Annotated in this window: 189 protein-coding genes, 1 rRNA gene and 3 pseudogenes (1 of these 193 cut by a window edge); 101 read left to right on the forward strand and 92 right to left on the reverse strand. The window is 70.6% G+C overall.

What is annotated here, in order from left to right; all coding sequences use genetic code 11:
* Positions 1-77: ribosomal RNA gene (gene rrf / locus RS82_RS15720) — 5S ribosomal RNA — on the forward strand; the annotation flags it as partial.
* Positions 78-254: 177 nt separating this feature from the next.
* Here the strand turns inward: rrf and RS82_RS15725 are convergent.
* Positions 255-1,250, reverse strand: coding sequence for a LacI family DNA-binding transcriptional regulator (locus tag RS82_RS15725; RefSeq protein ID WP_045301610.1), 996 nt, complete (start codon positions 1,248-1,250; stop codon positions 255-257).
* Between the two features lie 221 nt (positions 1,251-1,471).
* Between RS82_RS15725 and RS82_RS22060 the strand changes: the two are divergent.
* The 5 genes and pseudogenes from RS82_RS22060 to RS82_RS15745 all read left to right on the forward strand — a co-directional run.
* Positions 1,472-1,813: pseudogene (locus RS82_RS22060) on the forward strand (LacI family DNA-binding transcriptional regulator); the annotation flags it as partial.
* Between the two features lie 415 nt (positions 1,814-2,228).
* Positions 2,229-4,613, forward strand: a complete 2,385-nt coding sequence (locus RS82_RS15730) for a family 43 glycosylhydrolase (RefSeq protein ID WP_045301187.1) — start codon at positions 2,229-2,231, stop codon at positions 4,611-4,613.
* 79 nt (positions 4,614-4,692) lie between these two features.
* On the forward strand, positions 4,693-5,313 hold the full coding sequence (locus RS82_RS15735; RefSeq protein ID WP_052676876.1) for a hypothetical protein: 621 nt from the start codon (positions 4,693-4,695) through the stop codon (positions 5,311-5,313).
* A 139-nt stretch (positions 5,314-5,452) separates the two neighbouring features.
* Positions 5,453-8,455: a family 43 glycosylhydrolase gene (locus RS82_RS15740; protein ID WP_169748714.1), complete on the forward strand. Its 3,003-nt coding sequence runs from the start codon at positions 5,453-5,455 to the stop codon at positions 8,453-8,455.
* A gap of 164 nt (positions 8,456-8,619) precedes the next feature.
* A complete protein-coding gene (locus RS82_RS15745; protein ID WP_052676877.1) occupies positions 8,620-8,922 on the forward strand; it encodes a hypothetical protein in 303 nt (100 codons plus the stop codon).
* 64 nt (positions 8,923-8,986) lie between these two features.
* On the opposite strand, the gene RS82_RS15750 is transcribed toward RS82_RS15745, so the two are convergent.
* Positions 8,987-9,844: an aldo/keto reductase gene (locus tag RS82_RS15750; protein ID WP_045301190.1), complete on the reverse strand. Its 858-nt coding sequence runs from the start codon at positions 9,842-9,844 to the stop codon at positions 8,987-8,989.
* A 122-nt stretch (positions 9,845-9,966) separates the two neighbouring features.
* Between RS82_RS15750 and RS82_RS15755 the strand changes: the two genes are divergently transcribed.
* Positions 9,967-10,356: a PPOX class F420-dependent oxidoreductase gene (locus RS82_RS15755; RefSeq protein ID WP_045301192.1), complete on the forward strand. Its 390-nt coding sequence runs from the start codon at positions 9,967-9,969 to the stop codon at positions 10,354-10,356.
* Here RS82_RS15755 and RS82_RS15760 read toward each other — a convergent pair whose 3' ends face one another.
* Positions 10,357-10,842: an SRPBCC domain-containing protein gene (locus RS82_RS15760; protein ID WP_045301194.1), complete on the reverse strand. Its 486-nt coding sequence runs from the start codon at positions 10,840-10,842 to the stop codon at positions 10,357-10,359. It lies immediately after the preceding gene.
* A gap of 148 nt (positions 10,843-10,990) precedes the next feature.
* Between RS82_RS15760 and RS82_RS15765 the strand changes: the two genes are divergently transcribed.
* Positions 10,991-12,118 (forward strand): peptidoglycan-binding domain-containing protein, encoded by a 1,128-nt coding sequence (locus RS82_RS15765; RefSeq protein ID WP_045301196.1) that lies wholly within the window; start codon positions 10,991-10,993, stop codon positions 12,116-12,118.
* 10 nt (positions 12,119-12,128) lie between these two features.
* Here RS82_RS15765 and RS82_RS15770 read toward each other — a convergent pair whose 3' ends face one another.
* A complete protein-coding gene (locus tag RS82_RS15770; protein ID WP_045301198.1) occupies positions 12,129-12,590 on the reverse strand; it encodes a methyltransferase family protein in 462 nt (153 codons plus the stop codon).
* A 51-nt stretch (positions 12,591-12,641) separates the two neighbouring features.
* On the opposite strand from RS82_RS15770, the gene RS82_RS15775 reads away from it, so the two are divergent.
* The 3 genes from RS82_RS15775 to RS82_RS15785 all read left to right on the forward strand — a co-directional run bounded on the left by RS82_RS15775 (position 12,642) and on the right by RS82_RS15785 (position 14,434).
* Positions 12,642-13,010, forward strand: a complete 369-nt coding sequence (locus RS82_RS15775) for a hypothetical protein (RefSeq protein ID WP_045301200.1) — start codon at positions 12,642-12,644, stop codon at positions 13,008-13,010.
* A gap of 146 nt (positions 13,011-13,156) precedes the next feature.
* Complete coding sequence (locus tag RS82_RS15780; RefSeq protein WP_052676878.1) at positions 13,157-13,597, forward strand: VOC family protein; 441 nt, start codon at positions 13,157-13,159, stop codon at positions 13,595-13,597.
* 30 nt (positions 13,598-13,627) lie between these two features.
* Complete coding sequence (locus tag RS82_RS15785; RefSeq protein ID WP_045301202.1) at positions 13,628-14,434, forward strand: isocitrate lyase/PEP mutase family protein; 807 nt, start codon at positions 13,628-13,630, stop codon at positions 14,432-14,434.
* Here RS82_RS15785 and RS82_RS15790 read toward each other — a convergent pair whose 3' ends face one another.
* From RS82_RS15790 to RS82_RS15800, 3 genes are all read right to left on the reverse strand, one after another.
* Positions 14,435-16,123 carry an MDR family MFS transporter gene (locus RS82_RS15790; protein ID WP_045301204.1) on the reverse strand — a complete coding sequence of 563 codons (1,689 nt, stop codon included), beginning with the start codon at positions 16,121-16,123 and terminating at the stop codon, positions 14,435-14,437.
* The gene (locus tag RS82_RS15795) at positions 16,120-16,761 is read right to left on the reverse strand and encodes a TetR/AcrR family transcriptional regulator (protein ID WP_045301206.1); all 642 of its coding nucleotides are present in this window, start codon (positions 16,759-16,761) and stop codon (positions 16,120-16,122) included. Before RS82_RS15795 ends, RS82_RS15790 begins: the two co-directional genes overlap by 4 nt.
* Positions 16,762-16,918: 157 nt before the next feature.
* On the reverse strand, positions 16,919-18,022 hold the full coding sequence (locus tag RS82_RS15800) for a substrate-binding domain-containing protein (protein ID WP_045301618.1): 1,104 nt from the start codon (positions 18,020-18,022) through the stop codon (positions 16,919-16,921).
* A 238-nt stretch (positions 18,023-18,260) separates the two neighbouring features.
* On the opposite strand from RS82_RS15800, the gene RS82_RS20790 reads away from it, so the two are divergent.
* The 3 genes from RS82_RS20790 to RS82_RS15815 all read left to right on the forward strand — a co-directional run bounded on the left by RS82_RS20790 (position 18,261) and on the right by RS82_RS15815 (position 26,562).
* Positions 18,261-23,660 carry a fibronectin type III domain-containing protein gene (locus RS82_RS20790; protein WP_052676879.1) on the forward strand — a complete coding sequence of 1,800 codons (5,400 nt, stop codon included), beginning with the start codon at positions 18,261-18,263 and terminating at the stop codon, positions 23,658-23,660.
* A 112-nt stretch (positions 23,661-23,772) separates the two neighbouring features.
* Positions 23,773-25,485 (forward strand): IlvD/Edd family dehydratase, encoded by a 1,713-nt coding sequence (locus RS82_RS15810; RefSeq protein WP_045301208.1) that lies wholly within the window; start codon positions 23,773-23,775, stop codon positions 25,483-25,485.
* 69 nt (positions 25,486-25,554) lie between these two features.
* Entirely contained in the window at positions 25,555-26,562 is a 1,008-nt protein-coding gene (locus RS82_RS15815; RefSeq protein WP_045301210.1) for a zinc-dependent alcohol dehydrogenase, read from the forward strand.
* A 62-nt stretch (positions 26,563-26,624) separates the two neighbouring features.
* Here RS82_RS15815 and RS82_RS15820 read toward each other — a convergent pair whose 3' ends face one another.
* The 4 genes from RS82_RS15820 to RS82_RS15830 form a co-directional block, all read right to left on the reverse strand.
* A complete protein-coding gene (locus RS82_RS15820; protein ID WP_211255951.1) occupies positions 26,625-27,014 on the reverse strand; it encodes a DUF5684 domain-containing protein in 390 nt (129 codons plus the stop codon).
* Positions 27,015-27,161: 147 nt separating this feature from the next.
* Positions 27,162-27,332 carry a hypothetical protein gene (locus tag RS82_RS21390; protein WP_157005639.1) on the reverse strand — a complete coding sequence of 57 codons (171 nt, stop codon included), beginning with the start codon at positions 27,330-27,332 and terminating at the stop codon, positions 27,162-27,164.
* A 151-nt stretch (positions 27,333-27,483) separates the two neighbouring features.
* Positions 27,484-28,893 (reverse strand): aldehyde dehydrogenase family protein, encoded by a 1,410-nt coding sequence (locus RS82_RS15825; RefSeq protein WP_045301211.1) that lies wholly within the window; start codon positions 28,891-28,893, stop codon positions 27,484-27,486.
* A gap of 89 nt (positions 28,894-28,982) precedes the next feature.
* The gene (locus RS82_RS15830; protein ID WP_045301213.1) at positions 28,983-29,900 is read right to left on the reverse strand and encodes an AraC-like ligand-binding domain-containing protein; all 918 of its coding nucleotides are present in this window, start codon (positions 29,898-29,900) and stop codon (positions 28,983-28,985) included.
* 161 nt (positions 29,901-30,061) lie between these two features.
* On the opposite strand from RS82_RS15830, the gene RS82_RS15835 reads away from it, so the two are divergent.
* Complete coding sequence (locus RS82_RS15835) at positions 30,062-31,585, forward strand: APC family permease (RefSeq protein ID WP_045301215.1); 1,524 nt, start codon at positions 30,062-30,064, stop codon at positions 31,583-31,585.
* Between the two features lie 106 nt (positions 31,586-31,691).
* On the opposite strand, the gene RS82_RS15840 is transcribed toward RS82_RS15835, so the two are convergent.
* Genes RS82_RS15840 through RS82_RS15855 form a run of 4 tightly spaced genes read right to left on the reverse strand, consistent with a single transcriptional unit; the run spans position 31,692 to position 36,348 of the window.
* Positions 31,692-33,137, reverse strand: coding sequence for an HNH endonuclease signature motif containing protein (locus RS82_RS15840; RefSeq protein ID WP_169748715.1), 1,446 nt, complete (start codon positions 33,135-33,137; stop codon positions 31,692-31,694).
* A complete protein-coding gene (locus RS82_RS15845) occupies positions 33,079-33,648 on the reverse strand; it encodes a dihydrofolate reductase family protein (RefSeq protein ID WP_045301218.1) in 570 nt (189 codons plus the stop codon). Before RS82_RS15845 ends, RS82_RS15840 begins: the two co-directional genes overlap by 59 nt.
* The gene (locus tag RS82_RS15850) at positions 33,645-34,220 is read right to left on the reverse strand and encodes a dihydrofolate reductase family protein (RefSeq protein WP_169748716.1); all 576 of its coding nucleotides are present in this window, start codon (positions 34,218-34,220) and stop codon (positions 33,645-33,647) included. The genes RS82_RS15845 and RS82_RS15850 overlap by 4 nt, the downstream gene beginning before the upstream one ends.
* A 55-nt stretch (positions 34,221-34,275) precedes the next feature.
* Positions 34,276-36,348 carry a primary-amine oxidase gene (locus tag RS82_RS15855; protein WP_052676881.1) on the reverse strand — a complete coding sequence of 691 codons (2,073 nt, stop codon included), beginning with the start codon at positions 36,346-36,348 and terminating at the stop codon, positions 34,276-34,278.
* A gap of 156 nt (positions 36,349-36,504) precedes the next feature.
* Here RS82_RS15855 and RS82_RS15860 point away from each other — a divergent pair, with 156 nt between their 5' ends.
* A complete protein-coding gene (locus RS82_RS15860; RefSeq protein ID WP_045301220.1) occupies positions 36,505-37,356 on the forward strand; it encodes a nitroreductase family protein in 852 nt (283 codons plus the stop codon).
* Positions 37,357-37,533: 177 nt separating this feature from the next.
* On the opposite strand, the gene RS82_RS15865 is transcribed toward RS82_RS15860, so the two are convergent.
* From RS82_RS15865 to RS82_RS15875, 3 genes are read right to left on the reverse strand one after another with little or no spacing between them, the layout of a single operon-like run.
* Positions 37,534-38,064: an NADPH-dependent FMN reductase gene (locus RS82_RS15865; RefSeq protein WP_045301222.1), complete on the reverse strand. Its 531-nt coding sequence runs from the start codon at positions 38,062-38,064 to the stop codon at positions 37,534-37,536.
* A gap of 25 nt (positions 38,065-38,089) precedes the next feature.
* On the reverse strand, positions 38,090-39,442 hold the full coding sequence (locus RS82_RS15870) for an LLM class flavin-dependent oxidoreductase (protein ID WP_045301224.1): 1,353 nt from the start codon (positions 39,440-39,442) through the stop codon (positions 38,090-38,092).
* On the reverse strand, positions 39,439-40,893 hold the full coding sequence (locus tag RS82_RS15875; protein ID WP_084695707.1) for an O-acetylhomoserine aminocarboxypropyltransferase/cysteine synthase family protein: 1,455 nt from the start codon (positions 40,891-40,893) through the stop codon (positions 39,439-39,441). The genes RS82_RS15870 and RS82_RS15875 overlap by 4 nt, the downstream gene beginning before the upstream one ends.
* 209 nt (positions 40,894-41,102) lie before the next feature.
* Between RS82_RS15875 and RS82_RS15880 the strand changes: the two genes are divergently transcribed.
* Positions 41,103-42,629: a glycosyltransferase family 39 protein gene (locus RS82_RS15880; RefSeq protein WP_045301630.1), complete on the forward strand. Its 1,527-nt coding sequence runs from the start codon at positions 41,103-41,105 to the stop codon at positions 42,627-42,629.
* Positions 42,630-42,637: 8 nt separating this feature from the next.
* On the opposite strand, the gene corA is transcribed toward RS82_RS15880, so the two are convergent.
* On the reverse strand, positions 42,638-43,636 hold the full coding sequence (gene corA, locus RS82_RS15885) for a magnesium/cobalt transporter CorA (RefSeq protein WP_045301226.1): 999 nt from the start codon (positions 43,634-43,636) through the stop codon (positions 42,638-42,640).
* A 155-nt stretch (positions 43,637-43,791) separates the two neighbouring features.
* Positions 43,792-46,425, reverse strand: coding sequence for a penicillin-binding protein (locus RS82_RS15890; RefSeq protein ID WP_045301228.1), 2,634 nt, complete (start codon positions 46,423-46,425; stop codon positions 43,792-43,794).
* Between the two features lie 99 nt (positions 46,426-46,524).
* Between RS82_RS15890 and RS82_RS15895 the strand changes: the two genes are divergently transcribed.
* The 3 genes from RS82_RS15895 to RS82_RS21895 all read left to right on the forward strand — a co-directional run bounded on the left by RS82_RS15895 (position 46,525) and on the right by RS82_RS21895 (position 49,004).
* Positions 46,525-47,493, forward strand: coding sequence for a hypothetical protein (locus RS82_RS15895; protein WP_045301230.1), 969 nt, complete (start codon positions 46,525-46,527; stop codon positions 47,491-47,493).
* A gap of 61 nt (positions 47,494-47,554) precedes the next feature.
* Positions 47,555-48,478, forward strand: a complete 924-nt coding sequence (locus RS82_RS15900; RefSeq protein WP_245619633.1) for a S1C family serine protease — start codon at positions 47,555-47,557, stop codon at positions 48,476-48,478.
* A gap of 58 nt (positions 48,479-48,536) precedes the next feature.
* On the forward strand, positions 48,537-49,004 hold the full coding sequence (locus RS82_RS21895; protein ID WP_245619634.1) for a hypothetical protein: 468 nt from the start codon (positions 48,537-48,539) through the stop codon (positions 49,002-49,004).
* A gap of 42 nt (positions 49,005-49,046) precedes the next feature.
* Here RS82_RS21895 and RS82_RS15910 read toward each other — a convergent pair whose 3' ends face one another.
* The 3 genes from RS82_RS15910 to RS82_RS15920 all read right to left on the reverse strand — a co-directional run bounded on the left by RS82_RS15910 (position 49,047) and on the right by RS82_RS15920 (position 51,422).
* Positions 49,047-49,910, reverse strand: a complete 864-nt coding sequence (locus RS82_RS15910) for a serine hydrolase domain-containing protein (protein ID WP_045301232.1) — start codon at positions 49,908-49,910, stop codon at positions 49,047-49,049.
* Between the two features lie 67 nt (positions 49,911-49,977).
* Entirely contained in the window at positions 49,978-50,388 is a 411-nt protein-coding gene (arr, locus tag RS82_RS15915; protein ID WP_045301636.1) for an NAD(+)--rifampin ADP-ribosyltransferase, read from the reverse strand.
* Between the two features lie 38 nt (positions 50,389-50,426).
* Positions 50,427-51,422: an Lrp/AsnC family transcriptional regulator gene (locus RS82_RS15920; protein ID WP_045301234.1), complete on the reverse strand. Its 996-nt coding sequence runs from the start codon at positions 51,420-51,422 to the stop codon at positions 50,427-50,429.
* A gap of 143 nt (positions 51,423-51,565) precedes the next feature.
* Here RS82_RS15920 and RS82_RS15925 point away from each other — a divergent pair, with 143 nt between their 5' ends.
* Genes RS82_RS15925 through RS82_RS15935 form a run of 3 tightly spaced genes read left to right on the forward strand, consistent with a single transcriptional unit; the run spans position 51,566 to position 55,634 of the window.
* Positions 51,566-52,795 carry an amidohydrolase gene (locus RS82_RS15925; RefSeq protein ID WP_052676883.1) on the forward strand — a complete coding sequence of 410 codons (1,230 nt, stop codon included), beginning with the start codon at positions 51,566-51,568 and terminating at the stop codon, positions 52,793-52,795.
* Positions 52,796-52,845: 50 nt separating this feature from the next.
* Complete coding sequence (locus RS82_RS15930) at positions 52,846-54,243, forward strand: DUF3100 domain-containing protein (RefSeq protein ID WP_045301236.1); 1,398 nt, start codon at positions 52,846-52,848, stop codon at positions 54,241-54,243.
* The gene (locus RS82_RS15935; protein ID WP_045301640.1) at positions 54,243-55,634 is read left to right on the forward strand and encodes an L-serine ammonia-lyase; all 1,392 of its coding nucleotides are present in this window, start codon (positions 54,243-54,245) and stop codon (positions 55,632-55,634) included. The genes RS82_RS15930 and RS82_RS15935 overlap by 1 nt, the downstream gene beginning before the upstream one ends.
* A 21-nt stretch (positions 55,635-55,655) precedes the next feature.
* Here the strand turns inward: RS82_RS15935 and RS82_RS15940 are convergent, their stop codons facing one another.
* The 3 genes from RS82_RS15940 to helR form a co-directional block, all read right to left on the reverse strand.
* Complete coding sequence (locus tag RS82_RS15940; protein WP_045301238.1) at positions 55,656-57,053, reverse strand: hypothetical protein; 1,398 nt, start codon at positions 57,051-57,053, stop codon at positions 55,656-55,658.
* 60 nt (positions 57,054-57,113) lie between these two features.
* Positions 57,114-58,085, reverse strand: coding sequence for a hypothetical protein (locus tag RS82_RS15945; protein WP_045301240.1), 972 nt, complete (start codon positions 58,083-58,085; stop codon positions 57,114-57,116).
* Positions 58,086-58,147: 62 nt separating this feature from the next.
* Positions 58,148-60,322, reverse strand: coding sequence for an RNA polymerase recycling motor ATPase HelR (gene helR / locus RS82_RS15950; protein WP_245619635.1), 2,175 nt, complete (start codon positions 60,320-60,322; stop codon positions 58,148-58,150).
* A gap of 335 nt (positions 60,323-60,657) precedes the next feature.
* Here helR and RS82_RS15955 point away from each other — a divergent pair, with 335 nt between their 5' ends.
* The 4 genes from RS82_RS15955 (at position 60,658) to panB (ending at position 65,742) form a co-directional block, all read left to right on the forward strand.
* Positions 60,658-63,012 (forward strand): arylsulfatase, encoded by a 2,355-nt coding sequence (locus RS82_RS15955; RefSeq protein ID WP_045301241.1) that lies wholly within the window; start codon positions 60,658-60,660, stop codon positions 63,010-63,012.
* A 269-nt stretch (positions 63,013-63,281) separates the two neighbouring features.
* Positions 63,282-64,019, forward strand: coding sequence for a DUF2520 domain-containing protein (locus RS82_RS15960; RefSeq protein ID WP_045301243.1), 738 nt, complete (start codon positions 63,282-63,284; stop codon positions 64,017-64,019).
* Positions 64,016-64,882 carry a pantoate--beta-alanine ligase gene (panC, locus tag RS82_RS15965; RefSeq protein ID WP_045301244.1) on the forward strand — a complete coding sequence of 289 codons (867 nt, stop codon included), beginning with the start codon at positions 64,016-64,018 and terminating at the stop codon, positions 64,880-64,882. The genes RS82_RS15960 and panC overlap by 4 nt, the downstream gene beginning before the upstream one ends.
* A complete protein-coding gene (gene panB, locus RS82_RS15970; RefSeq protein ID WP_045301246.1) occupies positions 64,882-65,742 on the forward strand; it encodes a 3-methyl-2-oxobutanoate hydroxymethyltransferase in 861 nt (286 codons plus the stop codon). The genes panC and panB overlap by 1 nt, the downstream gene beginning before the upstream one ends.
* Before the next feature lie 32 nt (positions 65,743-65,774).
* Here the strand turns inward: panB and RS82_RS15975 are convergent, their stop codons facing one another.
* Entirely contained in the window at positions 65,775-66,782 is a 1,008-nt protein-coding gene (locus tag RS82_RS15975; RefSeq protein ID WP_211255952.1) for a LacI family DNA-binding transcriptional regulator, read from the reverse strand.
* Positions 66,783-66,918: 136 nt separating this feature from the next.
* On the opposite strand from RS82_RS15975, the gene RS82_RS15980 reads away from it, so the two are divergent.
* The 4 genes from RS82_RS15980 (at position 66,919) to RS82_RS15995 (ending at position 71,111) form a co-directional block, all read left to right on the forward strand.
* Positions 66,919-68,229 (forward strand): ABC transporter substrate-binding protein, encoded by a 1,311-nt coding sequence (locus RS82_RS15980; RefSeq protein WP_045301248.1) that lies wholly within the window; start codon positions 66,919-66,921, stop codon positions 68,227-68,229.
* A 91-nt stretch (positions 68,230-68,320) separates the two neighbouring features.
* On the forward strand, positions 68,321-69,436 hold the full coding sequence (locus tag RS82_RS15985) for a Gfo/Idh/MocA family protein (protein ID WP_045301250.1): 1,116 nt from the start codon (positions 68,321-68,323) through the stop codon (positions 69,434-69,436).
* Positions 69,433-70,347 carry a DUF6807 domain-containing protein gene (locus RS82_RS15990; protein WP_045301252.1) on the forward strand — a complete coding sequence of 305 codons (915 nt, stop codon included), beginning with the start codon at positions 69,433-69,435 and terminating at the stop codon, positions 70,345-70,347. Before RS82_RS15985 ends, RS82_RS15990 begins: the two co-directional genes overlap by 4 nt.
* A 23-nt stretch (positions 70,348-70,370) precedes the next feature.
* Complete coding sequence (locus RS82_RS15995; protein WP_045301255.1) at positions 70,371-71,111, forward strand: cupin domain-containing protein; 741 nt, start codon at positions 70,371-70,373, stop codon at positions 71,109-71,111.
* 16 nt (positions 71,112-71,127) lie between these two features.
* Here RS82_RS15995 and RS82_RS16000 read toward each other — a convergent pair whose 3' ends face one another.
* Positions 71,128-71,886, reverse strand: coding sequence for a GntR family transcriptional regulator (locus RS82_RS16000; protein WP_045301257.1), 759 nt, complete (start codon positions 71,884-71,886; stop codon positions 71,128-71,130).
* 174 nt (positions 71,887-72,060) lie between these two features.
* On the opposite strand from RS82_RS16000, the gene iolC reads away from it, so the two are divergent.
* From iolC to RS82_RS21140, 9 genes and pseudogenes are all read left to right on the forward strand, one after another.
* Complete coding sequence (gene iolC / locus RS82_RS16005; RefSeq protein WP_045301259.1) at positions 72,061-73,020, forward strand: 5-dehydro-2-deoxygluconokinase; 960 nt, start codon at positions 72,061-72,063, stop codon at positions 73,018-73,020.
* Positions 73,017-73,913, forward strand: coding sequence for a class I fructose-bisphosphate aldolase (locus tag RS82_RS16010; RefSeq protein ID WP_045301261.1), 897 nt, complete (start codon positions 73,017-73,019; stop codon positions 73,911-73,913). Before iolC ends, RS82_RS16010 begins: the two co-directional genes overlap by 4 nt.
* Positions 73,914-73,932: 19 nt before the next feature.
* On the forward strand, positions 73,933-75,501 hold the full coding sequence (locus RS82_RS16015; protein ID WP_045301263.1) for a CoA-acylating methylmalonate-semialdehyde dehydrogenase: 1,569 nt from the start codon (positions 73,933-73,935) through the stop codon (positions 75,499-75,501).
* A gap of 81 nt (positions 75,502-75,582) precedes the next feature.
* Entirely contained in the window at positions 75,583-76,497 is a 915-nt protein-coding gene (iolB, locus tag RS82_RS16020; RefSeq protein WP_045301265.1) for a 5-deoxy-glucuronate isomerase, read from the forward strand.
* Complete coding sequence (gene iolD / locus RS82_RS16025) at positions 76,497-78,410, forward strand: 3D-(3,5/4)-trihydroxycyclohexane-1,2-dione acylhydrolase (decyclizing) (protein ID WP_045301267.1); 1,914 nt, start codon at positions 76,497-76,499, stop codon at positions 78,408-78,410. The genes iolB and iolD overlap by 1 nt, the downstream gene beginning before the upstream one ends.
* A 43-nt stretch (positions 78,411-78,453) precedes the next feature.
* Positions 78,454-79,404 (forward strand): sugar phosphate isomerase/epimerase family protein, encoded by a 951-nt coding sequence (locus tag RS82_RS16030; RefSeq protein WP_045301269.1) that lies wholly within the window; start codon positions 78,454-78,456, stop codon positions 79,402-79,404.
* Between the two features lie 21 nt (positions 79,405-79,425).
* The gene (locus tag RS82_RS16035) at positions 79,426-80,439 is read left to right on the forward strand and encodes a Gfo/Idh/MocA family protein (protein ID WP_045301271.1); all 1,014 of its coding nucleotides are present in this window, start codon (positions 79,426-79,428) and stop codon (positions 80,437-80,439) included.
* Between the two features lie 26 nt (positions 80,440-80,465).
* Positions 80,466-81,332, forward strand: a complete 867-nt coding sequence (locus tag RS82_RS16040; protein ID WP_045301273.1) for a sugar phosphate isomerase/epimerase family protein — start codon at positions 80,466-80,468, stop codon at positions 81,330-81,332.
* 92 nt (positions 81,333-81,424) lie between these two features.
* Positions 81,425-82,093: pseudogene (locus RS82_RS21140) on the forward strand (sugar phosphate isomerase/epimerase family protein); the annotation flags it as partial.
* Positions 82,094-82,128: 35 nt separating this feature from the next.
* Here RS82_RS21140 and RS82_RS16045 read toward each other — a convergent pair.
* Positions 82,129-83,571, reverse strand: a complete 1,443-nt coding sequence (locus RS82_RS16045; RefSeq protein WP_045301275.1) for a sugar porter family MFS transporter — start codon at positions 83,569-83,571, stop codon at positions 82,129-82,131.
* A 172-nt stretch (positions 83,572-83,743) separates the two neighbouring features.
* Between RS82_RS16045 and RS82_RS16050 the strand changes: the two genes are divergently transcribed.
* The 4 genes from RS82_RS16050 (at position 83,744) to RS82_RS16065 (ending at position 87,754) form a co-directional block, all read left to right on the forward strand.
* The gene (locus RS82_RS16050; protein ID WP_045301277.1) at positions 83,744-84,160 is read left to right on the forward strand and encodes a tautomerase family protein; all 417 of its coding nucleotides are present in this window, start codon (positions 83,744-83,746) and stop codon (positions 84,158-84,160) included.
* Positions 84,161-84,171: 11 nt separating this feature from the next.
* Entirely contained in the window at positions 84,172-85,254 is a 1,083-nt protein-coding gene (locus RS82_RS16055) for a transaldolase family protein (protein WP_045301279.1), read from the forward strand.
* A 141-nt stretch (positions 85,255-85,395) separates the two neighbouring features.
* The gene (locus tag RS82_RS16060) at positions 85,396-86,673 is read left to right on the forward strand and encodes an ATP-binding protein (RefSeq protein WP_045301281.1); all 1,278 of its coding nucleotides are present in this window, start codon (positions 85,396-85,398) and stop codon (positions 86,671-86,673) included.
* A gap of 220 nt (positions 86,674-86,893) precedes the next feature.
* The gene (locus RS82_RS16065; RefSeq protein ID WP_045301283.1) at positions 86,894-87,754 is read left to right on the forward strand and encodes a hypothetical protein; all 861 of its coding nucleotides are present in this window, start codon (positions 86,894-86,896) and stop codon (positions 87,752-87,754) included.
* Positions 87,755-87,850: 96 nt separating this feature from the next.
* On the opposite strand, the gene RS82_RS16070 is transcribed toward RS82_RS16065, so the two are convergent.
* Positions 87,851-88,981, reverse strand: a complete 1,131-nt coding sequence (locus RS82_RS16070) for a Gfo/Idh/MocA family protein (protein ID WP_045301285.1) — start codon at positions 88,979-88,981, stop codon at positions 87,851-87,853.
* A 59-nt stretch (positions 88,982-89,040) separates the two neighbouring features.
* Between RS82_RS16070 and RS82_RS16075 the strand changes: the two genes are divergently transcribed.
* Both RS82_RS16075 and RS82_RS16080 read left to right on the forward strand, forming a co-directional pair.
* Positions 89,041-89,667, forward strand: a complete 627-nt coding sequence (locus tag RS82_RS16075; protein ID WP_045301646.1) for a TetR/AcrR family transcriptional regulator — start codon at positions 89,041-89,043, stop codon at positions 89,665-89,667.
* Positions 89,668-89,680: 13 nt separating this feature from the next.
* Positions 89,681-90,736: an FUSC family protein gene (locus RS82_RS16080; protein ID WP_045301286.1), complete on the forward strand. Its 1,056-nt coding sequence runs from the start codon at positions 89,681-89,683 to the stop codon at positions 90,734-90,736.
* Between the two features lie 30 nt (positions 90,737-90,766).
* Here RS82_RS16080 and RS82_RS16085 read toward each other — a convergent pair whose 3' ends face one another.
* Positions 90,767-91,519, reverse strand: coding sequence for a YidC/Oxa1 family membrane protein insertase (locus RS82_RS16085; protein WP_045301288.1), 753 nt, complete (start codon positions 91,517-91,519; stop codon positions 90,767-90,769).
* 85 nt (positions 91,520-91,604) lie between these two features.
* Positions 91,605-91,973: a DUF6412 domain-containing protein gene (locus RS82_RS16090; RefSeq protein WP_157005641.1), complete on the reverse strand. Its 369-nt coding sequence runs from the start codon at positions 91,971-91,973 to the stop codon at positions 91,605-91,607.
* A gap of 53 nt (positions 91,974-92,026) precedes the next feature.
* On the opposite strand from RS82_RS16090, the gene RS82_RS16095 reads away from it, so the two are divergent.
* Positions 92,027-94,168 carry a RecQ family ATP-dependent DNA helicase gene (locus RS82_RS16095; RefSeq protein WP_045301290.1) on the forward strand — a complete coding sequence of 714 codons (2,142 nt, stop codon included), beginning with the start codon at positions 92,027-92,029 and terminating at the stop codon, positions 94,166-94,168.
* 8 nt (positions 94,169-94,176) lie between these two features.
* Here RS82_RS16095 and RS82_RS21965 read toward each other — a convergent pair whose 3' ends face one another.
* Positions 94,177-94,743, reverse strand: coding sequence for a hypothetical protein (locus RS82_RS21965; RefSeq protein WP_045301292.1), 567 nt, complete (start codon positions 94,741-94,743; stop codon positions 94,177-94,179).
* A 192-nt stretch (positions 94,744-94,935) separates the two neighbouring features.
* Between RS82_RS21965 and RS82_RS16105 the strand changes: the two genes are divergently transcribed.
* The 6 genes from RS82_RS16105 to RS82_RS16130 all read left to right on the forward strand — a co-directional run bounded on the left by RS82_RS16105 (position 94,936) and on the right by RS82_RS16130 (position 102,550).
* Positions 94,936-95,796: a sulfurtransferase gene (locus RS82_RS16105; protein WP_045301294.1), complete on the forward strand. Its 861-nt coding sequence runs from the start codon at positions 94,936-94,938 to the stop codon at positions 95,794-95,796.
* Positions 95,793-96,410, forward strand: coding sequence for an FMN reductase (gene msuE / locus RS82_RS16110; RefSeq protein ID WP_045301296.1), 618 nt, complete (start codon positions 95,793-95,795; stop codon positions 96,408-96,410). The genes RS82_RS16105 and msuE overlap by 4 nt, the downstream gene beginning before the upstream one ends.
* A gap of 159 nt (positions 96,411-96,569) precedes the next feature.
* Positions 96,570-97,574: a pyridoxal-phosphate dependent enzyme gene (locus RS82_RS16115; RefSeq protein WP_045301298.1), complete on the forward strand. Its 1,005-nt coding sequence runs from the start codon at positions 96,570-96,572 to the stop codon at positions 97,572-97,574.
* Positions 97,571-98,731, forward strand: a complete 1,161-nt coding sequence (locus RS82_RS16120; protein ID WP_045301299.1) for a cystathionine gamma-synthase — start codon at positions 97,571-97,573, stop codon at positions 98,729-98,731. The genes RS82_RS16115 and RS82_RS16120 overlap by 4 nt, the downstream gene beginning before the upstream one ends.
* 25 nt (positions 98,732-98,756) lie before the next feature.
* A complete protein-coding gene (locus RS82_RS16125; RefSeq protein ID WP_045301300.1) occupies positions 98,757-100,802 on the forward strand; it encodes an oxidoreductase in 2,046 nt (681 codons plus the stop codon).
* 182 nt (positions 100,803-100,984) lie between these two features.
* A complete protein-coding gene (locus RS82_RS16130; protein ID WP_045301301.1) occupies positions 100,985-102,550 on the forward strand; it encodes an SLC13 family permease in 1,566 nt (521 codons plus the stop codon).
* Between the two features lie 179 nt (positions 102,551-102,729).
* Here RS82_RS16130 and RS82_RS16135 read toward each other — a convergent pair whose 3' ends face one another.
* Positions 102,730-103,761: an SDR family NAD(P)-dependent oxidoreductase gene (locus RS82_RS16135; RefSeq protein ID WP_045301649.1), complete on the reverse strand. Its 1,032-nt coding sequence runs from the start codon at positions 103,759-103,761 to the stop codon at positions 102,730-102,732.
* Positions 103,762-103,866: 105 nt separating this feature from the next.
* Between RS82_RS16135 and RS82_RS16140 the strand changes: the two genes are divergently transcribed.
* The gene (locus RS82_RS16140) at positions 103,867-104,442 is read left to right on the forward strand and encodes a TetR/AcrR family transcriptional regulator (protein ID WP_045301302.1); all 576 of its coding nucleotides are present in this window, start codon (positions 103,867-103,869) and stop codon (positions 104,440-104,442) included.
* Between the two features lie 41 nt (positions 104,443-104,483).
* Positions 104,484-104,804, forward strand: coding sequence for a DUF7882 family protein (locus RS82_RS16145; RefSeq protein WP_045301304.1), 321 nt, complete (start codon positions 104,484-104,486; stop codon positions 104,802-104,804).
* Positions 104,805-104,951: 147 nt separating this feature from the next.
* Here RS82_RS16145 and RS82_RS16150 read toward each other — a convergent pair.
* From RS82_RS16150 to RS82_RS16160, 3 genes and pseudogenes are all read right to left on the reverse strand, one after another.
* Positions 104,952-105,260, reverse strand: a pseudogene (locus RS82_RS16150) (DUF7882 family protein); the annotation flags it as partial.
* A 22-nt stretch (positions 105,261-105,282) separates the two neighbouring features.
* Positions 105,283-106,704: an aspartate aminotransferase family protein gene (locus RS82_RS16155; RefSeq protein ID WP_045301306.1), complete on the reverse strand. Its 1,422-nt coding sequence runs from the start codon at positions 106,702-106,704 to the stop codon at positions 105,283-105,285.
* A 106-nt stretch (positions 106,705-106,810) separates the two neighbouring features.
* Positions 106,811-107,809 (reverse strand): LacI family DNA-binding transcriptional regulator, encoded by a 999-nt coding sequence (locus tag RS82_RS16160; protein WP_245619636.1) that lies wholly within the window; start codon positions 107,807-107,809, stop codon positions 106,811-106,813.
* A gap of 75 nt (positions 107,810-107,884) precedes the next feature.
* Here RS82_RS16160 and RS82_RS16165 point away from each other — a divergent pair, with 75 nt between their 5' ends.
* The 3 genes from RS82_RS16165 to RS82_RS16175 are packed head-to-tail and all read left to right on the forward strand — an operon-like array spanning position 107,885 to position 110,864.
* Complete coding sequence (locus RS82_RS16165; protein ID WP_045301311.1) at positions 107,885-109,099, forward strand: Gfo/Idh/MocA family protein; 1,215 nt, start codon at positions 107,885-107,887, stop codon at positions 109,097-109,099.
* Complete coding sequence (locus RS82_RS16170) at positions 109,096-109,788, forward strand: ThuA domain-containing protein (RefSeq protein ID WP_045301313.1); 693 nt, start codon at positions 109,096-109,098, stop codon at positions 109,786-109,788. The genes RS82_RS16165 and RS82_RS16170 overlap by 4 nt, the downstream gene beginning before the upstream one ends.
* Complete coding sequence (locus RS82_RS16175) at positions 109,785-110,864, forward strand: Gfo/Idh/MocA family protein (protein ID WP_045301652.1); 1,080 nt, start codon at positions 109,785-109,787, stop codon at positions 110,862-110,864. The genes RS82_RS16170 and RS82_RS16175 overlap by 4 nt, the downstream gene beginning before the upstream one ends.
* A 194-nt stretch (positions 110,865-111,058) precedes the next feature.
* Here the strand turns inward: RS82_RS16175 and RS82_RS16180 are convergent, their stop codons facing one another.
* Genes RS82_RS16180 through RS82_RS16195 form a run of 4 tightly spaced genes read right to left on the reverse strand, consistent with a single transcriptional unit; the run spans position 111,059 to position 116,545 of the window.
* The gene (locus RS82_RS16180; protein ID WP_045301315.1) at positions 111,059-113,356 is read right to left on the reverse strand and encodes a beta-xylosidase/alpha-l-arabinosidase; all 2,298 of its coding nucleotides are present in this window, start codon (positions 113,354-113,356) and stop codon (positions 111,059-111,061) included.
* A complete protein-coding gene (locus RS82_RS16185) occupies positions 113,353-114,168 on the reverse strand; it encodes a carbohydrate ABC transporter permease (protein ID WP_245619642.1) in 816 nt (271 codons plus the stop codon). Before RS82_RS16185 ends, RS82_RS16180 begins: the two co-directional genes overlap by 4 nt.
* A 53-nt stretch (positions 114,169-114,221) precedes the next feature.
* Positions 114,222-115,247, reverse strand: coding sequence for a carbohydrate ABC transporter permease (locus tag RS82_RS16190; RefSeq protein ID WP_045301319.1), 1,026 nt, complete (start codon positions 115,245-115,247; stop codon positions 114,222-114,224).
* An 11-nt stretch (positions 115,248-115,258) separates the two neighbouring features.
* Positions 115,259-116,545, reverse strand: a complete 1,287-nt coding sequence (locus tag RS82_RS16195) for an ABC transporter substrate-binding protein (RefSeq protein ID WP_045301321.1) — start codon at positions 116,543-116,545, stop codon at positions 115,259-115,261.
* Positions 116,546-116,717: 172 nt separating this feature from the next.
* On the opposite strand from RS82_RS16195, the gene RS82_RS16200 reads away from it, so the two are divergent.
* The gene (locus RS82_RS16200) at positions 116,718-117,713 is read left to right on the forward strand and encodes a LacI family DNA-binding transcriptional regulator (protein WP_045301322.1); all 996 of its coding nucleotides are present in this window, start codon (positions 116,718-116,720) and stop codon (positions 117,711-117,713) included.
* A gap of 4 nt (positions 117,714-117,717) precedes the next feature.
* Here the strand turns inward: RS82_RS16200 and RS82_RS16205 are convergent, their stop codons facing one another.
* Both RS82_RS16205 and RS82_RS16210 read right to left on the reverse strand, forming a co-directional pair.
* Positions 117,718-118,887, reverse strand: coding sequence for an ROK family transcriptional regulator (locus RS82_RS16205; protein ID WP_045301324.1), 1,170 nt, complete (start codon positions 118,885-118,887; stop codon positions 117,718-117,720).
* A gap of 84 nt (positions 118,888-118,971) precedes the next feature.
* Positions 118,972-119,295, reverse strand: coding sequence for a hypothetical protein (locus tag RS82_RS16210; RefSeq protein ID WP_157005643.1), 324 nt, complete (start codon positions 119,293-119,295; stop codon positions 118,972-118,974).
* Positions 119,296-119,629: 334 nt separating this feature from the next.
* Here RS82_RS16210 and xylA point away from each other — a divergent pair, with 334 nt between their 5' ends.
* The 7 genes from xylA to RS82_RS16245 all read left to right on the forward strand — a co-directional run bounded on the left by xylA (position 119,630) and on the right by RS82_RS16245 (position 127,637).
* Positions 119,630-120,820 (forward strand): xylose isomerase, encoded by a 1,191-nt coding sequence (gene xylA, locus RS82_RS16215; RefSeq protein WP_045301326.1) that lies wholly within the window; start codon positions 119,630-119,632, stop codon positions 120,818-120,820.
* Positions 120,821-120,942: 122 nt separating this feature from the next.
* Positions 120,943-122,247 carry a xylulokinase gene (xylB, locus tag RS82_RS16220; RefSeq protein ID WP_045301328.1) on the forward strand — a complete coding sequence of 435 codons (1,305 nt, stop codon included), beginning with the start codon at positions 120,943-120,945 and terminating at the stop codon, positions 122,245-122,247.
* Positions 122,248-122,578: 331 nt separating this feature from the next.
* The gene (locus RS82_RS16225) at positions 122,579-122,950 is read left to right on the forward strand and encodes a hypothetical protein (RefSeq protein WP_211255953.1); all 372 of its coding nucleotides are present in this window, start codon (positions 122,579-122,581) and stop codon (positions 122,948-122,950) included.
* Positions 122,895-124,517 (forward strand): LuxR C-terminal-related transcriptional regulator, encoded by a 1,623-nt coding sequence (locus RS82_RS16230; protein ID WP_045301330.1) that lies wholly within the window; start codon positions 122,895-122,897, stop codon positions 124,515-124,517. Before RS82_RS16225 ends, RS82_RS16230 begins: the two co-directional genes overlap by 56 nt.
* A 127-nt stretch (positions 124,518-124,644) precedes the next feature.
* Entirely contained in the window at positions 124,645-125,739 is a 1,095-nt protein-coding gene (locus RS82_RS16235) for a class I SAM-dependent methyltransferase (protein WP_045301658.1), read from the forward strand.
* 186 nt (positions 125,740-125,925) lie between these two features.
* Complete coding sequence (locus RS82_RS16240; protein WP_045301332.1) at positions 125,926-126,765, forward strand: transposase; 840 nt, start codon at positions 125,926-125,928, stop codon at positions 126,763-126,765.
* Positions 126,766-126,839: 74 nt separating this feature from the next.
* Complete coding sequence (locus RS82_RS16245; protein ID WP_045301335.1) at positions 126,840-127,637, forward strand: GTP pyrophosphokinase; 798 nt, start codon at positions 126,840-126,842, stop codon at positions 127,635-127,637.
* A 52-nt stretch (positions 127,638-127,689) separates the two neighbouring features.
* On the opposite strand, the gene RS82_RS16250 is transcribed toward RS82_RS16245, so the two are convergent.
* Positions 127,690-128,280 (reverse strand): TetR/AcrR family transcriptional regulator, encoded by a 591-nt coding sequence (locus RS82_RS16250; RefSeq protein ID WP_045301336.1) that lies wholly within the window; start codon positions 128,278-128,280, stop codon positions 127,690-127,692.
* Positions 128,281-128,344: 64 nt separating this feature from the next.
* On the opposite strand from RS82_RS16250, the gene RS82_RS16255 reads away from it, so the two are divergent.
* The 4 genes from RS82_RS16255 (at position 128,345) to RS82_RS16270 (ending at position 132,332) form a co-directional block, all read left to right on the forward strand.
* Complete coding sequence (locus tag RS82_RS16255) at positions 128,345-129,475, forward strand: ABC transporter permease (protein ID WP_052676885.1); 1,131 nt, start codon at positions 128,345-128,347, stop codon at positions 129,473-129,475.
* 295 nt (positions 129,476-129,770) lie between these two features.
* On the forward strand, positions 129,771-130,973 hold the full coding sequence (locus tag RS82_RS16260) for a cation:proton antiporter (protein WP_045301337.1): 1,203 nt from the start codon (positions 129,771-129,773) through the stop codon (positions 130,971-130,973).
* On the forward strand, positions 130,970-131,455 hold the full coding sequence (locus RS82_RS16265; protein WP_045301339.1) for a hypothetical protein: 486 nt from the start codon (positions 130,970-130,972) through the stop codon (positions 131,453-131,455). Before RS82_RS16260 ends, RS82_RS16265 begins: the two co-directional genes overlap by 4 nt.
* 76 nt (positions 131,456-131,531) lie before the next feature.
* Positions 131,532-132,332, forward strand: a complete 801-nt coding sequence (locus tag RS82_RS16270; RefSeq protein WP_045301341.1) for a tryptophan-rich sensory protein — start codon at positions 131,532-131,534, stop codon at positions 132,330-132,332.
* Here the strand turns inward: RS82_RS16270 and RS82_RS16275 are convergent, their stop codons facing one another.
* Positions 132,333-133,076 carry a glutamine amidotransferase-related protein gene (locus RS82_RS16275; protein ID WP_045301343.1) on the reverse strand — a complete coding sequence of 248 codons (744 nt, stop codon included), beginning with the start codon at positions 133,074-133,076 and terminating at the stop codon, positions 132,333-132,335.
* Positions 133,077-133,200: 124 nt separating this feature from the next.
* Between RS82_RS16275 and RS82_RS16280 the strand changes: the two genes are divergently transcribed.
* The 4 genes from RS82_RS16280 (at position 133,201) to RS82_RS16295 (ending at position 138,672) form a co-directional block, all read left to right on the forward strand.
* Positions 133,201-133,818, forward strand: a complete 618-nt coding sequence (locus RS82_RS16280; protein WP_045301345.1) for an RNA polymerase sigma factor — start codon at positions 133,201-133,203, stop codon at positions 133,816-133,818.
* Complete coding sequence (locus RS82_RS16285) at positions 133,808-134,275, forward strand: hypothetical protein (RefSeq protein ID WP_045301662.1); 468 nt, start codon at positions 133,808-133,810, stop codon at positions 134,273-134,275. The genes RS82_RS16280 and RS82_RS16285 overlap by 11 nt, the downstream gene beginning before the upstream one ends.
* Positions 134,276-134,349: 74 nt before the next feature.
* Positions 134,350-136,122 (forward strand): S8 family peptidase, encoded by a 1,773-nt coding sequence (locus RS82_RS16290; RefSeq protein ID WP_045301347.1) that lies wholly within the window; start codon positions 134,350-134,352, stop codon positions 136,120-136,122.
* Positions 136,123-136,182: 60 nt separating this feature from the next.
* A complete protein-coding gene (locus tag RS82_RS16295; protein ID WP_045301349.1) occupies positions 136,183-138,672 on the forward strand; it encodes a CHAT domain-containing protein in 2,490 nt (829 codons plus the stop codon).
* 217 nt (positions 138,673-138,889) lie between these two features.
* On the opposite strand, the gene RS82_RS16300 is transcribed toward RS82_RS16295, so the two are convergent.
* Positions 138,890-139,648, reverse strand: a complete 759-nt coding sequence (locus RS82_RS16300) for a LysR substrate-binding domain-containing protein (protein ID WP_052676887.1) — start codon at positions 139,646-139,648, stop codon at positions 138,890-138,892.
* Between the two features lie 35 nt (positions 139,649-139,683).
* On the opposite strand from RS82_RS16300, the gene RS82_RS16305 reads away from it, so the two are divergent.
* Positions 139,684-140,082 carry a DUF1304 domain-containing protein gene (locus RS82_RS16305; protein WP_211255954.1) on the forward strand — a complete coding sequence of 133 codons (399 nt, stop codon included), beginning with the start codon at positions 139,684-139,686 and terminating at the stop codon, positions 140,080-140,082.
* Positions 140,083-140,103: 21 nt separating this feature from the next.
* On the opposite strand, the gene RS82_RS16310 is transcribed toward RS82_RS16305, so the two are convergent.
* The 4 genes from RS82_RS16310 to RS82_RS16325 all read right to left on the reverse strand — a co-directional run bounded on the left by RS82_RS16310 (position 140,104) and on the right by RS82_RS16325 (position 144,263).
* On the reverse strand, positions 140,104-140,670 hold the full coding sequence (locus tag RS82_RS16310; protein WP_052676888.1) for a thermonuclease family protein: 567 nt from the start codon (positions 140,668-140,670) through the stop codon (positions 140,104-140,106).
* Positions 140,671-140,712: 42 nt separating this feature from the next.
* Entirely contained in the window at positions 140,713-141,120 is a 408-nt protein-coding gene (locus RS82_RS16315) for a transferase (protein ID WP_045301351.1), read from the reverse strand.
* 145 nt (positions 141,121-141,265) lie between these two features.
* A complete protein-coding gene (locus RS82_RS16320) occupies positions 141,266-142,675 on the reverse strand; it encodes an aspartate aminotransferase family protein (RefSeq protein ID WP_045301353.1) in 1,410 nt (469 codons plus the stop codon).
* A gap of 28 nt (positions 142,676-142,703) precedes the next feature.
* A complete protein-coding gene (locus RS82_RS16325) occupies positions 142,704-144,263 on the reverse strand; it encodes a CoA-acylating methylmalonate-semialdehyde dehydrogenase (protein ID WP_045301354.1) in 1,560 nt (519 codons plus the stop codon).
* A gap of 168 nt (positions 144,264-144,431) precedes the next feature.
* Between RS82_RS16325 and RS82_RS16330 the strand changes: the two genes are divergently transcribed.
* The gene (locus RS82_RS16330; RefSeq protein ID WP_045301670.1) at positions 144,432-146,015 is read left to right on the forward strand and encodes a PucR family transcriptional regulator; all 1,584 of its coding nucleotides are present in this window, start codon (positions 144,432-144,434) and stop codon (positions 146,013-146,015) included.
* Positions 146,016-146,020: 5 nt separating this feature from the next.
* Here the strand turns inward: RS82_RS16330 and RS82_RS16335 are convergent, their stop codons facing one another.
* Positions 146,021-146,434: a type II toxin-antitoxin system VapC family toxin gene (locus tag RS82_RS16335; protein ID WP_045301356.1), complete on the reverse strand. Its 414-nt coding sequence runs from the start codon at positions 146,432-146,434 to the stop codon at positions 146,021-146,023.
* The gene (locus tag RS82_RS16340; RefSeq protein ID WP_045301358.1) at positions 146,431-146,655 is read right to left on the reverse strand and encodes a FitA-like ribbon-helix-helix domain-containing protein; all 225 of its coding nucleotides are present in this window, start codon (positions 146,653-146,655) and stop codon (positions 146,431-146,433) included. The genes RS82_RS16335 and RS82_RS16340 overlap by 4 nt, the downstream gene beginning before the upstream one ends.
* Positions 146,656-146,722: 67 nt before the next feature.
* Between RS82_RS16340 and RS82_RS16345 the strand changes: the two genes are divergently transcribed.
* The gene (locus tag RS82_RS16345) at positions 146,723-147,073 is read left to right on the forward strand and encodes a DUF2695 domain-containing protein (protein WP_045301360.1); all 351 of its coding nucleotides are present in this window, start codon (positions 146,723-146,725) and stop codon (positions 147,071-147,073) included.
* A gap of 8 nt (positions 147,074-147,081) precedes the next feature.
* Here RS82_RS16345 and RS82_RS16350 read toward each other — a convergent pair whose 3' ends face one another.
* From RS82_RS16350 to RS82_RS16390, 9 genes are all read right to left on the reverse strand, one after another.
* Positions 147,082-147,423: a cupin domain-containing protein gene (locus tag RS82_RS16350; RefSeq protein WP_045301362.1), complete on the reverse strand. Its 342-nt coding sequence runs from the start codon at positions 147,421-147,423 to the stop codon at positions 147,082-147,084.
* On the reverse strand, positions 147,420-148,850 hold the full coding sequence (locus tag RS82_RS16355; protein ID WP_045301364.1) for an NAD(P)/FAD-dependent oxidoreductase: 1,431 nt from the start codon (positions 148,848-148,850) through the stop codon (positions 147,420-147,422). The genes RS82_RS16350 and RS82_RS16355 overlap by 4 nt, the downstream gene beginning before the upstream one ends.
* 112 nt (positions 148,851-148,962) lie before the next feature.
* Positions 148,963-149,520 (reverse strand): cysteine hydrolase family protein, encoded by a 558-nt coding sequence (locus tag RS82_RS16360; protein ID WP_045301366.1) that lies wholly within the window; start codon positions 149,518-149,520, stop codon positions 148,963-148,965.
* Positions 149,521-149,548: 28 nt separating this feature from the next.
* A complete protein-coding gene (locus RS82_RS16365; protein WP_342666943.1) occupies positions 149,549-150,496 on the reverse strand; it encodes an ABC transporter permease in 948 nt (315 codons plus the stop codon).
* Positions 150,493-151,443, reverse strand: a complete 951-nt coding sequence (locus tag RS82_RS16370; protein ID WP_045301368.1) for an ABC transporter permease — start codon at positions 151,441-151,443, stop codon at positions 150,493-150,495. Before RS82_RS16370 ends, RS82_RS16365 begins: the two co-directional genes overlap by 4 nt.
* Positions 151,436-152,620: an ABC transporter substrate-binding protein gene (locus RS82_RS16375; protein WP_045301370.1), complete on the reverse strand. Its 1,185-nt coding sequence runs from the start codon at positions 152,618-152,620 to the stop codon at positions 151,436-151,438. The genes RS82_RS16370 and RS82_RS16375 overlap by 8 nt, the downstream gene beginning before the upstream one ends.
* Positions 152,621-152,730: 110 nt before the next feature.
* Positions 152,731-153,936, reverse strand: coding sequence for an ABC transporter ATP-binding protein (locus tag RS82_RS16380; protein ID WP_045301372.1), 1,206 nt, complete (start codon positions 153,934-153,936; stop codon positions 152,731-152,733).
* Positions 153,937-154,243: 307 nt separating this feature from the next.
* Positions 154,244-155,032 carry a DNA-formamidopyrimidine glycosylase family protein gene (locus RS82_RS16385; RefSeq protein WP_045301674.1) on the reverse strand — a complete coding sequence of 263 codons (789 nt, stop codon included), beginning with the start codon at positions 155,030-155,032 and terminating at the stop codon, positions 154,244-154,246.
* On the reverse strand, positions 155,025-159,818 hold the full coding sequence (locus tag RS82_RS16390; protein WP_045301374.1) for an ATP-dependent helicase: 4,794 nt from the start codon (positions 159,816-159,818) through the stop codon (positions 155,025-155,027). Before RS82_RS16390 ends, RS82_RS16385 begins: the two co-directional genes overlap by 8 nt.
* Before the next feature lie 111 nt (positions 159,819-159,929).
* Between RS82_RS16390 and RS82_RS16395 the strand changes: the two genes are divergently transcribed.
* Positions 159,930-160,394, forward strand: coding sequence for a hypothetical protein (locus tag RS82_RS16395; RefSeq protein ID WP_045301376.1), 465 nt, complete (start codon positions 159,930-159,932; stop codon positions 160,392-160,394).
* Between the two features lie 9 nt (positions 160,395-160,403).
* Here the strand turns inward: RS82_RS16395 and RS82_RS16400 are convergent, their stop codons facing one another.
* The 4 genes from RS82_RS16400 to RS82_RS16415 all read right to left on the reverse strand — a co-directional run bounded on the left by RS82_RS16400 (position 160,404) and on the right by RS82_RS16415 (position 163,631).
* The gene (locus RS82_RS16400; RefSeq protein WP_045301378.1) at positions 160,404-160,586 is read right to left on the reverse strand and encodes a PspC domain-containing protein; all 183 of its coding nucleotides are present in this window, start codon (positions 160,584-160,586) and stop codon (positions 160,404-160,406) included.
* A gap of 39 nt (positions 160,587-160,625) precedes the next feature.
* Complete coding sequence (locus RS82_RS16405) at positions 160,626-160,808, reverse strand: PspC domain-containing protein (RefSeq protein WP_045301380.1); 183 nt, start codon at positions 160,806-160,808, stop codon at positions 160,626-160,628.
* Positions 160,809-161,012: 204 nt separating this feature from the next.
* Positions 161,013-162,698 carry an ABC-F family ATP-binding cassette domain-containing protein gene (locus tag RS82_RS16410; protein ID WP_045301382.1) on the reverse strand — a complete coding sequence of 562 codons (1,686 nt, stop codon included), beginning with the start codon at positions 162,696-162,698 and terminating at the stop codon, positions 161,013-161,015.
* A 261-nt stretch (positions 162,699-162,959) separates the two neighbouring features.
* Positions 162,960-163,631, reverse strand: a complete 672-nt coding sequence (locus RS82_RS16415; RefSeq protein WP_045301384.1) for an alpha/beta hydrolase — start codon at positions 163,629-163,631, stop codon at positions 162,960-162,962.
* Positions 163,632-163,719: 88 nt separating this feature from the next.
* Here RS82_RS16415 and RS82_RS16420 point away from each other — a divergent pair, with 88 nt between their 5' ends.
* The 3 genes from RS82_RS16420 to RS82_RS16430 all read left to right on the forward strand — a co-directional run bounded on the left by RS82_RS16420 (position 163,720) and on the right by RS82_RS16430 (position 168,141).
* Positions 163,720-164,307: an NUDIX hydrolase family protein gene (locus RS82_RS16420; protein ID WP_045301386.1), complete on the forward strand. Its 588-nt coding sequence runs from the start codon at positions 163,720-163,722 to the stop codon at positions 164,305-164,307.
* Positions 164,308-164,371: 64 nt separating this feature from the next.
* Positions 164,372-166,285, forward strand: a complete 1,914-nt coding sequence (locus tag RS82_RS16425; protein ID WP_045301388.1) for a M3 family metallopeptidase — start codon at positions 164,372-164,374, stop codon at positions 166,283-166,285.
* A 206-nt stretch (positions 166,286-166,491) separates the two neighbouring features.
* On the forward strand, positions 166,492-168,141 hold the full coding sequence (locus RS82_RS16430; RefSeq protein ID WP_084695712.1) for a DivIVA domain-containing protein: 1,650 nt from the start codon (positions 166,492-166,494) through the stop codon (positions 168,139-168,141).
* A 263-nt stretch (positions 168,142-168,404) separates the two neighbouring features.
* On the opposite strand, the gene RS82_RS16435 is transcribed toward RS82_RS16430, so the two are convergent.
* From RS82_RS16435 to RS82_RS16445, 3 genes are all read right to left on the reverse strand, one after another.
* A complete protein-coding gene (locus tag RS82_RS16435) occupies positions 168,405-169,475 on the reverse strand; it encodes a threonine aldolase family protein (protein ID WP_045301390.1) in 1,071 nt (356 codons plus the stop codon).
* A gap of 40 nt (positions 169,476-169,515) precedes the next feature.
* Positions 169,516-170,229, reverse strand: a complete 714-nt coding sequence (locus tag RS82_RS16440; RefSeq protein ID WP_045301392.1) for an SDR family NAD(P)-dependent oxidoreductase — start codon at positions 170,227-170,229, stop codon at positions 169,516-169,518.
* Between the two features lie 74 nt (positions 170,230-170,303).
* Positions 170,304-171,737: a DUF6421 family protein gene (locus tag RS82_RS16445; RefSeq protein WP_045301394.1), complete on the reverse strand. Its 1,434-nt coding sequence runs from the start codon at positions 171,735-171,737 to the stop codon at positions 170,304-170,306.
* Between the two features lie 108 nt (positions 171,738-171,845).
* Here RS82_RS16445 and RS82_RS16450 point away from each other — a divergent pair, with 108 nt between their 5' ends.
* On the forward strand, positions 171,846-172,301 hold the full coding sequence (locus RS82_RS16450) for an Lrp/AsnC family transcriptional regulator (protein ID WP_084695713.1): 456 nt from the start codon (positions 171,846-171,848) through the stop codon (positions 172,299-172,301).
* Between the two features lie 71 nt (positions 172,302-172,372).
* The gene (locus RS82_RS16455; RefSeq protein ID WP_045301396.1) at positions 172,373-173,335 is read left to right on the forward strand and encodes a diacylglycerol/lipid kinase family protein; all 963 of its coding nucleotides are present in this window, start codon (positions 172,373-172,375) and stop codon (positions 173,333-173,335) included.
* Between the two features lie 108 nt (positions 173,336-173,443).
* On the opposite strand, the gene RS82_RS16460 is transcribed toward RS82_RS16455, so the two are convergent.
* The 9 genes from RS82_RS16460 to RS82_RS16500 all read right to left on the reverse strand — a co-directional run bounded on the left by RS82_RS16460 (position 173,444) and on the right by RS82_RS16500 (position 183,579).
* Entirely contained in the window at positions 173,444-174,961 is a 1,518-nt protein-coding gene (locus RS82_RS16460) for a CoA-acylating methylmalonate-semialdehyde dehydrogenase (RefSeq protein ID WP_045301398.1), read from the reverse strand.
* Positions 174,962-175,007: 46 nt separating this feature from the next.
* Positions 175,008-176,324, reverse strand: coding sequence for an aspartate aminotransferase family protein (locus RS82_RS16465; RefSeq protein WP_045301400.1), 1,317 nt, complete (start codon positions 176,322-176,324; stop codon positions 175,008-175,010).
* Between the two features lie 124 nt (positions 176,325-176,448).
* The gene (locus RS82_RS16470; RefSeq protein WP_045301402.1) at positions 176,449-177,627 is read right to left on the reverse strand and encodes an ABC transporter substrate-binding protein; all 1,179 of its coding nucleotides are present in this window, start codon (positions 177,625-177,627) and stop codon (positions 176,449-176,451) included.
* Positions 177,628-177,675: 48 nt separating this feature from the next.
* Complete coding sequence (locus tag RS82_RS16475) at positions 177,676-178,521, reverse strand: ABC transporter permease (protein ID WP_084695714.1); 846 nt, start codon at positions 178,519-178,521, stop codon at positions 177,676-177,678.
* On the reverse strand, positions 178,518-179,309 hold the full coding sequence (locus RS82_RS16480) for an ABC transporter ATP-binding protein (RefSeq protein ID WP_045301405.1): 792 nt from the start codon (positions 179,307-179,309) through the stop codon (positions 178,518-178,520). The genes RS82_RS16475 and RS82_RS16480 overlap by 4 nt, the downstream gene beginning before the upstream one ends.
* Positions 179,306-180,235, reverse strand: a complete 930-nt coding sequence (locus RS82_RS16485; RefSeq protein ID WP_045301407.1) for an ABC transporter permease — start codon at positions 180,233-180,235, stop codon at positions 179,306-179,308. Before RS82_RS16485 ends, RS82_RS16480 begins: the two co-directional genes overlap by 4 nt.
* A 7-nt stretch (positions 180,236-180,242) precedes the next feature.
* The gene (locus RS82_RS16490) at positions 180,243-181,262 is read right to left on the reverse strand and encodes a TIGR03842 family LLM class F420-dependent oxidoreductase (protein ID WP_045301409.1); all 1,020 of its coding nucleotides are present in this window, start codon (positions 181,260-181,262) and stop codon (positions 180,243-180,245) included.
* Positions 181,263-181,272: 10 nt separating this feature from the next.
* Positions 181,273-182,715 carry a dihydropyrimidinase gene (gene hydA, locus RS82_RS16495; RefSeq protein WP_045301411.1) on the reverse strand — a complete coding sequence of 481 codons (1,443 nt, stop codon included), beginning with the start codon at positions 182,713-182,715 and terminating at the stop codon, positions 181,273-181,275.
* A 15-nt stretch (positions 182,716-182,730) separates the two neighbouring features.
* Positions 182,731-183,579: a nitrilase-related carbon-nitrogen hydrolase gene (locus RS82_RS16500; protein ID WP_045301413.1), complete on the reverse strand. Its 849-nt coding sequence runs from the start codon at positions 183,577-183,579 to the stop codon at positions 182,731-182,733.
* Between the two features lie 320 nt (positions 183,580-183,899).
* Here RS82_RS16500 and RS82_RS16505 point away from each other — a divergent pair, with 320 nt between their 5' ends.
* Both RS82_RS16505 and RS82_RS16510 read left to right on the forward strand, forming a co-directional pair.
* Positions 183,900-185,075, forward strand: coding sequence for a sensor histidine kinase (locus RS82_RS16505; protein WP_245619637.1), 1,176 nt, complete (start codon positions 183,900-183,902; stop codon positions 185,073-185,075).
* The gene (locus RS82_RS16510; RefSeq protein WP_045301417.1) at positions 185,072-185,710 is read left to right on the forward strand and encodes a response regulator; all 639 of its coding nucleotides are present in this window, start codon (positions 185,072-185,074) and stop codon (positions 185,708-185,710) included. The genes RS82_RS16505 and RS82_RS16510 overlap by 4 nt, the downstream gene beginning before the upstream one ends.
* Positions 185,711-185,713: 3 nt before the next feature.
* Here RS82_RS16510 and RS82_RS16515 read toward each other — a convergent pair whose 3' ends face one another.
* On the reverse strand, positions 185,714-186,403 hold the full coding sequence (locus tag RS82_RS16515) for a hemerythrin domain-containing protein (RefSeq protein ID WP_045301419.1): 690 nt from the start codon (positions 186,401-186,403) through the stop codon (positions 185,714-185,716).
* Between the two features lie 139 nt (positions 186,404-186,542).
* Here RS82_RS16515 and RS82_RS16520 point away from each other — a divergent pair, with 139 nt between their 5' ends.
* Both RS82_RS16520 and RS82_RS16525 read left to right on the forward strand, forming a co-directional pair.
* The gene (locus RS82_RS16520; RefSeq protein WP_045301421.1) at positions 186,543-187,325 is read left to right on the forward strand and encodes an ABC transporter ATP-binding protein; all 783 of its coding nucleotides are present in this window, start codon (positions 186,543-186,545) and stop codon (positions 187,323-187,325) included.
* The gene (locus tag RS82_RS16525) at positions 187,322-188,800 is read left to right on the forward strand and encodes an ABC transporter permease (protein ID WP_045301423.1); all 1,479 of its coding nucleotides are present in this window, start codon (positions 187,322-187,324) and stop codon (positions 188,798-188,800) included. Before RS82_RS16520 ends, RS82_RS16525 begins: the two co-directional genes overlap by 4 nt.
* Before the next feature lie 143 nt (positions 188,801-188,943).
* Here RS82_RS16525 and RS82_RS16530 read toward each other — a convergent pair whose 3' ends face one another.
* Both RS82_RS16530 and RS82_RS16535 read right to left on the reverse strand, forming a co-directional pair.
* Positions 188,944-190,266, reverse strand: a complete 1,323-nt coding sequence (locus RS82_RS16530; RefSeq protein WP_157005647.1) for a ComEC/Rec2 family competence protein — start codon at positions 190,264-190,266, stop codon at positions 188,944-188,946.
* A complete protein-coding gene (locus RS82_RS16535; RefSeq protein WP_052676889.1) occupies positions 190,263-192,005 on the reverse strand; it encodes a gluzincin family metallopeptidase in 1,743 nt (580 codons plus the stop codon). Before RS82_RS16535 ends, RS82_RS16530 begins: the two co-directional genes overlap by 4 nt.
* Positions 192,006-192,144: 139 nt before the next feature.
* On the opposite strand from RS82_RS16535, the gene RS82_RS16540 reads away from it, so the two are divergent.
* A complete protein-coding gene (locus tag RS82_RS16540; protein ID WP_045301427.1) occupies positions 192,145-192,738 on the forward strand; it encodes an NADPH-dependent FMN reductase in 594 nt (197 codons plus the stop codon).
* 93 nt (positions 192,739-192,831) lie between these two features.
* On the opposite strand, the gene RS82_RS16545 is transcribed toward RS82_RS16540, so the two are convergent.
* The gene (locus tag RS82_RS16545; RefSeq protein WP_045301429.1) at positions 192,832-193,341 is read right to left on the reverse strand and encodes a hypothetical protein; all 510 of its coding nucleotides are present in this window, start codon (positions 193,339-193,341) and stop codon (positions 192,832-192,834) included.
* 171 nt (positions 193,342-193,512) lie between these two features.
* Here RS82_RS16545 and RS82_RS16550 point away from each other — a divergent pair, with 171 nt between their 5' ends.
* Positions 193,513-194,154, forward strand: a complete 642-nt coding sequence (locus RS82_RS16550; RefSeq protein WP_045301431.1) for a 2-phosphosulfolactate phosphatase — start codon at positions 193,513-193,515, stop codon at positions 194,152-194,154.
* A gap of 6 nt (positions 194,155-194,160) precedes the next feature.
* Here the strand turns inward: RS82_RS16550 and RS82_RS16555 are convergent, their stop codons facing one another.
* From RS82_RS16555 to RS82_RS16565, 3 genes are all read right to left on the reverse strand, one after another.
* A complete protein-coding gene (locus tag RS82_RS16555) occupies positions 194,161-194,652 on the reverse strand; it encodes a SprT-like domain-containing protein (RefSeq protein WP_045301432.1) in 492 nt (163 codons plus the stop codon).
* 50 nt (positions 194,653-194,702) lie between these two features.
* Positions 194,703-195,230, reverse strand: a complete 528-nt coding sequence (locus RS82_RS16560; RefSeq protein WP_045301434.1) for a hypothetical protein — start codon at positions 195,228-195,230, stop codon at positions 194,703-194,705.
* Between the two features lie 97 nt (positions 195,231-195,327).
* On the reverse strand, positions 195,328-196,191 hold the full coding sequence (locus RS82_RS16565) for a spermidine synthase (protein ID WP_045301436.1): 864 nt from the start codon (positions 196,189-196,191) through the stop codon (positions 195,328-195,330).
* 162 nt (positions 196,192-196,353) lie between these two features.
* Between RS82_RS16565 and RS82_RS16570 the strand changes: the two genes are divergently transcribed.
* Entirely contained in the window at positions 196,354-197,109 is a 756-nt protein-coding gene (locus RS82_RS16570) for a LamB/YcsF family protein (RefSeq protein ID WP_045301437.1), read from the forward strand.
* Entirely contained in the window at positions 197,103-198,713 is a 1,611-nt protein-coding gene (locus RS82_RS16575) for a 5-oxoprolinase subunit B/C family protein (RefSeq protein WP_045301438.1), read from the forward strand. Before RS82_RS16570 ends, RS82_RS16575 begins: the two co-directional genes overlap by 7 nt.
* Before the next feature lie 36 nt (positions 198,714-198,749).
* Here the strand turns inward: RS82_RS16575 and RS82_RS16580 are convergent, their stop codons facing one another.
* The 4 genes from RS82_RS16580 to RS82_RS20795 all read right to left on the reverse strand — a co-directional run bounded on the left by RS82_RS16580 (position 198,750) and on the right by RS82_RS20795 (position 208,603).
* Entirely contained in the window at positions 198,750-200,951 is a 2,202-nt protein-coding gene (locus RS82_RS16580; protein ID WP_045301439.1) for a caspase family protein, read from the reverse strand.
* 39 nt (positions 200,952-200,990) lie between these two features.
* Positions 200,991-203,189, reverse strand: coding sequence for a CHAT domain-containing protein (locus RS82_RS16585; protein WP_169748717.1), 2,199 nt, complete (start codon positions 203,187-203,189; stop codon positions 200,991-200,993).
* A gap of 162 nt (positions 203,190-203,351) precedes the next feature.
* Positions 203,352-205,964: a DUF4062 domain-containing protein gene (locus RS82_RS16590; RefSeq protein ID WP_169748718.1), complete on the reverse strand. Its 2,613-nt coding sequence runs from the start codon at positions 205,962-205,964 to the stop codon at positions 203,352-203,354.
* Between the two features lie 20 nt (positions 205,965-205,984).
* Positions 205,985-208,603, reverse strand: coding sequence for a DUF4062 domain-containing protein (locus tag RS82_RS20795; RefSeq protein ID WP_169748719.1), 2,619 nt, complete (start codon positions 208,601-208,603; stop codon positions 205,985-205,987).
* Positions 208,604-208,822: 219 nt separating this feature from the next.
* Between RS82_RS20795 and RS82_RS16600 the strand changes: the two genes are divergently transcribed.
* The 3 genes from RS82_RS16600 (at position 208,823) to rpoC (ending at position 216,871) form a co-directional block, all read left to right on the forward strand.
* A complete protein-coding gene (locus RS82_RS16600) occupies positions 208,823-209,155 on the forward strand; it encodes a hypothetical protein (protein ID WP_045301443.1) in 333 nt (110 codons plus the stop codon).
* A 301-nt stretch (positions 209,156-209,456) separates the two neighbouring features.
* Positions 209,457-212,957 carry a DNA-directed RNA polymerase subunit beta gene (gene rpoB, locus RS82_RS16605; protein ID WP_045301445.1) on the forward strand — a complete coding sequence of 1,167 codons (3,501 nt, stop codon included), beginning with the start codon at positions 209,457-209,459 and terminating at the stop codon, positions 212,955-212,957.
* 41 nt (positions 212,958-212,998) lie between these two features.
* Positions 212,999-216,871: a DNA-directed RNA polymerase subunit beta' gene (rpoC, locus tag RS82_RS16610; protein ID WP_045301447.1), complete on the forward strand. Its 3,873-nt coding sequence runs from the start codon at positions 212,999-213,001 to the stop codon at positions 216,869-216,871.
* A 101-nt stretch (positions 216,872-216,972) separates the two neighbouring features.
* Here the strand turns inward: rpoC and RS82_RS16615 are convergent, their stop codons facing one another.
* The 3 genes from RS82_RS16615 to RS82_RS20800 are packed head-to-tail and all read right to left on the reverse strand — an operon-like array spanning position 216,973 to position 218,881.
* The gene (locus RS82_RS16615; protein WP_045301449.1) at positions 216,973-217,620 is read right to left on the reverse strand and encodes a DUF3618 domain-containing protein; all 648 of its coding nucleotides are present in this window, start codon (positions 217,618-217,620) and stop codon (positions 216,973-216,975) included.
* Positions 217,620-218,039 carry a phage holin family protein gene (locus RS82_RS16620; RefSeq protein WP_045301685.1) on the reverse strand — a complete coding sequence of 140 codons (420 nt, stop codon included), beginning with the start codon at positions 218,037-218,039 and terminating at the stop codon, positions 217,620-217,622. The genes RS82_RS16615 and RS82_RS16620 overlap by 1 nt, the downstream gene beginning before the upstream one ends.
* Positions 218,036-218,881, reverse strand: coding sequence for a hypothetical protein (locus RS82_RS20800; protein ID WP_052676891.1), 846 nt, complete (start codon positions 218,879-218,881; stop codon positions 218,036-218,038). The genes RS82_RS16620 and RS82_RS20800 overlap by 4 nt, the downstream gene beginning before the upstream one ends.
* Positions 218,882-219,119: 238 nt before the next feature.
* Between RS82_RS20800 and RS82_RS16630 the strand changes: the two genes are divergently transcribed.
* Positions 219,120-219,734 carry a hypothetical protein gene (locus RS82_RS16630; protein ID WP_045301451.1) on the forward strand — a complete coding sequence of 205 codons (615 nt, stop codon included), beginning with the start codon at positions 219,120-219,122 and terminating at the stop codon, positions 219,732-219,734.
* Position 219,735: 1 nt separating this feature from the next.
* Here the strand turns inward: RS82_RS16630 and RS82_RS16635 are convergent, their stop codons facing one another.
* Positions 219,736-220,329, reverse strand: coding sequence for a hypothetical protein (locus tag RS82_RS16635; protein ID WP_045301453.1), 594 nt, complete (start codon positions 220,327-220,329; stop codon positions 219,736-219,738).
* A gap of 113 nt (positions 220,330-220,442) precedes the next feature.
* Here RS82_RS16635 and RS82_RS16640 point away from each other — a divergent pair, with 113 nt between their 5' ends.
* The 6 genes from RS82_RS16640 to RS82_RS16665 all read left to right on the forward strand — a co-directional run.
* Positions 220,443-221,432 (forward strand): hypothetical protein, encoded by a 990-nt coding sequence (locus RS82_RS16640; protein WP_045301455.1) that lies wholly within the window; start codon positions 220,443-220,445, stop codon positions 221,430-221,432.
* A gap of 40 nt (positions 221,433-221,472) precedes the next feature.
* Complete coding sequence (locus RS82_RS16645) at positions 221,473-222,051, forward strand: hypothetical protein (protein WP_045301457.1); 579 nt, start codon at positions 221,473-221,475, stop codon at positions 222,049-222,051.
* A 72-nt stretch (positions 222,052-222,123) separates the two neighbouring features.
* Positions 222,124-222,792: a hypothetical protein gene (locus RS82_RS16650; RefSeq protein ID WP_045301459.1), complete on the forward strand. Its 669-nt coding sequence runs from the start codon at positions 222,124-222,126 to the stop codon at positions 222,790-222,792.
* A 175-nt stretch (positions 222,793-222,967) separates the two neighbouring features.
* On the forward strand, positions 222,968-224,107 hold the full coding sequence (locus RS82_RS16655; RefSeq protein ID WP_157005649.1) for a serine/threonine-protein kinase: 1,140 nt from the start codon (positions 222,968-222,970) through the stop codon (positions 224,105-224,107).
* Complete coding sequence (locus tag RS82_RS16660; RefSeq protein WP_045301463.1) at positions 224,107-230,073, forward strand: Ig-like domain-containing protein; 5,967 nt, start codon at positions 224,107-224,109, stop codon at positions 230,071-230,073. The genes RS82_RS16655 and RS82_RS16660 overlap by 1 nt, the downstream gene beginning before the upstream one ends.
* Positions 230,074-230,124: 51 nt before the next feature.
* Positions 230,125-230,686: the 5' portion of an AAA family ATPase gene (locus tag RS82_RS16665; protein ID WP_045301465.1), read on the forward strand. It continues 404 nt past the right edge of the window; only the first 562 of its 966 coding nucleotides appear in the window; the start codon lies at positions 230,125-230,127; its stop codon lies off the right edge, out of view.

Consider the following 230,686-nt stretch of genomic DNA (forward strand, 5'->3'; position numbering starts at 1 on the left):
CGAACCCGGAAGCTAAGCCTCTCAGCGCCGATGGTACTGCAGGGGGGACCCTGTGGGAGAGTAGGACACCGCCGGACACCCATTCACGGAATGGCCACCCCCACGGGTGGCCATTCCGCGTTAACAGCCCGACATTCGCGGTCGGATGAGCCGCCCGTTCATCAGGGGGTGGGCAGTCGCTCTGCGCGGCTGCCCAGCGGAGCGCGCGTTCCCGCCTGGTCGGTGCGGCGGGACGGCCAGGACGACGGGGCGTGCTAACGCGTGGTCTCGCGCACGATGAGGCGTGTCGGCAGCATGCTGCGCCGGGGCTCCTGCGTCGGGCCGCCGGTCTGGAGGCGCATGAGCATGATGTCCACGATCTCGTCGGCCATCTCGTCGTTCGAGGGCTCGATCGTTGTCAATCGAGGCGAGGTGTAGGAACTCGCCCGTACATTGTCGAACCCCACCACCTGAACGTCCTCGGGAACGCGGATGCCGCGATCCGTGAGCGCCCGCAACGCTCCGTGGGCGCTGGAGTCAGTGAGAGCGAAGACGCCGTCGAAGGGGACGCCGGCGTCGACGAGCGCCGAGATCGCCCGGAATCCGTCGGCCATGTCGAGCCCGGTGTTGAGGATGAGTTCCTGCCTCACTCCGAGGCCGCGTCCGCGGTGCGCATCCGCGTACCCCCGTGTGCGAAGGGTCTGAAGGGACTCGCCCCCCGACCCGGCGCCGCCGAGCGCGACCACCGCCCGCGCACCGCGGTCGAGCAGATGACCTGTCGCCATCGCCCCGCCGCCGACGTTGTCCATCAGGACGTGGTCGAACCGGGCGGACACGGCGCGTTCGCCGAGCAGGATGATCGGCTTGTTCGGGAGGATCCGATCGAGCTCGGCGGACTCGCTCGCCGCGATCGCAAGGATGAATCCGTCGTATGTCTCGAGCTGCGACGCCGCGAGGGAGTCCATCTCCGTAGCCATCGCGCCGCGCGTGTTCTCGGTCACCAAACGGATGCCGCGTTCAGCGAACAGGCGAGAAAGCCGCTCGGCCAGCTCGCCGTAGTACTCCGATGCCAGGACGGGCACGCCGAGGCCGACCATCCCCGTCCGCCCCTTCCGCAGCGAGCGAGCACTCTGATTGAGTCGATAGCCCAGCTCGTCGATGACGCGGGCGACACGGTCGATCGTCTCCACACTGACCCGCTCGGTACGACCGTTCACAACGTTGGACACAGTCTGCGCCGAGACCCCCGCCTGCTGGGCGACATCCTGCATCGTCACGTGCGGGTTCGTACGGGATCTGGCTCGTTGTTGCATCCGGGTCGGTTCGTTTCGGCGCCGTGGGATAGAGCGACTCTACCGGCGTCTCGCCGTTCGACGCGCTCAGATCCGCAGTCTGCGCCGCCACTCCCGTCCATCGGTCATCGTGAGACGTGAGCCCGCGTGGTCCTGCAGCCTAGGCGGAGACGTCTTCCGCCCACCACTATGACGTCGCCGAGACCGCCGGTGTCTCGCACGCGACGGTGTCCCGGGCGATCGACGGCGGGGGAGGGCTGACCGATGAGACGCGCCGCCACGTGCTGGTGGTGGTCGCCCGCGTCGGGGACGAGCCGAACATCTCGGCGTGCGTCCTCGCCGGACGCGTGCGTCCTCGCCGGACGCGTGCGTCCTCAGCTCGCTGCCGTCGTGGCGACAAGCGGTGGTTCGCCGCGGGCAGCACGGCCGCTCGATGCGGTCGATCGCGCGACCAGGCGGAGCGGATTCGCGCTGACGATCGTCGCCGCTCACGGCGATCGGCACCCCGACCGACGACTTCGCCGAGTTCGCCGTCGCGATAGTGCTCCATTCGATCGGAGAGGGGCCGCCGTGGCCGGATCCGATGGCGCGGCTCGGCTCGTGCTGCGCGCGACCGCTGGACCTTTGAGCGCTCCACGACGGGCGGACGGGGCAGTCTGAGGAGTAGGCGCGATCTGCGGGATGTAGCTCGGGAACATCTTGAGGTGGACGCGCATGTTCGTTGATAGCGCGAACATTCGCCCTTGTGAGCCCAAGCTGTGACCGCTAACATGCGAACGACCGCCGATGAGGACGGGCCGCACGCAGCAGTGCTCAGCAGATCTGGGGCGCGGGAGACTGCGACCGGCCGTCGTCTCCGCGTTCCGACACGCGGTGCAGGCGGCTCGAGGTTGATCGATCAATGAGGAGGAGACCTTGACCAGAGAAAAGATCCATCACGCGGCAAGACGCCGCAGGATGGCGGCCGTCCTAGGTGTGGCGATCGCCGCCAGCGCGCTCCTCGTGAGCGGGCTCGCCCAGCCGGCCACCGCGGCCGATGAGGAGCTCATCGCGAACGGCGGATTCGAGTCCGGCCTCGAGGGCTGGTTCGTGAACAACGGGAACGCCACCGACGGCGGCACCCTGTCGATCGTCGGCGACGCCTACTCGGGGGCATCCGCGATCAAGATCGCCGGCCGCACGACCACCGGCTCCGGGCCCATGCAGGATCTGAGCGGCAAGGTGCAGGCCGGCCAGACCTACACGATCAAGGCCCGGGTGAAGTACGACAACGCGAGCAGCCCGGCCACCAAGCAGTTCTTCGCCACGATGCACTACGGCGGAGGGACCTACACCAACCTGGGCAGCACCACGCCTGGGCGCGGGCAGTGGGGCTACATCAACGCGACCTTCACGATCCCCGCGAGCCAGAGCGTGTCGACCGCGCGCCTGTTCATCGAGACGCCGTGGACCAGCTCGCCCTCGAGCGACCCGAACACCCACCTGATGGACTTCGTGGTGGATGACGTCTCGCTCGTCGGCACGCCCCCGCCGCCCCCACCGTCCAAGACGATCGAGGTCGTCGGCAAGCTCCCCGGTGAGCACAACCCGCTCATCGGGCACAAGTTCGGAGCCGACGGCTTCGGCTACGCCGAGGACGGCCGGGTCTACATGTTCATGACCAACGACACCCAGGGCTACGCGCCCGACCCGGTGACCGGCATCTCGCCGCAGATCAACTACGGCAGCATCAACCAGATCACGCTGATCTCGTCCGAGGACCTCGTGAACTGGACCGACCACGGCGAGATCCAGGTGGCCGGGCCGCAGGGCGTCGCACCCTACACGAGCAACTCGTGGGCACCGGGCTTCGCGAAGAAGACGATCAACGGCGTCGACAAGTACTTCCTGTACTACGCGAACGGCGGGGGATCCAGCAACGTCCTCGTCGGGGACTCGCCCATCGGGCCGTGGACCAATGTGCGATCGAGCACGCTGATCAACGGCACCACCCCCGGCGCGTCGGGCGTCAGCTGGCTGTTCGACCCGGCACCGCTGGTGACCGACGACGGCAAGGCATACCTCTACTTCGGTGGCGGCCCGGCCTCGACGAGCTTCCCGGCGGCCGAGCGGTTCAACAACCCGAAGAACATCCGCGTGATCGAGCTCGGTGACGACATGGTCTCCACCAAGGGGACCGCGGCGGTGGTGGATGCCCCCGTGGCGTTCGAGGCCGCGCAGGTCTTCGAGCGCCAGGGCAAGTACTACCTGTCGTACTCGTCGCACTTCGGAGGCAACGACTTCGGCGGCAACCAGACCGCGCTTCCGGGCTACCCCGGCGGCGGCCAGATCGGCTACATGATCTCGGATGACCCGATGTCGTTCCCGAAGGAGGCCTACGCGGGCGTCCTGTTCCCGAACCAGTCGCAGTTCTTCGGCGCCGGCACGGGCGGCAACAACCACCAGTCGGTGTTCGAGTTCGAGGGCAAGTACTACTTCACCTACCACGCGCCCACCCTGAACAAGCGCATCAACGGCAACACCACTCAGGGGTACCGCAGCCCGCACATCCAGGAGCTGACCTTCAACGAGGACGGCACCGCGAAGCAGGTCGTGGGCGATTACGCCGGTGTGGCCCAGGTGAAGGACTTCGATCCGTTCCGCACGTTCGAGGCGGAGACCCTCGGCTGGAGCAAGGGCATCGCGACGCAGAAGGTCGATGGCGGATCGCCGCAGTTCGGTGCCGCCGCGCCCAACCTCGTCGTGAAGGACATCGACAACGGCGACTGGACGGCGCTGTCGTCGGTGGCGTTCGGGGACGCCGGGGCGGCCTCCGTCACGGTGAAGGTGAAGCCGCTGCAGAACGGTGGATCGATCAACGTGCGCACCGGCAGCGAGACCGGACCGATCGTGGGCACGATCCCTGTCACCGGCACGGCCGGCCAGTGGACCGATCTGACCGCCGACCTCGCGGGACTGACGGGCACGCACGACGTGTTCTTCACCTTCCAGGGCGGCAGCGGCGACCTGTTCGAGCTCGACACGTGGTCGTTCGCCGAGTCGGCGGCGCCGTCGCTCGACGTCTCCGCCGACGCAGCTTCACGCTGCGTCGCGGGCAAGTCGGTGCTGACGGTCAAGGTGACCAACTCCGATGAGGTGCCCGTGACCGCGACGGTCACGACCCCGTACGGCTCGAAGTCGTCGATCGTCATCGCACCCGGCAAGTCGGTCTCCAGCGCGTTCACGACGCGTCAGGCGAACACGCCGGCCGGCGCAGCCGACGTCGCCGTCACGGCGACTGTCGGGGGCCAGCAGGTGTCCACCGCCGTGTCGGCGCCCATCGCCGCGCACAGCTGCGGTTGACGAACCCGGGGTGGCGGCTCCGTCCGGCCGTCACCCCGACTTCCGCGAGCGGCGATGCCGCCGAGAATCAGGAGACAGAATGAAGAAGCCAGGAATGCTCGCCCGCACAGCGGCGTGCGCTCTGGGAGGGATGCTGCTGCTCGGCGCTGCCGGTGCGGCCGCCGCCGACGAACTCGGTGATGACGACGTGCAGGTCAGCGTCGACATCGCCGCTCTGCCGCCCGTGGGCGCACTGACGATGAGCGTCGTCGCGGGCGGGGCGGTGCTGACCGAGGCGCCCTCGACCGACCCCGATCTGCGCGAGTTCACCGGGGTGCTGCCGACGGTGACCGTGACCGACGATCGGGAAGAGGTGCCCGAGGGGGCGTTCTGGTACGTCACGGGTCAGTCCTCGGCGTTCACCGCCGCGGGCGCGACGCCGATCGGTCCGGAGCAACTGGGCTGGACCCCGCGCCTGCTCACCCCGAACGACGGAGAAGTCGCAGAGGGGCCCGAGGTCGGTACCGTCTTCGACTCCGCGCCGAACAACGTGGGCCTCGAGGGCGAGGAGTTCCTTGCCCTCGCGCTGGACTCCGGCGAGGCGCGAACGGTCGGGCAGTGGCAGGCGAACGCCGACCTGCGCCTGAAGACGCCCGCGGACGTCGAGCCGGGAAGCTACTCGGCCACGCTCACGCTCACGCTCTGGGAGGACGCGCTGTAGCGATCCCGCGCGTTCCGGGGCCGGCGGGACACACCCGCCGGCCTCGGGACGACGGTGGACCGTCCCGTCGCGGACGGCATCCGGACCACACCCCTCTGCGCAGCCGACTGCGCTCGCGCTCTCGACCAAGGAGAAACCCTTGTCCCCGTCATCCACCTCATTCGGGCCGCGCTCGGCGCAGCCCGACGTTCTCGACCGCCCACCCGCCGGCAGGTCCGGCAGAGGCCGGCTGCGGCACCTCGCCCTCGCGAGCGCCGCCATCGTCGCTGCCGGCCTGCTCCTCGCCGCTCCGCCCGCCCAGGCCGCCGATCCGTGGCAGCCGGACTCCGGTTACACGTCCACCGACAAGGGGGACGGAACCTACAGCGTTCCGCTGCTGAACGCCGACGTCCCCGACGTCTCGGTCGAACGCGTCCCCGCGGCCGAGAACGACGAGGGCCGCGACATCTACTACATGATCAGCACGACGATGCACCTGAGCCCCGGTGCTCCCATCATGAAGTCGTACGACCTGGTGAACTGGGAGATCGTCAACTACGTCTTCGACCGTGCCGACATCAGCGACTCCTTCTCGCTGCGCAACGGACAGACCTCCTACGGGCAGGGGCAGTGGGCGTCGTCGATCCGGTATCACGACGGCAAGTGGTACGTCGCGTTCAACACCAACAACCTCGGCGGGTCCTACCTCTATGTGACGGACGACATCGACGACGGGTCCTGGGAGCGCATCGCGTTGGGTCGTGCGTTCCACGACCCGTCGCTGTTCTTCGACGTCGACGGCACCGCGTACATCTTCTACGGCTCGGGATCGACGAGCGCCGTGAAGCTCAGCAGCGACATGCGAACCGTGGTGGCGGAGTACCCGCAGATCCTCCGGACCTCCGACTACCCCGGGTCGTCGTTCATCGGCGGTCTCTTCGAGGGCGCGCAGGTGCAGTACATCGACGGCAAGTACTACATCGTGATCATCACGTGGCCGTCGGGCCAGGGCCGTCAGGTCGCACTGTTCCGCTCCGATCACCTGCTCGGGCGCTATGAGACCTCCAACGGAAGCAACCCGTACGAGGCGAAGGGCGTGCTCAACTCGAACGGCTTCGCCCAGGGCAGCCTGGTGCCGATCGCACGCGAGGGCGGTGGGACCGACTGGTGGGGGATGTTCTTCCGCGACACGTTCCCGATCGGACGCATTCCCGCGCTGATCCCGGCGACGTGGTCGAACGGGTGGCCGACGTTCGGCAACAACGGGTCGGTCCCGCTCAACGGCACGTTCGCGAAGCCGATCGACCTGAGTCCTGCCGAAGAGCTGTACGAACGGCAGAAGAGCATCGTGGTCTCGGACGACTTCGACAACGACGCTCCGCAGCGCGCGTACATGGACGAGGACTGGACGATCCCCGCGGCTCCCGATGTCGACCAGTCCCTGCTGGGCGTGGAGCTGCTCACCAACCCGGGATTCGAGAGCGGCGCGCAGGGGTGGATCGTGAACGACACGGCTACGCTCGCAGCGTCGACGGATGCCGCCACCGGCGCGGGCTCGCTGCAGGTGACCGGTCGCACGACGACCGGCTCGGGTGCGGCGCAGGACGTGTCGGGGAAGGTGCAGCACAACGTCACGTACGACGTGTCCGCGAAGGTCAAGTACGAGAATCCGAACAGCCCGGCGACGAAGCAGTTCCTGATCACCGCCCGCTACGGCAGCAGCACCTTCACCAACCTCGCGAGCGTCACGGCCACGCGGGGTCAGTGGGCGACGATCTCGGGCAGCTTCACCGTCCCGGCATCCCAGCCCCTCTCGTCGATGCGGATCTTCATCGAGACACCGTGGACGAGCAACGCCAATGCGCTGGCGGCGCCCGACACGCACCTCATGGACCTCAAGGTCGACGACGTGTCGTTGAAGGGCCGGCCACTCACGACCGAGCTGCCCCACCCCGACGAGATCGCCCCGAACGGGTCGCGCCTCGCGATGCAGTGGGAGTGGAACCACGCCCCCGACAACCGGTACTGGTCGCTGACCGATCGCGACGGCTGGCTGCGGCTGACCACCGGCAAGGTCGTCACGGGCAACTTCCGTCACGACAAGCTCTCGAACAAGGATGAGGTCACGTATCTCGAGGAGGCGCGCAACACGCTGTCGCAGCGCACCTTCGGACCGCGCCAGTCGGCCGAGACGAAGCTCGACATCTCGGGGATGAAGAACGGCGACGTCGCAGGACTGGCAGCCTTCAACCGCGGCTTCTCGTATGTGGCGGTCAAGCGCGTGAACGGCGTCAACACGGTGGGCGTCGTCCACCGCGGTCAGCCCTTCTCCGCGACGATCGACCAGGCGGCCGTCGAGTCGTTCGTCGCCGGGTCGACGGCCGATCTCGGGTCCGCCACCGAGGTGCACCTGAAGGCGGACCTCGACTTCGCGAATCCGGCCGGTCAGCTGTGGACGACGTTCTTCTACAGCCTGGACGGCCTGAACTGGCAGCAGCTCGGCAACCGGGTGGGACCGCAGACCCTCGATGGCAGCCTCACGCATTTCATGGGACATCGAATCGGTCTGTTCAACTACGCGACGCAGCAAGCAGGCGGCCACGTCGATTTCGACCACTACCTGCTGAGCGACACGCTGACCGCTCAGGGCCTTCCGCTCGACAAGAGCGATCTCGATGCCGCCATCGCGTATGCGGCGACGCTCCAGGAGGTGGACTACCCCGAGAACGAGTGGGTCGAGCTCGAGGAACTCCTGGCGGAGGCGGCCGGAGCCCGCGCGCGCACCGCGGGCACGCAGAACCAGATCGACGCGCCGGAGCGTGCGTTGAGTCTGCAGCTGGCACGGCTCGGAGTGCTCAAGGCCCCCGAGCCCACGCTCGAGGTGTCGATCACGACCGGCGCGCGCTGTGTCAGCGGCAAGGCGGTGCTGACAGTGCAGACGGCGAACGGCGCAGGGGTGCCGGTCTCGCTGGTCGTCACGACGCCGTACGGCGGGAAGTCGATCGCGGCGCTCGCGCCGGGAAAGACCACATCGAGCGCGTTCACGACGCGTCAGGTCGCGATCCCCGCGGGTGTCGTGACCGTCGAGGCGTCCGCGACCGTCGACGGTGACGCGGTGACGGTGCCGCTGGAATCGCCCATCGCGGCGCGCAGCTGCGGCTGAACGATCGGTGCGGCGGTCCGGACGAGCTCCGGACCGCCGCACCCCGCGCCATCCTGCCGTCCGGCAACCCTTCAACACGGCGGCCGCAGCGGCGTGCGCAACGGACCGCGCGCGGGCAGAATGGCCTCGACGACCGCGTGGCCGTCAGGACGAAAGAGGTCGGCGTGGCAGCCATCGACGGCAAGTGGGCGATCGAGGTCGCGACGCTGGCGGGATCCCACCACTTCGACGCCACGCTGACGACGGTCGGAACCTCGCTCACGGGCACTGCGATCGGTCCCACCGGCCCGATCGCGATCCGAGGCGGCACGGCCTCGGGCGACACGGCCGAGTTCACACTCGACCTCGTCGCGCCGCTGCCGATGTCGCTCGTGGTCGCGCTGCACGTCGTCGGCGACCGGCTCACGGGCACTGCGCAGGCGGGTCCCTTCCCACCGTCGACCATCGTCGGCACCCGCACGGGCTGAGCCGGCTCGGTCATCGACGGCAGACGGATGCGCCGCCGCGGCGTCTGTCTGCGTTCGGGCGCGGCTACCCGAGCGGTCGCGGGCGGGCGAGTGGCATGGTCGCCGCCATCATCCAGCGCGGCAGGCGGAACATCGGGCGGTCCTTGCCGAGCGCGTCGATGCCGGCCATCTCGGCGGGACTCAGCTCGAAGTCGAAGACGTCGATGTTCGCGGCGATGTGCGCGGGATCGGTCGACTTCGGGATCGCCACGAAGCCGCGCTGCACGTGCCAGCGGAGGATCACCTGGACTGCCGACTTGCCGTGTGAGGCCGCAGCCCCCACGACCGCAGGCTCCGAGAGAAGCTTGGCCGACCCGTGGCCCAGCGGGTACCACGCCTCGGGGACGATCGCGTGCTGGGCCAGGAACGGGAGCAGGTCCGGCTGCTGCCAATGCGGATGCAGCTCCACCTGGTCCACCGCGGGTGGGATCCGCGCCGCCGGAAGCAGGCGCTCGAGGTCGGGCACCGCGAAGTTGCTCACCCCGATGGCGCGCACGACACCCTGGTCGACCGCATCCTCCATCGCCCGCCACGCGCCCTTCACGTCGCCGACGGGCTGATGCAGGAGCAGCAGGTCGAGGGGGCCGCAGTCGAGCCGCTCCAGCGCGCCGCCGATCGCGGCGCGCGCTTTGTCGTAGGCGTAGTCCGAGGGCCACAGCTTCGTCGTGAGGAAGATCTCCTCGCGGGGGACTCCGGACGAACGGATGCCGCGTCCCACCGCCCGTTCGTTGCGGTAGATGGCCGCGGTGTCGATGAGGCGGTACCCGGAGTCGAGGGCGGACTTCACACTCGACTCGCACACCGCCACGTCGGTGACGAGGTAGACGCCCAGGCCGAGCTGCGGCATCCGTGTTCCGCTCGAGAGCGGGATGCTGGTCACCATCTCTGCTGCCTCCTCCGGGGACTGGAGGCGCATCTACGCGTCCCTCATCGAACTGTAGATTCTCCGCGCCGCGAACGGGAGTCCCGGCGCGTGTGTACGCATCCGGCCGGTAGCGTGGGACCGTGCGGGAACTGTCGGAGGCGGGTATCGAGTTCGTGCGCGAACGGCACATCGGCACACTCTCGACGCTGGCGCCGTGGGGCGGCATCCACGCGGTCGCGGTCGGCTTCACGCTGCACGACGGGCTGTTGCGGATCATCACCTCGCGTGACTCGCAGAAGGTGCGGAACGTGTGGCGCGACGGCACCGCCACGATCAGCCAGGTGGACGGCGCCCGCTGGCTCTCGTTCCAGGGCGCGGCGACGGTGCACGACGACCCTGACGAGGTCGCGCTCGCGGTCGCCCTCTACGCCGAGCGGTACCGCCAGCCCCGCGTGAACCCCCTCCGGGTCGCGATCGTCCTCACGCCTTCGCGGCTCATGGGCAGCGGGGGGCTCTTTCGGGAGGCGTGACTACGGTCGGGCACCACCCTCGGCCAGGGCGGCGAGCGCTGCCGTGACCGCACTCCATCCCTCGAAGAACCCGAGCGCTTCGTGGCGGCTGCGGGCGGCGGCATCGCCGTGCCGCACCACCACGCGGTAATCGGTGCCGTCCGCGTGGTCGTCGAGGCTGATCTCGGCGGTCATCGCGACGGGCTCCGGCTTCGCAGGGTGCCAGCCGCTGTCGACGGCGTTCGTGAAGACGAGGCGGCGATGCGGCTCGACGACGAGGAACACGGAGTCGGTGTGAGGGGCGAACAGTGCGCCGTCGGCGCTCATGCTCGTGACGAAGGCGCCGCCGGGGCTGACCTCGAGCCGGTCCACGCGGGCGACGGTGGGCGCCGGCACCCACCACTTCGCGAGCAGGCTCGGTGTGCTCCAGGCGTCCCAGACGGCCTCGCGGGGCGCGTGGATCACGCGATCGAGGGTGAGGTCGCGCTCAGGGTCGATCGTGGTCATGGCTTCTCCTCCGGATCGCCGGCTCGTCGCAGACTACCTCCGCGTCGACACACGCGGAACTCATGCGATCCGCATGAGGCGTCGAGACCGTTCGCGGTGCCATGATGTGCCTCACATGCTTCGGTTCAGGAGGAGGCGCCACGTGGGGATGATCCGCACCAGGGTGTCTGCGCGGCTGGGCGCCGTCGTCATCGCGGGCACCGTCGCGGCCACGGTCCTCGCCGGATGCTCCGCCGAGGCCGACCCGATCGAGCGGGCGAAAGCCCAGGTCTCGGCGAAGGAGAAGGCGGTCGCCGAGGCGCAGACCGAGCTCACCGCTGCGTCGGGTGCATTCTGCGGCGCGAGCAAGGACTACATCGAGGCGCTCGACCGCTACGGCGACGTGCTCAACGACACCGCTCCGACGGTCGGCGATGTCCGAAACGCGGGCGCGGACCTCGCCGAACCGCGGCAGGATGCGGTCGACGGTGCTGAAGCGGCCGTCTCCGCGAACCAGGCGCTGTACGACGCGCAGCAGGAACTCGTCGACGCGCAGATCGCGCTCGCCGAGGCGGAGGCGGGTCCGACAGGAACGCCGAGCGGACCCGCGCCCGCGGAGCCGTCGAGCACGCCGCTCGCGCCCACTGCGTCCGTCGAACGCGTGAAGCAGGCGGAATCCGAGTTCGCGGCGGCCGAGGCATCCGTTACCGACGACACGCCCCTGAAGGACGCGGCCGAGCGGTTCAACAGCGCCGCGGTCGCGCTCGAGATGGCGTGGCTCGCGCTGGTCGCCGACGCCGGCTGCCTCACCGACGAGCAGGCGGTGCAGGCCGAAGCGGCGGTCCGCGCGTACACGTCGGCGCTCCAGCAGGACCTCCTCGTCGCCGGCTACTACACGGGTGACGTCGACGGCGTCTATGGGCCGCTGACCGTCCAGGCCGTCGAGGATCTGCAGAGGGCGGCCGGACTCCCGGTCACCGGCACCGTCGACAAGGCGACCGCCGAGGCGCTGCAGGCGAAGCTGGCCGAGCTGGGCGGCGCTGCCGCCCAGGAGTCGGTCGCGACGACGGCCGCGATCCAGCAGACGCTCACGCTCGTCGGATTCTGGGACGGCCCCGTCGACGGCGTATGGACGCCCGAGCTGACAGCCGCAGTACAGGCGTTCCAGACCGAGCTGGGCGTCGAGCCGACGGGAACGGTGGATGCTGCGACAATCGCCGCGTTCGAGAAGGCGATCTCCGATCTGCAGAAGGCGGCGACCGCACCGACGCCGACCCCCTCGGGCTCGGACGGCTGAACGCCGGCGGTTACAGCCAGCGGCGCACCCGCGCGCGGTAGTCGTCGTACTCGGTGCCGAACTTCTCGCCGAGGTAGCGCTCCTCGGGCGTGATCGCACCCCACCACAGCGCCGCAACGCCGAGCGGCGTGAGAACCAGCGCCCAGAACGACGGCCACAGCAGCGCCAGGGCGATGTCGAGCGCGATGAGACCGAGGTAGAGCGGGTTGCGGCTGACGCGGAACGGACCGCGGTCGAGGATCGTGCTGGTCGCACCGCCCGGCAGCAGCGCGGTGCGGTGCCGGGCCATGAGCCACAGCGCCCAGCCGTTCCACAGTGCGAACCCGGCGATGAGCACGAGCGCGATCACCCGCGATGGTCCGACCGGGAGTGTGATCGGGTCGCCCACCACGGCCGTGAGGATCCACCCGGCGACGAGGGGCACCCCGAGCGCCACCGGCGGCCAGATCCGATACGCGGGCGCGTCCGCCATTCCCGCAGTGTAGCCGCGAGCCCCCAGGTGTCGGGCCCTAAGGTGGGCGGCATGAACGGATGGGTCCTGGCCCTCGCCCTGGTCAGCGCCGCGGTGAACGCATTCGGGATCCTGGGCGGCCGGGCCGCCGTCGAGGGCGCCCGCGCCGAGGACCATGTCGCGCGCACCACGGGGTGGTACCTCCTCATCCGGTGCGCCGCTCTCGTCGTCGCGGCACTGATCGGCGCACTCGGTGTCTGGCTCGCGTGGAGGTGGGAGGTCAGAGGCTGGGTCTTCGCCGTCGCGGCCGTCACGGTGCTGGTGCAGCTGCTCGATGTTCCCGTCTGGCTGTCGCAGCCGGACAGGTGGAAAGCGGCGGTCGCGCTCTCCCTCGCGCTCGTCGTCGTCGCCGTGGGGGCGGTCGCGCTGCTTGCGCCCTGACGCCTGCGCGATTCCTGCGGGCGACGCGGTCGTACGGTCCGTCTACGCTGAGGCGGTGATCGTCGTCCCTCCTTCATTCCGCGACGTGCCGCGGTGGCGGTACGACGGGGTACCGCTGCGCCCGTTCGACGCCTAAGGTCGCGAGGGTGGGTGTCCGCAGCTTCGAGCACATCGGCCTCATCGTCGAGGACCTCGAGGCGATGGCGGGCTTCCTCGAGATGCTCGGATTCCACCGCGGCGAGAAGGCTCGGGTCGGCGGCCCGTGGGCGGATCGCGTCAACGGGCTCACCGGCACCGATGTCGAGATGGTGTTCCTCACCGCGCCCGACGGCTCGGGGACGATCGAGCTCTCGCAGTTCCTGCAGCCGGAGAGCCCCCCATCCGTCGGCGATCTCCCGTCGAACACGCCGGGCCTGCGCCACCTCGCCTACCGCGTCGACGATGTCGAGGGGGTGCTCACCCAGGTCCGCGCCGCCGGGTACGACACCATGGCGGAGCTCGTGAACTACGAGGACGTGTGGCTCGTCTGCTACGTCCGCGGGCCGGAAGGGCTCATCATCGAACTCGGACAGCGGCTCGACGACTGAGCCCGCTCAGCGTGGAGGGAAGGACGGCTCGTGCCGGCAGATCAGGCTTCGGAGTTCCTCGCGCTGCACTCGGGCGCCGGATTCGTGATCCCCAACGCATGGGATGCCGGGACCGCACGCATCCTCGAGCAGGTGGGTTTCCCCGCCGTCGCCACGACGAGTGCGGGCATCGCGTGGTCTTACGGTGTGCCCGACGGGGGAGCGCTGGACCCCGGCGTCATGTTCGAACGGGTCGCGGAGATCGCCGCCGCGGTGGGCGTGCCTGTCAGTGCGGATCTCGAGGCGGGCTACGGGGACACCGCGGCGGAGGTCGGGCGTACCGTCGCGCTCGCCGCCGAGCTGGGGATCGTCGGCGGCAACATCGAGGATGCCTCCGCAGGCGTCTTGTTCCCGGTCGAGGAGGCGGCGGAGCGCCTCGCGGCCGCGCGTGCGGCCGCGCCGACGGGCAGCTTCGTACTGAACGCGCGCACCGACGCATACTTCATCGGCACGGCGAAGGATCCGTTCGCCGAGACGGTCGAGCGCGCGCAGCGCTATGTCGAGGCCGGGGCCGACTGCATCTTCGTGCCGGGGGTCAAGGACGAGGACACCATCCGCCGACTCGTCGCGGAGATCCCGGCGCCCCTCAACGTCGTCGCGGGATTGGTGGCACCGGTCATCCCCGCGCCCACGCTCTTCTCGCTCGGGGTCAAGCGGGTCAGTGTGGGCGGCAGCCTCGCCCGCGCGGCGCTGTCCGCAGTGGAGCGTGCCGGCCGGGAGCTGATCGAGACCGGCACGCTCGACTTCCTCGATGCAAGCCTCGGCTACGGCGACGTGCAGCGCCGGCTCGGCGCCTGACTACCGCGCGGCGGAGTCCTTCTCGCGCGTGCGACGGCGTGCGCGCCCGGTGGGGGCGGCGCTGTGCTGCTCGGCCTTCAGCCGCTCGGCTTCGAGCCGCTCCGCCTCCTCGCCCCCGATCGCCTCGCCGCGCGCGACCAGCCCGGCAACGTCCGACAGCGGGATCTGCTTGAGGAAGAGGGCCAGCACGAAGGCGATCGCGATGAACGGCACGAGGTACCAGAACACGGGCGCGAGCGCGTCGGCATACGCGTCCACGACTCCCGTCCTGACCGTGTCGGGCAGCGAGTTCAGCACCGAGGGGTCGATGCTCGACGTCGCCTCGCCTGCCTGCTCGGGGCTGGCGCCGGCATCCGTGAAGACCTTCGTCAGGTTCTCGGTGAGACGCGTCGTGAAGAGGGTGCCGAACACCGCAGTGCCGAGCGCCGCCCCGACCTCGCGGAAGTAGTTGTTCGTCGAGGTCGCGGTGCCGAGATCCGCAGCGGGCACGGCGTTCTGCACGACCAGCACGACGACCTGCATGATGCAGCCGAGGCCGACGCCGAAGAGGAACAGGTACGTGCAGATCAGCCAGATCGGCGTCGACGCGGTGAGCGTCGTCATCAGCACCATCGCGATGCCGACGATGAGCGTGCCGACGATCGGGAACAGCTTGTACTTGCCGGTCTTGGTGATGAGCAGGCCCGACGCGATCGACATGCCCATCACGCCGACCATCATCGGGAGCATGAGGAGACCGGATGCTGCGGCCGACGTGCCCGACGACATCTGAAGGAAGGTCGGCACGAAGCCGAGAGCCGCGAACATGCCGATTCCGATCGCCATGCCGATCGCGGTCGCATTGATGAAGATCGGGTTGCGGAACATCGACAGCGGCATGATGGGGTCGGCCGCGCGCGACTCGGTGAAGATGAACAGTCCGGCCGAGGCGACGAGCCCCGCGCCCCACGCCCAGGTCGCCCCGGAGTCCCAGCCCTGGTCCGCCGAGCCGCCGAAGTCGGTGAAGAAGATGAGGCATGTGGTGGCGGCTGAGAGGAACAGCACGCCCAGCCAGTCGATCGGCTTCTCCGCCTTCTTGTTCGGCAGCTTCAGGGCGAACACGGCGATGAAGAACGCCGCGATGCCCACCGGGATGTTGATGTAGAAGGCCCACTGCCAGGTCATGTGGTCGACGAAGAAGCCGCCCAGGAGCGGGCCGGCGACGGCCGCGAGGCCGAAGATGCCGCCGATCGGGCCGAGGTACTTGCCGCGCTGGTCGGCGGGCACGATGTCGGCGATGATCGCCTGCGAGAGGATCATCAGCCCGCCGCCGCCGAGGCCCTGGATCGCGCGGAAGACGACGAACATCCAGAAGTCGGTCGCGAACGCGCAGCCGACCGATGCGAGCGTGAAGATCGCGATCGCCACCATGAACAGGCGTCGGCGGCCGAGCACGTCGCCGAACTTGCCGTAGATGGGCATGACGATCGTGGTCGCGAGGATGTACGCGGTCGTGATCCAGACCTGGTGCGAGACGCCGCCGAGCTCGCCGACGATCGTCGGCATCGCGGTCGAGACGATGGTCTGGTCGAGGCTCGACAGGAGCATGCCCGCGATGAGCGCGGAGAAGATGATCCAGATGCGCCGCTGCGTGAGCAGGAACGGCGCCTCGCCGCCGGGCTTGGCGGTGGGGACGGTGGCGGTGGTCATTCGGGGGTTCCCATCAATACGGTCTGCGTGGCGAAGAGGTCGCGCGCCGCGCCGATGCGCCGCTCGAAGATCTGGATGAACGCGTCGGGGCTGCCGGGCTTCAGGAACTCTCCGGCCGCCGAGCGGACGAGTGCGCCGACGACCTGTGAGGCGACCTGCGCGCGGAGATCGCCCGACGGCAGGTTCTCGCGCTGCTCGATGAGCCGAGCGTCGAACTGCTCGCCCTCGACCCCCAGTTCGAGCATGCGCGCGAGCAGCCGGGGCTCCTTCTCGACCGCGCGGAACAGGTCCTGCACGGTGTCGGGGGCGATGTCGAGCGCGCGCCAGCGCTCCTCGGAGAGGAGAGCGAGGTCGGTGAGCAGGTTCGGCGAGATGCCCGGCTCGTCGGACGCGCCGGCGAGGAAGCGGGCGATGGCGGCAGCATCCGATCGCTCCAGAGGGATGCCGAGGACGGCGTCGTCCTTCGAGGCGAAGTAGTTGAAGAACGTGCGTCGCGACACCGCGGCTTCGCTGCACAGCTCCTCGACGGTGAAGCCGGCCAGGCCGTGCTCGGCGGTGAACCGCCGTGCGGTGCGGATCAGGGTGCGCGTGGTCGCGGCACGCCGGCGCTCGCGGAGTCCTTCTGCACTATCTGTCACATCATGCAGTTTTGCACTAAAGGTATTATCGTGCAAATTGGCCTGCGGCGGCGCCCTCCGGCGATGCGTTTCAACAGGTCAACCGCGCCTCCGCAGGACCGCACTGAGTTCGGAGGGCCTGCAGAGCCCCGGTTGACCTGTCGAAGTGGGGGGCGGGTCAGTGCACGGGGCCTACCGTGGAGGCGCGCGGCAGCAGTTCCGGAAGGAGGTACACGCGCTGCACCGGGCGCCGCGCGCCCTCGCTCAGGCGGGCGACCATCGTCTCGACCGCGAGACGGCCGACCTGCTGCTTGGGCGGACGCAGCGCCGTGATGGCGGGCTCGGCGCTCTCGGCGACCTCGTCGTCGTAGGCCACGATCGCGAGGTCCTCGGGGATCGACCAGCCGTGGTCGCGCGCGTGCTGCTGCAACAGCACCGCCTGAGGGTCGTTGTGAATGAGGAGTGCGGTGGTGCGGGTCTCACGGCAGCGCTCGAGCACGTCGGCGATGAGGGCCTCGCGGGCGACCCCGTCCAGAGCGTCGAGCGTCGCGTCGACGTCGACGAGGCACTCGAGTCCCAGCCCCTCGACGGCGCGGTCCCATCCTCGGCGGAGCTGCCACGACGTGGGCGAGCCGGCCGAAGTGAGGATGCCGACGCGCCGGTGGCCGAGTGAGGCCAGGTGGTCGGCCGCGAGCGAGCCGCCGAAGACGTGGTCGGTGGTGACCCACTCGAGGCTCGTGAGCGCGAGCGCCGACGGCACGCGCCGCTCGGCGAGCACGACGGGGATCGGCAGCGCCTCGAGCCAGTGCAGCAGGGCGCGCCCGTCGGCGCCGAGGGTCTCGGGCGCCACGATGAGCCCGTGCAGGCTGCCGGACTCGACGAGCGAGGCGATCTGCCGGCGCTGATCGTCGACGGAGTAGGTCGCACCTCGGAGGATGAGCTGGACGCCGACCTCGGTCGCCGCGGCCCGCGCGCCGATCATGATGTGGGGCCAGTAGTAACTGAGCGACGGAACGACCATCCCGACCCGGAACCGGATGGGGGCGCCCGAGGATGCAGGAACCGTCGTGTCGAGCCGGCTGCGCAGCGTCGCGCCGCCGTGCACGCGTGTGACGAGGCCGCGGTCGGCCAGCTGTCCGATGTCGCGCCGGATGGTGAGCTCGGAGACTCCGAGCCCACGCGCGAGGTCGGCCACCCGCACCGAGCCCGAACGCCGCAGTTCGTCGAGGATGTGCTCGCGGCGCGAGAGGCCGAAGGCCGGCGGGTCGGTGGGCTGCTCCATGATCGCCTCAGCGTACAAGTGTGTTCGAGTCGGTTCAAGACTGAACGAATCTGTTCGTTTTGGTTTCCGCATCCGCACATCCCACGAGAGGATTTCGCTGCGGGCACGCGGTCGTGCCCCACTCGTGCGTCGACGCCGGTCCGGGTCCGCGTGCGCACGGGAGAGCCCCAGGGGAACGGAGACTGCGATGTCGCAGGGATGGATGCCTCGTCCGAAGGACGGACGGAGACCACGACGGGTGCGCACGACGCTGGTGGCGGTGGTGACCGCTGCAGTGGTCGCGGCGCCGCTCGCCGTGCCGACCATGGCTCAGGCGGCGGGCGCCGATCCCGTCACCGTGAACGTCACGGGCGCCGACATCGCGGCCGCCGCGCAGAACAGGAACGGCCTCACGTTCAAGGGGTTCGGCGTGCTGTCGGCGAACTCGACGAGCGCGCTGCTGCTGGACTACAAGTCGCAGCATCCCGACGCGTACTGGGAGCTCATCGAGACGCTGTTCGGTGGGGACCACCCGATCATGAACACGGTCAAGATCGAGATGGGCAACGACCGCAACACCTCGACCGGCCCGAACGCATCGACGATGCGCACGCGCGACGAGTACCCCAACGTCCTGCGCGAGCCCGGCTTCCAGCTCGCCGCCGACGCCCAGCTCGTCGCCCACGGCGACGTGCACGTGAGCCTCCTGCGCTGGAACCGCCCGGCGTGGGTCGCGAATGACGCCGACCAGTACATCTGGTTCAAGAACACCGTGCTCGCCGCCTACCGCGAGTTCGGGGTCATGATCGACTCGATCAACCCCGACACGAACGAGACCTCGAGCCCCAACATCCAGCTGTACAAGAACTTCTCGGGCTGGGTGCGCGGCGACGAGAAGGGCTACGAGGGAGCGACCGCGTCCGACCCGAACAACGGCTTCGCGTCGGAGGAGGAGAAGAGCCTCTACCGCGCCATCCAGACCATCGCGGCCGACACGGTCGGCACGCCGCCGGTCTCGTTCGGCAACGCCATGACCTCGGCCACCGACTCGTCGCTGCGCGACGCGGTCGACGTCGTCGGGTTCCACTACTCGAGCGCCGACGACAGCGCCGGCAACATGAAGAAGATCGCCGAACAGCTCGACAAGGAGGTCTGGAACTCGGAGGGCCAGTCGACCTTCTCCAGCTCCGCCGACCGCCCGAACAACAACGCGAGCGACGAGCAGGGCGGCTTCGGCACGCAGTTCGGCGGCACCAACAGCGCGCTCGAGATGGGCAACTGGGTCACGACCGGCTTCAACGCGTCGCGCCGCACCATGAACATCTTCCAGCCGGCGATCGGCTCGTTCTACGACGGATTCCAGTACTCGTCGAAGGAACTCGTGAACGCCCGTGACCCGTGGTCGGGCTGGATGTACTACGACGGCGGCCTCGCCGTCATCGAGCACTTCACCCAGTTCGCGAAGCTCGGGTGGGAGAACGCCGACAACACTGCCGGCATCTGGCGCGCGATCCCGAAGGCGTCGGGCAGCGAGCTCGGCACGGGCAACCCGCCGAGCGGCGCGCGAGCGGGCGGAGCGTCGTACACGACGCTCGCGGCGCCGGACGCGTCGGACTTCTCGACCGTCATCATCAACGACTCGAAGTTCACGAAGACCTACCGGATCGTCGCCAAGGACCTGAACCTCGGCGCCGACCAGACCGGTGAGGTGTGGGAGACGCGGGCGGCCGACGCCGGCCAGGCGTACGACGCGAACTACCTGAAGCCGGTCGGCGAGGTCACCCCCGCCGCCGACGGCACGTACAGCGTCACGGTCAAGCCGTGGTCGGCGGTCACGTTCACGACGCTCGACCACGCGACTGTCGGTGCGGCCGGCAAGCTCGCGGCGAAGGACGGCTACGGCAGCGCGCTGCCGTCGTCGAAGGAGTACACCGACGCCGACGGGGGCCGCGACGTGCTCGACACCGATGCGAGCGGCAACGTCAACGGCGTCACCGACGACGCGGTCCTCTACGCCGACGACTTCGACTACGCCGAACAGGGCAACATCAAGGACTACGACCCGGCGAGCGGTGAGCTCTCCGACGGGACGGTCTCGTACCTCGACAGCCGCGGCAACCAGACGAAGCCCGCCGGCACGCCTGCCGTCCAGAGCGAGGACAACGGCGCCACCCCGCGGTACACGAACGACACGAACGGCGCGTTCGAGTCGGTTGCGACCCCGGACACGGCGCACCACCGTGTGCTCCGCCAGCAGGTGGGCCCGGGCATGGCCGGGGGTGCATGGAACGGCGGCGACCCGAAGACGACGATCGGCGACGCCCGCTGGGCGAACTACACGGTCTCCTCGGACGTGCTGTTCGAGGCATCCGGATCCCAGTACGCGACCATCGGCGCACGCGAGCAGGGCGGCACAGCCAACGGCCAGAGCGTCTCGGCCGCTGAGCTGAAGATCGACCCGACCGGCGCCTGGACGTTCATGCGCTTCGGCGCGACGCTCTCGACGGGCACCGTGGCGGGCAACGCCGCCGCGGCGTTCAAGACCGGCGCGGGCGTGTGGAACAACATCGCCGTGAAGGTGGCCGGGTCGGTGTACACGGCTTACGTCAACGGCATGGAGGTCGCGGCGTACACGGATGCTGCACCCCAGGCGACCGGTCGCATCCAGCTGGGTTCGAGCTTCAACTTCGTGCAGTTCGACAACCTGAAGATCGAGACGGTGCCCGGCTACACGCCGTACTACGCCGCGATGATCGACGGGATGCACCAGACCAGCTGGGCGGACCGCTCGGTGCCCGTGCTGCAGTTCGACAAGAACTGGAGCCACGCGAACGGCCAGGGCATGTTCGAGTGGCAGCGCACGGCCTCCAAGAGCACGGCGAAGGGAGCGTCGATGACGTATTCCTTCACGGGCACCGGCATGGACATCATCGGCACCAACGCCGGGACCACGACCCTCGACGTGATCGTCGACGGCGTGCAGGTCGCAACGGCCGCGCCGACGTTCGCCGCCGGCAGTGAGCGCACCACGTTCATCCTCCGCGGTCTGTCGAGCGGCCCGCATACCGTCGTGATCAAGACCGCGAACGACGCGTCGATCAACGTCGACGCCGTCGGCGTGGTCACCGCGACGGCCGACTCGGCGAAGGCCGACACCACGGCGCTCGCCGCGGTGGCCGACGCCGTGAAGGGCCTCGACGAGGGCGAGTACAGCGCCGAGACGTGGGCGGTGTTCGCGGCTGTCAAGGCGAACGCGACCGCCGCGCTCGACGACCCGGCGGCCTACGGCCTCGATACCGAGGGTTCCGTGGCGATCGCGGCCCGACTGACGGCGGCCGCAGACGGCCTCGTGCCGAAGGATGTCAGCGCCGACGTGCTCGACCTGGGCGTCGTCACCATCACCTCGACCGACCGGGCGCTCCCCACCAAGCTCGACCTCGCCGGCACGAACGCGAAGGTCACGTGGAGCCTCGCGTCGACGACGAGCGCGAAGAGCGTCGCCGAGCTGGGTACGTTCGTCGCGGCCGGCCGATCGACCGAGAAGCTGTCGTCGGGCGTGTACCAGCGCTTCGGCGCCACGGTGCTCGTCGTCCCGGCGGATCTCGACTACTTCATCGACTCAGGCGCGACGGGTGCTCCGGCCGGGTCGGTGTACGCGGCGGTGAAGGCATCCGCTCCGGGTCTGCTCAACGACACCAGCGACCAGAAGTGGGACGGCACGACGGCGGGCACGACGTGGGGCTACTCGACCACGGCGACCACGATCGCGGCGGGCACGCCGGCGGAGTGGGGCTCGTCGTACGTCGGCGCCGACTACAACAAGCCGATCACCTACCACCTGACGCTGCCCGCGGGCTCGTACAACATCGTCGCCGTTCAGGCACCGCGGGCGGGGCTCACGACCAACGTCTACTCCAAGGTGAAGGCGGCCGGCACCGAGACCACGAAGAACGCCACGTCGACGGGATCGGCCACGCCGGTCACGCAGGCGCTGACGCTCGACGCGGACGCCGTGGTCGACGTCGAGTTCGGCACCAACGGCACGAGCGGCTACAACGCCCGCCTCGCGCTCGTCTACGTGCAGAGCCTTCCTCGCGACGTCGGGGTGCAGGGCGCGCTGACCGTCGACGAGGATCTGCCCGAGACGGTGACGGTCGCAGGCTCCGAGAAGGCCGTGGAGTGGGATGCCGCCTCCGCCGCGCAGCCGCGCACGGTGTACCGCAAGCTCACCGTCACGGGTCGCCTGACCGACACCGATCAGGCCGTCATCGCCGGTTACGAGATCATCCCGCCGGCGCTGGTCTATTACATCGACTCGGGGACGAGCGGGGCTGCCTCGCCGCAGTACACCGCCGTCGCCGGCTCGGTGAGCCTGCGCAACGACAGGGTGGACCAGGTCTCGACCGCCGCCGACCAGTGGGGCTACATCGCCGACGGCATGAAGACGAAGGGCACCACCGACATCAACGACAAGTACTCGACGGGTCTGTACCAGGACACGACGAAGCTCGTCTACCGTCTGCCCCTCGACGCGGGCACGTACACGCTGACGGCCGGCTTCACCGAGTGGTGGAACCTCAACCGCGCGATGTACCAGACGGTGTCTGTCGGCGGCACGGAGCTCGCCAAGGGCACCGTCCCGCTGTCCGGATCGAGCACGCCGATCGCGGCGCCGCTCACCTTCACGCTGACGGCTCCGGCCACAGTCGACTACCTCGTCACCAACGAGGGCGCCGGCGCCGAGAAGCCGGTCATCTCGTGGCTCGCCGTGGCCGACGAGACGCTTCCCGGCGCGCCGCAGAACGTGACGGCCGCGCTCGCCGGCGACACCTCGATCACGGTCGCGTGGGATGCCTCGGCTGTCACCGGTCCGGGATTCACGGGGTACCGCGTATACGAGGCGGGCGGCGCCGACCCGGTGTGCGAGACGAGCAGCACCAGCTGCACGGTCCGGGCGCTCGAGCTCGGCACGACCCACTCGTACGAGGTCGCGGGCGTGAACGCTCTCGGCGAGGGCGAGCGGTCGGCGGCGACGGCATCCGTCACCCTCCCGGAGGTCGCCTCGAACGACGGCGCGAAGACGGTCCCGGCCAAAGGCGTGCTCTCGTCGAACGACGGATGGGACACCGGCCTCAAGGACGGCACGTTCCAGCTGACGATGAACCTGTGGTGGGGCGAGAACGGCTCGCTGTTCAAGCTCTACCGCGACGGCGAGCTCGTCGCCAAGGTGCCGCTCACGATGATGACGCCCGGCGCGCAGAGCGCGGTCGTCGACATCACCGGCCTCGTCAACGGCACGTACGTCTTCACCGGTGAGCTGGTCAACTCGAAGGGCACGACCGCGACGCAGCCGCTCACCGTGAAGGTGACGGATGCCTCGCCCGGCAAGCCCGTCCTGTCGAGCGACGCACGCGGCGGCACCGGGTCGTACACCGTGACCGCCGATCTGTGGTGGGGCACCAACGCCACCTCGTACCGGTTCCTCGAGAACGGCGTCGAGGTCGGCGCGGGCGACCTGAAGGCGGCCACCCCGGGCGCGCAGCGCGCGACCCTGCCGGTGTCGGGCAAGGCCAAGGGGACGTACACCTACACGGTCGAGTTCACGAACGCCGCCGGCACGACGGCGAGCGCCCCGCTCAAGGTCACCGTGACCAAGTAGGCCGACCCGAGCGCCGCGGGCGGAGCACCTCCGGGTGTCTCCGCCCGCGGTGTTTTGCGGCAGGATGGCGGAAAGCGCCCGCGATCGCTGCGGGCGAGGATGAGGGTCGACGGTGACGCTGCGCAGCTCCCACTGGTATTCGGGCGACGACCGGAACGCCTACATCCATCGGGCGTGGATGCGCCGCGGTGTTCCGGACTCGGCCTTCACGGGGCGTCCGCAGATCGCGATCGCGAACACCGCGTCGGATCTGACGCCGTGCAACGCGCACCTGAACGAGGTCGCGCAGTCTGTCAAGAACGGCATCTACGAAGCCGGCGGCATCCCGCTCGAGCTCCCGGTGGTGTCGCTCGGTGAGACGAACGTACGCCCGACGGCGATGCTGTGGCGCAACATGGCGGCGATGGCGACGGAGGAGATGCTCCGCGCGAACCCGATCGACGGGGTGGTGCTGCTCGGCGGCTGCGACAAGACGATCCCCTCTCTGCTGATGGCCGCGGCATCCGTCGATCTGCCCGCCGTCGTCGTCCCGGGAGGGCCCATGCTCACCGGCCATTTCCGCGGTGAGGCGCTCGGCTGCGGCACCGACGTGTGGCGGCTGTCGGAGGAGGTGCGCGCGGGCACGCTGAGCGAGGAGATGTTCCTGAAGTCCGAGTCCTCGATGATCCGCTCGAAGGGTCACTGCAACACGATGGGAACCGCCTCGACCATGGCGCTCGTCGCCGAGGCTCTCGGCGTCGTCGTGCCCGGAGTCGGGGGAACACCCGCACCGGATGCCCGCCTGCTCGAGGCCGCCCATTCGACGGGTGCGCTCGCCGTGGCGCTGGTGGCGGAGGATCGTCGCCCGTCGACGTTCCTGACGAAGGCGAACTTCCACAACGCGATCGTCGCGCTCGCCGCGATCGGCGGCTCGACGAATGCGGTGGTGCACCTCCTCGCGATCGCGGGGCGCCTGGGGATCGACCTGTCGATCGATGACTTCGACCGGATCGGCGCCGAGGTGCCGCTGCTGGTCAACCTGCAGCCCGCAGGTCAGTACCTGATGGACGACCTCTTCCGCGCCGGCGGGTTCCTCGCGGTGATGCGCGAGGTGCGCGACCTGCTCGACCCCGCGGCCCTCACCATCACGGGTCGCCCGTTCGTGGAGTACCTCGACGACGCCCGCATCTGGGACGCGGACGTGATCACCCCGCGCGACACCCCGCTGCAGCCGCACGCCGGCATCTCGGTGCTGCGCGGCTCGCTCGCTCCGGGCGGTGCGCTGATCAAGCCTGCGGCGGCATCGCCGCACCTGCTGAAGCACCGGGGTCGGGCTGTGGTGTTCGACTCCATCGAGGACTTCCAGACCCGCGTCGACGACCCCGACCTCGACATCGACGAGAACTCGGTCATGGTGCTGCGCGGCTGCGGACCGAAGGGCTACCCCGGCATGCCCGAGGTGTCGAACATGCCGCTTCCGACCAAGCTCCTCGAGCGCGGCATCCGTGACATCGTCCGCATCTGCGACGGCCGCATGTCGGGCACCGCGTACGGCACGGTCGTGCTGCACGTCACCCCCGAGGCCGCCGCCGGGGGACCGCTCGCCCTGGTGAGGACCGGCGACTGGATCGAACTCGACGTGCGCGACCGCCGCCTCGACCTCGACGTGCCGGCCGACGAACTGGCGAGCCGGATGCCGAACCAGGCCACGGTCGACGGCTACGCGAACCCGCGGCGCGGGTGGGAGCGGCTGTACGTCGACCACGTGCTGCAGGCGGACCGCGGCGCCGACCTCGACTTCCTGGTCGGAGCGTCGGGTTCGGAGGTGACGCGTGAGTCCCATTGAGCCGAGGGGCGCGGGTCCCGACATCCGGCCGGGGGTCTGCGGCATCCGTCCCCACCTGTGGGCGGGGCGATGAGGGCTCTCGTGATCACGGCGCCGCACCGCGCCGAGATCCAGGAGGTCCCCGACCCCGAGCCGGCGGCAGGCGAGGTCGTCGTCGACGTGCGGCGCGCCGGGATATGCGGCACCGACATCGAGTTCTTCACCGGGGAGATGGCGTATCTGCACGCCGGTCATGCGGCCTACCCGATGCGGATCGGCCACGAGTGGACGGGCACCGTCTCGGACGTCGGAGCCGGCATCGACCGTGCGTGGATCGGGCGACGGGTGACCGGCGACACGATGCTGGGCTGCGGCGCGTGCCGCCGATGCGAGCACGGTCGCCAGCACGTGTGCGAGAACCGGCTCGAGCTCGGCATCCGCGGCGGGAAGGCCGGTGCGCTGGCAGAGAAGGTCGCGACCCCCGTCGCGTCGCTGCACCGGCTGCCCGACGGCGTCGACGACGCCATGGCGGCCATGGTCGAGCCTGGCGGCAATGCCTTTCGCGCCGTGCAGGGGGCGTCGCTGCGTCCAGGCGATCGCTGCCTCGTGCTCGGCCCCGGCACGATCGGGCTCCTGAGCGCGATGTTCGCGCGCGCCGCCGGCGCGGACGTCCACCTGCTCGCCCGGGACGACCGCGCGCTCGAATTCGCGCGGTCGCTGGGCTTCGACCACATCTGGACGCAGGAACGGATGCCGCAGCTGCCGTGGGACGCCGTGATCGAGGCATCCAACGCTCCGCAGCTTCCTGCGAAGGCGCTCGAGCTCGTCGAACCGGGCGGGCGGGTCGTCTACATCGGCCTTGCCGGCACGCCGAGCCTCATCGACACCCGCGACCTGGCGCTGAAGGACGTGACGGCCGTCGGCGTGCTCAGCGCCTCGCCCGGCCTGGCCGGCACGATCGACGCGTACGCCGCGGGAGTCGTCGATCCGCGTCCGCTCATCGCCGCGACGGTCGCCCTCGAGGAGCTGCCCGCGATCCTCGCCGGCGAGCGGCCGGCGGGCGCGGGGCCGGGGCCGAAGTTCCACGTCTCGCTGTGACCGCAGACGCGGACACCCCCGGCCGCGGGCCGGGGGTGTCCGCTGTCTGAGAAAGAGGGCGGTCAGGCGGGCTTGGTGTACGTGTCGTTGCTGAAGCCGGTGATGAAGTAACCGATCGGGTTGAGCAGGAACAGCAGGAAGAACGCGAACGCGCCCCCGTGGCCGAACGCCCGGCCGTTGCGGAAGGCGACGATGATCGCGAGCACGATGTTGGCGATGGGCACGAACCACAGCAGTCCGAGCCAGGCCGAATACCCTGCGACCTTGACGAGTACGAAGAGATTCACGATCGGGATGATGGCGAGCCATCCCGGGTAGCCGGCCTTCGTGAACGTCCTCCAATAGGCGGCGATCGTGGCGATCCAGTAGATCAGGCCGACGACCACGTAGCCGAAGACGGCACCGGCCGAGACGCCCTGGCTGATGGGCTCGATGTCAGAGAGCAGTGTCATGCGCTGAGCGTATTGGGTTCACGAGGTGCGACCCGTGAGCGCCGCAGCCCGACGTCGCAGATGCGCCGGACCCTGGTCGGGCCGCCTTCGCGTTGACACCCGGACGAACTGTCGAACCAGACGAGGTCCCGCCTCCGGGCCCCGTGCTCAGCGGCCGGTGCCCCACAGCCGGTTCGTCTGGGCGTGCGCCTCCAGCAGATCGTCCCGCGCCGCTTCGAGGGCGCGCTGCGCATCGATGAAGGCATCCCGTGCCTCGATGAGGCGGACCGGAACCCCGTCGTCCAGGCTTGCGATGCTGAAGCTGTGCGTCCACGACATGGCGTGCTCCTCTCGTGCGAGCCGGATCTCGGCGCGCCCCCGAACCGGCTGGGGATGTGTCTCCCCGATGCCGTGCCACGACGTTAGACAGCGGCATCCGTCTCGTCCACGGTGCGATGAAACACCAGGACACGGGCCGTAATGCACGAGGTCAGCGGCTGATGACCTTCGGCGCGGCGACGGCTTTGAGCCCGGCGACGCCGAACTCCTGGCCGTAGCCCGAGGCCTTGGTGCCGCCGAACGGCACCATCGGGTTCAGCGCGCCGTGCTGGTTGATCCAGACGGTGCCCGCCTGCAGGCGCTTGGCGACCTCGACGGCGGCGTCGACGTCGGCCGACCACACCGAGGCGCCGAGCCCCTGCGTCGAGGCGTTCGCGCGGCGGATCGCGTCGTCGACGTCGGAGTAGCGGATCACCGGGATGGCGGGACCGAACTGCTCCTCGTCGACGAGGCGCGCGCCGTCCTCGATGTCGGCGACGACCGTGGCGCGGTAGAACAGCGGGCCGAGCTCGGGCGCGGCCTCGCCGCCCACGACGACCCGCGCGCCGCGCTCGCGCGCGTCGTCGACGAGTCCGCGGACGATGTCGAACTGCTTCTCGTTCTGCAGCGGGCCGAGCACGTTGCCCTCGTCGAGACCGCGGCCCATCGGCGACGTCAGCGCCATGCCGGCGAGCGTGTCGACGACCTCGTCGTACACCGAGTCGTGCACGTAGAGGCGCTTGAGCGCGGCGCAGGTCTGGCCGGTGTTGATGAAGCAGCCCCAGAACAGATCCTCGGCGATCGCGGCGGGGTCGGTGCCCGCAAGCACGATGCCGGCGTCGTTGCCGCCGAGCTCGAGCGTGAGGCGCGCGAGGTTGCCCGCCGAGGACTCGACGATGCGACGGCCCGTCGCGGTCGACCCGGTGAACATGATCTTGTCGATGCCGGGGTGCCCGGCGATCGCCGCGCCCACCTCGCGGTCGCCCGAGACGACCGTGAGCACACCATCGGGCAGGTGCCGGTTGTAGACCTCGGCAAGGGCCAGCACCGACAGCGGCGTGAACTCGCTGGGCTTGACCACGACCGTGTTGCCCATGCGCAGCGACGGCGCGATCTGCCACACCGAGATCATCATCGGCCAGTTCCACGGGCCGATCGCACCCACGACGCCGAGCGCGTCGTAGTGCACCTCGGCACGAGACTCGCCTGCCTCGAAGACCACCTCGGGCTCGAGCGGGGTGTCGGCGGCGGTGCGGGTCCACACCGCGCACGCGCCGACCTCGAACCGGGCGTTGGGGCCGTCGAGCGGCTTGCCCTGCTCGCGCGACAGCAGCTGCGCGAGCTCCTCGGCGTTCGCCTCGAGGTCGTCGGCGATGGCGTTCAGGATGCGAGAGCGCTCCTCGTGGCCGAGCGCGTTCCACGCCGGCTGGGCCTGACGTGCGGCGGCGACGGCGGCGTCGAGGTCGGCCACGGTGTGGACGGGCGCGTAGCCGATCGTCTCGCGGGTGGCAGCATCCGGAATCGCCCGCCCCTCCGTCTCGGAAACGGTGATGGCGTCCAGAATCGACGTCGCAACGGTCATGGGATCCTCCTCGATCGGGTCTGACTCGATTGTCGGAGGATGCGGCGGGCCGCAGTTGACCGCCCGCGCAGGCTGCTTGACCGCCCGCGCTACGCCAGGCGCACGCCGCTCGGTGGCACGCCGAAGTGCGCGCGGAACGTGCGGCTGAAGTGCGCCGCATCCACGAAGCCGTTCGCGAGCGCGACGTCGGTGATCGAGCGATGCGCCTGCTGCGGGTCGACGAGCATGTCATAGCAGCGCTCGAGGCGGCGGGTGCGGATGACCGTGGAGACGGTGGTGCCCTGCTCGTTGAACAGGGCGTGCAGGTGACGCACCGAGACGAAGTGCGCCGCGGCGATCTGGCCGGGGGAGAGCTCGCTGTCGGAGAGGTGCTCGTCGATGTGGTCGAGCACCCGGCGCAGGAGCGTGCCGTGCGCATCGGTGCTCGTCGCCTCGCGTCCGAGGTTGGCCTCGAGCAGCGTGCCCACCATGTCGACGGCGGTGCGGAACATGCGGCGTGCGAGGTGGGCGTCGAGTTCGCCGGCGCCGCGCGCGAGTGAGGCGACGTAGGGCGCGATCATGGCGCCCACGCCTCCGGCGCCGTCGAGGCGGGTGGCGGTGAGGCGGCCGATCGTCTCGGCGGGGATGTCGAGCATGACCTTCGGGAACATCACGACCGACATCCGCATCGTCTCGTCGAACAGGAGCGAGTACGGGCGGTCGGTGTCGTAGATCGCCATGTCGCCGGCGCGCAGCGAGATCTCGCGGCCGTCCTGCACGATGAGCCCGGTGCCGCGTTCGATGAGGGAGAACTTGAAGTACTGCTGCGGTGCGCGCGCGATCAGGCCGGGAGTGCGGTGGACGCTGTGTCCGTCGGCGGCGATGTCGAAGACGTGGATGTCGCCGGCCACGGCGGCGTCGAGCGCACCGCGGAAGCTCTCGTCCTGCTCGGCGTGCACATCGAGCGCGACGACCGCGTGCGACACGGCGTGGCGATACGCCGTGAACGACAGGGGTTCATCTGACATGGGCTCACCTCACTGTGGCCGAATCGTATACGATTCGCGAGTTTACCATGCCGAAGCCCGATGTGCCCCCACAGGCAAGGACTCTGCCCGCGGCGTCAATCCCGGATGTGCCGGGCTGGGGACGATGATCCGACCCGACCTGAGCATCGAAGGAGCTGCACATGGCCACCTCAGGCCCCACGACCTCGACGACCCGGACCGCTGCGCATCGCCGCCTCGGGGTCCTCGCCGTCGCTTTCATGATCATCGCCGCCTCGGCGCCGCTGACCGTCGTCGCCGGCGGCGTGACCAGCGCCTACTCGGTCACGCATGTCGACGGCATCCCGTTCGGCTACATCGTGCTGGCCGCGGCGCTCGCGATCTTCGCGATCGGCTACGCCGCCATGAGCCGCTTCATCACGAACGCGGGCGCGTTCTACTCGTACGTCGCGCAGGGCATCGGCCGCCCGACCGGCGTCGGCGCCTCGGTGCTCGCGCTCATCGCCTACAACGCCATGCAGATCGGCATCTGGGGAATGTTCGGCTTCCAGATCTCGTCTTTCATCGAGTCGAAGACCGGCTGGGCGAGCCCGTGGTGGGTGTGGGTGATCCTGGGGATCGTCGTCGTCGGCATCCTCGGAGTGAACCGCGTCGATCTCTCGGCGAAGGTGCTCGGTGTGCTCGTGGCGCTGGAGTTCCTGGCAGTCATCGTCTTCGATGTCGCAGCGTTCGCGAACCCCGCCGAGGGCTTCACCGTCGCGCCGATCACCCCGTCCGCGCTCTTCGTTCCGGGCGTCGGCGCCGTGCTCGCCTTCGGCATCGCCGCGTTCATGGGCTTCGAGTCGGCCGCGATCTACGGCGAGGAGTCGAAGGACCCCAAGCGCACCATCCCGCGCGCGACGTTCCTCGCGGTCGCCGTCATCGGCGTGTTCTACGCGATCTCGTCGTGGGCGCTCGCCCTCGCCGTCGGCCCGGCGAAGATCACCGATCCCACCGGAATCACGCCCGAGGAGGCCGGTCCGCCGCTCTTCTTCAACTTCGTCGCCGAGCAGCTCGGGGTGCTGTGGGTCGACCTCATGTCGATCCTCTTCATCACGAGCCTGTTCGCGGCTCTGGTGAGCTTCCACAACGCGGTGTCGCGCTACGCGTTCTCGCTCGGGCGCGAAGGCGTGCTGCCGCGCCGGCTCGGCACCGTGCGCACGTCGAGCGGCGCGCCGTGGGCGGGCTCGCTCGCGCAGTCGGTGCTGGCGCTCGTGGTGATCATCGGGTTCGCGATCGCCGAGAGCGGCTGGAACCCCGAGAACGGCCCCTACCCGGTGCTCACGCTCTTCACGTGGCTCACGAACCTCGGTGCCTTCGGCCTGGTGCTGCTGATGGTGCTGGTATCGGCCGCCGTCATCGGCTTCTTCCGCCGGGACGGGCGCGACGTCGGCGCAGGCAGTCGCCTGGTGGCCCCGATCGTCGCCCTCGTCACGCTCGGAATCGTCTGGATCCTCATCCTCGTGAACTGGGACGTGCTGCTCGGCCAGCCGGAGTCGACGCCCACGACCTTCATCCTGCCCGCGATCCTGCTCGTGCCCTCGATCGCGGCTGTGCTGTGGGCGTACTGGCTGCGCAGAGCCAAGCCGGACGTCTACCGCCAGATCGGCCACGGTGCCGACGAGGCCGACGCGCCGCACCTCGGCAGCGAGCCGGTGGGCGTGTAGTCCGCAGGCGTCGGCAAGAAGGGCGACGGATGCTGCAGCATCCGTCGCCCTTGCTGCTCGGGGCGTGCCGCACCCCCGGTCGAACAGCGGCGAGGTCCGCCGTCGTTCAGAAGGGCGCTTCTGTGCCGAGCCCGTCGTCGATGTGGGGCCGGGGCGAGGGGCGCACCGTGAAGGTGGGGACTTTGCGCTCGGGTTGCACGACGTATCGACGCCCAGTCGGAGACGTCCACGCCACAGCTCCGCCTGACCCCTCGATCTGCCGGACCTGCCAGTCGGTGCTGTCTTTCACCAGGTGGTGCCCCTTGCAGAACGGAAGGGTGTTGTCGAGGCACGTCTCGCCGTCGTCGGCCCAGCGGATCTGGTGGTCGATCTCGCACCGGGAAGCGGGCATCGAACAGCCGGGGCCCATGCATCGGTCGGCTCGCCATCTCACGAGTCTCTTCAACGGGGCTGGTGGCGGGTAACTGTCGCGCCCGACCGAGAGGACCATCCCGGTCTCGGGGTGTGTGAGCACCCGCATCCACCGGCTGTCACCTCCGCACAGTTCGCGGGCCTTGGACAGCGGGATCGGGCCGATGCCCTCCACGACGGGCGGGTCACCGGCATCGGCGAACTCGTCGTCGAGAAGGGCGAGGACCGGCACGGTGACGACCACCTGCGCCCGGATGCCGGACGCGGCCGCAGCGAGGTGATCGGCAGACCCGTCGAGGAGGAGGTCGGTCGCAACGTCGGCGCGGAGCTGGTCGAGTGTGCGGGTCTCACCGTCGGCCTTGCGGATCGATTTCGCCATCTGTGTGAGCCGGCCGTGGATCGCGTGGATCTCCACGTCGGGCGCGAAGATCCACAGCCCGGACATTCCGTCCTGTCCACGTTCGACGGCGATGCGTCGTTGCGTGAGCGCACGCTGGTGACGGTCTTCCAGGGTGGTGGCCTGGGCGCTGTCGATCAGGGCGCGCAGCGCCCGACGAAAGGTGCCCACCGGCTCCGATTCTGCCGACGGCATCGCTCGCTCCAGCAGTCTGTCGCGAAGCTCCGGCGGCGCCTCGTCGAGCAGGTCGGCGATGATCTCGGCGTGCTTCTCGGTGATCCGTCCCGAACTCAGGGCGTCGAGCGCCGCGGGATACCGGCGTACCAGCGCCTCGGCCTGAGTGATGAGCCGGCCGGCAGCGTACTCCGTCACCCGCATGGCTGCTGCCAGTTCGAGCCGGATCGACCGCTCGACGATGTCCCGGACTCCGTCGCCGCGGCCACTCGCCTCGCGAAGCAGTTCGCGCCGCATCGAGTCGATCCGCGTCAGCCGCTGCGCCGCGAACACCGACATCATCGTCGCCGTCTCGAGGACCAGGTCTACCGCGTCCGGCACGGGCGGAAAGCACTCTTCACCGATGTCATCCGCCCACGCGTCATCCCTGCTCTCGGCGGGAAGAGACGTTTCGGACATGACCAGATCATAGAACAAATATTCGAATCTGACAATGCCTCGGACCGCCACGTCAATCCGCTGCTCGCTTCGGCCGGTATCGCAGGGCGACCGATCCCGATCGGAAGTCATGGCGATCCACGAGCTCGAGCGGGATGCGCTCGCGAAGACCGGCGAGCAACGTCGGTCCGTGTCCGGCGATGATCGGCTGCACCACGAACACGTACTCGTCGATGAGTCCCAGATCCGCCAGCGCGAGGGGGAGCGTCACGCCACCTGCGAGGAGACCCTTGCCTGGCTCCTGCTTCAGCCGGTGAACCGCTCGCCCCAGGTCGCCTCGCAGCAACTCGGCGTTCCAGTCGACGCCGGCCAGTGTGCTCGACACGACGTACTTCTTCGCCCGGTCGATGGCCTCGGCGAACGGGATCTCCCACGCTCTCATCCAGTCCGGCCACGTGCCCGTCGTCGGCTGCCGCCACGCCGACTCCATCATCTCGTAGGTGACCCGGCCGAAGATCAGGGCGTCGGCTCGTGCCATCTCCGCGGTCCAGTAGCGCATCGACTCCTCGTCGGGGGCAAGCCCCGCCTCGTGATGGCAGCAGCCGTCGAGTGTGACGTTGATCGCATATCGAAGTGGCCTCATCTCGTTCCCCTCCTGTCCGGGTCGTGCTGCACGTCGTACCTCACGTGCGTGATTCCCTTGGACGGGATCACGCGCGTCGGCTGCAGTCGGATGGGCGCGTTCGCAAGATGATCGAACAGCTTGACGCCCGAGCCGAGAAGGACTCCCGTGATCGCGAGCTCCACCGCGTCGACCGCGTCGGCTGCAAGGAGCTGCTGTGCCACGTCAGGGCTGCCCATGATGTAGACATCGCGGTCGCCTGCCGCCTGCATGGCCCGGGCGAGCGCATCTTCCGTGGAGTCCACGAACGTGAAAAGGGAGCCATTCCTGAACACCGGCTCGCGCGCCTCGTGCGTGGGCACGAACACCGGCATCGGGAAGATGTCCTCGTCGCCCCAGGCCGCATCCCCTGCTCGTAGAGTGCGGGCGCCGAAGATGACCGCGCCGGCGCCCAGGAACTCGCCGCCCACCTGCGGATGCATCTCCATCGTCGGGTCTCCGAAGGCCCATCCGTGCAGCACGGACAGATCGTCGTCGGGACCCGTGGCGAATCCATCGAGAGACATCGACGCGTAGAGCACTACTTGCGACATGACGGCAATGTATACGCTGTCCACATTTGTGTCCAGAGCCGCCGTCCGGTCTCCGTCAGCGGCCGCAGGCGCACTCCGCGCCCATGCCGCAGCCGCCGTCGGCGGTCGCGCCGGCGGCCCGAGGCCCGGCGGCGCCCCCAGCCCGGTGACCGACGGCATGCGCCTGCGAAGACTCGGGGACGTTCATCGCGGGGTTCACGTCGAGGAAGCCGTAGGGCTTGAGCCAGAACCCGGCGTAGTCCACCGGCATGATGGGCCAGTCCTCGGGGCGCGGGATGTGGGTGAGGCCGAACGTGTGCCACAGCACGAGGTCCTCGCCGTCGATCGACCGGTCGTCGGACGTGTAGGCCGGCAGCCCCGCGCCGCCCTGGTGGGCGTTCGGGTACCGGCCGGCGGGCCAGCGCTCGTCGTGGTCGTACGCGGTGCCCCACAGGTGCTTCGTCGCGAAGGCGGCGCGCGCGGCCACCGACGAGGCCGGGTCGGCCATGAGCAGCGCGGTGGGCTGGGGGAGCAGGTGGTATGCCGTCGGCTTGCCGAGGTAGTTCGTCTTCGAGGCGCTGCGCACCTCCCACACCCGGGCGACCGAGGTGTCGGCGAGCCGCTGGGCCTCGGCTTCGGTGCGCAGCGGCGTCTCGGTCCAGGTGAACGCGTTGCCGAACGGGTTCGCCTCGCCCATCGGGATGCGGGCGGCGTCGATCTCGACGAGCTCGTTGTCCTCGCCGTCGATCGCGACGTCGAGGCGCGCCGAGAACAGGTGCTGGTGCACCGGCGCGAACACGCCCGGCGCGATCTCGGGGGCGTGCGGATTGGCCGAGCCCGGGTGCCCGCCGCCGACGAACACGATGCCCGTCGCCTTCGCCTCGAGCTGGATCGAACCGTCGAGGTAGAAGTACCAGTAGAAGCCATAGTCGTAGTTGCCGATCGTCGAGAAGTACGAGACGACCAGGCGCCGCGACCGCCGCACGTGCGAGCCCACCGGCCCCTGCTCGGTGTGCTTCCAGAGGATGCCGTAGTCCTCCTCGTGCATGCACACGACGTTCGGGATCTTCACCGGGTGGCCGTGGTCGTCGGCGACATGGCCGTCGAAGTACGTGATGACGCCGAGGCAGTCGCAGCCGAGCTCGAGGTGGTTGGCGTTCTTGCCGAGGAGGTATTCGCCGGCGTCGAAGTAGCTGATCCAGAAGCGGGTGTTGGACGTGTCGCCGTAGGGCACGACCATCTCGGGCACGCTCGCGCGGGTCAGCACCGGGCGGTCGTCGAATCTCACATCGTGCAGCACGAGGCCTTCGCGCGCGTTGAAGTCGACGCGCAGCGACCAGTCCTCCCACTCCACACGCGACCCGCTCACAGTGAAGCTCGGGCCCTCGGGCTGCACGATCTCGATCGGCTTGAGGCTCGTGCGGGCGGGGCCCACGGCATCCGGGGTGTACTTCCCGCTACCCGGGGGAACCGGCACGTCGCCTTCGTCCTCGATGCCGATGACCGCGTTCGACACCAGGTCGACGTGCACGATGAGCCCCTCGACGGGGTGCGCCCACGGGATGTCGTCCTCGCTGTCGCGCAGGAACGTGAGCGAGCGGATGACGCGGCGCCCGACCTCGTTCTCGCGTCCGACGAATCCGGGGGCGAGAGGCGAGCAGAATGCGAGTTCGATCCGGTCCTCGAGTCCGCGGCGCGTCATCGCCGCGCGCCACTCGGGCGAGGCCTTGACGATCTCGGCCGCGCGGTCGTACTCCTCGAACAGATACTGCGGCTGGCCGTACGGCGCCTGCGACGGGTCGAGCTCGCGCGTCGCGACCACCGCCCCGCGCGAGACGGACACGATCGCCTCGACGAGCGCGCCGGTCGCAGCATCCATCAGCGTCACGTCCACGCGACGGTCGAAGGGCTCTCCGGGCGACCAGGCGGCGAGCTCGTCCTTGGTCGGCTCGTCGGGCAGCAGCATCGGCACCCGCACCGTGTCGCCGAGGAGGCCCGCCGACACGAGGATCCCGCGGGCCGCCTCGATCTCGTCGGCGGTGAGCGGATCGAGCGGATGCCGCGGCTCGGCCTTCCTCACGGCAGTCACCGGAATGAGGTCCGGGTTGTCGTGGGGCTGGGCGGGCGCGTCGTGCGTGTGCGCAGGCATGGGGCCTCCTTCATATCCGCCCCCACTCTTCCGCTCGCGGGCGCCGGTGTCTTGACTCGGTGCGCAGGAAGCGTGACTGCGGGCGCGACGGAGTCACGTTGCGGCGTGTTTCGGTGCGACATGAGGCGGCGGCGGCCGATGGGCGACACTCGGCGCATGGCCGCCATCCCCCTCACCACAGACCCCGCGGTCATCGATGCCGCACTCATCGCGCATCGGCGCTACGGCGATGCGGACCTCGGGGTCGCGCTGCGAGTCGACGACGCGGGAGTGATCCCGCTGCTCCTCGCGCATCGGTCTGTGCGCGCGTTCGGAAGCGCGCCGCTCGACGATGCCGTGGTCGACACCCTGGTCGCCGCGGCGCAGTCCGCGTCGACGTCGTCGAACCTCCAGTCCTGGAGCGTCGTCGTCGTGCGGGATCCGGCCCATAAGGACGCCGTCGCGACGCTCGCCGGCGACCAGCAGTTCATCCGTGACGCTCCGCTGTTCCTCGTGTTCGTCGCCGATTGGGCACGCGGCGTGGGCCTCGCGCGGGGCCGGGGCGAGGCATCCGAGGGTATCGGCTTCCTCGACAGCACGCTCGTCGCGACGGTCGACGCCGCCATCGCGGCGCAGAACACGATCGTCGCGGCGGAGGCACTCGGCCTCGGCGCGGTGTTCGTGGGAGCAGTCCGCAACAACCCGGGGGAACTCGCGGAGCTTCTGGGGCTTCCCGCGGCATCGTTCCCCGTGGTGGGCGTGGCGATCGGGGAGCCCGCGGCGGACGACGCGTCTGAGATCAAGCCGCGCCTTCCGCAGGCCGTCGTACGTCACGATGAGCGGTACCGCGTGGCCGATCGCGAGGCGCTCGAGGTCTACGACCGGACGCTCCGCGGGTTCAACGCGTCCCAGGGGCGGACGGGCGGCTGGATCGAGTCCGTCGTCGCTCGCGTGCGCAGCCGAAGCGCCCTGCACGGCCGGGATCGCCTGCGCGGCGTGCTCACCGAGCGCGGCCTGCCGTCGGACTGAGGGGCCTCGACAGAGCATCCCCCGCGTAGTCGGCCCTTCGCGTCACTTCCGGGTTCGGACGCGGCAACGAGGACCGACTCGGTGTGCGGGCGCGTGTGTCGCGCCGGGTCCGGACGCGGCAGCGCTGCCCGGCCGAACCGGCTCGCGCGTGGCGGACTCACGCCGGGCAGGACCGGATCAGCCGACGCGCACCGGCTCGACCGGCGAGCCGAGGGCGGGAGCCAGTCGGGGCCATTCGCCCTCGAGCCACGACGCCACGATCTCTTCGCGGCGGTCGGTGTCGCCCGCGGGGAACGCGATACCGCGGGTCGGGGTCGATGCTCCGAGCTCGACGAGCAGCGGGCGAAGTCCGTGCTCGACCGCCAGCGCGTGGCCGGGACCGCCGATCGTGAGCAGCGGCACCGCCGTCACGCCGGCGAGTCCGTTCGCGCCGTAGCGGTCGAGGAACGCCTTCAGCAGCCCGGTGTAGGTCGCCTTGTAGGTGGGGCTCGCGACGATGAGCACGTCGGCGCTCGCGACCCGTCCGAGCAGCGCGTCGATCTCGGCGTCGGGGAAGCGGAAGAGCGAGCCGGCCACGTCGGCCAAGTCGATCGTCGGCTCGATCACGGCACTGCCGCGGTCGGCGAGCTGGTGGGCGACCTCCTCCGCCACCAGCCGGGTGCGCGAGGCGGGCTGCGGGTTGCCGACGAGGACGACGATCGATGACATTGGCGTTCCCTTTCAAAGGTCGGGCTCAGAAGGCCGACAGATTGGCGCGCAGACCGCCGTCGACGTACTCGGAGCGCAGGATTCCGCGACGGCGCAGGATCGGCACGAGTTCGTCGAGCGCGCGGTGGATCGTGACGGGGTGCAGGTCGCCCGAGAAGATGACGCCGTCGTTGTCGGCGTCTTCGCCGAGCGCCTCGATGACGTCGGCGATCTCATCGGCCGTGCCGACGGTTCCGCCGATGCCGTCGGTGACGTCGGTGACCCGGCCGAGGCGCGCCTTGCCCGTGAGGATGTCGCGCAGCGGCACACCGTCGAACGAGTCGAATGTTCCCTGGAGGCCCCGGATGGTGCCCTTCGAGACGTGCTCGCCGAAGATCGCGGGATCCAGCGGGCGATCGAGGTCGAGCACCGTCAGGTCGGTCTCGAGGTCGCTCGACCACGCCTCGGCGACCTCTCGCAGCGTGCCATCGCCGGGCGATGCCGACGCGGCGACGATGCGATCGGCTTCCTCCCGGCTCGCCGCGACGATGGGCTTGAAGACGAACAGCACCTTGACGTCGGAGGGGTCGCGGCCGTTCTCTGCGGCTGCGGCGTGCACGCGAGCGCGGTACGAACGGATGCTGTCGGCATCGAGGTTCGACAGCGCCAGCTGGATCTGCGAGTTCGCGCCGGCGAAGCCGATGCCGCGCGGCGATCCGCCCGGCGACGCGACGATCGGGTCCCCGCTCTCGCCGTTCGGCCCCGACGGCAGCGGCTCGGCGTTCAGCGGCCCATCGAACGAGAAGTACTCGCCGCGGTGCTGCACGGCGGAGATCTTGGAGCCGTCCGCGTAGATCTGCGACGCCGGGTCGGCGATGAGCGCCCCGTCGCCCCAGCTGTGCCAGAGCAGGCGCAGCGCGTCGAGCCACTCCTGGGCGCGGTCGTAGGCGGCGTCGTGCGACAGGCGCTCGAGCCCGAAGTGGTGCGCGCTGCCCACGTCCGTGACCACGTTGAGTCCGAGGCGGCTCGAGCTCAGGTGCTGCAGCGACGCGAACTGCCGGGCGGCGAGATACGGCGGGTAGGCGCCGGCGTTCACGGTGGGGATGACGCCGAGATGCCGCGTCGCCGCGAACAGGTACGGCGCGAGCGTCCACGGGTCGTGCTTCGGACCGCCGTACGCCTTGCGCACGCGCAGGTTCAGCGTCTCGGGGGTGATGCCCACCGACAGCGCGTCCTCGATGAGCACGAAGTCGAAGCCCGCCTGCTCGAGGTCGCGCGCGGACTGCTGGTAGAGGTCGGGCTTCTGCCAGGCGTAGTTCCACTCGTAGGAGGGGCGGCCCCAGCCGTGCGGGCCGAATCCACGCGAGAGGAACCAGCCGAAGTGCTGCTGACGGGTCATGACGCTCCCACGGTGCTCAGAAGGTCGGCGGCCGCGACCGCGACCGTCGTGTCAGGGACTGCCGAGTCCGGGACTCGGGCGTCAGAGAGGCCGCCGGCCGCTGCGGCGGCCAGGGCGTGGTCGAGATCGGCGATGAGGTCGTCGGCGTCTTCGAGGCCGATCGACAGGCGCAGCAGGCCGGGACCGATGCCGCGTGCGGCGAGCTGCTCGTCGTCGCGCAGCACGTGCGTGGTGGTGGCCGGATGCAGCACGAGCGACCGTACGTCGCCGAGGTGCGTCATCCGAGTGAACAGCCGCAGCGCGTCGGTGAACGCTCGCGCGGCCTCGCGGCCGCCGTGGAGGGTCACGGCGAACACCGATCCCTGGCCGTGCGGCAGGTAGCGCTGGGCGAGCGCGTGGTGCGGGCTCGACTCGAGTCCGCTGTAGTCGACCGACCCGACGCCGGGGTGCTGCTCGAGCCAACGGGCGACGGTCAGCGCGGTCGCGGACTGCCGCTGCACCCGCAGCGACAGCGTCTCGACGCCCTGCAGGATCAGGAACGCGTTGAGGGGCGACGGCGCGGGGCCGAATCGCATCGCGACGCGCCGGGCGAACTCCAGGAATGCGGTGCGCGGCGCCCGCTCGGCATATGTGAGCCCATCCAGTCCGCGCTCCCGTGCGAGCTGGGGGTACGCGTCGGCGTGCGCGGCCCACGCGAACGTGCCACCGTCGACGATCACTCCGCCGAGCACGGTGCCATGGCCCGCGAGGAACTTGCTGGCCGAGTGCACGACGATGTCGGCGCCGTGCTCGAGCGGGCGCAGCAGATACGGCGTCGCGAGCGTGTTGTCGACCACCAGCGGCACGCCGTGACGGTGCGCCACGGCGGCGAGTCCGGCGACGTCGAGCACGTCGTTCTTCGGATTGGGGATCGACTCCGCGAACACGAGCTTCGTACGAGGACGGATGCCGCGGCCCCAGGCCGCGAGGTCGTTCGGGTCGTCGACGAAATCGACGACGACGCCGAAGCGCGCGAGGTCGTCGCGCAGCAGTTCGCGAGTGCCCTCGTAGATGCTCGACGATGCCAGTACGTGGTCGCCCGCTGAGACGAGCGACAGGATCGCCGTGGTCACGGCCGCCTGACCGCTGGCGACGAGGAGCGCGCCGACACCGGATTCGAGGTCGGCGATGCGCTGTTCGACGGCGACGTTGGTGGGGTTGCCCACCCGCGTGTAGCTGAACCCTTCGTCGGTGCCGGCGAACCTGGCGTGCGCCTGGTCGAAGTCCTCGAACTCGAATCCCGCCGTCAGGTAGATCGGGGTCGCGCGTGGCCGATGCGGACCCGCCGGACGGTCGCCCGCGTGCAGCTGACGGGTCGCGAAGCCGAGGCTCGCCTGAGGGAGGCCCCCTGACCGGAACGCGTCGTCGGCGGGCGCCGTGGGGTCGGGCGCGGGCGGGGCGTTCTCGGGCATGGGGTCACGCTAGGCGCATCGTTGCTCGTGCCTCGGTGTCCCCGTCATCCGGCGTCCCAGGACGACACGCGGCGTCATCCGATCGGGGACCGGGTTCGAGGAATTCACACCTCGCTCACAGGCCTCCGGCGGAACCTGAAGCCGTGGGCGTCTCGGCGGACGGATCCGGAACGGTCGGGGTCGCGAGCGCGGACGCGACCCGGAGGCGGATGCCGCGCGCCTCCGCGCCGCGCGGAGCGACCGCCGATCCGGGGCGCCTGGGCTTCGCCGCCGTGCTGGTAGGGGTGTTCGCGGCCGTGGTGAGCGCGAGCGGCTCATGGATCCCGTCGCTGTGGGGCGACGAGGCGGCGAGTGTGCTCTCGGCGCTGCGGCCCGGCGAGAGCCTGCTCACGATGCTCACGCACGTCGACGCCGTGCACGGGGCCTATTACCTCGGCCTGCACGCGTGGGTGCACCTGTTCGGCTCGAGCCCGTTCGTCGTGAGGCTGCCGTCGGCCTTCGCGGTGGCGGTCTGCGCCGCAGCGGTGACGTGGCTGTGCGGACGGTTCGGATCGCTCGGGTTCGCGGTGCTCGCGGGAACCCTGACGGCGATCCTCCCGCGCCTGACCTACGCGGGCGAGGAAGCCCGCGGCTACGCGTTCGCGGCGGCGCTCGCCGCGCTGCTGTGGATCGTCGTCGTGGAGCTGATCCGGCGGCCGGACTCCTCGCGGGGCTGGTGGGTGGTGTACGCGGTCGTGCTGTGCATCGGGATCTACGTGTTCCTCTACCTGGCGCTGCTGACGCTGGCCGTGGGCGTCGCACTGGCGCTCGCTGATGGGGGGCGGCGCCGGCTGAAACGCTGGATGATCGCGTCGGCAGGCGCGGTCATCGCCGCAAGCCCCGTCATCCTGCTCGCCGTCAGCCAGCGGCAGCAGATCGCGTTCCTGGCGCATCGCGACCGCGTGACCCCGATCATGGTGCTGGTCAAGATGTGGTTCAGCGCCCGGCCCTTCGCGGTCCTCGCGTGGACGCTCATCGCCCTCGCGATCGTCGTGTGGGTGCGGCGCCGGCTGAGGCTGCGGCGGCAGGGCGAGCCCTCCGGGCTCGACCTCGAGACCGTCGCGCTGGCGTGGCTCGTGGTTCCCACCGGGATCCTGCTGGCCGCGAGCCCCTTCGTCGCCGGATACACCCCCCGCTACGGCACCATCGCCGCGCCGGCGGCCGCGATCCTCATCGCGCTCGGCGTGTGGCGTCTGGGCGATCTGCACTTCGGCTCCGGCGTCCCGCGGAGCGCGCTCGCCGCGCTGGCCGTGGTCGCCGTGGTGGTCTCGGCCATGCCGGTGTGGGCCGCGCAGCGCACGCCCTGGGCGAAGAACAAGTCCGACTGGAACGACATCGCGGCGACCATCCAGCGCGACGCCCAGCAGGGCGACGCGATCGTGTTCGACGACTCGGTGCGTCCGTCGCGGCGTCCCCGGCTCGCACTCGACACCGATCCGGCGGCGTTCGCGGGAATCGCCGACGTCACCCTCGAGACCTCCTACGCCGACAGCACGACCTGGCACTCGAGCGTCTACTCCGTGGCCGAGACCGCGCGCCTCGGGCGGTTCGCCGGCGTGAGCCGCGTGTGGGTCGTCGAGTACGCGAGGAACGGCGACGCCGACTCCACCGCGATCCCCGACCTGGAGGCGCTCGGCTACCGGCAGGCCGAGCGGATCACGCTGCACACCAGCGTGGTGCTGCTCTTCACGCGCTGAGATCTATTTCAGAGCCAGTGGCGCCTGCGGAACACCCAGTACAGGGTGAGGCTCGTCGCCGCCATCAGGGCGAGCGCCATGGGGTAGCCGAGCGGCCATGCCAGTTCCGGCATGTATTCGAAGTTCATGCCGTAGATGGTGCCGACGAGGGTCGGGCCGAACAGGATCGCCGCCCAGCCGGAGATCTTCTTGACCTGCTCGTTCTGGACGAGTGCGGTATCGGTCTGGCGCTGCGTGACGATCGTCGCGTTGACCGTGAGGGCGTTGTCGAGGATCGAGCGGAACGCCGAAGCCTTGTCGATGATGCGCAACGCATGGTCGTGCACGTCGCGCAGCGACCGCTGCAGCTCGAGGTCGACCTCGTACTTCGGCGCCCCGCGCTGCAGCGACTCGAGCATGTCGGCGAGCGGGGCGACCGCGCGCTGGAGCATGATCACCTCGCGCGACAGGTCGTAGATGCGCTTGGAGAGGGACACGCCCCCGTTCTCGAACAGCGCGTCCTCGATCTCGTCGATGTCGTTCTCGACGCCCTCGATGACCGGCGTGTACTCGTCGACGACCTCGTCGAGGATCGCGTAGAGCACGGCCTCCGGTCCCAGCGCGAGCAGCTCGGGCTCCTGCTCCATGCGCCGGCGGACCCGGCTGAGGTCGGGGGACTCGGCATGCCGGATCGTCACGATGAAGTCGGGGCCGACGAACACGTGCAGCTCGCCGAAGTCGACCGTCTCGGTCTCGTCGATGTAGCGTGCCGGTCGCAGCACGACGAAGAGGATGTCGCCGTAGCGCTCCAGCTTCGCGCGCTGGTGGCCGGTGAGCGCGTCCTCGACCGCGAGAGGGTGGAGGGTGAACTCGTCGGCGACCTGCGCGATCTCCTCCGGGGTCGGGCGGAACAGCCCGATCCACGCCATGCCGTGGTGCGCACGGGTGTACTCGAAGGTCTCGGCCAGGCTCGACGGGTTCTCGATCCGCTTACCGGCGACGTACACGCCGTTGTCGACGATGGGCATCAGGCGATTCTCCTCGGCACGTGACTGGGTGGGCAATGATCCTCACGATTCCATGACGAGCGGTCCCCCCAGCCTCTCCACGCGCCGCCGGCGCGTGGAGAGGCCGGCCGCGTGGGCCCAGCGGCGCCTCGCGTCCGTCGTCAGGAGGCGTCGGATCAGCCGCTGCCGTCGGTGCCGCCTCCGCTGTTCCCGCCGCCCCCGTTGCCGTTGCCGCTGCCGCTGCCGTTGCCGTTCCCGTTGCCCGTCCCTGCGTTGCCGGTCCCGCCGGTTGCGTTGCTCTCGCCGTTGCCCGGGTCGGCGGCCGGGCCGGCGCTGGGATGGATCGTGACGGTCGCGCCGGCGGTGGCCCGGCCCGCGCCGGGGTCCTGGCTCGCGACGAGCCCGGCCGTGACGTCCGACTCGACCGTGTCGCCGACCTGTGCGACGAATCCCGCCGCCTCGAGCCGGCTCTGGGCGTCCGCGAGGCTCAGCCCCGTCACGTCGGGCACGGTGGCCTGCGAGGTCCTGGTCAGCTGCGGGTCCGGACTCGGGAAGGCATCGCCGCCGTAGGCGGCGTTCGCCGCGGCCTGCACGGCCCTGCCGATGCGGTAGCGGATGTCCGACAGTCGTGTGCCCTGATTCCAGGTGTTGAAGACATCGCCGCCGCCCTGCACGTTTCCGGCCCAGGTCGCCGTCGTCACCTTGGTGCTCGACTCGATCATCCAGGTCTGCCACGCCTCGTGGGTGCCGGTCTTGCCGAGCAGCGGGGTGCCGTCGCCGGGATTGCCCGCGGCTCCCGTTCCCCCGGAGGCCATCACGCCCTGCAGCGCGTAGGCGGCGGCCGCCGCGATGGTCGGGTCCAGGGCCTGGCTGCACGTGCGCTCGGGCTTGGCGATCTCGTTGCCCGCAGCATCCGTCACGCGATCGATGGCCTGCGGCTGGCAGTAGGTGCCGCCGTTGGCGACGGTGGCGTACGCGGCGGCCATCGCGATCGGAGAGACCTGGGCCGTTCCGATGACCGAGCTGAGGGTGTCCATCGAGATCGGCGTGCCGTCGCTCTGCGTGACGCCGAGCTTCGCCGCCACGTTCTGGATGTCGCAGAGGTCGAGCTTCTCGGCCATCGCGAAGTAGCCGGTGTTCAGCGATGCGGCCGTGAACTGCATCGGCGTGCCGATGCGGCCAGACGCCTTGCCGAAGTTGTTGACGAGGGTGTTCGACGTGTTGTCCCAGTCGCCGTCGCACGAGTTGGTGAGGTGCGTGAAGACCCGCAGTCGCCCGTCGAGGGTCTCGTTCACCGAGTGCCCCTGCTCGAGCCAGTCGAGCAGGGTGAACAGCTTGAAGGTGGAGCCGGCGCTGAACCCCGTGGATCCGCCCACCGAGGGGTCCCCGGCGAAGACGAGCGACGAGTAGTCCGGATCGTCATCGGCCGCGGCGTCTTCGCCGTACCTCGTGTTCTGCGCGATCGCGAGGATGCGACCGGTGGATGCCTCGATGCTCACTGTGGTCGACCCGAATCGTCCGGTCGACGCGCCGCTGGAGGTCGGCATGGTGGCCGAAGCCGGCGCGTACTGCGTCATCGCCTCCTCGGCGGCGGACTGGACGCGCGAATCCAGGGTCGTGTAGACGTTCAGGCCGCCGCGCTGGAGGGTCTGGAGGCGGTCCGTCTCGGTCTCACCGAACGCCGGGTCGCTCAGGATCACATCCTTCACGTATTCGCAGAAGTACGCCGCACCGCCGGCGGCGGCGCAGCCGGTGACCGTGGGCGTGATCACCGGGGTGATCGGCTCGATCGCGGCGGCGACGTACTCGTCGTGCGTGATCTTGCCGTCGTCGAGCATGCGGTTCAGCACGTAGAGCTGGCGCACCTTCGTCGAGGTGTACCCATCGGCGGCGGCGAGCTTCTGCTCTTCGGTGATCTCGCCCGACGTCACCAGCGCGTCGAGCGCCCCGAGCCTCGCGCCGTCTTCGATGACGCCGTCCGGCGCTTTGTTGAGTGTCGCGCCGTCCGATGTCGTGATCGAGCCGGCCGGCCGGTCGATCCGGTAGCTGTTGGGGTTCTGCACCATGCCGGCGAGGGTCGCCGACTGCCCGATGGTCAGGTTCGCTGCGGTCGTGCCGAAGTAGTAGCGCGCGGCCGCCTCGACGCCGTACGTGGTGCCGCCGAAGTTGGCGATGTTGAGGTAGCCGAGCAGGATCTCGTCCTTCGAGTAGGTCTGCTCCAGCGCGATGGCGTACCGCATCTCCTGCAGCTTGCGCTCGATGCCCGCCGTGCCGGAGGACGTGGTCGCCTCGGACCAGCAGTCGTACTTGGCCTGCGGCGTCTTCGCGGTCGCCTCGCACTGCTGCACGAGGACGTTCTTGACGTACTGCTGACTGATGGTCGACCCGCCCTGGGTCTCACCGCCGCCCTCGAGGTTCGACAGCACGGCCCGGGTCGTGCCGATGATGTCGACGCCGCCGTGATCGTAGTAGCGCGGGTCCTCGCTCGACAGGATCGCGTCGTACATCGCCGACGAGACCTGGTCGTACGTGACCGGCGTGCGGTCCTGCTCGAGGAACTGCGCCAACAGCTGCTCCTCACCCGTGTCTGGGTCGGTGGCGTAGAAATTGCTCGGCACCATCAGCTGGTCGATCTGGAGCGTGCTCGGCAGGTTGTCGAACAGCGTGATCGCCTGCGATGCGGCGGCGCCGGTGAGGGCGACCGCCGGGGTGACGGTAGCGGCCACCAGGACTCCGGCCAGGGCACTGAGGCCGAGCAGCCCGGCGAGACCGCCGAGGAATCCGCTCGCCCGTCTTCGGGATTCGGGCATGCGGACGAGCGTAGGAAGCAGGGCTGGGCGGTTCTGGTGACGAAGCTATGCGCCAGGTGGACGCCGCGGACTGTCGGCAGGTGCGACTAACCTGCCCGCATGACCATCGATCAGGATCTGCTCGACTGGCTGCTCGACTCCGACCCGGCGCTGCGCTGGCAGGTGGAGCGCGATCTCGCCGGGGCTCCGCCCGATGTCTGGGAGGCGACGCGTGCGCTCGTGGCGACCGAGGGATTCGGCGCGCGACTGCTCGCAGAGCAGGATGCCGACGGCCAGTGGGCCGGAGGGGCGTTCTTCCCCTCGGGTTTCTTCGGCAGTGCCGAACAGGACGAGCCTGGTCAGCCGTGGGTGGCGACGACCTGGGTGCTGAAGGATCTCCGCGAGTGGGGCGTCGACGCGACGGTGCTCGACGGCACCGCCGGCAAGCTCGCCGCCAACAGCCGGTGGGAGTACGAGGACCTGCCGTACTGGGGTGGCGAGGTCGACGTCTGCATCAACTCGTACACGCTGGCGAGCGGCGCCTGGCTCGGGGCCGACGTCTCGCGGCTGGTCGCCTGGTTCCCCGAGCATCGTCTTGCGGACGGCGGCTGGAACTGCGAGGCGGAGGAGGGCGACTCGGTGCGCTCCTCGTTCCACTCGACGCTCAACGCGGCGCGAGGAATCCTCGCGTACGAGCGGATCACGGGTGACACGAGCATGCGGGCCGCCCGCCACGGCGGCGAGGAGTACCTCCTGTCGCGCCACCTGATGAACCGTGCGACGACCGGTGAAGTCGTCGGCCCGTTCGTCACGCGCTTCGTGTACCCCAACCGGCACCGCTACAGCGCGCTGGTCGCGCTCGATCATTTCCGCGATGTCGCGCTGGTCGAAGGCACGCCGCCCGACCCACGGCTCACGGACGCGGTCGACGCCGTGCGCGCCGCCCGACAGCCTGACGGCACCTGGCTGCAGACCACGCCGCTGCCCGGTCGCACCTGGTTCGACGTCGACGTCGCCGAGGGCGAGCCGTCGAAGTGGCTCACGCTGATCGGCACACGGGTGCTGGATTGGTGGGATGCCTCGTCCTGACGCGCCTTCCGCTTTCGGCGAACTTCCGCCGCAGCACCCGTGACGGGTCGACACTGGTCTCGTGGATGACCAGGATGCGCTCGACGCCTACTCCTCGACGGTCATGCGCGTCGCTCAGATCGTGCTGCCGTCCGTCGCCGCGGTGAGCGTGCGCACGCGGCAGGGTGCGGGAGCGGGCAGCGCGTCGGTCATCACCTCGGAGGGGCACCTGCTCACCAGCGCGCATGTCGTCGAGGGCGCGATCGGCGTGGAGGTCGCGTTTCCGGACGGCACGGTGGCGGCAGCATCCGTCATCGGCGCCGATCCGCTGTCGGACCTCGCCGTGCTGCGCGCGGACGTCGACACCCCGCCGCCGCTGACGATGGGAGATGCCTCGAAACTCGGTGTCGGGCAGCTCGTCGTAGCGCTCGGCAACCCTCGGGGGTTCTCGGGCAGCGTGACCGCGGGGATCGTGTCCGCGCTCGGCCGTTCGCTCCCGACGCGGTCGGGGCGGGTGATCGACGAAGTGATCCAGACGGACGCGGCCCTCAACCCCGGCAACAGCGGGGGCGCGCTCGCCGACAGTGCCGGCCGTCTGGTGGGGGTGAACACCGCTGTCGCCGGGGTGGGACTCGGACTGGCCGTGCCTATCAATGCCACGACTCGCGAGATCATCGACACCCTGCGGGCGTCGGGGCGCGTGCGGCGTGCCTGGCTCGGCATCGCCGGTTCGACGGTGCCGCTCGGCCCGGACGTCGCGGCCAAGGTCGGATCGAGGGTCGGGATGCAGGTGATCTCGGTGGTGCCCGAAAGCCCGGCCGCCGTCGCCGGCGCCCGGGTCGGCGACATCGTGCTGTCGCTCGATGGCGTCACGATCGCCGACCCGACGGCGCTGCAGCGGCGCATGGTCGAGGGTGCGATCGGCCGCCGCATGGAGATGACCGTCTGGCGCAACGGCGCTCTGGTCGACGTCGTGGTGCTGCCGCAGGAACTCCTGCTGCGCTGACGGTGCGCTGACCGTGCGCGGATCTACTCTGTGACTGTCGCCGAAGGAAGGAGTCGCCGTGTCGACGTATGACGAACACTTCTCTCACGTCCATGTTCCGGGCCCGGGTGAGTCGAGCATCCCCGAGCTCGAAGTCGACGAGACGATCCCGCCGCGCCCCGAGGAAGAGGTCGCCGACGTCGCCAGGGCGGAGCCCGATGTCGAGGACCACAGTCGGCATCGGAACATCGTCCGGGTATGGCGGGGAGTGATCCGCACGGAGGACCGCGACGAGTACGTCGACTATGTCGAGCGGACGGGAATCGAGGAGTACCGTGCGCTCCCCGGAAATCGGGACGCGTGGACCCTGACGCGCGACCTCGCCGACGGCCTCACTGAGATCTTGACGGTCTCGCGATGGGACAGTCTGGAAAGCATCCGGGGATTCGCGGGCGACGACGTCGACAGGGCGGTGTACTACGCGGAGGACGACCGGTTCCTCGTGGAGAGGGACGACACCGTACGCCACTACGTGCAGCGCAGCTGAACTCCGCCGGTCCGACGCCCGGGCGCCGGTTGCTCCCGGAATTCAGGCTCGAAGGGTCTCGACGGCGAAGGCGGCGATGCGATCCGCGCCGAAGTGGTCGTCTGCGGTGATGGTCACGACCGCGTCGCCCGCGAAGATGAGCAGCTGGCCGTAGGCGCCGTGAAGGCGCCACGCCTCGCCAGGGCCGCGCCAGCCCGCGAGCGCGTAGCCGTCGTAACCCGGATTCTCGCCGGAGACCACCCAGTCGGAATGCATCGCGTCGATCCACTCCGGTGACACGAGGTGCCGTCCCTCCCAGTGGCCGCGATCGCGGATGAGTCGCCCGACGCGGGCCAGCTCCTCCGTGCGCAGGGGGAGGCCGCCGCCCGCGACGATGCGACCGTTCGGGCAGCGCTCCCACTCGACGTCGTCGATGCCGAGCGGCGCGAACAGGCGCGGGTCGAGGTAGTCGCCGACATCGCCGACTCGCTCCGCGAGCACGCGCATCGCCGTGTATGTGCTGGCGTTCGAGTACTGGAACACCCTCCCGCGGGAGGGGCGCCTGAGAAACTCCGCGGCGAGGTCGGGCCAGTCGGTCATCATCGTCTCGGACCAGGGCAGATCGATGCCGCTCGTCATCGTCAGCAGATGGCGGAGGGTGACACCGTCGACGCCCTCGCCGAGATCAGCAACGGGGAGGTATGTCGCCACCGGAGCGTCGAGCGAGATCAGCCCCTCGTCTGCGGCGATGCCCGCGGCGAGCACGCAGACGCCCTTCGCGGCGGAGTGGATGTCTTCGCGCACATCCGCGGTCCAGCGGTGCTCGGCGACGTCGTCACCGACGAGGACATGCAGGCCATGGGCCCGGAACCCCGAGGCATCCGTCTCGAGCACGATGCGGTCGGAGACGGACTGGGCGCGAGTCACGGCTCCAGTCTGCCTGCCGTCGGGTGGCTCGGGTGTCAGGTGCGCAGCGGTGTGACGATCGGGCTCGTCAGTTGATGATCTCGCCACGCTCGTCGGCCCGGAGTTCGGCGAGCCGCTCCTGCCACTGCGCGAGCGCTTCGGGGGTCTGGCGAGTCCAGTCGGTCACCTCGCCGACGATCCTGAGCGGATCGCGGCTGCGATAGGAGCGCGTGGGATTGCCGGGGAACTTCTTGTCGGTCACGTTCGGGTCGTCCTCGAACGGACCCGTCGGCTCGACAGCGTACACACGGGGCGCGGCGGCTCCGGGGGCGAGCTCGGCGGCGAGGCCCGCGCCGTCGCGCAACGCGGTGAAGTAGATGTGGTTCATCACGACCTCCGGCCGGTAGTTCGATCGGAAACCGGCGCTGAGAAGGTCGCCCTCCCGCAGATCGGCCTTCGTGCCGTGGTAGAACGGCCCTTCGTCGCGCACCTCGCTCACGGCCACAGCCTAGGCGCCCGGCATCCGCGCCCGGCCGATCACGTGGCGACCGGCCCCGCGAACCCCGTCGCGCGCGTGTCGGCGCCCACCGTCTGATTCATGTGCTTCGCGATGCGCAGCACCACGGCGCGGTCGCCGATGCGTGCGCCCCGCAGCGCTGACTCCAGTGCCACCTCGAATCGGTTCACGTCGGCGAGGCGGCGGAGCCACACGGCGAGGATGAGGTTGTACCGACTGGCGGCGGTGAAGGCCAGCCGCACCTCGGGGACGGAGGTGATGGCAGGCCGCGCCGCTTCGAGCAGTTGCGCGGGGGCCTCGACGAAGTACCAGGCGTAGATGGGCCACCCCGACGCCGCACGCGCCATGTCCGTGCGGAAGCGAAGGCTGCCGCGCGCACGCAGCGTGGCCAGCGCGTCGGCGACGCGCTGGGGCGCGAAGCCGCTGCGCTCCGCGATCGTCGCGACCGGCACGCGTCCGTCGGCCCAGACCTCGCGCTCGATCGCCGCGCGCAGGTCGTCGGGTACGCGCTGCGCGGCGCGCGGCCGCGGCGGACGCGGCGGACGCACATGCTGCGCTTCGGCGGGATCGAGCGCGCGCAGGCGCCAGCTGCCGCCGTCGATCAGCGTCTCGTTGGCCAAGTGCGTGCGGACGGACCGCACACCGTCGAGTCGTCCGAGCCGGTGCAGCGCGTAGTCCGACAGCCCTGAGATGTCGGGCGCGAACACCAGCGCCATGAGGTCGCGTGAGCCCGACGTCACGTCGAGCACGTACACGGCGGGGTCTCGCTGGAGCTCCTGGACCACGGCATCCAACCTCGCCCGCTCGCAGTCGATCTCCATCAAGGACAGCTGGCCGTCGGTCGAGTGGCCCGTGACCCAGGCGATGCCCTCTTCCCGCAGGCGCGTCCAGCGACGAGCGAGGGTGCTGGCATCGACGCCGATGACGGGCGCGAGCTCGTTCCAGCTCGCGCGCGGCTCGATCTGCAGCGCGTGCACGAGCCGGCGGTCGATGGTGTCGAGCGAGATCTCCTGCATCCGGACCCTCCCTGGAACCGATCCCCGAATCAAGTGTCCCGCAAGAGGCTCTCGCTTTCCGCAGATATCGCGCATCGTCACGGAGTCGAAACATGCGAACGCGCACGATATCCGCAACGTTCGCAACGACGAGAGGACACCTCGTGAGCCTGACCACCACCGATGCCGTGACCGTCACGGAGTTGAAGGACCGCGCCGCCCTGGGCGTCGACGCCCGTCGCGACGAGCTCATCGGCCTGAGCCACGCCATCCACGAGAATCCCGAGCTCTCGTGGGAGGAGCATGACGCCGCTGCACTGGTTGCGCGCACTCTCCAGGACGCCGGTTTCGAGGTCGAGGTCGGCGCCTACGGCGTCGAGACGGCGATCGAAGCGGTGTACGGCACCGGCGATCTCACGGTCGCGATCTGCGCCGAATACGACGCGCTGCCCGGTATCGGGCACGGCTGTGGGCACAACGTCATCGCGGCGTCAGGGGTGGGCGCCGCGCTCGCGCTGGCACCGCTCGCGGACGACGCCGGCCTGCGGATCAAGCTGCTGGGCACTCCCGCGGAAGAGCACGGTGGCGGCAAAGTCGCCATGCTCCTCGAGGGTGCGTGGGAGGACGTCGACTTCTCGCTCATGGTGCACGGCATGACGGGTCGGGACATCTCGGCGACAAGCTTCCGCTCCACGGCGGTCGACCGTTTCGAGGTGGTGTTCCACGGCCGCACTGCGCACGCCGCCGGCATGCCGGAGCAAGGCCTCAATGCCGGCTCGGCTGCAGCGATCGCCCAGACCTCGATCGCGTTCCTCCGCCAGCATCTGCCGAAGGAGACGAACCTCAACGCGTTCGTCTCGCTCGGCGGCGAGGCGACGAACATCATCCCCGACCGCGCCGTCGTGCAGGTCGAGCTGCGCGCCTACGACATCGACATGTGGCGCGACATGAAGGGGCGCGTGCTCGCGTGCTTCGAGGGCGCCGCGATCGCGACGGGATGCCGCTGGGAATGGGCTCCGACCGAGCACCCGTACGCCCCCATGAAGCACGATCCCGCCCTCGGTCAACTGTGGGACGCCAACCTCCTGGCCCGTGGACGTACGATCGCGCCCGCCCCGCTCGGGGGCGGATCCACCGACATGGGCAACGTGTCGCAGGTCGTTCCGGCCATCCACCCGACCATCGCCTTCCTCGGGCAGTCGGGCCCCGCCCACAATCCCGAGTTCACCGCCGCTGCGGCCACGCCCGCAGCCGACGAGGCCGTCATCGACGCCGCCACGATCCTCGCGTGGACGGTGCTCGATGTCGCCCTGGACGACGCCCTGCGCGCCGACCTGCTCCACCGCACCGCCGAACGCCCCGCCGGGGCGACTCGGATCACGCTCGAGGCCTGACCGATCCCGCTCGCCGGGGCCGCGAAGCCTTCCCACCTGGAGAACCCGAAATGACCGCTCACACCCGCACAGGCGATGTCGCCTCCACCGGAACATCGTCGAGTCCGATCGCGAACGCGGCGTCCGCAGTCGCCGTCGGCTTCCGCAGTCCCCGGCTGTGGATCCTCATCGGACTCATCGTCGCCATCTCAGCCGGCGCACAGGCGATCGGCCCGATCGTCATCCCGCTCGGCATCGCCTCGGTGACGCTGCTGCCGATGATCTGGGGCATCACGGCCGGCGCCATCGTCTCCGGTCAGCGCCTCAAGCCGCTTCCGATCGACCTGCAGCAGGCCGCCACGGTCATCATGGGCGTCGCGGTGCTCTTCCTCTGCGCCCGCCTGTCATTCACGATCGGGCCCAACATCCCGATGCTCCTGCAGGCGGGTCCCGCTCTGCTGCTGCAGGAGGTCGGCCACCTGTTCGGCACCATCGCACTGGCCCTTCCGCTCGCCGTGCTCCTGCGTATGGGCCCGGCGACCGTCGGCGCGACCTTCTCGATCGACCGCGAGGGCTCGTTCGCGATGGTGAGCGAGCGCTACGGCTCCGACTCGCCGCAGTATCGGGGCGTGCTGTCGATGTATGTCTTCGGCACGATCTTCGGCGCCGTCATCGTGAGCCTCATCGCCTCGCTGGCCGCGTCGCTCGGGATCTTCGACCCGCTCGCGCTCGCGATGGGCGCCGGTGTCGGTTCGGGGTCGATGATGGCGGCCGCCGCGTCGGTGATCGTCTCCGCGCACCCCGACATGCAGGACCAGGTGCTCGCGCTCGCCGCCACGTCGAACCTCATCACGGGTGTGCTCGGTGTGTACATCGGCGTCTGGATCTCGCTGCCGCTGGCCGACCGCTTCTACAAGCTCCTCACGCGCAACAAGGACGCGACCCTTCCCGGCCGGCGCCCGAAGGCCACCGGTGCGATGCCGACCTCGGCGGTGAAGACCGTCGAGGAGACGGTGCTCGAAAAGCCCACCGTCACGGTCCCACTGTGGGTGTCGTTGCTCATCATCGGCTTCGCCGGGCTCGTCGTCGCGGCGATCGCCGCCAAGGGGTTCTCGTGGGACATGGTGATCGCCTACGTCGTGATGGGAGCGCTCGTCGCGGGTGGCATCGCTGTGGCCAAGGTCACCCGCGGCAAGGTTCCCGCGATCATCGTCGTCATGACGATCGGAGCGTTCCTCACGTCGCCGGTCTCGCCGGTCGCCGGCTGGTTCACGACAGTGTCGAACACGATCGACTTCCTGTCCCTGATCACCGTGATGCTCACGATCGCCGGTCTGAGCCTGGGCAAGGACCTTCCGATGCTCAAGAGCATCGGCTGGAAGATCATCCCGGTCGGGACCGTCGCGATCGCGGCATCCTTCCTTCTGTCGGCCGTCGTCGCCGAGTTCGCCCTGGGACTGTGGGGCTGATGACGCGCACCGCCGTCGGGGTCGAGCGCGGGGTGTACACCTCCGCGCTCGACCTCTTCTCGATCGGCATCGGTCCGTCGAGCTCCCACACTGTCGGACCGATGCGGGCGGCCGCCGATTTCCGGACGCGGCTGGCCGATGCCGGCGTCCTGGCGGACGTCGTGCGGTTCGGCTGCCGGCTGCACGGCTCGCTCGCCGCAACCGGGGTCGGACACGGGACGCCGGATGCCGTCATCGCCGGGCTTCGCGGACTCCGGCCCGAGACGGTCGATCCCGAGGCCGTGCACGGAGGGTGGGCGCTGCTGGAGTCGGGGGTGTCCCTCGACATCGCGGGAGTCCCGTTCGTGCGCGACGACCTCGTGTTCGCTTCGCGCGAGCGCCCGCACGGACACCCGAACTCGATGCTGCTGACAGCCGAGCTCACGGCAGGGGGCGGGGTCGTCGAGGAGTCGTACCTGTCGGTCGGCGGCGGGTTCATCCGCAGGCTGGGCGACGAGGGCGACGGTGGCGACGGCGCCGACGCCGGGTCGCGGCCCGAGACGCCCGCCGTCGCCGGCTTCCAGACGATGCGCGAGCTCCTCGACCTCGCCCGCGGACGCACCATCGCCGACATCGCCTGGCAGACCGAGGCGTCCATCCATGGTGCCGCGGCTGCGCGGGCTGGCCTGGACGCGATCTGGGCCGCGATGCGGGCGTGCGTCGAGAACGGTCTACAGGCGGACGGCATCCTGCCGGGAGGGCTCCGGGTGCCTCGGCGCGCCGCCGCCGCCTGGCGGCAGCTCGCCGAGCGGGGAGGACCGCGGGATGCCGCCGAGGCGGTGTCCGTCTACGCCCTCGCGGTCAACGAGGAGAACGCCGCCGGCGGGAGGGTCGTGACCGCGCCCACGAACGGCGCTGCCGGCGTGCTGCCGGCGGTCCTGTATCAGGCCGCCGCTGCGGACGGCTTCGATCCGGACCGCATCCGCACGTTCCTGCTGACGGCGACCGCGATCGGCTCGATCATCAAGGCGAACGCCTCGATCTCGGGCGCCGAGGCGGGCTGTCAGGCCGAGGTGGGGAGCGCGTGCGCGATGGCCGCCGCGGGCCTGACCGCCGTGCGCGGCGGCACGCCCGAACAGATCGAGAACGCCGCCGAGATCGCCATCGAGCACCACCTGGGCCTCACCTGCGACCCCGTGTCGGGCTTGGTGCAGATCCCGTGCATCGAGCGCAACGCGGTGGCCGCATCGACGGCGATGACCGCGAGCCGGCTCGCCCTGCTGGGCGACGGCAGCCACATCGTGGATCTCGACACCGCGATCGAGACCATGCGCCAGACCGGCGCCGACATGTCGTCGCGCTACAAGGAGACCAGCGCCGCCGGCCTCGCCGTCAACGTCGTGGAGTGCTGACCGGTTCCGGGAAGGGGCCCGTCACGGAACCGCCGGCGCCGGAAGCGCGCTCTCGGCGGGAGGGGCGGCGCTCGGCTCCTCCGCCACCGGCGGTGCCGCGGGCTCGTCAGTCGACGCGGGCGGTTCGCCGGCGGGGACGGATGCTGCGCCCTCCGGCTGTGGCGCCGGCTCGGCGCCGACGGGGGCGGGCTCGTCCGCTGCGGGCTCGGCTGCCGCAGGCTGGTCCGCTGCGGGCTCGGTCGCGACGGCCTCGCCCTGGGGCTCGGTCGCTGCGGCTGGGACACGAGCCTCCGCGACGTCGGCTGCCTTGAGGCTCGTGACCTCGGCTGTGGCCTCCGCAGCGGCGAACGGGTCCACCGGCTCATCGAACTCGTCGTCCGGGTCACCGGTGTTGTTCTCGCCCACCTCCGGAGACGTTCCCTTGACGCCGGGCTGCGTGTTCCAGTTCCGCGGCGGGTCGAGGCTCTCGTCGACGGTGAACGTCAGCGGGTTGTCCCACACGACCACCGTCATCCGCGGGTTCTCGGGCCCCTCCGGCTGCGTGGGGTCCTTCAGCTCTGTGAGCGTGTACGCGACGTAGTGGTGAACCGGCCGGAGACCTCCGGGGCACTGCAGGCTGTCGGCGGGGACGCCGGTGAGCGAGAACGTCAGGGCCCGGTAGAGGTCGCACTCGGGCTCGCGGTAGCCCCGGCGCCATGGCGGCGTCACCGGGTTGCCCCCGCCGTTCTCCGCCGCGGGATGCGACGGGTGGTCGAGGCCCTGCGTCCCCCACTGGTTCATCGCGTACTGATAGCTCACTCGCGCCGCGTCGAACTCGGAGCGGCACATCGCGATGCCGGCGGAGAGCAGGACGACGTAGCGCGGCGTCTTCATCTTGAACACCCCGAACGAGGGGTTGTTGGTGAATTCGCTCGGCTCGAGGAAAGAGGCCGCGCCGTCGCAGTCCGCGGCCAGCAGTCTCGCGTACGCGGGGCCGTCCTGGAAGTCGTTGGGACTCGTGTCGGTCTTCGGAAGGCTCCACGAGTAGACGGCAGGCGGGGGCTGGCCGCCGTTGCCGCCGTTCCCGCCATTCCCGCCGGAATCGCCGAGACCGCTCGATCCGCTCGATCCGCCCGACCCGCCTCCCTGCCGATTCCGCGGGGTGGCGCCCCCTCCGGAACCGGGCGGCGGCGTGTCGGTACCCGGCGGCGTCGCCGGGGGCGCAGCATCCGGAATCGAATCCGGTACCTCCGGCACGGCCGGGTCCGTCGGATCCGCGCCGTCCCGGGAGTCGGTGTCACGCTGCGTCGCGGGCGGCTGCTCCTTCTCAGGTGCCACGGGCGAGTATTCGCCGCACCCCGCGAGGCCGAGGGCGACCGCGACCGCGAAGGCGGATCCGATCGCGAGCGATCGCTTCGGAGTGGTTCTTGTCGGAGACATCGCTTCCCTCCTTTTCTGAGGATCTGCAGTGGAGGAGGTCGGTCGGACGGCCGAGATACCTCAGCCCTGCCCCGCGACCTCGGCCTCCGAGCCGCCGCTCGCGCACGGGCCGAAGCCTCCGGCATCCGCGATCCCGTAGACGTCGCGGACGAACGTGAACCGCAGGCCGTCGCCGTCGACGGGGAGCATGACGACCACGCCGTAGTCGAACGTCCACTCGTCGGAGATCAGGAAGTAGTTGCCACCCGTCGACTCGAGCAGGCGGAGTCCGCGATAGCGGTAGCGGAGGTCCTCGCCGGAACCGGCGCACGTGACGTCGACGCCCGGCGACACGATGTCGAGCGGCGCCGCGCTGTCGACCATCACTCCCGGAAGCTTCTCGATCTGGTTCGGGAAGTCGCGGGCGAGCTCGGTGCCCTCGACCGTCGCGTAGTTCATCGCCGACCAGAACAGCCCGATCGCCACGAGGATCGCGATCGCGCCCCGCAGCACCCCCTCGGTCATCGGGGCGAACCGCACCGCGTCGCGGAGTCCACCGCGCAGCATCAGTCCGTAGAGGAGCAGCAGCATCCCGCCCGCACACACAAGAGGCGCTGCGATGTACGTGATCGCGTAGCCGATCAGCCCGAGGACGAGCCCCAGCATGAGCACGCCGACGGCGATGAGCCACATCCACCGCGCGACCCACGTGACGATGCGATCGTCGCTTCCGAACCGGATGCGCCGGCGCCGGAGCCATTGGTCGAGCCCCACCCATGCGAGGCCGGCGATCGCCGCGCAGATCGGGAGCAGCACCACCGGCTGCACGCTCCGGCGGACGTAGTCGTCGACCGTCATCCCGAGGATGGCCTCGTCGATGCCGAGCATCTTCGCCATCTGGTCGCTGCGCACCCAGCCGAAGTACACGAGCAGGGCGGTCAGCACACCGACGTTGGCGACGACGGCGAGGAGCGAGCGCACGAGCGACCCGCGCGTCTCGCGATCCGCGGCCTCGACGGCCCCGGAGGCCTCGTCTTCGACGTCTGTGCTCACACAGGGGAGAGCTGCCGCGAGGCGCCGCAGATACGCGGCGCCTCGCGGCAGCCGGTCGCCGGCTACCCCTCGAGCAACACCAGCCGCTCGGTCGCGCGTGTCATCGCCACGTACCGATCGACCGCGCCCTCGACGCCCTCGCCGAAAAACGAAGGCTCGACGAGCACGACGAGGTCGAACTCGAGGCCCTTCGCGAGCTCGGGGGCGAGCGAACGCACCCGCTCCCGAGGTGTGAACGACGGGTCGCCGATGACGCACGCGACCCCTTCGCCGTGCTCCGCCAGCCACTCCGACAGGATCCGGTCGCGGTCCGCCGGTGCGGCATGACGCACCGGCACGCCGCTCGACCGGATCGAGGTCGGCACGTTGGCGTCGGGGATCGCGGCGCGGATCACCGGCTCGGCCTCGGCCATGACCTCGCTCGGCGTGCGGTAGTTGAGCGTGAGCGAGGCGATCTCCACCGCGGTGAGGCCCGCCCGCTCCAGGCGCTCGAGCCACGACTCGCGGAACCCGTGCCGCGCCTGCGCGCGATCGCCGACCACCGTGAAGCTGCGTGACGGGCACCGGGCCAGCAGCATCCGCCATTGCGCATCGGTGAGCTCCTGTGCCTCGTCGACGATGACGTGCGCGAACGGCCCCGCGAGCAGGTCGGGGTCGACGGCGTCGAGCACGGCTTCGTCGACCAGGCTGTTGCGCAGGTCGTCGCCGTCGAGCCACTGCATCATCTCGTCGCCCGCCTCCTTCAGGCGATCGACCACCTGCGCCATGTACTCGCGCTCCTGCGCGAGCTTCGCCTCGCGCTCACGGCGTCGCCGCGACGCCCCCGGGTCGCCCAGCCGGCGCCGGGCCGCGTCGAGCAGGGGCAGGTCGGAGATGGTCCAGGCCGTGGGGACCGCTCGCTGCAGCGCCTCGATGTCGTCCGGCTCGAGCCACGGCGCGCAACGGCGGAGATACGCGGGCACGCTCCACAGATCCGAGACGAGAACGGATGCCTCGACCAGCGGCCAGGCGCGGCCGAACGTGCGGGTGAGCTGCTCGTTGCGGGCCAGCGCCCGCCGCATCTGGTGCAGCGGCACCTCTTCGCCGTCGACCTGGTCGGTGAGGATGTCGAGGACCGTCTCCCACACCTGATCGCGCGCCTCGTTGTGCGGCAGACCCTTCTCGGCTGACCCGAACGCCTCGGCCCAGTCCTGGGGACCGAGCCACAGCTCGGCCCACGGCGTCTCGACGACGAGGCTCTCGGTGGGAGGCTCCTCGTAGAGCCGCACGGCGGGCTCGATCGCGTCGATCATGCGGGCGTCGGCCTTCAGACGGGCGACCCGGGCGTCGGGCTCCGGACCGGCGCCTCCGCCCTCGGCCACGAGGTCACGCAGGGTGCACGTCTGCACGCTGTCCTCGCCGAGGCTCGGAAGCACGTCTTCGACGTAGGAGAGGTACGCAGGGCTCGGACCGACGAACAGCACGCCGCCGCGCCCCTCGCCGAGGTGGGGGTCGGAGTAGACGAGGTAGGCGGCGCGGTGCAGGGCCACGACGGTCTTGCCCGTTCCCGGGCCGCCGTCGACGACGAGCGCGCCGCGCGAGCCGGCGCGGATGATGGCGTCCTGGTCGGCCTGGATCGTGCCGAGCACATCGCGCATGCGGGGCGAACGGCTCGCTCCGAGGCTCGCGATGAAGGCGGACTGGTCGTCGAGCGCCGCATGGCGGGCGAGCCCTTCGGCGGTGAACACCTCGTCCCAGTAGTCCGTGATGCGGCCGCCCGTCCAGCGGTAGCGACGGCGGCTCACGAGGCCCGAGGGATGCGCGTGCGTGGCGGCGAAGAACGGCTCGGCGGCGGGTGTGCGCCAATCGACGAGGAGGCGTCGGCCCGCGGCATCCGTGAGCCCGAAGCGGCCGATGTAGACGGGCTCGGAGCCGTCGGCGAGGACCATGCGGCCGAGGCACGCGTCGACTCCGAAGCGGCGGAGCGCCCGCAGGCGGGCGGAGACCCGGTGGATCTCGATGTCGCGCTCTACCCCGGCCTGGCCGTGCCCGCCGGGGCGGCGGCGCAGCTCGTCGAGGCGCTCTTCCAGTCCCGAGATCGAGCGCTCGAGGGTGTCGGCGATCGCGGCGAAGTGGTGTTCGTCGCCGCCGATGAGCGCCGGGTCGGACTTGGCGGCGAGGCGCTCGGGAAGGTGGAAGGCGGTGGTGCCGGCGGACCGAGGGGACGTGGGGGAATCGCTGATCGGACGGGTGTTCACGGCATGGGCTCCTGGCGGCTTCGCGACGCGGAATCGGACGGAGTGAGTCGGAAGAGGAGGGCGGGGGAGCGTCGCGACCGACCAGTATGCGCCCTCGAGGGGCCCTTGCCGCAAGGCCCCCACCCCCGGATATCCTGGTAGTGGCAGGAAGGTCGCGCCTCTGCGTGCGCAGACCCCGCCCGTTCCCCGGCCACCCGCACCGCGTCACCCACTGTTCACCTCGCGGCGCGGTCTCACGCGATCCGAATGATGCGGCGCGTGCATCCCCGTCGATACTGTGACATCACCGGGGGGTGGCGCTCTCGCCCGCCCACTTCCGGGGACAGGAGACACGCATGACCGCTGATGACCGCCACTCCGTCGTGGGGACACCGCTCCCGCCCGCGCGAACGCTGCCGTTCCCGCCGAAGCCTTCAGGCAGCTACGCGGGGCGCACGCTCGCCGAATCGACCTACTCGCCGCTGCCGCCCGAGCGGCACCTGAACGACGACGCTCCCAACGTGCTCGTCATCCTCATCGACGACGCCGGGCCCGCGTTGCCCGCACCGCTGGGTGGCAAGGTGAACACCCCCACGCTCGAGCGGATCCGCGAGGGCGGCATCGGCTACAACCGCTTCCACACCACCGCCATGTGCTCGCCGACCCGTGCCGCGCTGCTCACGGGGCGCAACCACCACCGCGTCGGGGCCGGCCAGATCGCCGAGCTCGCAGCCGACTGGGACGGCTACTCCGGTCACATCCCGAAGAGCAGCGGGACCATGGCCGAGGTGCTGCGCAACTACGGCTATTCCACGGCGGCGTGGGGCAAGTGGCACAACACCCCCGCCGAGGAGACGACCAAGGCCGGCCCGTTCGAGAACTGGCCCACCGGCAACGGCTTCGAGTACTTCTACGGCTTCCTCGCCGGCGAGGCATCGCAGTACGAGCCCAACCTGGTGCGCAACACCACGTCGGTGCTCCCCCCGAAGTCGCCCGAGGAGGGCTACCACCTCAGCGAGGACATCGCCGACGACGCGATCTCGTGGCTCCGCGACCACAAGGCGCTCTCGCCCGACAAGCCGTTCTTCATGTACTGGGCCACCGGCGCCATCCATGGCCCGCACCACGTCCACAAGGAGTGGGCCGACAAGTACAAGGGCGTGTTCGATGACGGGTGGGATGCCTACCGCGAGGAAGCCCTCGCCGGCGCGAAGGTCGCGGGGTGGGTCCCGCAGGACGCCGCGCTGACGCCGCGCCCCGAGTCGCTGCAGGGCTGGGACGACATCCCCGACCACCAGAAGCCGTTCCAGGCGCGCCTCATGGAGGTGTGCGCCGGGTTCGGCGAGCACGCCGACGTGCAGGCGGGCCGCCTCGTCGACGAGCTCGAGCGCCTCGGGTACATCGAGAACACGATCGTCGTCTACATCTGGGGCGACAACGGCTCGTCGGGGGAGGGGCAGAACGGAACGATTAGCGAGCTGCTCGCGCAGAACATGATCCCGACGACGATCGACCAGCACATCGCTGCTCTCGAGGAGCTCGGAGGCCTTGACGCGCTCGGAACGCCGGCGACCGACAACCAGTATCACGCGGCGTGGGCGTGGGCCGGGTCGTCGCCGTACCAGGGCATGAAGCTGATGGCCTCGCACCTGGGCGGCACCCGCAATCCGATGTTCCTCCAGTGGCCGGCGCGCATCGCACACGACCCCGTACCGCGCACGCAGTTCCACCACGTGATCGACCTGGCTCCCACGATCTACGAGATCCTGGGGATCTCCCATCCCGACACCGTCAACGGCATCCCGCAGGACCCGATCGACGGCACGAGCTTCGCCTACTCGATCGACGACAAGACGGCAGACGGTCGCCACCGCGTGCAGTACTTCGAGATCATGGCCAGCCGGTCGATCTACGAGGACGGGTGGCTCGCATCGACGACCGGTCCGCGCCTGCCCTGGGTGCCCGGCATGCCTGCGGGCATCCAGACCTGGACGCCCGACGACGACCGGTGGGAGCTGTACAACCTCGACGAGGACTGGAGCCAGTCGCAGGACCTCGCCGGCCAGCATCCCGAGAAGCTCGCCGCATTGCGGGAGCTGTTCGCCATCGAGGCGGCCAAGAACAAGGTGCTCCCCATCGGCGGTGGACTGTGGATCGCACCGCTGCACCCCGAACTGCGCATCGCCCCGCCCTACACCGAGTGGGACTTCACGGGCGACACGTTCCGGGTGCCCGAGTTCTGCGCCCCCGCCCTCGGCAACAAGCCGAACGTCGTCACCATCGAGGTGACGGCCGGCGACCGGGCCAACGGCGTTCTCTACAAGCTCGGCGGCGCGGGCGGCGGCCTCACGGCGTACGTGATCGACGGCGTCCTGACGTACGAGTACAACCTCTTCCTCGTGCAGCGGACGACGATCGCGGCGGCCGAGCCGCTCGCCGCCGGCGACCACACGATCGAGATCGAGACGTCGTATGTCGTGCCGAAGCCCGGCGGGCCGCTCGGCGTCGTGCTGCGGGTCGACGGCACGGAGGTCGCCTCGGGCACGGTGCCGGTCAGCGCGCCGCTGCTGTTCTCGGCCAATGACTGCCTCGACGTCGGCCGCGCCTACGGCGGCGCGGTGTCGCGGGCGTACGCCGACAGGATGCCGTTCGCCTTCGACGGCGAGATCGGCCGCGTCCACGTCGCCTACAAGGTGCCTGCGCAGGCGTAGCGAGCGACCCGAGCGGCCCCGGACCCGCCGTGGTCTCGGGGCCGCTCTGTCGTGGCGAGACGGATGCCGCCGGGCCACTGCGGCGGGCGGGTTCGCGCTGTCCGAATCGGCATTCGCGCCCGTCGGGAGCAGCAGCGTCCGCCGGATTCGACCGCGCGAGCGCGGCGTGACAGGACGCGCGGTCGCCGCCCCGCGTTGCGCCGGGTATTTTTGAACCTGGTTCAGCCGTCCTGGACCGGATCCATGCGCCGTGACGGGAGACGACGACGATGCCGGACTCGCACCCCGTGCACGCGCTTGCCCGCGTCACGATCGTCGGCGACGGCCGGGTCGGTCGTGCGATCGCGTCGGCCCTCCGGGACCTGGGAGTCGATGTGCGGGGCCCGCTCGGCCGCGGTGCGACCGCCGACGACGCCGACCTCGTGCTGCTGGCCGTGCCCGATGCCGAGATCGCCGCCGCGGCGGCGCTCGTCGCACCGGGCCGCCTGGTCGGGCACTTCTCGGGCGCGACGACGCTCGAGCCGCTCGCGCCGCACGAGGCGCTCAGCATCCATCCCCTCACCACCGTCACCGGCGACACCTCGTTCGCGGGCGTCCCCGCGGCCCTCGCCGGCTCGACCTCGCAGGCCCTGGCCACCGCTCATGCGCTCGCCGACGCGCTCGGCATGGCACCGTTCGACGTGGCCGATGACGACCGCCCCGCGTACCACGCGGCGGCGTCCATCGCGTCGAACTTCCTCGTGACGCTCGAGTCCTTCGCCGAGGACCTCGCCGCCACCGCGGGGGTCCCGCGGGAGGCGCTCGCCCCGCTCGTGCGCGCGACCGTCGTGAACTGGGAGGCCCACGGCGCCGCCGCCCTCACCGGTCCGATCGCCCGCGGCGATGAGGGGACCATCGCCCGTCAGCGCGCCGCGGTGGCCGACCGGCTTCCGGAGCGCGTCGACCTCTTCGACGCACTGGTCGCGGCGACGCGCGACCTCCGCGCGCGACGGGAGGTGGGATCGTGATCGTCGTCCGCACCGTCTCCGACCTCCGCGCAGCTCTGCGTGGGCGTCGTGGAGGCAGCATCGGCCTCGTGCCCACCATGGGCGCCCTGCACGAGGGTCACGCGACCCTGCTGCGTGCCGCCCGCAGCGCCGACGACACCGTCGTCATGACGATCTTCGTCAACCCCGCGCAGTTCAACGAGCAGTCCGACCTCGCGGCCTATCCCCGCACCGAGGACGCCGACCTCGCTCTCGCCGAAGCCGAGGGGGTCGACGTCGTGTTCGCCCCCGATGCGTCCGAGGTGTACCCGGACGGCTTCGCGACCACGGTGAGCGTGTCGGGGCCGATCGCCGAGACCCTCGAGGGCGCGGAGCGCGGCCGCGCGCACTTCGACGGCGTCGCCACCGTCGTGACGAAGCTGCTGCTGGCCGCGCTCCCCGACCACGCGTACTTCGGCGCGAAGGATGCCCAGCAGGTCGCCGTCATCCGCCGCTTCGTCGCCGATCTCGGCATCCCGGTGACCCTCGTCGTCTGCCCCACGTCGCGCGACGCCGACGGCCTGGCCCGCTCCAGCCGCAACACCCGCCTCTCGCCCGACGAGCGCGCGCGGGCCCTCGCGATCCCCAGAGCGCTCACGGCGGTGACGGATGCTGCGGCCGCCGGTGTCCGTCGGTCCGACGCGCTGCGCGAGCGCGCGCTGGATGTCCTCGCCGAGGCCCTCATCCAGCTCGAGTACGTCGCGTTCGTCGATCCGGAGACCTTCGCCCCGGTCTCATCCGTGGATCGCCCGACGCTCGTCGCGATCGCCGCGCGCGTCGGCGCGACGCGCCTGATCGACAACGCGGTGATCCCGCCCGTTCCCCCCACCACCGGAGGTGCCTGATGCGCGCACAGGTGACACTGCAGCGGCTCGCCGAGATGAAGGCCCGCCGTGAGCCGATCGTCATGGTCACGGCCTACGACTACCCGAGCGCGAGGACGGCCGAGCAGGCCGAGGTCGACATGGTGCTCGTCGGCGACTCGGGCGCGCAGGTCGTGCTCGGGCACGACTCCACGGTCGCGGTCACGGTGGACGAGATGCTCGTGCTCGCCGGAGCCGTGCGCCGAGGAGTGCAGTCGGCGTTCGTCGTGGCAGATCTGCCGTTCGGTTCGACCGAGGTGTCGGACGAGCAGGCGGTCGCGACCGCGATCCGCTTCGTCAAGGAGGCCGGCGCCGACGCCGTCAAGCTCGAGGGCGGAGGCGAGGCTCGGCTCAGCCGCATCCGCGCGATCGCCGAGGCCGGCATCCCCGTCGTCGCGCACGTGGGCCTCACCCCGCAGACCGCCGTGGCGCTGGGAGGCCTGCGCGCCCAGGGCCGCACCGCCGAGTCCGCCGCGCGCCTGGTGCGCGAGGCCCTCGCCGTGCAGGACGCCGGTGCGAGCGTGCTCGTCATCGAGGCGGTGCCGGCCGACGTCGCCGCCGTCGTGCTGCCCGCGCTCGAGATCCCCGTCATCGGCATCGGCGCGGGACCCGCCGACGGCCAGGTGCTCGTGCTGCACGACCTGCTGGGCATCACCGAGGGCAAGACCGCGGCCTTCGTCAAGCGCTACGGCGCCATCGGCCCCGACATGGTCGCCGGCGTCGCGGCGTATGCGCGCGAGGTGCGCGGCGGCGTCTTCCCCGGGCCCGAGCACGGGTACTCCGCCACCGACGACGCGATCGCCGCGGCGCGCGCCGAGCTCGAATCCCGCAGCGCGGGCTGAACGGATGCCGCGGGCCGCGGCATCCGTCCGGGTCAGTCGGGTGCGGGCCCCGTGGACTCGCGCCAGATGACGCGATGGATCTGCTGGGCCTCGGTCGGCGCGCGCTCGCCGCGGAGGGCCGCGATGAGCCGGGTCATCGCGCGTGAGCCCAGCCCCTCGAGGTCGACCTCCACGCTCGTCAGCGCGGGACTCATCAGGCGACCGAGCTGCTGGTCGTCCCATCCGGTGACGCTGAGGTCGTCCGGCACGCGCCACCCGCGATCCATCGCCGCGCGGATCGCACCGGCGGCGACGAGGTCGTTCGCCGCCATCACGGCGGTCGCCCGGTCGCGTTCGGGAAGTCCGCGGACCGCGGCCATTCCCGATTCGGCCGACCAATCGCCCTCGATCACGCCGGTCGACTCGAGCCCGAGCGCTGCGATCGCCTCCAGATAGGTGTCGCGCCGAGCGCGCGCCGAGGCGAACTGGAGGTCGCCGGTGATGTGGAGGAACCGGCGGTGGCCGCGTTCGGCCAGGCCGCGGATCAGATCGACGAGGGCTGAGGCATCCGCCAGCTCGCCGATGCCGCGCATCTCGTCGTCGAAGTCGGCCGATGCGACGATCGGCGTCCCGCTGGAGGCCTGCAGTTCGAGCGAGGCGAGCACGGGGGCGAACGAGACGATGCCGTCGACCTGACCGGAATCGGCCAGCTCGGCCACGCGCTCCGTCCGCTCCCCGGCGCCCCCCTCGAGGGCCAGCACCTCGACCGCGTAGCCGGCTGCGTGCGCGGCCGCGCTCGCGCCGGCGAGCATGCGCGCCGGACTGTAGGCGAGGGTCGGCACGACCACGGCGAGCCGGCCGGTGCGGCGCGTGCGCATCGAGCGGGCGACGAGGTTCGGGCGGTAGTTCAACTGGTCGACGGCGGCCTGCACGCGCGCTTTGGTGGCGGGCTTCAGTCCATCGGGAGCGCGGAAGAAGCGCGACACCGTCTGGTGCGAGACATCGGCGAGGCGGGCGACCTCCATGATCGTCGGCCGGCGGTGCGGTGCGGTGTCGGTCACGAGCGCCTCCTTCGACCTCTATGTTGACACAGATTGTGAACCTTCACTATTCTCACTTCTCAACCGAGTGATCGATCACTAAGTGAAGGTTCACCCGCAGCCTCCCTCACGCGACCAGCGTTTCGAAAGGACAAAGATGTTCACACGCACAAAGGCGAGCGCCGTCGGCGCCGCGGCGATCGTCGCCTTCGCCGCAGCACTGGCCGGCTGTGCCGGCTCCGCCCCCGGCGACGCGGCGGCCACCTACGATCCGGACGAGGAGGTGACCCTTGACTTCGCGTTCTGGGGGAACGACGTTCGGGCCGAGATGTACAACGAGGCCATCGCCGCGTTCAACGATGAGTACCCGAACATCACGGTGAACTCCACTTTCCTCTCCTGGGACGAGTACTGGGAGAAGCGCCAGACCGAGGCCGCCGGCAAGAACCTCCCTGACGTGTTCCAGATGGACATGACCTACGTCCGCCAGTACTCCGACAACGGCCTGCTGCTGGATCTCACGCCCTACCTCGACGACATCATCGCCACCGACGGCTTCGACGAGAGCGTGCTCGACATCGCCACGATCAACGACACGATCGCGGGCATGCCGGTCTCGACGAACGCGATCGGGATGTTCGAGAACGTGGTTCTGACCGAGGAGGTCGGCGTCGAGCCGTTCGAGGGCGGCGACTGGGAGGCGTACGACGAGTGGCTGCACGAGGCCCGGGATGCCGCCGAGACCGCCGGCCTCGAGGTCTGGGGCGGTGCGGACCCGACCGGCTTCATCCAGCCGTTCGAGCTCGTCCTTCGGTCCGAGGGCAAGTCGGTCTTCACCGAGGAGGGGGAGGTCGGCTTCACCAAGGAGGACCTCGCCGACTTCTGGAGCCGTGGCGCCGAGTTGCGGGAAGACGCCGTCGTCACCCCGCAGCAGCGGATCCAGGAGGTCTCGCCCAAGGGCGCCTTCGACTCCGCCCAGGCGCTCACCGAGATCGTGTGGGACAACTTCGGCGCGCCCTACAAGGCGAACCTCGGCGACGCGTATCCCGACCTGAACCTCGTCGCGCCTCCGGTCACCGAAGAGGGCGCCAAGGACCTGTACAAGAAGGCCGGCATGCTGATCTCCGCTGCGGCGAGCACGGACCACCCCGAGGCTGCCGCCCTGTTCACCGACTTCCTGGTGAACAGCCCCGAGGTCGGCGCCATCTTCGGGACGAACCGTGGGATGCCGGCATCCCAGACCCAGCTCGAGGGCGTGGAGCTCGACGAGACCGCCCAGCAGATCATCGACTACGAGGAGTCGATCGCCGACCGCATCGGCGACGCCCCGCCGGTTCCGATCGTGGGCTACGGCTCGGTCGAAGCGAAGTTCAAGGCCCTCGGCCAGGAGCTCGGCTTCGGCACGATCACGGTGGACGAGGCGGTCGATCAGCTCTTCGCCGAGATCGACGTCATCGTCAATCAGTAGCGCACATGTCGTCGGGCGCGGTCCGAGATGTCCCGCGCCGCGCCCGCCGACACGCACCACCCCACCTACCCCCGAGAAGGAACCACAGGTCATGTCCTCACCCCGCCCACCCTTCCGCGTCGGCATCATCGGCACGGGCGGTATCGCGCACGCTCACGCCGACGCCCTGAACGCACTCTCACCGCGCGTCGAGATCGCCGGCGTGGTCGACCTCGACCGTGCGCGCGCCGAGGCGTTCGCCGATCGGTTCGGAGTCGACCGGGTCTTCGCCGACGCGGGCGACCTCTTCGCGAACGAGGAGCTCGATCTCGTGCACGTGTGCACGCCGCCGCAGACGCACGCGTCACTCGCGATCCAGGCGATGCGTGCGGGTGTCCCGTCGCTCGTCGAGAAGCCCACCGCGCTCACGCTCGGGGAGGTCGACGAGCTCGAGGCGGTGCATGCCGAGACCGGGGTGCCGGTGCTCACCGTGTTCCAGCACCGGTTCGGTGCCGCCGCTCGCCATCTCGGCGCCCTCGTCGACGGTGGCGAGCTCGGCCGGCCCCTCGTGGCCACGTGCGAGACGCTCTGGTACCGCGCGGACGAGTACTTCGACGTGCCGTGGCGCGGGCGGTGGGATGTCGAGGGCGGCGGTCCGACCATGGGCCACGGCATCCATCAATTCGATCTGCTGTTCGCGATCTTCGGCCGCTGGTCGCAGGTGAGCGCCTTCGCGGCACGGCAGCTGCGCCCGACCGACACCGAGGACGTGTCGATGGCACTGGTGCGCTTCGAGAACGACGCTCTTGCGACCGTCGTCAATTCGCTGGTCTCGCCGCATGAGACGTCGCGGCTGCGGTTCGACTTCGAGTTCGCGTCCGTCGAGGTGCGCCACCTGTACGGGTACACCAGCGAGGACTGGACCTTCACGCCGGCCCCGGGGCATGAGCACCTCGCGACCCGCTGGGCGGAGGGCCTGGACTCCGGCGGGATCAGCGGTCACCGCGATCAGATCGCCGCGATCCTCGACGCCTTCGAGGCGGGCGAGGCTCCGGGGGTCGGCCTCGCCGAGGCGCGGCGCACGCTCGAGTTCGCCGCGGCCACCTACGCGTCGGCATTCCGGGGCGTCGCGATCGCTGCCGGAGAGCTCTCCGGCGCAGACCCCTTCGTCCGATCGATGAGCGGCGGGATCGTGCCCTGGGCGCCCGTGAAGGAGGTGCTCGCATGAGCGCTCTGCGCATCACGCACGCCGTCGGCTCGTCCGTCACGGTCCGCGACGGCGATGTCGACCTGTTCACCTACGTCTACCAGCCCGACACGGTGGCGCTCGAGTCCCCGAAGCCGTACGTGCATCCGATCCGCACTCGCCGCGGCGATGTCGTGAGCCTGTTCCGCCCGCATGACCACGTGTGGCACAAGGGCATCGCCTGGGCGCTGCCGGTCGTGGGCGACGAGAACTTCTGGGGCGGACCGACGTACGTCCACGGGCAGTTCTACGTGCAGCTGCCGAACAACGGTGTGCAGCAGCACGAGGGGGAACTCGAGCTCGAGGCGGGCGACCGCGCAACGATCGCGCACGACCTGCGGTGGATCACCGAGGCCGGTGGCGTACTGTTCGCCGAGCAGCGCACGCTCACCGCCCTGATCGTGTCGGACGATGCCTGGGCGCTCACCTTCGACACGCGGCTGCGCAACGTGTCGGGCGCGCCGATCGCGATCGGATCTCCGACCACGCGTGGGCGAGAGAACGCCGGTTACGGCGGGCTGTTCTGGCGCGGACCCCGCTCGTTCACCGACGGGACCCTCGTGGCGCCCGGGATTTCCGGCTCGGGGGACGACGTCCGCGGTGCGCGTTTCGAGTGGATGGGCTTCGTCGGCCGCCACGACGACGTCGACGCCACGTCTCTCGTGCTCATGCTCGATGACAGTGCCAACCCGCATCATCCGCCGCAGTGGTTCGCGCGCTCCGAGGAGTTCGCGGCGCTGAACCCGGCGCCCTTCTTCAGCGAGGAGGTCGTCGTCGCTCCCGCCGAGACGGTACGGTTCCGGTACGCCGTCGGCATCGCCGATGGGGGAGCGGATGCTGCGGAGCCGCTCGCAGACGTGCTCCGAGGCATCCTCCAGCCGGTCCTCGTCTGAGTCGACAGGGAGAGGAGCTTCTCGTGACAGCCACTGCGCCCACGTTCCCCGGCGCCACCTCCGTGACCCTGCTCGACGTCTACGACGACCTCGCACCCGACGGGCTGCGCGGCGGCAGCCCCCACATGCATCTCGCTTCGACCGAGTGCTACGTGGTGATCGGCGGCCACGGCGAGCTGCACACGCTCGATCCCGGCGGACTGCGCGAGACCGAACTGAGCAAGGGCTCGGTGGTGTGGTTCACTCCCGGCACGATCCACCGTGCGGTGAACCACGGTGGCCTCGAGGTGCTCGTGGTCATGGGCAACGCGGGGCTCCCGGAGGCGGGTGACGCCGTGATGACCTTCCCGGCCGACATCGTCGCCGACGCCGAGCGGTATGCCGCAGCCGCGGCGCTCCCGGCTGAGCCGCTGGAGGCACGTGCCGAGGCGGCGGCGCGACGGCGCGATCTCGCGGTCGAGGGTTTCCTCGTCCTCCGCGACGCCGCGCAGGTCGGCGACCTCCGGCCCCTGCAGGCGTTCCACGCCGCCGCCGCCCGGCTGGTGCAGGGACGGGCCGCGGACTGGACCGGCATCGTCGAGCGCGGTCCTGCCGCGCAAGCCGTGCACAGCCTCGACGTCACCCGTGCGCTCGCCGCCGGCGATGCGGGGCACCTCTCGGCGGCTGCGGTCTCGCAGGCGCCGTCGCTCGGGGGTGAACGGGGATTCGGGATGTGCGGCCGGCTGCGCGCCTACGACGTGAGCGGCGACCTGGTGCCCCGCTGACCCCGTCGCCTGCTGCCTACTTCGCCACGAGGGTCGTCTGAAAGCTGTACATGTCGGGGCGATAGCAGTGGTGGCCGAACTCGACAGCGCGGCCGGACGCGTCGAACGCGACGCGCTCCATCGTGAGGACCGGGCCGCCCTTGTCGATGTCGAGCAGTCCCGGCTCGTCGCCATGGGCGCGGCGGGCGCCGATCTTCTGGTTGGCGACGCGGATGGTGACGCCCCGCGCGCGCATGATCTCGTAGAGACCCTTCTGCTGCAGCTGCTCGGTGGTGATGTCGGCGAACTCGATGGGGAGATAGTTCGTGAGCACGGCGACCGGCACTCCGTCGGTGGAGCGCTGCCGGCGGAGGTAGACGATGTCGGAGCCGACTGGAACCCGCAGCGCTTCGGCGGTGGCGGGATCGGCCGGCCGGGTGTCGTGCTCGAGCACGAGGGTGCCCGGCTCGTGCTGTGAGCTCTTGAGATCCTCGTAGAGGCTCGTGAGCTCGACCTGGCGGGTCACCTGTCCCTGCACGACCTGCGTGCCGATGCCGCGGCGGCGCACGAGGAGCCCCTTGTCGACGAGCTCCTCCATCGCGCGGCGGATCGTGGGCCGTGAAAGGCCTGCCCGCTGACCGATCGCGATCTCGTTCTCGAGCCGTGCGCCGGGGGGAATCTCACCGGATCGGATCGCCTGCTCGATGGCGGTGGACACCTGGAAATACAGCGGCACGGGGCCGGTGCGGTCCAATCCTGCGAGCAGATCGTCGATCCTGACCACGTCGTCTGCCATCAATCGCTCCAAGTCCCGACAGCATAATGTCCCGACAATGGTACATCGATCGAACTTTGTCAGCCGACGACACGCTTGGCGTGTGTTGCACAGATCCGAGCTTGTGCTATTGTCAGGACAAATGATCCACCGATGCGCAGCCCACGAGACGCGCAGAGAGTTGTACAGCGGAGTATGACCGAGAACACTTCTCCCCTCGATGTCCTGGCTTTCGGGCGTCTAGGCGTCGACATCTATCCGCTCCAGTCCGGAGTCGGGCTCGAAGAGGTGCAGACGTTCGGCAAGTTCCTCGGCGGTAGCGCAGCGAACGTCAGCGTCGCCGCCGCGCGGCACGGCCGCCGGGTCGCGCTGATCGCCGGCGTCGGCGACGACCCGTTCGGTCGCTACCTGCTCGCGGAGCTGGAGCGCCTGGGCGTAGACAACCGTTATGTGGGCGTGAACCCGACGCTGAAGACTCCCGTGACGTTCTGCGAGATCTTTCCGCCCGACGACTTCCCGCTGTACTTCTACCGCGAGCCGAAGGCGCCCGATCTCGACGTGGCGCCCGGCGACCTCGACCTGGCGGCCGTACGTTCGGCGCGCATCTTCTGGTTCACGGCGACCGGTCTCAGCCAGGAGCCCAGCCGGGCGGCCCATCACGCCGCGCTGCAGGCCCGCGCGGCGGGTCACACGATCTTCGATCTCGATTACCGTCCGATGTTCTGGGCGGACCCGGCCGAGGCGGGTGTTCAGGTGGCGCGCGCGCTCGAACACGCCACGGTCGCCGTCGGCAATCGCGAGGAGTGCGAGGTCGCCGTGGGCGAGACCGAGCCCTATCGCGCCGCAGACGCGCTCCTCGAACGCGGTGTCGAGCTCGCGATCGTGAAGCAGGGGCCGAAGGGCGTGCTCGCCAAAACCCGTGACGAGTCGGTCGTCGTGCCGCCGTACTGGGTCGACGTGGTGAACGGACTCGGCGCGGGTGACGCCTTCGGCGGCGCCCTGTGCCACGGGCTCCTCGCCGGGTGGGACCTCGAGCGCATCCTCCGCTTCGCGAACGTCGCCGGTGCGATCGTCGCGTCGCGCCTGGAGTGCTCGACCGCGATGCCCACCGAAGCCGAGGTTGCCGCGATCCTCGAGACGGGAGTCTCCCGATGACGCAGTTCCTCACCGCGGACGACTTCGCGCGCCTCCGCGACATCCGTGCCACTCAGCCGGCCATCATCGGCGCGGCGCTCGCGGACCGCCGCCGACGCGAGGTGCTCCGCGGCGACGGGCGCCTCTTCATTGTGGCCGCCGACCACCCCGCCCGCGGCGCTCTCGGGGTCGGGACCAACCCGATCGCGATGGCCGACCGGTACGAGCTGCTCGACCGCCTGGCGACGGCCCTCAGCCGTCCGGGGGTCGACGGGGTGCTCGGAACGCCCGACATCATCGACGACCTCGCCGCGCTCGGCCTGCTCGACGACAAGATCATCGTCGGGTCCATGAATCGCGGCGGTCTCCGCGGCGCGTGCTTCGAGATGGACGACCGCATGACCGCCTACGACGTGCCCACCATGCTCGCGTCCGGCATCGACTTCGCGAAGACCCTCGTGCGGGTCGACCTCGACGACCCCGGCACCGTCGCGACCCTGACCGCGATGACCGATGCGGTCACCCAGGCCTCCGCCGCGGGACTGCCGATCATGCTCGAGCCGTTCCTCAGCAACCGCGTCGACGGCCGCATCGTCAACGACCTGTCGACGGATGCCGTCATCCTGTCGATCGCGATCGCCTCCGGTCTCGGCGCCTCGAGCGCCTACACCTGGATGAAGCTGCCCGTCGTCGACGACATGGAACGGGTGATGGCCGCCACCACAATGCCGACGCTGCTGCTCGGCGGCGATGCCGGCGTCGACCCCGACGAGACCTTCGCCGCGTGGGAGGACGCGCTGTCGCTTCCCGGGGTCCGCGGGCTCACCGTGGGTCGCACTCTCCTCTACCCGCCCGACGACGATGTCGCTGCTGCCGTGGACATCGCGGCGGGCCTCGTCCACACCGACCTCTGACACTCACGAAGGAACTGCCATGAGCATCACTGACACCATTTCTGCGCAGACCGGCGTCGACGCCGACGTCCGGGTGATCTCGCACTGGATCGACGGTGCCGCGCGCCCGTCGCAGAGCGGGCGGACCGCCCCTGTCTACAACCCGGCCACCGGCGCCGTGCAGGCCGAGGTCGCCCTCGCCGACCAGACCGAGATCGACGAGGCGATCGCGTCCGCCAAAGCGGGCTACCAGGTGTGGAAGGGGTACTCGATCGCGAGGCGGCAGAGCGTGCTGTTCGCGTTCCGGGAGTTGCTGAACGCCCGTAAGCGGGAGTTGGCGGAGATCATCACCGCAGAGCACGGCAAGGTGCTCTCGGACGCGATGGGGGAGATCCTGCGCGGCCAGGAGGTCGTCGAGCTGGCGACCGGGTTCCCCCACCTGATCAAGGGCGCGTTCAGTGAGAACGCGTCGACGGGGATCGACGTGTACTCGTTGAAGCAGCCGCTGGGGGTGGTCGGGATCATCTCGCCGTTCAACTTCCCGGCGATGGTGCCGATGTGGTTCTTCCCGATCGCGATCGCCGCGGGCAACGCCGTGGTCCTCAAGCCCAGTGAGAAGGACCCGTCCGCGGCACTGTGGCTTGCCGAGCTGTGGAAGGAGGCGGGGCTGCCGGACGGGGTGTTCACCGTGCTGCAGGGCGACAAGCTGGCCGTGGACGGCTTGCTCACCTCCCCGGAGGTCGCCTCGATCAGCTTCGTCGGGTCCACCCCGATCGCGCAGTACATCTACGAGACCGCCTCGCGCCACGGCAAGCGGGTGCAGGCGCTCGGTGGCGCGAAGAACCACATGCTCGTCCTTCCCGACGCGGACCTGGACCTCGTCGCCGACCAGGCCGTCAACGCCGGGTACGGTGCCGCCGGCGAACGCTGCATGGCCATCAGTGTCGTGCTCGCGGTCGAACCCGTCGCCGACGACCTGATCGCGAAGATCCAAGACCGCATCGCGAAGCTCCGCATCGGCAACGGCGCGGGTGTCGACGGTGTCGAGCCCGACATGGGCCCGCTGATCACCGGCATCCACCGCGACAAGGTCTCCGAGTATGTCGACATCGCCGAGGCGGACGGCGCGAAGATCGTCGTCGACGGCCGCGGCTACACCGTCGACGGGCACGAGGACGGGTTCTTCTTCGGCCCCACCCTGATCGATGACATCCCCACCACCTCCCGCGCGTACCAGGAGGAGATCTTCGGACCCGTCCTCTCCATCGTCCGGGTGAGCAGCTACGACGAGGGACTGGAGCTGATCAACTCCGGCCAGTTCGGCAACGGCACCGCGATCTTCACCAACGACGGCGGCGCCGCCCGCCGGTTCCAGAACGAGGTCGAGGTCGGCATGATCGGCATCAACGTGCCCATCCCCGTCCCCGTCGCCTACCACTCCTTCGGCGGCTGGAAGCAATCCCTGTTCGGCGACGCCAAGGCGTACGGCGTCCACGGGTTCGACTTCTTCACCCGCGAAAAGGCCATCACCAGCCGCTGGCTCGACCCCGCCACGCGCAGCCTTTCAGAAGCCCGCGGCATCAACCTCGGCTTCCCCCAGAACAACTGACCTCAGACCTGTCGGCCGCGAATCCGGGGGGACTCGCGGCCGCGGCATCCTTCCTCCACAATCGACCTACGAGAGCGCGACATGAGCACTTCGGACCAGCGCTGGTTCCGCCGCCGAGGCGAACTCGCCCGTGACGGGTGGGAGAGCGTCGTGGACGCCACCACCCCTGGGTGGGCCCACACCGGCATCCGCGTGGCGGATCTCACCGACGCCGACCACCTGACCCTCGACGACCGTGGTGTGGAGCGCATCCTCGTTCCGCTGGCGGGTTCGTTCCACGTCGTGCACCGGCACTTTCCCGGCGAGTGGGAGACCCGCCTGCACGGCCGTGCGTCGGTGTTCGACGGACCGACCGACGTGCTGTACCTCCCGGCGGGTTCGACGGCCGAGATCCGCGGCCGTGGCCGCGTCGCGGTCACCGAGGCGCCGACGACCGAGGCGCGCGAGTGGCAGTACATCCCCGCAGCGGACACCCCGATCGAGTTGCGAGGAGCGGGCCGCTCCAGCCGTCAGGTGCACAACTTCGGCACCCCGCAGACGCTCGACGCCGCCCGCCTGATCGTGTGCGAGGTCATCACGCCGGCCGAGAACTGGTCGTCATACCCGCCGCACAAGCACGACGAGCACGTTCCCGGCCACGAGTCGCGTCTCGAGGAGATCTACTACTTCGAGACCGCGCCGATCGTGGGATCGGATGCCGCGGCCGAGACCTCGTTCGGCATGTTCAGCACGTACTCGTCTCCGGCGGGCGAGATCGACATCAACGCGATGGTGCACTCGGGCGACATCGCGCTCGTGCCCTTCGGCTATCACGGTCCGGCCGTGGCCGCGCCCGGGTACGACCTGTACTACCTCAACGTCATGGCCGGCCCCGACCCCGAGCGGGAGTGGCTGATCAGCGACGACCCTGCGCACGCCTGGGTGCGCGACACCTGGACCGGGCAGAGCTTCGACGAGCGCCTGCCGTACACGAACGACAAGGAAGGCGACCGCTGATGGGCGCGACGAGACGGATGACGGTCAGCCAGGCGCTCGTGGAGTTCCTGGCGCACCAGTGGACCGTCGACGGCGACATCCGCGAGCGGACGGTCCCCGGCATGTTCGGCATCTTCGGTCATGGGAACGTGGCCGGGATCGGGCAGGCGCTGAAGCAGTTCAACGTCGAGAATCCCGACCTGATGCCGTACTACCAGGCGCGCAACGAGCAGGCGATGGTGCACCAGGCCGTCGGCTACGCGCGCATGCACCGCCGCCGTGGCACCTACGCGTCGGCCGCGTCGGTCGGCCCCGGCGCCGCGAATATGCTCACCGCCGCGGCCCTCGCCACGACCAATCGCCTGCCGGCGCTGCTGCTGCCGAGCGACACGTTCGCGACGCGCGTCGCCGACCCGGTGCTGCAGCAGCTCGAGCAGCCCTGGGACATCGGCCTCACCGTCAACGACGCGTTCCGCCCGCTGTCGAAGTTCTTCGACCGGGTGCAGCGCCCCGAGCAGCTGTACTCGATCGCGCTGGCCGCGATGCGCGTGCTCACCGACCCCGCCGAGACCGGCGCAGTCACCATCGCGCTCCCCGAAGACGTGCAGGCCGAGGCGCTCGACGTCCCCGTCGAGTTCCTGCAGGACCGCGAGTGGCACATCCGCCGCCCGCTGCCCGAGCGCGGCCCGCTGGCTCGGGCCGTCGCCGCCATCCGCGGCGCGAAGAACCCGGTCATCGTCGCGGGCGGCGGAGTCATCTACTCCGGCGCCGAGGACCAGCTCCGCGCGCTCGTCGAGGCGACCGGCATCCCGGTCGGCACGTCGCAGGCCGGCGGCGGCGCGTTGACCTGGGACCATCCGCAGAACCTGGGCGGCGTCGGTGCGACCGGCACGCTGGCAGCCAACCGCCTCGCGGCCGAAGCCGATGTGATCATCGGCATCGGCACCCGCTACAGCGACTTCACGACGGCCTCGCGGACGGCGTTCCAGAACCCGGACGTGGTGTTCGTCAACATCAACATCTCCTCCTTCGACGCGTACAAGCACGGCTCGCAGCTGCCCGTCGTCGCCGACGCGCGCGAGGCGCTCAGCGAGCTGTCGATCGAGCTCGAGGGCTTCGAGATCAGCCGCGAATACACCGAGCGCATCGCCCGTGAGAAGGCCGAATGGGATGCCGCGGTCGACGCCGCGTTCGTCCCCTCCGGTCTCGCGCTCCCGGGTCAGCCGGAGATCATCGGCGCCGTGCAGTCCACCAGCGCCCCGGAGGACGTCATCGTCCAGGCGGCGGGGTCGCTTCCGGGTGACCTCCACAAGCTGTGGCGCGTGCGCGACCCGCTCGGCTATCACGTCGAGTACGCGTTCTCCTGCATGGGCTACGAGATCGCCGGGGGCCTCGGCGCCAAGCGCGGGTTGCTCGCCGACGGCGACGACCGCGACGTCATCGTGATGGTCGGCGACGGCTCGTACCTGATGCTCAACACCGAGCTCGTCACGGCGGTCGCCGAGGGCATCAAGCTGATCGTCGTGCTCATCCAGAACCACGGCTACGCGTCCATCGGGCACCTGTCGGAGACGGTCGGCTCGGAGCGCTTCGGCACCTGGTACCGCGAGTACGACGGCGAGGCACGCAACTTCCAGGGCGAGAAGATCCTCCCCGTCGACCTCGCGATGAACGCCCGCAGCTACGGCCTCGACGTCATCGAGATCGAGCCCGGCGCCTCGGCGATCGACGACCTCAAGGCGGCCGTTGCACAGGCCAAGGCATCCGAGAAGTCCACGTTCATCCACATCAACAGCGACCCGCTCATCTACGCGCCCGACGGCGCCGGCTGGTGGGACGTGCCCGTGCCCGAGGTATCGACCCTCGAATCCACGCAGCAGGCGCGCGAGGACTACCTCGAGCAGCAGGCCAACCAGAAGCCCCTCCTCGGCTGAGCCTGCCGAAGCCTGATCGAACCCCTCTCTCACGGAGACTGACATGACTGACACCATCCCCGCCGACTCCGACGTCGTCGTCCACCAGGGCGCTGGCCTGCGCATCGGCACCGCACCCGACTCGTGGGGCGTCTGGTTCCCGGACGACCCGAAGCAGGTGCCGTGGCAGCGCTTCCTCGACGAGGTCGTCGCCGCCGGCTACACCTGGATCGAGCTGGGCCCGTACGGCTACCTGCCGACTGATCCGCATCAGCTCGAGGACGAGCTCGGCTCGCGCGGCCTCAAGCTCTCGGCCGGCACAGTGTTCACGGGCTTCCACAAGGGCGACGACCAGTGGCAGCGCGCGTGGGACCAGGCTCTCGCCGTCGCCGGTCTCGCGTCGAAGCTCGGTGCCGAGCACCTCGTCGTGATCCCGGACCTGTGGCGCAGCGACGCCACGAGCGAGGTGCTCGAGTCGCGCACCCTGACCGACGAGCAGTGGAAGAAGCTCGCCGCTGGTCACGACCGCCTCGGCAAGGCGCTGCTCGAGGAGTTCGGCGTCAAGCAGCAGTTCCACTCGCATGCCGACAGCCACGTGGGCACCACGCGTGAGGTTGTCCGCTTCCTCGACGAGACCGACGAGCGCTACACGAACCTGTGCCTGGACACCGGCCACTTCGCGTACTACGGCGGCGACAACGTCAAGCTCATCCAGGAGCGCCCCGACCGCATCGGCTACCTGCACCTCAAGCAGGTCGACACGTCACTGCTGTTCGACGTGCTGAAGAACGACGTGCCGTTCGCGGATGCCGTCACCCAGGGCATCATGATCGAGCCGCCGCACGGCGTGCCCGACCTCGCCCCGATCATCGAGGCCGTCGCTGCGATCGACCCCGACATCTTCGCAATCGTCGAGCAGGACATGTACGGCTGCGACGTCGACTACCCGTTCCCCATCGCCAAGCGCACGCGCGAGCACATCTTCAGCTGCACGCACTTCGCCCGCACCCACTGATCGACCCTGGAGACGACAGACATGAGCAACGACCTCCGCATCGGCGTCGTCGGCGCCGGCCTCATGGGCGCCGACCACATCGCCCGTATCACGAACCGCATCGCCGGCGCCGTCGTCTCGGCCGTCGTCGAGCCCGACCAGGGCCGGGCCACCGCTGCCGCTGCGAACGCCCCCGGCGCACAGACGTTCGCCCGCATCAAGGACGCGATCGCGGCCGACGCCGTCGACGCCGTGCTCATCGCCGTCCCGGGGCAGTTCCACGCCCCGGTGCTGGTGCCGGCGCTCAAGGCGCGCCTGCCGATCCTCTGCGAGAAGCCGCTCACGCCCGACTCGACGAGCTCGTGGGAGATCCTCGAGCTCGAGCAGAAGCTCGACAAGCCGCACATCCAGGTCGGCTTCATGCGGCGCTTCGACCCCGAGTACGCGGCGCTGCGCGAGCTCATCACCTCCGGCGACAACGGCCACCTCGTCATGCTCCGCGCCGTGCACCGCAACCCGTCGGTCCCCGACTCGTACACACAGACGATGCTCATCACCGACTCCGTCGTGCACGAGTTCGACGTCGTGCCCTGGCTCGCCGGCTCCACGGTGAAGAGCGTCGAGGTGAAGTACCCGCGCCGCAACTCGCTGAGCCCCGAGCACCTGCGCGAGCCGATCCTCGTGCTCATGGAGCTCGAGAACGGCGTGCTGGTCGACGTCGAGATGAACGTCAGCGTGCAGTTCGGGTACCAGGTCGCCACCGAGGCGGTATTCGAGCGGGGCATCGCCCGCATCGGACAGCCCTCGGGCCTGGAGCAGTGGCGCGACGGCCGCCTCACCATCGCGGACCACGTGAGCTTCACCACGCGCTTCGCGACGGCGTACGACGAGCAGATCCAGCGCTGGGTGAACGCTGTCCGTGGCGGCTCGCTCGTCGACGGCCCCAACGCGTGGGACGGCTACCTCGTCGCCCTCGCGTGCGAGGCCGGTGTCAGGGCGCTCGACGGCGGGATCATCCCGGTCGAGTCGCCGGAACGTCCCGCCTTCTACGCCTGACCCCTCGCCACGCCTCAGGAGACACCATGGTTCGCATCGCGATCGACCCCACGCCGTTCCATCACGACTACGCGCTGCTCGACTTCCCCGACGTGGCCGCGCGTCTGGGCTACGAGTATCTGTCACTCACACCCCACGCCGACTTCGGGCCGTTCTTCCGGTACCCGAAGGCGGATGACGCGCTCGTTGCCGCGCTGAAGAAGCGCGCCGCCGACGCCGGCGTCACGATCCCGTCGCTGCTGCCGGTGCAGCGGATCTCGTGGCCTGAGGAGCAGCTGCGCCTCGCCGCGGTCCGCAACTTCCGCCGCATCATCGAACTCGCGGTGGAACTGGGCGTGCCGGTCATCAACACCGAGTTCTCGGGCCGTCCAGAGCGTGCGGAGGAGTCGGAGGACGCGTTCTACCGGTCGATGGAGGAACTCCTCCCGATCATCGAGCGCGAGGGCATCACGCTGAACATCGACCCGCACCCCGACGACTTCGTCGAGGACGGGCTCGAGGCATGGCGCGTGCTGCGCGGGCTCAACTCGAAGGCCGTCGGCTTCGTGTACGTCGCCTCGCACACGTTCCACATGGGCGACCGCGCGGCCACGCTGCTTCCCGAGCTCGGCGGTCGCCTCGGCACCGTGTACACGGCCGACACGTTCGATCACCGCCGCTCGCACGGACTGCGGTACATCTCGAACCCGCCCGGCAACGAGGCCCGCATCCACCAGCACCTGCGCATCGGCGACGGCGACGTCGACTGGGCGGAACTGTTCGGCACGCTCAAGCAGATCGGCTACCTCGACCGTGACGACGCCCTCATCGTCTCGAACGTGTTCGCCGAGGACGAGGCCGCTGACGAGGTCTCTCGCTTCCAGCTGCAGCGCCTGCGCGAACTCATCGGCTGAACCTCCGACGCGACGAACACCGACGACGCCTTCGCGCCGTCGGTGTTCGTCGTCTCTCCCTGAAAGGACCCTGCCCCGTGCTCAAGCTCTCGATGAACGTCGCGACGACGTTCCACGGCAACATCGTGAACGACATCCGCATCGCGAAGGAGGCCGGGTTCTCCGGCATCGAACTGCAGACTCCGAAGCCCTCTCGTTACCTCGACGCCGGGTTCACGCCCGAGTCGCTGCTGCCGCACCTCGAGGGACTCACGGTCACCGGTGTCGGCGCGGTGCTCGACGCCGAGCGCGACGGATCGGGGCGCGATGACTTCCTGGCCGAGATCGAGCGGCTCTCACACGTCGCCGCCGTGCTCGGCGCCCCGATCGTGCAGGTGTACACCGGCCCGGTGAGCTGGGACGTCGCAAAGGACTTCCGCGCCGGCCGTCTCGCCGACGACGACCCGCGCTATCGCGGCACTCTCGGCAGCACGGATGCCGAAGCCCTCTCCGCCGTCGCTCGCAACGTGCGCGCCGCGGCCGACATCGCTGCCGACCACGGTGTCGGGCTCTTCCTCGAGCCCCTGGCGTGGTCGAACGTCAACCGGCTGTCGCAGGGTCTGCGGATCATCGAAGAGGCCGGCCGCGACAACGTCACGATGTGCGTCGACTTCTGGCACTTCTGGACGACGGGCGACACCCTCGAGGAGGTCGCCGCGCTGCCGCGGGAGGTCATCGGCATGGTGCACGTGTGTGACGGGCTGGACCTGGCCGACGGCGCCCGCGGTGTCGCGAGGCGCCGTCGTCGTGGAGCGGGTCAGGCGCCGAGTCGCTCGCGCCGGGGGACGGTGCGGATCGCCTGGGTGCGGAAGTCCTCCTCGAGGCGCTCGAGCGAACGGCCCTTGGTCTCGGGGACGGCGCGCCACACGAAGAAGAACGAGAGGGCGTTGATCGCGGCGAAGACCAGGAAGGTCGGGGTGGAGCCGATCGCCTCGACGATCTGCGGGAAGACGAACGAGATGAAGGCGTTCACGGTCCACAGTACGAACACGGCCAGGCCCATCGCGAGGCCGCGGATCGCGAGCGGGAAGATCTCGCTGAGCATCAGCCACACGCCGGTGCCGATGAACGCCTGCACGAAGGCGACGAAGAGCATCATTCCCGCGAGGATCGTGTAGCTCGTGGCATCCGACTCGGGAAGCGTGAAAAGGAACGCGAGGAGCAGTTGCGAACCGACCACGCCGCCGAAGCCGATCATCAGCATGACGCGGCGGGGAACGAACCCGAGGAGCCAGATGCCGACGATCGTCATGACGACGCTCGTGACGCCCACGCCGATCGTCGCGATGAGCGCGGCCTGCTCGCCGAGACCGGAGGCGGTCAGGATGCTGGGCGCGTAGTAGTTGACCGTGTTGATGCCGGTGGCCTGCTGAACGGCCGCGAGGCCGAAGCCGATGTAGAGGAGGCGGCGCATCCAGCGGTTGTCGCGCAGCGCGTGCCACGCGTGCTTGCGGCTGTCGCCCTCGGCCTTGGCCGTCGCGACGATGTCGGCGACCTCGACCTCGACCTGTTCGGGGCTGCGGCTGAGGGTCAGCACCTGACGCGCCTCGTCGACGCGGCCGCGGGCACCGAACCATCGCGGTGACTCGGGCAGCAGGAACATGCCGATGAGCAGGACGACGGCCGGGATCGCCGCGACGCCGAGCATGATGCGCCAGACGTGCGCGTCCTCGATCGTGACGGCCAGCAGGGCGTTGATCGCGAAGGCCAGCATCTGGCCGGTCACGATCATGAGCTCGTTGATGGTGACCATGCGGCCGCGCCGCTCAGCGGGCGCCATCTCGGCGAGGTAGAGCGGGCACGCGACGGCCGCCGCCCCCACCCCGAAGCCGAGGATGATGCGCGCGGCGACCATCAGTGCGACGTTGGGCGCCAGGGCGCAGCCCAGAGCGCCGACGAGGAAGATGACGGCGCAGACGATGAGGCTGTTCTTGCGGCCGAGCCAGTCTGCGATCCGGCCGCCGAGCAGTGCACCGAACGCGGCGCCCGGGAACAGCAGCGAGCTGACGACCCAGGCCTCCTGCGCCGTCGTCATGGCGAGGTCGTCGCGCATGTAGAGCAATGCGCCGGAGATGACGCCGGTGTCGTAGCCGAAGAGCAGGCCGCCGAGGGTCGAGATGACCGTCAGCCGGATGAGGAAGCCCTTGCCGGCGGTACCGCCGACTCGGGCGGTGCGGGAGGGGGAGCTGGTATGCGACACGGGGACGCTCCTTTGCGTGAGTCGATCGTAGGCGGACACTGCCTGGCTTACTATTTGTCAGGACATACTGTCATAAGGATGAGGGATGTACAAGGCCGTGATCGAGATTGACGAGCGGGTCAAGGATAATGTAAGAATGTCAGGACAAAGTTATTCCCCTCAAGGAGACCTCATGCCTCTCGTTCGCATCGACCACAGCGACGCCCGCACCAACTCGGCCGAGATCGCCGGCGCCATCCACGACGCGATCGTCGCGGTCTACGGCATCCCGGTCCGCGACCGCTTCCAGGTGATCACCGCCCGCCCGGGCGCCACGATCGTCGCCGAGGACGCCGGCCTCGGCTTCGACCGGACCGACCCCGTGATCATCCAGATCTTCACGCAGCGCGGTCGCACCGACGAGACGAAGCAGGAACTGTACGCCGAGATCGCCACGCGCTTGGCCGCGGTGGGTGTCGACGGTGAGGACGTCTTCATCGGCTACGTCGAGAACGGCCCCCAGGACTGGTCGTTCGGCTTCGGCCGTGCCCAGTACATGACGGGCGAACTCGCCGTGCCGGCAGCCAAGCCCGCGGCCGTCCGGGTCTGAGGAGCGCGACGATGACTCTGGTGACGGATGCCCCGGCCCGCCCCTTCGCGCAGGCTGCCGAGCGGTTCCCGACCGTGCTGTGGAACGACTCGGCCGACCCCGAGGAGCTCCGCCGCTCGATCGCGCTCGGCGCGGTCGGAGCCACATGCAACCCGGTGATCGCGCTGACGGCGATCCGCAATCACCCCGACGTCTGGACGCCGCGCCTCCAGGAGCTCGCGGCCGAGCATCCGACCTGGGGCGAGTCCGAGCTCGGCTGGCAAGCCGTCAGGGAGCTCTCGATCGAGGCCGCACGCCAGCTCGAGCCGGCGTTCGCCGCGAGCGGCGGTCGTGACGGCCGCCTGTCGATCCAGACCGATCCCCGCCTGCACCGCGACGTCGACGCGCTCGTCGCGCAGGCCGTCGAGTTCTCGCAGCTGGCCGAGAACATCATCGTCAAGATCCCGGCGACCGCGACGGGCATCGCTGCGATGGAGGAGGCCGCATTCCGGGGCGTCAGCATCAACGCGACGCTGAGCTTCACCGTGCCGCAGGCTGTCGCCGTCGGCGAGGCGCTCGAGCGTGCACTGGACCGCCGCGGGGAGGCCGGGCTGCCCGAGCGGGAGTTCGGCCACGTCGTGACGATCATGGGCGGGCGCCTCGACGACTGGCTCAAGGCGTGGACGGCGAAGAACCGCATCCTCACGACGCCGGGCTCGCTCGACTGGGCCGGCGTCGCTGCGCTCAAGAAGGCGCACGCGGTGTTCCGGGAGCGCGGCTTCCGCAGCCGCATCCTGTCGGCGGCGTTCCGCAACCATCTGCAGTGGTCGGAGCTCGTCGGGGGAGACCTCGTGGTCTCGCCCCCCTTCGACTGGCAGCATCGCATCGACGCGAACGGCATCCCCGCCGAGGATCGCATCTCCGAACCCGTGCCGGCGGAGATCCTCGACGAGCTCACCTCTCTCAGCGAGTTCCGCCGCGCCCACGACGTCGACGGCATGCGTCCCGACGAGTTCGCCGACTTCGGCGCCGCCCGCAACACGCTGCGCCAGTTCCTCGACGCCGATGCGCAGCTCGACGCGCTGGTGCGCGACATCCTCGTCCCCGCGGCCTGAGATCCGTCCGGCCGGCGCCCGACAGTCCGTCCGGCCGGGCGCCCGACAGTCCGTCCGGCCGGGCGCACTTAATACGACTGTCCGAGCCTTCCCCCGTGGGTAGCCTGAGGCGACCCACCTCGCACCGAAGGGAGTCCGGGCATGGCAGGCTGGCGCATCCGCGACTATCACGCCGACGACGTCGACGGCATCCTGCGGCTCTGGGAGCAGGTCACCGCGGAGGGTGTCGAGCCGGTCTACAGCCTCTCCGAAGTGCTGGCGTCGTGCGCGAAGGACCACGCGGTGGTCGCCGTCGTCGGCGAGCAGATCGTCGGTGCCGCGATCGGCCGTGCCGCGCACGCGCAGGGCTGGGTCGTCTTCCTCGCCACCGCGTCGCATGTGCGCGGCATGGGCATCGGCTCGTCGCTCCTCGCCGCGCTCGAGGCGCGCATGGCGCCGCAGGGCATCTCCAAGCTCTCCGCACTCATGCCGGCAGCTGAGACCAAGATGGGTGCATTCCTGCACCAGGGGTTCGCGCTCAAGCAGGACCTCCACTATTTCGAGCGGCACATCCCGGTGCAGCGGGAGGAGCTCAAGCGTCTCGCCGAGCTCGGCGGACGCGTACTGCCGCGCGGACTCTGGGACGCCGTGGGCGGGATGAACACCGAGAAGGAGCTGCTCGAGCGGCGAGTCGTCCTTCCGCTGGCGCAGTCCGAGCTCGCCGAGCGCTTCGGGGTCGTGCCACCGCGGGCGATCGTGCTGTTCGGTCCGCCCGGCACCGGCAAGACGACGTTCGCCAAGGCGATCGCCTCGCGCCTGGAGTGGTCGTTCGTCGAGGTGTTCCCGTCCCGCCTGGCCTCGCACCCGGGTGGACTCGCCGGCGCACTGCGCGAGACCTTCGCCACCATCGCCGAACTCGAGCACGCGGTGGTCTTCATCGACGAGGTCGAGGAGATCGCCTCGCACCGCCAGGGTGAGCCGCCGTCGCCCACACAGGGCGTCACGAACGAGCTGCTCAAGATCATCCCCGCCTTCCGCGAGCAGCCCGGACGCCTCCTGATCTGCGCGACGAATTTCATCAGGTCATTGGATGCGGCGTTCCTCCGCCACGGCCGCTTCGACTACGTGATCCCGATCGGCCTTCCCGACGAGCAGGCGCGCGATGCGATCTGGCGCCGGTACATCCCGGAGGCCGCCGTCGGGATCGACGTGCCGGAGCTGGTCGCCATGACCGACGGCTTCTCGCCTGCCGACATCGAGTTCGCCGCTCGCAAGGCATCGCAGTCCGCGCTCGAGAACGCCGTGGACTCGGGCGCCGACGAACCCGCGGGTCCGTTCATGGACGACTACACGGCCGCGATCGCCGGAACGCGTGCCACAGTGTCGGCGCGGGTCGCCGCCGACTTCCTGGAGGACATCGAGACGGTCGGCCGGCTGTAGGCGAATCGATCAATCAGCTGGGAGTGCCGGCGGCGGGATCGCTGACGACCGGTAAGGCCGCGAGCTGACCTTAGGCTGGTTCGCACAAGGGGAGTACTCCCGCCAGCGGCACGCTCGTCACTACGGATCCAGCGCCGGATCCCGGGTTGCCGGCCTTTCGGGGCGGAGGAGACCTTGGCGTTCTTCATCACGCCACGTCTCCCATCCGGAAGGAAACCCCATGAGCTCGCTCAACCGTCTGTTCGGCCTCGCCGCCAAGGCCCTCGACTCCTCCGGCTCCGCGGGCGCCAAGCCCGGCGCCGGCGCGGACTGGCGCGCGATCGTGCGCGATGTCGCCGGAGCCGTCACCGGTGATCAGCGACCCGTCGCGACACCGCCCGCGAGCGCCGCGTCGCCGGTTCCGGCCGCCTCCGCGCCGACGACGCCGATCGGTCTCACCCCGCCTCCGGCGTCGCCCGCCGCCGGTGCGCCGCACGCGCCCGCGACCGCCGCCGACCGGGCGGCGATCGCCCGCTACGAGTACCTGCTGCAGACATCCGACCCTCACCAGGTCGAGGCCATCCACCGGGAGGCCTTCGCGCGGCTGACGCCCGAGCAGCGGGCGCAGGTGCAGGCCGGGATGCGCGCCGAGCTGCATTCGGCCGAGCAGCCGCGCTCCGCAGAGGCCCCCGACCTCGCGCGCGCCGCGGCGCGCACCGAGGCGGTGCGGCCCGGGGCGATGGCGGGCCTGCTCGCGCGGGTCGGCCGCGGCGGGCGCGGTGCCTCTGCCGCCGGCGGCATGGCGAGCGGCGCGGCACTTGCGGGTGCCGGAGGGGTGCTCGGCGCCGTCGCCGGAGCAGCTGTGGTGAGCACCCTCGCGGCCCCGCTCCTGGCGCAGGCGGCGACGCTGGGCGTCGACTTCGACACGATCGCCGGCGGTGTCGACCTCGACGCGATCGCAAGCGGTGTCGACTTCGGCGGCGCGGGCGACCTCGTCGCCGGAGCGTCCGACCAGCTCGCGGGCGCCGGCGAGGCGGTCACCGGCATCGGCGAGCAGATCTCGAACTTCGAGCTCCCGGGTCTCCGCGACCTGTTCGGCTGACACCCCGGGGATCGCGGATGCCGCGGCCCGCGGCATCCCTCATCCCCTGCACGAGCCCCCTGCCGAGCGGCAGGGGGTCATGTGAAGCGGGGCGCGTCAGAGCGTGGCGGCCAGCGGGTCGAAGTCCGCGGGGAGCGAGCCGACCTCGCCGAGGGTGCTCTCGACGGTCACGAAGCTGTGGGTCGCGGCCGCCTCCTCGATCGACAGCAGGGTGTCGAGCACGTGGTACCCGAACTCGCCGGTGGCGATGTGCGGGCGGCCGTCGCGGATCGAGCGGGCCATGTCGAGCAGGCCCAGACCGCGGCCGGTGAGCACGCCCTCCTGCGGCACCTGGATGATCTCCTGCTCCCTCACCGATACGTCGGTGAGTGGGCGCGTGATCGTGATGCTGCCGCCGAAGTAGTTCGGGTCGGGGATCACGATCGTGCCCTCGGTGCCGTTGACCTCGACGATGCCGTGGCGCTTGAGCGGCGAGTCGGTGCTGTACAGGCTCTGCGCCTGGCCGCCCCGCTCGAACTCCGTCAGCACCGACAGGGTCGACGGGATCTCGACCGGGAACTCCTGACCGGCGAGCTCGCCGACCTGCACCTTGCGGGTGGGAGAGCCCTGCAGGCCGAGGGCCGCGACCGACGCGACGGGGCCGAACACGTGCACGAGCGCCGACACGTAGTACGGACCCATGTCGAGGAGCGGTCCGCCGCCCTTGGCGTACAGGAACGCGGGATTCGGGTGGAAGATCTCGGGGCCCTGCCACTGGAACGAGGTCGATGCGAACAGCGGACGGCCGATGTCGCCGCGCGCGATCGCACGCTTGGCCGTCTGCACGCCCGGGCCGAGCACGGTGTCGGGTGCGACCCCGACTCGCAGACCGGCAGCATCCGCCGCCGTGAGAAGCCGCTGGGACTCCTCGCGGTCGATGCCGATCGGCTTCTCCGTCCAGACGTGCTTGCCGGCCGCGATGATCGCCAGCGAGACCTCGACGTGCACCGCCGGGATCGTGAGATTCACGATGATGTCGACATCGGGGTCGTTCAGCACGAGCTCGATGCCGCCTGCGTGGGGCACGCCGTACTTCTCGGCCTGCGCCTTCGCGCGGTCCTCGAGGAGGTCGCCGATCGCGATGACGCGCACGTCGGGGAAGCTCGACAGGTGCGTCAGGTACTGGTCGCTGATGTTGCCGGCGCCGATGATGCCGACGCCGACGGCTCCGGAGGAAGACGTGGTCATCGGGAAAAGGTACCACGAAAACCTCCATGTGGAGGTTTTTCTTCGGTAGCATGGTCCGCATGGCCGAAGCGGAGCACCAGCCGACCCCGCGGGGGTCGTACGCGAAGGGCGTCGCACGTCGCCAGGAGATCCTCGACCGTGCGATCGAGGTGTTCGCCAAGCGCGGGTCCGACCGCACCAGCCTCCGCGCGATCGCGGAAGAGGTCGGTGTCACGCACGCCGCGCTCACGCACTACTTCGGGTCGCTCGAAGAGCTCCTGATCGCCGTGTACCGCGAGTCGGAGGCCCGGGACGAAGACTGGGAGCCGACTCCCCTCGATGTGACCCCCACCGAGCTTCTGCGTCGCTGGAGCGACGCGAACCACGAGGTGCAGGGCCTCGTCCAGCTCTACTCGTCGCTCGTCGCCTCCGCGCTGGAGGAGGGACACCCCGCCGCGCGTGAGTTCGCGACCGAGCGCTTCGCGCGCGTCCGCGCCGAGATCGCCGACCGCGTGCGGCACAACCAGGCGACGGGACGCATCCGCGCCGACGTGGATCCGATGGCGGCCGCCGCCCTTGTGATCGCGGCATCCGATGGTCTGCAGACCCAGTGGCTGCTCGACCCCGACGCCCCGCAGGACGCGGCCCTCGCGCTCCTCGACCAGCTGCTGTCGGAGCCGGCGTCGGCCGGGCGCCCGACGGTCTGAGAGGGGAGGACGGGTGCCGCAGCACAACGCCGGGCGGCGTTTCGCGGCCGACCTGGGCCACGCGGTGGCGAGTCTGTTCCGCCTCGCGCCCGCACCGGCGCCGCGGTGGGCGATCGGTCTGCGCGCGGCGATCGCCATGGCGGTGCCGATCGCGCTGATGACGCTGCTCGGACGCGCCGACCTGGGGTTCCAGGCGGCCACGGGCGCGTTCGTCGCGCTGTACGGCACGCACCTCCAGGTCCGCGAGCGGGCGCGCGTCGTGCCTTTCGTCGCCGGCGGGCTGGGCGTGGCCGCGGTGCTCGGCGCCCTCGCGGGACCGTCGCCGGTCTGGACGCTGATCGGGCTCGCGGTCGTCGCGCTCGTCGCTGCCGTGGCGATGTTCGGCTTCGCCGTCGGTCCGCCCGGCCCGCTGTTCGTCGTGCTCGTCTACGGCCTGTCGGCGCACATCGTGGCGTCGGGAGCGGATGCCGCCACCTACGTCGCGGCGGTGGCCTGCGGCATCCTGTTCGCCTCGATCGTGTCACTCGCTCCGCTGGCCCTGGCGAGCCGCCGCCGCGTCGCCACGCGACCGCTGCGCGAGGTGCTGCCGGGACCGGCATGGCCGCCCGGGGAACGGATGCTCGTGATCCGCGTCGCACTCGTGACGGTGGTCGGGATCGCGGTGGGACTGTTCGTCGACCCCGATCGCGCCTACTGGATCGTCGGCGCAGCCATCGCGGTCGTGGGCGTCGCCGCCGACCGGCGGGCCGCTTTCAGCCGCGGGCTGCACCGCATGATCGGCACGATCCTCGGCGCCGGCGTCTACCTCCTGCTGGCGCCGCTGCCGATTCCGGCGCTGTGGCTCGCGCTGCTGCTCGGCGTGCTCCAGTTCACGATCGAGCTGTTCGTCGTGCGCAACTACGCCCTGGCCCTCGTCTTCATCACACCGCTGGTGCTGCTGCTCACGGGTGCCGCGACGGGGGCCGTCGACACCGTGGCGGTCGCGACCGAGCGCGTGATCGACACCCTCGCCGGCGCGGTGCTGGGCGCGGCGAGCGGCGTGCTGCACGCGCGCCACGAGCCCCCCTGATCGGGCGGCTGGCGAGCGGATGCCGGAGGCTCACGCCGTCGCGAGGGGATAGACCCTGCGCAGCACGAGCCGCTGCGCCAGCGTCCACGCGACGGTCGTCGCGAGGTAGAGCGCGGCGGCGAGCGGCACGAACAGGGCGAAGACCGCGGTCGTGAACTGCAGCGCTCCGGCGAGCCTCGCCATGCCGGCACCGGCCAGGGGCGCGGCATCCGGAGCCGTGTCGATCTGCGGACGGAACGCGCGCCGCGTGATCTCGGCGACCACGACGATGACGGCGAGGACGCCCGCGAACACGCCGACGGTCGCGGCGGAGGCCGTGCCCGCGGCGATCGCGCTCACGAGGCTCGTGCCGAGAGGCACGGTCAACAGCTCGTGGGCGAGCAGCGCGTTCGCGTGTCCGGCGATTGCGGTGTGGAGGAAGAGGGCGTAGACGATCGCCACGACCGGTGCCTGCGCAAGCATCGGCAGACAGCCCGCGAAGGGCGACGCCTTCTCGTCGGAGTACAGCTTCATCGTCTCGCGCTGGAGTCGCTCGGGGTTCTTCTTGTGACGGCGCTGCAGGTCTCGCAGCTTCGGCGCGAGGCGGCTGCGGGTCTGCTCGGCCTTCGCCTGCGCGATCCCCGCAGGCACGAGCGCTGCCCGCACCAGCACCGTGAGCACCACAACGGATGCCGCGGCCGCTGCGGAGCCGGCGAGAGGTTCGAGCAGCGCCGCGAGGCCCATGAGCAGGGAGTAGGCCGCGTCCAGGATCGCGGCGACAGGCGGGAAGGCGTAGAGGTCCATGGAGGTGTCCGTTCGTCGGGTGTCGATTCGTGGCGTGCGGCCACGAAGGCACCGGCGAGCGGTCCTCGGGGGAACGTGCGTCGGGCTACGCGGCCAGGGCCGCGGAACCCGGGGCGCGCGGACGGGAGTGTCCTGGAGCGTCGGGGTGGGACGCGGTGAGCCTGGTCGAATCGGCGATCGCGCGGTGCGGACCGGCCGCGGTCGCGATCATGCGCCCCGGGACGAGGAGGACGGCGATCGCGACGGCGAGGAGGGCCAGCGTCGCGATGACGGCGGCGGCGATCACCAGGGCTCCGGCCTCCGGCTGCGGCGCGGGAGCGAGCTCGAACAGCGAGCGGGCGGCTTCGCCGAGCAGCTCCGTGGCGGGGCGCAGGGTGGTCGCGAGGACCTCGACGACGAGGCGCAGCACGACGGCGATCGTCTCGAGCACGCGCACCTCCTCCGTCGCGGCCACGCTAGCACGGGGCCGGGAGGCCAGGTCGGGACGGTGGCACGGGTGTCAGGACCATGGGGCAGGGTGGGAGGGTGACAGCGACCACGACGACCCGCACCGAAGCCCTCGAGGTGCTGCGCACCCTCGTCGGACGCGACGACGCCGAATTCCACGACGGGCAGTTCGAGGCGATCGAGGCGCTCGTCGATGAACGCCGACGCGCGCTCGTCGTCCAGCGCACGGGGTGGGGGAAGTCGGCCGTGTACTTCGTCGCGACGCTGCTCCTGCGCCGTCGCGGCGCAGGACCCACCGTGCTCGTGTCGCCTCTGCTGGCCCTCATGCGGGATCAGATCGCCGCGGCCGCGCGCGCCGGGGTGCGGGCCGTGAAGATCGACTCGACGAATGCGCACGAGTGGGGCGACGTGCTCGCACAGCTCGACCGCGACGAGGTCGACGTGCTGCTCGTGTCGCCCGAACGCCTCAACAATCCTTCGTTCCGCGACGAGCAGCTGCCGCAGCTCGTCGCCCGCATCGGCCTGCTGGTCGTCGACGAGGCGCACTGCATCAGCGACTGGGGCCACGACTTCCGCCCGGACTACCGGCGCCTCCGGGACCTCATCGCACGCATGCCCGCGGGCGTGCCGGTGCTTGCGACCACCGCGACCGCCAACAGCCGCGTGGTGGCCGACGTCGCGGAGCAGCTCGATGCCGGTATGGCGGAATCGGATGCCTCGGCGCACGGCGTTCTCACGATCCGGGGTCCGCTCGCGCGGGCGTCGCTGCGGCTCGGCGTGCTGCGGCTGCCCAACTCGCCGAGCCGGCTCGCCTGGCTGATCAGCCACCTCGGCGACCTGCCAGGATCCGGCATCATCTACACCCTCACGGTGGCGGCGGCGAACGACACGGCACGGCTGCTGCGCGAGCACGGGTACGACGTGCGCGCCTACACCGGGCAGACCGACACCGACGAGCGCGAGGAGTCCGAGGCACTCCTGAAAGACAACCGGGTCAAGGCGCTCGTGGCGACGAGTGCGCTCGGCATGGGGTTCGACAAGCCCGACCTCGGCTTCGTCGTGCACCTGGGGGCGCCGTCGTCGCCGGTGTCGTACTACCAGCAGGTCGGCCGTGCCGGCCGGGCCACCGACTCCGCGGACGTGCTGCTGCTGCCTGGAGTCGAGGACCGCGAGATCTGGCACTACTTCGCGACGGCCTCCATGCCCGATCGCGAGCGCGCCGAACGCGTGCTCGCCGCGCTCGCCGGCGCGACGGGGCCGATGTCGACGCCCGCGCTCGAGGCCGTCGTCGATATCCGCCGCACGCCGCTCGAACTGCTGCTGAAGGTGCTCGACGTCGATGGCGCGGTCGGCCGCGTGCGCGGGGGCTGGATCGCGACCGGTCAACCCTGGACGTACGACGAGGAACGCTACCGCCGCATCGCGGCCGAGCGCGTGGCCGAGCAGCAGCACATGATCGAGTACGAAGAGACCTCCGGCTGTCGCATGGAGTTCCTGCAGCGCTCCCTCGACGACGACTCCGCGGCGCCCTGCGGGCGCTGCGACAACTGCGCCGGTGCGTGGTTCCCGACGGCGATCGCCTCTGCTGCGACGGATGCCGCCGCCACCGCCCTCGACCGCGTCGGCGTGCCGATCGAGCCGAGGCGGCAATGGCCGACGGGCGCCGACCGGCTCGGCGTGCCGGTGAAGGGTCGCATCGCCGCGGACGAGCAGGCCACGGAAGGGCGCGCGCTCGCGCGACTCACCGACCTCGGCTGGGGCGGCGCGCTGCGCGACCTGTTCGCGGCCGGAGCCGCGGATGCGCCCGTGCCCCAGAACGTGCTCGGGGCGTGCGTGCGCGTGCTCGCGGAATGGGGGTGGGAGACCCGCCCTGTCGCGGTGGTCGCGATGCCGTCCCGCACGAAGCCGCAGCTCGTCGACTCGCTCGCGCGCGGGATCGCCGAGATCGGCAGGCTGCCGTTCCTCGGGGCGCTCGACCTCGTCGACGGCGGGCCGACCGGACAGCCCGGCGGCAACAGCGCCTTCCGCGTCGCAGGGGTCTGGGGCCGGTTCTCCGCAGCCGGGCTCGGCGTCCCGCCCGGACCGGTGCTCCTCGTCGACGACCGCGTCGACAGCGGATGGACCCTCACCGTCGCGGCGCGCGAGCTCCGCCGCGCCGGCGCGACCGGCGTGCTTCCCCTCGCCCTCGCCCTGCGCGGCTGAGCCGGGGCCTACGTCCCGGTCGGCGGCTTCGGACGCGGTCGCCGCACGATGAGGTAGATCACAGCCGCCGCGACGAGCAGCACCACCAGCACGACCCACGGCACCCAGTTGATCGGCGCGGCGGCGTCGTCGCCCGCCTCGGCAGTGGGCGAAGGCGTCGCGGACGGGGTCGCCGTCGCCGTCGGGGTCGGGGTCGGCGTCGGAGTTGCCGTCGGCGTCGGCTCGGGGGTCGGCGTCGCCGTCGGCTCCGGCACCACGGTGGGCACCGGCACGGGCGTCGTGGGTTCGGCCGTGGGCTCCGGCACCACGGTGGGTTCGGGGGTGGGCTCGGGCGTCGGCTCCGGGGTGGGTGCGGTGGAACGCGTCGGGAGGACGCGCGTCGGCTCGGGTGTCGGCTCCGGCGATGCCGTCCGGGTCGGCAGGTTCGTCGGCAGCGCGGTCGGAACGGGGATCCCGCCGTTGCCGCACCCGGCGAGGAGCGTGAGCCCCGCCGCGATGGCGAGTCCTGCGAGCAGCCGGGCCGCGCGCGACCGCCGCGGAGCCCGGGATCCACGTGTCGCGCGAGGGTGCGGCATCCGTTCCTCCATCGGTTCTGGCGGAATCGTACGGCCGCACGCGCGAGCCGGCCCGGATTCGGCGCGAGACACACCGCGCCGCAGGCGCGATCGGCCCCGACACATGACTGCGTGTGACGCCCCGTGTCGTCGTGTCGCGGCGTGTGTCGTCACAACATTCCGCGCGGTCTGCGGCCGGGCGAGCATGACCTCATGCCTTCCCCGATCATCTCGCCGACAGAGCTCGCTGATCTCATCCGCAACGGAACCCCGCCGCGGATCCTCGACGTGCGCTGGCGGCTCGACCAGCCCGAGGGTCGGCCGGCGTACCTCGACGGGCACCTGCCCGGTGCGGTCTACGTCGACCTCGACCACGAACTGGCTCGCCGCGGCGATCCGCGCGAGGGACGCCACCCGCTGCCGCCGCGCGCGCAGCTCGAGGCCGCTGCTCGGCGGTGGGGCATCCGGGGCGGCGACACCGTCGTCGCGTACGACGACGTGCACTCGGTCGCCGCGGCACGCGCGTGGTGGGTGCTGACGCGATCCGGGCTCGCCGACGTGCGCGTGCTCGACGGCGGCCTGCGCGGCTGGCTCGCCGAGCGGCTTCCGCTCGAGACGGGCGACGTGCTGCCTCGACCGCCCGGGGACGTCGTGCTCGACGAGATCACCGAGGGCGTCGCCGACATCGACGGCGTGGAGGAATGGCCCGACCACGGCCTGCTCCTCGACGTGCGCGCACCCGAGCGGTACCGCGGCGACGCCGAGCCCCTCGATCCTGTCGGCGGGCACATCCCGGGCGCGGTCAACCTTCCGACGACGGTGCACCTCACCGCGGGCAAGTTCCGTTCGCCCGACGAGATCCGTGCCGAGTTCGCGGCCGCGGGCGTCGTCGACGGCGTCTCGGTCGCGGCGTACTGCGGCTCCGGCATCGCGGCGACGCACACGGCCCTCGCCGGCGCCCTCGCCGGCATCGACGTCGTGGTCTACCCCGGCTCGTGGAGCCAGTGGTCGCGTTCGCGCGGCAGGCTCGCGGCCGTCGGCCCCGCGCCGTCGCTGGACGTGGTGCCGGTATGACCGAGGTGCTGCGGGAAGCACCCGCCATCCAGACCATCGCCGACCGCCCGCTGCGGGTGGTCGGGGTGTCGGGCTCGCTCCACGAGCCGAGCCGCACCACCGCGCTCGTGCGCACGATCCTCGCGTCGGTCGCGCAGCGCATCCCGGCGCAGACGGAGCTCGTCGAGGTCGCCGCGCTGGGCGCGGGCTTCGCCGGTGCGCTGAAGCGCGAGGACGTCGCCCCCGAGGTCGAGACCGCGCTGCGGGCGATCGAGTCTGCCGACCTGCTCGTCGTGGCGAGCCCCGTGTACCGGGCCTCCTTCACGGGGCTGTTCAAGCACCTGTTCGACTTCGTCGGCCAATACGACCTCGTCGGGACGCCGGTGCTCCTGGCAGCCACCGGAGGCGGCGAGCGGCACGCGCTCATCATCGAGCATCAGCTGCGGCCGCTGTTCGGCTTCTTCCAGGCGCTGACCCTGCCGATCGGCGTCTACGCGTCGAACAGCGACTTCGTCGACTACGAGCTGACATCGCCCGAGGTGGCGCGCCGCGTCGTGCAGGCCGTCGACCGTTCCCTGCCTCTCGTCGAGCAGGCCGCGCTCGTGCGGCGATCGGAGTATGTCGCGACCTGGTGATCTGCTTCTTCTCGACGTGATGCCGCCCAGCGCATAGACTGGCGCCCGTGTTGACCTGTCGGTGTTGTCGCCCCTGCTGTTGAAGCTCCCGCTTCACGCAGACCTCAGCGACCCCGACAACTCTCCGCGCACCCGCGCGGCAACACTCCAGGACACAACGTGCGTTACGCCCAGAGCGTGGCCGACCTCGTCGGCGACACCCCCCTCGTCCAGCTGACCCGTGTCACCGACGGCATCGCCGCGACGGTGCTCGCGAAGGTCGAGTACTTCAACCCCGGCGGCTCCGCCAAGGACCGCATCGCCCGCCGCATCATCGACGCCGCCGAGCGTGACGGCCTGCTGGGGCCCGGCGGCACGATCGTCGAGCCCACGAGCGGCAACACCGGTGTCGGTCTCGCACTGGTCGCCGTGCAGCGCGGCTATCGGATGGTCTTCGTCGTCCCCGACAAGTTCGCCGGCGCCAAGGTCGACGTGCTCAAGGCCTATGGCGCCGAGGTCGTCGTGACCGAGACGAGCGTGCCGCCGGAGGACCCGCGCTCGTACTACAGCGTGGCCGACCGTCTCGTGCGCGAGATCCCCGGGGCGTTCAAGCCGAACCAGTTCGCGAATTCGAACGGGCCGCTCAGCCACTACGAGACCACCGGGCCCGAGATCTGGCGCGACACCGACGGACGCGTGACCCACTTCGTCGCGGGCATCGGCACCGGCGGCACGATCACGGGCACCGGCCGCTTTCTGCACGAGGTGTCGAACTCGGCGGTGCGGGTCGTCGGCGCCGACCCCGAGGGTTCGATCTACTCCGGGGGGCCGCTGCACGGCTATCTCGTCGAGGGCGTCGGCGAGGACTTCTGGCCCGAGAGCTACGACCCGTCGGTGCCCGACGAGATCCACCGCATCCCCGACGCCGAGTCCTTCGAGATGACGCGCCGGCTCGCCCGCGAGGAAGGCCTCCTCGTCGGGGGATCGAGCGGCATGGCGGTCGTCGCCGCCCTGCGCACCGCCCGGGGTCTGCCGGCGGACGCCGTCGTCGTGGTGCTGCTGCCCGACCACGGCCGCGGCTATCTCAACCGGTTCTACGACGACGACTGGATGCGCGACCACGGCTTCGACGTCGGCCCGGGCCCCGCAGCATCCGTCACCCCCACCGAAGGAGCACCCGAATGACCGAGCCCACGAGCGACCGCGGCTTCGAGACCCGGGCGGTGCACGCCGGGCAGGCCTTCGACCCGACGACGGGTGCGGTGATCCCGCCGGTGCACTTCTCGACGACGTACGCGCAGGACGGCATCGGCGGCCTCCGCGAGGGGTACGAGTACGGACGCAGCGGCAACCCGACGCGCACGGCGCTCGAGACGCAACTCGCGGCCCTCGAAGGCGGTGCGCACGCGCTGTCGTTCGCCTCGGGCCTCGCCGCGGAGGACGCGCTGCTGCGCGCCGCGCTGAAGCCCGGCGACGAGGTGCTGCTCGGCAGCGACGTGTACGGCGGCACCTACCGCCTCATCGCGCGTGTGCTGGGCGGGTGGGGGATCGGGATCCGGGTCGTCGACATGAGCGACCTCGACGCCGTGCGGGCGGCGCTCGAGGAGCGGCCTGCCCGCATCGTGTGGGTCGAGACCCCCAGCAACCCGCTGCTGCGCATCACCGACATCGCGGGGCTCGCGAAGCTCGGGCACGACGCCGGTGCGCTCGTCGTCGTCGACAACACGTTCGCGTCGCCTGCGCTGCAGCAGCCGCTCGCGCTCGGCGCCGACGTCGTCGTGCACTCGACGACCAAGTACCTCGGCGGGCACTCCGACGTCGTCGGCGGCGCCCTCGTGCTGGGCGACGACGCGCTGTACGGCGAGGTGAAGTTCCTGCAGTTCGCGGTCGGCGCGGTCTCGGGCCCGCTCGATGCGTGGCTCACGACCCGCGGGATCAAGACGCTGGCCCTGCGCATGCAGCGGCACAGCGAGAACGCGCAGGAGATCGCGGAGTTCCTGTCCGGCCACGGAGCGATCGCGCGCGTCTACTACCCCGGTCTCGCGTCGCACCCGGGGCACGAGCTCGCCGCGCGGCAGATGAGCCGGTTCGGCGGCATCGTCTCGGTGGCGCTGGCGGATGCCGCGGCCGCACGCCGCTTCGCCGAGTCGACCCGCCTCTTCCAGCTGGCCGAGTCGCTCGGCGGTGTCGAGTCGCTCATGAACTACCCCGACGAGATGACGCACGCGTCGGTGCGCGGCACCGAGCTCGCCGTCCCGCCGGAGGTCGTTCGCCTGTCGGTCGGCATCGAGTCGGCACCGGATCTCCTCGCCGACCTCGACCAGGCCCTCTCGGCGCTCTGACGAAGGCGCACGTAGGCTCGGGGACATGACCGCGAGCCCCGGCATCCGTTCGTCCGTCCTCGGGGAACCGCTGCGGATCGGCAGTGTCACGGCGGCGAACCGGATCATGCAGACGGCGCATTCGAAGCAGTACTCCGACCGCGTCGAGTCCGACCGCGAGACCGCGTACTACGTGCGCCGCGCGCGGGGCGGGTGCGGGCTGTTCGTCGCCGGCAACCACTTCGTGCACCCCACCGGATCGATTCGCGGGTTCGAGGACGCGTACCGGCCCGAGGGCGTCGCGGCGTCGAGGAGCATGACGGATGCCGTGCACGAAGCCGGCGCGAAGATCTTCGTGCAGCTGAACCACCATGGGGCGCAGGCGCAGCCCGACGGGCCCGACGGCCCGCGGACCGTCTATGCGCCGTCGCGGCTCATCTCTCCGTCGACGGGCCACGCGACCCGGGCGATGGACCACGCCGACATCGCCTCGTTCGTCGAGAGCTGGGCACTGTCGGCCGAGCACGCGCGCGACGGCGGGTTCGACGGCGTCGAGATCCACATGGCCCACGGCTACCTGCTGCACCAGTTCCTCTCGCCGCTGTACAACGCCAGGCAGGACGAATACGGCGGCGACCTCGACGGCCGGACTCGATTCCCGCGCGAGGTGCTGCGAGCCGTGCGCGCGCGGGTGGGCGACGACTTCACCGTGGGCATCCGCATCGTCGCGAACGAGTTCCACGCTGACGGGATCGACGGGGCAGGCATGCGCGAAGTCATCGCGCGCCTCCGGCAGGAGGCCCGCATCGACTTCCTCGACCTCGCCGCCGGCGGCTACCACAACGTGCACTACGTCTTCCCGTCCTCACCCATGCCGTACGCCTGGCTGCGCGACGACGTCGCCGCCGTCAAGGCCGCGAACCCCGACGTGCCCGTCTTCGGCGTCGGCGCCGCCCGCTCGGTCGAGGAGGCCGAAGAGGTCGTCGCCTCCGGCATCGCCGACATGGTCGCCCTCACGCGCGCGCAGATCGCCGACCCCGACCTCGGTCGCAAGCTCCTCGGACTCGCACCCGTCGACACGGGGGAGCGCGGCATCCGTCATTGCATCCGTCTGAATCAGGGCTGCCTCGGCCGCGGCAGCCGCGGACTCGCCATGTCGTGCACCGTGAATCCGCTCGCCGGTCGCGAACTCGAGCGCGGCGAACGGCCGCGCACGGCGTCGCCGCAGCGGTGGGTCGTCGTGGGCGGGGGCCCTTCGGGCATGCGCGCCGCCGTCGAGCTCGCGACCGATGGGCACGCGGTCACTCTGCTGGAGCGGACGCACCAGCTCGGCGGACAGCTGCGCCTCGCCCGGCGGGTTCCGGGGCGGGAGAGCGTGGGTCTGCTGGTCGACGATCTCGAGCGCGACCTCGGGGCCGCCGGCGTCGACGTGCGGCTCGGCGTCGAGGCGACGACCCAGACGCTGCGCGGACTCGGGGCCGCCGACGGCATCGTCGTCGCCACGGGCGCTGTCGCCCCGGCCACGACCTCGCTCTCGCTCGGCGGGGCGTACACCGGCGGATTCCCCGCCGAGGGCACGATCGACGCATTCGCCGCAGTGTCGGGGGCGCGCCTCGGCCGGCGGATCGCGGTGGTGGATGCCGACGGCACGGCGTACGCCGCCGGCATCGTGCTGACCCTGCTCGAACGGGTCGACGAGCTCGAGCTGATCACACCCTTCGAGACCGTGTTCCCGCACATCGGCGCCGGGTACGACCGGCCGCTGCTGCTCGAGCGCCTCGGCGCGCACGGCGGGTTCCGCCGGGTCGTCGCGCACCGCGTCGAGCGCCTCGAGCCGGGCGCCGTGACCGTGCGCGACACGCTCACCGGGGTCGCGGACGTGATCTCCGGCGTCGATGCCGTCGTCGCGGTCGAGCCGCGCGCGTCGGTCGGGATCCCCGGCCTCGCGACGGACACCGCGGCCGCAGCATCCGGATCCCCTCGTGTCGTGGTGATCGGTGACGCGTTCGCGCCCCGCAGCATCGACGCCGGGATCTTCGAGGCCGTCGAGCTCGCCTACGACGTCGCCGGGCTCGCAACCCTCCGCGGCTGAGGTCCGCGCGCCTGGGGAGCAGCATCCGTCCCTTCCCGTTCGACAGGTCAACCGGGGTTCCGCAGGAGCCCTCCCTCGCAGACGCCCCTGTCGAGGCCCGGTTGACCTGTCGAAGCCGCCTTGGACACGGGCCCAGAGGCCCAACCCCAAACCGCCGGAGAGGCGGTGGCTACGCTGGGCGGGTGGACCCCGTCACCGCAACGCTCGTCATCCTCGTGCTCGCGGTGATCGCGTTCGTGAGCAACCGCGTGCCGATCGGCATCGTCGCGATCGGCGTCGCGCTGGCGCTCTTCTTCACCGGCGTGCTGACGCTCCCGCAGGCGCTCGCGGGCTTCGGCGACCCGACGGTGCTCTTCATCGCGGCGCTCTTCGTCGTGAGCGAGGCGCTCGACGCGACGGGCGTCACCGCGTGGGCGGGCCAGAAGGTCATCGGCCGCGCCGGCACGAAGCGGACGACCCTGCTGGTCGTGATCGCGCTGCTCGTGGCCGGACTCACCGCCCTCATCAGCATCAACGGGGCGGTCGCCGCACTGCTGCCGCTCGTGGTGGTCGTCGCCGCCCGCTCGGGCATCGCCTCGTCGAAGCTCCTCATGCCGCTCGCGTTCGCGGCATCCGCCGGGTCGCTGCTGCTGCTCACCGGCACGCCGGTCAACATCATCGTGTCGGAGTTCGCCGCGTCGGCGGGCGGACGCGAGTTCGGGTACTTCGAGTTCGCGCTGGTCGGCATCCCGGTCCTCCTCGGAACCGTCGCGATCCTCCTCGTCGGCGGCGGTCTCGTGCCAGATCGCAAGGGCGCCCTCATGCCGCTCGATCTCGTGCGGCATGCGCGTCTGCTCCGTCAGCAGTACTCGCTCACCCTCGACACCGGTATGCTGCTCGGCCCTGAGACCGGCATCACGGAGGTGGTCGTGGCCCCGCGGTCGCCGCTCATCGGCAAGCGCGTGTGCGCGGGCATGACCACTCCCGACGGCGACCTGGTGGTGCTCGCGGCGCGTCGCGGCGACGAGCACCTCAAGGGCACCGAGTTCGTCGTGCAGGCCGGGGATGCGCTGCTGCTGCAGGGTGCGTGGGACGATCTGTCGCGAAAGACGAGCCAGCCGGGCGTGCTCGCCGTTGACGACCCCGCGCAGCTGCGCCGGTCGGTCCCGCTCGGCAAGGGCGCGAAGCGCGCGATCGGCATCCTGCTGGCGATGATCCTGCTGCTCGCGACGGGCCTGGTCCCGCCCGCGGTGGCGGCGCTGCTGGCCGCGTGCGCTCTGGTCCTCACCCGCACGGTCACCGTGACGCAGGCGTACCACTCGATCTCGTGGACCACCGTCGTGCTCATCGCCGGCATGATCCCGCTGTCGACGGCGTTCATCAGCACCGGCACGGCGGACCTCGTGGCGGACTGGATGCTGTCGTTCCTCGGCGACGCCGGGCCACACGTCGCCCTGCTCGCCCTGTGCGGGCTGACGGTGGTGCTGGGCCAGCTCATCAGCAACACCGCGACGGTGCTCATCGTCGCCCCCATCGCGATCTCGGTCGCGCAGTCGCTCGACCTCTCGGTTCAGCCGTTCATGATGGCGCTCACCGTCGCCGGTGCGGCCGCGTTCCTGACCCCGATCGCGACGCCCGCGAACCTCATGGTGATGGAGCCGGCCGGCTACCGCTTCGGTGACTACTGGAGGCTCGGCCTGCCGCTGGCGCTGTTCTTCCTCGTGGTGGCGGTCTGGTACGTGCCGCTCGTCTGGCCGTTCCAGCCGTAGCGCCGCCCGCTCTGGCGCTTCGCTGCGGATCGTGGCGTCGGGGGCACCGCTCCGGCGACTCGCCAGAGAACGCGGGCCGTCGGGTACGGGGTGTCGGCGACTCGAAGGAGTGCCTGGGGCGACGCAGCGACGCCCTGGCGGACCGGAAGGTCGTGTCCGCCAGGGCGTCGCGGGTCGGGTCAGGCGGCCGACCAGCCGCCGTCGCTCGCGAGGTTCTGGCCGTTGACGTTGACGCCATCATCGCTCAGCAGGAACGTGATCGATGCGGCGAGGCGGTCGGCGGCGACGGGCGGCGTCATGACCGCCATGCCGGCGCGCACGCGGTCGGCGCCGAGCGGCGAGTTGAACTTCGCCTCGATGTTGGTGATCACCGCACCGGGCGCGACCGCGTTCACGCGGATGCCGCTCGGGCCGTACATGAATGCGCTCGACTTGGTGAGGCCCACGACCGCGTGCTTCGACGCGGTGTAGGCGGCACCGGCGGAGGAACCGCGAAGGGATGCCTCGGACGAGGTGTTCACGATCGAGCCGCCGCCCTGCGCGAGCATGGCCGGGATGACTGCGCGCATCAGCTTCATCGTGCCCGTGACGTTCACGCGGAAGACGCGATCCCAGACGGCGTCGGTGACGTCGCCGACCGGGGTCATGTCGTCCATGATGCCGGCGATGTTCGCGAGGGCGTCGATCCGGTCGCCGGCCGCCTCGATGATGCGGGCCACGCCCTCGTCGTCGGTGATGTCGGCCGTGAGGGCCACGACGTCGGCACCGGTGTGCGCCGCGACGAACTCGTCGAGACGATCCTGGCTGACGTCGACGGCGATCACGCGACCGCCCTCGCGCGCGACGCGCGATGCGGTGGCGCGGCCGATGCCGGAGCCGGCGCCGGTGACGATGACCGTCTGGCCGGTGAAGCGGCCGGCGGTGACCTTCTCGGCCCACTCGGACTTCGGGGTCTCGGCGGCGGCGTCGGATTCCGCGGGGACGCCGTCGGGGTTGACCTGCGCGACGAGCGCGTCGAGGGCGGCCTGCGGGAAGGCACCGCCGCTCATCGCGACGAGGTTGCTGATCGGGAGGCCGGCGATGGGTGCGAGAGCCTCCGCGGTCTGGCCGCCCTGGGCGAGCAGGCCCCGCAGTGCGGCGCCGCCGGCGGGGTCGTCGAGCCAGGTCTGGATGGTGGATGCTCCGGTCAGGGGAGCGGTGATGGTGCTCATGTTCTGTCCCTTCTTCATGCAGTTCAGCGGGGCTGCGGGTCCGGGGATGAGGATCCTTCGGGGCGGCTCCTACCGGACAACTTTGTCCGGTACTAGGCTACACCCGTGCCGAGCACCGCATCCCCCCGTGCGCTCCCTCGCCAGAACCGAGGCCCCGCCGCAGCCGCCGACAACCGCAAGGCGTTGATCGCTGCTGCCCGCGAGGTCTACGCCGAAGGAGGGCTTCAAGCCCCCTTCAGTGCCGTCGCCAAGCGCGCCGGAGTCGGGCAAGGAAGCCTGTACCGTCATTTCCCCGACCGCACCGCCCTCGCCGTCGCCGTCTTCGAGGACAACGTGCGCGACCTCGAGGAGTACACCGCGCCGCCCGACCGAACGATCGACGATCTGCTCGATCGCGTGGTCGATCAGGCGGTCGTGTCGACGGCGTTCATCGAGCTGATCACCGCAGATCTCTCCGACCGCCGGGTCGCGTCGCTGGGTGCGCGATTCCAGGCGCTCGTGGAGCGTCTCGTCGCGCGTGACCGGGCCACCGGGCGCATCGGATCGCATATCGAGACCGAGGACGTGACCCTTGCGACCGGGATGCTGGCGACCGAGCTCGCCCGCGCCGATCCGGCGCTGCGGCCCGCTGTCGCGCGCCGGGCGCGAGCGCTGTTCGCGGCGGCATTCGCGCCGCGCTGATCGGGCATCGCGCCGCGGTGATCCGGCACTAGGCTCCTGGCATGGGCCGGTTCATCTACGACACCAACGCCAACTCGGTCGACATCGACGACCGAACGCTGGCGCATCTTCGCATCGTGATGATGAACAAGCTGCGCCGCTCCGAGCCGTTCATGTTCGACGTCGAGATCGGTGACGGCAGCGGCCGGAGAAGCTTCTGGATCCACCCTTCGGTGCCGATCCAGTTCCACTTCTTCGGCAGCCGTCAGCCGCGCATCAACCGCACCTGGATCGAGCAGCTGATGCTTGCGGCGAGTGGGCCGTCAGGCCTCACGATCCTGCCAGAGCCCGCGGAGGACGAGACACCGCCGGCGGAGGGCTGAGCCCTACCCGTCCCCGTCTGGGTCGTCGGCGTCGTCGGGGGTCACTTCCGTGCCGCCGACGGTGAGGCGCTCGACGTCGAGGTGATCGACGTCCACGTTGCCGAGCGTCACGTCGGGGGCGCCTTCCGCACCCTGCAGCACGTCGACCGGGCCGGTGTCGAAGTGCTCGGCGACGAGCATGATGCCACCGGTCGAGCTGGCCGAGTTCGCGAGCTCCTCGATCCAGGCTCGACTGAGCTCGGTGGGCTCGGGGTCGTCGAAGACGAATCGCAGCGGGATCGACGGGTGGATCCAGATCGTGCTGCGACCGCGCGGCTGGTCGTCGGGATGCCTCCACGACACCGTGAAGCTCTCATCGCGCCGGAGCTTTGTCGCGATCACGACCTTCAGGTGCGCGAGTGCGCGGTCCTCGATGTGGATCGGCATCGCGCCGCCGCCGTAGTAGATCGTGCCCACGCGCCTACCATAGCCCCCGTCGTCAGAGTCGCGTCCACGCCTCTGTGAGGACGCTGCGGAGGATCTGCTCGATCTCGTCGAACTCCTTCGGCCCGATCGTCAGGGGCGGGGCGAGCTGGATGACCGGGTCGCCGCGGTCGTCGGCGCGGCAGTAGAGCCCGGCGTCGAACAGCGCCTTCGACAGGAACCCGCGCAGCAGCCGCTCGGACTCGTCGTCGTCGAAGGTCTCCTTCGTCGCCTTGTCCTTCACCAGCTCGATGCCGAAGAAGTAGCCGTCGCCGCGCACATCGCCGACGATCGGCAGATCGGTGAGCTTCTCGAGGGTCGAGCGGAACAGCGGCGAGTTCTCGCGCACGTGCTCGTTGAGGCCCTCCTCCTCGAAGATGTCGAGGTTCTCGAGCGCGACGGCGGCCGAGACCGGGTGACCTCCGAAGGTGTAGCCGTGGTAGAACGCGCGGTCGCCGTGGGCGAACGGCTCGTAGATCCTGTCGCTCACGATGGTGGCGCCGATCGGCGAGTAGCCGCTGGTCATGGCCTTGGCGCACGTGATCATGTCGGGGACGTAGCCGTAGGCGTCGCACGCGAACATGTGGCCGATGCGGCCGAAGGCGCAGATCACCTCGTCCGACACGAGCAGCACGTCGTACTTGTCGCAGATCTGGCGCACCCGCTGGAAGTATCCGGGAGGCGGCGGGAAGCAGCCGCCGGAGTTCTGCACGGGCTCGAGGAAGACGGCGGCGACGGTGTCGGGCCCTTCGAAGAGGATCATCTCCTCGATGCGGTCGGCGGCCCAGACGCCGAACTCCTCGAGGCTGCCGGACGGCGCACCCATGTCGTCGGCTCGGTAGAAGTTGGTGTTGGGCACGCGGAAGCCGCCCGGGGTCACCGGCTCGAACATCGACTTCATGGCCGGGATGCCGGTGATCGCGAGCGCACCCTGGGGCGTGCCGTGATAGGCCACCGAGCGCGAGATCACCTTGTGCTTGGTCGGCTGACCCTGGATCTTCCAGTAGTACTTGGCGAGCTTGAACGCGGTCTCGACGGCCTCGCCGCCGCCGGTGGAGAAGAACACCTTGTTGAGGTCGCCGGGCGCGTAGTCGGCGAGGCGGTCGGCGAGCTCGATCGCGGCGGGGTGCGCGTACGACCAGATCGGGAAGAAGGCGAGCTGCTCGGCCTGCTTCGCTGCGACCTCGGCGAGGCGCTTGCGGCCGTGGCCCGCGGCGACGACGAACAGGCCGGCGAGGCCGTCGATGTACTGCTTGCCCCGCGAGTCCCAGATGTGGTGGCCTTCGCCCTTGACGATGATCGGGACCCCCGGTCCGTCGGTCATCACCGACTGGCGGGCGAAGTGCATCCACAGGTGGTCCTTGGCCATCTGCTGCAGCTCCGCTTCACTCCTCGCGGGGCGGTTGGTGCGGGCCTGGGATTCGGTCGTGATCGACATGTGGAGCCTTCCGTCAGACTGGTCCCACGCTACTCGCGTGCCCCGTGCGCCGACATGCGACGTTTCGTCCGGTTCGGATGCCGCGGCCACCGGTCCGTCCGGATCGTCAGGTCGAGCCGCGCTCGATGAGCTGCGTGGGCAGGACGATCGGCGACGGCGGCAGGGGAGCGCCGGCCGCAGCCTGGGCGAGGGCGGTCACGGCGGCCGCGGCCATCTCGCGGATCGGCTGACGCACCGTCGTGAGGGGCGGTGTCAGCCACCGCGCCCCGCGCAGGTCGTCGAAACCCACGACGAGGACGTCGTCGGGGATGCGGCGCCCGGTCGCCGCGGCCGCGGCGTACACGCCGGCCGCCATTTCGTCGGTGCAGGCGAAGACGCCCAGCCGTTCGCCGGCATGCAGGCCGTGCAACAGGGGGAGTGCCGCCTCGCGCGCCGCCGCGCCGCCCCAGTCCGCCTGCACCGCGACGAGGTCGGCGTCGGGGGCGGCCAGGCGCAGCCCCTCGCGGAAGCCCGCGTTCCGCGCGCGGCCGTACCGGTACGGCGGCGAGCCGAGCACGATCGCGAACCTCGTCGCGCCGCGATCGGCGAGGTGGGTCGCCGCCGCGAACGCGCCGTCGCGGTCCGTCGTGCGCACGCTGGTGAGCCCGCGGGAGGTCTCGGCCTGCGGATCCATCAGCACGACCGGGATCTCCGCATCGGTGATCGCGGCCAGTTGCGATGCCGTCGGCGAGATGAGCCCGAGCACGACACCCGCCGAGCCGCGTCGGCGGATGCGCATCGGCCAGTCATCGTCGGGGGTGTCGCGTTCCTCGGTGAGCACGAGGTCATAGCCCGCGGCGGCGGCGGCGCTGCGCGCGCCGGCGGTCACCTCGTCGGAGTAGGCGTTGTGATACGAGCCCAGCACGAGGTCGAGGAGGCGCGCGGCGCCGGCGGGGCGCCCACCGGCCGCGGGATCGCGGGTGTACCCCAGCACACGCGCAGCGGCCAGCACACGGCGCCGCGTCGCGGGCGCGAGGTCGCCGCGGCCCGACAACGCCCTCGACGCCGTGCCGACGCTCACCCCGGCCTCGGCCGCGACATCGTCGAGAGTCACTCGGGCAGGCACCCGACCAGTTTTGCGCAAGATCCTCGACCGATGCCAGCGCCGATGGCATCGTCGGTTTCGGAAAGGGCCACAACGATGACGACGACGACATCTCCGCTGCGGATCGCGCTGATCGGCACCGGCTTCATGGGCCGGATGCACACGCAGGCCTGGCGCACCGCGCCGCACTTCTTCGACCTTCCGCTCGCGCCGCGGCCGGCGCTGCTCGTCGGCCATCGCGCCGACGCCACGGCCGAGGCCGCCGCGCGCTGGGAGTGGCCCGAACACGGCGTCGACTGGCGCGAAGCCGTCGAGAGCGACGACATCGACGCGATCGACATCTGCACCCCCGGCGACACCCACGCCGAGATCGCGCTCGCCGCCCTCGCCGCCGGCAAGCACGTCCTGTGCGAGAAGCCCCTCGCGAACTCGGTCGCCGAAGCGCAGGAGATGACGGATGCCGCGGCCGCGGCATCTGCTCAGTCCGGCACGGTCGCGATGTGCGGCTTCAGCTACCGCCGCACACCGGCGCTCGCGCTCGCCCGCCGGCTCATCGAGGAGGGGCGCATCGGCGAGATCCGGCACGTGCGCGCGCAGTATCTGCAGGACTGGCTGAGCGACCCCGACTCGCCCCACACCTGGCGGCTCGACCGGGATCGCGCGGGCTCCGGCGCCCTCGGCGACATCGGCGCGCACAGCATCGACACCGCGCAATGGCTCGCCGGTCAGCACATCGAGGCGGTGTCGGCCACGATGCGCACGTTCGTCACGTCTCGGCCCCGGCGCTCGGCGGTCGAGGGGCTCGGCGGTGTCGCGGCCGACACGTCCGACCGGCTGCCGGTGACCGTCGACGACGCCGCGGCGTTCACCGCGCGCTTCGACGGCGGTGCGCTCGGCGTCTTCGAGGCCACGAGGATGGCGACCGGCCGCCGCAACGCCAACCGCGTCGAGATCAACGGCGACCGCGGCGCGATCGCGTTCGACTTCGAGCGCATGAACGAGCTCGAGGTGTACGACGCCGCTGCCGATGCCGCGCAGGGCTTCCGGCGCGTGCAGGTGACCGAGGCGCAGCATCCGTATGCCGGAGCGTGGTGGCCCGCCGGGCACGGACTCGGCTACGAGCACCTGTTCGCGCACCAGGTCGTCGACTTCGTGCGCGCGGTCGCCGGCGAGATCCCCGTGTCGCCGAGCTTCGCCGACGCCACCCAGGTCCAGCGGGTGCTCGCCGCCGTCGAGCAGAGCGCCGCGCGCGACAGCATCCTCACGCCGGTGGCATCCGCCGGCGTCGACCCCGAAGGGACTACCGCATGACCCGCACCGCCCTCGTCGTCCGCGGCGGATGGGAAGGCCACCATCCGATCGAGGCGACCGACCTCTTCCTGCCGTTCCTCCGCTCCAGCGGCTTCGACGTGACCGTCGAAGACGACCCCCAGGTCTACGCCGACGCCGACCGCATGGCCGCCACCGACCTCGTGCTGCAGTCCATGACGATGTCGCAGGCGTCGCACGAGGCGATCCGGGGCCTCCGCGACGCCGTCGCCGCGGGCACCGGCCTCGCCGGCTGGCACGGCGGCATCGCCGACTCGTTCCGTGCGAGCTCCGACTACCTGCAGCTCGTGGGCGGCCAGTTCGCGACGCACCCGTCGAAGCGCCCCGACGAGGTGCACGGCGACCAGACCGACAACTACCTCGACCACACCGTCGAGATCACCGACCTCGGCCGCACGCATGACATCACGGCCGGCATCGACGATTTCGCGCTCACCACCGAGCAGTACTGGGTGCTGCACGACGACCTCATCGATGTGCTGGCGACGACGACGCACCCGGTGCAGCCGTACCACCCGTGGCACCGCCCGATCACCTCGCCCGCGGTGTGGACGCGGGACTGGGGGCAGGGCCGGGTCTTCGTCTCGACGCCGGGGCACAGCCTCGACGTGCTGCAGGACGCGAACGTCCGCACCATCATCGAACGGGGGATGCTGTGGGCCGCGCGGTGACCGACATCGGGGTCGTCGGGCTCGGCGTCATCTCCCGCCAGTACCTCGACACCCTGCTTCCGGCATCGAGCGTGCGCATCGCTGCCGTGGCCGACCTCGACACGGCACGGGCCGCGGCCGTGGCGGAGGGGATCCCCGGCTGCCGCGCGCTCACGACCGCCGAGCTGCTCGAGGATCGCAGCATCCGTGCCGTCCTCAACCTCACGATCCCCGCCGCGCACGCCGAGGTCGCGCTCGCCGCCATCGCGCACGGCAAGGACGTGTACGGCGAGAAGCCGCTCGCGGCGACCTTCGCGGACGCTGCGCGGATCACGGCTGCCGCGGCCGCCGCGGGCGTCCGCGTCGGAGGCGCGCCCGACACGGTGCTCGGCACCGGCGTGCAGACCGCGCGGGCCGCGATCGACGGCGGGCGCATCGGCCGGCCCGTGTCGGCGTCGGCGATGTGGGTCTCGGCGGGCCACGAGTCGTGGCATCCGCAGCCCGACTTCTACTATCGCGAAGGCGGCGGGCCGCTGCTGGACATGGGGCCGTACTACGTGACGTCGCTCGTGCAGCTGTTCGGACCGGTGACCGCGGTGTCGGGTGCCGCCTCGCGCTCGCGGGACGAGCGCGTGATCGGCTCGGGCCCGCGTGCGGGGGAGAGCATTCCGGTCGAGGTCGACACGCATCTCACCGGCATCCTCCATCACGCCTCGGGTGCGATCTCGACCGTCACGATGAGCTTCGACGGCGTGCGCTCGACGGCGGCGCCCATCGAGGTGCACGGCGTCGACGGGTCGCTCCTCGTGCCCGACCCGAACAACTTCGCCGGCGACGTGCAGCTGCACCCGCGCGGCGGGTCGTGGGAGACGCTCGAGCCGTCCGCCGGGTACGCCGACTCCGGGCGCGGCATCGGGCTGCTGGACCTGGTCGCGGGCGAGCGCCGTGCGAGCGGGGCGATGGCCCTGCACGTGCTCGAGATCATGACGGCGCTCGCCGCGTCCGCGGCCTCGGGTGTGCGCGAGTCCCTGCGCTCCACGGTCGAGCGTCCTGCGCTCGTGCCGTTGACACCCGCCGAGGCATGGCGGAGCCTCTGAGGCCGAACCTGCGCGGCGGGTCGCGGCATCCGTCCTCCTCCCTGCGTGCTTCAACAGGTCAACCGGGGTTCTGCAGGAGCGAAGTGCGAGGTTTCGTCCTGTGGAGGGCCGGTTGACCCGTCGAGCGGGGGCGGATTGCGGACGTCAACCCAGACGAAGTGCCCCGAGTGCTGCACGCACTCGGGGCACTTCTTTCAACGGGGGTCGGGGACCAGGGCCGCGACCGCAGCCGTCGCCATTCGAGGCGCATCGGCCGTCATCGCGTGCACGGGTCCGACGAGCTCGATCCGGGTCTCGGTGTCGCGTTCGGCGCACGATCCTCCGACCCACAGGTCGACGGCACCGGGCTCGACGATCCGGCGGCCGTCCCGTCCGGTGAACGCCAGCCGCGAGGTCGGCACCGAGAACGTGACGGTCGCCGACTCGCCGGGGGCCAGGGAGACCCGCTGGTAGGCGAGCAGCTGTGCGACGGGGCGGGTGACCGAGCCGACGACGTCCCGGGCGTAGAGCTGCACGACATCGGTGCCTGCGCGATCGCCCACGTTCGACAGCCGCACCTGCGCGGTGATCGTGCCGTCGGTGGCAGCATCCGAAGCCGTGAGGTCCTCTCGGGTGAACGAGGTGTATGTCAGCCCGAAGCCGAACGGCCTCGCCGGGGTGTTGTCGGCGCTCGTGATGTCGGTCGGACCCCCCAGCCTGGGGTGCAGATACGTGTACGGCTGCGCTCCCGCGGACCGGGGCAGCGAGACAGGCAGCCGGCCGGACGGCTCGGCGGCGCCGGAGACGATCCGCGCGATCGCGGGACCGCCCTCCTCTCCGGGGAAGAACGCCTGCAGCACCGCTGCGGCAGCGGTGCGGCCGTCGAGCATCCATCCGATCGCGTACGGGCGTCCCGAGACGATCACCACGACGGTCGGGGTGCCCGTGGCGACCACGGCCTCGACGAGCCGGCGCTGCACACCGGGAAGCTCCAGATCGTCCACGTCGTTGCCCTCGCCGACCGTGCCCCGTCCGAACAGACCGGCGCGATCGCCCACGACGACGACCGCGACCTCGGCGTCAGCCGCCGCGCGGGCGGCGGCCTCGATGCCGCGCTCATCATCGCCTTCGACGTCGCAGCCCCGCTCGAGCACGATGTCCGCGTCACGGAACTCCGCGCGCAGCGACTCCGCGACCGTCGGGATCTCGAAGCCCAAGGGCGTGCCGGGGTGGTGCGCCAGCACATGGTTGGCGAACGAGTAGCAGCCCATGAGCGACTCCGCGGCGTCGGCGTTGGGGCCGATCAGTGCGATGCTGCGCGGCGCCGCCAGCGGAAGCACGCCGTCGTTGCCGAGGAGGACGACCGACTCCTCGGCCGTCCTGCGCGCGAGGTCGCGAAGCTCCGGGCCGTCGAGCTCCACCTGCGTCGGCGGCGACGAGAAGTCCTCGTCGAGCAGGCCCAGCTCCTCCTTCTGCGAGAGCACGCGGAGCACCGCGCGGTCCACATCGGCCCGTCCCTGAGCGCTCGAGTCGAGCAGCGACCGCAGGGGCTCGACGAACGCGTCGCCCGTCGGCAGCTCGATGTCGATCCCCGCCCGCAGCGCCAGCAGCGCCGCCTCGCCGAGATCGGCCGCGACCCCGTGCAGCGCGTGGAGGAAAGCGACCGAGAAGTAGTCGGCCACGACGGTGCCGTCGAATCCCCACTCGTCGCGCAGGAGCGCGGTGAGAAGCTCGGGGCTCGAGGCGACGGGAACGCCGTCGATCTCGGCGTACGAGTTCATGACAGACCGCACCCCGCCGTCGCGGACCGCCATCTCGAACGGCGGGAGCATGACGTCCTGCAGCCGGCGGCGCCCCATGTGCACGGGGGCGTGGTTGCGGCCGGCCTGCGACGCGGAGTAGCCGGCGAAATGCTTCAGCGTGGCGTGGACACCGGCCGATTGCAGTCCCTTGACGTACGCGGTGCCGATCGTGCCGACGACGTACGGGTCCTCCGAGATGCATTCGTCGACACGACCCCATCGCGGGTCCATGATCACGTCGAGCACCGGCGCGAGGCCCTGATGGATTCCGAGCTCGGCCATCGAGCGGCCGATCGCCGCCCCGAGCTGCTCGGTGAGCTCGGGGTCGAAGGCGGCGCCCCAGGCGAGCGGCGTCGGGAAGGTGGCCGCCTTCCACGCGGCGAGCCCCGTGAGGCACTCCTCGTGCACGATCGCGGGGATCCCGAGGCGGGTCTGCTCGCGCAGTCGACGCTGCTCCCCCCAGAGCCACTCGGCGCGGGCGACCGGGTCCACCGGCCGCGTGCCGTAGACGCGGGTGAGGTGCCCGATGCCGTTCGCGGTGGCATCCTCGTACCGCGTCGATGTGATCATCTCGCCGGCCATCGGCGCGACGACCTCGTCCCCCTGGTCGACCCAGTACCCGACGAGCTGTGCGAGCTTCTCGTCGAGGGTCATCTGCGCGTGCAGCGCGAGCACGCGCTCCGAGACGGCGCGAAGTCCGTTGTCGCTCATCCCTTGACCGCTCCTGTCAGGCCGCCGACGATCCGCCGCTCGAAGAGGCTGAAGAACGCCAGCGCGGGGATCATCGACAGCGAGGTGAACGCCAGCACCTTGGCGGTGTCGACGGAGTACTGCGAAGAGAACGCCTGCACGCCGAGAGGGAGCGTGAAGTTCGCGTTGTCATTGAGAAGGAAGAGCGGCAGGAGATAGCTGTTCCAGCTGCCGATGAACGCGAGGATGCCCACCGTGATGACTCCCGGGACGGCCAGTGGAAGCACCATCCGCCAGAAGAAGCCCAGACGACTGCAGCCGTCGATGAATGCTGCCTCCTCGATCTCATCGGGGATCGCACGCAGGAACGGCACGAGGATGATGATCGTCGTCGGCAGTGCGAACGCGATCTGGGGCAGGATGACGCCGCCGAGGGAATTGATGAGCCCCATGTCGCGCACGACGATGTAGAGGGGCGTGATGGCGACGGTGATCGGGAACATGAGTCCCGCCGCGAACAGTGCGTACATCGCACCCCGGCCCCGGAACCGGTATCGTGCGAGCACGTAGCTCGCCATGAGGCCCAGCGCGATGACGCCCGCCGTCGTGGCGATGGCGACGACAGCGGAGTTGAGCACCTGCTGCCAGAACACGCCGCCGGTCAGCACGTCGATGTAGTTCTTCCACACCCACGGGTCGGGGAGGCCGCCGGGGTCCGTCGTGATCTGGGAGTTCGTGCGGAATCCGCCGAGGATGATGTAAACGACGGGCCCGAGCATCAAACTGATGACCACGAGCGCGACGAACCACACGGCCGGCGTCGCACGTCGCATGCGCTGGCGCCGTGGCGGAGGCAACTCCAGGGTCGCCAGTGCGGCGGCGGAGGTCATTCGGGGTTCCTTTCGGTGAGCGCGCCGGCGGTGTCGCGGCGCAGCACGAAGCGCTGGTAGACGAGGGCGACGACGAGGGAGATGAGGAAGATGACGACCGCGACCGCATTGCCGTAGCCGAAGTTCCCGGCGTTGCGGCCGTTGGCCACCATGTATGTCGCCATCGTGGAGGTGCCCGCGACGGGAGCGACGTACTGGCCCCAGATGATGTAGACCAGGTCGAAGAGCTGCAGTGCGCCGATGATCGACAGGAACGCCCAGATGCGCAGGGTCGGCCCGAGCAGCGGGATCGTGATGCGCCGCTGGATCTGCCAGTAGGTCGCGCCGTCGATGGCGGCCGCCTCGTACAGCTCGTCGGGGATGCCCTGGAGCCCCGCGAGGAACAGGATGACGGCGAAGCCGACGTACTTCCAGGTGAGGATCGCGACGAGGGTCCAGATCGCGATGTTCGGATCGGAGAGCCAGTCGTGGGCCAAGCCCGAGAGCCCCCACTTCTCCAGCACACCGTTCAGGCCGCCGTTGGTCGCCAGCAGCAGGCTGAAGCCGGTGCCCACGACGACCTCCGCGATCACGTAGGGCACGAAGATGAGCACGCGTATGACGGACTGCCCGCGCATCTTTCGGTTCAGCAGGAGCGCCAGGAGCAGGGCGATCGGTCCTTGGATGAGGATCGACGTGACGACGATGAACGCGTTGTGACCGAGTGCTTCCTGGAAGTCCGGGTCGGTGAGGATCGTGACGTAGTTCTTCAGTCCGATGAAGTCGGTCGCCGGCCCGTAGCCGTGCCAGTTGAAGAAGCCGTAGTAGGCCGCCATGATCACGGGGAAGATGACGAACCCGATGAAGACGAGCATCGCCGGCCCGGCCAGAATTGCGACCTCCAGACGGCCCGACCAGCCGAGTCCTCGGGATCGGCGGCGCTGCGACGCCGAGGGCGGCGGTGTGACGCCGCCGCCCCCGGAACGCTGCGCGAGATCCGTCTCCGGGCGATCGTCCGTCTTCGGGGTCTCGCTTGTCTGCATGGGAGTTCTTCCTAGCCCTTCGCCCCGGCCTTGTTGGCCTCGTCGATCATCTGCTGCGGGGTGCTCTGTCCGGCGAGCATCGAGACGACGGCGACGTTGAGCGCGTTGCCGACGTTCTGCCCGAGCACCGTGTCGAGCCACTGCGAGACGAACGGGGCCGCGTTGTAGGCCTCGAGGATCTGCTTCAGGTAGGGCTCGGTGACCTCGGCCTGTGCGGCCTGGTTCACGGGGGGCGAGTTGAACGCCTTGTAGTACGCGGTCTGCTGGTCGTTCGACGCGACGAAGTTGAGGAAGTCGACGCACTCCTTGGGTGCCTTCGCGGAGCACGAGTAGCCGTCGACGCCGCCCATCATCGATCCGGGCTCGCCCTTGCCGCCGGAAACCTCCGGGAAGGGGTACCACGCCAGATCTGCAAGCGGCTTCTCGTCCGGCGTCAGCGAGGCGATCACGCCCGGGTCCCACGCGCCCATCAGCTCGCCGCCCGCCTGGTGGTTGGCGACGAGGCCGGCCGAGCTCCCGGCGCCCTGCTGTGCGGACGTGGTGAGGAAGCCGTCGTTGAACGGCTCCGTGGCAGCGAAGTCGGCGAGGTCCTCCGCGGCCTTCAGCCAGCACGGGTCGCTGAAGTCCTTCGAGTCGCCGGTCTCCTCGACCGTCTTCGGGGCGCACTCCCGGAGCGCGAACCAGTAGAACCAGTGCGCAGCCGGCCAGGCATCCTTGGCGCCGAGGGCGAGCGGCGCCACCCCGGTCGCCTTCAGCTTGTCGTTGGCCGCGACGAGCTCGTCGATCGTGGTCGGGTTCTCGGTGACGCCCGCTGCGGTGTACAGGTCCTGGCTGTAGAAGATTCCGCCCGGCAGCACCGACAGGGGCATCGCCCACACCTTGTCCTGGTAGGTCTCGGCCTTGAACGAGCCCTCCGAGATGTTCTCCTTCGCCTCGCCCTCGATCTTCCCGGTCAGGTCCATCAGCTGGCCTGCCTGGACCATCGCGGCCATCTTGCCGCCGCCACGCTGCAGGAAGATGTCCGGCGGGTCGCCCGCATTGAGCGAGGTCTGCAGCTTGCCGTCCATGTCCTCGTTCTGGATCGACTGCATCTTGATCGTGACGCCGGGGTTCTCCTTCTCGAACGCGGCGATGGCGTCCTTCCAGAACTGCTGGCCCGGGCCTGTCGTCGAGTTCTGCCACAGCGTCATCTCGACGCTGCCATCGCTGCTGTCGCCGCCGCCGGCACTGCAGCCGGCGAGCGCGAGTGCGCCGATAATGAGTGCTGCGGAACCCGCGAGGATTCTCTTGCGCATCATGTGATTCCCGTCTCTTCTTCGAGGGGCACCTCTGCTGCGAGGTGCTGGTGGTCGACGCGATCGGGTCGCGTACCGCCCGGCGTGCAGACCGGGCGAGAAAAGTGTGCGTTGGCAACAAATATCTTGTCAAACGTTTTCAATAACGGTTTCGAGGCCGTTATGATTTCGAGACATGACCCGTCGTCCCACGATCACCGACGTCGCCGCCGCCGCCGGCGTCTCGGTCGCAACCGTCTCGAAGGCGGTGAACGGGCGCTATGGAGTGGCAAGCGAGACGGTGGACAAGGTTCTCGCCGTCGTGGCCGAGCTCGGGTACGAGTCGAGCCTCATCGCCAGCAGCATGCGATCGCGCAAGACGGGTGTGATCGGCGTGCTCGTCGCGGACTTCGAGCCCTTCAGCGCCGAGATCCTCAAGGGCGTCGGCGAGGCGCTGCGTGACTCGCGGTACGACCTGCTCGCCTACTCGGGCTCGCACGGCGCCGCGGAGGGGTGGGAGCGACGGTCGCTCTCACGACTGAGCGGGACCCTCATCGACGGTGCGATCATGGTCACCCCGACCGTGGTGAACGTCGGCGCGGAAGTGCCGGTCGTCGCCATCGACCCTCACACGGGTCCCGCCGACCTGCCGACCGTCGAATGCGACAGCTTCGGTGGTGCGCTGCTGGCCACGCGATACCTCATCGAACTCGGACACACGCGCATCGGCTTCATCGCGGGTCGCCGCGACCTGCGCTCGTCGATCGCCCGCGATGCCGGCTATCGACGCGCATTGGCCGACGCCGGCATCCCGCTGGATCCGGCCCTCGTGGGCTCCGGAAGCTACCAGCAGGACGCCGTGCGCCTCGCCGCGCTGGAGATGCTCCGCCGCCCTGATCGGCCGACCGCGGTCTTCGCCGCGAACGACATCTCGGGCCTCGAGATCGTCAGGGTCGCCTCGGAGCTCGGCCTCGACGTCCCGCGCGACCTCTCGGTGATCGGATTCGACGACGTCCCCGAGGCGTCCAAGGCGACGCCCGCCCTGTCGACGGTGCGCCAGCCCATGCAGGTGCTCGGTGCCGAGGCGGCCCGAATGCTCCTCGAACTCATGGATGGGAAGACGCCGCCCGTCACGCACGTGAAACTGCCGACTCGTCTGGTCCCGCGAGACACGACCGCACCGCCCGCGTGAGGCCTCAGTCCCGCGCGACACCGCCGGGGTCCCGGAGCAGGTCGCCGAAGGCGGCCTCGGCGGCGCCGATCAGCAGCCGATCCTCGGCGAGGGATGCCACGCGGATGCTGAGGTCCTCGGCGTTCGCCGACATGGTCTGCTCCCGCACGAGCGCCCCCAGCCCGGGCACGTCGACGGCGGCGATCGTCGCGAGGAAGCCGCCGAGCACCACCACCGCGGGATTGAGCGCGTTGACGGCGTTGGCCAGCGCCGTCGAGAGGATGCGGCGCTGCCGCGCGACCTCCTCGGCTGCGCCGGCACCCGCGGCGGTCAGCGCCGCCGCGAGCGACGGTTCATCCGCCGCGTGAAGGCCGACAGCTGCGAGAAGCCGCGCTCTGCTGACCTCGTCCTCGAGCACGCCGTCGTCGGCGCGACGGTCGGCGGCCGAGGCGATGCCGGGGCGGTTCTGCCCGAACTCGCCGGTGTAGCCGCCGGCGCCGAGCAGCGGCATCCCGTGCACGATGAGTCCGCCACCGATGCCGCTGGCGCCGCCGTTGAGGTACACGACGTCATCGAAGCCGGCCGCGGCGCCGAAGAGGTGCTCGGCGATCGCGCCGAGTGCCGCGTCGTTGCCGACCACCGTCGGCAGGCCGGTGGCGTCGGCGACGAGATCGCGAAGGGGCGCATCCGTCCAGCGCAGGTGCGGCGCGTTGCGGACGAGTCCGTCGGCTGCCCGTACCAGCCCTGGCACGGCGAGTCCGACGCCGACGATGTGCGCGTCGGCGAGCTCGCCCGCCCGCCACGCCTCGACACGTTCGGCGATGAGCCGTGCCGTCTCGTCCGGAGACAGCAAGTGGTCGAGCTCGATGCGTTCACGGACCGGGATGCCGCGGTCCAGTCCCACGGCGGCGATCGTGAGGGCGTCGACCTCCGGGTTCGCTGTGATCGCCATCACGCGTGCATCGGCGGCGACGACCGGCGATGGGCGGCCGACGCGCCGGGACGGGTCGGGCGCCCGCTCGACGACGAGTCCCTCGCGCACGAGCTCGGCGACGAGGTCGGCGATCGTCGACCGGTTGAGGCCCGTGGACTCGGTGAGTCGGGCCCGGGAGAGCGGGCCCTCGAGGTGCACCAGGCGCAGCAGCCGTGCCAGATTGCGCTGGCGCACGCCCTCGGCGGCCGTTGGATCGCTCACCGTCTCACTGTAGGGGGCGTCGAAGCGGCGCTTCGAGATTTGTTGCGTGCGGCTTCAAACCGGTGGTACGGCGGGGCTGAAGGATCAGTCGGACGGGCGTTCGGCGCCGGCCGGGGAGATCGCGTCGACCGCCAGGGCGAAGTCGAGCGTCTGGAGCACTTCTACGGCCCGGTCGTAGCGAGCGCCGGCGAGGACGACGAAAACGGCCCCGACGACGTCGATGAAGCCGACGGTCGCCGCGGTGGTGCTGACCTCGTAGCGATCGATGTCGATGCGCTCCCACCGGACGGCGGAGTCGTCGGGTGCCGGCGACTCCGGTCGTCGCGTCGGCAGTTCGTTCCGCGACGGCATCGCGCGCGACCGCAGCGCGCCGCGTCTCACCGGTGAGGACGGCCTCTCGAGCACCATGGGGAGGCTCCTCTCGTCGTGCCCCGATCCTCTGCCTCGCCTGCGCTTTTCGCGCAGGGGGTTGACGCGTTGGGATGGGCCGACCAGGGCTGACGCCGGCGTCCGCGCGACCGGATCGCGCTCCCGAGATCATTCTCCGCGCTTCGACGGGGACCGCGTGTTAAGGCCTGATGAACTTCCGGTCACAACCGGACACGCTGTGACCCGCGCAGTCGTCTGATCATCGCCTCGCGACCCTTGAGGCGCGGTTCGTGCGGGAAGCGCCGTTCGTGGTGGACTCGGCATCCGTTCTGGTATAGGTTGTCGGCAGCAACATTTACCGCGAAGGAGCGTCATGCCCACCCCCACCCGCGCCGACAAGTTCTCTTTCGGTCTCTGGACCATCGGCTACAACGGCACCGACCCCTTCGGCGGGCCGACCCGCAACCACCTCGACGTCGTGCACGCCGTCGAGAAGCTCGCCGAGCTCGGCGCGTACGGCCTCACCTTCCACGACGACGACCTGTTCGCCTTCGGCTCGACGGATGCCGAGCGCCAGACCCAGATCGACCGCCTCAAGGGCGCACTGGCCGACACCGGCCTGATCGTCCCGATGGTCACCACCAACCTCTTCTCGGCGCCGGTCTTCAAGGACGGCGGCTTCACGTCGAACGACCGCGACGTGCGTCGCTTCGCCCTTCGCAAGGTGTTCCGCCAGCTCGACCTCGGCGCCGAGCTCGGCGCCAAGACGTTCGTCATGTGGGGTGGCCGCGAGGGCGCCGAGTACGACTCCGCCAAGGACATCCGCGCCGCGCTCGAGCGCTACCGCGAGGCCGTCAACCTCCTCGGCGACTACGTCACCGACAAGGGCTACGACATCCGCTTCGCCATCGAGCCCAAGCCCAACGAGCCCCGCGGCGACATCCTGCTGCCGACGCTCGGGCACGCGATCGCGTTCATCGACTCGCTCGAGCGCCCCGAGCTCGTCGGCCTCAACCCCGAGGTCGGCCACGAGCAGATGGCGGGCCTCAACTTCGCCGCGGGCATCGCGCAGGCGCTGTTCCACGGCAAGCTCTTCCACATCGACCTCAACGGGCAGCGCGGCATCAAGTACGACCAGGACCTGGTCTTCGGACACGGCGACCTGCACAACGCATTCGCGCTCGTCGACCTGCTCGAGAACGGCGGCCCCGGCGGCGTGCCCGCTTACGACGGCCCGCGCCACTTCGACTACAAGCCCTCGCGCACCGAGGACGAGACCGGCGTCTGGGACTCGGCCGCCGCGAACATGCGCACCTACCTGCTGCTCAAGGAGCGCGCCGCGGCCTTCCGCGCCGACCCCGAGGTGCAGGAGGCGCTGGCCGCGGCGAAGGTCGACGAGCTGTCGGTGCCGACGCTCAACCCGGGCGAATCGTACGAGGACTTCCTCGCCGACCGCTCCGCCTACGAGGACTTCGACCCGTCGGTGTACCTGGGCGGCAAGGGCTTCGGCTTCGTCCGCCTGCAGCAGCTCGCGACCGAGCACCTGCTCGGCGCCCGCGGCTGACGCACCGGGTCCGCAGAACCGACTCGCCAAGACACGCCGGGAAGCGCTCGCGCCTTCCGGCGTGTCTTGGCAACTCGTGGGGAGTTCCCCGCGACGACAGCACTCGAAGAGGAGGAGGGCGCATGGCGCTCGTGATGGGGGTCGATTCGTCGACGCAATCGTGCAAGGTCGTGATCACGGATGCCGCGACCCAGACGGTCGTCAGGCAGGGGCGTGCGTCGCACCCCGACGGCACCTCGGTCGATCCCGAGGCCTGGTGGCGCGCGCTGCAGGAGGCGATCGCCGACGCCGGAGGGATCGACGATGTCGAGGCCTGGGCGATCGGCGGGCAGCAGCACGGGATGGTTGCGCTCGACGCCGAGGGGCGCGTCGTCCGCGACGCGCTGCTGTGGAACGACACCCGGTCGGCGCAGGCCGCGTCCGACCTCACGGCCGAGTTCGGCGCCGAGGAGCTCGCCCGGCGCACGGGCCTCGTGCCCGTGGCATCCTTCACGATCACGAAGCTCCGCTGGCTGCGCGACCACGAGCCCGAGAACGCGGCGCGGGTCGCCGCCGTCGCCCTGCCGCACGACTGGCTGACCTGGCGGCTGCGCGGGTTCGGCCCCGACATCGAGTCGCCACGCGGCCCCGTGCTCGACGAACTCGTCACGGATCGCTCCGACGCGTCGGGCACCGGCTACTGGGACCCCGCCACCGGCGGCTACGACCGCGAGCTGCTCATCGCCGCGCTCGGTCACGACGTGGTGCTCCCGCGCGTGCTCGGACCGGACGAATGGGTGACGGATGCCGCGGGCCGACGCGTCGGCGGCGGTGCCGGCGACAACGCGGGCGCGGCCCTCGGCCTCGGCGCCGGTCCCGGGGACGTGGTCGTGTCGATCGGCACCAGTGGAACCGTGTTCGCGGTGAGCGAGGAGCGCACGATCGATCCCACCGGCACGGTCGCGGGTTTCGCGGACTGCACGGGCCGGTTCCTGCCGCTCGTCGCGACGCTCAACGCCGCGCGCGTGCTCGACGCGATCGGGCGCGTGCTCGGCGTCGACCACGCCGAGCTGTCGCGCTTGGCGCTGGGCGCCGAACCCGGTGCCGCGGGCCTGACTCTGGTGCCTTACTTCGAGGGCGAGCGCACGCCGAACCTCCCCGACGCCACCGCCTCGCTCACGGGCATGACGCTCGCCTCGACGACGCGGGAGAACCTCGCGCGCGCCGCGGTCGAGGGCATGCTCTCGGGGCTCGCGGCCGGGCTCGAAGCTCTCCGCCTCCTCGGCGTGCCGCTCGAGCGCGCACTGCTCGTCGGCGGCGGCGCGCAGTCCGAGGCGGTGCGCGAGATCGCGCCCCTCGTGCTCGGGCTGCCGGTCGAGGTGCCCGAGCCGGGGGAGTACGTGGCTCTCGGCGCCGCGCGGCAGGCAGCATCCGTCCTCTCTTACTGAAGCTCTCTCGCTCTCGTGGGCGCGTCCGTGCTCTCACGCCCCGGCCACGTCCGGACTTCGCAGGATCGGCGGCCCGCGGCGAGGGGAATCCCGGACTCCGGCTCGCGGAGAGTCTTTGCGGATCGGGCCAGATTCTCCGCGAAGTCCGGACTTCGCAGATTCGCGGGCCTGAGACTCTGCGATTCCCGGACCTCGCGGCCACTGGAGCAGCGGGCGGAGAAAACGTCCCGGCGGGACCGGACCCGTGCGGGCTGAATCGTGCAGTTCGCCCCGGCGGAAATGGGTAGAACTGCCGATGTATCGCCGGGGGCGGAATCCGTATCTTCCCTATATGGATGCTGCGACGCTCGCCGGTACGGTCTCGACCGTGCTGTTCGCCGCGGCCAATCTGCCGATGGTGGTGAAGGCCGTGCGGTCCGGCGATCTGCGCTCGTACAGCCTCAGCGCGCTCGTGATGGGAAACGTCGGCAACGCCGTCTACACGGTCTACGTGCTGAGCCTGCCGTTCGGGCCGATCTGGATCCTCCACGGCTTCTACCTCACGACAATGGCGATCATGCTCGCGCTCTACGCGGTCTCGGCGCACGCGCATCGGGGTCGCAGAGCGACCACCGGACACGGCGCGATGACGGCGGTAGCATTCGGGCATGGCGGACACGGTCGCCGTGCTCGAACAGGCTCGGGCGGCATACCGGTCCGGTGACTGGGAGACGGCGCGGGAGGCGTTCGAGGGGGCTCGCCGCGACGCCGCGGCCACCGGTGCCGACCTGCGCGCGCTCGCGTCGTGCGAGTGGTGGCTCGGGCGGCAGGACGCCTGCCTCGGGGGCCTGGAGTCGGCCTTCCGTGTGCTCTCCGACGAGCGCGACGCGATGGGCGCGGCCGAAGCGGCGCTCGTCGTCGCGCTCGTACGCCTGATCCGCGCCGAGATCACCGTCGGAACCGCGTGGGTGCGGCGCGCGCGGCGGATCCTCGCCGATCTTCCCGACAGTCGCGGGCACGCCTACGAGGTGTACCTCACGGCGAGCATGGACCTCGACGGAACCGGCGCGCTGTGGCCGGCCGAGAGCGTGTCGCGCATGCGCGAACTGGCCGACGCGCTGCGCCAGCCCGCGGTGTCCGCCTTGAGCGCGGTCGCGGCCGGGATGCACGCGATCCGGGCGGGGCGCACGGCCGAGGGGTTCGCGCAGCTCGACGAGGCGATGCTCTGCGTCGTGTCGGACGAACTCGAGCCGGAGTGGGCGGGCGACGTGCTGTGCACCACCATCCACGTGTGCCATGAGCTCGCCGATTTCCGCCGCATGGCCGACTGGACCCGCGCGACCGAGGCCTGGTGCGCCGCTCGCGGCGCGCACGTCCTCTACGCCGGCGTCTGCCGCGTGCACCGACTTGAGCTCCAGTCCGCGAGCGGGGAATGGGATGCTGCCGAAGCGGCGCTCGAGCGCGCGTGCGAGGATCTCGGATCCGATCACCCTTGGATCGCCGGTGAGGGATGGAACCAGCTCGGCGAGATCCGGCGGCTCCGGGGGGACGCCGCCGGAGCACGCGAGGCTTACCGCCGTGCGAGCGAGGCGGGCATCGACCCGGTCCCGGGAGAGGCGCTGCTGGTGCTCGCGGACGGCGACACCGAACGGGCCGCGGCGATGATCGCCGCCGCGCTCGAGCAGCGGGACCGCATGGGTCGCGCGCGGCTGCTGCGTCCGGGGATCGAGATCGCTCTCGCGGACAGGCGGCCTCGGGAGGCCGAGCACCTGCTCGACGAGCTCGAGGACGACGCGCGAGCCTTCGGCAGCGACGGGTTCCACGCGTGGGCGGCCCACGGGCGCGGGATGATCCTGATCCAGGCGGGCGATGCTGCGGGCGCGGTCGGCCGGCTGCACGCCGCCCTCGACCTCTTCCGGCGCTTGGGGCAGCCCTGGGAGCAGGCGAACGTGCTCTGCTGGCTCGCCACCGCGCAGGAGCTCCGCGGAGAGCCGGCGCTGGCCGCGCAGCTGCGGGAGCAGGCGGGCGCGATCTTCGAGCGCCTCGGCGCGCCACCGGTTGTCGTGCGATCCGCGGCTGCCGACGACGGCGGGCCGCTGACCGCCAGGGAGCGCGAGATCGTCGAGCTCGTCGCGCAGGGCAGGGCCAACAGGCAGATCGCCGACGAGCTCTTCATCAGCGAGAAGACCGTGAGCCGGCACCTCGCGAACATCTACGTGAAGCTCGACGTCGGCTCGCGCACAGCCGCCGCCGCATGGTGGCGCGAGCATGCGGGCAAGCGCGTTCGGTGATGGGCCCTGCATCGAATGGTGCAGACGCGCCGGGCGGATCTGCGAGGTTCTGCCGACGTGGCGGCTCCCTCACGCTCCGTAGCGTCGGGGCCAGACATCAGACGGAGCACTCGTGAAGGAGGACAAGATGTCAACGACCACCGAGTCCGAGGTGAAGACCGAGACCGGGGCCACCGCGGCCTTCGCCGACCGGATCATGGAAGCCACGCTCGGCTGGATGGACCTCATGGCCGTCCACCTCGGCTCGCAGCTCGGCTGGTACGCCGAGCTGTCGCGGGCCGACGGGCTCTCCGCCGACGAACTCGCCGGGCACACGCACACCGACCCGCGGTACGCGCGCGAGTGGCTCGAGCAGCAGTCCGCGACCGGCATCCTGCGCGCGGATGAGAGCACTGATCCCACCGCCCGGCGGTTCCGCCTCGGGCCGGGTGTCGCCGAGGTGCTGCTCGACCGGCGGAGTCTGTCCTACCTCGAACCGCTCGCTCGGATGGCGGCGGCCTCGGGGACCCAGATCGACGCCCTCCTCGACGCCTACCGCACCGGTGGCGGCGTCAGCTGGGAGCAGCTCGGCCGGCACGCCCGCGAGGCGCAGGCCGACATGAACCGGCCGTGGTTCGATGATCTGCCCGACCTCTTCGCGGGGATCGGCCGGCTCGATGCCGTGCTCCGGCGCCCTGATGCCCGCATCGCAGACCTGGGCTTCGGCGGCGGCTGGTCCTCGATCGCCCTGGCGAGGGCGTACCCGCAGCTGCGCGTGGTCGGTCTCGACATCGACGAGGCCTCCGTCGAGGCGGCCCGGCAGAACGCCGCTGAAGCCGGGGTCGCCGACCGCGTCGAGTTCCTGTTGTGCGACGCGGCGCTCGTCGCCGAGTACGGCCCGTTCGACGCCGTCTTCGCGTTCGAGTGCCTGCATGACATGCCGAATCCCGTGGAGGTGCTTTCGGCGGCGCGCGCCGCGGTGAGCGACGACGGCATGGTCGTCATCATGGATGAGGCCACCGACGAACGCTTCGCCGCGAACGCGAGCGAGCTCGAACGACTGCTCTACGGATTCAGCCTCTTCGTCTGCCTGCCCGACGGTCGCTCGCACGCACCGAGCGCCGCCACCGGGACGGTGATGCGCCCCTCGACCCTCCGCGGCTACGCGCGTTCGGCGGGGTGGTCCGATGTCCAGGTGCTGGTCCCCGAGTTCGGCCTCTGGCGCTTCTACGAGATCGTCTGACCCGTGGCGGCCCTGCCGCGAGTTCATCGCGGCCGGGCTTGCGGGATCGCGATCCTGCCGCATTCGCCACCGTTTGCAGGACTGTTCCGGATGCCGCGCGCGACGGCCACCGCGATACCGCGGCGTTGGTCGCGCTCGCCGCGATCGGTCCTGAGGACGGTCGGGGCCATGGGACACAATGGGCGCATGGCCGACGCCGACGAACAGCTCGACGCGATCGCCGCCGAGCTCTACGCCCTCCCGCCAGCGGAGTTCACGGCCGCCCGCAACGCGCGTGCCGGGCTCGCGGCGCCGGCGCTCGCCAAGCGGCTCAAGGCGCTGCGCAAGCCCACCGTCTCGGCGTGGGCGGTCAACCTGCTCGCCCGCGACGGACAGCTCGCCGATGCGGTGGAACTGTCGGCCGCCCTCCGCGAAGCGCAGGACGACCTCGACGCCGCCGAGCTGTCACGCCTCGGCCGCCAACGACGTCAGCTGGTGGCCGCCCTCGCGAAGCAGGCGGTCGGGCTCGCCGAAGAGGCGAGCGGTACCCTCAGCACGGCGGCGCGCGACGACGTCGAGAAGACGATCAACGCGGCAGTGATGGATGCCTCGGCCGCGGCCGCCGTCCTGACCGGCCGGCTCGTCAAGCCGCTGGAGGCGGGCGACATCGAGCCGGCGGCGCTCGCCGACGCCGTGGGCGGGTCGCTCCCCGGAGCGGTGGCCGCGCCCCCGCGCGACGACCTCGCCGAGCGCCGGGCGCGCAAGGCGGCGGAGAAGGCCGCGCGCGAGGCGGAGCGCCTCGCGAACGAGGCGGAGCGTGAGCTCGCCCGCGTCGACGCGCGTCGCGCGAAGGCGCAGGAGCGGGTCGACCACGTGCGGGAGCGCATCGACGACCTCCGCCGCGACCTCGCCGCCCTCGAAGCCGACGAGCGGGCGGCCGTGGAGAAGCTCGACGCGGTCGAGGTCGAACGGTCCGCGGCGGCAGTGAAGTCCCGCGACGCCGCCGAGGCGTCCGAGCGCGCGCAGCGGGTCCTCGACGACGCATGAACGGCCGCGGTCGCTGGGCCGCCGCGTCCGCCTCTCACAGGACTCTCGTAGAACCGCCGCCTAGCCTGAACGGCATGGCGACTCCCGCACCTCTGGTGCCCGCGACGGCGTCCGATGAGGGTGAGATCACGGTCTCACCGAGCGAGCTCCGGGAGCTCCGGGACGAGCTGCAGCGCTTCATGATGGAGTACCGGTTCGGCCTGCAGGAGGTCGAGACGAAGATCGGCATCCTGCGCGACGAGTTCCTGCTGACGCACGACTACAACCCGATCGAGCACGTCTCGAGCCGTGTGAAGTCGCCCGACAGCCTGGTCGAGAAGGTGCAGCGCAAGGGCATCGACGGGGACTTCGCATCGATCCGCCGGAGCATCACCGACATCGCCGGCATCCGCATCACGTGCAGCTTCACCGCCGACGTGTACCGCCTCTTCGACCTGCTGACCGCACAGGACGATGTGCGCGTCCTCCAGGTCAAGGACTACATCGCGTCGCCGAAGTCCAACGGGTACAAGAGCCTGCACGCGATCCTCGAGGTGCCGGTGTTCCTGTCGACCGGGCGCATCGAGGTGCCCGTCGAGGTGCAGTTCCGCACTATCGCGATGGACTTCTGGGCGAGCCTCGAGCACAAGATCTACTACAAGTACGCGACGCGCGTGCCCGACGAGCTGCTCGAGAGCCTCAAGGACGCGGCCGAGACCGCCGCCGAACTCGACGCCCGCATGGAGCGTCTGCACCGGCAAATCCGAGGGGGCGGCGCGGGCCAGGTCGCTCCCGTCGCCGTCCGCGAGATCGCCGCCGTGCCGGCTTCCGCCGAGACGGATCCGGATGCTGCGGCCCCGCGCCGCGACGACTCCGACATCCGCCCGGTCTGAGGTCCACGTCCCGGACGGACGAACCAGGAGGCTGCGTCCTGCGGCGCGGTGGTCAGCTCGCCAGGACGGCAGCGGTGCTCTCGAGGTAGTCGTCGACCGTGCGGGGCCCGAAGACCGCACTGTTGGCGATATAGCCCTGCGCGAGGGCGGCGATCGAACGTGCGGTCGCTGCGGCGAGGGCCGCGGCATCCGTCTCGTCGGTCGTCCGTGAGCGCGCCCACGGTCCGATGGCAAGGGCGAGCGAGGCGCGCAGGCGTCCGGCGGTGCGCAGCATCTCGTCGTGGACGCCGGGCTCGACCATCGCCTCCCCCCAGAACTGCAGGATGAGCGAGGGCGACAGCCCCACTTCCGCGAACATCGAGAGCATGCCCTGAAGCGCCTGCCGCGGCGTCACCATCTGGCCGCGCTGCCCGGCGTCCTCGAGGGCGTCGATGCGGGGGAGCAGGTAGCGACCCACGACGTAGCGGGCGAGTTCGGCCTTGTTCGTGAAGTGCGAGTAGATCGCGCCGGTCGACAGGCCCGACTCGGCGACGATGTCGGCGATGGACGTGTCGCGCACTCCGTTGCGCTCCAGCACGCGCAGCGCGGCCCGCGCGATCTCCTCGCGGCGGGCCTCACGGTATTCCTCCGACACCTTGGGCATGGAAACAGAATACCGATTCTGTTATTCTCGCAAAAAGAACCGTCATTCTTTTTAGGAGGCCGCGATGAACGCTCATCGTGACGCAGCATCGGTGGATGCCGCACCCGCACGCCCCACGAAGTGGGGTGTCGCCGCGTTGTTCGGACTGCTCGGCTCCGTGATCGTCGCCGTCATCGTGATGGCGTTCGTCTGGCCCGCGGCGACCTCGCAACCGCAGAACCTGCCCGTCGGCATCTCGGGACCCGCCGAGGCCGTGACCGCCGTCGAGGACAAGCTCGCTGAACAGAACCCCGCGCCGTTCGACCTCCACGAGGTCGATACGCGCGACGACGCGGTGTCGCAGATCGAGTCCCGCGAGCTGTACGGCGCGATCCTGCTGGGCGACGAGCCCGAGGTGCTCATCGCGACGGCGGCGAGCCCCGTCGCGGCGCAGGCGCTGCGCGGAGTCGCCACCCAGCTGCAGTCGCAGATCGACACGGCCGCCAAGACCGCGCTGACCGACCGGCTCAGCGCGATCGTCGGAGCGCTGAAGTCGGGGCAGATGCCGCAGCTGCCCGACGGCGCCTCGGGTGCCGCGCCGGTGATCCCCACGGTCACCGTCACCGACGTCGTGCCGCTGGCAGACGGCGACAGCACGGGCGCCGGACTCGCGGCATCCGTCTTCCCGATGGTGCTGGGCGGCATGGTCGGCGGCATCCTGCTGACGCTGCTCGTGCAGGGGGTCGTGCGCCGACTGGTGGGGCTGGTCGTCTTCGGCATCGCCGCGGGCGCCCTGATCGCGCTGGTGATGCAGACCTGGTTCGGCATCCTCGCCGGGGACTGGCTGCTCAACGCCGCCGTGCTGGGCCTGGGCGTGACGGCGACCTCGGCGCTCATCGTCGGGCTCGCCGCGCTGATGGGTCCTCCCGGCATCGCCGTCGGCGCGGTCATCACGATGTTCATCGCCAACCCGATCGCCGGCGCCGCACTGCCGCCGCAGTTCCTTCCCGAGCCATGGGGCGCCGTGGGCCAGTTCTTCGTCCCGGGTGCATCGGCGAACCTGCTGCGATCGGTGATGTACTTCCCGGATGCCTCGACCTGGGCGCAATGGACGATCCTGGTCGCCTGGCTCGTCGGCGGCGTGATCCTCGCGCTCATCGGCCACCAGCGGAACCGGGCCGAGTTCACGCCGCCCGAGCGGCAGCTGGAGCACTGAGCCCTCTGCGATCCCACGAAGACCGAGCCGTGGGCGAGCCTGCTCGAGGCGAACTCGGCGGGGGCGACCGCCTTCGACGCCCCGCTGCTCCTGGCGCGGGGCTCGAGAACGAGCTCGTCGTGGCGTCCGACAGGACGGAGTTCGCACAGCACGAGGCCGACCTCGGTAGGGACGTGACGCACCACGAGATCCGGTGCGCGAACCATGGGACCGTGGCCCATCCGGCACTGCCGGCGATGCTCCGCTGACTCGACAGGGTCTCGGCGGGGCGACCCCGCGTGGCTAGTCTGTTCGCGTGGACGGTCTCACACCCTCGACGCTCCTGCTGATTCCGCTGCTGGGGTTGCTCGCCCCGATCCTGGCCCGAGGCCTCGGGCGCTGGGTGCGCGTGCCGGTGGTGGTGTTCGAGCTCGTGCTCGGCATCCTGATCGGGCCGGCGGTCCTCGGATGGGCGGGGCCGAGCGCCTTCGTCGACACGCTGGCCAACTTCGGACTCGCGATGCTGTTCTTCGTCGCCGGCACCGAGATCGAGTTCGGATCCTTCCGCGGGCGCCTCGGGCGTCGCGCCTCGCTCGGATGGATCATCAGCCTCGCCGCGGGCATCGCCGCCGGCTGGCTGCTCGCGCCCGGGGAGGCGGCGATCGTGATCGGCGTCGCGCTGTGCTCGACGGCGCTGGGCACCCTCCTGCCGATCCTGCGGGACGCCGGCGAGCTGCGGACCCCGTTCGGCCGCGCTGTCGGCGCGATCGGCGCCGTCGGCGAGTTCGGGCCGCTCATCGCGATCTCGATCTTCCTCGGCGGCCGCGAGCCGGGTCTGTCCACCATCGTCCTCGCGCTCTTCGCCGCGTTCGCCGGGCTCGCGATCTGGCTCGCGTTCCGGGTGCCGCGCGGCGCGATGCACTCGTTCGTGAATTCGACGCTGCACACGTCCGGGCAGTTCGCGATCCGCGTCGTGTTCGTGATCCTCGCCGCCCTCGTCGCGCTCAGCGTCGTGCTCGACCTGGACATGCTGCTCGGGGCCTTCACCGCCGGCATCATCTGGCGTCTGCTCATGCGCGATGCCTCCGAGCACGACCGTCACGCCGTCGAGAGCAAGATCGAGGGCGTCGCGTTCGGCTTCCTCGTGCCGATCTTCTTCATCTACACCGGCATCACGTTCGACCTGCAGGGCCTGCTCGAGGACCCGGTGCTGTTCTGGCTGGTGCCCGTGGTTCTCGTCGGGCTGTTCGTCGTCCGCGGGCTGCCGTCGACCCTTGCCGCGCCCGAGGGGTCTTCCCGCCGCGAGCGCCTCTCGATCGCGCTCCTCGGGGCGACCGGACTGCCGATCATCGTCGCGGTGACCCAGATCGGCGTGGACGAGAAGATCCTCGACACGACGCAGCAGACCGTGCTCGTCGCCGGCGGCATGCTGTCGGTGCTGCTGTTCCCGCTCGTCGGCATGGCGCTGCGCGGCGAGAAGCTGAAGGCCACGCCATCCTTGATGGACGACATGGCGTGAGCACCCTCGAGCTCCTCGATGCCGCACGCTCGCGGCTCGCCGACGCGCCGCGCGAGGCCCTCGGCGAGATCGTCGTGCCCAGGCGCTTCCTGGGGGTGGCGCGTGCGCCCCGCATCGAGCGCCGCGGCGCGGCATGGCACCTCGGCGTGCTGCTGCTCACCGACGACGCCGTCTTCGCCACCGGCGACGTCCTCCGCGCCCGCCAGGAGGCCCGACGCGGCTACACCGCGGAGTCGCAGCGGCAGCGCGCCGAGCTCGCCGCCGCCGCACGCCGGGGCGGCTTCGCGGAGGGCGAGACCGTGCACATCGGATGGCGGATGCTGCAGCCGGGCGCCGTGGACAGGGGCGAGGCATCCGCCCCGCTGTTCTGCTCCGATGGCGTGCCCAGCGTGAGATGGAGCGCCGCCGGCGGACTCATGCCGCTCGAGGCGTACCTCTTGGAGCGGGTCGCGCTGCTGCTCGACCCGTCGCGCGGCGCGTGAGGCAGACCGATATCGGCCGCTGGTCCCGATGTCAATACCACTCGCCGAGGTGTGGCACCCGTCCTACCGTGTGAGCATGACCGCCAAGGACCTCGCCCGGCAGATCATCGTCATCAGCGCGTTCTGCTTCATGATCGTGGCCGCGATGGTCGGCACCGGCCTGTTCGGCGGAACGCCGGTCCAGGCGTTGCAGGACGGCGCGCTCGACCAGGACGGCTCGTACCTCGCGCCGGCGCGGCCGGCGTTCTCGATCTGGACCGTGATCTACGTCGGGCTGCTCGCCTACACGGTGTGGCAGGCGCTGCCGCGTCAGCGTGGCAGCGAGCGGCAGCGGGCGCTCGGGTACCTCATCGCGGGAACGATGGTACTGAACGGGCTGTGGCTCGTGACGGCCCAGTTCGGGTCGCTCGCCCTCACGGTGCTCGCGATCATCGTGCTGCTCGCGCTCCTGGGCGTCACGTTCAGCCGCACCGTCATCGAGCCCGCCGACGGCTGGGCCGACCGGCTGCTCGTCGACGGAGTCACGGGCCTGCACCTCGGCTGGGTGACGCTCGCCACCGTCGCGAACGTCACGGCCTGGCTGACCTCGATCGGACCGCCCGAGTGGGAGGCGTCGGCGGATCTGTGGGGTGTCGTCGTGCTCATCGCCGTCGCCGTCATCGGACTCGGGATCGAGATCGCGAGCCGCTGGCGGCTCGGGCCGGCGCTCGCGCTCGCGTGGGGGCTGGTCTGGCTCGCGGTCGGCCGGCTGGAGGGTGAGCCGCACAGCACCGCGATCGGGGTGACGGCGATCGTCGTCGCCGCCGTGATCCTCGGTACGGCGCTGATAGGCACCGCGGCGCGGGAGCTGACCTCGGTCCGAAACGCCGAGGTGTGATCAGGCGGCCGCGAAGCGGTCGGCGAACGCCCGCAGCAGACGCGTGGGCTCCGTCACGGATGCCGAGAGCACGCGTCCGGCGATCGTGTCGTAGTCCGCGGAGTCGAAGTAGCCGTCGTCGCGGTACACCGCCATGCGCTCGGTGAACGCCTTCGTGGTCGGCTCGGGGTGGAACTGGGTCGCGTAGAGGCGGTCGCCCACACGGTACGCCTGGACGGGGCATCCGTCGTTGCTCGCGAGCAGGACCGCTCCCGGCGGCAGGCTCTCGGTCCCCTCCTTGTGGGCGGTGAGTGCGGTGAATCGATTCGCGAGGGCGCCGAACAGCGGGTCGGCCGATGCCTGCCCCGTGAGCTCGACCGCCACAGGGCCGGTGTCCTCGGGGAACGCACGGCTCACGGTGCCGCCGAGAGTGCGGGTGGCGATGCCGATGCCGTAGCAGGTGAAGAGGGCGGCCGGACCGTCGCCGGTCGCGGTGCGCTCGGCGATGCGCGCGAGGGCCGCCTCGAGGCGCCTTTGCGCGTCGGTCTTGGTCGCCTCGGGGTCGGTGACGTTGAACGGACTGCCGCCCACGAGGAAGCCGGCGTAGCGCTCGAAGACGTCGTCGGGAAGCGGTTCGCGCACCAGGTCGTGGCGGGCGAGGCGGCTCTCATCGAGGTGCATCGCGGTGCGGAAGGACTCGTATTCGGCGGCCGCCGCACCCAGCTGCGGCCGCACGCAGACATAGAGCAACGGCGCGGTCGTCATGCACGAAGTCTAGGTCTCCGCTCACGGACGCTGCGAGACGGCTGAAATCCTCTGTCTTCACCGGGTATTCGTGTATCAAATCGCCACTATCGCGCTCGGGCATGGTGTGGACAGAATGGGCGCTATGACGCAGGCTGGCGCCGAACCATCCGTCGACTCCGTGGAGCCGGCCCGATGGGAGCGCGCCGCCGCACTCTTCGTGCGGTGGCGAGAAGGCGACAGTCGTGCGATGGACGAACTCGTCCGCCTGATGACGCCGCCGCTATGGCACGTCGTGAGGGCGTACGGGCTCGACCATTCGTTGGCGCAGGACGTCGTGCAGACGACCTGGCTGACGCTCGTGCGCCGTCACGAGACCATCAACGACCCGCTCGCGGTGTCGGGGTGGCTCACGATGTGCGCGCGCCGCGAGGCGTGGCGGGTCGGCAAACAGCATCGGCGTGCCGATGCGACCGAGGCCGAGTCGCTCGAACCGCACCTTCCGGTCCACGAATCCGCCGAGCAGACCGCCGCGCAGGACGACGAGACCCGTCGCCTCTGGACAGCGGTCGGAACGCTCAACGAACGATGCCAGCGTCTGCTGCGGATCGTCGCGTTCGAAGACCGCCCCGACTATGCCCGCATCGCCGAAGACCTCGCGATGCCCATCGGATCGATCGGACCGACCCGCCAGCGCTGCCTCGCAAAGCTACGCGCCGTACTCGAGGGCGACGGATGGAGAGGTGACGACGATGGAAATTGAGGACTTCGCGGCCGACGCCGCGCTCTTCGCACGAATGCGGCGCATGTGGGAGGACGTCGACCCCGTGCCGGCGGACCTGGTCGACCAGATGGTGGCCGCGGTCGCCGTCGAGGACCTGTCACGGGAGTACGCCCTCCTGACACTTGTCGAAGGCACGTTCGCGGCCGTGCGCGGCGAGAGCGACACAGCGACGCTCCAGTTCAGCGACGGCACGACCAGCGTGCTGCTGCATGTGACCGCCACCGAGGGCGGCGACCGGCGCGTGGACGGATGGGTGGACGCCACCGCCCTCGCCATTCGTCTCATCCAGGGCGACCGGGAATGGTCGGCCGAACCGGGCGAGCACGGACGCTTCGCCTTCGACGAGGTCACGCCCGGGGTGGCGCGGCTTCGCCTGGTGGTGCGCGACGCCGACGGTGCGATGCGCGACTTCCAGACCCCGCAGTTCGAAGTCTGACAAGCAGTTCGAGATACGGAGAACGGATGCCGCGGCCTGGGGGCCGCGGCTCCCATGTGTGTGAGGAGAACGATATGGCCAGCGCAAGCGGATCCTGGCGGGACCGGGTCAAAGCCGGAGCGCCTCGCGGAGTGGTCCTCGACCCGACGCGGAACGTGGTGCCGGGCTACGAGGCGTTCCCGAGCGCCTACGCGCCGGGGCATCTGCTGATCTTCGGCGACAGGACGGACTCCGAGAGCACGCTGCTCGCCGCAGCGCAGGAGCTCGGCTGGGACTTGGAGGTGGACCGCATCCGCCCCGAGGATTCGTCGCAGGACGACATCTGGAAGGCGACGATCATCCAGCTGCCGAGTCCGACGCGCGACGACGAGCCGGTGCCGCCCGTCGACGCCTGGCGCCTCCTCCAGCACGCGCGGCGACTCGAGATCGAGCAGGCGGAGATCGCTCAGCGGTCCGCGGGGACCACCCGTGAGCGGGCGCTCACCGACGCGGCGGAAGAGAGCCGCGTCCGGGCGGAGGTGCGGCGAAAGGTCGCGGTGGAGGCGGCGAACCAGCGTGAGGAATTCACCTCCCGGCGTTCTCCGGTCCAATCGCGCGGTCCGGGGGAGCGCACGGCGCGCGAGACGCGGCTGCGCAACGTCAGCCTGGACCACGTCCTGACCGTCGATCCGATCGGACTGAATCCCCACTCGATCACGAACCCGCACTCGATCACGAACCCGCACAGCATCACCAACCCGCACTCGATCACGAACCCCTCGGGCACGGACGGCTACGCGTACCCCGGAAACGGCGGCCTCGAGATCGTGTCGTACATCGGCCCCGACCCGGTGCGCTCGACCGCGAAGTTCTCCGGCAGGAGGCCGGTCGTCGCGGTCGTCGACACGGGGTGCGGCAAGCATCCGTGGCTCCCGCCCTACGAGAAGGGGGATCTGGGCGAAGGCGTGGCGGCGGACCCGACAGTCATCGTCCGGCGCGGCGCGCTGCCAGACGGACAGCTCATCGGCATGCAGGGTGCCTCGACCGACCCCGAGGTGAACGGCGACCAGTCCGGCCCCCTGGACGGGTACCTGGACGCGGCCGCAGGACACGGCACCTTCGTCTGCGGCATCGTCCGTCAGGTGGCCCCCGAGGCGGAGATCATCGCGATCCGGGTGGCCGACAGCAACGGAACCGCGCTCGAGAACGAGCTGATCATCGCGCTGGAGGAACTGGCTGCGTGGGTCGAGGCCGACCCGAAGAACAAGGTCGATGTCGTGAACCTCTCGCTGGGCTACTACCACGAGACCCCCGAAGACGGGCAGTACAGCGATCGGCTGTACAAGGCGCTCGTCCGGCTGCGGGCGAAGGGCTGTGCGATCGTCTGCTCGGCGGGCAACGACGCGACGGCGCGACCGGCGTTCCCCGCGGCGCTCTGGGAAGGGGGCGACCCCGACCTCGGCCTCGACGACGCCGAGGGCCTCGCGCGCCACCTCGCTGTCGGCGCGCTCAACCCGCAGGGCACCTCCGCGGCGCTGTTCAGCAATGTCGGGCCGTGGGTCACGCACTTCGCGCCCGGCACCTCGATCGTCAGCACCTTCCCGAGGTTCCAGGGCGGCGTGCAGGCGGGCTCCCGTGCCGACTCCATAGACCGCTTCCGCGAGAGCCTGGACCCGGACGACCACTCGGGCGGGTTCGCCATCTGGAGCGGGACCTCGTTCGCCGCGCCGTATGTCTCCGGCGTCATCGCCCGGGCACTGAGCTCTTCGCTGATGAACCCGAGCGCCGTGCCCGAGTCGGCAGATGCGGTGATCGAGCGGGCGCTGAAGAAGGTCGTCGACGCGGACCGCTCCAAGAAGACCAAGTAACGCTCCGGCGGACCCGCCTGCCGCTCGCCATCCGGCGGCGGGCGGGTCCATCATTGCTCTGTGGGGGAGAGCGCAGACCAGCTGTACCAACGGGGACGCCATCTGGCGACCCGTGGCAGCTACCTCGATGCGAAGCGCTCCCTCGCAGCGGCCGCCGAAGCGGCGGATGCCGACGGTGACACCGAGCTCAGCGCGCGCATCGCCGGCACCACGGCCTACGTCCTGGCGCGGCTGGGCGACGTCGACGCGGGCGAGCGCATCTGCCTCGAGGCCCTCGACCGGCCGGGCCTCTCGGCCGGGGCCGTCGCGCAGCTGCAAGGGCAGCTCGGGATGCTCGCGACCGAGCGCGGCCGGATCGACGAGGCGATCGGGTGGTTCGGCAAGAGCATCCACGGCCTGTCCGACGAGCCTGTGCGCCAGGCCAACACGCGCGTGAACCGCAGCATCGCCCTGATGCAGACGGGGAAGCTCGCCGCAGCGATCGAGGATCTCGAAGCGGCGGAGGAGGTCTACCGGACAGCCGGCCTCGAGCAGGAGGCGAATCTCGCGGTCCACAACCGCGGCTATGCGCTCATGCTCGGCGGCGATCTCGTCGCCGCCCTGCGGACGATGCAGTCGGTGAGGGAACCCCTCGACAGCGAGTCCGCACTGTGGGCGGCGATCAACGAGCTCGACCGTGCCGAGGTGCTGCGCGATGCTGGGCTGACCACGGAAGCCGAACGCAGCCTCGTCGCGGTCGCCGCGTCGCTCGGTCGTCACCATGCTCCGAGCGAACGGGCTGCCGCCGAGTATCAGCTCGCGCGTTCGCTCCTGAACCACGACCCCGAGCGCGCCGCCACCGTCGCCGGCAACGCCGCCCGCCGATTCCGGCGCGTGGGAAGCCCGGGCGGGGCCGCGCGCGCTGAGGCCGTGCGCCTGCGCGCGAGGTTGTCGACGAGGAACCATGACCGCTCCGGCGATCCGCTCTCGCCCCCGGGGCGACTGCCGTCGAAGGGCGCCGTGGACGGCGTCGCCGGGCGGCTCGCAGACCTGGGCTTCTCCGCCGACGCGGAGGTTCTCGTGATCGCCGATGCACTGGCGCGGGTGCGGCGCGGGAGCGCCACGGCGGCACCCGCCTTCCGCGTCGCGAAGAACACCCGGCTCGAATCGGCCCTGCTGGTGCAGGAGCTGCGCGCTGCCGATGCCATGCGGCGGCACAGGAATGGGGAGGCCCGACGTCACGCACAACGGGGCCTCGATCTGCTCGACGCGTCGTTCACCGACGGCGCCAGCCTCGACCTTCACGGCTCCGTGATGATGCGTGGGCTCGGCCTGCTCACCGTCGGCCTCGGGGCGGCGCTGCGCTCGGGGCGGCCCGACACGGTGTTCGACTGGTCGGAGCGAGCCCGACTGGGCAGCGAGCGGGTCGTTCCGGTGCGCCCTTCACCTGATCCCGGGCTCGCGGCCGATCTGGCGGAGCTCCGGGTCCTCCGCATGAACCACCCCGACGGCGGGTGGCTGGCGGATCCCCGGGCGCGCGCCCTGCAGGATCGAGCGCGCGAGCACCAGTGGTCCGGAACCGGCGCAGCGGGGCTTCAACGCCGAGTGACCCTCACCGAGGTCCAGACCGGGATCGCGCCGGGCGAGGCTCTCGCGAACTTTGTCTTCGATGGCGAGCGGCTGGTGGTGCTCGTCGTCGACTGCGACGACGCGGTGATGACCGAGCTCGATTGGGCGGCGTGCCGCCGTGCGATGCGTGGTCTTCGCGCCGATCTCGACGTGCATGCCGCGGTCTCCACGGGCCCGATGGCCGAGATCGTGCGGACGTCGCTGACCGATCGTCTTGCTGCCCTGTCGGCGGCCCTGCTCGAGCCGTGGCTGGCCCGCGTCGGTGCGTCTCGCGTCGCCCTCACGATCCCGGGCGTACTGGCGGGGGTGCCCTGGGCGATGCTGCCGGCATTCCGCGGCGTCGCCATCTCGGTGGCGGGTTCCGCGAGCGGCTGGCTCCGGCGGCGCGAGCAGCCGTATCGGACCCCGGCGAGCGCAGGGTTCGCGGTGGGTCCGCGGGTTCCGCGGGGCGAAGAGGAGGTCCTCTTGGCAGCCGACTCGTGGCGCGATCCCGCCGTGCTCACCGGCGGTGCGGCCGAGGTGCGGGCCGTCACTGCTCTGGCGGGCGACGTCGATGTGCTGCACGTCGCCGCGCACGGCAGGCACGCACTGGACAACCCCATGTTCTCGGGGTTCGAGCTCGCGGACGGGACGCTGTTCGGCTACGACATCGACCTCATTCCCGAGGTGCCCGACACCGTCATCCTCTCGGCGTGCGAGGTGGGACGTTCGTCCGTGCGCTGGGGCGAGGAAGCGGTCGGGATGACGCGCATCTGGCTGCACGCAGGTGCGCGGGCGGTCATCGCCGCTCCCGTCGTGGTCGCCGACGACGACGCGTGCGAGCTGCTGGGCGCGGTTCACGAGGGCCTCGCGGCGGGTATCGCGCCGTCTGAAGCGCTGGCCGCGGCATCCGTCCGCACCGGCATCGTCGCCCCGTTCCAGGTGCACGGCGCCGGCTTCTGAGATTTCTTCGCGTTCTGGGTATCAGGACGGATGCCGCGTGCTCCTGGTCATCGGAACGGCTTTCGCTTCGCCGACGGGGGGTTGGGGAGCGGCTGACAGAAGACCCTCCTGGGGACGCAGAATCGGCTGTGGGTCTTCGCCGCCGATCCTCGAGGGGTGCTGCATGGGACTGGGGCGGCACCCCTCATCCTCACGCTTGCGTGGCGCGGCGCGGTGCTCAGCCTCGCGAGGAGTTCGCGGTGCGGCCGCGCACGATCCCGACGAACGCGTCGACGGTCGGGGTGGTCCTCTCGGCGGACCACGCGAGCGCCACCGTCGAGATCGGGCCTCCGCGCAGCGCGCGGTAGTCGACGTCCTTGCGATGATGCAGTCGTGCGACCGACATCGGCACCACCACGATCCCGACACCGGCCGCGACGGTGGCGATCGCCTCGCCGGTGTCGGCCGGCGGCGCGAACCGCGGCGCGATGGTGCCGGGAAGCCGGATGGCGAGCACGTCGTCCTGCGGCACGATGAGCACCTCGCCCACGAGGTCCGCCGCGTCGAGCTCGTCGTCGGCGGCGGTCAGATGGGAGTCCTTCGCGCACACGACCACCGGGACCTCGTCGTACAGCGGGATGACGTGGAGGCCGTCCTTGTCGAGCGGCAGCCGCACGAGCGCCGCGTCGACCTCGCCGCCGAGGAGCGCATGCCGCTGATCGGCGACCTCCAGGGGCACGAGCTCGAGGCTGGTCTGCGGCATCCGTTCCTTCCAGGTGTCGATCCACCTGCCGGGGGTCGCGCCCGGGATCGCACCCAGTGTGAAGGTCGCGGGCATGGCGGCTTCGATGGGCGGTGCCGGCGACGGCCCGGGCGACGGCTGCGGCCGCCGTGCCTTGGCGGGCTTCGCCTTCGAGGACGACGCGGATGCCGCGCCCGGACGCTTGCCCGATCCGCCGCGTCCTCGTCCGCCTGTGCGCGACCCGCCCTTCGCCATGCTGTTCAGCGTAGCCGGGGCGATATGGTTCGCTCATGGTGGCGATTCTGGCAACGGTCTTCGCGGCGCTCGCGGCGCTCCTGCACGTCTACATCTTCGTGATGGAGAGCGTCCAGTGGACGCAGCCCAAGATCTGGAAACGATTCGGTGTGGCCGACCAGGCGGCTGCAGAGACGACGAAGTCGATGGCGTACAACCAGGGCTTCTACAACCTGTTCCTCGCCATCGGCGTCGTGGTCGGGCTCGTGCTTCTCTTCGCGGGAAGCGACACCGCGCCGGTCCACGCGGCGGGGCTCGCGCTGGTGCTGTTCGCGCTGGGGTCGATGGTGGCCGCGGCGCTGGTGCTGCTCACGACCGGGCTGCGGTACCTGCGGGCGGCTCTCATCCAGGGCACGCTGCCCCTCATCGGGTTCGTGCTGTTCCTCTTCGCCTGACCGCTGCACCCGCGTGACCCCTCAGCCGCACGCGCCCCACTGCCCGGCAGCCGCGGCGACCGCTGCGGACTCGAGTGAGCGCAGCAGGGTCTCCTGGCTGCGATTGGGTGAATAGACCTCGACCCGCGCATCGCCCTGCGCGACGAGTTCGCCGTTCACGAAGCGGCCGTCGGGCGTCCAGACGTAGAGCAGGGTTCTGCCGTACTTGTCGTGCACCTCGACGTCGGCGGCGACCCAGATCGTCGATCCTACGGGGACGAGCGATGTCAGCTTCGTCGTCGCCTCCGCACCCCAGCAGTCGAGTCGGGGCGAGATCTCGGGAGTGTCGATACCCAGGAGTCGCACCCGAGTCGACTCGAGATCGCTGACGACCGCATTCGGGGCTGCGACACGAGCGCGCAGCGTGTCGCCGTCGTGGACGCTCTCGACGGTCATCTCGAACGCGTCCGCCGGGATCGCCGGCATCGTGGCGGACGTGCCCGTCGCCGGCTGTGCGAGGTCGGCGCCCGCGTCGCGCCCGATGAACCACCAGTAAGCCGTGCCCGCGATCACGAGCAACAGGATTCCGATGAGGACGCGTCTGAACACGACGCGAGCCTATGCGGTGGCGCCGACGCGCCACCGCGACGATCAGGCTGCCAGGCGCAGTCCGCGCTTGTCGGTGGCGACGCGCTCGCCGTCGGCGATCGTCTCGTCGTCGCCGATGAGCGAGCCTCCGGCGACACGGGCGTCGTGCCCGACCTGGGTGCGCACGCCGATCTTCACACGCGGGCCGATGGCTGCGCGCGGCCCGATGTGGGCGTGCGGTGCGATCTCGGCGTCGGGTCCGATGACGGCATCCGTCTCGACCCACACGCCACGGCCGACGTGCGCGCCTGCGGCGATCTGCACGCCCGGTTCGACATACGCCCCCGCTTCGACGATGGCGCTCGGGTGCACCTTCGCTCCATGCGCGATCAGGCCCCGACCGTTGACGTGCTTGCGGTAGCGCAGCATCTCGCCCTGGTCGTTCTCGATGTCGATGTAGTTCTTGCCCACGTTCCCCTCCTGGAGCAGCACATGGTGCTGAGTACAGGAATAACGGTGGGCGGGGGTGATTCATTCCCGCGCATCGGAACGATTCGCCTGGCGGGCGCGAAGCGGCCCCGCGTCCTGCGTTGACGCGGGCCGGAAGGGTCGGTGATCAGGGGTTCACGTACTCGTCGGCGGTCGAGAGGGCCCGGTCGATGACGTCGAGGCCGCGCACCAGCTCGTCCTCGGTGATCACCAGCGGAGGCGCCACGTGCACGCGGTTGAAGTGCGTGAAGGGCCATACCCCTTCCCGCCTGCACGCCGCGGCGACCGCGGCGATGGGTGCAGCATCCGTCCCGCTCGCGTTGAAGGGCACGAGCTGCTCGCGGGTCTCGCGATCCTTGACGAGCTCGATCGCCCAGAAGAGGCCCATTCCCCGCACATCGCCGACGGACGGATGCCGCGACGCGAGGTCGCGCAGGCGTGGCTCCACCACACGCGATCCGAGGTCGCGCACGCGCTCGAGGATGCCGTCACGCTCGAACACCTCGAACGTGGCGACGCCCGCCGCGCACGCCAGCGGGTGGCCCGAGTAGGTGAGCCCGCCGGGGAAGGACACGGTGTCGAAGTGCGAGGCGATCCGGTCGGAGATCACGACGCCACCGAGAGGCACATAGCCTGAGTTCACGCCCTTCGCGAACGTGATGAGGTCGGGCTTCACGTCGAACGCCTGGAAGGCGAACCATTCGCCCACGCGGCCGAAGCCCACCATGACCTCGTCGGCGATGTAGACGATGCCGTAGCGGTCGCACAGCTCGCGCACGCCGGCGAGATAGCCCGGCGGCGGCACGAGCACGCCGTTCGTGCCGACGATCGTCTCGATGATGATCGCGGCGATCGTCGTGGCGCCCTCGAGCACGATGGTCTGCTCGAGGTGCTCGAGCGCACGCTGCGCCTCCTCCTCGGCGCTCGACGAGTGGAACGCCGAGCGGTACGGGTACGGGCCGAAGAACTTCGCGGTCGAGCCGTCGGCCGGCTCGTTCGGCCACCGGCGGGGGTCGCCGGTCAGCGAGATCGCGGTGGTGGTGTTGCCGTGATAGCTGCGGTACATCGACAGCACCTTGCGGCGGCCGGTCACGAGGCGCGCCATGCGCACGGCGTTCTCGTTCGCATCCGCGCCGCCGTTCGTGAAGAAGACCTTCTCGAAGCCGTCGCCCGCCACCTCTGCGATGCGCCGGGCGAGCTCGCCTCGCACGTCGTTGGCCATCGACGGCTGGATCGTCGCGAGACGGCCCGCCTGGTTCTGGATCGCCTGGACGAGATCCGGATGCTGGTGCCCGAGGTTCAGGTTCACCAGCTGGGAGCTGAAGTCGAGGTAGGCGTTGCCGTTGTAGTCCCAGAAGGTCGACCCCTCACCCGCGGCGATGGGGAGCGGGTCGATGAGCGCCTGCGCGCTCCACGAGTGGAACACGTGGCCGCGATCGTCGGCGCGGACGCGGGCGTCGGCCTCGGGGTCGGGCAGCGGGCGGGAGACGCCGGTCGGGTCCGTGTAGACGGCGGCGTCTGCGAGCGTGTCGGTCATGGGAGTCCTTGGGATCCGAGTCTGGGGGTCAGTGGTTCTGGGGGAAGCCGAGGTTGATGCCGCCGTGGCTGGCGGGGTCGAGCCAGCGGCTGGTGATGGCCTTTTCGCGGGTGAAGAAGTCGAACCCGTGGACGCCGTACGCCTTGGCGTCGCCGAACAGGGATTGCTTCCAGCCGCCGAAGGAGTGGTAGGCGACGGGGACGGGGATGGGCACGTTGATGCCGATCATGCCGACCTCGACCTCGTTCTGGAAGCGTCGGGCGGCGCCGCCGTCGTTGGTGAAGATCGCGGTGCCGTTGCCGAACTGGCCGGAGTTGATCAGCTCCAGCCCCTCGTCGTAGCTGCTCACCCGGACGACGGAGAGGACGGGTCCGAAGATCTCCTCCTGATACGCGCGGGAGGTGGTGGGGATGTCATCGATCAGGGTGGGGCCGAAGAAGAACCCGTCCTCGAGCCCGGCCACGGTGTAGCCGCGGCCGTCGACCACGATCCTCGCGCCATCCGCCTCCGCGATGTCGACATAGGAGGACACCTTGTCGCGGTGGACGTCGGTGATGAGGGGTCCCATGTCGGGTTCGACACCGTCCACACCGGCCCCGTTGCCGATCTTGAGCTTGCCGATGCGGTCTTGGATCTTCGCGATGAGGTCGTCGGCGACCGGTTCCACGGCGAGGACGACCGAGATGGCCATGCAGCGTTCCCCGGCAGCCCCGTACCCGGCGTTGACGGCCTGGTCGGCGACGAGGTCCAGGTCCGCGTCCGGGAGCACCAGCATGTGGTTCTTCGCGCCGCCGAGCGCCTGCACCCGCTTGCCGTGACGCGACGCGGTCTCGTAGATGTACTGCGCGATCGGGGTGGACCCGACGAACGAGATCGACTGCACCTCCGGGGAGGTGAGCAGGCCGTCCACGGCCAGCTTGTCGCCCTGCAGCACCGTGAACACCCCGTCCGGCAGCCCCGCCTCCTTCCACAGCTCGGCAAGCCAGAGCGCGGCGGACGGGTCCTTCTCGCTGGGCTTGAGGATCACGGCGTTGCCCGCGGCGATCGCGATCGGGAAGAACCACATCGGCACCATCGCCGGGAAGTTGAACGGCGAGATGATCCCCACCACGCCCAGCGGCTGCTTGAGCGAGTACACGTCGATCCCCGTCGACGCGTTCTCACTGAACGCGCCCTTGATCAGATGCGGGAACCCGGTCGCCAGCTCGACGACCTCCTGACCGCGGAGGATCTCGCCCATCGCGTCCGAGAGCACCTTGCCGTGCTCCGCCGTGATGATCTCCGCCAACTCCCGCTTACGCGCGTTCAGCAACTCCCGGAAGCTGAACAGCACGCTCTGCCGACGCGCGATCGAGTACCCCTTCCACACCTGGAACCCGGCGACCGCCGACGCGATCGCCTCGTCGATCTCCGCCTGATCCGCCAACGCCACCCGCGCCGACACCACACCCGTCGCCGGATTGAACACCGGCGCCGTCCGCCCCGACCCCGACGCCCGCTCCGCCCCGTTGATCCAATGCGAGATCACCCGGACGTCGGCGGCGGCGTCGGTGGTCGCGGGCGCGACGGCGCTCTCAGCAATGCTCATGGGAGGCTCCTTCTCGGTGTCGGACAGATCGTGTGGTGATCCCCTAGGCTTGACGGGTCCCAGCCTGTCAGAGAAGAAGAGGCGGCCACGGTGCCCGACCGTCGCGAAGATCGGACGATCCACACGGATCGTCCGGCAGATCGATCCGCAGATGAGATCCTCCCGACCGTGCGCGAAGTGATCGCGCTCGAAGCGGTCGCGCAGGGCGTTCCCGAAGTGCTCGTCGGCGACGACGCGCTCGATGCGCGCGTGCGATGGCTGCACGTCTCCGACAGTGCAGGCGTAGCGCGCCTGCTGGACGGCGGAGAGATGCTGCTGTCGACCGGTTCATCGTGGCCGTCGGAGCCGGGAGATCTCCGCCGGTTCATCGGCGAGCTCGCCGACGCAGGGCTCTCCGGCCTCGTGCTCGAGCTCGGCACGCACTACCGGTACGTCCCCGCGGTGGTCGTCGAGGCCGCCCGCGAACGCGGCCTCGCCCTGGTCGTGCTCCACCGGGAGCTGAAGTTCGTCACGGTCACCGAGGCCGTCCACAGTCGCATCATCACCGGACAGACCGACGCGCTGCGTGCGCGCGACGAGGTGCGAGAGCGCTTCACCGCTCTGGTGCTGCGCGGATCGCCCGCAGACTTCATCGTCCACCAGCTGGCCCAGACGCTCGGCGCGCCCATCGTGCTCGAGAACCTCGGCTACGAGGTGGTCGCGGCGGAGGTGCCGCTCGCGATGGAGGAGGAGCTCTTCACCGAGTGGGAGCTGCGATCGCGCTCCGCGCACAGGCGCTCCGAGCAACGCCGAGAGCGCGGCATCTCGGCCGGAGCGGACGATTGGCTGATCGTCCCGGTCGAGGCACGAGGCATCCGCTGGGGGAATCTCATCGCGCTGCCCGGACCCGAGCACGCGGCCGGGCGCACGGCGGTGCTCGAGCAGGGCGCGATCGCCCTCGCCGTCGGCCGTCTCGCCGACGGCGACGCCGACGAATGGGCGCGCATCGGCCGGCGTCGCCTGGTCGACGGGCTGCTCGCCGGACGCTTCGCCGGTGTCGGCGGTGCCGCCGCGCGCCTCGAGGCGGCCGGTCTGCCCCTGCGGGGCGCCAAGCTCTACGGTCTGGTCGTGTCGGGCGCGCCGATCGCGGTGGAGCGGGCGGATGCTGCGGCGCGCGCCCTGCGCGGGCGCGCGCTGGCAGGTTCCGCGCCGGCGGGCGTGGTGGCGCCGGCGACCACGCTGCTGATGTCGCTGCCGTCGGACGCCGTTTTCGACGATGCGGCCGTGGTCGCGTTCGTGCGCGCGCTCGTCGATGCCGCCGACGTCGAGCGCGTCACCGTCTCGGTCGGGCGCGGTGCCGAGGGCATCGACGCCGCGCTCGCCTCGGTGCACGAGGCGGTCGACCTCGCGGGCGGCCGGCGACGGCGCTCCGGGCGAGGTCCGCACCTGCGGCGCGCCGAGAATCGTCCGCTCGTGCAGCTGGTCACCGCGCTGCGTGATGACCATCGCGTGCTCGAGCACGGCGAGCGGATGCTGGCCCCGCTCATCGCCTACGACCTCTCGCGGTCGGGCGACCTGCTCGACGTCCTCGAGGCGATGCTCGCTCACCCGGGCAACCGCACCGCGGCGGCAGGGGCATCCCATCTGTCCCGGTCGGTGTTCTATCAGCGCATTGCGCTCATCGAGGAGCTGCTGGGGGCGGATCTCGACGATGGCGAGACCCAGACCGCGCTGCATCTGGCGCTGCTCGTGCGGCGGTCGGCAGGGCGCTGACGCGTCTACGCGTCCCTGGGCTCCCAGGGGTCGACGAGGTCGATGCCGAGATCCTCGAAGTCCTTCGTGTTGCGCGTCGCAAGAGTCGCGCCGTGCACGGCCGCGGTCGCGGCGATCATCCCGTCCTCCACGCACAGCGGGCGTCCGATGAGCCGGCGAGCCTCCTGCAGGCGTGCGTAGCTCCGGGCGGCTCGCTCGTCGAATGGCAGCACGCGACTCCCCGAGAGGATCGAGTCGATGGCCGCGATCAGTCGCTCGCGGCGCGCACCCTCCGGAAGCCGCCGGGCTCCGACAAGGAGCTCCGCGACGGAGATCGCGGTGATCGCGGCATCGGTCCGCGACTTCATCCAGGCCACGACAGCGGTGTCAGGCGTCGAGCGCAGCGGTTCGGACAGCACATTCGTGTCGAGGATGATCACGACAGATCGAGCTCGCGGGGGAGGCTGCGCGCGGGTGGTTCGAGGTCGATGGCGAGACTGCTCGCCGCGTCGATCCAATCGACGATCATGCTGCTGGGCGACACCGCGCTCGTCAGGATCGCTCGCGCTTCCGCCTCCATCGACCGGCCGTGCGCGGCGGCTCGCTCCTTCAGGCGCTGCTGAACCTCGTCATCGAGGTTGCGGACGGTGATGGCACCCACGGCTGCTCCCTTCGACTGCTGGCAATGCTAGCACTTCGATGTCGGAGGCCGGAGCCATGCTCGCGCCATGGAATCAGCCATCGACATCCAAGCCGAATCGTTCGTCCGTGAGCTCGCCGCCGCTATCATCGCTGCGCGGGACGGCGAATGCCTGGCGTGCTATCTCGACCGCGTCCTGCGCGACGCCGCCTGCGACGGCTCGCTGCGCCTGGCGCGCACCTACCGCGACGCACTGGCGCCGCGTGCCGTTGCGCTCGAGGGGCGCCTCGAGAGCGGCGGCGGCTTCTGCGATTGCGAGGTGCTGATGAACGTCTACTGGTCGAAGACCGACGAGGTGAGACCATGCCGCGGCGCGAGGCGCGGGTCCACGAAGCCGTGCGACCTCTGGCTGCGCCGCAGACGCGGGGATCGGTGGTGAGCCCGGAGTCAGCCCGCGATGTAGACCTTGCGGAGCGTCTCGCGCACCGTCCACACCGTGCGCATGCCTGCTGTCAGACGCGCGATCGACCCCGGTCGGAGCTCGATCGGCTCGAGGGTCGGGTCGTCGAACGCCACGGTGGCCGAGCCGGACAGCACGACGAAGACCTCGTCGGCCTCGACGTCGGTCGACGCGCCCGGCGTGTGCTCCCACACGCCGAGCTCGGTCCCCCCGAACCCGCCGAGTTCGGCGAACCCCGTGGCAGGGGAGCCCTGCACCACCTGGTCGGCGGGCAGGGGCGCGAGGTCGAGCTCGAGGGAGGCGGCATCCGTCACGACCGCGGGGTTCATGAGTCGAACCCCAGGCCGAGCGCGTCGAGCGTCTTCAGCAGCAGGTTGCGCTTGCCCTTGTTGTGGTCGGCACGATCCAGTGACCAGCGGGTGGCGTTGATGCCCATCGACGCGGCGGGCTCGGGCGGGAACGGGAGCGGGCGCTTTCGCACCATCTCGAGCTGGGTGCGTTCGTTCTTCACGCCGTCGAGCAGGTCGAGCATGACGTCGCCGGCGAAGCGGGTCGATCCGACGCCGAGCCCCGTGAAGCCGGCGGCATACGCCACGCGGCGGTCGCGGGCGGTGCCGAAGAACGCCGTGAACTGGGTCGAGGTGTCGATCGCGCCGGCCCACTGGTGCGTGAAGCGCAGCCCCTCGAGCTGCGGGAACGTGGTGAAGAAGTGGCTTGCGAGCTTGGCCCAGGTCTCGGGCCGGTTCTCGTGCTCGGGATTCATCTTGCGGCCGTACCGGTAGATCGCGTCGTAGCCGCCGAACAGGATCCGGTTGTCCTTGGTGATCCGGTAGTAGTGGAACTGGTTCGCCATGTCGCCGATGCCCTGGCGGTCCTGCCAGCCGATCGATGTGAGCTGGGCGTCGGTCAGGGGCTCCGTCATGAGCACGTAGTCGTACACGGGGACCGTCATGAGCCGGTTGCGCTTGATGAGCGACGGGAACACATTGGTGCCGAGCGCGGCACGGGATGCCTCGACCCGGCCCTCGGGGGTCGTCACGACCACGCCCGGTCCACTGGTGTCGAGGCCGCTGACGTGGGAGCGCTCGAAGATCACGACGCCGCGTTCTTCGCAGACCCGAGCGAGCTCGGCGGCCATGCGTGCGGGATGGACCATGCCGCACGCGTTCTTCTCCCAGACCGCGGCAAGGTACGTGGGGGAGTGGACCGATGCCTGGGCCTCGGCCCAGTCGAGATAGACCACGCCCTCTTCGCCCTCGGCGGCCCACTCCTTCAGCCACTCCACCTGGTGCGGCTCGATCGCCGGGGCGAGCTGCCCGGTGCGCTCGAACTGGAAGTCCATGCCGAAGCGGGCCTCGGACGCCTCGATCGCATCGAGGTTCTCGTGCCCGAGCCGGTCGAGCGTCGGCATCTCCTTCGGCCAGCGGGCCATGCCGTTCTCGTGGCCGTGGGTGAGGCTGGCCTCGCAGAAGCCGCCGTTGCGGCCCGACGCCGCCCAGCCGACACGCTGCGCCTCGACGATCACGACCTTCGCGTCGGGGTCGCGCTCGGTGGCGAGGAGCGCTGTCCACAGGCCCGTGTATCCGCCGCCCACGACGACGAGGTCGGCGCGGTGCGTGCCGACGAGCGCCGGCCGGTCGGGAAGGAGGCTCGCCGGAAGGTCGTCGCGCCAGAACACCGAGTGCTTCGTGTCGGCGAGGGAGTGCTGGACGACGGATGCTGCCGGCCGCTGTCGTTCGAAGACGGTCGTGCCCACGGTTATCAACTCCGATGCGGTGTGTGGTGCTCCCATCCTCGCCCGTCGGCCGGGTCGATGCGGGCCTGGCGTGTCGGAAGTTGTCGGGAGGCTCGGACAGGTTGTCGCGGCCTCAGCCGGCGACGAGCTCCCCGACGAGCGCGTCGACGTCGGCGACCCGGGCGTACGTGCCGTCGAGCGCCGCCATGAAGGCGAGGTGCACCTGGGCGCCTGGCACCGTGCGGCCGTCGTAGGCGAGGTCGGGCGCGGCGCACGCGTCCTGTGCGACGGCGACGTTGAAACCGAAGTCGGACGCCGCGCGCACGGTGGCGTCCACGCACATGCTCGACATCATGCCCGCGACGACGATCTCGTCGGCGTCCGCTGCGCGCAGCAGCGACTCGAGCCCCGTGCCGAGGAACGCGTTCGGCTGGTGCTTGACGATGACGTGCTCCTCGCCGTCGGGTGCGACCCGCGGATCGAACTCCACGCCGGGGGTCGCGGGGGCGAAGAACGCGGCATCCGGTGCGTCCCACACGTGCTGCACGTGCACGACCCGCTCACCCGACGTGCGGAATCCGGCGAGGAGTCGCGCGGCGGCATCGGCGGCGGAGTCCGGGTCGACGAGCGGGTGCCGCCCGCCGGGGAAGTAGTCACGCTGGATGTCGATGAGGAGCAGGAGTCGCGTCACCGCAACAGCATAGGGTCGCACATCCGCATCAGCCGCCCGTCATCGTTCGCGCGATCTGCGTCGCGGAGTCGCCCGCGCGCTTGAGCACGAGCGCCACCAGGCCCAGCGCGACGAGGGTCAGCAGCAGCATGATCGTCGACACTGCCGCGATCTCGGGACGCAGGCCGGTCCGCAGTGCGCTGAGCACGTACACGGGCCACGGCGTCGTGCCCGACACCTGCACGAACGCCGCCACGATCGTGTTGTCGAGACTCAGCGTGAAAGCCAGCAGGAAGCCGGCGAGCACCGCGGGCATTGCCAGCGCGAGGGTGATCCGGCGGAACGTCGTGAAGGGCGTGGCGTAGAGATCGGCGGATGCCTCCTCCAGCTGCGCGTCCTGCCCCACCAGCCGGGCGCGCACGATGTACGACACGACCGCGGTCGCGAACAGCGACGAACCGACCGACAGGCGCACGATCCCGTCGTTGAACATCGAGAGGCCGAGGTCCTGGCCGAGGAAGACCATGAAGGGCAGCAGCGCCACGGCGTCCACGATCTCCGGCGTGACCGACACCAGCAGGAGGAGCCCCAGGAACCACCACACCCACCTGCCCGGGTGCCGCGCCATCGCGATCCCGGCCAGGGTGCCCAGGACGGTCGCGATGATCGCCGCGATCAGCGCCGTGACGAGCGATACGCGCACGGCGCTCTGGATCGCCGGCTTCACCAGGATCGACGTGAAGGCGTCGAAGCCGAACCCGTCCCACACCGCCAGCAGGCGGCCGGTGTTGAACGAGTGGACGACGATCACGATGATCGGCAGGAACAGGAACAGCATCACGAGAAGGCCCCAGACGCCGAAGGCGGCGTCCGACCACGACCTGCGGCGGCGCCGGCGCGGCCCGGCGCCGCCGCGGGCCGCCCGGGCCGCCCGGGCCGCCCGGGCCTCCTGGGCCTCCGCCTGGAGGATCGTCTCGGTCTCGGTCTGCGTGGTCACGTCGTGGCCTCCAGGATCGCGGCGGGGGCAGCATCCGTCCTCGCGGTCTCGGGAACCGGCCCGAGAACCAGCCGGCTGCGGGAGCGGAACGGCAATGCGACGAGCCAGATGATCGCGGCGCACACCCCGATCGCCACCAGGATCAGAAGCATGAGCAGCACCGCCATCGCCGATCCCAGAGCCCAGTTCTGAGCGGTCTGGAACTGTCCGGCGACGAGCTGACCCACCATGTTGCCCTTCGCGCCGCCCAGCACCGTGGCGGTGATGTAATCGCCCATCAGCGGGATGAAGACGAGCAGCACGCCCGCGATGATGCCCGGCTGCGACAGCGGCAGGGTGACGCGGAAGAACGTCACGATCTTGCCGGCGCCGAGGTCCTTCGAGGCCTCGCGCAGCGCCGGCCCCACGCGGTCGAACGCCACGAACAGCGGCAGGATCATCAGCGGCAGGTAGTTGTAGACCACGCCGATGATCACGGCCGCGCGCGTGTAGAGGATCTCGAGCGGTCCGTCGAGCACGCCGATGGCCTGAAGCGCAGTCGACAGCCACCCCTCCGGAGCGAGGATCACCTGCCAGCCGATCGTCCGGACGAGGAAGTTCGTCCAGAACGGGACGAGGACGAGGGCGATCAGGATGCCGCGACGCTGCGGCTTGACCTTGAAAGCCATCCAGTACGCCACCGGCGCCCCGATCGCGAAGCAGAGCACCGTGCCGATGATCCCCACCCACAGCGTGTTCTGGAAGGTCGCGAAGAACGTCGGCGAGATGGCCTCGACGTACCGGTCGAACGACAGGACGTCATTGGCGTGGGTGCCGAAGACGCCGGGCTTGTAGCCGAAGCTGAACCACACGACCATGGCGACCGGCGCCACGAAGAAGAGGAGCAGCCACGCCCAGGCGGGGACCGCGAGGGCGGGCCCCACCGCACCGGTGGCGCGATTACGCACCGGCGGCAGCCTTCACCTCGTTGTAGATCTCCACGCGAGTGCTCAGCGAGTCGTTGAGCACCTGCTCGTGCATGCTCTCGAGCTGCTCGGGGGTGAAGAAGATCATGTCGAGACGCTCGACCTCGGCCTCCTCGGCCGCCCCCTGCATGTCCTTGCCGCCGACGTTGTAGCCGACCCACTCGAGGTTCAGCATCTGGTTCTCGGGGGCCATCGCGAAGTTGATGAAGGCGTGGGCCGCCTCGGGGTGGGCTGCTCCGGTCGCGATCGCCCAGTTGTCCATCCACAGCTCCGTCTGCGGGCCGGGCAGCACCCACTGCCAGCGGTCGGGCTCGGACGACTCCTGGATGCCGAGCCGCGCGTCGCCGTTCCACGCCATGAGCAGGGCGTGAGTGCCCTGCGGGATCGTGTTGGCGCCGGCCGAGGAGTCGAACGCCGCGACGTGGGGGGCGATCTTGTCGACCAGGAAGGCGCGCGCCGCCTCGAGCTCGTCGGGGTCCTCGGTGTTCCAGTCCACGTCGTTGGCCCAGAAGTAGGATCCGACGACGCCGGCAGGATCGTCCGACATCGCGGTCTTCCCGCTGGCCTCGTTCTGCGCGGCGTCGAAGTAGTCGGCCCACGTCGTCAGTTCGCGGGTGATCACGGTCTTGTCGTAGACGTAGCCCGTCGTTCCCCACGCCTTGCAGATCGAGTAGTCGTTGCCCGGATCCCACGCGCGGCCGAGGAAGGCGGGGTCCATGTTCGAGATGTTGGGAAGCAGGTCCTTGTTGAGCTTCTGCAGCAGTCCCTGCTCGATCATCTGCGGGATGAAGACGCCCGTGGGCACCACGATGTCGTACCCCGATGTGCCCTTCGCCGCGACGAGCTTGGCGATCAGCTCCTCATTGGATCCGTACGAGTCGAGCGTGACCTTCGGCCCGAGCTCGGCGCTGAACGCCTCGACGACCTCGGGTGCGTCGTACTCGGCCCAGGTGTACACCGACAGGCTGTCCTCGAGTGCTCCGCCGGTCGCCTGGGGGGCCGGCGCTCCGCTGCCGCCGGGGGAGCAGGCCGCCAGCACCGTGGCACCGCCGGCGAGTGCGGCGAGGCTCAGGAAGCGCCGGCGCGACAGCTCGCGCGCGATGAGAGGCGCCGCGCCCTCGGGGGCGAGGATGCGCAGCGGCGTACGAGGCTGGGTCATCGGGTACTCCTGGATTCGGGTCGGGAGCCGAGACGGATGCTGCGGCTACAGGCGTGCGACGGGCGTGCAGGTCGAGCGGTGGTGTGTCGGGAACGGTCGAGTCGTGCGGGTCAGGCGGTCGGCGGTGCGATGTAGCCGCCCTGCTGCGCCGCGTCGTCGTCGGCGGCGGGGAACAGCAGCACGTGATGCGCCGCCCACGTGCAGACGACGGGGTCGCCGATCGCGAGGGCCGGGGCATCCGGGGTCGGCCGCCGGACGATGAGGCTCTGATCGGCGCCGAGCTGCACCAGGTACTGCATCGTGTCGCCGAGGTGCGACAGGCCGATCAGCTCGCCTCGCGCGGTGTTGGCGTCCGCAGAGCCCGGGCCTGCGGTCGCCGAGCCCGCCGAGGGCGCCTTCTCGATGCGGATGAACTCGGGCCGCACCGCGGCCTCGCCGAGGTTCGTGGTCGTGAGCACCGGTGACGCGGCGCGCACGAGCGCGTGCGGCGAGGCGATCGCCGCCCCTGCCTCCGCGGCCGGTCCGCGGAAGAAGTTCTGCTGCCCGACGAACGCGGCGACGTACGCCGAGGCCGGTCGCGCGTACACGGTGTCGGCGTCGGCGAGCTGCTCGATGCGGCCGGCGCGCATGATCGCGATGCGGTCGCTCATCGAAAGGGCCTCGCCCTGGTCATGCGTGACGAAGACGAAGGTGATCCCCAGGCGGGACTGCAGCAGCTTCAGCTCGAGCTGCATCTCCTCACGCAGCTGACGGTCCAGCGCTCCCAGCGGCTCGTCGAGCAGAAGCACCGCGGGCCGGTTCACCAGTGCACGGGCCAGCGCGATCCGCTGCTGCTGCCCGCCCGACAGCTGCGTCGGCTTGCGGTCGCCGAACCGCCGCATCTGCACCATGTCGAGCGCCTGGGTGACGCGCTCGCGCACCTCGCTCTTCGGAGTGCGTCGCTGCTGCAGCCCGTACGCGACGTTCTCCGCGACCGACAGGTGCGGGAAAAGGGCGTAGGCCTGGAAGACCGTGTTGACGTCGCGCTTGTACGGGGGCGCGGCGAGCACCGAGCGCCCGGAGATGCGGATGTCACCGGCATCGGGGTGTTCGAATCCCGCGATCATCCGCAGCGTGGTCGTCTTGCCGCAGCCCGACGGCCCGAGCAGTGAGATGAACTCGCCCGGCTGGATCTCGAGCGACAGGTCGTCGACCGCGAGCTGCCCGCCGTAGTACTTGGTGATCCCCGCCAGAGTGACGGCCCCGCGTGCGCCGTCGCCGTCGGGGGGAACCTGCTCCGCCGAAGCCTGTGCTGCGGTCGCCGTGCCTGTGGACATCGTCACCTCGTGAGGGTCCTTCTGGTGCGGGCCACGCGACGATGCACGGCCTATCGGGTGTGGGGGTATTCAATATGGCGACGTAGACGCCCGCAACGGAACCGCGGCCGAACCGGACGATCCGGGCCGGTGCTGAGGTCCGGTGGGACAGATCGTCCGGGCTTGTGTAACGGTCAGGAAACCGCGGCGTTTCCGAGGTCGTACGACGCGGAGGGGTGGGTGCCTCGCTCCCGCGCGACACTTCGTCCGCCGGGCATCGTGATCAAAGCGTGCTGGAACCGCGGTTCAGCAGGGCCGGCACCCAGGCTCAGCGCTGGCAGGTCGGACACCAGAACACGATGCGCTCGCGCGTCGGATCGGCGCCCAGGCTGCCACCCCGGATCAGCGTGCCGCAGCGGCGACATGGTCGGCCCTCGCGGCGGTAGACCCAGGTCGTCCGGCCGGGGCGGGCGTCGCCGGTGAATGTGCGATCGCTGCGGTCGCGGTTGGCGCGTATCATGCGGGATCCGAGGTCCACGAGGGACGCGGCATCCGTCTCGCTCGCCGGCGTCGTCGGGAGGACGCCGCGGACGAACAGGATCTCGTTGACGTACTCGTTCCCGAAGCCGGCGACGTTGCGCTGGTCCTGCAGCGCGACGTGCACGGCACGGCTGTCGGCGGCGAGGTTCTGCGCCGCCGCCGCCGGGTCCCACGCGTCGGAGAGGGGATCCGGGCCCAGATAGCCGACGAGCTCGTCCTCGGCGGTCGTCGGCACGACCCTGATGTCGGCGAGGTCGAACCCCACGGTCTCCCACTCGGTGCCGTCAGGGGCGTGGGCGCCGATGACCGCCCGAGCCCGGAACCCCGGCGCCCGCCAGCGCTCGCCGCGGCGGTACACGTGCCACTCGCCCTCCATCTTGAGGTGCGTGTGGAGCGTCCACGGCCCGATGCGGTGCAGGAGGTGCTTGCCGCGCGCGACGACGTCATGGACGACGTCGCCGGTGAGGTCGACCGTCGCCGCCTGCGGGACGCGGAGCTCGAACCGCGTCACGGTCGCGCCGGCCAGCGCGGTGTTCAGTCGGCGGGCTGCCCGGAAGACGCTGTCGCCCTCAGGCACGGGCGCCCGCCCTGCCATCCGGCCCCTGAGCGCCTCCTGGTCCCTGAGCCTGTCGCAGGGCGTCGCCCGCAGTGAGACGGCGCAGCGTCAGTCCGCGCGGCGACTCGACGAATCCGGCATCGCGAAGCGTCTTGCCCACATACGTGCCGTACACGAACGCGCCGTTCACCTGCTCGATCGTGAGGGTGTCGAGGCGCCGCGCACGAGCCGTCGCCGCGAGGTCGCGGGTGGCGGCGGCCAGGGCCGCTTCGTCGCCCGTGAAGGCGAGGGCGGATTTCCCCCCACGCTCGAGGTACAGCGTGAGCGCGCCGTCGACTAACACGACGAGGGCACCCGCCTTGCGACCGGGGCGATGCGAGACGCCCTCCAGCGCCGGCCACGCGAGGGCGGCGCCGTAGGGGTTCGCGGGGTCTGTGGCCGCCAGCGTGACCGCCCGCAGCGGCGGCGGGTCGGAGAGCCCTGCGAACTCGCGGAGCCGGTCGACGGTGGCCGAGGCCGCGAACTGCGCGGCGCCCAGTTTCTCGATCACGTAGCCGCGACGGCAGTGGCCCGCTTCCTCGAACCCCGCGAGCACGCGATAGGTCTGGGCGAACCCGCCTGGCACGCCCTCCGACTGCACCGCGCCGCGCGTCACGACGCCGTACCGGTCGAGCAGCAGGCTCGCCGTCGCGGTAGCTCGCAGCGCGGCGTCGGGCTCGGCGGCGGGCAGTACCGACCATCGTCCGCCGATCGCCGGAGGACGCGCGGGGACGGATGCTGCCACCGCCCGCACCGCGGCACCCCGATAGAGCCGTGCCCGGGGTGTGCGGCGGCTCACGCGATGGGCCTGCGAACCGCCCGATACGAGTGCCCTGACCGGCGCGAAGGTGTCGTTGGTCACAAGACCCGCCCACGTCAGTCGCCACAGCGCGTCGACGACGGACTGCTCGTTCTCGGCGCCGGTGGCCTGCCGCAGCTGCGCGGCGAAGTACGCCCCGCCGCCGCCGAGCGCCGCGAGCAGCTGCGCGTCGAGCGAGCCGGGTGCGGTCTCGACGAGCGCGTCGGCAGCGCCGAGCGTCAGCGGGGCAGAATCGGCGAGGTGCAGGGCGATCCAGCCGTCGCGGCCGGGGAGGCTGCCGTGCCCGGACCACACCACCTCGCCGGTGGCGGTGAGCTCGTCGAGCATGCCCGGCGTGTAGTCCGCGACGCGGGCGGGTAGGACGAGCGACTCCCACGCGCTCGCGGGGATCGGCACGCCCGCGAGCTGCTCGACGACCGCGGCGACGCCGTCGATCCCCTCGAGCGGTCGCGTCACGTGCTGCCACACCGGGAGGAACCGCGCGTACGCCTGCTGCGGCACGGGCTCTACGCTGCCGCGGATCGCCGCGAGCGAGCGCATGCGAAGGCGGCGGAGCACCTCGGTGTCGCACCACTCGGCCTCGTCTGCGCGCGCGGTCGTCGACGACTCCGGAAGGAAGAATCCGCTCGTCACGCGTCCCTGTGACTCGAGTCGCTGAAGCGTGAGTCGCGCGACCGCCACACCGATGCCCAGGCGGTCGGCCGCGGCATCCGCCGTGAAAGGTCCGTGCGTGCGTGCGTAGCGGGCCAGGAGGTCGCCGAGCGGGTCGGCCACCGGCTCGAGGAACGCGGTGGGGATGCCGACCGGCAGGGGGGCGCCGAGGGCATCGCGCAACCGCCCCGCGTCTTCGATCGCGGCGACGCGCGTGATGCCCGCGATGGTCACCGGGATCGCACGCCGCGCCGAGATGAGGGCGTCGAGGAGATCGGACGCCTCGACCTCAGGGCTCGGGTCGAGGCGGGCGGCGACGTCGGCCGCGTCGAGCGGACCGAGCAGACGCAGGAGGTCGGCGACGCCCTCGAGCCCCCGGGCGCGGCGCTCGGGGTCGAGGCGCTGGGCCTCGCGCTCGAACTGTGCGATCACGTCGGGGTCGAGCAGCTCCCGCATCTCGACCTTGCCGAGCAGCTCGGACAGGAGGGCGGGGTCGACGGAGAGCGCCGCCGCGCGGCGCTCGGCGAGCGGCGAGTCGCCCTCGTACATGAACGCGCCGACGTAGCCGAAGAGGAGGTCGCGCGCGAACGGCGAGGGCTGGGCGGGCTCGGTCTCGATGAGCCGGATGCGCCGCTCGCCGATCCCGCGCATGAGGCGCAGGAGGGACGGCACGTCGTAGACGTCCTGCAGAACCTCGCGGAGGGTCTCGAGGATGATCGGGAACGTCGGGTAGCGGCGCGCGACCTCGAGCAGCTGCGCCGATCGCTGCCGTTGCTGCCACAGCGGCGTGCGCTTGCCGGGGTTGCGGCGCGGCATCAGCAGCGCGCGGGCTGCGCACTCGCGGAACCGGGAGGCGAACAGCGCCGAGCCGCCGACCTCCTCGGTCACGATGTGGTCGAGCTCGTCGGGATCGAAGACGAAGAGATCCGCGCCCGGTGGCTCGGCGGTGGCATCCGGAATCCGCGCGATGATCCCGTCGTCGCTCGCGACCGCCGATCCGTCGATGCCCAGCCGCTCACGGATGCGGGCATTGACCGCGAGCGCCCACGGCGCGTGCACCTGCATCCCATACGGCGAGTGCAGGATCACGCGCCAGTCGCCGACCTCGTCCCGCCCCCGTTCGACGGTGAGCTGACGATCGGTAGGGAGCGTGCCCGTGGCTTCGCGCTGCTCGGCCAGATACGCCAGCAGGTTGTCTTGTGCGAACTCGTCGAGGCCGGCCTCGCGCAGCCGAGACTCGGCCTTGTCGGGCTTCGCCGCCGACACCTCCCGCGAGAACTTGCCGAGCGCCTCGCCGAGCTCGGCCGGACGGCCGATTCCGTCGCCGTGCCAGAAGGGCACCTTGCCGGGCTGTCCGAACGCGGGCAGCACGTTGACGCGGTCATGGGTGATCTCGACGATGCGCCAGCTCGTGGTGCCCAGGGTGAAGACGTCGTTGACGCGCGACTCGTAGACCATCTCCTCATCCAGCTCGCCCACCCGCGCGTTCTGGGATTCGCCCGCGATGAAGACGCCGAAGAGGCCGCGGTCGGGGATCGTCCCGCCGCTCGTCACGGCGATGTGCTGGGCGCCCGGACGCCCTGTGAGCACTCCGAGGTCGCGATCCCAGATGACGCGGGGGCGCAGCTCGGCGAACTCGTCGGACGGGAACCTGCCGGCGATGAGATCGAGCGTCGCCTCGTAGGCCGACCTGGGAAGCGAGCGGAACGGCGCGCTGCGCTTGAGCGTCTCGTACCAGCCCTCGACGTCGACGGGGCCGATCGCGGCGGCGGCGACCGTCTGCTGGGCGAGGATGTCGAGCGGGTTCTGCGGGATCGCGATCGCCTCGATCTGACCCGCGAGCATGCGTTCGGTCACGATCGCGGTGTGCAGCACGTCGCCGCGGTGCTTCGGGAAGAGGGCGGCCCGGCTCACCTCGCCGACCTGGTGGCCGGCGCGGCCGATGCGCTGGAGGCCCGAAGCCGCGCTCGGCGGGGCCTCGACCTGGATCACGAGGTCGACCGCCCCCATGTCGATGCCGAGCTCGAGGCTCGATGTCGCGACCACGCAGCGCAGGACGCCGGACTTCAGCTCCTCTTCGACCTGCGCCCGCTGCTCCTTCGACACGGAGCCGTGGTGCGCCTTCGCCAGCACCGGTTCTGCGCCTGCGGTCGCGCCGGCCTGCGCCATCATCGCGGCGGGAACCGTCTGATCGGGGAGGTCGAGGCCGAGGCGCTCGGAGTAGATCTCGTTCAGCCGGCCCGTGAGCCGCTCGGCGAGACGCCTCGAATTGCAGAACACGATCGTCGAGCGGTGCAGCAGGATGCGATCGACGATTGCCTCTTCGACGTGGGGCCAGACCGACCCCGTCATCTCCGTCTCGCCGGCCCCGGAGGCCCGCGGTCTCGATCCCGAGGACTGTCCGTCGGCGAACCAGTCCTCGTCGATCGGCTCTTCGGCCGTGGCGCCCGGCTCTTCCCATGCGCCGTCGCCGTCGGAGCCGAACGGGCTCGGCGGCGGAGGCGGGTTCAGCATGTCTCCGATGGGCACGACGACCTTCATGTCGAAGGCCTTGCTCGCGCGCGGTGCCACGATCTCGACGGGCTCTGCACCGCCGAGGAACCGCGCCACTTCATCGATCGGGCGCACGGTCGCCGACAGGCCGATGCGCTGCGCGGGTGGAGCATCGGGTGCGAACGAGCGTCGCAGCGCGTCGAGACGCTCCATGCTCACAGCCAGGTGAGCTCCGCGCTTGGTGGCCGCGACGGCGTGCACCTCGTCGACGATCACGGTGTGGACGTCGCGCAGCGTCTCGCCCGCGCGGCTCGTGAGCATGAGGTACAGCGACTCGGGGGTCGTGATGAGGATGTCGGGCGGCGTCTGCACGAGCTTGCGCCGGTCGCCCGCGGGGGTGTCGCCCGACCGCACGCCGACGGTGACGTCGGGAACGCTGAGGCCGAGGCGCCGCGCGGACTGCCCGATCCCGACAAGCGGCGACCGGAGATTGCGCTCCACGTCGACGCCGAGGGCCTTGAGAGGGGAGATGTAGAGGATCCGGGTGGCGGGGGCCGTAGCATCCCGTCGCTTCTTCTTGCCCTCGGGTGCCGGCGACGCCGGGCCCTTGTCGTGGAAGACGCGGTCGATCGCCCAGAGGAATGCCGACAGCGTCTTGCCCGAACCGGTCGGCGCGACGACGAGCGCATGCTTGCCGGCGGAGATCGCCTCCCACGCGCCCTTCTGCGCGTCGGTCGGGGCATGGAAGGCGCCGCGGAACCAGTCCTGCGTGGCAGGACCGAACCGCTCGAGGACGTCGCCCATCCCTCCATCTTCGTCGTGATCGCCGACATCGGGCCAGGTTCCGTCCAGGACCGTCGCGTAGGCTCCCTGCGTGCGTGCACCCCCGGCACGCGCTCACCGCCGAGGACCGTGATGGAATCGATGCCCTCGAGCGAGCCCACGGCCCCGGCTCCGCTCACCCGCCGCACCAGCCCGGCGCTCGCCGACCGGTCGTGGATGCGTTCTCGACGCGTGCAGACCTTCGGGCTCGGCGCCCTCTGCGGCGCCTTGGGGCTCTCGCTCGTGGTCGTCGTCACCACCATCCTCGGAGCGTCGCAGAATCAGGCACCCCTGCTGCCGGCCGGCCCTGCGCCCGTCTCGGAGCCCGGACCCCCGGCATCCGTCCCCGCCACGCCGTCGCCGTCCTCGACACCGACGGACGAGCCGGTCCAGGACGCGGATGCCGAGCCCGAGGCCCCTGTCGAGCAGCCGGTTGTCGCGGTCCCTGCGCCTGCGCCTGCGCCTGAGCCCACCCCGACCCAGCCTCCGGCCGAGGAGTCCACGGGCAATGCTGGCAACAGCGCGAATGCGCCGGGTCAGCTCAAGAAGAAGCCCTGAGCGTCTGAGTCAGCGCTCGTCAGGCAGAAGGATCCAGAGCAGCAGGTACATCAGGATCGAGACGCCGAAGAACACGGTCGAGCCGATCCAGAGGACACGCACCGGCACCACGCTGCATCCGAAGCGGTCGGCGATGCCCTGGCAGACTCCGGCGATCATGCGCCCTTTCAGCGGGCGGACCAGGCGATGCATGCGTTCATCATGGCCTGGCGCTCCCGACCGCACCAGGGGTCAGCGCTCGGAGGGCACCAGGATCCAGAGCAGGATGTAGATCCACAGCGACAGGCCGAAGAAGACGACCGCGATCAGGGTCAGGATGCGCACGAGGGTGACGTTCCACCCGAAGCGGTTGGCGATGGCGGCGCAGACGCCGGCGATCCATCGGCCTTGCTGAGGTCGCACGAGTGAATTCATGCGTCCATCCTGCTCGCCTCGACGCGCGACCGCACGGGTGCGAGCCCCCCGCTTCGCGCGGGGGCCAGGCCCCCCGCTTCGCGCGGGGGCCAGGCCGCGCTCACCGTCCGCCGTTCCGGAGACGACGGTCCCCACGCCCTCTCCAGGCGCCGCCGGCGCGGCGCCTGGAGCCTCGGGGCGCGTGGGCCCGGCCGCGACCGGGTGTCAGCGCTCGGTGAGCGTGCCGTCTCTGTCGAGCTCGAGGACGAGGTTCACTCCGATGCGCTCGAGGAACGCGTCGTCATGGCTCACCACCAGCACCGCACCGCGGTAAGCCGCGATCGCGTCGACGAGCTGGTCGACCGTGTCGAGGTCGAGGTTGTTCGTCGGCTCGTCGAACACGAGCAGCTGCGGCGGCGGATCGGCGAGCATGAGCCGCGCGAGCGCGACCCGGAAGCGCTCGCCGCCCGACAGCGTCCCGACCGGGCGCTCGACCGCGGCCCCTCGGATGAGGAACCGCGCGAGCCGGTTGCGCAGCTCGACGATCGTCACACTCGGCGCCGACGGCGCGACGTTCTCGAGCACGGACGCCGCATCGTCGAGTCCGTCCACGCGCTGCGGCAGGTACCCGACCCGGTCGGTGTGCAGCTCACCACGTACCGAATTCAGGATCGGTTCGTCCGGCGCCTGCGGCCCCCGCGCAATTCCGGGGGTGTCCGCACCGGAGGCGTCCACCGATCCTGAATCGGGTACGACAGCAGCGACGGGAGCGACCAGCTTCTCGAGCAGCGTCGTCTTGCCCGCGCCGTTCGGCCCGATCAGCGCGACCCGCTCGGGGCCCTGGACGATCCACGAGCGCTCGCCGTCGCCGAGGGTGGCGATGCGGCGGCCCGCGGGCACGCCGGGGTCCGGCAGGTCGATCTTCACGATGTCGTCGTCGCGCACGCGGCGTTCCGCGGCATCGAGCGCTTCCCGGGCGGATGCCTCGCGGTCGGCCTTCTCGCCGCGCAGCTTGCCCGCCGACACCTGGGCGGCCATGCGGCGCCCGTTCGCGACGATCTTCGGCACGCGCTTCTCGTCGAACGCCTTCTGCCCCATCGCGGCGCGGCGCGAGATGGTCGTCTCGGCCTCGATGCGCTGGCGCTTCTCGCGCTTGACCGCCTGGCGCGCGGCGCGCTCGGCATCGCGGGCGGCGCCCTGCTCGGCATCCAGCCACGCCCGCCACTCGGAATACGGGCCGCCGAAGACCGACAGCGTGTTCGCGTAGAGCTCGGCGGTGTCGTCCATCAACTCCAGGAGCGACGTGTCGTGGCTGACCACGATCAGCGCACCACGCCACGAGCGCACCATGTCGTGCAGCCGCGCCCTGGCTTCCCGGTCGAGGTTGTTGGTGGGCTCGTCCAGCAGCGCGATCGACGCACCACGCAGCCGGATGCCGGCGATCGCGGTCAGAACCGCCTCGCCGCCCGACAGCTGCCCGACGCTGCGGTCGAGCATGTCGGGGGCGAGGCCGGCTTCGGCGAGCGCCGCGTGTGCGCGCGCCTCGATATCCCAGTCGGAGCCGACCGCGTCGAAGTGGCGCGGGTCGGCGTCGCCGGACTCGATGGCGCGCAGCGCCCGGAGCGTGTCGCCGACGCCGAGCAGGTCGGCGACGGGCCGGTCGACGTCGAGCGTCAGGCGCTGCGGAAGGTACGCAGCATCCGTCGCCCCTGCGATGTGACCGCCGGAGAGCGTGAGCTCGCCGGCGATGAGCCGCAGGAGCGTGGACTTGCCTGAGCCGTTCCGGCCGACGAGACCGGTGCGGCCCGTGCCGAACGATCCGGAGACATCTGAGAGCGCGGCGGTGCCGTCGGGCCACGCGAACGAGACGCGGTCGAGGACGATGGCAGGGGTGAGGGTGTGAGCGGGCATGAGGCCTCCTGTGTCAGACGTGCGCTGACACCGAGGGCCGCAGAGCGCCGCCCGGACGTGCCGGGGCGGGGCGAAGAAGCGGCGGATCGACGGCAGCGCGAAATGTTCCAGCGCTGGCGCGTCGAGAGTCGACGGAGCAGCGCGATTACAGCGCGGTCGCGTCGATCAGCTTCAAGGGAGTTCCTCACGGAGGGGACAAGGCCGTCAGCCACCATAGCCGACATCCCTGGGCAGGGCCAGGGTTTCGACTCGCAGGCTCGCTCAGCGACCGGGGGCGTCCGTGCGTTCTTCGAGCTGCTTGTCGAGGAAGATGCGCACGTCGTCGAGCTCCTGCTCCGAGACGCTGTGCGTGAGACCGGGGTAGACGCGGCCGCTGAGGTCGACGCGTTCGGGCAGCCATTGTGTCGTGTGCTCCACGAGGAAGCCCGGGATGACGTCGTCGTTCGTGCCCCTGCCCCAGAACACGGGCGGTCGCCGCTCGGCCAGCTCAGCGTCCTTCGGCAGGTCGCCGGGAGTCACGTAGCCCGACAGGTTCACGGCGAACGAGAACCGTTGGGGCGCGAGCCGCATCGCCTGCAGCGACACCGCTGCGCCTTGCGAGAAACCGAGAAGACCGACGGATGCTGCGTCCCCTGCGTGTGCATCGACCCAGGCGATCACGGCCTCGGCCGCGCGCGTGACGTGGGAGGGGTCGCGGCCGTCCAGGCCGTCGATCGGGTACCAGGAGCGACCGGGCGCCGGCCACGGCGGAACGAGCGGAGCGGCAAGGCTCGCGACCGCGAAGGCGTCGGGAAGATAGCCGCGCAGGGGATAGAGGTCGTGTTCGTCGGCCCCGTAGCCGTGCAGGAGAAGGAGGAGGTGGCGTCCTGCGAGCGCCGACCGCTCGGTCGACCACAGCACGGCGTCGGCGTCGAGGACGAGCGCTTCCGGCATGTCCTCATCCTGGCACGCGGGGCCGACACGGCCGAGGTGGGAACAGCGGTCCTCGTCGCGGGTGGGTCGCGCGGGGTATACAGGAGGCATGTCCGTGCGCACTCCCGACCCCGAGCCTGCGGGCGACGAGCCGTTCGGCCCGCCTGCCGGCAACATCTCGAACCCTGCGTGGCTGAGCGACATCGAGCTCGAGGAGGCTCGCCGCCGCCTGCCCATGCTCTACGTCGAGGGCGTTCCGGTGCGCACCGACGGCATGGGACAGGTCACGCAGGTCGGCATCCTGCTGCGGGCGACCCCCATCGGCGAGATCTCGCGCACCATCGTGTCGGGTCGTGTGCGGTACGGTGAGACCGTCCGCGACGCGCTGTTCCGGCACCTCGAGAACGACCTGGGGCCGATGGCGTTCCCGATGCTGCCGCCGCAGCCGACGCCCTTCACGGTCGCCGAGTACTTCCCGCTCCCGGGCGTGAGCGCCTACCACGACGACCGCCAGCACGCCGTGTCGCTCGCCTTCGTCGTCCCCGTCACCGGCACGTGCGAGCCGCGTCAGGACGCGCTCGAGGTGACCTGGCTGACGCCGGAGGAGGCGGCATCCGATGCCCTCTCCGCGGAGATGGAGGGCGGACGCGGAACCCTCGTGCGCATGGCGCTCGCAAGCGTCGGCGCGCTGCGCTGACTCTCCCGCATCCGCCGGGATCCCGCCCTCGCGCGGTGTCCCCGCCCGCGCATAGGCTCGCAGGGTGACTCTCGCACCCCTGCCGTTCCCGTCCGACTCCGCCGGCTGGGCGGCCTTCGCGAGCGAGCGCCCCGCCGATCGCATCGCCCGCGTGCACGAGATCGACGCACGCCTGACCTCTGAGGCAGAGCTGTCCACCGCGGCTCGCCTCGAGCTCTGGAACGACGCCGACATCGCGCTGGCAGAGGCCCTCAGCGAGGCCTACGTCGTGAGCGAGGCGCACCCTGACTCCGAGGTGCGCGAGATCGCGGAGTCGCAGGTGCAGGCGGTCGAGTCGCTGTCGGCGGCGCGCCTTCTGAATCGCGAGCTGTGGAGTTCGTTCGCGGATGCCTCGACCGACGGCCTCGACGAAGACCAGGCGCGTCTGCTCTCGCACCTGCTGCGCGACTTCCGCCGGGGAGGCGTCGAGCTCGACGAGGCTGACCGTGAGCGCGCCCGGCATCTGGCCGACCGCGACACCGCGCTGTCGCTGGCGTTCTCGCGCAACATCCGCGACGGGCGCCGCGAGATCACCGTCCCGGCGGAGGGTCTCGCCGGGATGCCGCAGGACTTCATCGACGCCCACCCCGCCGATGCGCACGGACTCGTCACCCTGTCGACCGATTACCCCGACCTCATGCCGACCCGCGACTACGCGCACGACCGTGCGACCCGAGTCGCGCTCGTGAGCGCCTACAACGACCTCGCATGGCCCGAGAACGACGCGATCCTCGCCGAGCTGCTCGACGTGCGCGCCGAGCGCGCCCGTCTGCTCGGCTACGCCGACTGGGCCGGCTACGAGACCGAGACCCGCATGATCGGGTCCGGGGCCGAGATCCCGGCATTCCTCTCGCGGCTCGACGACGCATCCCGGCCGGCGACCGATGCCGAGTACCCGATCCTGCTCGAACGCCTGCGCCGTGACATCCCCGATGCCGACGTCGTGTCGATCGCCGACTTCTGGTACCTGCTCGGGGCGATCAAGCGCGAGCAGTACGACGTCGACGCGCAGCTCGTCCGCTCGTACTTCCCGTTCGAGCGCGTCGTCGAGGGCGTGCTGGACGTCACCGGGCGCCTGCTCGATGTCGAGTACGTACCTGTCGACGTGCCCGCGTGGCACAGCGACGTGCAGTCCTTCGATGTGGTGCGGGGCGCCGATCGCCTCGGGCGCATCCACCTCGACCTGCACCCGCGCGAGGGCAAGTTCAGCCACGCGGCGTGCTTCCCGCTCGCTCCGGGGGTCGCCGGACGCGTGCTCCCCGAAGCGGCGCTGCTGTGCAACTTCTCGCGTGGACTGCTCGAGCACGACGAGGTCGTGACCTTCTTCCACGAGTTCGGGCACCTCGTGCACGACATCCTCGGGGGCCGACAGCGCTTCGCCCGCTTCAGCGGGGTCGCGACCGAGTGGGATTTCGTCGAGGCGCCCAGCCAACTCCTCGAGGAGTGGGCGTGGGACGCCGATGTCCTGGCGTCGTTCAGCGCGAACGCCGACGGCGAGCCGATCCCGGCCGACCTCGTGGCACGCATGCGCACCGCCGACGCATTCGGCCGCGCGCTCGAGGTGCGCCGCCAGCTGGGCCACGCCAGCGTGTCGTACCACCTGCACGTCGACCGGCCCGCAGACCTGCAGGCCGAGACGGAGCGGCTGTACGCGGCATCCAGCCCTGTCCAGCCGCTGGGCGGACTGCACTCGTATGCCGGATTCGGACACCTCACGGGCTACGGCGCCTGCTACTACACGTACCAGTGGAGCCTCGTGATCGCGCGCGATCTGCTGAGCGGTTTCGAGGCCGGATTGATGGACCCCGAGACCGCACGTCGCTACCGCACGGAGGTGCTGGAACGGGGCGGATCGCGGGACGCGCGAGACCTCGTCGAAGCGTTCCTGGGGCGTCCGTCGTCGTTCGACGCGTACCGCGAGTGGCTCGCGGGCGAATGACCGGCGGTTCCGCGTTTCGCGGGCATCCTTTCAGAGAGTAGGGTTCTGCTACCCGATCTGCAGATTCGGTGCGCCATGTCCCCCCCAAGGTGTCGTGTCTGTCAGGGTGCGTTCGCTTCTCTTCGTCGGTCTGGGGCCGAGCCGGAAAGGCGCGTGCACAGCCGCTCCTGCCCGACGACACCGCGCGATCTTGAACCGGAGCTTCGATGTCCGACCACCAGCCCGTCCCTGCCGTCAGCAACGGTCCGGAGGAATCCTCCTTCGAGAGCCTCCTCGGGGCGACCTCGTCACCGACCGTGGTCGCCGGCTTCACGACGTCCTTCCGCGGGTACGACCGTGATGAGGTCGACGCCGCCATCGCGCGACTGGACACCATGGCGCGCGCGGCCAAAGACGAGGCCGCGCAGCTCAAGCAGCACCAGCGTCGAGCCGGCGCCGCCGTGGCGCAGAGTCGCGCGAAGGCGGAGCGGCTCGAAGCGGAGCTGCAGGCGGCTGCCGAGGCGCGAGAGGCCGAGGTCGATGCCGCCATCGCTGCGCGTCTCTCGGAGATCGACGCCACTCTCGCCGCCCGCGACGCGGAGATCGAGCGCCTCGAGGCGGCTCTCGCCGAGGCTGAGCAGTCGCGCCGGGCCGACCTCGAGCGCGTCGTGGCCGAGGCATCCGCCGCCCGCGAAGAAGAGGGCGACGCCGTCCAGCGACTGCAGGGTGAGCTCGAGCTCGCGAACGCCAAGATCGCCGACGCCGAGCAGCGGGTGCAGACTCTCAGCGACGAGCTCGTCGGCGCGACCACGGAGTCGCCCAACCGTCAGCAGTTCGAAGAGGTGCTGCGCGTCGCCGAGGACCAGGCGAGCCTGCTCATCCGCAACGCGACGATCCAGGGCGACCGTCTGCTCGAGGCCGCTCGCGAAGAGATCGCGACCCGCCGCGCCTCCGCGCAGGCCGAGGCCGACGGCATCGTCTCGCAGGCCCAGCACGACGCCCAGCAGATCCGGCTGAAGATCGACACCGAGCTCACGGCGCACGAGGCGCGCCTCGAGCGCGAGGCGGCGCATGCGGCCGAGAAGGTGTCGCAGGCGGAGCGCGAGGCCGCCGCCATCCGCTCCGAGGCCGAGAAGGGCGCGGCAGTGCTGCGCTCGACGGTCGCCCGCGAGACCGCCCGCGACCGCGCCGAGGCCGAGGAGACGGTGCGCGAGCTGCGTCTGCGCGCCCTCGAGTTCGAGGCATCCCTCACCCGCCGCCAGGATGACGCGCACCAGGAGTTCCTCGTGCTGCACAATCAGGCCGTCGCCCATGCCGAGCGCATCACGCAGGACGCCAACGAGCAGGTGTCGGCGTCGCTCGAGCACGCGCAGCGAGTCTCGGTGAAGGCCGAGGACTTCGAGCGCCTCATGCGGGCCCAGTCGCAGCAGATCGAGGCCGACGCGCAGCTGCGCGCCCGCGAGCACCTCGACCGCGCCCACGTGAAGGCCGAGCGCATCATCGACCTCGTCACCACGCACTCGCAGTCCGTGCTGCGCGATGCCGAGGACCGCACCCGCCAGCTGCGCTGGCAGCAGCACCAGCTCATGAGCTTCATGGCCGAGGTCAAGGAGCTCATCCGCCCCGAGACCCCCCTCGCATCGGCCGAAGACTCTGCCCCGCGCGACGAGGCCGAGACGGACGGCACGGATGCTGCGGCCGCCGCGGACGTCGAGGCTGCGGTCGCCGAGACCGAGGTTGCGGACGGCGAGCGCGCTGAACCCGAGAGCGAGCATGGGGACGGTGAGCAGACCGAGAGCGAGCACGCCGAGGGCGAGCACGGGGACGATGAGCCAGCCGAGGGCGACCACCACGAAGGCGAGCACCACGACGGCTGACCCCGGTCCGTGAGCGCAATGCGCTCCGCGCCCGAACACGAACGCGCCTGACCTTGCGCAAGGTCAGGCGCGTTTCGTCTCTGCGTCTCGATGCGCAAGCTCGCTCGACCGCGTTCCTCGCTCGCTGAGGCGACCGAGGATGCTCGGGTGTGCGGCATCCATCCCACGGCTGCAACAGGTCAACCGCGGTTCTGCAGGAGCGGCTACGGCGCATGCACCTGCAGAAGCCCGGTTGACCTGTTGAGCGGCGACGGCGCCCGGGGTCAGGCGGCCGAGGTCTCGCGGGCGATGGCCGCGAGGAAGGCGTCGATGTCGTTCTCGGAGGTGTCGAAGCTGCACATCCAGCGCACCTCGTTCTTCGCCGCATCCCAGTCGTAGAACTTGAAGGAAGTGCGCAGGCGGTCGGCCACGCCGTCGGGCAGGGTGGCGAAGACGCCGTTCGCCTGCGTCGGCTGGGTGAAGGCGACGCCCGAGATCGACCCGTCGGCCAGGCCCGCCTCGATGCCGGCACGCAGGCGCTGCGCCATCGCGTTGGAGTGCGAGGCGTTGCGCAGCCACAGGTCGCCCTCGAGCAGGGCGAGCAGCTGCGCCGACACGAAGCGCATCTTCGACGCGAGCTGCATGTCGAGCTTGCGGAGGAACTTGAGCCCCGTCGACGCCTCGGGGTTGAGCACCACGACTGCTTCGCCGAGCATCGCACCGTTCTTGGTGCCGCCGAAGCTCAGCACGTCGACGCCGGCGTCCCGCGTGAACGCGCGGAACGGCACGTCGAGGGACGCCGCCGCGTTCGAGATGCGCGAGCCGTCCATGTGCAGGTGCATGCCGAGGCTGTGGGCATGGTCAGCGATCGCGGTGATCTCGTCGACCGTGTACAGCGTGCCGAGCTCGGTCGACTGGGTGATCGACACGGCGAGCGGCTGCGCACGGTGCTCGTCGCCCCAGCCCCACGCTTCGCGGTCGATGAGCTCCGGGGTGAGCTTGCCGTCGTCCGTCGGGACGGTCAGCAGTTTGATGCCGGCCACGCGCTCGGGCGCGCCGCCCTCGTCCACGTTGATGTGCGCCGTGCCGGCCGAGACCACCGCGCCCCAGCGGGGGAGCATCGACTGCAAGCCGACGACGTTCGCGCCGGTGCCGTTGAACACCGGGTACGCCTCGACGCCCTCGCCGAAGTGGCGGGCCATCACTTCCTGCAGACGCTCGGTGTAGACGTCGTCGCCGTACGCGACCTGGTGGCCGTCGTTGGCGGCGGCGATCGCCGCGAGCACTTCGGGGTGGATGCCGGAGTAGTTGTCGCTGGCGAAGCCGCGCAGGTTCGGGTCGTGGATCGTGGTCACGGGTGTCCAATCTAGTTCGCCGGCGGCGGGCAGGCCGCCGTCACCGCGAGGGGTCGCTGAGCTCGACGATGGTGTCGTTGATGTCGGCGGCATCGGCGAGCCAGAGGTCGGCGAACCGCTGCGCGAGCGCTCCTTCGAGTCCGTCCAGGCTCTTCACACGGAAGATCACGGATGCCGCGGCCGGCTGCTTCCCGGAATCCCGGGCGTCCTTCGCGAAGCCCTGCGCGACGGCGCGGGCCCATGCCTCGGTCGCCGCCTTCACCGCGGCGTAGTTGGCGCCTCCGGCGAGCGGACGCGCCACGGCCGTGGACGACACCACGGCGAGCCTGCCCGCCTCGGAGGCCCGCAGATCGGCGTCGAACGCGCGGCTCACGTGGCGCAGCGCCGTGAGGGAGCCCTCGAGGAAGCGGAAGTCGGAGTCGGTCTGCCCCGCCAGGCCGCCTCCGCCGCGCCAGCCCCCCACCAGATGCAGCACCCCGTCGGCAGGTCCGTCCGTCGCGTGGACGCGCTCAGCCAGCGCCTCCACCTCGGTCTCGTCACCTAGCTCGCACACCTCGATGCGCACCGTCCCCGGTGCGCCGCCGGCGAGGGACGCGCGATCCGTCTCCAGGGAATCGACCAGGTCGCGCAGCTTGCCCGCGTCGCGCCCGACGGCCACCACGCGCGCGCCGGCGTCGCGAAGGACGCGTGCGGCGGTGAGGCCCGACGCGCTGGTCGCGCCGGCGATGATCACGAGTCTGTTCGAGACGCTCATGTCTCCACCCTTCCACGTCGCGAATGAGCGTTCTCGGCGAGCAGCGAAGCCCCGCCGAGAACGCTCCGTCGGTGTCAGGAATCCTGCCCGGTGATCCCGGCGGTCGACTCGATGACGGGCTTCATCTTCTTGTCGAGCGCCTCGAAGAACATCGACAGCGGGAACTCGTCGTCCATCACCGCGTCGGTATACCCCTTCGGGGCGCCGGCGAGGATCTCGTCGGAGAGACCCCGGGCCCACTGCGAGGCGGGGTTCGGCGTCAGGGTGCCGCGCACCAGATCGTAGGCGGCGAGCCAGTGCGCGGTCTTCGGCCGGTCGATGGAGCGCCAGTAGAGATCGTCGATCGCCTCGCCGAGCGCGATCACCGCGGCGGGCACGTCGTCCCAGTCGAAGGCGAGCGCGGTGTCCGTCCAGTGGAGCACGTCTCGCTGGTGCAACCACGCGAAGAGGAGCTGTCCGCCGAGTCCGTCGTAGTTGCGCACGCGCGAGCCCGTGATCGAGAACCGGAAGATGCGGTCGAAGATCACCGCGTACTGCACGAGCTTCGCGTGCTCGAGCATCTCGGCCTCGGCGGCATCGAGCGTGTCGCCCGCCTCGACCCGGGCCGCGAGGCGCTTCTCGATCGCGACGCATTCGCGGAACGCGGTGAGGTCGCAGCGCAGCTCTTCCAGCGAGTACAGGAAGTACGGCATCCGCTGCTTGATCATGAACGGGTCGAACGGCAGGTCGCCGCGCATGTGGGTGCGGTCGTGGATGATGTCCCACATCACGAACGTCTTCTCGGTGAGCTCCTGGTCGTCGAGCATGCGCGCGGCGTCGGCGGGGAGATCGAGCTTCGTGATGTCGGCGGCGGCACGCACGACGCGGCGGTAGCGTGCGGCCTCGCGGTCCTGGAAGATCGCGCCCCACGCGAAGGTCGGGATCTCGCGCATCGCGACGGTCTCGGGGAACAGCACCGCGGAGTTCGTGTCGTACCCGGGGGTGAAGTCGACGAACCGCAGCGACACGAACAGCTTGTTGCCGTAGTCGCCGGCCTCGAGCTGCGCGATGAACTCGGGCCAGATCACCTCGACGAGCACGGCCTCGACGTGGCGGTCGCGCGAGCCGTTCTGCGTGTACATCGGGAACACGACGAGATGACGGATGCCGTCGGCCCGCTGCTGCTGAGGCTGGAAGGCTGCGAGCGAATCGAGGAAATCCGGGACGCCGAAGCCCTGGTCCATCCAGCGTTCGAAGTCGCGCACCGACGCGGAGAGGTAGTCGGCATCGTGCGGGAAGGCGGGCGCGAGCGCGCGGATGCCGCCGGTGATCTCGGTCACCAGAGCGCGTGCCTCGGCGTGGGCGGCAGCATCCGGAATCGATCCGTCCTGCACCTGGAGGCTCTGGATCGCGGTCGCCGCGGCCTTGAGGCGCAACCAGGCGTCGCTGGTCTCTGCCGTGCGGGCGTCCTCGACGACCTCGGGTTCGCCGACGATCGCCTTCGACGTGTGAAGGGTGCTGCTGGACATGGTGAACCTCCGATCTTCGAGTGCGGTTTCCCTCCCGATTCTAGAGAAGTTCCCTTGGCTGCGTGATCAGGCAGGAAATTTTCCTGTCCACGCGGCTAGAGTCGAGCCATGCCCGCCCTGGATGACGCGATCGATGCCGCCATCGTGCGCGAGGTGTCGCAGGACGCCCGCGCCACTCTCGCCGACCTGTCGGCAGCCGTCGGACTGTCGGTGTCGGCCGTGCAGGCGCGGCTGCGCCGGCTCGAGAGCCGCGGCGTCATCACCGGCTACCGGACCCTCGTCGACGCCGAGGCCGTCGGAAAGCCGCTCGCGGCGTTCGTCGAGATCACGCCGCTCGACCCCGCCCAGCCCGACAACGCGCCCGAGCTCCTCGAGCACCTCAGCGAGATCGAGGCGTGCCACTCGATCGCGGGCGACGCGAGTTACATCCTGCTCGTGCGGGTCGCGACCCCGCGCCATCTGGAGTCGCTGATCCGCGACATCCGCGCCGCCGCGTCGGTCAACACCCGTACGACCGTCGTGCTCCAGACCTTCTACGAGAACCGCCCGATCCTCCCCGCCTGAGACCGGGCGACAGATCGCGGGCCTCGGCGCAAGCCCCGGTTCGGCCGATCCCGCTTCGGTACTCTCGCGACATGAACCTCAGGACACGCTCCGACGGCCGTGGTCTGCTCATCGTGCGGAACGCGCTGTCCGGCTCAGCGGTCATCCGGTCGGATCCCGCGGCGACCTTCGCCGAACGACTTCCGGCCGCAGAAATGCACGAGCTCGGCGAGGGCGAGGACCTCGCCGACGTCGTCGCGGCGGCGACGCGATCGGATCCCGCCCCCGACGTGCTCGGCGTCTACGGCGGCGACGGCTCGGTGTCGCGCATGGCGCACCTCGCACGGCAGCACGATCGCCCGCTGCTGGCGATGCCCGGCGGAACGTTCAACCATTTCGTCCGGGCGCTCGGTGTCGACAGCGTGGATATCGCGATCGATGCCTACGAGGCGGGTTCGACCGTCGACGTCGGCGTGGCCGAGGCGACCGCCGACTCCGATGACCCCATGACGGTTCTCAACGTGGTGTCGGTAGGCGCCTACCCGGAGCTCATCGAGGAGCGCGAGCGCCGCAGCAGCCTGGGCAAGTGGATCGGCGGCGCGGTCGCCACAGCGGTCGCGCTGCGGCGGGCCGAGCCGCTCACCATCGTGCGGGATGGCAGGCGAGCCCGGGTCTGGTCGGTCTTCGTGAGCGTCGGCCGCAACGATCCCGACCGTGTCGCCACGATGCAGCGGCAGGAGGCGGACGCCGGCGCGCTGGATGTGCGCATCCACCACGCGCGCGGATCCAAGGTCCGCGCCTTCGCGTCGCTCGCGTTCGGCAAGCGCTCCGCGGCCGTGATGCGCGCGGTGGGGCTGTACCCGCGCGACGCCGACATCGAGCGGTTCGTGGTGCGAGAGCTCGAGCTTCACGTGCGGCCCGAGCCGGGGCATCCGTCCGTCTTCGTCCATGACGGCGAGCTCGAGGAGCGCGCTCCCGGAGGCTTCACCCTGCGGTGCGTCGCCGTGCCGCGCGCCGTGACGGTGTTCGCCCCCGTCCCTCCTCCCGGTCGTTGAGCGGAGGGCGCTCCGGCGCCTCCAGACGAAACGTCCTCGCACCCGGCGCAGTGCGCGGGTGCGAGGACGTTTCGGCTCGCAAGCTCGCTCAACGAGCGAGGCTCGGCGTCAGTCGTGCTGGGGGAAGCCCAGGTTGATGCCGCCGTGCGAGGGGTCGAGCCACCGCGAGGTGATCGCCTTCTCGGCCGTGAAGAACTCGAATCCGTGCGGGCCGTACGCCTTCGCATCGCCGAACAGCGATGCCTTCCAGCCGCCGAACGAGTGGTACGCCACCGGGACGGGGATCGGCACGTTGATGCCGATCATCCCGACGGTCGCCTCGCGCTGGAAGCGGCGGGCAGCACCGCCGTCGTTCGTGAAGATCGCGGTGCCGTTGCCGTAGCGGCTCGAGTTGATGATGCCGAGGCCCTCCTCGTAGCCCTCGACACGCACGACCGACAGCACCGGTCCGAAGATCTCGTCGGTGTAGACCGTCGACGTCGTCGGCACGTTGTCGATCAGGGTCGGACCGAGCCAGAAGCCGTTCTCGTCGCCGTCGATCTCGACATCGCGTCCGTCGACCACGACCGAGGCGCCGTCGGCGTCCGCGACGTCGAGGTACGACGTCACCTTGTCGCGGTGCTGACCCGTGATGAGTGGGCCCATGTCGCAGCCGCGGGTGCCGTCGCCCACCTTGAGGCCTGCCATGCGCTCGGCGACCTTCGCCACGAACGCGTCGGCGACGGTGTCGACCGCCAGGACGACCGAGATCGCCATGCAGCGCTCGCCGGCCGAGCCGAAGCCGGCGTTCACGGCGGCGTCGGCGGCGAGGTCGAGGTCGGCGTCCGGGAGGACGAGCATGTGGTTCTTCGCGCCGCCGAGCGCCTGCACGCGCTTGCCGTGCGAGGTCGCGGTCTCGTAGACGTACTTGGCGATCGGGGTCGAGCCGACGAACGAGATCGCCCGCACGTCGGGGTGCTCGAGGAGCGCATCGACCGCCTCCTTGTCGCCGTGCACGACGTTGAAGACGCCGTCGGGGAGTCCTGCCTCGGTGAGCAGGCCCGCGAGCCAGTTCGCGGCGGTCGGGTCCTTCTCGGAGGGCTTGAGCACGACGGCGTTGCCGGCGGCGAGCGCGATCGAGAAGAACCACAGCGGCACCATGGCCGGGAAGTTGAACGGGCTGATGATGCCGACCACGCCCAGCGGCTGGCGCAGCGTGTACACGTCGATGCCGGTCGACACGTTCTCGGAGTACGCGCCCTTGGTCAGGTGCCCGAGACCGCACGCGAACTCGACGACCTCCATGCCGCGGGCGATCTCGCCGCGCGCGTCGGAGAGCACCTTGCCGTGTTCCGCGGTGAGGATCTCGGCGAGCTCCTCCTTGCGGGCATTGAGCAGCTCGCGGAACGCGAAGAGCACGCCCTGGCGCTTGGCGATCGAGGCGTCGCGCCACTGCAGCCACGCCGCGGACGCAGCATCCACCGCCTCTCCGACGTCTTCGCGCGACGCGAACCGCACCTCCTTCTGGACCGTCCCGAGTGCGGGGTTGAACACCTGGCCGGTGCGCTCGGATGCCCCGGCCCAGGGCGCGCCGTTGATCCAGTGGTCGAGAACCGCCGTCTCGGTGCGCGGCAGGGTGTCAGTCATCGTGTTCCTCCTTCGGAAGCCCTCCTCGTGAGAGGGCGTGCACGTGTCACGCGAGGTCGCCTTCGACTCTCGTCAAGGCTTCATCGTAGATCGACATCGCCTCCTGCACCTCCCCGTCGGTCACCACGCAGGGCGGCACGACGTGGATGCGGTTCTCCGCGGCGAAGGGCAGCAGGCCCCGCGAGGTGAGCTCCTTCTTGAGGCGTCCGATCACGTCGGCACCGACCGGCTCGCGGCTCTCGCGGTCGGTCACGAGGTCGAGGGCCCAGAACACGCCCTCGCCCCGCACCTCGCCGATGAGCGGATGCTTCTCCGCCAGCGCCGCGAGCCCGGGCCCGATCGCGTCCTCGCCGACGCGGCGCGCGTTGTCGACGATGCCCTCCGACTCCATCGCGTCGATGGCGGCGATGATGGATGCCGCGGCCAGGGGATGACCGGAGTACGTGAGTCCGCCGGGGAAGACGCGGTCGTCGAACGTCGCCGAGATCTCGGGTGAGATGATCACGCCGCCGACCGGCACGTACCCCGAGTTCACGCCCTTCGCGAAGGTGATGAGGTCGGGCACGACGTCGTAGCCCTGGAACGCGAACCAGCGGCCGGTGCGACCGAACCCCGCCATGACCTCGTCGAGGATCAGGACGATCCCGTACTTGTCGGCCAGCGCCCGCACGCCCGCGAGGTAGCCCGGCGGCGGCAGCATGATGCCGGCCGTGCCGGGGATCGACTCGAGCAGCAGTGCCGCGATCGCGGACGGCCCCTCGGACTGGATGACGCGTTCGAGGTGCTGCAGCGCCCGCTCGGACTCCTCCTCGGGGGTCGTCGCCCAGAACTCGGTGCGATAGAGGAACGGCCCGAAGAAGTGCACGTGTCCGCGGGCGAACTGGTTCGGCATCCGGCGCCAGTCGCCCGTCGCGACGATCGCCGCACCGGTGTTGCCGTGGTACGAGCGATACGTCGACAGCACCGTGTCGCGACCGGTGTGAAGCCGGGCCATCCGGATGGCGTTCTCGATCGCGTCGGCGCCGCCGTTGGTGAAGAACACCTTCGCGAACCCGTCGGGAGCCTTGTCGAGGATGCGCTGCGCTGCGCGTCCGCGGGCGAGATTCGCGGTGGCGGGGCCGATCGTGGCGAGCTCGTCGGCCTGCTCGCGGATGGCGGCGACGACAGCAGGATGCTGATGCCCGATGTTCACGTTGACCAGCTGGCTCGAGAAGTCGAGCATGCGATTGCCGGCATGGTCCCACACGACGGCGCCCGAGCCGCCGGCGATCACAGGGAGGTCAAGGCCCGCCTGCGCGGACCACGAGTGGAACACATACTCGCGATCCAGGTCTTTCGCGAGGGCGTCGAGGTCTTCGGTCATGCGGCCACGCTTCCCTTTCTCCGTCGGCGGGTCAAGGGCGTTTCGTCTCGCTTCGCCCGCTCAACGCCCGAGAACACCGGTCGTTGAGCGGGCGAGGAACGAGCGAGACGAAACGCGCTCTGATCTACTGGCCGCCCTCGGTGAGGGTGACCTCGATCGGCGTGTATTCGCCGGCGACCTCGACGCCCTCGTCCTTCAGCGCGGCCAGCGCCTTCTCGATGTACTCGTTCGAGTAGGCCGAGGCGGCGGGTTCGGTCGTGATGAGCTCGAGGTCGTCCTGGTTCTTCGCCGACAGCGCGCCCGCGACCGTCTTGTCCCACGCGGCCTTGTCGACCAGGCCGAAGTCGGCGCCCGTCCAGATGAGCTTGTTGACCTCGTTCATCTGCCACTGCTGGTGCACCGGGCCGACGGGGAACGCCGCCTCGGCGTTGGAGGCGATGTCGTAGACGATCGACGCGGCCTCCTCGGGATTGTCGCGCGCGAAGATCCAGCCCTTGGTGACGGCCTTGAGGAACCGCACGGCGGCGTCGGCGTACGCCGGGTCGTCCTCGAGGCGCTGCGTGTCGGCCCAGATGGCGTCCTGCAGCATGGCCCCGTCGGTCTCCTCGTACGAGATGACATCGAAGTCCTCGGGCTGGTAGAGCTCCCCGGTGGCGGGGTTCACGACCTCGAGGATCTGCGCCCACTCGTTGTACGTCATCGCCTGGGCGGCGTCCACGTCCCTGTCCAGGAGGGCGTTCATGGAGAAGTCCTGCGTGGTGATCGACACCGTGGTCGAGTCGAGGTCCTCCGCGGCCATCGCCGCGAAGATCTCCCACTCGTTGCCGAACCCCCACGAGCCGATCCGCTTGCCCTCGAAGTCCGCGACCGATTCGATGCCGTCGCCCTTCCACGACACCTGCAGCGTGCCGGACTTCTGGAACACCTGTGCGATGTCGGTGAGCTCGACGCCGGTGGCCTCGAGTGTGCCGAGCACCTTGGGAACCCACGCGATGGCGAAGTCGACGTCGCCGGCGACGAGCGCGTCCTGTGGCACGATGTCGCCGCCCGACGGGACGATCTCGACCTCGTCGAAGCCCTCCTCCTCGAAGTAGCCCTTCTCCTGGGCGACGTAGTACCCCGCGAACTGCGCCTGCGGCAGCCACTGCAGCTGCAGCTTGATCGACGTGAGCGGCTCGAAGTCCTCGCTCCCGCCGCCCCCGTCGTCGGCGGAGTCACCGGAACCGGCGCACGCCGCGAGCGCGAGTGCCGCGACGGTGAACACGGATGCTGCGGCCAGGCCGCGTCTGATGCTGTGTCTCATTGCGTTCCTTTCGTGTGGTGCGTTGTCTTCCCTCGGTTTCGGGACTCTTCAGGCCGACGACCGCCTCGTCGCGAGCCGCTCCAGGAGCGAGGTGACGAGGAAGAACACGAGGCCGATGATGATGCCGCCCAGCACGTACGCCCACGCCAGTGCGGCGCGGCCGGATTTCGCGTAGGTGGCGATCGCCGTGCCGATGCCGTCGGCGGGGCCGCCGAAGTACTCGGCCACGAGCGCGGCGATCACGGCGAGCGAGCTCGCGATGCGCAGGCCCGTCATGAGGTACGGCAGCGCCGTCGGAAGCGTCAGCACGCGGAAGGTCTGCCAGCTTGAGGCCGCCGAGGCGCGGAGGAGGTCGCGGTGCACCGGGCGGGTCTGCCTGAGCCCTCGCAGCACGTTGACGAACACCGGGATGAAGGCCGCGATCGTCGCCACTGCCTGGCGCCCGAACTGGCTGGAAGCGCCGAACATCGTGTTGAGGATCGGCGTAACCGCGACGATCGGGATCACGGCCAGTGCCGACACGAGGGGTGCGAGCATGCCGTCGACGGGCTTGGCGGCCGCGGCGAGACCGGCGAAGAGCAGCGCGAGGAGCGAGCCGACGACGAGGCCGATCAGCGCATTCGTGGCCGTGATCTTCATGTCGTCGAGGATGATCGGGAAGCGCCGCACGAACTCCTCGGCGATCGCGATGGGGCTCGGCAGCATGCGTGGCGCGGTGCCGAGAACGTCGACCCAGAAGATCCAGATCGCGAGGATCAGGATGCCGACCACGATGGGCGCCACCCACTTCAGCCAGCCCGGAAGCTCGCGTTCTGCCGGCATCGGCCGCGGCGCGTTGCCGGACGGCTCCGGTGGAGCCGGGAGCATCGTGGTCGCAGCATCCGCATCGGTCATGATTCGCTCGCCCTCGTGACCGGAGTGCCGTGCAGCGCCTCTCGGACCGCGGTGACGCGGTCGAAGAACCCGGTGGATTCGCGTAAGGCCTCGTCGCGTACATCGCCGAGGCCCGTCTCGATGACGTCGGTGATGCGGCCAGGTCGAGGGCTCATCACCACGACGCGGTCGGACAGGAACACCGCCTCGGGGATGGAGTGGGTCACGAACACCACGGCGGCGGAGGTCTCGGCGGCGATGCGCGTGAGTTCGGACTGCAGGCGCTCGCGCGTCATCTCGTCGAGCGCGCCGAACGGCTCGTCCATGAGGAGCAGCTTCGGCCGTGCGGCAAGCGCCCGCGCGATCGCGACGCGCTGCTGCATGCCGCCGGAGAGCTGATCGGGGTAGCGGTCGACGAAGTCCGAGAGGCCGACGAGCTCCGCGAGCTCCGCGATGCGTGCGGCCCGGTCCGCCTTGCCGGTGCCGTGGAGTTCGAGGGGGAGCCCGATGTTCGCTCCGACGGTACGCCAGGGGAGGAGTCCGGCCTGCTGGAACGCGATGCCGTAGTCCTGGTCGATGCGGGCGCGCTTGGCGGGCTTGCCGAAGATCTCGAGGGTGCCGCTCGTCGCCTGGTCGAGGTCGGCGATGAGTCGCAGCAGGGTCGACTTGCCGCAGCCCGACGGACCGATGAGCGACACGAATTCTCCGGCCGAGACCTCGAGCTCGACGTCGGTCAGCGCGACGACCTCCCCGGTCTTCGTCGGGAAGACCTTCCCGACGCCGGCGGCATGGACTGCGAGCTCCGTCATGCGGTCGCTTCTCCTCTGCGGTAGTTGGCGAGTCCGAGGCCGATGAGGGCGACGGAGCCGGCGGCGATGAGGCCGAGTGCGATCGAGCCGAAGGTGGGACCCCACGGCGCCGCGGGGTCCGACGAGGCCTGGCCCGCGAGCTGGATGAGCATGCGGCCGATGCCTCCGCGCATGCCGATCGACACCTCGGCGACGACGGCGCCGAGCACCGCGTTCGCGGCCGCGAGCCGGAGCGCCGGCAGCAGGTGGGGAACTGCGGCGGGAAGGCGCAGCCGGAGCAGGGTCGCCCAGTAGCCGGCGGCGTAGCTGTTCATGAGGTCGAGGTGGATGCGGTCCGGCGACGCGAGTCCGCGCAGCACGCCGACCGCGACCGGGAAGAAGGCGAGGTACGACGCGATGACCGCGACCGACAGCCACTGCGGCCAGGTGCCGCCGCCGCGGTCGATCTGGTTGCCGATCGCGTTGACGACGGGCGCGAAGGCGATGAGCGGCACGATCTGGCTCACCACGATCCAAGGGAGAAGCCCCCACTCCAGCAACCGCCAGCGCTGCATCACAAGACCCAGCACCGCGCCCACGGCGACGCCGATCAGCCACCCGACGGCGGCGATCCCGAGCGTCACGAGCGCCGCACCCGCCACCGAGACCCACAGCGGTGGGGTGTCGCCGCCGCTGGTCGGGGCGAACAGGCGCGCGGCCATGTCCCACACGTGCGGCATCGCGCGGTCGTGCGTGCGGGGTAGGAGCATGACACCCGAGCCGGATTCTCCCGGCACCGCGCCGACGATGAAGCCTTCGCTCGGCCCGGCGAACTTGTACAGCTCCCACAGCACGAGGACGGCGAGCACCCCGAGGGCGCCCCATCCCGCCGCGATCCATCCCCGCAGCTCGCCCTGTCGTCGGGCCGACCAGCCGACGGGCCTCATGCGGCCGTCACTTCTTCGCCGTCACGTGCGTCTGCAGTGCGGGGATGACGGTCTCGCCGTAGACGCGGAGGGTCTCCTCCTTGTTGTCGTGCTGAAGGTACCCGGCGAACTGGGTCACACCCAGCTCGCGCAGCTGCTCGAGCTTCGCGATGTGCTCGGACGCCGTCCCGAGGATGCAGAACCGGTCCACGATGTCGTCCGGAACGAAGTCGACATGGTCGTTGTCCGCTTTGCCGTGGGTGTTGTAGTCGTAACCCTGGCGTCGCTCGATGTAGTCGGTGAGCGCCTCGGGCACCCCCTCGCCATGATGGCCGTACTTCGCCACGATGTCGGCGACATGGTTGCCGACCATTCCGCCGAACCAGCGGCACTGCTCGCGCATGTGGTCCCAGTCGTCGCCGATGTACATCGGCGCCGCCACGCAGAATGCCAGCGAGTCGGGGTCTCGGCCGGCGGCGGCCGCGGCATCCTTCACCGTCTTGATCATCCAGGCGGCGATGTCGACGTCCGCGAGCTGCAGGATGAAGCCGTCCCCCACCTCTCCGGTGAGCTTGAGCGCCATCGGCCCGTACGCCGCGACCCACACGTCCAGCTCGGAGCCGCGGCTCCACGGGAACTGCAGCGTCGCCCCCTTGTACTCGACCTGCCGGGAGTTCGCGAGCTCGCGGATCACGTGGATCGACTCGCGCAGCTCGGCCATCGTCGTGGGTGCGCCGTTCGTCACCCGCACCGCCGAGTCGCCGCGGCCGATGCCGCAGATCGTGCGGTTGCCGTACATCTCGTTGAGCGTGGCGAAGACGGATGCCGTCACCGTCCAGTCCCTCGTCGCCGGGTTGGTCACGAACGGCCCCACGGTGACCCGCTTGGTCTCGGCGAGGATCGCGGAGTGGATGACGTACGGCTCCTGCCACAGCAGGTGCGAGTCGAAGGTCCACACATGACTGAAGCCGTGCGCTTCGGCGAGCTTCGCGAGCTGCACCGTCCGCGCCGCAGGCGGATTGGTCTGGAGGACGACACCGAAATCCATCTGGGACCCCTTAGATCAGGTACTGGCTGAGGCCGCGCTTGAGGAACCGGCCGTCGCCCTTGGCGCCGAGGTACTGGCCGTCGTCGACCACGACCTTGCCGCGCGAGATGACGGTGTCGACGTGCCCGTCGATCTCGTAGCCCTCCCACGCGGAGTGGTCCATGTTCATGTGGTGCGTGCGGCCCTCGCCGAAGCCGATGGACGTGTGTCCGTTCGGGTCGTAGACCACGACGTCGCCGTCGGCGCCGGGCTGGATGACGCCCTTGCGGCCGTACAGGCCGAACATGCGCGCCGGCGTGGTCGAGGTGAGCTCGACCCAGCGCTCCAGCGTGATCTTTCCGGTCACCACGCCCTGGTACATGAGGTCCATGCGGTGCTCGACCGAGCCGATGCCGTTCGGGATCGCGCGGAAGTCGTCGAGGCCGAGGTCCTTCTGACCCTTCATGCAGAACGGGCAGTGGTCGGTCGACACCATCTGGATGTCGTTGGTGCGCAGCGCCTGCCACATGTGGTGCTGGTGCCCCTCCTGCCGCGAGCGCAACGGCGTCGAGCACACCCACTTGGCGCCCTCGAACTGCCCCCACTCCTCGCTGAACGCACCCAGCTGCTCCTCGAGCGACAGGTACAGGTACTGCGGACACGTCTCGCCGAACACGTTCCAGCCCTGATCGCGTGCCCAGGCGAGCTGCTCCACGGCCTGCTTCGCGCTCACGTGCACGACGTACAGCGGGGCGCCGGTGAGGTTCGCGAGCATGATCGCGCGGTGCGTGGCCTCCTCCTCCATCTGCCACGCGCGGGCGATGCCGTGGTAGTACGGCGCCTTCTTGCCGGCCTCGGCGAGCTGCGCCGCCAGCACGTCGATCGCCGGGCCGTTCTCGGCGTGCATCATCGTGAGAAGTCCGGTCTCCTGCGAGACCTGCATCGCCTTCAGCACCTGGGCGTCGTCGGAGTAGAAGACGCCCGGATAGGCCATGAAGAGCTTGAAGCTGGACACCCCCTCGTCGACGAGACCGCGCATCGCGGCGAGCGAGTCGTCGTCGACGCCGCCGACGATCTGGTGGAAGCCGTAGTCGATCGCGCAGTTGCCCGCCGCCTTCTCGTGCCAGGCGGCCAGGCCGTCCTGCACGCGCTCGCCGTAGCGCTGCACGGCGAAGTCGATGATCGACGTCGTGCCGCCCCATGCGGCCGCCCGCGTGCCGGTCTCGAACGTATCGGACGCGTTGGTGCCGCCGAACGGAAGCTCCATGTGGGTGTGCGCGTCGATGCCCCCCGGGATCACGTACTTGCCGGTCGCGTCGATGACGGTGTCGACGGACGCTGCGACATCCGTTCCGAGAAGCTGCGAGCCGGGCGCGAGCACCGCGGCGATCGTCTCGCCGTCGATGAGCACGTCGGCCTCGCCGCGGCCGGTCGCCGAGACGACGGTGCCGCCCTTGATGAGTGTGGTGGTCATGTCTGTCCTCCCGCCTCAGGGCTTCGCGATCCGGGTGTACGAGTCGGGTCGGCGGTCGCGGTAGAACTGCCAGTCGTCGCGCATCTCGCGCACCATCTCCATGTCGAGGTCGCGTACGAGCAGCTCCTCGTGCTCGCCCGAGCCGCGCTCGCCGACGAAGTTGCCGCGCGGGTCGATCACCTGGCTCGTGCCGTAGAAGTCGACGGCCAGGTCGCCGTACTCGTTGTCCTCGCGGCCGACGCGGTTGGGCTGCAGCACGAAGTAGCCGTTGGCGACAGCCGCGGCGGGCCCCTCGACCTCCCACAGCCGATTCGAGAGCCCGGGCTTGGTCGCGTTCGGGTTGAACACGATGTGCGCGTCGCCGAGGCCGAGCTCGCGCCACCCCTCGGGGAAGTGGCGGTCGTAGCAGATGTACATGCCGACCCGTCCGACGGCGGTGTCGAACACCGGGTAGCCGAGGTTGCCGGGGCGGAAGTAGAACTTCTCCCAGAACCGATCGAGGTGGGGGAGGTGGTGCTTGCGGTACTTGCCGAGGATCGTCCCGTCGGCGTCCACCAGCACCGACGTGTTGTAGTAGACGCCGGTCTCCGCCTCCTCGTAGATCGGCAGCACGGTCACGATCCCGAGCTCCTTGGCCAGGGCGGCGAAGCGCTGCACGATCGGCCCCTCCGACGACTCCGCGAAGCGGTAGTACTTCTTGTCCTGCGTGATCCCGAAGTACGGGCCGTAGAACAGCTCCTGGAAGCACACCACCTGGGCACCCTGGCTCGCGGCATCCCGCGCGAAGCCTTCGTGCTTGTCGAGCATCGACTCCTTGTCGCCCGTCCAGGTGGTCTGCGAAATCGCCGCGCGTACCGTCGTCATCGTCTCTCCGTTCGTGAACCGGCTGGTGCCGTGCTCGTCCGTCCCTCGGGCGGGTCGGGCGGGGTCCGATCGATGGAGCAGCCCCGCTTCCCGATCCTGGCGATCCGACGTTTCCCGTCGGTTTCGGCCTGTGACGCGACAGTAAAGCCTCGCCCGGTGCGGCGCAATGGTCGGTCCAGCCGACCTTATGGGTCCGGTGCGCCGAATCCCCGGCAACCGGTGCGTACATCGCTCGGCGGATGCCGCGCGGCCGCGCTTACAGCGCACGACGGATGCCGCGGCCGGGCGTGCTCGCGTAGCGTGAGACGGTGTTGCGCCGCATGAGGACCTTCCAGATCGTCGTGGACGTCTCGGTCGGCGTCGTCTTCTTCGTGATCGCGTGGCCCATCGAGACGGTGCTCGCAACCGGCGGGGCAGGCCTCGGATACACCTTCGGCGCGATCGGCCCGGCCTGGTTCTCGCTGCTGGTCGCCGCCCTCTTCAGCGGTGCGCTGGCCCTGCGGCGCCTGTCGCCACCGCTCGCTCTCGGCATCGCCTGGGTGGGCGCGCTCGTGCAGATGAGCCTGGGGCGGCCGCCGAGCTTCTCCGACCTGGCGATCTTCGGGGTGCTCTACGCCACGGCCGCGTACGGCTCGCGGATCGTCTACTGGGCGGGCTTCGCATCGGCGCTGGTGGGCGCGCTCGTCATCACCGTGTACCTGTTCGCAGGCCCCGTCTTCGCCGGCGGCGGGCTGTCGTGGCAGACACTGCCGCTCGCGCTCGTCCTGCTCGTGGCGGCGGCGTTCGCTCTCGGGCTCTCGTGGACGATCGGCGCACTCGTGCGCACGGCGGTCCGCGCGCGGGAGAACCGCGACGCGCAGCAGCGCGCCGAGGCCGAGACGATCGCCGAGCAGGAACGCGTGCGCATCGCCCGCGACATGCACGACGTCGTCGCCCACTCCCTCGCGGTGGTCATCGCCCAGGCCGACGGGGCGCGCTACGCGGCGGCATCCGATCCGGCGATCGCCACCGACGCGCTCGCGACGATCTCGACCACCGCCCGCTCGGCCCTCGCCGACGTGCGGCTGCTGCTCGGGCAGCTGCGGCACCGGCAGGGCGACGGGCCGCAGCCCACCATCGCCGATCTCGAGGAGCTGTACGCGCAGGTGCGCACCGCCGGGGTGCAGCTGCGGGTCGACGTCGACCCGGCGCCCCCGGGGGAGCCGCCGGCTGCGGTGCAGCTCGCGGTGTACCGCATCCTGCAGGAGGCGCTCACCAACGCGCTCCGGCACGGCGCTCCCGCGGGCTCGGTCGACGTGCGGCTGTCCTGGCTCCCCGACCGCGTCGAGCTCGACGTCCGCAACCCCGTCACGCCGGGTTCGCAGCCCGGACGGTCCGGCCACGGCATCATCGGCATGCGCGAGCGCGCCCAACTCGCCGGCGGCCGGCTCGACGCGGCCGACGAAGGCGGCGCCTTCATCGTCCGTGCCACCATTCCCCTCGGAGGACCCGCATGATCCGCGTCGCGCTCGTCGACGACCAGTCGCTGTTCCGCGCCGGCATCCGCATGCTCGTCGACTCGCAGCCCGACCTCGAGGTCGTCGCCGAGGCATCCGACGGCCGTGAGGCGATCGGAGCGGTGCGTCAGTCACGCCCCGACGTCGTGCTCATGGACATCCGCATGCCCGTCATGGACGGCCTCGCGGCCACGGCCGAGCTGCTCACCGACCCCGAGCCCCCGCGCATCGTGATGCTGACGACGTTCGACCTCGACGAGGCCGCCGCCCGGGCGATCCGCCAGGGGGCGAGCGGGTTCCTCCTCAAGGACGCCGACCCCGAGTTCCTCCTCGCGGCGATCCGCACCGTGCACGCGGGGTCGGCCGTGATCGCAGCATCCGCCACCCGAGAGCTGTTCGAGAGGTTCACGGATGCTGCGCCGCGGCCGGTCCCGGCCGCCTACGCGGAGCTCACCGAGCGCGAGCGCGAGATCTTCGCGCTCGCCGCGCGCGGCCTCTCCAACGCCGAGATCGCTGCGCGCGAATATCTGTCGGAGGCGACGGTGAAGACGCACATCAGCCGCATCCTCACGAAGCTCGGCCTGCGCGACCGCGTGCAGCTCGTCGTCTTCGCCTTCGAGCACGGCCTCGTGTAGCGCTCAGCGACCCTCGAGGGCGCTGCGATGCTTGGCGTAGGCGCGTCGCCCGATCAGCCGCCACGCCAGGCGTCCGGGCGCGGGCATGTGCTTGTGGAGCCACTCGTCGCCGCCGTCGGGCTGCGCCGCGAGGATCTCGCCGAGCTGCTGCCACGTCTGGCCCTTCGGGATCGCCTTGCGCCCGTGCTCCGCGAACCACTCGATCTCGGGCTCGGTGATGGTGTACTCCATCACCGGCACGATGTTGGTCTCCTCGTCGGGGAGGTGCACGGCCATGGCCTCGTTCACGCCGGCGAGGGCGGAGAGCACGGGTTCCGCATCCGTCGCCTTCGCCGAAGCCCGCCACGCGGGCAGCGCTCGGTCGAGCGCCGTCAGATGCACGAGCAGTTCGGCGTGCTGGGCCTTCATGCGCTCGACGTGCGCAGCGCACGACGGTGCGCGCTCGTCGAGCGCGGGCCACAGGCGCTCGTCCTCGCCCTCATGGTGGGCGTGCAGACCCAGCGACAGCGTCTCGAGCTGGGTCGCCACGACCTCCGCGTGCCCGGTATCGCCCTCACTCACGCGGCGGACGAGGTCAGGACCCTCGCCGAAGCCCCGCCGGAACAGCCGGTGGATCTCGGCCATGCCGCTCGCGTCGCACGTCTTCGGGCCGCCGGGCAGGTCGCCGCTCGGCGGCAGGGGCGTGGCTGGCATCGTTGCTCCTCGCGTCGGTGGTCCGGCTCCCCGTGAGGCTAGTCCTGAGCACTGGCGCGCGGAAGGTCATCCTCGAGATGTAGACGGATGCCTCTCCCGGGCGACGCGGGCGACACCGGGTCGTTCCTACCGTCGAAGCATGGAACTCTCATCGACCGACCTGGGCCTTGCCGCCCGGGTGCAGCAGCTCACCAAGACCTACGGCGCCGGCGAGAGCACGGTGCACGCGCTCGACGGAGTGAGCGTCGGCATCCGCCGCGGCGAGTTCACCGCGATCATGGGCCCGTCGGGCTCGGGCAAGTCGACGCTCATGCACATCATGGCGGGGCTCGATGCGCCGTCGTCGGGGCGCGCGTGGATCGGCGACACCGACATCACCGGCCTCTCGGACCTCGAGCTCACGATCCTGCGGCGCCGCCGTGTGGGGTTCGTGTTCCAGGCGTTCAACCTCGTGCCCACCCTCGACGCGCTCGGCAACATCCTGCTGCCGTTCGACCTCGACGGCCGCCGCCCCACGACGCTCGAGCGGGCGCGCATCGACGGCCTCGTCGAGCGCCTGGGACTCGCGTCACGCCTGAACCACCGCCCCCATCAGCTCTCGGGCGGCCAGCAGCAGCGCGTCGCGATCGCCCGTGCGCTCGCGACCTCGCCCGACCTGGTGTTCGCCGACGAGCCCACCGGAAACCTCGACTCGCGCTCGGGCCGTGAGGTGCTCACGCTCCTCGCCGCCGCCACGCGCGAGCACGGCCAGTCCATCGCCATGGTCACGCACGACCCGGTCGCGGCCTCGCACGCGGACCGCGTGCTGTTCCTCGGCGACGGGCGCATCGTCGCCGACAAGCCGCGCCAGAGCGCCGAGGAGATCTCGGCCTACATGCTCGCGTCCGAACTCGGCGCGGGTGCCGCGGCGGTGGCATCGTGACCGCGGTCGCCGAGACGCAGCGCTCCCCGCGGCCCGCGGCATCCGTTCCGCGAAGCGCCACGTCGCCGCTCGCGTGGCTGCGGGAGCGCGGCATGGGGGCGAGCGTCCTGGTCGCCGCGATCTCGAGCGCGTTCGGCGCCATCCTGCTGAGCGCGACCGGGTTCATCGCCGCCGTGCTGAAGGCCGATCCGTTCATCGGCGACAGCGGCACGCTTGCCGCGGTGCTCGCGATCATGAGCTTCCTGCTCATCGGCGTCGCGGTGTACGTCGCGGCCATCGTCACCGCGAACACGTTCGCGACGGTCATCGCGGGGCGCACGCGTCGCATCGCGCTGCTGCGGCTGATCGGCGCCTCGGCGCGCTCCCAGCGATCCGAGGTCGCCCGCCAGGGGCTTGTCATCGGCGTCATCGGCGCCGTGCTCGGGCTCGTCGGCGGCACGCTCGCATCGTGGGCAGGTGTCGTGCTCGCGGGTGCCGCGTTCGGCATCGAGGATGTGGAGTACACCGTCGTCCAGCCGGTGCTCGTGGTCCCGGCGGCGGTTGTCGCGCTCACGACGTGGGCCGCGGCGTGGGCGGGGTCCCGGCGCGTGCTGACCGTCACGCCGCTGCAGGCCCTGGGCGGCTCGGTCGAGGCATCCCATGACGCGTTCACCCGCAAGGGAGCCCGCAACGGCGCCGCGATCACGCTGTTCGCGATCGGCGGGGCACTGCTGGCGGCAGGCATCGCGATCGGGCTCGTCTCTCCGCTCGGCGTGGTCGTCGCCTTCTTCGGCGGGATCTTCTCGTTCACCGGCCTGGCGCTCGGTGCGACGCTCGTCATGCCCCCGGTGCTGCGGCTCGTGGGCAAGCTCTTCGGGTCGTCGGCGACCGCGCGCCTGGCGTCGGAGAACGCGCTGCGCTACCCCGAGCGCTCCAGCCGCATGGCGATCGGCGTTGTGATGGGCGTGACGCTCGTGACGATGTTCGCCGTCGCGCTCGAGACCGTGAAGGCCGTGCTGACGACGTCGGCCGGCGGCGAGGCACCGCAGGAGATGACCACCCTGCTCGACACGTTCGCCGGGATCATGATGGGACTCGTCGCGGTATCCGCCGTCATCGCTGCGGTCGGGCTCGTGAACCTCCTGACGATCGGCGTGGTGCAGCGTCGCCGTGAGCTCGGGCTCCTGCGGGCGCTCGGCGTCTCGACGGGGCAGGTGCGACGCACGGTGCTGCTGGAGGCGGCGCACATCACGATCACCGCGACCGTCACGGGACTCATGCTCGGCATCGCCTACGGCTGGGCCGGGGCGCAGTCGCTGCTGGGGGCCGTGCCGATGCCGCCGTCCTTCTCGGCGCCGACCCTGGTCGCTCCCGCCGTGCCGTGGCTGCCGGTGGCGATCATCGTGGTGGCCACGGCGGTGCTCACCCTCGTTGCGGCGGTCGTGCCGACGCGGCTCGCCACGCGGGTCGCGCCGGTCGAGGCGCTCGCGGACTGAGGAGACTGCCGCTCACCTGTCACGAAGCGCCGGACCGGTCAGCACTTCGTGACAGGTGAGCAGCCAAGACGTCGGGTGGACGGACGGATGCTGCGCGTTCGACTCGCAAGCTCGCTCAACGACCGGGGGCTGCAGCATCCCGTTCACGCGTCTTTGACGAACGGGACGAGGCGGAAGGGGCCGTGGGCTGCGTCGGCCTCGAGCTCGATCCATTCCTCCCCGCCGACGAGGTCGTCGGTCGAGTACAGATCGGCGACCTCGCGGAGCGCGGTGACGAGCTGCGGCTGCGGCACGGCGCCGTCGCCCTCGCCGTGGACGTCCTGGCGGGTCGACATGACAGCGGCGAGCCGTGGCTGTTCGGGCCCCCGGTCCTTCCACAGCGCGTGCAGCGAGCGGGGTGTGGCGTTGCGGCTGCCGTGGTGACCGACCTTGTACAGGTCGATGCCGGCGAGCCGCTCGCGAAGCTGCGGCTCGTCCTTGAGCCGCTCGAGTGTGAGCCGCCAGTTCTCGATCTGCGCATCGCCCGGGAACAGCATCGACAGGCCCCCGACCTTCAGCAGCAGGATGATGCTGGTGTTGTTGAGGGCGTCGTCGAGGTCACGCACGAGGCGCGCCGCCGACTGCGACCGCTGGTTCGCGAGGCGGTCGATGAGCCAGCTCACCGGGCCGGGACCGTGTGCGATCGGGGCGGGGGCGCCGGCGTCGGCGGCCGAGCCGACGACGCGCAGTGAGGCGCCGAGCGCACGGAGCCAGTACTCCGGATCGTCCTCGCGCTGCTTCGCGACGCGCGGGTCCTGGTCCACGGTCGGCGGGCCGAGCACGGTCGACTGCATCCCCGGGACCAGGTCGTCGATGCCCGACTCCATCCCGGCGTGCAGGTAGCGGCCCCGCTCGCCGAGCGAGAGCTCGTCCAGCAGCGCCACCGCCTCGGCGTTCTTGAGCTGGTCCTCGGCGGCGGCCCTGACCTCGTCGTCGAGCCCCACGAGCTGGGTCAGCTTCGCGACGTGCTCCTGCGCCTGCGCCAGCAGCGCGGCGTACCGCACGGACGCGCTGCTGAGGCCGTTCGGCGGCTCGGCCGCACCGAGGCCCGGGTCGCCCGGGCCGTTCGCCGTCGCCGAGAGCACCGGATCCTCGGTCCACGACCGCAGCACGAGCTTGGGGGCGAGCTTCTTCATGATCGCGGCACCCGCGTCGACCTCGAACCCGCGCAGGTGGTCGCGGTGCCGATGTGTCACGACGAGCACGTCGAGCTCGCCCTCGGTGTGCTTCTGGATGAGTGCGGCGATGTCGCCCATGCGGCCGCGGGCCATGCCTTCGCGGGGCGAGTGGCTCGTGCCGTAGTCGATGAGGATGTGCCGCTCGGAGCGGCCGTCGGCGAGGGGCTCGTCGTACTCCACCGACACCAGGAAGCAATCCCCGAAGCCGACCTGGTACATGCGGACGCGAACGCGGATCGGAGTGCTCACCATGACTCCCCGGAGCTCTGTTCGGTGCGGTGCAGCTCGGCGAAGGTCTGCCCGCGGGCGGCCCCGTCCGAGAAGCCGAGGCGGCGCCGCGAGTCCATGCGGCCGGTGCGGGCGAGGTGGTCGAGCCGCAGCTGCTGGCGACGCCAGTCGTCCAGCCGCTTGTGGATGTGCAGCTTGAGCCGGCCGAACTGGTCGAAGATCAGCGTCCCGCCGCCGAACAGCTGCACGGGCGTGAGCGGATCGATCACCGGGGAGAGCTGGAGCCCCGACTCGTCGGTGAACTCGCGTGCGGTCATGTCGGCCATCTGCACGTAGGTGGCCACCGACTCCGGCACGATGAGCCCGTCGGGACCGATCCGCTGCGTCGGCAGCACCGACTCGATCACCGTGTAGTAGTCGGTCGACACGTCGAGGCGGCGGGCGTTCTGCCAGAGGAAGCGCGACACCTCGTCGCGGTCGCTGCGGAGCCCGGCGAAGTTGATCCCGAGGTAGCGCGGGGGCAGCTCCGATTCGAGCACGTCGGTCACGCGACCCGACGGGAGCTTGATGCCGGCCTTGGCGAACCCGTCGACCAGGAGCTTGCGGTAGCCGAGGTCGTCGTCGGGTACGACCTCGTTGTCGGCCAGCAGCACCGCGTTGAGGAGGTCGCCGAAATCGAACTCGACCGGCGGCAGGTAGTCGAGGCCCCGGATCAGCATCGTGAGCAGCTGGGACGCCGCCTTCGCGCCCTCCTCGGCGGCCCGGGCGCGGTCGACGGTGACACCCTTGCCGGTCGCCGCCTCGCCGTTGGGTCGCGAGAACAGCGCCTGCAGCCGCATGTACCAGATGTCGATGAGCAGATCGAAGGCGATCGCCACCAGCACCTCGCCGCGGCGATGCGGCTCGAGGAAGTCGGTCCGCTTCGCCCAGTCGGCGGGCGGCGGGTTCAGCGCCGACTCCCGCAGCGCGCCGCGGCCCTGGGTCAGCACGCTGCCGATCTGCTCGGCGACGCGGGCGAGCATGTTCCTGCGCAGAGCTTCGGGCTCCACGTGGCTTCGCGGGATGCGTCCGCTCTTGTCGGGCTTGCCGAGCGCCTGCTCGATGACGGGGCGCATCGAGAACACAGAGAGCAGCGCCACGATGTCGGCGAAGCCCTCGTGGAACGCAGCCTGGTCGGGCAGGCTCGGCTCGAGGAACCGGCCCCGCAGTCCGTCGAGCACCGCGTGCGTGGTCTCATGCACCACCACGTCGTGGCTCAAGCACGTGTAGATCGTGTCCCCGGTCGGGTCGGCGGGCGGCACGTAGCCGAACAGCAGCGCGCGATCCTCGAACGAGTAGTAGGCGTTCGCCTCGGCGAACGCGTGCGGCACGAGGAACAGCTGGTGGCTGCGGAATCCCCAGGGGAGCCGCCGGCCCAGCGCCGTCTCGAACGTCGCGAGCGTGCGTGCGGCGGTGGCGTACACGTGCTGCGCATGGAAGGCCCAGTCGGTGCGCAGCACGTCGTCGGTCGCCTCCGCGAAGAGGTCGTCCTTGCCGAGCGCCTCGTGCTTGACGTAGCGGCCGGTCGCGGTGTCGTAGTCGACCACGTGCAGGCGGGCTCCGCGGGGTCCGTCCTCCATCCGCGACCACGGCACCTTCACGTTGGCGGTGAGGATGCTCGCATCGTCCCCGCTCACCGACGGATCCTGCGCGATGAGCCGCAGCGTCACGTGCGTGCGCGGTTCGTCGGCCGGTTGCGCGAATTCGACACCGTCCGCCATGTCACACCCCCAGGGTCTACGGCTCCAACAATGCAGCGAGTTCCCCCGCTCTGGAAGAGGGTCGCCGCGCAGTCCTGATACCCGGGGGTCTGGAGCGCAAGGGGGTGCGTGAGCGGGCGCACGGGTGCAGGCTGGCCGCATGCAGATCGATATCGTTGAGCACGAACCGCCCTATCGCGTCGGCGTGATCGTCGGCAGCCTCTCGCGCGAATCCGTCAACCGGCGCCTGGCACTCGCCGTGCAGCGGCTCGCGCCGCCCGAACTCGAGTTCTTCGAGATCTCCTACGCCGACCTTCCGCTGTACACCCGCGACCTCGACGCCGACTATCCGCAGGCGGCGCTCGACTTCAAGGAGGCGGTGCGCTCATCCGACGCGCTGCTCTTCGTGACGCCCGAGTACAACCGCTCGATCCCCGGCGCCCTCAAGAACGCGATCGACTGGGGCAGCCGGCCGTGGGGTCAGAACGCGTGGAGCGACAAGCCGGTCGCCGTCATCGGCGCCTCGCCCGGGCAGATCGGCACCGCCGTCGGCCAGCAGTCGCTGCGCAGCACCCTGAGCTTCCTCAACGCCCGCCAGATGACCACCCCCGAGGCGTACATCCACTTCACCCCGGGCCTCATCGAGGCCGACGGCGAGGTGACGGTCGCCTCGACGGAGGAGTTCCTCCGCACCTTCATGGTGAAGTTCCTCGAGTACACCGCCCGCGTGCTGACGGTGATCCCGCAGGCGTGATGACGACGGATGCCGCGGCCCGCGGCTGGGCCCGCGCACCCAGAGGCTCCGCGCGTCAGCGGCGCGTGGGGAGAGCGTGGGGACCGGACCGGTTCACTCGTCTTCTACGAGTTCGGGGTCGTGAGCCCACGAGGGCGCGAGAGCGCGCACTCGTGTCGCGCGCCACTGCCACGTTCCCCACAGCACCGGCCACAGGAGGGGTGCCGTGGGGCCGCCGATGACGAGCCGGTCGCGCCACAGCGTCTTGCCGGGCTGACCGGGCGCCGGCGACACCGCCATCTGGTGGTCCCACACGTCGAGGCTGGCGAGGGGGCCGGTGAGCGGGATGCCGCTGTCGCGGAAGATCCGGACACGGCCGCCGGACTCGTCGACCGAGCGCTCGCTGACGTGGATGAGCTGGCGCCCCATCGGCACCGCACCGAACGCCGACAGCTGCACCGGCACGTCATCGCCGGGGCTCCAGGCCGTCGGCAGCCCGCTCGGCACGAGCGGGGCGAGGTCCATCAGCGGACCGTAGAGCTCGGCGACGGCGCGAGGCGAATGCACCGCCCGCCACGCGGCATCGGCGTCGCAGTCGATCACGAACTTCAGCAGGATCCGCATGCGCCCAGTGTCGCATCCGCCCCGCGGCGGGGCTCGGGCTTGCGCGCGCGTCCACATCGTGCGATCTCGCCGAGATCACACGTTGTGCGCGTGCACGACGTGTCGTCTCGGTGAGAGCACACGATCCGTGCGCGGGCGCGGGAGACGGATGCTGCCGCCTACGCTGGACGGATGCCTGACAGCCCGTTCGACCAGCACCGCTACCAGGTCCGCCACGACTGGGGGATCGAGGGGCTCCGGCGCCTCGCCCACGCGGACGTCGTCGTGGTCGTGGACGTCCTTCGGTTCTCGACGACGGTGACCGATGCCATCTCCCGGGGAGAGATCGTCCGGCTCGACGCCGATGCTCACGCGGTCTCGATCAACGGCGCGGCGGTGGCCGAAGCGGCCGCGCAGTCCGGCGCCGTGGTGCTGCTCGGATGCCTCCGCAACGCCGCCGCGGTCGCCCGTGCCGTCCTCGACATCCAGCACGAGCGTGCGGCGCGCACGAGCGTCGCGGTGATCGCGTCGGGCGAGCTCGCCGGGCGCGAGCCCGGCGCGCGGCTGCGGTTCGCGGTCGAGGATCAGCTCGGCGCGGGCGCGATCGTCGACGCGCTCGGCGACCTCGGCGTCGACCACACCTCGCCCGAGGCGGCGGCGGCGTGCGAGGCGTTCCGCGGTCTGCGCGGCGCCGTCCGGCACCTGCTCACGGCCGGAGGCTCGGGACAGGAGCTGCTCGACCGCGGCGCCCGCGACGAGGTGCTGAACGCGGCCGCTGTGGATGCGGCGTCCGTCGTCCCGGTGCTGCGCGGCGGGACGTTCGTCGCGTACTGACGCCGCTCAGTCGCGCGGGGTCAGCGCGGCCAGGCGGGTCGCCCGCGTGATCTCGCGGCGCGTCCACGTGAAGGCGTGGCGCTCGTCGAAATGCGGTGCGCACTTCGCGCACGAGGTCGGTCGGGTCGCCTTGCGGTGGCGGTAGGCGACATGCCCCGCGGGGCACACGCCGATCCACGGCGCGAGCTCGGTCGCCGTCTCGCCGTTGTGCGTGGTGCCGCCGACGTAGCCGAGGTCGCGCGCGACGGCCTTCCATCGCGGGCCGTGCCCGGCGCGCGGCCCCGCGAGGGCATGGGCCACTTCGTGCAGCAGCGTCTGGTGGTTGGTGTCGTCGTCGTACCGCGCCGCGAGGTAGCGCGACACGCTGATCCGCTTGTGCGTGTAGTCGCACAGGCCGGCTCGACGCTTCGCGTTGTCGAACGCGAAGCTCCACGAGTCGTCGAGGTGGAGGGCGATCAGGGCCTCGGCCCAGTGCCGCACGCGATGCAGTTCCGACATGTGCGCGAGACTAGAACGTATCTCCGACACTCCGGCCGACGGTACCCACCTCAGCTGGCGACGGATGCTGCGGCCCGGCGCCGATCGGCGGCGTCGATGGCGAGGAGCGTCGACTCGAGCTGATCCTCGGTGGCGCCGGACTCCTGGCGCAGGAACAGTGCGCGCTTGAAGTCCTTGCGGGCGGACTCGAAGTCGCCGGCGTCGTAGTTGACCTTGCCGCGGTGCTGGTATGCGAAGGCGCCGATGCCGGCCCAGCCCTGCCCGTCGGCCTCCTCGGCGCACGTGGTGAGCTCCTGCTCGGCGGCACCGTACGCACCGCGGGCCTGCAGCACGGTGGCGTGGAGGATGCGCGCCCGCAACAGGTCCTTGCGCGTGCCGGCCATGCGCGCGACGCGCACCGACTGCTCGGAGATCACGAGGGCCTCGTCGGCCCGATCCAGGACCTTCAGCAGCCACACCCGCTCGAGCAGCGCGGGAAGGCTGCGCTGGTCGCCGATCTCTTCGAGCCGCTCCCTGCACTGGCTCGGGTTCACCTTCTCGCGGAGAGTGTCGGGATCGTACCCGCTGATGTAGCTCACGTCTGACTCCCTTCGCCGCGCCGGTGGCCTATCCAGTGTGCCTTGCCGCTCCCCGGGACGCGGTCGTGCCACGCCGGGTCGCGGCATCCGTGAACCGTCAGCGGGTGAAGACGGATGCCGAGGGCTTGGGTGACGGCGTCGCGTCGGCGTCGGTGGCCACCCGCGCGCCGCGCGCGAACTCGTCGAGCTCGCGTCCTTCGGCGACCTTCGCGGGGTGAGGTCCCGCGGCCATGAGGCGCGGGAGCCACTCGGTCGGAAGGGGCGCGCGCGAGGCGGCGATCACGAGGTTGCCGAAGCGACGGCCCTTGAGGGTCTGCACCTCGGCGAGCACGATGACGTGCTCGAGCACGGCCTGCACTGTCGCGACCTCGCGGCGGGCGAAGGCCAGCCCCGCGCCGTCGGCGACGTTCACGAGCAGCACTCCCTCGGGGGCGAGGAACCGTGCGGCCTCGGTGAAGAACTCCACGGTCGTGAGGTGCGCCGGCGTCTGCGCGCCGGAGTACACGTCCGAGACCACGAGGTCGGCGGCGCCCACGAGTCCTGCCGGGAGGCGCCCGAGCGTCTCGCGCGCGTCGCCGATGCGCACCCGGATCGAGGCGCCGCGCGGGAGCGGCAGGTTCTCGCGCACCAGGTCCCACAGCGCCGGTTCGAGCTCGACGACCTGCTGCCGCGAGCCCGGCCGTGTCTGCTCGATGTAACGCGGGATCGTGAGCGCGCCGGCGCCCAGGTGGATGGCGGTGAGCGGTTGCCCGGGCATCCGCAGCCTGTCGATCACGGCGCCCATGCGGGCGACGTACTCGAAGTGCAGGTGCGTCGGATCGTCGAGGTCCACGTGGGACTGCGGCGTGCCGTCGACGTCGAGCTCCCAGCCGCCGCCGAACGGCGAGCGCACCACGCGGGCGAGGGTGCCGTCCGAGAGCCGGACGGAGGGGACGGAGGATTCCTCCCGCGCGCGTGCCATGCGGTCCACGTTAGCCGTCCGGTTCTCTGGTTCCGAGTCGTGCCGCAACTCCTCCCGATCTGTGCTGGGGCGTCTGAGACTGCTTCATGGGGCCAGACTCCTGCGTAGTGGGGGGAGTTACGGCACCGAACCGAGCACACGTCTCCGCAGTAGCGTTGAGGAGTGGCGGCGATCGACCTCAACGCGGACCTCGGCGAGACCCTCGACGGGGTTCCCACTGCCGACGACGAGGCGATGTTCGCGGTGATCTCGAGCGCGAACGTGGCCTGCGGCGCTCACGCGGGCGATGCCGCGTCGATGCGCGAGGCCGTGGTCCGCGCCCAGCGCTTCGGCGTCGCCGTCGGGGCCCACCCGTCGTATCCCGATCGCGCGAACTTCGGCCGCATCGCCGTCGTGATCGATCCCGCCCAGCTCACCGTGACGGTCGCGGAGCAGCTCGCCGCACTCGCCGACGCCGGCGCCGACCTCCGCTACGTCAAGCCCCACGGCGCGCTGTACCACGCGGTCGCGGTCGACCGCGAGCAGGCCGACGCCGTCGCCCGGGCGATCGCCGACTGCTCCGCACTGCTCGGCCGGCCCTTGCCCGTGCTGGGCCAGGGCGGCGAGATCGCGCGGGCCGCAGCATCCGTCGGTCTGCCGTTCGTCCACGAGGCGTTCCTCGATCGCGGCTATCTGCCGGACGGCTCGCTCGTGCCGCGCATGCAGCCCGGCGCGCTGCTCGACGACCCCGCATTCGTGGCGGCGAGGGCCGTTCGCCTCGCGGACGAGGGTGTGGTCGAGGCCGTGGACGGCTCCCTTGTGCGCGCGGATGCCGCGTCGCTGTGCGTGCACGGCGACTCACCGTCGGCGGTCGACATGGCCCGCGCCGTGCGCGCGGCGCTCGACGCCGCCGGCGTGGAGGTGCGGGCGCCGTGGTGACCCCCCGCGTGCGGCCGGTGGGGGAGCGGGCGTTCCTGCTCGAAGTCGGCACGCTCGACGAGGTGCTCCCGCTGCACGCCTCCCTGACCGCCTCGCGTCCGGACGGCGTCATCGATCTCGTCCCCGCCGCGCGCACGGTGCTCGTGCGGGTCGACCCGCGGGTGCTGCCGGCGGCGGCAGCGCGCTCGTGGGCGCTCGGCGCGGCGACCGAGTCCCGGCAGGCGACGGATGCGGCGACCCCGCCCGTCGAACTCGACATCGCGTACGACGGGGCCGATCTCGCCGACACCGCGCGCCTGCTGGGTGTCGACGCCCACGAACTCGCGCGGCGCCACGCCCAGGCGCACTGGCGGGTCGCCTTCACGGGCTTCGCGCCCGGCTTCGGGTACCTCGTGAGCGACGACTGGACCTTCGACGTGCCCCGGCTCGAATCGCCCCGCACCCGCGTGCCGGCCGGATCCGTCGGACTCGCGGGGGTGTTCAGCGGCGCCTACCCGCGCGAGACCCCGGGGGGCTGGCGGCTCATCGGCACGACCGCCGCGTGTCTGTTCGACCCGGATGCCCCGTCCCCGGCGCTCCTCGAACCCGGGGCGCGCGTCCGGTTCCGCCCGGTGCCCGCACGGGTGTCGGCGGAATCAGGAGATCTGGCGAGAACAGGACGGTTCGCGCCGGATGCCCCTGGGTTCGCCGGATCTCCTGATCTCGCGAAGAGAGCGCGTCGCGCGGCGGCGGGCCGCAGCATCCGTGTCGTCGAAGCCGGCTTGCTGACGACGGTGCAGGATCTCGGGCGCGCAGGCGCGGCCTCCGTCGGCGTCGCGGTGTCGGGGGCGCTCGACCGCGGGGCGCTGCGCACCGCGAACCGTCTGGTGGGCAACTCCGAGGGAGCCGCCGGGCTCGAGGTCACGATGGGCGGGCTGCGCGCCGTGGCCGAGGCCGACCTCTGGGTCGCGGTGACCGGCGCGTGGGGAACGGTGCGTCTCGACGGGCGCGAGGTGGATCCGTACGAAGCTCACGAATGGCGAGCGGGCTCCGAGCTGCACCTCGACTGGTTCGCGCACGGCGCGCGCGGTTACGTCGCCGTTCGCGGCGGGCTCGACGCCCGCGTCGCGCTCGGCTCCCGGGCGACGGACCTGCTCGCGGGGCTCGGGCCCGCGGCGCTGCGCGCCGGTGACGTGGTGGGCGTGCGCGACGACGTGGCGGGGCCGATCCCGGTGGCGCCTGCCGCCGGCTGGGGTGCGCCGCAGGACGATGAGCTCGCGCTCGAGCTCGCGCCGGGTCCCCGGGCAGACTGGTTCGCCCCGGCGGCGCTCGCCACCCTGTACGAAACGGTGTGGACGGTCTCGAACCATGCCGACCGCGTCGGCGCCCGCCTCGACGGGCCCGAGCTGGCGCGGGTGCGCAGCAGCGAGCTCCCGAGCGAGGGGATGGTGCCGGGCGCGCTGCAGGTGCCGCCCAGCGGCCGTCCCACGATCCTGCTCGCCGACGGCCCCGTGACCGGCGGCTATCCCGTCATCGCGGTCGTCACCGACGCGGGCCTCGACCTCGTCGCCCAGGCGCGCCCGGGCACGCGCATCCGCTTCCGCCACGCCCGCCCGGCGGGCTGAGCCGCTCCCGCCCGCAGGGGCGCTGCGTCCGATCGGTCAGTCGCCGCCCGCCTCCAGCAGATCCGCGGTCGCGCGGAGGATCGCGACGATGGCGGCGGTGCGCACGTCGGCGGGTGCTCGGTGGCCGTTCGACTCGACGGAGTCGGGCGCCGCGGTCGCGAAGGCTTCGTGCACCGACGACAGCAGCCCGCGCGCGCCCAGGTCTCCCGCGGCCGACAGCATCGGTCGCTGCTCGTAGGTGTCGTCGAGGACGTCGAAGACGGCGGCCACGAAGGCCGCGTTGGTCAGCTTCGGGGTCTTCGCCAGGACTCCGAGCGCGGCAGTGGTGAACACCCCGTGGCCGTTGGTCTCGAGCGCGACCTGATCGGGCTGGCACGCGCTGATGAGCACCTCCCTGCCGTCGGCGCGTGGCGTCGGCGGCGCCGCCGCACGGTCGGTCTCGACCTCGACCACCCGCTTCCACGCGGCCGTGCGGAAGGGATCGTCCGGCGACGCCGCCCGCTCCTCGCGGAACGCCGCTTCCTCGCCGGCGTCCAGCACCGTCATGCGCGGCGTCGCACCGGCCGGGATCTTGCGCGACACGAACTCGGTCGGCGTGATCTCGCGGTTCACCGAGCCGGAATGGCATGAGTCGAAGAACAGCGTCACCGCGACACCCTCGGGGATCGCGTCCCAGATGGCGCCGAGGTCGTCGTCGACGATCAGCTGTCCGTCGCGGAAGTCGACCGGGCAGAGGGCCTCGTCCTTCGGGCCGAACTCGTCGGTCTCGTCGCCGTCGAGATCGGGCACGAACGTGCCGTGGCCGGCGAACTGGATCGCGACGACATCGCCGTCGCGGGCCGACGAGACCTTGTCGAGCATGGCGCGCAGGATCGCGTCGCGGGTCGCGTCCCCGTTGTGGATCGACTCCACCTGGAAACCGGCGTCGCCGAGGGCCTTCGCCCAGGACTCCGCATCGGCGACGCACCCGCTGAGCGGGTCCCTCGGGTATGCGTCGATGCCGATGCAGAGGGCGAGCTTGCGTGATGCCGCGCCGCGCGCGCCGGTCGGCTCGGGGCGAGGCGCAGGGACGAACTCGCCGACCTCGCGCGCCCGTGCCGGGAACACCGCGACGTGATCAGCCTCGTTGCTGTCGGGTACGCCGACCACGCGCCGGGCGAGACTCATCATCGTCTGCTCGTCGTTGTCGAAATCGCCGTGCGAGGTGGCCTGCGTGCTGCTGCGGGGCCCGCGGGTGACGGGGCCGAGCACCAGGCGCTCGCTCCGGTCGCCCAGGTACGCCATGGTGCGGCCGGAACCGCGCAGATGCTCCTCGACACCGAGGATCTCGGCATCCTTCTCCGCTTCGAAGGCCCGTGAGACGAGATACAGGAGCGACTTGCGGTAGATCCCCGCGGTGTTGTCGCGCTTCTCGTGGTTCTCATCCATCGTGAAGATCGAGAGGCTCTCGATCTTCCCGGCCTCGGCGAGCGGCAGCAGCGTCGCCTCGAAGGTGTCGATGCGCACCGCCGGCGCGAGGAACGTCACGGTCTTCACGCTGTCCACGCGGTCGTCGCCCTCGAACAGGCGCGGGACGAAGTGCGAGTGATAGATCGAGCCCGCGCTGTGCCCGCCGATGTGCAGCTCGATGGCGCCGGGGTTGGCCGCCATGAACTCGCGCAGCGCACCCGCCAGCACGAACGCCCCGCCCGGGTCGCCGCCTCCGACACTGGGAAGGCACGCGCCGGCCGAGTCGAGCTTCATGTCGTCCCAGAACTTGCGACCGCCGAGCACGCGCGCCGCCGCCTCGACCGCGAGGTCCGTGAGGTCGGTGAATCCGCGCTTGCCCGCCTTGCCGCGGACGACGTCTTCGAGGGTGGTCTTGAACCCGCTCTCCCACACGAGGTGGATCGGGTAGACGCCGTTCTTCTTCCACCAGCCGGTCTGCCGCTGCGCCGTCAGCAGGCCCGCGTCCTTGTCGGTGAGCCCGCCGTGCGCCCAGATGAAGACCGGGACCGGTGCGGGGGTCTCTCCGGGGGGCGTCTTCTTCGTCTGCTGATCGATGAACGCGGCGAGATCGACCTCGATCATGCGACGCACGTCGGCCGCCGTCGTGGCGAAGTCCGCGACCGTGCGCGGCTTGGCGACCGAGGTCTTCGCCAGGCGGCCGTCCGCGGTGTGGACGACGTGCTTGCGGAGGGCGGCGAGCTCGGCCGCCGTGAGGCTCGCGCCCCGGGCGGTCGTGGTGGTCTCGGGCATGGTGTCACGTCCTGTCTGCTGGGGATGGGTGGGTGAGGGTCAAGAATGGTCGCCGCCGTCTGCGGCGGCGCGGGGCACGAGCCTGGCGCGCGGATCGGCGAACACGGTGAAGGCCAGGGACGTGAGGTCGCCCGCCTCCCGCGCCGCTCGCCGCGCGGCCAGCACCGCCTCGCCGACCGTGGCGTTCTCGCCGAGGGTGCGCTGGTAGAACGTGCGGACGAACAGCGCCGTGACGTCGTCGCGGACCGCCCACGAGCAACCGATGAACACGCCCACGCCGCCGCGGAGGAACACCTCTGCGAAGCCGCCGAGCCCGGTGGCACCGGAGCGGAGCCGGCCGACGTCGCACGCGCTGAGGAAGACGAACGGAGTGGAGGTCGGCGCGGCGGTGTCGAGCTCGGGGAGATCGCGTCGCGCGTCGGAGTCGGTGTACGACGCCGATCCGTCGTCGTGGTCCGCCGAGAACGCCGCGAAGGCGATCTCCTGGCCGAGCGGAGCGATGTCGCGCCACCGGCCGTGCCCTGCGAAGTGGAGCAGGTCGAAGCCGTCCTGGATCGCCTGACGGAACTCGATCGGGTCGGCGGCGGATCGCGGGGGACCCGCGAGCAGGTCGCCGATCGTCTCGATCTCCTCACGGGCGCGCGGCAGGTCGAGGCTGTGGTCGACGTAGTCGGGTGCGATCGCGACGACGCGCGTGGGGTCCACCGGGATCACGGTGGGTCGCGGCGTGCCGTACATCCATCGGGTGAGTCCGAGGTCGCCGAGGAAGTAGCGCTCCGGATCGGGTCGTTGCCTGCCCACCGGGACGAGATGCACGATCTCCCACGGGATGTCGAGCTCACCGGAGGTCTGCAGCACCAGCTGCGAGGTCCGGCGGCGTCGACTCCACAGCAGCGCATTGACCTCGTCGCCGAGGAGCTCCGTGGCGACCCGGGCGCCGAGCGTCCGCACGCCACGCCGGGCGGTGTCGGCGGCCTCGTCGGGGTCGTCCTCGACGGATTCGAGGAACGTCTTGCGGACCGCGGACAGCTCCGAGTAGATCCCTTCGACGTATGCGCTCTTGTCGGGCAGCCGCACGGAGTGCTTGACGACGGTGCGCCCGATCTTCGCGGTGACGAGCAGCTCCGATGCGCCGCGTGACATCGATTCGTCGATGACCAGCGTCGGAAGGTCGGCGATGCTGCGCGGCGGTGCCGCGACCGAGGCGACCGCGGTGCGCGGGTCATCGGCGCCGATCCCCTCGACGTCGTCGTCGGCCGCGACGATCGGCGTGCTCAGCGCCAGCACCGCGAGCGGGGTCACGATGGGCGGCTGCGTGAACGTGACGGTGATGTGTCCGCGTCCTGGGCCGTCGGGGATCAGCGCGAAGACGAGTCGACGCGGCTCCGAGCCCTTCGTCGGGAGCATGGTCGAGATGATCGACGGCGTGCCGTCGGCGAACGCGAGGCCGCGCAGCTGCATGGCCACCTCGATCTCGCGCGAGGGGTCGAACAGCGCTGTGGCCTTCTTGCGCGCCGCACCGGCCGTCGGGGCGAGGTCCGCGAGCGACAGCCGCACGATCGCGTCGAACTCGACGCCCTCCACGACGCGCGCCGGCACTTCGGCGTCGACGAATGCGGGGACGGGGGCCGCGCCGTCGAGCCCGCCGGATGGCGTGACCGCCTCGGGGGGCGGCACGGGCCCGGCGGCGACCGGAGGCGGCGCAGGCCCGGGCATCGGCGGTGGGGCGGGCGCAGGTGGCGGGGCCACCGGGGCGAGGCCGGGTGACCGTCCGCCGAATCCGCCGCCGAGCACGACGTCGGGGATGCGGGGCGGCGGGGGCGGCTCCGCGGCCGCCTCGGGTTCGCCGCCCATCCCCATGCCGCCCTGGGCGACCTGGTGCTCGAGCCACGCGATGCCCGTCTCGAAGTCGCTCGCGACGACGGTGAGGTGAAGCGTCTCCCCGCGGCCGACAGCGATCCGTGCGCCATAGCGGTCTGCGCCGAGCGCCTCGAAGTGGACGAGCTCGGCGATCCCGCCGCGCACGACGATCGCCGCGTAGTGGAAGTCGTCGCTTCCCTGCACGCGCAGACGCGCGACGGTGTCGGAGCGGCCGTGCAGCACGACGTCGGCGAGCAGCGTGACGCCGAATTCGTTCGGCTCGACGTCCGATGGCGCCGGGTCGACGCGCACGTCCAGAGCGTCGGCGTCTGCGTCGACGTCGACTGCATCGTGCGGCACGTCTGGAACACGAGCCATCTCGACCCCCTCGCACCGGTGCCCAGTCACCTGAAGATCCGAGAGCGCTGTTCGGTCCACAGCATACGAGCGCGCTCCTCACCGCACCAGAGCGCGGCGCGCCGGGTCCTGATACCTCTGATACACGGATGCTGAGGCTCGCGGCATCCGTGATCACCCCGGCTACCAGGCGCGCAGCGCGTCGGCCACCATCGAGAACTCGTGCTCCGGGAGTGCCAGCTGCACCGCTTCGGCGACGGTGAGCTCGGCCCCGGCGATCTCGCCGGCCTCGACGCTCTGCGCATCGCGGCCACGGAGGATCTCGAGGTACGGCGTATGCACCGTGAAGGCCTCCACATCGAAGATGCCGATGCGTCGGCGGATCTCGCCGGCCGCGACGGCGAGCGCCGACGCCCGCCAGGCCTCGCCATGGGCCGCAGCGACCGCGCACACCCCCTCGAGGCCGTACGCGACGCCCTCTTCGTAGTGCAGCCCGACCGACAGCAGCAGGGTGTGCACGAACTCCCGCTCCGCCTCCTCGATGCGGCCGAGCTGGAAGTTCAGGCGAGAGCGCAGGTTGCCGGCGACCGAGGTCGTGAACAGATCGCCGCGCGACTCGGCGACCGAGGTGGCGCGGTCGAAGTGCGCGAGGGCGTCGTCGGTGGCTCCGCGCACCCAGGCGAGCCGGCCGAGCGAGACTTCGGTGATCGCCTCCGCCCACGTGTTCCCGCGCTCGCGCAGCGTGACCACCGCCTCGCGAAGCTCGGCTTCTGCCTTGTCGGTGTCGAGATGCGAGAACTGCACGCGTGCCGTCGCGCGCGCGGCGAGCGCCATCGCCGCGGCATCCTCGTCGCCGCTCTCCCGGAACAGGCGCACGCACTCGCCGAGGCCCGCCACCACCTGCTCGCTCGGCCGCTGCCACATCTCGCCCCACAGGGCGAAGAACCACGCGATTGCGCGGGTGTGCGGCGTGATGGGCTGCTCGTGCTGCTTCTCGAGCAGTTCGAGCATCCACACGCGCACCTCGGCGAAGAAGCCGGAGATCCACCAGTAGATGAGCAGGCACCACGCGAAGTCGCCGGCGTCGTCGAGCCGGTTCGTATAGACGAGGTGGCGCACCGCCGCGCGCAGGTTCGGCAGCTCGAGCCCGAGCCGCGCCACGGCGTCGGCCTGCCCGCGTCCGCCGAGGTCGGGGGCGATCTGCTGGACGAGCCCCCGGTAGTAATCGGCGTGGGCGCGCCGCACGCGCTGCGCGTCGCCCCGCTCCTTGAGGTGGTCCAGCGCGTACTCCCGCACGATCGCGAGCAGCGAGAACACTCGGCGCCCGCCGAGCTCGCTCTGCTTGACGAGAGAGCCGTCCGCGAGGGCAGCGAGGGCGTCGATCGCGTGACCGCCCCACGGACGGTCCTCTCCCAGGGCTTCGACCGCATCGAGGGTGAACCTCGTCGCGAACACGCCGAGATCCTCGAGCAGGTCCCGCTGCTCCGGCGGCAGGAGACTCACGCTCCAGTCGATCGTCGCCCGCATCGTGCGGTGCCGTTCGGGCAGATCGCGCACCGCGGCCGTCAGCAGCGGCAGGCTCTTCTCGAGGCGCCCCGCGATCTGCGCCGGGTTGAGGATGCGCACCTTCGCCGCCGCGAGCTCGATCGCCAGCGGCAGCCCCTCGAGCCTGCGGCAGATGTCGGCGAGATCCCTCGCGTTGTCGGGTGTCACGTCGAACTGCGAATCGATCGCCCGCGCCCGGTCGACGAACAGCGACACCGCGGCCGAGCGCGCGGTGCGGTCCAGGCTCGCCGGGCCTTCGCCGGCGGGCGTCGTGAGCGGCGGCACGTCGTAGACGCGCTCGCCGCGGATCCGCAGGACGATGCGGCTCGTCACGAGGAACGTCGCGGTCGGCGCGACCGTGTACAGCCGCACGAGCACGGGTGCGGCATCCACGATCTGCTCGAAGTTGTCGAGCACGATCAGCACGCGGCGATCCGCGAGGGCGTGGGCGATGCGCTCCTCGAGGGCGGCCTCGCCGTTGTCGCGGATGCCGAGATAGTACGCGATCGTCGGCAGCAGCAGTCCCGGCTCGAGCACGCCCTCCAGGAGGACGAAGTAGACCCCGTCCGGGAACAGGTCGCCGGAGGCCATGGCCGACTCGATCGCGAGACGGCTCTTGCCGATGCCGCCGGGGCCGATCAGGCTCACCACCCGGTCCGTGCCCCGCGCCAGCAGGGTGCGCACCGCATCGATGTCACCCTCCCGCCCGATGGTGGTCGTGTAGGGCACCGGGACGCGGCCCACCAGGCTGACCTGCGCAGCGCCGGTGTCGGGCGCCTCCGGCGCCCGCGATTCGTCGAAGCGTTCGGCGAGGAGCATGGCGAGGTCGCCGGCGACGTGGTCTTCGAGGTCTCGGGCGTCGTGGAAGTGGAGGTAGGCGGCGGTGTCGTCGGCTTGGATGCGGGCGATGAGGTCTTTGAGTCGTTCGTCTCGGGTGTCGGTGTCTTTGACGTAGATGAGTTTGGGCATGCCGGCGGGGGCGAGGTTGTATTCGTCTTCGAGGCCGGAGACGTCTTCGTCGGGGGCGATCCAGCCGTAGCTGGCGCCGTAGATGCCGATGAAGACGTCGGATTGGGCGAGGTAGGAGCGGTAGAGGTCGCGGGGCGGGTGGGGCCGTGCGCCGAGTTCGAACATCACGGGGGCGAGCCGGAGTCGCTCGACGGCCGACCGTACTGCTTCGCGTTCGTCCGCGAGCTCGCGCAGGGTCGAGCTCACGAACACCCGGATCCGCTGGTCGGGCGTACGGATCACGGGCGCCCGCTCCGGCCCCGTCACCACGAAGGGACCTTCTCACGGACGTCCGCGTCGGCGTCGGGGAGCGCGATCGCGATGGCCTCCGCGAGGCCCATCTCCCTGCCCGCGCGCTCACCGGCCTCGACGCTCTCGGCGTCGACGGCCCGCAGGGCCTCCAACGGTGCGAGGTGCACGGCGAACCCTTCGATGTCGTAGACGCCGGTCGTCTCGCGGATGGTCGCCGCCACCGCGGCCAGAGCTCCGGCGCGCCACGCGTCGCCGTGCGAGGCGGCGATCGCGGACATTCCCTCCAGCCCGTAGGTGGCGCCGTCGACGAAGTGCAGCCGGATCGACAGCGTCAGGGTCAGCAGGAACTCCGCCTCCGCCTCGTCGCGCTCACCCAGCACGAAGCGCAGTCGCGCGCGGTTGTTGCCCGCCACGACGCGGGTGAACGCATCGTCGGCGGCGTCGGCGATGTCCACCGCCCGGCCGAGGTGCTCGAGCGCCGCCGGGATGTCGCGACGCAGCATGCCGAACTGTCCGAGCACCACCTCGGCGAGGGACTCCGCCCAGCGGTCGCCGAGCTCGTGGAGGGTCGCGATCGCCTCGCCGATCTCGGCCCGGAACACCTCTTCGTCGAGGTCGGCGAACTGCAGCCGCGTCGACGCCTTCGCGGCGAGCGCCATCGCGGCGGCCTGCTCGTCGCCGCTCTCGGTGAACAGCCGCACGACCTCGCCGAGACCCTCCACCACCTGGTCGCTCGGGCGCTGCCAGAGCTCTGCCCACAGCGGGAAGAACGTCGCGATCGCGCGCGTGCGCGGGGTCAGCGGCATCCGTTTCTCGAGAAGTTCCAGCATCCACAGCCGCACGTCGGCGAAGTACCCGCAGATCCACCAGTAAGCGAGCAGGGTCCACGCGAAGTCGCCGGCGTCGTCGAGCCGGTCCATGGAGACCAGGTGGCGTGCCGCGGCGCGCAGGTTCGGCACTTCGAGCCCCAGTTCGGCGACGGCATCGATCTGCTCGGCGCCGCGCAGTCGTGGGGCCACCCGGTGCACCAGGTCGAGGTAGTAGTCGGCGTGCGCGATCCGCATCGCATCCGCCGCCAGACGTGACTCGAGCGCTTCGAGGGCGTACTCGCGGACGATCGCGAGGAGCGAGAACACCGAGCGGCCGCCCGAGTCGATGCGCTGCACCAGCGACGCATCGATGAGCGCGGCCAGGGTCTCGATCGTGTGGGGGCCCCACGAGCGGGTCTCGCCCACCGCCTCGACCGAGTCGAGGCTGAATCGCGCGGCGAACACACCGAGGTCCTCCAGCATCGCGCGCTGATCATCGGCCAGCAGGCCCACGCTCCAGTCGATCGTCGCCCGCATGGTGCGGTGGCGGTCGGGGAGATCGCGCACAGACGTCGACAGCAGCGGGAGGGTGTGGCCGAGGCGGTCGGCGACATCGTGCGGCGAGAGCAGCCTGACCTTCGCCGCGGCCAGTTCGATGGCGAGCGGCAGCCCGTCGAGCCGGCGGCAGATGCCGATGACGTCTGCCGCGTTCTCGGCGGTCAGCCGGAACCCGGGGAGTGCGGACGCGGCACGCTCCGCGAACAGCACGCACGCCGAGGACGCCTGTGCCTGCGCGAGCGTGGCGGGGACGTCCGGTGCGGGCGTCTCGAGCGTCTCGACCTCGAACACGCGCTCGCCGCGGATGCGCAGGACGATCCGGCTCGTCACCAGGAAGCATGCGCGCGGAGCGAGGGAGTACAGGCGCACCAGGACGGGGGCCTCGTCGATGATCTGCTCGAAGTTGTCGAGCACGATGAGCACGTGGCGGTCGCCGATCGCCTGCGCGATGCGCTCCTCGAGCGTGGCCGCCCCGGTGTCGCGCACGCCGAGGATGTAGGCGATCGTCGGCAGCAGGAGTCCTGGTTCGAGAACGCCCTCGAGCGGCACGAAATAGACCCCGTCCGGGAACAGGTCGGTGTTCGCATGGGCCGCCTCGATCGCCAGCCGGCTCTTGCCGATGCCGCCCGGCCCTATGAGGCTCACGACGCGGTGGAGGCCTCCGGCCAGCAGGGCGCGGATCTCGGCGAGCTCGCCTTCGCGCCCGATCGTCTCGGTGTACGGCTCGGGCACGCGCGCGGCGAGCGAGATCTCGGCCGCCGTGGCCGGCTCGGTGCGCCGCGACTGGTCGAAGCGTTCGGCGAGGAGCATGGCGAGGTCGCCGGCGACGTGGTCTTCGAGGTCTCGGGCGTCGTGGAAGTGGAGGTAGGCGGCGGTGTCGTCGGCTTGGATGCGGGCGATGAGGTCTTTGAGTCGTTCGTCTCGGGTGTCGGTGTCTTTGACGTAGATGAGTTTGGGCATGCCGGCGGGGGCGAGGTTGTATTCGTCTTCGAGGCCGGAGACGTCTTCGTCGGGGGCGATCCAGCCGTAGCTGGCGCCGTAGATGCCGATGAAGACGTCGGATTGGGCGAGGTAGGAGCGGTAGAGGTCGCGGGGCGGGTGGGGCCGTGCGCCGAGTTCGAACATCACGGGGGCGAGCCGGAGTCGCTCGACGGCCGACCGCACTGCTTCGCGTTCGTCCGCGAGCTCGCGCAGGGTCGAGCTCACGAACACCCGGATCCGCTGGTCGGGCGTACGGATCACGGGGTGTCCCACCCCAGTCATGTGCATATATTGGCGCGATCTGGGCAGTTTCGCCATGGTTTCGGTGCATCGATGCATCGGATGGGGGTCCAGCCTCACTTCAGATGCGTGCCGCTGCGCATCCCAGAGCCTCCCTTCCCACCGTCCGTGCGCAGGAGTATGTTGCGGCGGTGACGGCGTCGAAGAGGACACCGTCGTCCGGATCGGGGCTTCGGACGCCATCACAGGGGAGGGAATTCGATGAAGAAGGCTTTGGCGTGCGCGGTCGTCGCGATCGGGCTGGTGCTCGGCAGTGGCGGCGCGGCAATGGCGGGCGAGGTCAACGGGAACGGCGGTGCCGCGAACGGCGCGGCGAACTCGGCATCCGAGTGCGCGTTCTCAGGTCAGGACACCGCGGACAGCATCGAGGGGACGGGCCCGGAAGGAATGGGCGACGACGCCCTCGCGATGCGGGGCAATCAGAAGCACGGATACAAGGGCATCCAGAGCTACGGGATGTTCGTGAGCGCGGGCATCGACCTGGGGATCAACCCGGGAGATGCCTGCCGGGGCAACCTCGGCAAGAAGCACTGATCTGATCTCAGCGCCTCGCCGCACCCGTGCGCTTCGGCCCTGTGCCGAGCGCGCGGGTGCTGCCGTCTTCGGGCTTATACCGCAGCATCCGGAACTTTTCAAGAATCCAACTGGACACGGCGCGTCGTCCGACGTATAGTGGGTCTTTGCGCTCTTGGATTCCCCCTGCCCTCATATGGTGGTCGGCTGTGCCTGCGCCCCCTCACGTTCACGTGAGGAGTGCCGCGCGGGTTTCGGGGATGAGGAGCACTCCACCTGACGACAAGGAAACGAGCCCTACGGGCCCACGGAGGTAATCCCCTTGGCTGCTGCGAGCAACGCATCCAACCCCACCACCACCCCGAAGAACGGACGCGGAGCTTCCCGCCTCTCGTTCGCCAAGATCTCCGACACGCTGACGGTCCCCGACCTTCTCGCGCTGCAGACCGAGTCGTTCGACTGGCTCGTCGGCAATGAGGCCTGGAAGGCCCGCGTCGCCGACGCGAAGGCCGCCGGTCGCACCGACGTGCCCGAGGTCAGCGGCCTCGAGGAGATCTTCGAGGAGATCTCCCCGATCGAGGACCTGAGCGAGACCATGCAGCTCTCGTTCACGAACCCGTACCTCGAGCCCGAGAAGTACTCCATCGAGGAGTGCAAGGAGCGCGGCAAGACGTACGCGGCCCCGCTCTACGTCGAGGCCGAGTTCATGAACCACCAGACCGGTGAGATCAAGACCCAGACGGTCTTCATGGGCGACTTCCCGCTCCAGACCGACAAGGGCACGTTCATCATCAACGGCACCGAGCGCGTCGTCGTGTCGCAGCTCGTCCGTTCGCCCGGCGTCTACTTCGACAAGACCCCCGACAAGACCTCCGACAAGGACATCGTGTCGGCGCGCGTCATCCCGTCGCGGGGCGCCTGGCTCGAGTTCGAGATCGACAAGCGCGACCAGGTCGGCGTCCGCATCGACCGCAAGCGCAAGCAGTCCGTCACCGTCTTCCTGAAGGCCCTCGGCCTCACCAGCGAGGACATCCTCGCCGAGTTCGCCGGCTTCGACTCGATCGAGGAGACGCTCTCGAAGGACACGATCCTCTCCAAGGAGGACGCGCTCCGCGACATCTACCGCAAGCTCCGTCCGGGCGAGCAGGTCGCCGCCGAGGCCGCCCGCGCGCTCCTGGACAACTTCTACTTCAACCCGAAGCGCTACGACCTCGCCAAGGTCGGCCGGTACAAGATCAACCACAAGCTCGGTCTCGACAAGCCGCTCACCGACTCGGTGCTGACGGTCGACGACATCGTCGCGACGATCAAGTACCTCGTCCGCCTGCACCGCGGCGACGTCACCTTCGACGGCGTGCGCGGCGGCAAGCCGGCCGAGATCCGCCTCGACGTCGACGACATCGACAACTTCGGCAACCGTCGCATCCGCGCGGTCGGCGAGCTCATCCAGAACCAGGTCCGCACCGGTCTGTCCCGCATGGAGCGCGTCGTCCGCGAGCGCATGACCACGCAGGACATCGAGGCGATCACGCCGCAGACCCTGATCAACGTCCGCCCCGTCGTGGCCGCGATCAAGGAGTTCTTCGGGACGTCGCAGCTGTCGCAGTTCATGGACCAGAACAACCCGCTCGCGGGTCTGACCCACAAGCGCCGCCTCTCGGCCCTCGGCCCCGGCGGTCTGTCGCGTGAGCGCGCAGGCGTCGAGGTCCGCGACGTCCACCCGTCGCACTACGGCCGTATGTGCCCCATCGAGACGCCGGAAGGCCCGAACATCGGTCTGATCGGCTCGCTCGCCTCGTTCGCGCGCATCAACGCGTTCGGCTTCATCGAGACGCCGTACCGCCGCGTCGTCGAGGGCAAGGTCACCGACCAGATCGACTACCTGACCGCCTCGGAGGAGAGCGACTACATCGTCGCCCAGGCCGGTGTCGAGCTGAAGGCCGACGGCAGCTTCGCTCAGGACCGCGTCCTCGCCCGTCGCGGCAACGGCGGCGAGGTCGACCTCTTCCACTCGGAGGAGATCGGCTACATGGACGTCTCGCCGCGCCAGATGGTGTCGGTGGCGACCTCGCTCATCCCCTTCCTCGAGCACGACGACGCCAACCGCGCCCTCATGGGTGCGAACATGCAGCGCCAGGCCGTTCCGCTTCTGCGTTCGGAGTCGCCGGTGGTCGGCACGGGCATGGAGGGCTTCGCCGCGATCGACGCCGGTGACGTCGTCACCGCCGACAAGGCCGGTGTCGTCGTCGAGGTCTCGGCCGACGTCGTGACGGTGCAGCTCGACGAGGGCGGCACCCAGGACTACTTCCTGCGCAAGTTCGACCGCTCGAACCAGGGCACGTCGTACAACCAGCGTGTGGTGGTCTCGGCCGGTGAGCGCGTCGAGGCCGGCGAGGTCATCGCCGACGGTCCCGCGACCGAGAACGGCGAGCTCGCCCTCGGCAAGAACCTCCTCGTCGCGTTCATGACGTGGGAGGGCCACAACTTCGAGGACGCGATCATCCTCAGCCAGGACCTGGTGAAGGACGACACGCTCTCCTCGATCCACATCGAGGAGTACGAGGTCGACGCCCGCGACACGAAGCTCGGCAAGGAGGAGATCACGCGTGATCTCCCCAACGTGAGCCCCGACCTGCTCAAGGACCTCGACGAGCGCGGCATCATCCGCATCGGCGCCGAGGTGCGCCCTGGCGACATCCTCGTCGGCAAGGTCACGCCGAAGGGCGAGACGGAGCTCTCGGCCGAGGAGCGCCTGCTCCGCGCGATCTTCAACGAGAAGAGCCGCGAGGTCCGCGACACGTCGCTGAAGGTGCCCCACGGTGAGCAGGGCACCATCATCGCCGTCAAGGAGTTCAACGCCGAGGACGGCGACGACGAGCTCGGCTCGGGCGTCAACCGCCGCGTCGTGGTCTACATCGCCCAGAAGCGCAAGATCACGGAGGGCGACAAGCTCGCCGGCCGTCACGGCAACAAGGGCGTCATCGCGAAGATCCTCCCCGTCGAGGACATGCCGTTCCTCGCGGACGGCACGCCGGTCCAGGTCATCCTGAACCCGCTCGGCATCCCCGGTCGAATGAACTTCGGCCAGGTGCTCGAGCTGCACCTCGGCTGGATCGCCAAGCAGGGCTGGAAGGTCGAGGGCACCCCGGAGTGGGCCGCCCAGCTGCCCGAGCAGGCCTTCGAGGCTCCGGCCGGCACCAAGGTCGCCACGCCGGTGTTCGACGGCGCGTTCGAGGCCGAGATCGCGGGTCTGCTCGACTCGACGAACCCGACCCGCGACGGCGAGCGCCTGATCGACTCGTCGGGCAAGACGCAGCTGTTCGACGGTCGCTCCGGCGAGCCGTTCCCGGCTCCGATCTCGGTCGGCTACATGTACATCCTGAAGCTGCACCACCTCGTGGACGACAAGATCCACGCGCGCTCGACGGGTCCGTACTCGATGATCACCCAGCAGCCGCTCGGTGGTAAGGCGCAGTTCGGCGGCCAGCGCTTCGGTGAGATGGAGGTGTGGGCCCTCGAGGCCTACGGCGCCGCGTACGCGCTCCAGGAGCTCCTCACGATCAAGTCCGACGACATCCTCGGCCGCGTCAAGGTGTACGAGGCGATCGTCAAGGGCGAGAACATCCAGGAGCCCGGCATCCCCGAGTCGTTCAAGGTGCTCATGAAGGAGATGCAGTCGCTCTGCCTGAACGTCGAGGTCCTCTCGGCGGACGGCACGGCGGTCAACCTCCGCGACACCGACGACGACGCCTTCCGCGCCGCTGAAGAGCTCGGCATCAACATCTCCAGCCGCTTCGAGTCCTCGTCGATCGACGAGATCTAAGCGCGCCAGGTAACGAACGAATTTCCGACACAGGAGAACCAGTGCTCGAATCAACCACTTTCGATCAGCTTCGCATCGGCCTGGCCACCGCTGACGACATCCGTCGTTGGTCCTACGGCGAGGTCAAGAAGCCCGAGACCATCAACTACCGCACCCTGAAGCCCGAGAAGGACGGTCTGTTCGGCGAGCAGATCTTCGGACCCTCGCGCGACTGGGAGTGCGCGTGCGGCAAGTACAAGCGCGTCCGCTTCAAGGGCATCGTCTGCGAGCGCTGCGGCGTCGAGGTCACCAAGTCCTCGGTCCGCCGTGAGCGCATGGGCCACATCGAGCTCGCCGCGCCCGTCACGCACATCTGGTACTTCAAGGGCGTGCCCTCGCGCCTCGGGTACCTGCTCGACATGGCGCCGAAGGACCTCGAGAAGGTCATCTACTTCGCCGCGTACATGGTGATCTCGGTCGACGACGAGGCTCGCCACCGCGACCTCTCGACGCAGGAGAACAACATCCGCCTCGAGCTCAAGACGCTCGCCGACCGCCGCGACGCGCGTGTGGCCGCTCGCCTCCAGAAGCTGGAGGAGGAGCTCGCCGCGCTCGAGGAGGAGGGTGCCAAGGCCGACCAGAAGAAGAAGGTCAAGGACGCCGCCGAGAAGGAGATGGCCGCTATCCGCAAGGGTACGGACGACCAGATCACGCGTCTCGAGAAGGTGTGGGAGGACTTCCGCACGCTCGAGGTCGGCCAGCTCAAGGGCGAGGACGAGATCTTCCACGAGCTCCAGGACCGCTTCGGTCAGTACTTCGAGGCCCACATGGGCGCGGAGTCGATCAAGCGCCGTCTCGAGGCGTTCGACCTGGCCGCCGAGGCCGACAGCCTGCACCTGCAGATCTCCGAGGGCAAGGGCCAGCGCAAGATCCGTGCGATCAAGCGCCTAAAGGTCGTCAACTCGTTCCTGCAGACCGGCATGTCGCCGGCCTCGATGGTGCTCGACGTCGTCCCGGTCATCCCGCCGGAGCTGCGCCCGATGGTGCAGCTGGACGGTGGCCGCTTCGCGACCTCCGATCTGAACGACCTCTACCGCCGCGTGATCAACCGCAACAACCGCCTCCGTCGCCTGATCGACCTCGGTGCCCCCGAGATCATCGTCAACAACGAGAAGCGCATGCTGCAGGAGGCCGTCGACGCGCTGTTCGACAACGGCCGCCGCGGCCGCCCCGTCACCGGTACCGGCAACCGCGCCCTCAAGTCCCTGAGCGACATGCTCAAGGGAAAGCAGGGTCGCTTCCGCCAGAACCTGCTCGGCAAGCGCGTGGACTACTCGGGCCGTTCGGTCATCATCGTGGGTCCGCAGCTCAAGCTCCACCAGTGTGGCCTCCCCAAGCAGATGGCGCTCGAGCTGTTCAAGCCGTTCGTGATCAAGCGCCTGATCGACCTCGGTCACTCGCAGAACATCAAGGCGGCCAAGCGCGCCGTCGAGCGCACGCGTCCCGAGGTGTGGGACGTGCTCGAGGAGATCATCCGCGAGCGCCCCGTGCTGCTCAACCGTGCGCCTACGCTGCACCGCCTCGGCATCCAGGCCTTCGAGCCTCAGCTCGTCGAGGGCAAGGCCATCCAGCTGCACCCGCTCGTGTGTGCTGCGTTCAACGCAGACTTCGACGGTGACCAGATGGCCGTGCACCTGCCGCTGTCGGTGGAGGCCCAGGCCGAGGCCCGCATCCTGATGCTCGCCTCGAACAACATCCTCAAGCCGTCGGACGGCCGTCCGGTGACCCTGCCCTCGCAGGACATGATCATCGGCCTCCACCACCTGACCACGGTCATCGAGGGTGCTGCCGGCGAGGGCCGCGTGTTCGGCTCGGTCGGCGAGGCGATCCTGGCGAAGGACGAGGGCACCCTCGACCTGCAGGCCAAGGTCCGCATCCGCATCCCCGGCCTCGCGTTCCTCGAGGGCGAAGCCCCCGAGGGCTACGAGCGCCACGGCCTCGTGGACGCGTCGCTCGGCCAGGCGATCTTCAACGACACGCTCCCCAAGGGCTACCCGTTCGTTCGCGAGCAGGCCGACAAGGGCAAGCTGTCGCAGATCGTGAACAAGCTCGCCGAGGAGTACCCGAAGGTGGAGGTCGCGGCATCCCTCGACCGCATCAAGGACGCCGGCTTCTACTGGGCCACGCGTTCCGGTGTCACGGTGGCGCTGAGCGACATCCTCACGCCGCCGAACAAGGGCGAGATCGTCGCGGGCTACGAGAAGCAGGCCGCGAAGGTCCAGGCGCAGTTCGAGAAGGGTCTCACCACCGACGCCGAGCGTCGTCAGGAGCTCATCAAGATCTGGACCGAGGCGACCGACGAGGTCCAGAAGGCGATGCGCGACCACTTCCCGGCCGACAACACCATCAACCGCATGGTCTCGTCGGGCGCCCGTGGTAACTGGCTGCAGATCCGCAACATCGCGGGTATGCGAGGCCTGGTGAACAACCCCAAGGGTGAGATCATCCCGCGTCCGATCATCTCCTCGTACCGCGAGGGCCTGTCGGTGGCGGAGTACTTCATCGCGACGCACGGTGCCCGCAAGGGTCTGGCCGACACGGCCCTCCGTACGGCCGACTCGGGCTACCTGACCCGTCGCCTGGTGGACGTCTCGCAGGATGTCATCATCCGCGAGGAGGACTGCGGCACGAGCAAGGGTCTCGAGTTCACCATCGCCGCTCCCGGTGCCGACGGCACGCTGGTGCGCGACGCCAACGTCGAGAACTCGGTGTTCGCCCGCACGCTCGCTGCCGACGCGGTCGACCCGAAGGGCGAGGTCGTCGCCTCGGCCGGTGAGGACGTCGGCGACGTGCTCATCGACAAGCTGGTCGCGGCGGGTGTCGAGTCCATCAAGGTGCGCTCGGTCCTCACGTGCGACTCGGCCGTCGGCGTCTGCGCGAAGTGCTACGGCCGTTCGCTCGCGACCGGCAAGATCGTCGACATCGGCGAGGCCGTCGGCATCATCGCGGCCCAGTCGATCGGTGAGCCCGGCACGCAGCTGACGATGCGTACCTTCCACACCGGTGGTTCGGCGTCGGCAGACGACATCACGCAGGGTCTTCCCCGCGTGCAGGAGCTGTTCGAGGCCCGCACCCCGAAGGGTGCGTCGCCGATCGCCGAGGCCGACGGCCGCATCACGATCGACGAGACCGACAAGGCCAAGAAGGTCATCCTCACGCCCGACAACGGCGACGAGCCGCACGTCTACCCGGTCCTGAAGCGCGCGACGCTCCTGGTCGAGGACGGACAGCACGTCACCGTCGGTCAGCCGATCCTGGTCGGCACGCTCGACCCCAAGGAGGTCATGCGTGTCATGGGTGCCCGCGAGGTGCAGAAGTACCTCGTGAACGGCGTCCAGGGCGTGTACCGCTCGCAGGGTGTGCCGATCCACGACAAGCACATCGAGGTCATCGTCCGTCAGATGCTGCGGAAGGTCACCGTGGTCGACCACGGCGACACCACGCTGCTCCCGGGCGAGCTGGTCGACTTCAAGAAGTACCAGACCATCAACCGCGAGGCGGTCGGCGAGGGCAAGCGCCCCGCGTCGGGTCGTCCCGAGCTGATGGGTATCACGAAGGCGTCGCTCGCGACCGAGTCGTGGCTGTCGGCAGCATCGTTCCAGGAGACCACCCGCGTCCTGACGCAGGCGGCCATGGAGGGCAAGAGCGACCCGCTCATGGGCCTCAAGGAGAACGTCATCATCGGAAAGCTCATCCCCGCCGGAACCGGACTCGCGAAGTACCGCGATGTCACGGTCGAGGCGACGGAGGAGGCCAAGAGCGAGCGGTACCCCAACCGCATCTTCGCCTCGGACGGCGCGTACACCGACGCCGACCTGAGCTACGTCGACTTCGACAGCTTCTCCACCGACGGTTTCACCACCGACTACAACTGAGTCCGCCCCCTCCGGTCGCTGAGCGGGCGGAGTGAGACGAAACGCTCGAACGAGAGGCCCCGGCATCGCCGGGGCCTCTCGCCGTTGACGGGACGGATGCCTCACCCCAGCCTGGGCGATCCCTCCGCGTCGTCCGGCCGCGACGCGGCGCGGTCGTCCGGCGACAGGTTGTCGGCGACGTTCTCCTTGACGCGCTCGGCGGTGTCCTGCGCCTCCTGCTTGACAGTCTCGGCGGAGTCGACGGCGGACTCCTTCACCTGTTCGACGGCGTCCTGCGCAGGACCCTTGAGGTTCTCGGCGACCTCCTGCGCGGCATCCTTCGCCTCGCCCACCGCCTTGTCGACGAGCGGCTGCGCGCGGTCCCGCAGCGACGTGGCGAACCGCGTCTCGGACTCGGTCGTCGGAATCAGGCTGGCCACGAGGAACCCGACGCCGGCGGCGAGGAGTCCCACGACGATCGGCGCACCCTGTGCCTTCTGCTTCGCCTTGTGCGGCAGCTCCTTGACGGCGTCGCCGGCGGCGTCCATCGCGTCACCGACCGAGTGGCCGGCGGACGAGGCGGTGTCGCCGACGTCGTCGGCCACGCCCATCACGTGGCCCTTCATGTCGCCGAACGCGCGACGGACCCGAGTGGTCTGGCGCTCCATGATCTTCGGAGGCGACACCTTGTCGGCGAGCGCATCGACATCGCGTCCGAGTTCGTCGCGCGTGACCTCGATGTCTGCGCGGATCTGGTCTGGGTTGCTCATTATCGGTTCTCCTCGTTCCTCTTGAGTGCTTCGGGGATCTCCTTGACGGTCTCCACCGTCTGCGGCGCCCCTTGCACGGTCTTCAGTCGGTTCCGCCCGACGGCGTACAGGACGCCGGCGATGACGGCCCAGATGACGGCGACGATCACAGCCGACCAGCCGAGGCTGTCGATGAGATCGCCGAGCGCCCACCACAGGGCGACGCTCAGGAAGAACACGGCCATCACGGCCGCGTAGCCGGCGCCTCCCAGCAGTCCCGCTCCCATGCCCGCCCGCTTGGCCGACTCCGAGAGCTCGGCTTTCGCGAGTTCGAGCTCCTTGCGCATCAGGTTCGACAGGTCGCGGGACACCTCGCCCACGAGGTCGCCCAGCGACGTGTCCGCCGCCTTCTGCTGCGACGGTGTGGGCATGTCGGTCATCGCCGTGCCTCTCCGCTCGGCGACCACTCGCCCTGCGCCGTCCTGGCGCCGGTGACGGGGTTCTGCCCGTTCGCCGCAGTGGCCCCGGCCGCGCTCGACAGCGGATCGCCCGGTGCCTGATCGGCGAGGGCGTCGGCGATGGGCGTGCTCTCGCCGGAGGCGCCGGAGCCGGCGCCGAAGCCGTCGGCTCCTGTGGCAGAGCCGGTCCGTTCGTCCGCCGTGACACCCGTCACACCCGGCGCGCCCGGCGCGCCCGCGGCGAGAGCCGGTCGCTGCGCGCGCGAAGCGCCCCCGAGCCCGGCGCTTGCGTTGTGCGGGTCGGCCATGAGCGCGCGAGTCATCCGACCGGCGACGATGCCTGCGCCGAGGGCGATCAGCAGGAAGGCGCCCGTGTGCCGACGAGCGTACCCGCGCACCTCCCGCACGACGTCGGCGGGTTCACGCTGCTCCAGCCAATCAGCGGCGCGGCGGGTCTGCTGACCGAGCGCGCGCACGGCGCTGGTGGCCATGCCGCGCGAACTCGTGCCGGTGCCCGATGCCATCCCCTCCAGCTCGTCGCCGGTGCCGCGCAGGGCGTCGGCCGCCCGGCGCTGCTGGGTGGACGCCTGGTCGGACAGCTGCACGCGCGTCTCGTCGAAGAATCCGCGGGCGGCGTCCTTCACGTCGTGCGCGACGCTGTGGATCTCGTCGCCCGCGACGCCGGCGACGTACATCGCTCCGGCGTCCACTTCGGCGACGGAGTCGACGGCGCGCTCCTTGATGTCCGGCGTGTCCGGGCTCTGCCCCTCGGGTGATCCGTTGGCACTGCGATCCGCGGCGGATCCGGTCTCGTAGGTCGACATGCTCCTCCTCCATCTCACCGGCGGAATCGGGCCGGCGATGTGCCGGCCGGGAGAGTCCGCCGTGGCGAACACCCTCCGCGAGGAATGACGAAAGCAAGGAGGGGGTCGAGTTCTGCGCCGCCGCGGAGTATGCTCCCGGCCCGCCCGGCAGCTACCCGCGGTGTCCTCGTAGCCCCGCGCGCGCCGCGGCGCAGCATCCGTGTCTCCGGCTTACCGTGGAAGCGGAGGTGGGGGCCCCATGGCGAGGACCGGCGGACGCAACTCGTGGATCGCCGTGCCCGCGGGGATCCTGTGCGCCGCCGTGGTGGCCTCGCTCGTGTGGCTGGCGCTGCCGATGGTCCCGGTGGCCGTCGCGTGGGTCGGCGACACGCTGCGCAGTGCCACCGCGCCGCGGCCCGAGGCGACGCCCGCGCAGACGCCCGCCCAGACCGCGGCGGACGGTGGCGCGATCGACTGCCGCACGCTGTACGCCGACGACCTCTGGAACGAGCTGACCTGGCGGGAGGGGTCGCTGCTCGACCAGTCGATGGCGGCTCCCGCCACCGCCGCGACGGCGTTCGCCGACGCCGCCGCACCCGACGTGCTGGTGACCTGCACGTGGCGGTTCGACTCGGGCGGGATCGTCACCACGCTGTCGAAGGTCGATGCGGACGCCGCGACGATCGCCGAGGCCGCGCTGGCGGGCGACGGGTTCTCCTGCCGGACGGCGGACGGCGCCACGGTCTGCGATCGCACGCGGGGCGCGGTGCTCGAGGAGCACACCCTCCGCGACGGGCTCTGGCTCGTGAGCGTCGAGACGGCCTGGCACCCCGACGACTACGGCCGTCGGCTCGACCACACGGTCTGGGGCTGATTCAGCCGAAGATGCTCGCGACGACGGCGGCGGTGTAGCCGGCGGGCGCGAGGTTCGAGTACTGGGTGTCGACGAGGATGTCGTCGCGCCAGAACAGCGTGCGCCCGTCGGTGACCGGGTACGTCTCGTTCTGCCACGTCTTCTCGCAGCGCGTGCCGCCATCGGGGGTGTAGCAGGTGTAGCCCTCTTCGGTGACGAGCTTGTTGAGCATGTCGAGCGCCGGCCCGCGTGACATGGAGGAGATCTTCGTGACCAGGCCTGTCGTGTCGGCGGCGGGGTCGCGCCACACGCACACCAGGCTTCCGTCGGGCTGCGGTCCCGATGCGCCGAAGGCGGGGTCGTTGAGCGGCACACCCTCGAGCTGTGCCAGCACGTCGGCGGTCAGGATCGCACGGCAGTCGTCGGGGATCTCGGCGCGGGCGGTGGGCGACGGCGTCGCAGTGGGCGTCGCCGATCCTGACGCCGAGGTGGACGGGGTGGGGGTGAAGGTGAGGCTGCCCCCCAAAGGCGCGTCCGGTGCGCACGCCGTCAGCGCGGCGAGTGCGAGGAGGGTGGATGCCGCGGCCGCGGCGAGCTGGAACGCCCGTGGTGCCATGGGCTCAGGGTAATGAGCCGAGGCGCATTCCCCCGGCACGCCTCCGTCGTGTGCGCGGAACCGCGGGTTACTCTGCCTCTGCGGGGACGAGCCCTGCGTGAGGAGTGCCTGCGATGAGTGACCCCAAGTCGTCCTACGGCGAGCCCGTCGACGAGCCCAACGGCGTCGACGACGTCGTCGGCCGTGCGAACGAAGGTCTCGCCGACGCAGAGGCCGCCAAGCGCGATGCGGTCGGCAGCGAGACTCCGGCCGCAGAGACCCCCTCCGACGTCACCGAGGCGCCCGGCACCACCGACACGGACGCGTCTGCCGATGCCCCGGCGACCACCGCCGAGGCGCCTGCCGCCGCCGAGGCGCCTGCCGCCGCCGAGCCCGACCCCTGGGACTCGCCGGAGGCGGCCGCGCTGGACTACGCGCCCACCGCGACGCCCGCGCCGGCCGCCGATGACTCGCCCACCGTGGTGGTCCCGCCGGCCGTGACCCCGAGCGAGCCCGTCGTCGCGGAGCCCGCAGTCGTCGCCGCAGCCGCCGCCCCGCAGCCCATCTTCGTGCAGGCGCCCGAGGCGCCGCGTCCGCGCGGCAACCGCGCCGCCGCCGGCGCCATCGGCCTGCTCGCCGCCGTCGCGTTCGCCGTGCTCTACCTCGCGGTGTGGCTCGGCGTCGGCGCGATCAAGGGCGACGTCACCGGCGCGAACGTCGGCACGACCGCCCTCGAGGCCCTCGCGACCTGGTCGCTCTGGGTGCCCGTGGTCGTGTTCTTCATCGGCTTCTGGCTGCTCGGCGCCATCATCAACCGCGGCCGCTGGGGCGCCTGGGTGATCTTCGGCATCCTCGTGGGTGTCGCCGCGTACGGTGGTCACATCCTCGGCGCGCTGTTCCAGGCGCCGTTCTGGAACCTCACCGCCAGCGAGGGGGCCAAGCTCGTCGAGGCCGAGCTGCTGACGCCGCTCGCGATCGCCGCGTTCATCATCGGCCGCGAGCTCACGATCTGGTTCGGCGCGTGGGCCGCTGCGCGTGCGAAGCGCGTCACCGAGCTCAACGTCGAGGCTCAGCGAGAGTACGAGCGCACGCTCGAGGCAGGTCCGCAGCTCGTCCGCGCGTAGGCCCCGTTCGCATCCCCGCCGGCCGACGTAGGCTGGCGGCATGGCCGCTGACGGTTCGGATGGGCCGTCGCAGGGACCCGTGCGACCGCCCGTCGCCCTGGCCTTCGCGACGATGGGCTTCATCGCGCTCCTGATCTTCGGGCTCGGCATGACGAGTCTGGCGATGGGGGAGGACGTCATCGCGAGCCCCGGGCTCGGGCAGGCTCCCGGGATCGCCGGCGTCGTGTGCGCGACGCTCGCGTTCGCCGGCGGGCTGTGGGCCGCGATCGCGCGCGCCGGAAGCCGAACGGATGCTGCCGCCCCGGCGCGCGACGCCGCACCGGCTTCGGCGGGGGCCGGGTCGATCGCCCGCGCCGGAGCGCGGCATCCCTCGTACTGGGGCGCCTTGTGGACGACCGCCGCGACCTTCCTCGCCTACCTCGGGGGAGTGTGGTTCGGCGCCGTGTTCACCGGCGCCGATCTCGGCGTCGCGACGGCCGTCGTCGGCCGCCTCGCGACCACGTGGTTCGGGGTCGTCGTCGCCGCGGCGGCGTTCGTGTCGTCGTGGGCGGGCATCGCGCTCGTGCGCACCCGCGCCCGCCGACCGAGATGGCCGTGGGAGGACGAGTTCGACGAGTGATCCGGCAGCCCACGGTGCCGGGAACCGCGGAAATCCGCGCGGGTGCGGAGACCGGGCACTAGCGTGGAACGCGTGGAGCGGTCGCTCGAGACCCAGGTCAGCCAGGCGGTGGACGCCTGGCTCGCGTGGGTGCCCCGCTGGGAGCCCGCGACCCACCATGGCCGGACCGCACCCTGCCGCCGCTGCTTCGGGTCGCCCGTGCTCTCGGCCGCAGGCCTCGGCGCCGACGTGCCGCACGGTGTGCAGCACGGTCTGTCGACTCGCATCAAGACGATCGTCGACCGCTCGGTCGCCGAGTACACGGCGCTGAACCTTCCGATGCTGCAGGCCGAGCTCGACCAGCAGGCTGCTCGCAACCGCGCGCGCACCTACCGCCCGGGCGAAGGGCTCGATCCCGAGTTCGAGGGTCTTCCGATGGACCCCGATCCGGTGCCCGGCGCCCCGTTCCTGTTCACGATCGCGGGGCTCGCCGAGGAGGCCGATGCGCGCGTGCCGGCGCTTCCTCCCCTGAGCGAGGAGGCCAAGGCGGCGCTGCGCCAGGAGGTGGGGCTCGCCGACGACTACGCGAACATGGTCGGCCGCGAAGTGTGCACGATCCTGCTGCACCATCGCCTGCGCATCCAGGCCGCGGTGACCGAGTACGTAGAGCCCCAGATCGAGGCGATGCTCGCCGATCTCACCAAGTCGCTCGACGCACCGTTCGACCCCCACGACCCCGGCGACCCTCCGCGGCTAGACTGACGCCGGCCCGTCACTGCGGCACGGTCCGGTGCCGGCCCGCCGCACGCGCTCCCACTCTCCACATCCCTGCTCGCCATGCGGGTTCCCGGGAGGTGGGTTTTGTTAGCATGACCGGGTTTGTTGTCGCCCTGGCGACATGAGTGTGACGGTAGCGGACTGCGGGGGAGGTGTGCTGGTGGCTGCACGGCTCCCTTCGGCGCCTCCGATCCTTCCCGGGCTCGCCTACATCCGTCCGCTCGGCTCCGGTGGTTTCGCCGACGTCTTCCTCTACGAGCAGGACATGCCACGCCGCAACGTCGCGGTGAAGGTCATGCCCAGCGACGTGCGCGACCCGGAGCTGCGGCGCATGTTCAACGCCGAGGCCGACGTGCTCGCGCATCTGTCGGCCCACCCCTCGATCGTGACGGTCTACCAGGCGAGCATCTCAGCGGACGGCCGCCCGTACATCGTCATGGAGTACTGCCCGGGCTCGCTCGCGCAGCGGTACCGGGTCGAGCGCCTCCCGGTCGAGGAGGTGCTCACCATCGGCGTGCGCATGGCCAGCGCGCTCGAGTCCGCGCACCGCGCGGGCCTCATCCACCGGGACGTCAAGCCGAGCAACATCCTCATCACCACATTCGGCACGCCGGTGCTCGCCGACTTCGGCATCTCGGCCTCGCTGCAGCGCAAGAGCGGCGGTGAGGTGCTGGCCATGTCGATCCCGTGGAGCGCTCCCGAGGTCGTCGCCGAGCAGACGAGCGGCACCGTGACGAGCGAGGTGTGGAGCCTGGGCGCCACCGTCTACTCGCTCCTCGCGGGCCACAGCCCGTTCGAGCGCCGCGAGCGCGGGCAGAACACCAAGGAGCTGCTGCGCAAGCGCATCGCGCGGGCCACTTACGTCGAGATCCCGCGGGCCGACGTCCCGGCGTCGCTGCAGGCCGTTCTGGCGGCCGCGATGAGCCGCGATCCCGGGCGTCGGTACGACTCGGCCCGGGCGTTCGGGGAGGCGCTGCGCGAAGTGCAGTCGGGGCTCGGCCTCTCGCCGACACCGCTCGAGATCCCCGACGCGGAATGGTCCCCGGCATCCGCCCCCGTCGATTTCGGGGATTCGGCGCTGCGAGGACCCGCGCGCTCGCACGTGGAGCGCGACCTCACCCGCAAGACGCGCGCCGGCACCGGCGTCGCGCAGCTCGCCCGCGATGAGGACACCGAGATCTCGGCGCCCGCCCGCCGTCGGGGGCGCGCCGCGCTGCCCTGGGCCATCGGCATCGGAGCGGGGGTCGTCGCGGGCGCGGGCGCGGTCGTCGTGGCGCTGATGGCCGCGGGGGTGCTCTGATGCGACGCGGCGCCATCGCGGGCCTCGTCGCCGCCGGTGCCGTGGTGGTCACCGTCATCGGCATCAGCATCGTGTGGCCGGGGCTGGACGCGCAGGAGACCCCCGACGTCGACACCGCGGTCTGGGCGCTGCAGACCGGCGACGGCCGCCGCTACGCACGCGTGAACACGTCGGTCGGCGAGCTCGACACCGTGCGCAGCATCAGCAATCCCGACCAGGTGGTGCAGACGGGGGATGCCGCGTACCTCTTCAGCGACAGCTACTCGACGCTCACCCGCATCGACGCCGCGATGCCCGCGGATCTCGACGAGCAGGCGCTGCAGTCCTCGCAGAAGACCCCGTCGGGTACGACCGAGGTCGTGACCGCCGGAGACTGGGTCGCCTACCTCACCGACTCGGGCGCCGTGTACGCGGGACGCCTGTCGAGCGGCACGTCGTCGCAGCTCGACCCGTTCGGCGCGGACGACGACGCCCCGCAGTACACCGCCGAGGCGATCGCCGTCGACGACCGCGGCATGCTGTTCGCGTACTCGGGGGCGGACGGTTCGGTGCTGCGCTTCGACATCAGCGAGGGTCAGGTGCGCGGTCGCGACGCATTCGACCCCGACGGCCTCGAGACACCGGCGATCACGGCGGCGGGCGACACGTGGGCGGTGGTCGACACCGAGGACGGCGACGTGTGGCTTCGGGGGCAGGATGCCGCGGCCCAGGCGCCGACCACGGGCGCGGTGGTCGTCGGCGCACCGGACGCGCAGGGCACCGCCGTCTACCTCGCCGACGAGACCGGGCTCGTGCGGGTGCCGGCCGACGGGTCGGCCATCGAGACCCCGGTGGGAGACGGTGCGGGGACGGTGCTCGGCACACCCGCGCAGCCGGTCGTGCACGACGGTGAGACCTACGCCGCGTGGCTGGGCCAGGGTGATGCGGGCGGTCTGCTGTGGCGCTCGAGCGGCGCCACCGCGCCCCTCGACTACGGCGACGAGTCGATGGGCGACCAGCAGCGCCCCGTGTTCGTCGCGAGCGACTCCGCGGTCATCCTCAACGACACCCGCTCCGGGTGGGCCTGGTCGGTGCCCGACGGTGCGCTGATCCCGTCGAGCCAGGACTGGAGCCTCGACGACCGCACCGACCCCGACGCCGTTCCCAGCGAAGAGCAGCTGCAGGTGGTGCTGGATCCCAAGCCGCCGATCGCCGAGCCCGACGCGTTCGGCGTGCGTGCGGGCTCACTCGCCTCGCTGCCCGTGCTCATGAACGACCACGACCCGAACGAGGATGTGCTCACGATCGACCCGGCGTCGGTCACCGGGCTCGACCCCGCATTCGGCACGGTGTCGGTGACCGACGACGACCAGCGCCTCGCCCTCCGGGTGCAGCCGGGCACGACCGGATCGGCGACCTTCTCGTACGCGGTCACCGACGGCACCACCGAGAACGGCCTGGCGTCCGAGCCGACGACGGTCACGGTGACGGTCGCGGATGCCGCCGCCGATTCGGCACCGGAGTGGTGCGGCGTCCAGCGATGCCTCGTCGAATGGCCTGAGCCGGAGGTCGCCCGGGGCGGCACGGTGACCGTGCCGGTGCTGCCGGGCTGGGTCGACCCGGAGGGCGACCCCCTGCTGCTGCTGTCGGTCCAGAACAGGAGCGGTGTCGGCAGCGTCGCGGCGACGCCCGGCGGCGACGTCGTCTACCAGCACGACGACGCCGGCGACGGCGGGGAGCAGCTCGTCGAGCTCGAGGTGACGGTCGCCGACACCCGGGGCGGGACGACGATGAAGCCGCTCATGATCACGGTGTCGCCGCAGCCTCAGCTCACGGCGCAGTCCTTCGCCGTGACAGACACCGTCGCCTCCGGCATCACCATCGACGTCGCCGACCATGTCACGGGCACCGCCGGCACGCTCTCGCTGGAATCGGTGCGGGTGCTCGACGATGCGGCGGCCACCGCGACCGCCGTCAGCGGCTCGACCTCGTTCGACTTCGCGGCGAAGAGCCCGGGGACGTTCCGCGTCGACTTCACGGTGACCGACGGCGTGAGCGAGGCGACGGGCACGGCCCGCATCACGCTGCTGCCCGCCGATGCACCTGCCCGGCTGGCCACGTCGCCGGTGGTCGCGTTCGTGCACCCCCAGCAGGACGCGACACTCGAGATCTTCGACGCCGTCTCGAACCCGACCCGCCGCGTGCTGCTGCTGAGCGACGTCGTCGCGAGAGCGGACGACGGCGCCACGCTGTCGGTCGACGCCGTCGGCCAGAACCACCTCCGGGTGTCGGGGACGACCGCGGACGGCGCCGCCGGACGACTCGGCACCGTCTCGTACGTCGTGAGCGACGGCACCGAGGACGCGGGGGCCAGCGTCGAGGGCGAGGCGACGGTGTATCTGCTCCCGCCCGCACCGGAGCTCGCGCCGATCGCCGTCGACGATGCCGTGGTGGTGCGCGCCGGCGCCCAGATCGACATCCCGGTGCTCGACAACGACATCTCGCCGGCGGGCGGCAGGCCGACCCTGAACCCGGCATCGGTTCGCTCGTCGTCGGAGGGAGCGCTCGCGTTCGCGTCGGGCGACCTGCTCCGCTATCTCGCTCCGGACGAGCCGGGGCAGTACGCGATCGAGTACTCCGTGTTCACGACCGGTGCTCCGGCGCTCGCCGACACCGCGACGGTGCGCGTGACGGTGATCGACGCCGAGGCGAACCGCGCCCCCACGGCCGACACGCTCGAGGGCCGCGTGCTCACCGGCCAGTCGGCCCTCATCGAGTTCGACGACTTCGGCACCGATCCCGACGGCGATGTCGTGACGCTCGACCGCATCGTCGAGCAGCCCGCGCGGGGCGCGGCCACCATCACCGCCGACGGCGGATCGATCATGTACACGAGCGTGCCCGGCGACAGCGGCCAGGTGTCGTTCCGCTACCGCGTCGTCGACGCGTTCGGCGCGACCGCCGATGGGACCGTGCGCATCGGAGTGCTCGACAGCCAGGCCAACCCGAGCCCGGTCACGTTCACGGACTACGTGCAGGTACAGGCCGGTGCGGGCAACACGATCCGCGTCAGCCCGCTGTCCAACGACGTCGACCCGACCATGGGCGAGCTGCGTGTCACCGACATCCGCCCCGACGTGCCGGCGACGCTCGTCGACGGCAGTGACAACCCCGAGTTCGCACGGCTGAACGAGCAGATCGTGGGCGCCGACGACACCACGGTCCGGATCGCGGCGGGCGACGAGCCCGCGACGATGTCGTTCCTCTACGATGTCGAGTCCTCCTCGGGCAACACCGGACGAGGCCTCATCGTGGTGCGGGTCGTGCGCGAGAGCGTGCCCGACTTCCCGGTAGTCGCCGACACCAACCTCACGGTCGAGACCCGCGAGGACTTCCCTCGCGGCGTCGACGTGCTGGGTGGCAAGGTCGCCTGGTCGGGCGGCGACGTCGAAGACCTCGAGCTGTCGTTGTGGGGCGACCCCGACGGCGTCTCGGTGCGGGGATCGAAGCTGCGGGGCGAGCTCCCAGAGACCACGCGGCTGATCCCGTTCGCGGTCACCGGCGAGGGCACCGCCGGCGAGGTCACGTCCTACGGCTTCCTCCGCGTGCCCGGCGAGAACGACCTGGCGCTGACCCTGCGCGCCAACGCCGCATCCCCCGAGGTCACGGAGCTCGAATCCACCACCTTCGACATGGCGGGCCTCGTCGCGCGCCCCCGCGGCGCGGTGGTCGAGCTCGGCGACGACGTGCGGGCGTCGGGCGCACGTCCCGAGGGCTCCTGCACGGTCGATTCGGGCACGGTGGTGCGCTACGACGCGGGCTCGGGCGCGCCCTGGGTCGACGCCTGCCAGGTGCCGGTGCGCCTGGCCGGCCAGGAGGACTGGACATACCTGTCGGTGGCGATCGTGGTACACCCGCGCGACCCTCAGCCCGAGCTCCGGCCGGGGTCCATCACGGTCGGGCCCGGCGAGACCGCGACCTTCGACCTGCGGAACATGACCACGTGGCAGCTGCGCCCGGACTGGGACGGCATCGTCTACGCGACCGAGCACAGCGGTACCGCGTTCGAGGTCACGCAGGAGGGCTCCATCGTGACCGTGACCGGCGCGGACCGCGCCGTCCCTGGCGCCGAGGAGGCCGTGCTCGTCTCCGTCACGAGTCACACCTCGGTGACCCCCGCGCGGCTCATCCTCCGCGTCGGCGCCGCGCCGTCGACGCTCCCGCAGGGCGGCTCGGTCGTGCAGCAGTGCTCGCAGGCCGGAGGGTCCTCGTGCACGATCCCCGTGATCGGCGCGGGCGGCGAGGTCAACCCGCTGCCGCGCACGCCGCTCGAGGTCGTCGACGTGCGCCCGACGGGCGCGTGCGCCGGGGTGGGCTTCCAGGTGGCGTCGGCGACGTCGATCACGGCGACGTGGACGACGGATGCCCCGGGTGCGACGTGCACCGCGACCTTCTCGGTGCGCGACGCCCAGGGCCGCATCACGAACGCGGAGCGTGACGGCCGCGTGCTGCTCGACCTACTCGGATTCCCGAAGTCGCCGGCGAGTATCACCCAGACGGCATATGCCGACGGCACGGTGACGCTGCGGATCGATCCGGGCGAGGCGCGCCTGGCTTACCCGGCGCTCACCGGCTTCGTCGTCCGCTCCGGCGGGCAGGAGGTCGCGCGGTGCACCGCGGACGGCGTGTGCCCGCTGATCGCTGCGCCGAACGGCGAGCAGCGCACCTACGACGCCTGGGCCGTCAATTCCGTGGGCGAGTCGAGGGCCGGCGTGCGCACGGTCGCCTGGGCGTACGACGCGCCGCTCGCGCCGACGAGCGTGATCGCCGCTCCCGTCGTCACCGGCGACGGCGCAGGCGGCATCGTGTCGCTCGTGATCGACGGGATCGAAGCCGGCGAGACCGGCAGCCTCGAGATCGCGAGTCCCGCCGGCGAGACCGTCCGCGTTCCGGTCGGCCGCGACCAGACCCGCGTCGACGTGCCCTGGTTCCGCGTGGGCAGCAACACCGGCACGATCGTCACGATCACCCCGTACTCGCGCTTCGACCTGCCGCCCGGGCTCGGCGGCAGCGCGTCGGGCGCGGCCGCGACGGTGCAGACCAACGGCATCGGGAGCCCGCTGTCGCCGCAGCTCACGCTCAGCTCGGTGTCGAACGGCGACGGCACCGCGACGGTGACCGCGCGCGCCTCCGCGCAGCGCAACGGCGACGGCTCGGCACTGCGCTACGGCATCGTCCAGGACGGCCAGCGCTGCACGGTGACCGAGGACGGAGCGACGGCCACCTTCCCAGGCCTCGCGGACGGCGAGGAGTACACGTTCCGCACGTGCGTCGAGTCCTGGTGGGACGGCGCGACGTTCGGCCGCGCGGAGGCGACCTCGAGCGTGCGCGCCCACCAGTCCGGCAAGTCCCCGCAGGGGTGGACGTTCGTCGTCGACGGCGTCCCCGACGTGCAGTCCCAGCGCGCCGACTGGGTGATCCGCCAGAACCCGACCACGACCGAGCGGCTGCCGAACCGCAACCACGCCGAGTTCCAGGGCTGGGGTCCGACCACCTCGGTGTTCGGCCAGGACCCGGGCATCCAGGTGCGCTATGTGCACGACTTCTGGGGCACGGCCACCGCCTGGTCGACGGTGACGCCGCGCGCCGGCAGCGCCCCTTACCAGGTGCAGGCGAACTGGACGGTCACCTCGTGCGTGGGTGGCAGCCCGCTCGCGTACCGCGGCCAGTCGTCGAACGCCCCGAACGGCTCCTCGGCCGCGTTCACCTTCGGCAACGCCGGCCTGCGCTACTACGACAACCAGAACCGCCTGCTCACGCACAACGCGGGCACGTGGGACGTGCCGGTCGGCGCCGAGCGCGTGGAGGGCATCTCGGTGTCCGTGAACTGGGACGCCCAGGGCTGGGGGCTGGCCCCCGCGAGCACCGAGTTCTCGGCGTTCTGCCAGCCCGGCAACGGCACCCCGGAACCGCCGCCCACGCCCTGAGCGGCAGCATCCGCTCGCCCCACGATCTCCCCACACGAAGGACGACACCACATGACGATCACGCAGGAGCAGGCCGACTGGTTCGCGCAGACGTTCGGGCAGATCGCCGACAACGTCGAGCGCGCCGTCCTCGGCAAGCGCCATGTCGTCGAGCTCGTGCTCACTGCGATGCTCAGCGACGGCCACGTGCTCCTCGAGGACGTGCCGGGAACGGGCAAGACCTCGCTGGCGCGGGCCATGGCGCAGTCGGTGCAGGGCAGCAACACGCGCATCCAGTTCACGCCCGACCTGCTGCCGAGCGACATCACGGGGCTCAGCGTCTACGACCAGAAGGAAGGCGTGTTCGAGTTCCACGCCGGCCCGATCTTCGCGAACATCGTGCTCGCCGACGAGATCAACCGCGCCAGCCCGAAGACGCAGTCGGCTCTCCTGGAGGTCATGGAGGAAGGAAGGGTCACCATCGACGGCGTCTCGCGCGAAGCGGGCGTGCCGTTCCTCGTGCTGGCGACGCAGAATCCGGTCGAGCAGGCCGGCACGTACCGCCTCCCGGAGGCGCAGCTCGACCGCTTCATGATGCGCACGTCGCTCGGCTACCCCGATCACGCGGCGACCG

The sequence above is a fragment of the Microbacterium trichothecenolyticum genome (genome assembly GCF_000956465.1).
Classification (GTDB): Bacteria; Actinomycetota; Actinomycetes; order Actinomycetales; family Microbacteriaceae; genus Microbacterium; species Microbacterium trichothecenolyticum.

Coding starts and splice junctions, on each gene's coding strand:
- RS82_RS15825 (WP_045301211.1), bottom strand. CDS start 28,893: ATGACCGTTGCGACGTCGATTCTGGACGCCATCACCGTTTCCGAGACG.
- RS82_RS16465 (WP_045301400.1), bottom strand. CDS start 176,324: ATGACCGAAGACCTCGACGCCCTCGCGAAAGACCTGGATCGCGAGTAT.
- RS82_RS15750 (WP_045301190.1), bottom strand. CDS start 9,844: ATGGTGACCAGCATCCCGCTCTCGAGCGGAACACGGATGCCGCAGCTC.
- iolC (WP_045301259.1), top strand. CDS start 72,061: ATGACCGAGAACACTTCTCCCCTCGATGTCCTGGCTTTCGGGCGTCTA.
- RS82_RS16350 (WP_045301362.1), bottom strand. CDS start 147,423: ATGAACCCCGCGGTCGTGACGGATGCCGCCTCCCTCGAGCTCGACCTC.
- RS82_RS16500 (WP_045301413.1), bottom strand. CDS start 183,579: ATGACGACGGTACGCGCGGCGATTTCGCAGACCACCTGGACGGGCGAC.
- RS82_RS16555 (WP_045301432.1), bottom strand. CDS start 194,652: ATGTCGGAACTGCATCGCGTGCGGCACTGGGCCGAGGCCCTGATCGCC.
- RS82_RS16105 (WP_045301294.1), top strand. CDS start 94,936: ATGCCTTCCCCGATCATCTCGCCGACAGAGCTCGCTGATCTCATCCGC.
- RS82_RS16615 (WP_045301449.1), bottom strand. CDS start 217,620: ATGAGCAACCCAGACCAGATCCGCGCAGACATCGAGGTCACGCGCGAC.
- RS82_RS16305 (WP_211255954.1), top strand. CDS start 139,684: ATGGTGGCGATTCTGGCAACGGTCTTCGCGGCGCTCGCGGCGCTCCTG.
- RS82_RS15775 (WP_045301200.1), top strand. CDS start 12,642: ATGAACGGATGGGTCCTGGCCCTCGCCCTGGTCAGCGCCGCGGTGAAC.
- RS82_RS16480 (WP_045301405.1), bottom strand. CDS start 179,309: ATGACGGAGCTCGCAGTCCATGCCGCCGGCGTCGGGAAGGTCTTCCCG.
- RS82_RS16000 (WP_045301257.1), bottom strand. CDS start 71,886: ATGGCAGACGACGTGGTCAGGATCGACGATCTGCTCGCAGGATTGGAC.
- RS82_RS15870 (WP_045301224.1), bottom strand. CDS start 39,442: ATGACCCGTCAGCAGCACTTCGGCTGGTTCCTCTCGCGTGGATTCGGC.
- RS82_RS16660 (WP_045301463.1), top strand. CDS start 224,107: ATGCGACGCGGCGCCATCGCGGGCCTCGTCGCCGCCGGTGCCGTGGTG.
- RS82_RS16505 (WP_245619637.1), top strand. CDS start 183,900: ATGAGGACCTTCCAGATCGTCGTGGACGTCTCGGTCGGCGTCGTCTTC.
- RS82_RS16060 (WP_045301281.1), top strand. CDS start 85,396: ATGGCAGGCTGGCGCATCCGCGACTATCACGCCGACGACGTCGACGGC.
- RS82_RS16460 (WP_045301398.1), bottom strand. CDS start 174,961: ATGACTGACACCCTGCCGCGCACCGAGACGGCGGTTCTCGACCACTGG.
- RS82_RS16065 (WP_045301283.1), top strand. CDS start 86,894: ATGAGCTCGCTCAACCGTCTGTTCGGCCTCGCCGCCAAGGCCCTCGAC.
- RS82_RS16405 (WP_045301380.1), bottom strand. CDS start 160,808: ATGAATTCACTCGTGCGACCTCAGCAAGGCCGATGGATCGCCGGCGTC.
- RS82_RS16085 (WP_045301288.1), bottom strand. CDS start 91,519: ATGGACCTCTACGCCTTCCCGCCTGTCGCCGCGATCCTGGACGCGGCC.
- RS82_RS16475 (WP_084695714.1), bottom strand. CDS start 178,521: ATGACCGATGCGGATGCTGCGACCACGATGCTCCCGGCTCCACCGGAG.
- RS82_RS15840 (WP_169748715.1), bottom strand. CDS start 33,137: ATGACTTCCGATCGGGATCGGTCGCCCTGCGATACCGGCCGAAGCGAG.
- RS82_RS15875 (WP_084695707.1), bottom strand. CDS start 40,893: ATGCCCGAGAACGCCCCGCCCGCGCCCGACCCCACGGCGCCCGCCGAC.
- RS82_RS16445 (WP_045301394.1), bottom strand. CDS start 171,737: ATGTCCAGCAGCACCCTTCACACGTCGAAGGCGATCGTCGGCGAACCC.
- RS82_RS15735 (WP_052676876.1), top strand. CDS start 4,693: ATGAAGAAGCCAGGAATGCTCGCCCGCACAGCGGCGTGCGCTCTGGGA.
- RS82_RS16470 (WP_045301402.1), bottom strand. CDS start 177,627: ATGAGACACAGCATCAGACGCGGCCTGGCCGCAGCATCCGTGTTCACC.
- hydA (WP_045301411.1), bottom strand. CDS start 182,715: ATGACCACCACACTCATCAAGGGCGGCACCGTCGTCTCGGCGACCGGC.
- RS82_RS16545 (WP_045301429.1), bottom strand. CDS start 193,341: ATGCGGATCCTGCTGAAGTTCGTGATCGACTGCGACGCCGATGCCGCG.
- RS82_RS16225 (WP_211255953.1), top strand. CDS start 122,579: ATGGATGCTGCGACGCTCGCCGGTACGGTCTCGACCGTGCTGTTCGCC.
- RS82_RS15895 (WP_045301230.1), top strand. CDS start 46,525: ATGACCATCGATCAGGATCTGCTCGACTGGCTGCTCGACTCCGACCCG.
- xylB (WP_045301328.1), top strand. CDS start 120,943: ATGGCGCTCGTGATGGGGGTCGATTCGTCGACGCAATCGTGCAAGGTC.
- RS82_RS21390 (WP_157005639.1), bottom strand. CDS start 27,332: ATGTCGTGGACGCACAGCTTCAGCATCGCAAGCCTGGACGACGGGGTT.
- RS82_RS16345 (WP_045301360.1), top strand. CDS start 146,723: ATGGAATCAGCCATCGACATCCAAGCCGAATCGTTCGTCCGTGAGCTC.
- RS82_RS16200 (WP_045301322.1), top strand. CDS start 116,718: ATGACCCGTCGTCCCACGATCACCGACGTCGCCGCCGCCGCCGGCGTC.
- RS82_RS16180 (WP_045301315.1), bottom strand. CDS start 113,356: ATGAGCGACAACGGACTTCGCGCCGTCTCGGAGCGCGTGCTCGCGCTG.
- RS82_RS15960 (WP_045301243.1), top strand. CDS start 63,282: ATGCCGGACTCGCACCCCGTGCACGCGCTTGCCCGCGTCACGATCGTC.
- RS82_RS16125 (WP_045301300.1), top strand. CDS start 98,757: ATGACCGCGAGCCCCGGCATCCGTTCGTCCGTCCTCGGGGAACCGCTG.
- RS82_RS15860 (WP_045301220.1), top strand. CDS start 36,505: ATGGCCGCCATCCCCCTCACCACAGACCCCGCGGTCATCGATGCCGCA.
- RS82_RS16550 (WP_045301431.1), top strand. CDS start 193,513: ATGCCTGACAGCCCGTTCGACCAGCACCGCTACCAGGTCCGCCACGAC.
- RS82_RS15790 (WP_045301204.1), bottom strand. CDS start 16,123: ATGACCACCGCCACCGTCCCCACCGCCAAGCCCGGCGGCGAGGCGCCG.
- RS82_RS15890 (WP_045301228.1), bottom strand. CDS start 46,425: ATGCCCGAATCCCGAAGACGGGCGAGCGGATTCCTCGGCGGTCTCGCC.
- RS82_RS16630 (WP_045301451.1), top strand. CDS start 219,120: ATGGCGAGGACCGGCGGACGCAACTCGTGGATCGCCGTGCCCGCGGGG.
- RS82_RS16540 (WP_045301427.1), top strand. CDS start 192,145: ATGCAGATCGATATCGTTGAGCACGAACCGCCCTATCGCGTCGGCGTG.
- RS82_RS16095 (WP_045301290.1), top strand. CDS start 92,027: ATGGGGCAGGGTGGGAGGGTGACAGCGACCACGACGACCCGCACCGAA.
- RS82_RS16320 (WP_045301353.1), bottom strand. CDS start 142,675: ATGACCGACACGCTCGCAGACGCCGCCGTCTACACGGACCCGACCGGC.
- RS82_RS16285 (WP_045301662.1), top strand. CDS start 133,808: ATGGAAATTGAGGACTTCGCGGCCGACGCCGCGCTCTTCGCACGAATG.
- RS82_RS15880 (WP_045301630.1), top strand. CDS start 41,103: ATGCCGCGCGCCTCCGCGCCGCGCGGAGCGACCGCCGATCCGGGGCGC.
- RS82_RS15815 (WP_045301210.1), top strand. CDS start 25,555: ATGAGGGCTCTCGTGATCACGGCGCCGCACCGCGCCGAGATCCAGGAG.
- xylA (WP_045301326.1), top strand. CDS start 119,630: ATGCCCACCCCCACCCGCGCCGACAAGTTCTCTTTCGGTCTCTGGACC.
- RS82_RS16400 (WP_045301378.1), bottom strand. CDS start 160,586: ATGCATCGCCTGGTCCGCCCGCTGAAAGGGCGCATGATCGCCGGAGTC.
- RS82_RS16300 (WP_052676887.1), bottom strand. CDS start 139,648: ATGGCGAAGGGCGGGTCGCGCACAGGCGGACGAGGACGCGGCGGATCG.
- RS82_RS16250 (WP_045301336.1), bottom strand. CDS start 128,280: ATGCCCAAGGTGTCGGAGGAATACCGTGAGGCCCGCCGCGAGGAGATC.
- RS82_RS16585 (WP_169748717.1), bottom strand. CDS start 203,189: ATGGCTCGTGTTCCAGACGTGCCGCACGATGCAGTCGACGTCGACGCA.
- RS82_RS16185 (WP_245619642.1), bottom strand. CDS start 114,168: ATGCGACGTGCGACGCCGGCCGTGTGGTTCGTCGCGCTCGTGGTCATC.
- msuE (WP_045301296.1), top strand. CDS start 95,793: ATGACCGAGGTGCTGCGGGAAGCACCCGCCATCCAGACCATCGCCGAC.
- RS82_RS15760 (WP_045301194.1), bottom strand. CDS start 10,842: ATGACCACGATCGACCCTGAGCGCGACCTCACCCTCGATCGCGTGATC.
- RS82_RS16015 (WP_045301263.1), top strand. CDS start 73,933: ATGAGCATCACTGACACCATTTCTGCGCAGACCGGCGTCGACGCCGAC.
- RS82_RS16455 (WP_045301396.1), top strand. CDS start 172,373: ATGAACCTCAGGACACGCTCCGACGGCCGTGGTCTGCTCATCGTGCGG.
- RS82_RS16490 (WP_045301409.1), bottom strand. CDS start 181,262: ATGGATTTCGGTGTCGTCCTCCAGACCAATCCGCCTGCGGCGCGGACG.
- RS82_RS16420 (WP_045301386.1), top strand. CDS start 163,720: ATGTCCGTGCGCACTCCCGACCCCGAGCCTGCGGGCGACGAGCCGTTC.
- RS82_RS15850 (WP_169748716.1), bottom strand. CDS start 34,220: ATGTCGCAAGTAGTGCTCTACGCGTCGATGTCTCTCGATGGATTCGCC.
- RS82_RS16600 (WP_045301443.1), top strand. CDS start 208,823: ATGAAGAAGGCTTTGGCGTGCGCGGTCGTCGCGATCGGGCTGGTGCTC.
- RS82_RS16070 (WP_045301285.1), bottom strand. CDS start 88,981: ATGACCACGTCTTCCTCCGGAGCCGTCGGCGTCGGCATCATCGGCGCC.
- RS82_RS16510 (WP_045301417.1), top strand. CDS start 185,072: ATGATCCGCGTCGCGCTCGTCGACGACCAGTCGCTGTTCCGCGCCGGC.
- RS82_RS16135 (WP_045301649.1), bottom strand. CDS start 103,761: ATGAGCACCATCACCGCTCCCCTGACCGGAGCATCCACCATCCAGACC.
- RS82_RS15955 (WP_045301241.1), top strand. CDS start 60,658: ATGACCGCTGATGACCGCCACTCCGTCGTGGGGACACCGCTCCCGCCC.
- RS82_RS15830 (WP_045301213.1), bottom strand. CDS start 29,900: ATGTCAGATGAACCCCTGTCGTTCACGGCGTATCGCCACGCCGTGTCG.
- RS82_RS15835 (WP_045301215.1), top strand. CDS start 30,062: ATGGCCACCTCAGGCCCCACGACCTCGACGACCCGGACCGCTGCGCAT.
- RS82_RS16190 (WP_045301319.1), bottom strand. CDS start 115,247: ATGCAGACAAGCGAGACCCCGAAGACGGACGATCGCCCGGAGACGGAT.
- RS82_RS16040 (WP_045301273.1), top strand. CDS start 80,466: ATGGTTCGCATCGCGATCGACCCCACGCCGTTCCATCACGACTACGCG.
- RS82_RS16155 (WP_045301306.1), bottom strand. CDS start 106,704: ATGTCGATCACGACCGAATCCCAGGCCCGCACCAACCGCCCCGCGAGG.
- RS82_RS16195 (WP_045301321.1), bottom strand. CDS start 116,545: ATGATGCGCAAGAGAATCCTCGCGGGTTCCGCAGCACTCATTATCGGC.
- panB (WP_045301246.1), top strand. CDS start 64,882: ATGCGCGCACAGGTGACACTGCAGCGGCTCGCCGAGATGAAGGCCCGC.
- RS82_RS16515 (WP_045301419.1), bottom strand. CDS start 186,403: ATGCCAGCCACGCCCCTGCCGCCGAGCGGCGACCTGCCCGGCGGCCCG.
- RS82_RS15940 (WP_045301238.1), bottom strand. CDS start 57,053: ATGTCTCCGACAAGAACCACTCCGAAGCGATCGCTCGCGATCGGATCC.
- RS82_RS15855 (WP_052676881.1), bottom strand. CDS start 36,348: ATGCCTGCGCACACGCACGACGCGCCCGCCCAGCCCCACGACAACCCG.
- RS82_RS16635 (WP_045301453.1), bottom strand. CDS start 220,329: ATGGCACCACGGGCGTTCCAGCTCGCCGCGGCCGCGGCATCCACCCTC.
- RS82_RS16325 (WP_045301354.1), bottom strand. CDS start 144,263: ATGAGCATTGCTGAGAGCGCCGTCGCGCCCGCGACCACCGACGCCGCC.
- RS82_RS16645 (WP_045301457.1), top strand. CDS start 221,473: ATGGCCGCTGACGGTTCGGATGGGCCGTCGCAGGGACCCGTGCGACCG.
- RS82_RS16375 (WP_045301370.1), bottom strand. CDS start 152,620: ATGACCCAGCCTCGTACGCCGCTGCGCATCCTCGCCCCCGAGGGCGCG.
- RS82_RS15800 (WP_045301618.1), bottom strand. CDS start 18,022: ATGGAGCAGCCCACCGACCCGCCGGCCTTCGGCCTCTCGCGCCGCGAG.
- RS82_RS16170 (WP_045301313.1), top strand. CDS start 109,096: ATGACCCGCACCGCCCTCGTCGTCCGCGGCGGATGGGAAGGCCACCAT.
- RS82_RS16395 (WP_045301376.1), top strand. CDS start 159,930: ATGGAATCGATGCCCTCGAGCGAGCCCACGGCCCCGGCTCCGCTCACC.
- RS82_RS16280 (WP_045301345.1), top strand. CDS start 133,201: ATGACGCAGGCTGGCGCCGAACCATCCGTCGACTCCGTGGAGCCGGCC.
- RS82_RS15820 (WP_211255951.1), bottom strand. CDS start 27,014: ATGACACTGCTCTCTGACATCGAGCCCATCAGCCAGGGCGTCTCGGCC.
- RS82_RS15935 (WP_045301640.1), top strand. CDS start 54,243: ATGACGCGCACCGCCGTCGGGGTCGAGCGCGGGGTGTACACCTCCGCG.
- RS82_RS15725 (WP_045301610.1), bottom strand. CDS start 1,250: ATGCAGGATGTCGCCCAGCAGGCGGGGGTCTCGGCGCAGACTGTGTCC.
- RS82_RS16275 (WP_045301343.1), bottom strand. CDS start 133,076: ATGACGACCGCGCCGTTGCTCTATGTCTGCGTGCGGCCGCAGCTGGGT.
- RS82_RS15765 (WP_045301196.1), top strand. CDS start 10,991: ATGATCCGCACCAGGGTGTCTGCGCGGCTGGGCGCCGTCGTCATCGCG.
- RS82_RS16640 (WP_045301455.1), top strand. CDS start 220,443: ATGAGTGACCCCAAGTCGTCCTACGGCGAGCCCGTCGACGAGCCCAAC.
- RS82_RS20800 (WP_052676891.1), bottom strand. CDS start 218,881: ATGTCGACCTACGAGACCGGATCCGCCGCGGATCGCAGTGCCAACGGA.
- RS82_RS16410 (WP_045301382.1), bottom strand. CDS start 162,698: ATGCCCGCTCACACCCTCACCCCTGCCATCGTCCTCGACCGCGTCTCG.
- RS82_RS16010 (WP_045301261.1), top strand. CDS start 73,017: ATGACGCAGTTCCTCACCGCGGACGACTTCGCGCGCCTCCGCGACATC.
- RS82_RS16430 (WP_084695712.1), top strand. CDS start 166,492: ATGTCCGACCACCAGCCCGTCCCTGCCGTCAGCAACGGTCCGGAGGAA.
- RS82_RS15990 (WP_045301252.1), top strand. CDS start 69,433: ATGAGCGCTCTGCGCATCACGCACGCCGTCGGCTCGTCCGTCACGGTC.
- RS82_RS16485 (WP_045301407.1), bottom strand. CDS start 180,235: ATGAGGCCCGTCGGCTGGTCGGCCCGACGACAGGGCGAGCTGCGGGGA.
- RS82_RS16210 (WP_157005643.1), bottom strand. CDS start 119,295: ATGGTGCTCGAGAGGCCGTCCTCACCGGTGAGACGCGGCGCGCTGCGG.
- RS82_RS16535 (WP_052676889.1), bottom strand. CDS start 192,005: ATGGCGGACGGTGTCGAATTCGCGCAACCGGCCGACGAACCGCGCACG.
- corA (WP_045301226.1), bottom strand. CDS start 43,636: ATGCCCATCGTCGACAACGGCGTGTACGTCGCCGGTAAGCGGATCGAG.
- RS82_RS16255 (WP_052676885.1), top strand. CDS start 128,345: ATGAACGCTCATCGTGACGCAGCATCGGTGGATGCCGCACCCGCACGC.
- RS82_RS16120 (WP_045301299.1), top strand. CDS start 97,571: ATGACCGAGCCCACGAGCGACCGCGGCTTCGAGACCCGGGCGGTGCAC.
- RS82_RS16290 (WP_045301347.1), top strand. CDS start 134,350: ATGGCCAGCGCAAGCGGATCCTGGCGGGACCGGGTCAAAGCCGGAGCG.
- RS82_RS15865 (WP_045301222.1), bottom strand. CDS start 38,064: ATGTCATCGATCGTCGTCCTCGTCGGCAACCCGCAGCCCGCCTCGCGC.
- RS82_RS15920 (WP_045301234.1), bottom strand. CDS start 51,422: ATGCAGGAGATCTCGCTCGACACCATCGACCGCCGGCTCGTGCACGCG.
- RS82_RS15980 (WP_045301248.1), top strand. CDS start 66,919: ATGTTCACACGCACAAAGGCGAGCGCCGTCGGCGCCGCGGCGATCGTC.
- RS82_RS16580 (WP_045301439.1), bottom strand. CDS start 200,951: ATGCCCGAGACCACCACGACCGCCCGGGGCGCGAGCCTCACGGCGGCC.
- RS82_RS16440 (WP_045301392.1), bottom strand. CDS start 170,229: ATGAGCGTCTCGAACAGACTCGTGATCATCGCCGGCGCGACCAGCGCG.
- iolD (WP_045301267.1), top strand. CDS start 76,497: ATGGGCGCGACGAGACGGATGACGGTCAGCCAGGCGCTCGTGGAGTTC.
- RS82_RS16520 (WP_045301421.1), top strand. CDS start 186,543: ATGGAACTCTCATCGACCGACCTGGGCCTTGCCGCCCGGGTGCAGCAG.
- RS82_RS20795 (WP_169748719.1), bottom strand. CDS start 208,603: ATGACTGGGGTGGGACACCCCGTGATCCGTACGCCCGACCAGCGGATC.
- RS82_RS16415 (WP_045301384.1), bottom strand. CDS start 163,631: ATGCCGGAAGCGCTCGTCCTCGACGCCGACGCCGTGCTGTGGTCGACC.
- RS82_RS15730 (WP_045301187.1), top strand. CDS start 2,229: ATGGCGGCCGTCCTAGGTGTGGCGATCGCCGCCAGCGCGCTCCTCGTG.
- RS82_RS15845 (WP_045301218.1), bottom strand. CDS start 33,648: ATGAGGCCACTTCGATATGCGATCAACGTCACACTCGACGGCTGCTGC.
- RS82_RS16035 (WP_045301271.1), top strand. CDS start 79,426: ATGAGCAACGACCTCCGCATCGGCGTCGTCGGCGCCGGCCTCATGGGC.
- RS82_RS16240 (WP_045301332.1), top strand. CDS start 125,926: ATGGCCGACGCCGACGAACAGCTCGACGCGATCGCCGCCGAGCTCTAC.
- RS82_RS16245 (WP_045301335.1), top strand. CDS start 126,840: ATGGCGACTCCCGCACCTCTGGTGCCCGCGACGGCGTCCGATGAGGGT.
- RS82_RS16075 (WP_045301646.1), top strand. CDS start 89,041: ATGGCCGAAGCGGAGCACCAGCCGACCCCGCGGGGGTCGTACGCGAAG.
- RS82_RS16620 (WP_045301685.1), bottom strand. CDS start 218,039: ATGACCGACATGCCCACACCGTCGCAGCAGAAGGCGGCGGACACGTCG.
- RS82_RS16050 (WP_045301277.1), top strand. CDS start 83,744: ATGCCTCTCGTTCGCATCGACCACAGCGACGCCCGCACCAACTCGGCC.
- RS82_RS16390 (WP_045301374.1), bottom strand. CDS start 159,818: ATGGGCGACGTCCTCGAGCGGTTCGGTCCTGCCACGCAGGACTGGTTC.
- RS82_RS15985 (WP_045301250.1), top strand. CDS start 68,321: ATGTCCTCACCCCGCCCACCCTTCCGCGTCGGCATCATCGGCACGGGC.
- RS82_RS16380 (WP_045301372.1), bottom strand. CDS start 153,936: ATGTCCACAGGCACGGCGACCGCAGCACAGGCTTCGGCGGAGCAGGTT.
- RS82_RS16235 (WP_045301658.1), top strand. CDS start 124,645: ATGTCAACGACCACCGAGTCCGAGGTGAAGACCGAGACCGGGGCCACC.
- RS82_RS16565 (WP_045301436.1), bottom strand. CDS start 196,191: ATGGCACGCGCGCGGGAGGAATCCTCCGTCCCCTCCGTCCGGCTCTCG.
- RS82_RS16055 (WP_045301279.1), top strand. CDS start 84,172: ATGACTCTGGTGACGGATGCCCCGGCCCGCCCCTTCGCGCAGGCTGCC.
- RS82_RS16450 (WP_084695713.1), top strand. CDS start 171,846: ATGCCCGCCCTGGATGACGCGATCGATGCCGCCATCGTGCGCGAGGTG.
- RS82_RS16030 (WP_045301269.1), top strand. CDS start 78,454: ATGACTGACACCATCCCCGCCGACTCCGACGTCGTCGTCCACCAGGGC.
- iolB (WP_045301265.1), top strand. CDS start 75,583: ATGAGCACTTCGGACCAGCGCTGGTTCCGCCGCCGAGGCGAACTCGCC.
- RS82_RS16230 (WP_045301330.1), top strand. CDS start 122,895: ATGGCGGACACGGTCGCCGTGCTCGAACAGGCTCGGGCGGCATACCGG.
- RS82_RS16165 (WP_045301311.1), top strand. CDS start 107,885: ATGACGACGACGACATCTCCGCTGCGGATCGCGCTGATCGGCACCGGC.
- RS82_RS16270 (WP_045301341.1), top strand. CDS start 131,532: ATGACCGCCAAGGACCTCGCCCGGCAGATCATCGTCATCAGCGCGTTC.
- RS82_RS15770 (WP_045301198.1), bottom strand. CDS start 12,590: ATGGCGGACGCGCCCGCGTATCGGATCTGGCCGCCGGTGGCGCTCGGG.
- RS82_RS21965 (WP_045301292.1), bottom strand. CDS start 94,743: ATGCCGCACCCTCGCGCGACACGTGGATCCCGGGCTCCGCGGCGGTCG.
- RS82_RS16145 (WP_045301304.1), top strand. CDS start 104,484: ATGGGCCGGTTCATCTACGACACCAACGCCAACTCGGTCGACATCGAC.
- RS82_RS15930 (WP_045301236.1), top strand. CDS start 52,846: ATGACCGCTCACACCCGCACAGGCGATGTCGCCTCCACCGGAACATCG.